Raw genomic sequence first — 230,686 nt, 5'->3', positions numbered from 1 at the left:
ATTGTGCTTTGGAACAGAAAAATCTTCTTTTATTTGATTCCATAGTCCTAGTTCTTTATTTGCTTCTTCTATTGCTTCTATTTGTTGTTCTACTGTTTTTTCTTCTTTATTTTCGCCCATTTTAACTCCAAGCAGTCTTTAGATAACTATTTTCATTTAAATATTTTTCTAAAATTTTATAAGTATTGTCATCTAAATTATTTTTCAATATATTTTTTATCTCTTTTGTATCATAATCAATATCTTCAAGGATATCTATAATTTTTTGAGACTCCAAAATTTTTTCTAGTATCACTTCGTTGTTTTCAAAAACTACATTTATTTCTGTTGGATGAGAAAATAAATTATGCCTCATACCTAATATATCTTGATATGCTCCAACATGAAAGAAACCAAGATAATACTCTTCTTTATCTAAATTTACATCATGTAAATATAAAGGTTTTTCAGGATTAAATTCTATTTCACCATCACTATCACATGTTATATCCCATAATGAAGCACTTCTTGTGGGTTTTTTATTTAGATGTGTTATTGGCATTATTGGAAACTCTTGTTTGATTCCCCAAAAATCCGGTAATGATTGAAAAATTGAAAAATTAAGTAAATATTTTTCTTGTATTTTATTGTCTATTCTTTTTAGCTCTTCATAGTCATCAACTTCAAGAAGCCAAATAGCTTTTTTTATAATTAAATTTGTAAGAATCTCTGCATTACTTCTATCTTCTAAATCTATATATCCCAAATCAAAAAGTTTAAGTAAAGATTCTAAGTGATCAATACTATCATGCATAAATTCTAATGCCATTTTAGAATTTATATCGTTAAATAGCTCTCTTAGTTCTTCTATTAAAGGAGGGTTTTTTTCTTTTAACCTTAAATTTTCAGCATCATACTCTGCTGAAAATAGCTCTAAAACAGGAGTAATTAATACAGTTGAACTTGCACTAATAAATCTTCCTGATTCTGTAAAAATATTTGGCTCTTCAACCCCTTTTTGACGTGCAATATTTTTTAATGTAAATATTACATCATTTGCAAACTCTTGTAGGTTATATTGTGTAGTTCTTTGAAACTGTGAATACTCTACAGCCATTCCTCCACCAATATTTATAGCACTTAAATTATCTGCACCTAAATTTTTAAGCTCAGCATATATATGTCCAGATTCTTTAAGAGCATTTTTTAAAGGCTTAATACTATTCATAGCTGAGCCAATATGAAAGTGAATCATTGTTAAAATATTTATTAGATTATTCTCTTCTAACATTTCAAAGGCTTCTAGAATCTCAGTTGAACTCAATCCAAATTTTGAATCAATTCCCCCAGACTTTGCCCAAGCGCCACTTCCTGAATTAAAAAGTCTTACTCTAAGACCTACATTTGGAGTTGGAAGACTTGTCTCTTTTTCTACTTCCAGAATCATTTCTAGTTCATTTAACCCTTCAATGATTACTGTAATGTCATGCCCCATCTTTCGTGCAATAAAAGCTAAATGAACCATCTCTTTATCTTTAAATCCATTTATAGTTATAGGAGCACCAATTTTGTTGTAAGTCATAGCAAGAAATAGTTCAGCTTTACTTCCTGCCTCTAATCCGTAATTATATTTTTCACCTGCTTTTAGAAGAGGTTTTAAAAAATTTGGAAGCTGATTTACTTTTAAAGGAAAAACTGCATTAAATTTCCCTTTGTATTCATACTCATTTATCGCATTATCGTATAAAGAGTATAGTTTGTCTATTTGTTTTTGTATAAGATGTGGAAATCTAAATAGTAAGGGTCCTTTAAAATCTTTTTCTCTAATCTCTTTAACCATATTAATAAGAGCAGGGTTAGATGCATAGTTTAGTTTAACTACACCATCTTCGATAATAAAATTATCATCTGCCCATATATCAATACCATAATTTTCCAATATTAAAAGTCCTCTAGTTTTATTGTACTTTCTACACTAGTTTTAAGATTCTTTGTATAAATTGTTCCATCTTTTAATTCATTTTCTCCCACAAGTGCCACAATAGTTGCTCCTTGTTTTTCTGCTAATTTAAAGTGTTTACCAAATCCTCTTGGAGTATATTCGATTAAAGTTTTAGTTGTCCCTCTTTTCGAACTAGCTACTTTTGTTAATGTATTTAAAGCTTCATCACTCATAGCTCCTAAATAAATTATATCTTCATTTGATTCATTTATTTTAACTAATTCAAGTAGTCTTTCAATACCAATTGCAAATCCAATTCCAGGTGTTGGTCTTCCACCTAAAAATTCAACTAATCTGTCATATCTACCCCCACCAGCAATTGCACTTTGAGCTCCAATCTCTGATGAAGTAAATTCAAAAGCAGTTTGTGAATAGTAATCTAATCCTCTTACTAAATTTGTATCTATTTCATATTCAATACCATTAAAGTCTAAAATTTTTTTCAGTTTTTCAAAATCAGTATCACATCTTTCACAAAGATTGTTTGTGATTTTTGGAGCATTGTATAACAGTTTTTGACAGTTTTCATTTTTACAATCTAAAACTCTTATAGGATTTGTTTCTATACGTCTATTACAGTCTTCACAAAGCTCATCTTTAAAACTTGTTAAATGCTTAACTAGATTATCTCTATACATTGGCATACAATCAGGACATCCTAAAGAATTTAGTTGAAGATTGAATCCAATTTTGAAAAAATCTAATATATCTTTTAACATCATAATGATATTTGCATCTTCATAAACTGAACTTACACCAAAAACTTCTGCACCAAATTGATGGAATTCTCTTAGTCTTCCTTTTTGAGGTCTTTCATATCTAAACATTGGTCCATAGTAAAACCATCTATATGTTCCGCCCGCTCTATCAAATTTATTTTGAACAAAACTTCTTACAACTCCTGCTGTACCTTCAGGTCTTAAACATACGTCATTTTCACCTTTATCAATAAATTGATACATCTCTTTATTTACAATATCAGAACTTTCTCCTACACTTCTTTTAAAAAGTGCTGTTTCTTCTAGTATGGGTGTTTCTAAATAGCTAAAACCATAGTTTTTAGCGATTCTAGAAGCATTATCAATAAAATATGTAAATAATTCGCTATTGTCTCCTAAAATATCATTCATACCCCTAAGGCTTTGAATATTTTGTTTACTCATTAATAAATTCCTCAATTTTTTGTGCAATTTCTTCTATACTTAAACTAGCATCAATATATATATAATTTAAATTTAACATTTCAATTGTTTTTTTCATTCTGTTTTGAATATCAATTAGGTAGTCTATCCCCCTAGATTCAATAGAATCATTAGATTTTCCTGCTAATCTTTTTGTTAATTCTTCTGGTGTTAATTCAAGCAAAATAATATGTGATGGAAGAATATTACTTGTAGCAATTAAATTTAAAGTAGTAACTATTTCTAATGGTAAATTAGATGCATAAGCAATACCGCTAATAACGCTTCTATCACTAATAACCATTCTGTTTTCATTAGGTTTAATTACTTCTTCTATATGCTCTGCACGATCTGCTAAAAATAAAAACATCTCTGCTACTTTACTTTTTGCTTCACCATTTAAAGCCATTTCTCTTAATTTTAATCCAATTTCTGTACCACCTGGCTCTTTTGTAAAAATAGCTTCTTGATATTTTTCTTTTAAAATATCTAATTGAGTCGATTTTCCAGCCGTATCAACCCCTTCTATTACTGCATACATTTTAAAACCTCTTCTGGAACTAGATGACAAAACTTACCATCAAATCTTATAATCTCTCTTACAATTGTTGATGAAACAAATGCATTTTCAAGTGTTGGCATTAGGTAAAGTGTTTCTATATCATCATTTATTGATGAGTTTGCATATCCCATTTGTAGCTCATATTCAAAATCAGATACGGCACGCAACCCTCTTATAATTGTATTTACTTTTAAGTCTGTAGCTAAATCAACTAGAAGAGTATCAAATCCGATCACTTTTACACCTTTTATATGCTTTGTTGCAGCTTTTGCATATTCTACTCTTTGTTTATGGGAGAACATTGGACTTTTTCTCTCACTTTTCGCTACTGCAATTATTACTTCATCAAAGATTTTTGCTGCCCTTGTGATAATATCCATATGACCGTTAGTAATAGGATCGAATGTTCCACTATAAATAGCTTTTTTATAAGATGCCATTACTTCTTTATCTTTTTTTTTCTTTGCCATTTTTATTTCCATCTTTTATATAAATTATGTTCTATTTTCAATAAATCAAACCACTTACCAATTAGAAAATCTTCCATCTGCTCTAAAGAGCTTTGTTCTGAATAATAGGCTAATGTTGGAGGTGCAATAGTAATACCTAAGTTTGAAAGCTTTAACATATTTTCTAAAGCAATGGTAGATAAAGGCATCTCTCTAGGAGCTAGTACTACTTCTCTTTTTTCTTTTAGCATAACTGTAAAAGCTCTAGTAATTAGATTATCAGAAATACCAACTGCGCATTTAGCAAGGGTATTCATTGAACAAGGAAGAATTATCATTTTATCAGTTTTAAAAGAACCCGATGAAATAGGTGCTTCTATTTGAGATTCTTTAAATACATAGGTATTTTCTCTTTTTTTTAATACCTTGTTAATATCAAGATTTTCTTCAAGTTTTAGTGATTTTTTAGCACTTTTTGAAACTATAATAAATGCTTCAATTTCTTTTGGTAAATTTTCAACAAATTTTAACCCAAGCCTCGCACCACTAGCCCCTGTAATAGCAACAACTAATTTCAATTTTTAAAACCTTTATGATGTTTAATAAGAGATAGATATTAGCTAAAAATCACTTTATTTTCAAATCAGAAAGAAAGAATCTTATAAATAATAATAAAAAGAGACTGTGAAAACTTAAAATTAAGTAAAAGTTAAGTCAATATGTATTATCATTTTGTATAACATTTATATATTTTTATTTAAACATATTGTTTATTATTAAATATATAATTAAACTTTTTGTCTAAGGAATAATCATGTCTAAAATTTTTAGTTTTGTTAGAGTAAATAATAATAACGAGGTCTATACAAAAGAACAAAAGAAAGGTTTAGAGACTTATATAAATAAGAATAATTTCTCTATTTATCAAGCAATTGAAGTACAAATAAATACTCCAGACGATGAAAGAAATATCTTAGATTTTCTAAAAAACTGTCAATCATCTTCTACTCTTTTAGTTTATGATTTAAATGTTTTTGGAAGAACAATTGAAACTATTTTAGAGATAGTTAAATTTTTACTTTCAAATAAAATTAGAATAGTTGTTGTAAAACAAAACTTGGATTTAGTTGATGATAAAGACATGTTAACTCAGATGATTCTTGGTGTAATTTCTATGACAATCGGATTAGAAAAAGAGTTAATGAGTTTAAGAACAAAAGAAGCTTTAACTGCTAAAAAGTTAAAAGGCGAAGTTTTAGGAAAACCAAAAGGTACTATTCAAAAATCTAAGTTTGATAAACAAAGAGATAAGATTGAAGAACTTTTAGCTGTTGGTTTATCAGTTAGAAAAATTGCAAAACTACTAGGATATAATAATCATATAGGTTTAAATAATTATGTAAAAAAGAGAAATATTAGACATAACCTGCCAAATACTTTAGATATTGCAAGTTAGGTAGTTAATTTACTTTATATTTAACTCTAGTTAAATTTTTGATTTTATAATTGTTCAGTTTCAATCAAAAAGGATTAGCATGAACAAACAATTAATTTCTTCTACAACACTTTTTTTAACTTTTTCAGTTGTTGGTTTCTCTTTTGAGAAGCCAACTTATTCTATAGTCAATACTGGTCAAAATACTTATTATTCAAATAGTTCTAAAATGTTTTTTAATCCAAATGAATTTTGAATATGAATATTCAGATTCTAATAATAATTTTAAAATCCTAAAATAAATTATTATATATTATTAATACTCACTTCAAACAACTTATAGTAAAATATCCAACTTTTAAAAGAATTGGAGAAATTATGAAAGTATTATTATTAAAAGATGTACAAGGTACAGGAAAAGCTGGTGAAGTTAAAGAAGTAAAAGACGGCTATGGAAAAAATTTCCTTATTGGAAAAGGTTTAGCTTTACATGCAACAAATGACGTATTAGCAAAATATAAAGCAGAACAAAAAAGAAAAGCTGAAAAAGAAGCTCAAGAAATTGCTGATGCAAAAGAACTTTCTGAAAAATTAAATGCTACAAAATTAACAATAAAACATAAAATTGGTGCAAATGGACATTTAATTGGTTCTGTTACAAACAAAGAAGTTAGTGAAGCATTAAAAGAACAATTTTCTATAGAAATTGATAAAAAAGCTATTGCATTAAAAACTAAAATCAAAGCAGAAGGTACTTTTGAAGCTGATTGTAAATTAGGTCATGGTATTCATGCAAATTTATCTATAGTAGTTATTGGAGAATAATCAATGTTTGATGCTACTACGATACTTGCCTATAAAGGACAAGGACAAGCAGTAATTGGTGGAGATGGACAAGTTACTTTTGGAAATACTGTTCTAAAAGGTAATGCTACAAAAATTAGAAGACTTTATAAAGACCAAATACTAGCTGGATTTGCTGGAAGTACTGCAGATGCTTTTAACCTTTTTGATATGTTTGAAGGTCATCTAGAAAATACTAAAGGTGATTTATTAAAAGCAGTAGTAAATTTCTCAAAAGAGTGGAGAAAAGATAAAGTTTTAAGACGTTTAGAAGCTATGATGATAGTTTTAAATAAAGAACATATTTTTATTTTAAGTGGAACTGGTGATGTTGTTGAACCAGAAGATGGAAGTATAGCTTCAATTGGTTCTGGTGGAAATTTTGCTATTTCAGCAGCACGTGCACTTGCTAAACATTCTGAACTTAAGCCTGTTGATTTGGTAAAAGAATCACTTATGATTGCAGGAGAACTTTGTATTTATACAAACCAAAATATTAAAATATTAGAGATAGAGGATTAATAAACTTATGGATATGACACCTAAGCAAATTGTTAAATATTTAGATGATTATATTATTGGGCAAAATGATGCTAAAAAAACTATTGCTCTTGCTTTGAGAAATAGATATAGAAGAATGAATGTAGAACCAGAATTACGTGAAGAGATTATGCCAAAAAATATTTTGATGATTGGTAGTACTGGAGTTGGTAAAACAGAGATTGCAAGAAGACTTGCAAAGATGATGGGATTACCTTTTATAAAAGTAGAAGCTTCAAAATATACAGAAGTGGGTTTTGTTGGTCGAGATGTTGAATCTATGATTAGAGATTTAGTTTATGAATCTATTAATCTTGTTACAAAAGAGTATGAAAATAAAATAAAAGATAAACTAGAAGAAGAGATTAATAAACAAATTATTGAAAAACTTGTACCTTCTTTACCTGAAGGTGCTACAGATAGTGCTAGAGAGTCTTTTATTAAAACATATAATAAGATGGAAGAGAAGTTATTAAGTGGCGAGATTGATGATAGAAAAATTGAGATAGAGATTCCTAAAAAAGCCCATGTGGAAATTTTAGACTCTTCAATGCCAATGGATATGACTTCAATGCAAGAGAGTCTTAATAAGATGCTTGGTGGACTTAATAAAGAAAAAATCAAAAAAGAAGTAACAATTAAAGATGCAAGAGTTCTTTTAAGAGATGTTGCAAGTGATAAACTTTTAGACCAAGAGGCTATAAAAGTAGAAGCAGTTAAGAGAGCTGAAAATGGTGGTATAATTTTCTTAGATGAAATAGATAAAATTGCAACTGGTTCAAAAAATCAAAATCAAGATCCATCAAAAGAGGGTGTTCAAAGGGATTTACTTCCAATAGTTGAAGGAAGTTCTGTTCATACTAAATTTGGACAAATAAAAACTGATCATATTTTATTTATAGCTGCGGGTGCATTTCATGTTTCTAAACCTAGTGATTTATTACCTGAATTACAAGGAAGGTTTCCTTTAAGAGTTGAGTTAGATAATTTAGATGAAGAAGCTTTATATAAAATTTTAACAAATACAAAGAATTCTCTTTTAAGACAGTATCAAGCTTTACTAGCTGTTGAAGAAGTTGAATTAGAGTTTGATGATGAAGCTATTCATGCTTTTGCAAAATATTCAGTTACTGCAAATGAGAAAACAGAAGATATTGGTGCTAGAAGACTTCATACTGTTATAGAGAAAGTAATAGAAGATATTTCTTATGAAGCAGATGAGAAGAGTGGTGAAAAAATTATTATCACAAACGAATTAGTAAAAGAAAAGTTAGATGATATTATAGATGATGAGGATACAGCAAGATATATCTTGTAGTATTTTAATTATTTTTTTGATAGAATTAATAAATTAGCAATTGGGAGTAATATATGAAGATAGTAACTTTTAATGAATTCGATGAATCTTTAATTGACAGTAAACATACTGTAGAACATTATAATAGTGGTTCTGATGGTGATGCAGTTGTTGCGATAATTGATATTAACACAATTTTTGATTTTGAAGAAAATAAATCAAATGCATGCGAAGATAAATTTGTTTCAATTGCAGTGATTGATGATGATAGTGATTATGAAGCTTTTAAGAACTTTGGAATTGATGCATGGATTAAAGCAGATGATTTAGGTGAAATTAATGGTTTATTAAACTTAATTGAAAAAAGGTCTTTCTCATAATCATTGATACACATTGTCACTTAGACAACAAACAATATTATGATGATATTGATATTGTTATACAACGTGCACTTGAAGATGGAGTTAAAGGTTTTTTAATTCCTGGTGCAGACTTTGAAGATTTACCACAAGCAATTAAATTGGCTGAAAAGTATGATGAAGTATTTTTTGCAGTAGGAATTCATCCTTACGATATAGAACAATATGATGAATCTATTATGGAAAAATATATTAATCATCCAAAATGTATTGCAGTTGGAGAGTGTGGTTTAGATTATTATCGGCTTCCAGAAGATGAAGAAGAAAAAAAAGAAAATATTGCAAAACAAAAAGAAGTTTTTATTTCTCAAGTAGAATTTGCAAAAAAAGTTAAAAAACCTTTAATTATACACATTAGAGATGCTTCAGATGATTCAAAACAGATTTTAATAGATTATAATGCAAAAGAAGTTGGAGGTGTTTTACATTGCTATAATGCAAGTGAGCATCTTCTTCCTTTATCAGAACATAATTTTTATTTTGGAATAGGTGGGGTTTTAACTTTTAAAAATGCAAAAAAACTCGTAGAAATACTTCCTAAAATTCCACAAGATAAATTATTATTAGAAACTGATGGTCCTTATTTAACTCCTCATCCTTTTAGAGGAAAAAGAAATGAACCTGCTTATACAAACTATGTGGCAGATAAAATTTCTGAGCTACTTGAAATCAGTAAAGAAGAGGTTGAAAAAATTACTGTAAATAACACTATCTCGTTATTTAAGCAGTTTTCTACAATAATTTAGATAAAATATTACCTATTTTAAAAAATAGGATTGTATTTGAAAAAATTTATTATATTAATTATGATTTTTTCTATCTATTCACACGCTTCATTAATAGGTTCAAATTTTTCTCAAAGAGATATTCAGATACTTGAAGATTTAGATATTAAATCTTCTTTTATTACTGATTATAAGTTACAAGAAGTGTACGAACAGTTTCAAAATAGAAGAAATTCTCATAAATATGTGGAAAACTTAAACGAGGCATCGCTTTTTGTGCCTAGAGTAAAAGATATATTAAGACAAGAAGGAATTCCTGATGTTTTTATATATATGGCAATGGCAGAATCAAATTTTTCTATTGATGCAAGATCTCATGTAAGAGCTACTGGTCTTTGGCAATTTATGTCTGGAACAGCGAAAAGATATGGATTAAGAAATGATATGTATGTTGATGAAAGAATGGATTTAGTTAAATCTACATTTTCAGCGGCAAAATATCTTAATGCACTTCATGATAGATTTGGAAAATGGTATTTAGCAGCAATTTCTTATAACTGTGGTGAAGGTAGAGTAATTGAAGCAATTACAAGAGCTACTTTAGATATGTATGTTGAAAAGCACCCTGAAGAAAAAAATAGTAAGAAAATACAAGATTATAGAAAAACAATTAAAGCTTATCAACAAAGAAAAGTTCCTTTTTTTAAATTAGGACGAATTTATAAAGAAGTTTCAAAATGGGATATTAAACCTGATGTTGAAGATTTATTAATTGTTCAAAAAGGTTTAGATAGACAATATTTACCAAAAGAGAGTAGAAGATATATTCGAAAGATCATCTCTTTAGCTATGATGAATTCTCAAAATTTTATTAAGCATGATGAAAATTCACATTTACTAAATATGGGAATCTCTCAAACTATTGCTACTGTGCCAGTAAAAGGTGGATTACATTTAAAAAATGTTGCAAACTCTATTGGTATGACTTATATTGATTTATTAAAACTTAATAAACACATAAAACAGTCTATTATTCCCCCTACAGATAAATACTATACTATTAATATTCCATATAGTAGGCTAACAAGATTTAACGAAAACAGAGATGATATTCAAGATACAAAATTTGCAATTCATATTGTAAAAAGAGGAGATACTCTTTCTGGAATTTCTAGAAAGTATAAAGTTCCAACTAAATTGATAAAAGATTATAATAATTTTAAATCAAGTAGATTATCACTAAAACAAAAAATAGTTTTACCAATTCCTAGTGATATGATTGGAAAAATAAAATTTGTTGAAGAGAAAAGATCTAAAAAAAGAGTTAAAAAATATACTGTAAAAAGTGGTGATTCTTTATATTCAATTGCTAGAAAACACAAAATAGGTGTTAAAAAGCTTATGAAAGATAATAAAATGAAGAATACATTATTAAAAATTGGAGATAGACTTGTTCTTAGATAAAAAAACAATTAAATTTTCTTTTCTTGCTATTGTAAGTGCAAGTTTCATTTTTACTGGATGTTCTTCTAAATCTAGTAGTGGCCCTTATATTGGGAAAAGAGTTTATAAAGATATTCCAAAAGAGAAAATAAGAAACTCTAAAGCAATGCATAGAGCAACGATGAGACCTTATACTATTGCTGGTAAAAGATATTATCCTACACTGGCAAAAATAGGTGATGTTCAAAGAGGTATTGCTTCTTGGTATGGACCAAATTTTCATTCTAAAAAAACATCTAATGGTGAAATTTATAATATGTATGCAGACACAGCAGCACATAAAACCTTACCAATGAATACAATGGTTAGAGTTGATAATAAAGATAATGGGAAATCTGTTATTGTAAGAATAAATGATAGAGGACCTTTTGTCTCTGGTAGAATAATTGATCTTTCAAATAAAGCTGCACATGATATTGGAATGGTAAGAAAAGGTACTGCAAGAGTTAGTGTTACTGTTCTTGGATTCCATGCAAAAATTGCAAAAACAAAAGCAGAAAAAGCTGAAGTTGCGACAGTAGGAAAATATTATGTTCAAGTTGGAGCATTTAGTAGATTAGAGGGTGCGAAAATTACAAAAAGAAAATTTGAAATGGCACTTGAAAATAGATATAAAGTTGTAATTAAAAGTACAGATTTAAATAGAGTTTGGATTAGTGGATTTAGGTCAGAGGCTGAAGCTAGAGATTTTAAAGCTAATCACGATTTAAATAGTGCAATGATTATTGCTGAATAGGAATATTTATGACAGAACTTAATAGAAAAACAAAAGAAACAGATATCAAGTGTAAAATTGATATCAATGGTAATGGTACATCAAATATTAGTACCGGTGTAGGTTTTTTTGACCATATGCTAGAAGCTTTTTCTAAGCATAGTGGTATTGATATTGATTTATCATGTAATGGTGATTTACATGTAGATGCTCACCATACTGTTGAAGATTGTGGAATAGTATTAGGAAAAGCTTTAAAAGATGAAATATTCCCAATTGAAAAAGTTGAAAGATATGGAAATGCAACTGTAGTAATGGATGAAGCTTCTTCTACATGTGCTTTAGATTTATCTAATAGACCTTTTTTAGTTTATGAAGTTAATGTTTCAGGAAAGGTTGGGGAATTTGATACTGAGTTAGTTGAAGAGTTTTTTCATGCAATTGCTGGAAATGCAGGATTAACAGTACATATTATCCAAGATAGAGGAAGAAATAAGCACCATATTATCGAAGCTAGCTTTAAAGCCTTTGCTGTTGCTTTAAGACGTGCAATGGCTAAAAATGAGAAGTTAGGAATACCAAGTACTAAAGGTGTTTTATGATTAAGCTTTTAGTACTTGATGTTGATGGTACATTAACAGATGGTGGAATTACATACTCTAATAATGGAGATGAATTAAAAACATTTGATGTATCAGATGGTTTAGCAATTGCAACATGGACAAAAAAACTTGGGAAAAAAGCTGCAATAATTACTGGACGTACTTCTTTAATAGTAGAAAAACGAGCTAAAGATTTAAAAATCGAACATCTTTATCAAGGTGTTCATAATAAAGATGAAATTATAGAAAATATTCTAAAAGAAGAAAATCTTTCTTGGCATGAAGTTGCAGCTATTGGTGATGATTTAAATGATTATAAAATGCTTAAAAAAGCAGGAATATCATTTACTCCTGCTAATGGTTCTAAATATATAAAAGAGATTGTAAATGTACAATGTAACTCTTATGGTGGAAGTGGAGCAGTGAGAGAAATGATTGAATATATCATTAAAGAAGATGGTATAGAAGAGGATTTTATAAACGCATGGTTATAAGAATTTTTATCTTTGCTCTTTTGGGTTTGTCAATATTAAGTTATTTCATTCCAGTAGAAGATAAAACAAAAAAAGGTGCAAATGAAGATATTGCACTTTTGACTTTTAAAGATTCCACAATGTATACACTTACTACAGATAGTATGCATAGAATTGTAGATTCTAAAGAAGCATTGAGATATAAAAATCGAGATGTTATGTATGATGGTGTTCTAACTTTAAAAGGTAAAGATAAAAATAATAAAGAAATTACAGATGTTTTATTTTCTGATGTTATTATAAAAAGAGGTGATGATTTCAAATTTTTAAATAATGTTAAATATAGAAGAGATAATTATATTACATTAAATACAAATGAGTTATTTTATAATGATAAAACAGGTATTGCTACAAATACATTACCATTTGAAGGCACTTACTTTAATAATTATATTAAAGGGCAGAATATATATTTAAATTTGAATAAATATCATATGAAGGCAAACAAAACTCATTTTGAAGTTGAAGTTGAAAAAAAATAAAGGAATTATATTATGAAATTTTTAATAGGTTTTTTAATTTGTGTAACGTCAATTTTTGCAGATACACAAAAATTAATAATAGATGCAAGCAATTTTGAAACAAACGATGCAAAAGGTCTTTCTATATTTACAGGTGATGTAAAATTAAAAATGGCTAAAGATAAATTAAATTCTGACAAACTAGAAATTTATGTAAAACCACAAACTAAAGGTAAAGCTAAAAAACCTTTAAAATATATTGCTACAGGAAATGTAGATTTTGAAATTGTTTCAAATGAAAAGCATTATAAAGGTAAAGGTAATAAAGTAATTTATAACCCTGATAAGCAAGAATATACAGTTATTGGAAATGGTTATTTAAAAGAAGTGACAGAAGATAGAGAATTGTTTGGAGAAAAGATTTTTATTAATCAATTGACTGGAAGTGCAAAAGTTAGTGGTAGTAAGAAAAAACCTGTTAGATTTATCTTAAATATTGAAAATGGGGATAAATAATGAAAATTGTTGATGCGCAATTTTTGACTTCTGCTCAAAGTATTGTAGATTCTCCTAGTCCTGATAGAGCTGAAGTGGCTTTTTTAGGGCGTAGTAATGTTGGAAAATCATCTTTGTTAAACACTCTTGTTAATAGAAAAGGTTTAGCTAAATCATCTTCAACTCCTGGTAAAACACAGTTGATTAACTATTTTGATATTAAATTTAAGACTGAAAATGAGGAACTTCCTTATCTTTTTGCTAGATTTGTTGATTTACCTGGATTTGGTTATGCAAGAGTTTCAAAAAGTTTAAAAAAAGATTGGAATAGAAACTTAACTGGTTACTTAGAAGAGAGACCATGTTTACAAATTTTTGTTCATTTAATTGATGCAAGACATACTGATTTGGCAATTGATAAAAATGTTGATGAGTTTTTAAAACAACACAAAAGAGGTGACCAGATTATTATTAATGCTTTTACAAAAATTGATAAATTAAAGCAAAATGATTTACAAAAGCTAAAAAGAGAAAATCCAAATGGAATATTTATTTCTAATCTTAAAAAGAGAGGAATGATTGATTTACAAAATGCTATAACAGGATATTTATTTGGAAATTAATTTTTTTAAGCCTAATGTAACACATATAAAAAAGATGCAAGAAGTAGTAAAAGAAGAAGTTGATAATGGTACTATTCTTTTACGAACTGAAGATGAAATGGCAAATACAATTAGATCTTATACTGTTGTTGAAGTAGATGGTGAAATTGCTGGTTTTACCGCTTTACATATTCATTCTGCAAGACTTTCAGAGGTTAGGAGCCTTGTTGTATCAAAGAAATTTAGAGGGCTTAGTTTAGGAAAAAAACTTGTTGAATCGTGTATAGAAGAAGGTAAAAACTTAGGATTAAATCAAATTTTATCTTTAACATATCAAAAAGAATTTTTCGAAAAGTTAGGCTTTGATGAAATTGAAAAAGAACAAATACCTGAACATAAGATTTGGGCAGATTGTATTAGATGTAAATATTTCCCCAAATGTGATGAAATAGCTATGGTCTATGATTTATGAGAAGTTTATTAAAATTTGTTTTTTTAACATTTTTTATTTTAAACGCTCATGCTGAATTAAATTTTACTTTAGAAGAAAAAAACTATATAAATACTAGGGAAGTTAAAGTTGCAATGCTTCCTGACTTTCCCCCTTTTAGTATATATGAAAATGAAAAACTTGAAGGTTATTCTCACGATATTTTAGAATTAATTACTCAAAAAAGTGGTTTGAATATAAAATATGAAATAGACAATTGGCCAGTTAACCTTAAAAAGTTTAAAGAAAAAGAAGTTGATATTATAGATGCGATTTCTTTTAGAGAGAGTAGGTTAGCTTTTACTAATTATACAAAACCATATTATGAAGTACCTCTTGTAATATTTTCAAGAAAAGATTTAAATTCTTATGTGGGATTAGATTCTTTAAAAGGTAAAAAGCTAGGTATTACAAAAAATATATTTTATAAACAACAGATAAAAGATTTAGGTATATTTGAACTTGTAGAATATGATAGTTTTCAAGATAAACTAAAAGCTCTTGCTTTTGGTAAAGTAGATGTTATATTTGGACATTTATTAAGTACTCAAATAGCTATAAAAAACAGTAAATATACTAATATGAAAGTATTAGATAAATTAAATTTACCGAATTTAAAAAAAACTGATTTACGATTTGGTATAGTAAAAGATGATAAGGTTTTATACTCTATTATAAACAAAGTATTCTCTTCTTTGACAAACAAAGAATGGGACTTATTACATTCAAAGTGGATTAGTATTTACACTCCTAATGATAGCTCATATAAATCATCAATAGTAAATTTGACTGGTTCTGAAAGATCTTTTCTTATAAAAAATAATCTAAGATGTGTTACAACAAACTCTTGGGCTCCATTTAATTTTAAAGAATCAGGAAAATTAAATGGAATTTCATATGATTTTTGGAATTTAATAAAAGAAAAAACATTAATAAGCTCTAATTGTAAATCAGTGGATACTTTTCATGAAGTATTGGAATTAATTAAAAATAAAGAAGTAGATTTAACACTTTCTACTGCAATTACAGATGATAAATTGTTATATGGAAGGTTTTCTATTCCTTATGTCTCATATCCTATTGCTATTGCTACTACATTGGATAAAAGATATATATCTGATACTAAATCTTTAAATAACAAAAAAGTAGCTGTAGGAAGATCTTATAGTGCATATCAAATTTTAAAAGATAAATATCCTGATATAGATTTTGTTGAAGTAGATGATAATTTTGAGGCATTACGTTTACTTTCAAAGGGTGATGTTTATGCTGTTGTAGATATCTTACCTGTTCTCTCCCATCTTATTGGTAATTATGGTTTTAAAAACTTAAAAATTTCAGGTACTACAGAATTTGACTTTGATGTTAGAATCATGGTTAGAAATGATTATGAAGAGCTTATTCCAATAATTAATAAAGGTATAAATGCCATTAGTAAAAATGAATCCCAAGATATTAAGAATAGATGGCTTTCTGTTAAGTTTGAGAATCTAGTTAATTATTCTAAGTTATGGGAAATTGGAGTAATTATTTTAATTATTTTACTTATACTTTTTTATAGACAGTATATTTTGAATAAGCATAATAAGAAATTACAAGAAGCAAACCATGAAATCGAAATTAAAACCATTGAACTTCAACGAAAATCTCGACAGTTAGCAAAACAAAAAGAACTTTTTGAAAAGATTTATTATGAATCTTCTGATGGTATTTTTCTTATGAGTATAAATGATAAAAAGATTATAGATTGTAATGATGTTGCTTTTAAACTATTATCTTATGATAAAAAAGAAGAGTTTATAAATCTAAAAGAAGATGACCTTTTCCCTTTATATCAATTAGATGGTTTAAATTCTATTGAAAATATACATAAAATGATAAATATTGCAATTGAAAAAGGTTCAAATACTTTTGAGTTTCTTCATAGAACAAAAGATGATAAGAAGATATGGCTTGAAGTAGTATTAACTCCAATTAATATAGATGAAGAGTCTTTATTACATGTAGTTTGGAGAAATATAGACAAAAGAAAGCATATGGAAAATGAATTAAGTATCTTAACTCATAATCTAGAAGATAAAGTAAAAAAAGAAGTAAAAAAGAATGAAGAGAAAACGAAACAACTTCTTCAACAAAGTAGACTTGCACAAATGGGTGAAATGATTTCAATGATTGCACATCAATGGCGACAACCTTTAACAGCAATTTCTGCAACTACAAATAACTTATTAATTAGAATGATTATTGATGATAAAATTGAAAAAAAAGATTTACAAAAAGAGATAAATCTTATATCTGACTATTCTCAACATTTATCTATGACAATAGATGATTTTAGAAACTTTTTTAAAACTGATAAAGATAAAACAGATGCAACATTAGAAAGTATCATTGAAAATTCTATTTCAATTGTTAGAAACTCTTTACAATCAAATAATATAATACTTACTACAGATTTTCAATGTAATGAAAATCTAAATATTTTTGCAACAGAAGTTAATCAAGTAATACTTAATTTAATAAAAAATGCTGAAGATGCTTTAGTTGATAATCTTATACTTGAACCAAAAATAGTTATAAAAACGTATTGTGAAGAGAAATATTCCATTGTAGAAATAAGTGACAATGCAAATGGAATACCAGAAGATATATTAGAAAAAATCTTTGATCCTTATTTTTCTACAAAGAAGAATAAAGATGGAACAGGATTAGGGCTCTATATGAGTAAAATCATTATAAATGATCATTGTAATGGTGTTTTAAGTGTAGAAAACAGTAGTGATGGAGCAACTTTTAAAGTAAAAATACCTTTTGAATAAAGTTTTCAAAAGGTATTTTATTTAACTCTTTAAAAAATTGGAACTAGTTTATGACCTTGTGTTTGCCATCCAATTAAAGAAATAAATCCATCAGCAACTATATCCATCTCTTTAGGAATAGTACTATTCTTAACATTAAATACTTTTGTTGCAACTGCACATACTTCCATCCTAACTCCAGCTTTTTTAAGGTTTTTGATTGAATTTTGAATAGATACTAAATACTCTTCATTTTCCATTTCAAAGGCCTCATCTGGTTCTGTACTTAAAAATTTTACAGTCTCACCAATAAATACTAATACCATATTTGGTTTAACACCTTGTGATACTAAACCTTTATGAGTTCCTTCTATAATATTCATATAAAATGCTGTTTTTTTAACATTTGTAAAATCGATTAGAAAAACACTTTTTGTTTCTTTTATTCCATTTAATGCAACAGAATCATTTATCTCTTTTGCATTAGAGATAGTTGTTAACCCTAAAGCTAAAATAGCTGTTAGTAGAATTCTCTTTAATATTTTCATTTTTTTTCCCTTTATTTTAAGATTGATTTTTTAATATCTTTTTTATTTGATTTTTTATAATTACTGGTACAAAAAACATTGATACTATATATGAAATCAATGTTCCACCTATAAGTGCAACACCAAGACCTCCAAAAACTGCATCAGTAGCTAAAAGTGATGAAGCGAATACCATGGTAAGGACTGTTAAAATAATTGGCTTAGAACGTGTTGCAGTAGCTCTTGCAATTGCTTCATTTATACTCAAGTTTTTTTCTTCCACTAATTGTTTTGTAAAATCAATTATCAATGTAGAGTTTCTTGAATTAATACCTATTAGTCCAATAAATCCTATTAAAGATGTTGCTGTTAAATAAAAAGTATCACTTGTAAATAAATCCATGATTACATGGGCAAATATAACCCCTATAATAGACACAAAACTTGCAAGTACAATGCCTCCTGAAAGAGCAAAACTTTTATAATAAATAACCATCAAAAAGAATATTAATACTAAAGTAATAATAAAGGCACCACCTAAGTCTATGAAGGTATCTATAGTTACTTTTAATTCACCATCCCAAATTAATTTGAATTTCTCACCTGTTTTTATATTTTTAAACTCAAGATTTAACATATCTGATTTTATAACTTCAAAATCTTTTGAAAAGTTTTCTAAAAACTCTTTTCTTGCATCAAGTAAAGGGTAGATTTGACTATCTTTATTTGTTTCAGCAATAACATTTATCATAGGTGTTAGATTTTTTGAAGTTAGAGTTGGCTCTTTTGTAAGCTTTTTAACTTCTATTAATTCATTTAGAGGTATTGTAAAACCGTTCTTGTTTATAAGTTTTAAAGAAGAGAGTTTATCTACAATATCATCTTTTTTATTTGATTTGAAGACTCTTTGATTATCAAGTCTTAAAAAAATAGGAACTTGACTTTGTGAACCTTTTTCATTTACAACTGATAGTTCAATTCCTTTATATGCGATAAAAAGAATATTTTTTATTTGTTCTAAAGAGATACCAGTTTTTATAATTTTGTTATTGTTTAATTCAATTTCAAACTTTTCTTGTTTTTTATCTGCCATTACATCAACATCTACGAGTGTTTTTTGATTTTTAAGTACAGAAGCAATTTTGTTTGCAAAATCACGTCTACTTTCAAAATCATTTCCTCCATAAATTTCTGCAACAATAGATGCAAGTACTGGTGGACCTGCAGGAAGTTCGATTAGTTTTATATTTGCTTCATATCTATTACATTGTTGAAGTTCTTCTCTTACATTGCTTACAAAGTTATAACTTGAGATATCTCTATTTGTAGCTTTTTTTATATTTACCATAATCTCTGCTTGGGATTCTTTATCTTTTAGAGCACTTTGTTTTACTAGTGCAGCAAAATCTAAAGGTTGACCTTCTGCTATAAATACAGAAATATTAGTAACTAAATCTTTTTTTATTAAAATTTTTGAAATACATGAGGTTACTTCTTTTGTCTGCGAAGTTGAAGATCCATCTTTTAAATCTACATATACAGAAAAAGTATTTGAGTCTTTACTTGGTAACATTTTTGCTTTTACAATTTCTGTTGGAAAAGTAGCCACTGATAAAATGAATAATCCTAATGTTATAGCATATACAAATAAAGATTTAGTAGGGCTTTGTAAAGTTGAGTATATAAATTTTTCTAATTTCATTTTTTGCCCTTATAAAAATTTTCTTACTAAATATGGTGTAAATACGTATGCAACAAAAAGTGAAACTATAAGTGCAATAGGTACAAAAACAGGAAGAGGATGCATGAATTGACCCATCATTCCTCCTACAAAGAACATAGGAATAAAAGTCATAATAATTGCAATTGTTGCAATATTTGTTGCATTTCCTATTTCATTTGTAGCATTTATAGAAAGGGTTTTTATATCTAATTTATTTTTGTCTTCTTTTTTATGTCTTACAATATTTTCAATTACAATAATTGCTGCATCTACTAACATCCCTAAACTTACTATTAAGGCAAATAGAGTAATCCTATTTATTGTTTCATCCATCATAAAACCAACAAATAAGGTAAGGGATAAAATCATAGGTACAAGAAGTGATACAATCATAGCTTCTTTAAACCCTAATGAAAATATAAGTAAAATAGCAATAATAACAATAGATATTAAAAGATTTTGAACTAAAGAGTTTACTGCATTGTTTGCAGTGTATCCATCATCTCTTGTAATTACAAATTTGATATTTTTATTTTCTAAATCTTGTTTTATAGAATCTATATATTTAAAGATATTTTCGTTTATAGTAACTGAGTTTGCACCTTTTAACTTTGAAATGGTAAGTGTTAACTGTTCAATTGGCTTATCTAAAGTCTCTTTTTTATAAAGAAAAGCTTCTTTTTTATTTTGAATATCATAGCTTCTAGATATTTTTGCAATATCTTTTAAATATACAGGAGTATTAAAATTATATGAAATAATGATATTTTCTAAATCTTTTTTTGATTCAATAGCATTTTTTATACTAAGTATTGTTAAATCACCTGCTTTATTGTCTGTATTTATATTTGGTGTTGTAAGAGATAATGCTTTTATTTGTTTTGCAATTTGTCCTAATGATAGATTATATGCGGATAATTTACTTGCATCTACTTGAATATTGTATTGTTCCTTTTTTTCACCTTTTAAATCTACCAAGGCTACTTTTTCTATTTTATTTATTTCATAAGCTATTTTGCTCACTTCATTATAAAGAGAAGTTTGTGAAGTAGTGTTATCTTTTGTGTAAAATGCAATTGTTGCAATTGGAATATCTGTGTCAATATCCATTGTTTTAATAATTGGTTGCATAGCACCTTTTGGAAGTAAATCCATATTTCTCATAACTTGGTCATAGAGTTTTAAGTTTGATTCTTCTTTATCTTCTCCAATATAGTATTGAACTTGAACAATTCCTACAGAATCTTTTGCATAAGAAAAGATATGTTCAACACCTTTGATTTCTCTAATTTTACGTTCTAAAGGTTCTATTATGACTTTTTTAATTTCACTAGGTCTTGCCCCTGGAAGTGCAACTACAACTGCTCCTCCACTAACTTTTATTTGTGGATTCTCTTCTCTTGGCATAAACTCTAGAGATATCAAACCAAGAGAAAGTATAAAGATACTTAGAATAAATGTTAAAGGATGATCAATAAATGTCTTAGCTAGTTTCCCCGCAATATTTTCTTGGTTATTCATTCGTTTGCATTCCTAAAACTATTTTACTATACATGCCTGGATAGATATTTTTATCTTGTGTATCAAATGATAATTTTAAAATAAATGAATGAGTCATTTTTTGAGTATTTGGAATAATTGAAGCAATTTTTCCTGTTGTTTTTAAATCTATTGATTCTATAAATATATCTGCTTTTTGACCAATTTTTATTTTATTTAGATTACTTTCTGATATATTTGTTTTAATTTTTAAACTATTTAAATCTGATAATATAATTGCTGGATTTGAAGGCATTGCCATTTCTCCACTTTTTATACTTTTTTTGATAACAAGTCCATTATTGGGAGCCACAATTTTTAGGTATCTATATTGATTATTTACTTCATTTAATTTTGCTTTTGCAATTGAAATCATATTTTTTATATTTTTTAGTTTTAATTCTAATTGTTCAACATCATACTTAGGAACTAAGTCTTTCTCATATAGTCTTTTATATCTGTCATAGTTAGTTTGGATGTTACTTAGATTATTTTGTTGTATTTGAAGACTTAATTTAGCTTCTTCTGTCTTACTGTCAATGCTAGATGAATCTATTTCATATAATAGTTGACCTTTTTTTACAAAGTCTCCTTCATTTACATGAACTTTTTTAATATAGCCTATATATCGGCTAGTTATTATCTTTTCATTATCCGATATTACAGTACCGCTTAGTTCTAGGGCTTGAAGATTCATAATAGAGGATAATGTTATTATTAAACTAAATATATATCTTTTCATTTAAATTACCTTTTTTCTTCTTTTAAACTTTTTCCAATTGATAGATTTAATTTTGCTAAGGCAAGAGACTTTTGGTATTTTGCCATGATTAATGAAGCTTCATTTTCCCTAAAGATTGCCTCTTGTTTTAATAATTCTGTCATTGAAATTAATTGATTTTTGTACATAAGTTTTGATTGTTCTAATACTTCAAAAGCTAATTCTTTAGCTTCTTTTTTTTCTTTGAAGATTTTGTGTTTTGCATCTAGATCTAAAGTTGCTTTTTCCACTTGTAATTTTATAGCATCTTTTAATTGGTTTAAATTTAATGAAGTTTTATTAAATGCAATTTTACTTTTTTGACTTTGATATTTTCTTGTATTATCAAATAGTGTATATTTAATTCCTAAACTTGCTAAATAATAGTCTTTTTCGGAATCAAAACTTATACTATTATCATTTACCCCATATTCTAAGTGTGAATAAACTGTAGGTAGATAAGAGCTATTACTTATCTCTATATTTTTTTTCATACCTTTTTTATTTTCTTCAAGCATTTTTAAATCATCTCTATTTTTTAAAGCGAATTTATATAGTTGGTTTAAATTTTTATTTTCTTGTTCAAAAAGTTTTAGTTCTTTTACATCTATTATATTTTTATCTGATGTTAAAAATTTAAGATATGCAATAGCTATATCAAATTTATTTTCTGCTTCAATTATTTTACTTTGAACATTTAGTTCATATACTCTAGCTTGCTTTTTATCAATTTTAGTAACTAAACCCTCTTTATAAAATTCATTAGCTGATTTTACAAAAAAAGAGATTGCTTCTTTTGCTTTTTTTGTAGCTTTTATAAATTCCTTAGCTACAACTGCTGCATTATAAGCAGATAACACTTCATATTCTAAAGATTTTTTATTTTGATTTAGTTTTATATTTTGAGCTTTTAATTGTAATTTTAATATGTCTTTTTGATTTGATAATTTAAAACCTGTAAAAAGAGGAATATCATAAGTTATTTTAGTATTGAAATTATTTCTACTTTTTGGATGGTTTAGATTATCTGGTTCAACATTTAAACTACTAGGCCCTATAAATTCTCCTGCTCCAAAATCATCAAAAGTAGCTTCTCTTGAAGACAATTTGGAGTTAAATACGTGTCCAGCATGATTTGTTCTTGTCATTTCATGTGATAAATCTATTTTTCCATAAGAGTAAGATTCGATTTTTTTAATATCAATTTTTGAAGACTCAATATTTAATTTTTGAGATTTAATTTTATTATTATTTTTTAGAGTTAAATTTAAGGCATCTTCAAAATTAATTGTTTGTGAGAATGAAGTACTTAAAAGTAATAATAAATATAATAAAAACTTATGCATAATCTATCCTATGGTAATAATATTGGGATTATACAAAAAAATATTAAATATTAGTATAAAAAGAATTATTACTTATATTTATCTTCTGTTTTTTTAGAAATGTATGCTAGAAATATAACAACAATAGTAATAACTGTAAAGCTGATTATTTCGTTTTGAAAAGTTTCCATATGTTCCTTTTTATTTTAATATTTTGTATTCTAGTAAAAAAAGCTATAATTATGCAATTTTTTTAAAGGATAAGTATGTATTGTAAGAATTCAAGAGATTTTGAAACAAATGAAATCCCAAAAACAGTAAATGCAAAAATTGCAGTATTAACACCTAATGAGGATAAAGATTTTATAGTTAGAAAAGTTAGCTTAGAAAGTGGTGGTTCTATGCCAAATCATACAAATGAGATACAACACCAACAATATGTTTTAAAAGGTGAGGCAAAAGTAGTTATTGGTGATGAAGAGTATCATGCAAAGCAGGGTGATTTTTTATATATACCAGCAGGAGTTGCACATTATTATGAAGCCTGTTATGATAGTGAATATGAATTTTTATGTATGATTAATACAAAAGAGGATGAAATTAAATTAGTTTAACTTTAATATATTATGAAAAGTGACGGTTACGTCACTTAAAGGATTGTGCTAAATTTCCTATAATTAGAGCCCATCCATCAATTACAATAAAAAATATAATTTTAATAGGCAAGGATATCATAACTGGAGGAAGCATCATCATACCTAAAGACATAAGTATGGAAGCTACAATAATATCAATAACTAAAAACGGTAAAAATATTAAGAAGCCTATTTCAAAAGCAGTTTTTAATTCACTTACAATAAATGCTGGCATCAATAATGTTAATGGAACATCATCTATATTTTTTGGATTTTCTTCTTTTTTGATTCTATAAAATAGAGCTAAATCTTTCTCTCTTGTATTTTTTATCATAAATTCTTTGAAAGGTTTTACTCCTCTTTCAAAAGCTACTTCATAACCAATTGTTTCATCCATATAGGGTTTGATACCTAATTCCCATGATTTTTTAGCATATGGTTCCATAATAAAAATTGTTAATATAAGTGAAAGTGAAACAATAATCTGATTTGGAGGTGTTTGTTGTAATCCTAAAGCTTGTCTAAGAAGTGAAAATACAATCATAAGTCTTGTAAAACTTGTAACCATTAAAAGTAAAGTAGGGGCAAGTACTAGTAGTGCTAAAATTAAAGCAATATTTATAGTTTTTACAAATTGTGCAGGTTCCTCTAGTGCTGCTACTGAAAGGTTAATTATTGGTGCAGAAGCTTCTTCTTGTGCAAATAAAGAGATAGAAAAAATCAATAAACTAATAAGTAGTTTCAAATATAATCCTCATGTAAATTAGCGGTTATAATATCTAAAATATTATTAAATCTAAAGAAATTGAATTTTCTCTTTATTTCTTATTTTTTATATATCCAAGTTCTTCAAGTTTATCATAAATTTTACTTACAACTTCACCTACTGCATGACCACCATGTCCACCATGTTCTTGTATTACTGTTACGACATATTTAGGTTTTTTATATGGACCATAAGTTGTTAACCAAGCATGTGATCTATGATAATATTCAAGTTCGCTTTCTTTCATCCTTACTTTTTCAGATTGAGGTATAGTAACAACTTGAGCTGTACCTGTTTTTGCTGCTATTGAAACTTTTGAATTTATATATTTTGTTGCTGTTCCTTTTTTATGATGGGCAACATCATACATTCCCTGTCTCATAATATTCATGTGTTTTTTATTATATTCAATTTCTAAAGGTTCTTCATAATTTTCTTTTGCAAAATGAGGTTTAGGAAGTTTCCCAGTTGCCAAAAATGCTGTATATCTTGCTATTTGCATAGGTGTAACTAACATCTGACCTTGTCCTATTGAAGTGATTACTGTTTCTCCTATATACCATGGTTGTTTATATTTTTTTTGTTTCCAAGCTTTATTTGGGTTTGTACCAAAATATTCGTTTGTTTGGTCTATTCCTGTTTTTGCTCCAATACCATATTTAGCAAGAGTTTTTGAAATTTTATTTATTCCAACTTTTAGACTTCCTTTATAGAAAAAGTCATCACAACTTTCCCTAATCGCTTTTCTAAAACCTACTTCTCCATGACCTGAATGCTTCCAACATCTAAATTTTCGTTTTCCAAGTTTTATAGAACCACTATCATATACTTTAAAGTTTGGTTTTACATCATTTTCCAAAAATGAGAGTGCAATACCCATTTTTATTACAGAGCCTGGAGGGTAAAGACCATTTACTAATTTATTTGTAAATGGATGATTGAAATCATTTTTCATTACATTCCAATCTTTTACTGAAATTCCATCAACAAAGATATTGTTATCAAACTCTGGATAAGAACCTGCAGCTAAAAGCTCACCGTTTTTTGCATCCATTACAATTACGGCACCACTTTTACCTTTAAATATCTCTTGAATGTATTTTTGTAGTTTAATATCAAGTGAAATATTAATATTATTATCTACTTTTGGTTCATGTTCTTTTAGTAACTCTATCTCTTTATTTAATGCATTTACTTTTATATCTTTGTATGAAAGTTCACCTTGAAGTTTATTGTTATAAAACTTTTCTAAACCATTTTTACCTATTATTCCACTATATTTTGAGAAATCGTTATTTTCTATGTCTATTTTAGATGATTTTCCTACATATCCAATAATGTGTGAAGCATTTTTACCATGAGGATAAACTCTTTTTACTTCTGATTCTATTTTTATCGTATCTAATGAATTAAATAAAGTATATTTATCAAAAAAATCATCGTATGGTATATAATCAACAATCTTTACAAAATCATGTTTATATGAAGAGTCTAGTTTTTTATATCTTTTATATAAATCTTCTTTCTTTATATGTGGAAAGTGTTCATTTATTAGCACTACTAATTCATCTAAAATGTGTTTATTTTTATATGATCTAAGATGTGGTTTAATATTAATAGAAAAGCCTAACTTATTCATAGCAAGTGCTTGTCCATGTCTATCTTTTATTATCCCTCTATTAGGTACTTTATAAACTCTTTTAATATAATTTCTTTTTGAAAGCTCTTCATAGTATGTATTTGACTTAATACTTAAAAAATATACTCTTGAAAGAAGAGTTAAAAGAATAATAAATATAAATATAAGTATAAAATTTAAACGTTTCAAATTAAAACTCCAAAAAGTATAAAATCAATTATAAGGTTGGTAAATAAAGTAACTGCTAATTCATTTGAATAGTCATTATTTATTAACCATAATACATAAACACCAATATAGAATATACTAATATAGATATATGGATTTAGGGTGTTAAAGGACAAAACTCTTTTAATATATGGTGCAATAAAAATATAAACAAATGAAGCTAATAAGGTTATAGAAAATGCCTTAAAGCCATTATTTAGTTCGATAAATAAAAAACCCATTATTATAAATAATAAAGAATAATAGTATCTATTTTTTAAACATACAAAAAAGCCCATAAATAATATTCCTAAAAGCATTATAGGGAAAAAATATATAGAAGAAATAGTATTTACAATAATAGTTGTTAAAAATAGTAAAAATATAAAAATTGGATTGTCAAGATTATTGATTTTCATAAGATGCTAGTTCTTTATTTTTTTTTGGATTATATTATAATAATACTTACACTACTATCAAAAATTTCTTGATTCGAGGTCACGTTTTTTACGTTCTATTGTAGTTAAATCATAAATAAAGGAGAATATCTCTGAAACTGCTTTATACATACTATCTGGAATCTCTTTATCAATATCAATTGCAGATAAAAGTTCTACTAAGTCTTCATCTTTTTTTATTGGAACTTCATTTTTTTCAGCAATCTTTATTATATTTTTTGCAAGTTCACCTTTTCCTTTTGCAGTTACTTTTGGAGCTTTATCTATATCTATATCATAATTTAGGGCAACAGCTTTTTTAATATCTCTTTCTCTCATTTTATGCCTTAATATCTATTCCAAAACCAAGGTCAATATTTTGGTTATATAAATTTGTTTGATTTACTTCTTTGCTCTCTTCTTCTTTCTTTAAATCAATTATCTTAATATTTACAGGAATTAAATCAACAGAATTTAAAGCCTGTTTTAGTTTAGAAGAGTTTTCTCTTATTGATTGTTTAAAGCTATCTTTAGATGCATAGATTGTCAAATCTAATTTGTTTTTATCATATAAAGACAATAATAATTGCGTTTGTCCAAATTCTTTTAGTGATAAATTTATTTCACAATAAAACTTGTCTTCATTTAATTTTTTCATCGAAATTGAACCATCATCTAACATATCCCAAATAAATGGGATATAAACGCTATTACTATTAGAACTAATAGATAAAAGTTGATAGTACTCAACTTGCATTAACATCTTATCTATTTGTTTTAGAGTATCTTGAGATTTTACATCTGTTTTTCCTATTAATTCTTCTTGTATTTGAAGTAACATTGCTTTCATATCATTTTGTATAGGATTTTGTGAAATAGCTTTTTCATTTAATATTGATGGGTTTTGAATAAAGTTATTAACTATACCTTCTAGTTTCTCTACAGTTTTTATAATTGTTTGTTGTAGATTATTAGCTGGATTTGTAGACAGATTTAAGATACTCTCTTTTAGGTTCAAAATTAGATTATTTATATTTGATGAGAAATTACTTTGAAAACTGTTTAAATTTGTTGTTTGATTCAAAATAGTTTGTCCTAGCATTTTCAAATCATTTGGAATATCTATTTTTGAAAATATATTTTGAAAACTTTGTAATTTATCTATTATTTGATTAATTTGTTTTACGTCTATATTTTTAATATTTATGAGCTCAGCTTTTAATGATGCCAAATTTTGTTTTATATCTTGTGTTATTTGTACTTTTTCACTTTGTATATTTTGGTTTGATAAAATTTTATTTTCTAAACCTGAAATATTTTCAGTTAAATTTTTTAAATTTGAAACAATAGTTGAAATATTACTACTTTGTGCAGAAATATTTTTTGTATCAATTAAATTTGTTAACATATTTAAAAGGTTTCTTGGTTCTATTGTTGAACTATTTTTTGCAAATAAATTATTTGTTTGTAACAAGTTATCTATTTGTTTTAAAATTGTTTGGTTATTGGGTATATTCTTATTTAAAATCAATTCATTTTTTAATTGTGATAATACTTCATGAGCTTTAGTTGAAATAGCTTCTTTTGATTGAGCAAGGTTTACTTGTGGGTTATTAGTCACTTTTGATTCCAAAAGATCAGCTTTTGATGATAAATCTTTCAGTGAATTAGTAAGCACTGATAGATTAGCTAATTGTTTATCTCCTGTATTTTTGGATAATGTTTGTAACAAACTTACTATGGATTTTAGATCCGCATTATTTTGAGCTGCCGAACCTAATGTTTTAGCATTGTTTGTTAATAGTTTATCTATTAGACTTTCTACTTTTTTTGCATCTAATCCTGGAATATTTTTAATAATATCTCTTATTTGATTTAAGATATTTTCTAAGTTTTTAGGTAAAGATGTATTTCCTTTAGCTTGTTCTAATACTTTTGATTCTAAAAAAACACCTGATTTAGAAATTAAATCTTTTAAAGACTTCTCATCCATAGTTGATATATCTTTTAAAAAACTTTGTAATAGTGATTTATACTTAGATAAATTTGAGTCACTGTCTATTTGATTTAATAGTGTTGTAATGGATTTTGAAAAGGTACCTAAATCTTTAAATAGATTTGAATTCTTTAACATATTTTCTATAGTAGCTTTATTTTTGTCACCAGTTTTCAAATCAGAAAATAGATTTTTTAATATATCTCCAACTGTAGTATTACCACCTTTTAGACTATTTAGAGTTTTTGCATCTGCCTCTTTTAATACGTCTTTTAGAACTTTATTTTCATTTGGCAATAAAATATTTAATAAGCTATTGTTTGAAACTAACATAATTAAAGTATATCATAAATATGGAATGGTGACTATTAAATAATATTTTTAAATATTAGTAAGTATTCTAATTGACATAATAAGTAATTTTGTGTAGAATTTCGTGATTAACATAAGGTTGAAAATGAAGTTTGAAGTAGTAATCCCAATTGATGGGTGCGAAAATGAAAAAGAGTTTGAATTGTCAAGGTTAGATGACTTTTTTTCGGTAATAAAAGGAGTTGAAACGGGTGTTGCATTAAGACTAATGAGTTTTGGTGCTTTAAAATCTCTTGCTTTTGAACTTCCTGAAGACTTTAAACAAAAACTAGAAATAGAAAGTATAGAAGATATTTCAATTTTTTATATATTTGTACTTCAATCACATGTGTCTGATTCATCAATGGATATTTTTGCTCCTGTAATAATGAATAATAAATCCCTGAAAATGGGACAAATCCACTTGAATCTTTCAGAATTAGGACTTGAAAGTCTTAATGATATACTTCCAAATTTCTAATAGTAAACTAAATTTTATAAGCTTTTTTAGATATAATCTTTTAAATTTTAATGAAGGATTTATATGCAAGATATAATAGTTTGGCACAATCCAAGATGTTCAAAATCTAGAAATGCATTAACTTATTTAGATGAAAAAGGAATAATCCCTACTATTTATAAATATATGGACGAAAACCCAAGTGTTGATGAATTAAAAGAGATATTAAAACTTTTAAATGTTGATGTTAAAAAATGGATGAGAACAAAAGAAGATATTTATAAACAATTAAATTTAAAAGATATTGAAGATGAGAATGAGTTATTAGAAGCTATGGCTAATAATCCAAAATTAATTGAAAGACCAGTTGTAATAAATAAAGACAAAGCAGTTATTGCAAGACCATTAGAAAATATTGATACAATTTTATAATAATGGCTGAGATACATGAAAAACAGTTAAGAATAAGATATATTCGAGTTCTAGAGAAGTTCTTTACTAGAACTGTTTCCTTACTTAAACTTGAAAACTTTGATACTGAGCTTTTTAAAGAAAGAACTTTAAAAAATTATGAAGATATAAAAAGAGTAAAGGCTGTCGATTTAAATTCTAAATATTTAGTAGATTTAATAGCTTTTATAAATAAAACTTTATCTTACTTAGAAAATCATACAGATAGTTTTGAAGATGAAAGAAATACTCTTTTAAAAGATGCGAATCTTTTACAAAAAGAGAGAAATCGAAATTCATATAGAAAAGATAAACATAAAAAGTCAAAATTTGATGATGGATATTAATGGCCAAAGATAAAAAATCTACAGAAGTAATTGATGAACACAAAACTTTTAATCTAAGTGGTGTTTTAAAAAAAGTACTTTATAAAAATGATGAGACAAAATATACTATAGCTGTACTTGAAAATAATCAAAAAATTTGTGGAACATATTTTGATACAGATATTGAAAAAATAGTTGGTGAAGAAGTTATTTTAAAAGGAAATTGGACAACTCATAAAAAGTATGGAGTCCAATTTGAATTTGAAACTTTAGAGCTTAAAGAAGCTGAGATGTTCTTTTTTCTAACAAAAATTGTAAAAGGCATTGGTAAAAAGTTTGCCCATGATTTACTTGAAAAATATGATGAGGAAGAATTAGTAGAAATACTAAATGAAAGACCAGGAGAACTTTTACAGTTTAAAGGAATAAAAGAGAAAAAACTAGAAAAAATAGTTAGTTCTTGGCAAAAATTTAAGCATTTAAGAGAGCTTGGAGCTTTTTTAGCACAATTTGGTGTAACTTCAAATCTTATAACAAAAATATACTCACATTTTAGTGAAGTTGATAACTTAATAGATAAAATCAAAAAAAATCCATATATTTTAATTCATATAAAAGGCATAGGATTTAAAAGAGCAGATGAGATTGCTAAATCTTTAGGAATTGATCCTATGTCTGAGTTTAGAATAAATGCTTGTATCAACTATACTTTAAGAGAGTTTTGTGATAACAATGGAAATTCATCAATAGATAAATCCCATCTTTATAAACTTCTTGATGAATCTTTACATTTTAAAAATGAAGAAGAATTATATGAGCAAGTAGTTACAAAAATGCTTGTAGAAGAAGATATCTTTCAAACAAATGAATATAGACTCTCTCCTGCTATGTTATATTTTGCAGAACGTCGTATTATGGAATTTTTTCAAAGACGAGAAGGCGAGCAGAATAAAAAGATTATAAAAGCTTTTGATGAATATTTAGAAAAAAAACAAAAGTCTTTAGGTTTTGAATTAAGTCCTGAACAGAAAAAAGCAGTTGAAATTATAAATGAAGGGCATAAAACTCTGTTTTTGATAGGTTATGCAGGAACAGGTAAATCAACTTCAAGTAGGGCAGTGTTAGAGCTTCTTGAAGAGATTGTCTCTTATGATGATATTATTACTATAGCTTTAAGTGGAATTGCTTCACAGCGTATTTCTGATACTACAGGATATAATAGTTCAACTATTCAATCACTTTTTGTAAAACATGAAGATAAAGACTTTTTCCCTCATAAAGTAATTTTACTTGATGAAGCATCAATGGTAAACTCTGTTATGTTTTATAATCTTATTAAAAAAGTTTCAGATGATACAATTTTTATAATAGTTGGAGATGATGGACAGTTACCGGCAATAGGTGCAGGGAATATATTGGGTGATGCAATTAAATTTGAGTTGGCACCTATTTGTAAACTTACAAAAATTTATAGACAAAGTGATGATCAAGCAATTGCTGTAATTGCAAATGATATTAGACAAGGAAATATTCCAGAGTATAATGAAGAATATCAAGATTTTAAATTTGTAAATGTCTCTATTGATAACTACTATGCTGTAAAAAATAGTCTAAATCAAAATGAATTCTCAAATGTAAGAGCACAAATTAGTGAAAGTATTTTAAATACAATTTTAAATATTTCTTCACACTATATACAAAGCTATTATGATTTTATAAAAGAAAAAGATATATCAAAAGCTTTGACTCTTTTTCAAGTAATTACTCCTATGAAAGCAGGACCTTTAGGAGTTGAAAATATAAATATGCAACTTCAAACTCTGTTTAATCATACTAAAGGTAAAGCCTATAAATCAAAGCTTTATGAGTATAAAATGACTGATAAAGTAATTCATATAAAAAATGAAAATATGAAAGCTCAAACTATGCAAATGTATAAAACTGGTTCAACAGAATTTTTAGAAAAAAGAGTTTTTAATGGTCAATTAGGACTTATAATAAAACTTGATTTTGAAGAAAATCGATGTATTGTTTTATATCCAAATGATGATATGGTTGTTTTTTATGAGTTTGATGAGTTATCTTCTCTTCTTTCTTTGGCATACTGTTTAACTATCCATAAAACACAAGGTATGGAGTATGAAAATGCTCTTATTCCTATGACTTTTTCACATTATATAATGCATAACACAAAGCTTTTATATACTGCAATTACAAGGGCTAAAAAAATGTGTTTTATAGTTGGAGAAGAAGATGCTTTTAAAAGTGCTTGTAAAAGAATAGAAACTACAAAAAGAGAATCTGTAATAAACGATTTATTATCAAAAAATACTTAGAAAAAATATTTACTACTTCTTTACCTACTTAAAAGCAACTTTTTTGTAATATATCTAAAATTTTTTAGAGGATAATATTTTATGATAACTTGGATGCAGAAACACAAGAAATGGCTTGTTATAACGATTTGGATAAGTACAATAGCATTTGTTGGGGCTGGATTCGTCGGCTGGGGTTCTTATGATTACGGTTCAAAAGGTGGAGCAGTAGCGGTTGTAGGCGATAGAGAAATTAGTGTAGACGAATATCAAAGAGAATACTCATCGTTATATGAACAATATGCAAGAATCTTTGGAGAACAGTTTAATCAAGAGATGGCTGATAAAATGAATTTAAGAAAAGCTGCATATGAGTTAACAGTTCAAAAGAATCTTATTCTTTCTTATGCAGATGAATTAGGTTTTGATGTTACAAATGAAGAAATTGCTAAACAACTAGTTCAAATTCCGGGATTTATAAAAGATGGAAAGTTTGACAAAGATACTTATATTAGAGTTTTAAATCAAAATAGAACAAATCCAACTGAGTTTGAAGCATCAATGAAGAGAGATATCTTATTACAAAAAGTAGAATCACTATTTAGAGTTCAAGCAAATAAAAATGAGATTGAAAACTTAAACAAGTTACTTTTTTCAGAAGATGATATTTCAATTAAAATATTAAATCAAGATGAAATAACTGTAGATGTAAAAGATGAAGATGTTAAAAAATACTGGGAAGCAAATAAAAATAACTATAAGTCTCAAACAGCATACGATTTAGAGTTTAATGAAGTACCTTTAGTATCTGAAACTTTTTCTGATGAAGATATTGCTAATAACTATAGTAAATTTAAAATTGACTATAAAAAAGAAGATGGAAAAATTAAGTCATTAGAAGAAGCCAGAGAAGATATTATCAAAGCTTTAAATTTAAAAGCGACAAAAAAAGTAGCTCTTAAAAAATACCTTAAAATAAAAAAAGGTGAAGAAAATTTTGATAATAAGAAAACAGTTTCTGAAGATAAACTATCTTATTCTACTGAAAATAATGGAAGAATTCAAAAATCTATTCCTGGTGATTTATTAAAGCCTTTCTTAGAAGGTGACAAGTATATTATTGTAAAAGTAGTGAATAAAATTTTCCCTAAAACTTTATCTTATGAAAAAGCAAAAGATTTAGCTTCTGCTGATTATGCAAAAGTAGCTAAAGCTGAAAAATTAGAAACAGAAGCTACTTTGGCATTAAAAAACTTTACTGGTACAAATATTGGTTATGTTGCTAGAGACTCTTTTGATAAACTTGAAGGCTTAAATAAAGAAGAGGCATTAGGATTTTTAAATAAACTTTTTGCATCTGCTGAAAAAATGGGTAAAATTAATGTTGGAAATAAAATTGTTCTTTATAAGATAAATGATACAAGATTAGCTTCATATGATAAATCAAAAGATGAAGCAGTAAAAACGACAATTAATAATTTATATAATCAAGAGATGATGAATAACTTAGTAAAAAGTTTAGAAAATAGATATGAAGTTCAATCTACGGAAATTAAGGAGTAATAGTTGAATAAAACTCTTTTAGCAATTGATATTGGGTCAGCAAATATAACTGCAGTTATTGCACGAAATAATTTAGACTATAAAATCAATATCTTAGGAACGGGTTCATATAAAAGTGATGGTATTAATAAAGGGGTTATTTCTAATATTGAAGTTGCTTCAAAATGCATAAAAGAAGCTGTTTTACTTGCGAAGAGAAATACAACTGAACAGATTGATTCAACTGTTGTATCTATTTCTGGAGCTTATACAAAAGGAATTAGAAGTTCTGGTAGTGTGAATATTCCAAATGGATTAATTACAGAAAATGAGATTAATCAAGTTCTTCAAATGGCTTTATACAATGCTACGATTATTCCTGAATATGAAGTAGTTCATGTAATTCCTATCTTTTTTAAGATTGATGATTCAGCAGATGTTGAAAATCCATTAAATATGAATGGTTCGAGATTAGAAGTTTCTGTATTTGTAGTAACTGCAAAGAAAACTGCACTTACAAATGTACAATCTGCACTTAAAATAGCAGGAATTTCAGTAAATAATTTTGTATTAGATTCATATGCAACTGCGATATCTGTTTTAGATGAGCAACAAAAGAAATTTGGTGCAACAGTTATAAATATTGGTGCAACAACAACTGAGTTTATTTGTTATAAAGGGACATCTGTTATTTATAATGGTTTTATTCCTGTTGGTTCAAATCATATTACAAATGATTTATCTGTTATGCTTCATACTCCTCCTATTGCTGCTGAAAAGATTAAAACAGAATATGGAGATTTACTAAAAACAAATGAAGAACTAGCTAATAAAAAAGTTAGAACACCAAGAATAGGTGATGAGAAAAATTCTTCAGAAGTCTCTTTAGAACATGTTCAAACTATTATTCATGCAAGGGTTGAAGAAGTTCTTTCTTTAGTTAGAAATAATTTAAAAAAGAGTGGTATTCACGAGAACCTAGGAACGGGGATAGTTATTACTGGTGGTATGAGTAAATTAGAAGGGATAAAAGAGTTAGCTACATTGGTATTTGATAATTTACCAGTTAAAATTTCTAATCCTATAAATATTAAAAATGGATATATGAGTTTTGAAGATCCTAAAATGGCAACAATTGTTGGATTATTACTTTATTCTTTAGAACCAAATAGAAATTTTGAATTAGATTCAAATAAGAATCTAATAAAAAAAGTAAAAATAGAAGAAGCTCCTCAACGAATTGAAGAACCTATTTCTACTCCAACACAAAAAGCTAAGCCAATTGAAAAAGAAGAAAAAATAAAAAGTGAAGAATATATAATTAAGGGTGATCCTAATACAACAATACTACCAACTATCTCAAAAGATAAAAAAGGTAAAGGAATGTCAAAATTCTGGAATGTTATTACGGAGTGGTTTTAATGAATGAGAATCTATTTAAGGTGGACGATATAAAAGTGGAAATGCCAAATCAAGCGCTATCTGATAATGTAGCTAAAATTGCTGTAATAGGTGTTGGTGGTGGTGGTTGTAATATGGTCAATCATATGATTAATGAAGGTTCTCATAAAATTGATTTAATCGCAGCAAATACTGATTTACAAGTACTTCATATCTCAAAAGCTCCTAAAAAGATTCAATTAGGACTTAAACTTACTAAAGGTTTAGGTGCAGGAATGAAACCAGAAATTGGTAGAGATTCTGCTGTTGAGAGTTATGATGATATTAAAAATTCACTAAAAGGTGCAGATATTGTATTTATAGCTGCTGGTCTTGGTGGTGGAACTGGTACTGGAGCCGCTGCAATTATTGCAAAAGCTGCAAAAGAGATTGGAGCACTTACTGTTTCAGTTGTAACTAAACCTTTTACTTGGGAAGGTAAAAAAAGAGCAGGATTGGCAAATCTTGGTCTTGAAGAGATAAAAAAAGTATCTGATTCAATTATCGTTGTTCCTAATGATAGATTATTAGAAATAATTGACGAAAATGTAGGTATGAAAGATGCCTTTAGAATTATTGATAATATTTTATACCAAGCAGTAAATGGAATGACTGAAGTTATTTTAACTCCAGGTAACTCTGATATTAATACTGACTTTGCTGATGTTAAAACAATCATGCAACACAGAGGTATGGCTTTAATGGGTATTGGTAAAGCAAAAGGTGAAAATGCAGCGCAAAGAGCCTTAGAAGACGCTATAGATTCTCCTTTACTTGATAAAGTATCTCTTGGTGGTGCAAAAGGTATTTTAATTCATTTCAATATTCATCCTCAAGTATCATTATTCGCTATCAATGATGTTATGTCAAGTATTCATGATACTATTGATTCAAATGCTGAAATCATATTTGGTACAACTTCTGATAGTACACTTGAAACAGATGAAGTTAAAATTACTATTGTAGCAACTGGTTTTGAGTCTAAAAATGATTCTGCTGAAGTTGAGACAAAAGAAAATATTGATGATGGAAGTCAGAAACTATCTTCTGATGATGAAAACTATTTAGATATTCCACCTCTAATGAGAGATTATAAAGTACAATATCAACTATAAAGAAGAGTAATTTTTTACAACTCTTCTTTACTCTTCAAAAATAACTACATCATAAGAGCTTTTTTTAATCACTAATGCTTTAGAATTTGGCACTATGCCAAATTTGTTTATATCTTTTAGTTTTACCTTATACGATTCTACTTCTTCTTCTAGAGAGCTTATTTTGTCATTTAACTGTAATATTAAATCAACACCAGCTAAATTTATACCAAGTTCTCTTGTAAGTGTAAGAACATATTTAATATGATCAATATCTTTTTGTGAATATAGTCTTATTTTTCCATTTGTTCTAGAGGGTTTTATTAAACCCTCTCTTTCGTATTGTCTTAAAGTTTGAGGATGTATACTTAAAATATCTGCAACAGCAGAGATTAAATAGACAGGTTCATTGTAGGCATTAGTATCCATGTATTAACCCTTTAGATTGTTTCTGGTAGTTTTTCTTGAAGCTCTGCTATTAAAGCTTCATCAAGTTCATCTATTTTTGGCAATACAATATTTGCTTTTAAATATAAATCACCTTTTGAACCAGCTTTTCTATTTAGTACTCCTAATTCTTTTACTCTAAACTTTTGATTTTGCTTAGTATTTTGTGGTACTTTTAGCGTAATATCTTTATGAATAGTTTTTATCTCTACTTTTCCACCAAATAATGCAGTTTTTAATGGAATATCAAATGATTTAGTTAATGTAAATTCATCTCTTTCATATTCTGGACTATCAGATATATTAACTTTGATGATTAAATCTCCTCTTTGTCCTTGATAAGATTTTCCTTTACCTTTTGCTCTAATTTTTTGACCATCTTTTATCCCTTCTGGAATTTTGATATCAAAAGAGTCATTGTTTAAAGAGATATGTTGTTTTCCTCCAAGAATTGATACATCAAATGCAATTGTAATTTGTGCTTGTGTATCTAAATCAGGTTCAGCAAATCCACCTTGTCCTCCAAATCCGCCAAAACCACCTTGACCACCAAAAGAAGATGAACCAAAACCAGCTCCTCCTCCACCAAACATTTGTCTTAAAATATCATCTAAATCAACACCTTGACCTTGACCACGTGCAAAATCATGGAAGTTTTGACCACCAAACATAGAATCACCATATTGGTCATACTGTTGTTTTTTTTGTGCATCACTTAAAACTTCGTAGGCTGCATTTATTTCTTTAAATTTTTCTTCTGCATCTTTTTCTTTATTTACATCAGGATGATATTTTCTTGCTAATTTTCTATATGCTTTTTTTATTTCATCTGTTGATGCATTTTCACTTACTTCTAATGTTTCATATAAACTTTTTGCCATTTATTTTCCTAAAATTTTCTTATATTTATATATATTTTATCAAAAACTTGAGTCAATGTCAATCAAGTTTAAAATGATATGTTAGCAATTAGAATCAATATCTGAAAAAAAAGAATTTAATAGTTGAGTCTTTATAACTAAATTACTAAAGTTCTCTTTAACTATATTTAATCAATTTTTTGCTAATTTCAATTATGTTTGAAAAAGATGAATGGACACAACAAGAGCTTTATAAATATACAAAGATTTTAGATAAAGAAGGTGTAAAAGTAGTATTAGTAGATACTATTTTAAAACCAATTGAAAATATAGAAACAATTACATACAATCCTTACGAAATGTTAGAACTACCAGAAAGTACGGTATTTGTTTTTTATTGTGATACTGGAAAAGTTACAAAAGAGAGATTAAATTATTATAGAAAAAAGTTTCCAAATTATAGATGCATAAGTTTAAGAGGTGGAAGAGGATATTGGAGACCAAACTATCAGCTTTTAGATGAGATTGATAAAAATGTCTAAAGAGTATGACTTTGTAATAATTGGAGCAGGAATTGCAGGCTGTAGCACTTCTTATTTCTTATCAAAAGAATCAAAATCTATTTTGTTAGTAGATAGAAACTGTGATATTGCACAAGGTGCAAGTGGAGCAGCAGGTGCATTTTTATCTCCACTTTTAGGAAAAGCAAACAAGTTTAAAAGTTTAGTAACTGAAGCTTTAAAATTTTCTACAGAGTTTTATTTAAAGAATATGCCAGAAGATATTATAAATTGTGGAGTTGTTAGAATTCCAAAAAATAATAAAGATAGAGAAAAATTTAACTCTTATATTCCATATATGGATTTTCCTTTTAAAGAGGAAGAAGATGGATATTTCTTTGGAATAGGTTCTCAAGTAAATCCTTATGAAATATGTAAAAATTTATCTAAGGATGTAGAAAAAAGATTTAATTATGAAGTAGGGGATATAAAAAAATTAGATAATTATTGGCTAATAAATGATGAAATAAAAGCTAAAAATCTAATACTTACTACAGGTGCAGATATATCTTTAGTGGAAGAGAAATATTTTAATATTAGAGCAGTTTGGGGACAAAAAATAGATATTTATTCTACAACTTGTATAAATAAAAACTACCATAAAGAGTGTTCTGTATCAGTTTCAAAGTTTAATAAAGATAAAAAGAAAAATTTAATTTCTATTGGTGCAACACATCATCGCTTTGAATGTGATTTAGATGTATGTAATCATTGTATAAAAACTGCAAATATAAATAAAATGTTTTCTCATAGTTATGGTGAAAATAGTGTTAATAGTGATACAGAAAAACTTTTAAAGTTGGCAAATGAGATAAAAACTCTTGATGATGTTGAAGTTTGTGATATAAAAATTGGAGCACGGGCTTCTAGTGTAGATTATTTTCCTATGGTTGGTAATTTAATTGACTCAAAAATAACCTTAGAAAAATTTCCACATTTAGTAAATGGCTCTCATGTAAAAGATGATATGTTAGAAACTATTGATAATTTATATTTAATAAATGGTGTAGGGGGAAGAGGTTTTGTTTTGTCTCCTTATTTAGCAAAAAAATTAACTGATCAGATTTTCAAAAATAATTTTTTAGATGAAGAGATTAAAACCCATAGATTGTTTAAAAGATGGGTGAAGAAGAATAAAAAATCTGAAAGAAAATAGCAAGTTTTATATCTGTGATTTTATATTTAGGGTTTATATTATAAAAATTTTATGATTAGATAAATATATTTTTAAATTTGAAACAAATTTATCTACTTTAGTAATTTTAAGTATGTACTAAGTATGTTCATTTTGTACTAAAAATGTACATTTGGTATTGTTTAATTTTATTTATAAAAAGATTATAAAATTTACAAAAGCCTTTATTTAGGCTTTTGTTGAGGCAAAAAAAAGAAAAATTTAAATATTTTAGTTAAACGACGATTAATATTTTATAGATACAATCTATGTACTAAATTTGAAACAAGGATATCAATGGCAAATTTATTAAAAGTAGTTTTTTTAGGATTAGCTGGTTTTGGACTTTTAGTTTTTTTAACTGCAGAAAAACCTAAACAAATAGTTGCTAATGAAAATGTAATAAATATAGTAAAATATAATTCTTTACCAAAAGATTTTGAACTTGTTGGTATTGATGAGAAAATTAAAAGAGAAGAACTTTTTAAGAAAAATCAAAAAGCTCTTATTATAGTAGGAAATCACGACTCACTTGCAGTTGTAAAAGAATTGCCAAAACTTTTTAAACTTGATATTCCATATATTATGGTTGCAAATATATCAGCTGCACCGTGGTTTGTAAAAAAAATGTTTATTCCTGGAAAGCTTGAAGAGTTGAATCAAGGAAGTAATATTCCTATGATTTATGATTTTGAAGGTGGAATGGTAAAATCATTAAATGTATTAGATAATTCAAAAATAAGATTTTTTGCGTATCTTTTAAATAAAGATGAAACAATATCAAAAATTTATGAAGGAAAAGTAAAAGAGGGTGCTTTAGATGGTTCAATGAATGAATCAGAAAAAAAAGCAGCTTTAGAGCCTTTATATAATCTTCTTAAGTAAAGAATCTTCTTTACTTAAAAAACTTCTTTTAGCAATTATTATTCAAATTAATTTAAAGTAAAAACAATATAATAATCTTGATAATAGTTATCAATAAGATATACTGTTAAAAAAGGATTTACGTATGAGTAATAATCATTTAATTCATACCAATGAATTATCAGATTTACTATTAACTAATATTAATGACAAAGATACATTTAACCAACTAATATTGAATGGTGCAGATGTAAATTATCAAAATAGTTATGGCTGGTCAGTTTTATTTGAAACAATAGTTGCAAAAAATACAAAAAGACTAAAAGAGATAATTAAATTAAATGTAAATATAAATGTTAGAGACAATGATGGACGAAATGCACTTTTTTGGGCAGTTTATTCTGAAAATATGGAAGCTTTCAAACTTTTACTTTCTACTAATATAGATTTAAATATTCATTTAAAAGAGAAGTTACATGTTTTACATTATTGTGTGTATAAAGGTAAAACTGAATTTATTGAGATTTTATTAAATAGAGGAATTGATATAAATTTATGCGACCATCTGGAAGCAAATGCTCTTTTTTATGCTATATTATATAAGCATTTAGATTTAGTTGATTATCTTTTAAGTAGAGGTGCCAATAAACATCAAATAGATGTATTTGGTAATAGTGCTTACTCTTTAGCAAAAGAGTATGATATAAAAAAAGTTATTACAGATTAACATAAAGGAAGAAAATGAAAAATTTATTTACTATTGATACAGTGAAAGCTCATTGTGATGTACCTTGTGGAATTTATGATCCAATTGCTGCACAAATTGCTGCGTTAAGTGTTATTAGAATGGTTGATTTAATGGAAGGTTTAGAAAAAAGTGATAGTTTAGATTATATTAATACAATTTCTAGACATGTAGCAGTTAAAGAAGAAGAAGCAGAAAAAGTAAAACATGAAGTAAGAATTATTTGGGGAGATTTTATCAAACCACCTATGGTTGAAAAATATCCAAATGTACATGCTTTAGTTCATAATATAATGGCTTTAGGAAGTGCAAATAGACAACATGTTTCTAGAGATAAAGCAGTAGCGTTACTTAATGCAGTAAATGAATTTGCGGAAATTTTCTGGGCACTTAAAGAAGTTCCTACAAAAAAAGTAAAAGCAAATTATCTTCCAGGTGAAGAGATTGTTGTTCCTGCATAAAGGTAATGTTTAAATTCTTAAAAATAAAAGGGGACTCTATGTACCCCTTTTATAAAAATGGCGAAAGAATATTTTGTTTAAAACCTTTTTTCTTTAATAAAATAGAACTTGATGATACAATTATCTTTAATCATGAGAAAGAGGGAATGATGATTAAACAAGTAACTAAAATCAATGAAAAAGGTTACTATGTTGAAGGCACTACTCCTTATAGTATAGATAGTTCAGTTTTTGGTTATCTAAAGAAAAAAGAAATTTTATATAAAGTTCTTTTTAGGTTTTAATAATACTAAACTATTTTATTCTCTTTTCCAATTTTTTAATAGTTTTTGAACTTGAAAGCTTTAGAAGTCACTCTTATAATTAATCTTTATAAAAATTAAAAAAATCTAAATAATTTATCATAGTTAAAATCAATAGGATAACTGAAAAATAGCTAGTTATAATGGGGTTAAAAAATTAGGTAATAAATTATGAATAATATATCAAAACAAAATTCTATAAAAGGTTCTTTTTTCTCTGCAATAGTTGCTGATGCTTTATGTTTAGGAAGTCATTATGAATATGATGCAAAAAAAATTTATAAAGCTTACGGAGAGAAGCCCATTGAAAAGTTTATGAGCCCTGGGGAAATGATGGGTGGCATGACTCATGGAATAGGTTGGGGTGAGCAAAACTACCATCCTGGGAAAAAAGCTGGTGGTACTACAGATTATGGAGATTATAATATATTAGTTCTTGAGCATTTAGCGACAATTTCAGAGCCTCCAAGAGCTTTTGATGTAAAAAGGATACTTCCTCATTGGATGAATAGATTAGAACACTCTTGGGGCTCTTGGATATGTACAATGACAAGAGAAACTTATGCTCAAGTAAAAAAAGGTGTTCCTGTTGAAAATCTTGGTGGTTATTCAAATGCAACGGCAATAAGACATGTAGCAGCTCATGCATATTATGAAGATGAAGAAGAATTAGTAGACGTTGCAAAAAAAGTGATGTTTACACATAGAGAGACTCATGCTCTAGGTGGAGCAGAATTTTTTGCACGAGTTACTTCTAGAGTTATAAATGGAACTAAACCAAGAGAAGCTATTGAAGAAGTAGCAATTTTAATGGGTGGTTTTTTTGAAGATAAAGTTAGACAAGCAATTGCAAAATATGAAGAAGAATCAAATCCCGAATCTGATTTATCAAAAGAACAGTTTAGTGATGACTTATCACTAACTTCAATGGCAAGACTTTGGGATGTAGGAAGAAGTGAACCTATTAAAGTAGGAAAGGCTAGTCCAACTGAAGGTACATTGCCAGGAAGTGTATATTTTATTTTGAAATATGCAGATAAAGAAGATGGTCTAAAAAAAGCTTTACAGGCTAATGCTATGGTTGGTGGTGATAACGCTTCTAGGGGGATTATGATTGGTATGGTTTTAGGTGCTTATTTTGGAGTGAATGCAATTCCAACTGAATGGAAGGATTCACTTGATCAGTGGGAGTATTGTGAGAAGTTACTTAATAAATTGCCTTTATTAAAAAACTAATTGTTTTATAAATTAGATTGATTTAGATATAAATTACATTCTTTTGAAATATTTAATTTCATATTTTTTTCAATCTCTTTTTTATCTTTTAAGTTCAAGTTAATTACAGTAAATAATGAATTAGATATTGAATAACCACAAGTATATGCAGCTGTTATTATAGAGGATAGAGTTTTTTCTTTATCTTTAATTGAACACATTATAGTCTCTTTTTCAATATTTGTATTATTATCATACTCTTTTGTTAAACAAGAATCAATTGTAACTAAAATTGGAATTAAATCTTTCTCAATATTATCTTCAATAAAAATTCTTTTATATGATTCAAAATATTCTCTAAATGTGAATAAGTGTTTAAGAAGCTCAATATTCCATTTTCTTACTGCGTTATCATATGCTTCTTTTCTTTTATTAAGTTTTTCTTTTTCTACAGCTCTTAAGTATGCTGACTTTAAGTATGTTGCTTCTGTGAGTCTTAATGCTAGAGTTTGAGAAAATTCTCTAACATGATTGTAGGCTTCTTTTTGAAGATGTATTTCTTTTTCTCTTTTTTGAATATAATCTGTTAATAATGTTCCAATAATTCCAGTTAATAAAAATCCAATAATAACTGATGTTAAAGGGTGCTTCAATATATTACTAAAATTCATATTATATCCTTTAATAAGAAATATAATAATTTTAGCAATAAATAATTATAAAAAATTTAAGATTATTAGTTAGTTTTCTTTACTTGTAGCAACATTAAATTTCCCAACAGCACAGCTAACAAAACTCTTAGCAGTTGCAGCAGCTTTATCAAATCCACTCAATTCATCTGTAGTCAAAGGATAACCAAGACCTCTAAGTTTTACTTTTAACTCTTCCATTTTTTCATCTTCTATATCAAGAGTAATCTTTCTAGGTTCAACCTCTAAATCTACAGTAACTTCACCAAATTCTTCTTTTAAAGCAGTTGTTAATGTATTTGCACAACCACCACATTTTACATTATAAACTTCTAATGTTTTAATCATTTCTGACCTTTTGTATTATTTGATTTAATTATATCTAATTTATGTGGAGGGTGTGTTGAAAGATAATAGTTAGGAGAGTTCCTAACTATTTTTGAAAGTATTTTGTATTTAGTGTATCTACTAGTTCTTGTACTGATGAAACTGAGTTTGCAAATAGTGCTTTTTGTTCTTCATTTAGATTTAGTTCTATGATTTTTTCAACTCCATTACTTCCTAACATCACAGGTACTCCACCAACAATGTTTTCATAATCATATTCTCCATCTAACATAACTGCACAAGGATAGATTTTTCTTTGATTATGTAAAATTGCTTCTACCATAAGTGATGTTGCATGAGCTGGCGCATAATAAGCTGAACCAGTTTCTAGCAGTTTTACAATTTGAAGTCCACCATTTTTTGTTTTTGTTACAATATCTTCAATATCACTTTTGCTTAACAATTCTGGTATTGCAACTCCTGCAACTGTAGAGTAGTTTGGAAGTGGTACCATATCATCACCATGACCACCCATAACAGAAGATTCTATTTGTCCTGCACCATAACCTACTTTTTCTAATATAAAGTGAGACATTCTTGCGCTATCTAAGATTCCTGCCATTCCAATAACTTGCTCTCTTGGAAAGTTAGTTACTTTTAAAGCTGTATAAACCATAGCATCTAAAGGATTTGATACTATTACAAGTTTAGCTTTTGGCGCGTAAACTTTTACATCCTCTAAAACACTTTCCATGATTTTTGCATTTGTTACTAGTAGATCATCTCTACTCATTCCTGGAGTTCTTGGAAGTCCTGCTGTTATAACAATAACATCACAACCTTTTAGTTCTATTCCTGAAGTTGCAGCAGTTACTACTGTATGAGATTTTGCAGCATTTGCAGATTGTGAGATATCTAACGCCATTGCTTGAACTATATTTTCTCTAATATCTTTTAGTACGATATTTGAACAAATTCCTTTATGTGCAAGCGTATAAGCTAATGTTGAACCAACATTTCCTACTCCAATAATTCCTACTTTTTTAGTGTTCACTATAAACCCCTTGTGTTTTAATAGTTTAATTATATCAAATTTATTTTAATATAATTAAATTATTTGTATATTTTTTAAATAAAAAAAGGTAAGACGAAAAAGTCTTACCTTTTATATTATGCAATTATATGATAATTAGTCAATAATTGAGTTTAAAGTTGCTGATGGTCTCATAGCTGCTGATGCTAACTCATCATTTGGTAAGTAGTATCCACCGATATCTACTGCATTACCATGTGCTGCAACTAATTCAGCATTAATTTTATCTTCATTTGAAGTCATTGCTTGGGCAATTGGAGCAAACTCTGCTGCTAATTCAGCATCGTCAGTTTGCTTAGCTAATTCTTGTGCCCAGTACATTGCTAGGTAGAAGTGAGAACCTCTATTATCAACTGAACCTAATTTTCTTGAAGGAGATTTATCTTCTAAAAGGAAAGTTCCTGTTGCTTTATCAAGTGTAGTTGCAAGAACTTGTGCTTTTGCATTGTCTTGTGTATTTGCCAAGTGCTCAAAAGATGCAGCTAAAGCCATGAATTCACCTAATGAATCCCATCTTAGGTATTGCTCTTCTGTAAATTGTTGAACGTGTTTAGGAGCAGAACCACCAGCACCAGTCTCAAATAATCCTCCACCTTTCATTAATGGAACGATTGATAACATTTTTGCAGATGTTCCAAGTTCTAAAATTGGGAATAAGTCAGTGTTATAGTCTCTTAAAACATTTCCAGTTACAGAAATAGTATCTAAACCTTTTCTCATTCTTTCAACTGAAGTTTTTGTAGCTTCAACTGGAGCTGCAATAGTAATGTCTAATCCAGATGTATCATGTTCTGGTAAGTATTTATTAACTTTTTTAATCATTTCTGCATCATGAGCTCTGTTTTCATCTAACCAGAAGATTGCAGGAGTATTTGATAATCTAGCTCTAGAAACTGCTAATTTAACCCAGTCTTGGATTGGAGCATCTTTTGCTTGACACATTCTGAAGATATCACCTTCTTCTACATCAAATACAAATACATTATTTCCATCTTTATCAATAACTTTGATAGTACCTTTTCCTGCTGCTTGGAAAGTTTTGTCATGTGAACCATACTCTTCAGCTTTTTTAGCCATAAGACCAACATTTGGAACTGTTCCCATAGTAACAGGGTCTAATGCACCATTTTCTTTACAATCATCAATAACTGCTTGGAAAGATCTTGCATAACATCTATCTGGAATCATTGCTAAAGTATCTTCTTCTTTATCTTCAGCATTCCACATTTTACCACCACCTCTAATCATAGCTGGCATAGATGCATCAATAATTACATCTGATGGTACGTGTAAATTTGTAATACCTTTAGCTGAGTTTACCATCGCAAGTCTTGGTTGTTTAGCATATACTGCTTCAATATCAGCTTCAATTTCTGCTTTTTTATCTGCATTAACTTGATCTAATTTAGAGTATAAGTCACCTAAACCATTATTGAAGTTAACACCTAGTGAATTAAATAATTCACCATGTTTAGCAATTAAATCTTTGAAATATACTTTTACTGCAAATCCAAACATGATTGGGTCAGAAACTTTCATCATAGTTGCTTTAAGATGTAAAGATAATAAGATTCCTCTTTTTTTAGCTTCATCAATTGCATTTTGGTAGAATTCTTGTAAAGCAGCAGCTCTCATTCTAGTTGCATCAATAACTTCACCAGCTTCTAGTGGCGTTGAAGCTTTAAGAACTGTTTCTTCTCCTGCTTCATTGAAGAAAGAGATTTTAACATCATTTGCTTCTGTCATAGTAGTAGCTAATTCTGCACCATAGAAATCATCAGCATCCATATGTGCTACATCTGTTTGAGAATCTTTAGCCCAAGCTCCCATTCTATGTGGGTTATTTTTAGCGTAGTTTTTAACAGCTCCAGGAGCTCTTCTATCTGAGTTACCTTCTCTAAGTACTGGGTTAACAGCAGATCCTAAGATTTTAGAGTATCTAGCGATTGTTTCGTCAGATTCATCATAATTAGGTACATTGTAACCTTTTGCTTGTAATTCAGCAATTGCAGCTTTTAACTGTGGAATAGACGCTGAAATATTTGGTAATTTTACAATATTAACAGATGGGTCTTGAGTTAACTCTCCAAGCTCTGCTAAATGATCACCAATTTTTTGATCATCAGTTAAGTTATCTGGAAAAGTTGCAAGAATTCTTCCTGATAATGAAATATCTTTTGTTACCATTTCAATACCAGAACTCTTTGTAAAAGCTTTGATAATTGGTAAAAATGAGTAAGTAGCTAACGCAGGTGCTTCGTCAACTCTAGTGTAAATGATTTTTGACATGTCTCTTTCCTAGTTTGTAATTTAAGTAGAGATATAATAGCAGTATTTAAATTTATGATAATTGAAAATAGTTCTTATTTTGGTTACATAAAAGTGACTGTTTCAATTATGCACAAATATTATTTTACATTATTCCATAAATCTTTAATAGAAGAGGGTTTTTGCTTAGAAACGTCTGTTTTCATGATTTTTTTAGCTTCTTTATCAATTTTCGTCTCTTTTTCTTTTACTTTAGTGTAACTTTTTTTAACACCTCTATTTGCATTTATATTATTTACATGAGCTTTATATGTACTTGTAAATTTATGAAGACCTGTTTTATTATCTTTTACAAAATATAAGTAATTACTTTTTACAGGAAAAATAGCTGCTTTAATTGCATTTAAACTAACTGCTGAAATAGGATTTGCTGGAAGTCCTTTATTTTTGTATGTATTGTATGATGAGTTGTCTTCTCTAATTCTTTTTGCAGTAACTTTTACATGGGAATATTTACCATAGTTTAAAGTGCCATCCATTTGTAGTGCCATACCTTTTCTTAACCTATTATAGATAACAGATGATACAAGTGGCATTTCATCAATAGAGGCTGCTTCTTTTTGGATAATTGAAGCCATTGTTATATAGTAGTACCATTTTTTCTTGTCATAATAACCAAAAATCTTTTTAGAGAATTCTTCATATTGTTTATTTGTATTTGAAAATAGATAAAATAAAAGATGGTCTTCTTTCATTCCATAAGGTAAAGAATATGTATCTGCAATAATATTTCCATCAGCTTTATATGCATATTTATTGTAGATGTCTTCTAATTTTTCATGAGATAGGTTAAATTTCTTTGATAATTGTTGTAAAAATATATATGAAGTTTCACCAGGAATTAAAGTTATTGTTTTTAATGCTGCTTTTGACTTTGTAATTTTATATAAAAAATCACCTTTTAGCATATATTGAGATTTTAAATCAATCCATCCAGCTTGAGGATAACCTAAATAATCGATTATATATTTATCTATAATATTTAATTCATATCCAGTTTTATTTAAATGTGTTATAATACTATTAGTACTACCTTTAGGGATGTGTAACACTTTTGTTGAACTTAACGGTATATTCACATAAAACAGTACAACAATACTTGCTATAAGGAACATCTCGATAATGTTAAAAATTATCAAACTTACTATAATACTATTATTAACTTTTTTATTAGTTGTTGTTTTTTCACTATTTTCTGGCATTAAAATTAATTCATTCTCTTTTGGAAATTTTTCGATTTCGCAATTGTATATAAAATTGGATAAAAAACTCATTGTAGAAGTTGAAGAGATTATATTTGAATCAAAAAAATCTGAAGTTGAAAGCTCAAGTGAAGATATTCAAAAAAATATTGAAAAATTGCCAGAAGTTTTAAAGGTGTTTCAAAAAATTGATATTGAAAGACTAAAAATAAAAGATAATGAATTTACAATAGTATTAAATGAGAAACATCTTTATTTAGATAACAAGTTTGTAAATATATCTGCTGATTTAGATTTTGCAGCTTCAGATGTTATATTAGATGTTTATTCTATATATTTAAAAGATATAGAACTTGCTTTAATTGGAAAATCAAAAGTAAACATTTCTAAAAAGATGTTAAACTTTTTTGGAAAATATGCTTATAACAATTTAGAAGGTGAATTAAATGTACAACTTACAGAAGATGTTTTAGATTTTTATATAAATAGTACAACAAATATAGAATCACTTAAATTTTTAAAGAAATTTTTTAGACTTGATAGTGTTGCAGAAGCTTGGATGTATGACAATGTTACTGGAAAGATGAAATTAAATTATCTTTATGGAAAAATTGATTTAAATAAAAAACTGCCTATTATGGATTCTTTAAAAGGGCAGGTTTTAATTGAAGATGCAAAAATAAGATTTCATAAAGATGCAAAACCTGTTGATACTAAAAAATTAACAATTGATTATAAAGGTGATAAGTTATCTTTTACTTTAGAAAAGCCAACATACAATAAAAGTAAAATTTATGGTAGTAAAGTTTATATTACAGATTTAACTAGTTTAGAAAAAGGAGTAGTAGTTGTTGATTTAAAAACTAAATCAATCTTAAACAATGATATCCTTGAAATTCTAAAAGCATATAAAATAAATCTTCCTTTAAGACAAAAAAGTGGTAAGCTAGATTCAAGGTTGATTTTAAGAATTCCTTATTTAGCTTCTAGAAAAATGGATGTTGATGGTACTTTTAATGCGACAAATGCAGTTTTAAGACTAAACAATTTCGAATTTTTAGCAAAAAAAGCAAAAGTTGTTTTAAAAGATAATGATGTTGTAATAAAAGACTCACATATGATTCATAATGATATGCTAGATGCATATTTGGATTTAACAATTAATACTAAAAATTCAACTGCTTACGGAAGTGCAAAAATTAACTCTTTTGATATAGGCTCAAAAGAAGATTCAGTTGTAAATATAAATGATTTGAAAACAGATTTAAAAATTGATTTTAAAAATAATACAGAGATTGATTTAAAAGCTTTACAAACAAAATTAGATATTTCTAAAGAGAAGATAAATGTTGATATAAAAGATTTAAGTATTGTATATCCTTATTCTAAACTTCTTGAAACAATTGATATTAAAAAGGGTGATTTAAATGTAGATATTATTGATGAGGATAATATTTCTTTCAAAGTAAATGCAAAAGATTTAAATTTTCCATTTGAAAAAAATGGAAAAGCTATTAAAGAATTATCTGCAAAAGGTAATATAAAAGGTAAAACTACAACAATCAAAACAAATGATTCTGATATTGAAATATTATTTAAAGATGAACTAAATCCACTTTTAAAACTTAATAATATTGATTTAGTACTTGAAAATAATACAAAAAAAAGTACGAAGTCTAAAAAGTTTCCTAATATTGACTTGGAACTAAAGAATTCAATTATAAAATTTGATGATGAACATAATTATAAAACTTCTTGGGCAAACATTCATATAAAGAATTCTAAGATTAGTTTTGAAGGTGAGGCTTTAGATTTAGATTTACCAATAGCTAGAAAAGGAAAACAAGCCAAAAATCTAACAATATATGGAACATATGCAAAAGATATTTTAGATATAAAAACTAAAGATGATAAATTAAAATTAAAATATGAATTAGAAAAAGAAAAGTTAACTATGAAATTAAATGGTTATGATGTTCTTTATGATACAACAATAGAAGAAGACAAAGATTCTAAGATCGCTTACTATATTAGTGGTATAAATTCAAATATTATTATGAATGAAAAATATATTGCAAAGGCAACTACATATGATTTTATATTTGAAAATCATAAAACAGATATAGATTTAAAATATAAAGATACAAAGTTTATGTATTTTAAAGATTCAGCTGGAAATATTCTTGTAAATGCTAAAAATATGAATGATGAGTTTTTAAATGCTTTAATGAGTAAAGAGTTAATTAAAGATGGAAATGTAAACCTTACTGCAAATGGTAAAGATGGAGTGATAATAGGTAGTGCGGATTTATCTAATACTAAAATAATTGATTTAGCTATTTTAAACAATTTACTTATATTTATAAATACATCTCCTGCATTAATAAATCCATTTTTAGCTATTCCATCAGTTGTGGGAATGGCGACAAATGGTGGGTTTAATTTAAATGGGTACAGAGTAAATGAAGGAAAAATTGATTTTTCTTATAACTTTGAAAAGAAATATTTAAATATGAATAAGATTTTTACAAAAGGAAATGGAATTGATTTTGATGGTCATGCAACAATTGATTTTGATAGTTCTAAAATAAATTCAAAACTAAAATTGATATTTTTAAAAGATTATTCAAAGATAGTGGGTGCAATACCAGTTATAAATTATGTATTATTAGGGGATGAAAAAAGAGTAGATACTCAAGTTGAAATTTTTGGAACATTAGAGGAACCAAAATATAAAACAGAGTTGGCAAAAGAGGGTGTAACAGCTCCTGTAAACTTGTTAAAAAGAATTATAACTTCACCAATAAAACTAATAGAAACATTGGGTGGAAGTATAGATAAAAAAGATGCTAAAGAAGAGGAAGAAGAAACTAAGAAAGATAATAAATAAAAATTTATTATTCGTTTCTTAGTACATCTATTACATCGATATTTGTTGCTTTCTTTGCTGGATAGTAAGAAGATAATAGTACAATAATAACTGCACCAATAATAACTGATATAAAATCTAGTGTTGATAACTCTAATGGAAGTTTTGATGTTCCATAAACATCTGCTGGAAGAGAAATAATATCAAAGGTATCTAGTATCCACATTCCAAGGAAACCTAATCCAACACCTACAATAATTCCAGAGAAACCAATAATAGTTCCTAGTTTTAAAAATATTTGTTTAATTTCTTTATATGAAGCACCCATAGATAAAAGTAGGGCAATCTCTTTTCTTCTGCTCATAACAGTCATTAGAAGTGATGATATTATATTTAGTGAAGCAACTAGTATTATTAGCATTAAAACAATAAATAGAGCTTTCTTTTCTAATTCCATTGCAGCAAAGAAGTTTCCATTTTGTTGCCACCAACCAATAACTCCAGCACCTTTATCTTTTAAAAATTCTTTTATTTCTACAATATCTTTTCTTGCATTGTCTGAATATACATGAATACCATCATAAATTGTTTTTTCTTTTTTTAAAAGTGTTTGTAAGGCTTCAATTGAAGTGTAAATATAAGCTTTATCATATGCATGCAAACCAGATTTAAAAGAGTTCTTATATGTAAATCTTTTAAGTTTTGGCATCATTGTTAAACCACTTGGATTTATTGATGTAAAATATAGAGTTGCTTTATTTCCAACTCTTAAAAATAAATTTTGTCTAATTCCATCACCAATGATAATATCGTATTTTGATAACTTTAAACCTTCTGCAGCTTCTTTATAAATAGAGTTTATCTCTGATTCTTTTTTAGGGTCAACTCCAAAAATCATACCACCACCCATATTATCACCACTTTGAATAATAACTTGAGAAGATAAATAAGGAGAGAATTTCATATTTGGGAATTTTTCTTCTAATTCTTCTAAAAGTTTTGTATTTATACTATTTTCATATTTAGCATAAATAGATAAAGGATAGTTCATTGTAAAAAGTTTTTTTTCAAACTCTTTTGCAGTACCATTCATGATAGCCATAGTAACAATAAGTACCATTACTCCAACAGCTACACCTACAAATGCTAAAATAGCACTTATAGATATAAATGGATTTTTTTTGTCAAATTTTAGATATTTTTTGACAATAAAGTTTACTAATTTTTTATTCAAACTAGTTTCCTGCAGCTAAACCTCTTTTGGGTCCACTTTTTCCACAACATTGTTTATATTTTTTACCACTTCCACAAGGACAAGGCTCATTTCTAGCAATTTTCTTTTCACTTGATGCTATTGCTTCTTGATCTAAGTTTGTAACTAAGTTTTCAGTAGCTTCTTCCATCTCTGCTTTCATTTTTGCTAAAGCTTCTTGCTCTTTTTGTGCATCATCATTACTTTGAAGTTGAACAGTAAATAATACTTTTATAATTTCATTTTTAATATTTCCAATTAAATCAATAAACATGTTATAAGATTCTTTTTTATACTCAACAAGTGGATCTTTTTGGTTATAACCTCTAAGCCCAATACCTGCTTTTAATGTGTCCATTGAATATAAATGTTCTCTCCAAGCATTATCTAAAATTTGTAAGTATAATACTCTTTCGATTTCACTTTTTTGCTCAGGTGCAGCAACTCCCATCTTTTCTTCATATACTTCTTTAATAATAGAAACAAGTTTTTGTTCTAATGCATCATAATCTTCTGAAGTTATATCTTCTTGTGTAATGATTAAGTTTAATTCTTCTTTGAATTTTGTAATAATAAATTCATAATTATAATCTTCTGAAGGCATTCCTTCAATTATTTCTGCATTTGCTAATAAATCTTGAATATATTCTAATCTATTTTCATCTAATTTTGACATGATGTCATATTCTGGATCTAATAAGTCATTTCTAAATGCATAGATTACTTTTCTTTGTTTATTTGCTACATCATCATATTCAAGTAAGTGCTTTCTACTCTCAAAGTGCATAGTTTCAACTTTTTTCTGTGCATTTTCAACAGCTCTTGTAACCATCTTTGATTCGATATGTTCACCTTCTTCAATACCAATTCTTTCCATAATACCTTTGATTTTATCTGAACCAAAAATTCTAAGTAAATTATCTTCTAATGATAAATAAAATTGAGATTCACCAATATCACCTTGTCTACCAGAACGACCTCTTAACTGATTATCAATTCTTCTTGATTCATGTCTTTCAGTTCCTATAATCGCTAATCCACCAAGTGAAAGTGTTTCTTCAGTAAGTTTAATATCAACACCCCGTCCAGCCATATTTGTAGCAATAGTTACTGCACCTTTTTGCCCAGCATCTTCTACAATCTTTCCTTCTTTTTCGTGTTGTTTAGCATTTAATACTGTATGTGGAATTTTTGCTTTTGTTAATAAGTTATGTAAATGTTCTGACTTTTCAATAGAAGCAGTACCAACTAATACTGGTTGACCTTTTTCGTTGTATTCTTTGATTTTTTTACTAACAGCTTCAAATTTTTCTCTTTCACTTTTGTAAATTAAATCATTTCTGTCAAGTCTAGTAACAGGAACATTTGTAGGAATAGAAACAACATCTAAGTTATAAATTTCTGCAAACTCTGTTGCTTCTGTTTGTGCAGTACCAGTCATACCTGCTAATTTACCATACATTCTAAAGTAGTTCTGAAATGTAATATCTGCTAATGTTTGTGATTCATCTTGAATAGTAACGCTTTCTTTTGCTTCAAGTGCTTGGTGTAGACCTTCACTAAATCTTCTACCTTCACTTAATCTTCCTGTAAATTCATCTACAATGATTACTTCATTGTCTTTTACAACATAGTCAACATCTTTTTCAAATATATAGTTCGCTTTTAAAGCTTGGTCAAGGTGATGAGAATACATTGCATTTTCTAAAGAATATAAGTTATCTACTTCATATAATTTTTCTGCTTTTTCAATACCTTGTTCTGTAATTAAAACTGCTTTGTTTTTTTCATCAACTGTGAAATCACCAGTAGAATATGGTTTTTCTTCTGCTGATTTAGGTTCAATAACTTCACCTTTTTCTAAGGCTAATGCAATCTGATTTGATTTAGCATAATCTGCGCTTTTATGGTTTGTAGGTCCTGAAATAATAAGTGGAGTTCTTGCTTCATCAATTAAAATTGAGTCAACTTCATCAACAATTACAAAGTTATGTTCTCTTTGAACTTTTTCTTCTAAATCATAATGCATGTTATCTCTTAGATAATCAAAACCAAATTCATTGTTTGTTCCATAAGTGATATCTGCTAAATATTGTTCTTTTCTTTCACCATCATCTTTTAAACTACCAATTAATGCACCAACTTGGAAGCCTAGAAAGTTATATAAAGGTTCTAATTCTTTTGCATCTCTGCTTGCTAAATAATCATTTACAGTAACAACATGTACACCTTTTCCAGTCATTGCATTTAATATAACAGGTAATGTAGCAACTAAAGTTTTACCTTCACCTGTTTTCATTTCAGCAATTCTACCGTCGTTTAAAACCATACCACCAATAAGTTGTACATCATAGTGTCTCATGTTTAATGTTCTTTTACTAGCTTCTCTTGTAATAGCAAAAGATTCCGTTAATACGTCACTAAGAGCTTTTTCTTCACTTTGCACTTGTTTTTTTAATTCTTCAAAAGAAAGTTTTAATTCTTCATCATTTAAAGCTTCATACTTGCTCTCTAGAGCAGTAATTTCATTTGCTCTTTTTCTATATCTTTTAACTTCTCTATCATTTGATGTTCCAAATATACTTGAAAAAATATTAATCATAAAATAAATTCCTTTTATACCAAACAGTTTCACAATACTTATACTTTAATTTGGTATTAGTTATAATCGCAAGATTATATAAAAATTAAGGTTAAAATATGGTTTATAGATTTTTAGTATTAGTTATGATGTTTTTTTCAAACGTATTTGCTTCTTCACAATTAGAAAATTTAAAGAGTTTTGAAGCAGAATTTATTCAATCAGTTACAAATGAAGCAAATAAAACAATTGAATATAAAGGAAAGGTATTTATTAAGAATAGCGGCAAAGTTTTATGGAAGTATGAAACTCCTATTATTAAAAATGTTTATGTTCTTGATAATATAGCAATTGTTGATGAACCAGAGTTAGAACAAGCTATTTATACAACATTAGAAAACAGTATTGATATAGTAAAACTTCTAAAAGATGCGAAAAAAGTTGAGAATAATAAATTTGAAGCAGAGTTATATAGTATAAAATATATTATTTTTTTAGAAAATGATAAAATAAAATCTCTTTCATATGTAGATCAGTTAGAAAATAAAGTTTCTATTAATTTTGATAATCCTAATCAAAATATTGAAATTTCTGATGATATATTTACTTTTCTACCCCCAGAACATTATGATATTATAAAAAAATAACTATTTAAGTAAGTCTTAAATAGTTAAGGTATAATATTATATTATAAACCTATAATATTATATATTATAATATTTCACGTTCTTGGAGGAATATTATGTCTTACAAATTATCAAAGTCTATTTCTTATACTATTTTATTTATCACAGTTCTTTCTATTTTTATTATTGGTGCAACTTGGATAGGTTATGACTATAGAAAATTTAATCAAAATTTAGAAAAACAAAAAATTGAATATATAAAAAATGAAAAACAAAAGATTAAAAATGAAGTAGATAGGGTTATTGCTTTAATTGATTATAGCCATTCTTTAAAATACGAGAGAATTAATGAACTTTTAAAAGAAAGGGTTGATGAAGCTGAAAGTATAGCTGTAAATATATATAACAAATACAAGAATACTAAAACTAAAGCAGAAACTATTGATATTATTAAAAATGCATTAAGAGAGATAAAGTTTTTTGATGGTTTTGGTTATTACTTTATGTTTGATTTAGATGCAAAACTAATTGTACATGGTTTAAAACCAGAGTTTGAAGGCACTTATAAATTTAAAAACTATACTGATGTTAGTGGAAAAAAAGTTATTCAAGAACTTATTAATATTGGAAAAACAAAAAATGAAGGTTTTTTAGATTGGACATATTATAGGCCAGATAAACCTGATATTCAGGCTGAAAAGCATGGTTATGTTAAATTAATCAAACCACTTAATTTTGTAGTAGGTACTGCTGATTATATTTTTAGAGTTGAAGATGACTTAAAAAAAGAAGTATTAAAAAGAATTAGAAATATATCTTATGAAAATGATGGATATATATTTGTAGTTGATAGAAATGGTAAAACACTTGTAAATAAAAAGTATAAAGAAAATGAAGGTAAAAGTCCAAGTGACTTAACAAATCAAAAAATAAAAACTGCTATTAATACGATTGTTGAAAAATCTAAAAAAGATTTAAGTGGTTTTATTGAATATAAGTTGAGTCATAGAAGTTCAGAAAAGGTTTTAGACAAGTTAACGTATATAACAACCTATGAAAAATGGGGACTTATTATTGGTACGGGTAGATATTTAAATGAACTAAATGATTTAATAGATGATAAACATGAAGAGTTAATTAAAATAATAGAAGAAGAGATATTTTACACTATTTTAGTATTGATTTTTATGATTTTTGCAATATTTTTATTGAGTAAATATTTTACACAAAAAATTGATAAAAGTATTTCTATTTTTGTGAAGTTCTTTAAAATGGTAAATGTAGAAAATAGAAAAATTCCATCTAAAAGTCTTCAGTTTGAGGAGTTTCAAGAATTAGCAAAATGTATAAATGAGATGCTTGATACCAAGTTAAGACAAGAGCAAAATATTTTAATAAAAAATAAAGAAGTATTAATAAGTAGTTCATTACTTGGAGAATATAAAAAAGCTGTAGATGCAGGAACAATTGTTTCCAAAACAGATAAAAATGGTGTAATAACTTATGTTAATGACGAATTTTGTAATATCTCTGGATATAGTAGAGATGAGTTATTAGGAACTAATCATAGAATAGTAAGACATCCAGATGTAAAGCCTCCAATTTATAAAAATATGTGGGAAAAAATATTAAGTAAAAATATTTGGAAAGGTGTTATAAAAAATAGAGCAAAAGATGGTACTAGCTATTATGTAAAAACTACAATAGTTCCTATTTTAGATATAAACTCAGAGATAAAAGAGTTTATTGCTATTAGATATGATGTAACTAACTTAATTAAACAAGCTAAGAAAATAAGATTCCAAACAACAGATTTACTTACAAAATTACCAAATAGACAAGAACTTTTAAGTGATTTAGAAAATGATGATAATCTAAAATTAGCTATTTTTAATATAGTAAGATTTAAAGAGATAAATGAGTATTTTGGATTTAATTTAGGTGATAAAGTATTAAAAGAAATGGCAGGATTATTTAGAGAATATGTAATAGGTAAAAAAATAAAACTCTATAAACTTCAAGGTGATGAATTTGCTTTCTTATCAAATAGTGAAGTTACAGAACATGATTTTAAAAATTATTGTATAGATCTTTTTTCTAAATTTAACAAAACTAATTTGCTTATTGATGGTAATAATTTAGATGTTGAACTAATTGGCGGTGCATCTTTTCAAAAGAATTATTATATAAATGCTGAAATATCAAAAAATCATGCAAAAGATACGACTCAAGATTTTATCTTTTTTGATGAAAACTTAGATATTAAAGATACTCTTGTTAATAATATTAATTCAACGAACCAGTTAAAAGAAGCGCTTCGTGAAGATAAAATTGTTGTTTTTGCTCAACCAATTATTTTAAATAATAGTAATACAATAAATAAATATGAATGTTTAGTTAGATTAATTGATAATGATGGAAATATCGTACCTCCTATTAAGTTTTTAAATATTGCAAAGAAATCAAAAATGTATACTCAAATAACACAAAGAGTTGTAACTAAAGCCTTTGCTTATTTTTCAAAAAGAAGTGATGACTTTTCAATTAATTTGACTTTAGAAGATATCTTAAATAAAGATACTGTTAAATTAATAAAAGAAAAACTAATTGAGTATCCAAATACTTTAAATAGGGTAATCTTCGAAATTGTTGAAGATGAGGGTATTGAAAATTATGAGGAAGTTAGTAATTTTATAGAAACAGTAAAAAATCTAGGTTGTAAAATAGCAATTGATGATTTTGGAACAGGTTATTCAAACTTTGATTATCTTATGAAATTAAATGTAGACTTTATAAAAATTGATGGTTCTATGATTAGATATTTAGATCATGACGAAAATGCAAAAGTCGTGACACAGTTAATAGTAGATTTTGCAAAAAAATTAAAAATGAAAACAATAGCAGAGTTTGTACACTCTAAAGAGATTCATGATATTGTAACTGAAATGGGAATAGACTATTCTCAAGGTTTTTATTTAGGTGAACCAAAACTTATCTCTGAGTAAGAAATTTCAAAAAGTATTTACTTTTTGATTTAGATTTTAGTATATATGAATTATAATTGCGTTTTAGGTACAACAGATAATAGCTTGTAATTTTACAAGAGGAAAGTCCGGGCTGCTGTGAAGTATGGTTCCATTTAAAGAATGGCTAGAGTAATCTAAGGGATAGTGCAACAGAAAGTAAACCGCCACTTAGGTGGTAAGGGTGAAACGGTAGAGTAAGAGCCTACCAGCATTTTGAGCAATCTTAATGGCTATGTAAACCCAACCTGCAGCAAGAAGGGGTGGTATAAACTTCACAATAGATGCCCTTCGCATGATTGTTAAAGTAATTTAGCAACTAGATAAATTATTATCAAAAACAAAACGCGGCTTATGGTGTACCTAAAATCTATATCTTATTGTCTTTAAAAAATAAAATTTTGTCTTGGAGATTAAAATGGTAGAGTTTGAGTTTTTTGAAAAACTATCAGTTGAAGATAAAGACTTTTTATTATCAAATGCAAAGTATATAGAGCTTCCAGAGAATTATACTCTTTTTTATCAAGGTGATATTTGTAAAGATATTTTACTTTTAGATGAAGGGAAAGTAAAACTTGTAATATATGGTGATTTAAATGATATTGTTTCTTTATATGATATAAAAAAAGGGGAACAGTGTATTATTAACACTTCTAGCACTTTATCAAATTCTGAAGCAATAGCTACTGCTCAAACTGTTACAGCTATCAAAGGATGGCTTATTCCTGAAAATATATTTAAACAATTGATGATTAGGTCTTCTACTTATCAAGAATATATATTTTCTCTTTTTTCATTAAAATTTAATGCGCTAACTACACTTATTGAAGATATTAAGTTTAAGCGACTTGATACAAGGGTTTTAGAATATCTAGAAAAAAGAGATGAAAAGATAGTTCAAATAACACATGAAGAATTAGGGTTAGAATTAAATACTTCAAGGGTAGTTATAAGTAGAGTTCTAAAAGATCTTGAAAATAAAAATTTTATAAAACTTCATAGAAAAAAAATAGAAATACTTTAGTTATGTAACATAGGTTGCAGAAATTATTTTTTAATTTTTATATCATTCTTTATACATTTAATAAAAAGGATAAAGAATGAATAAAAACTTAGGAAAAGTAGATAGAACTTTACGAATAATTATTGGTATTGTGATTATTGTTTTTGGTGTAATAAATAACAGCTGGTTAGGGCTAATAGGAGTGATACCTATTTTCACTGCACTTATATCTTGGTGTCCACTTTATTGCCCTCTAAAAATAAATACATGCTCTAAAAAAGAGTGTGACTTATAAAAATTATGTAGTATAGAAATATTTATCTATACTACATAATATTTTTTCTAATAACAATCAAATAAAAATAACATTTCTCTTATTTTTACCTCTAGATTAATTTTTACTGTGTTAAAATATTATCACATATAATGATGTTTCTAAAAGGTTAATATGAATTTTAAAAATGAAAAAAGAATTTTAAATATTATTAAATTCTCACCTCCGATTTTTATCTTAACAATGGGTTTTCTCGTTATTTTTTTCCTATATTTAGATAATCAAAATATAATAAATCAAGAGAAGAATAATATTGAACAAAATTTTATTGAAAATAATAAAAAGATTATAAAAGATCAAATAGAAAATCTTTATAATTATATACTTAACGAAAAAGAGAGTACAGAAACAAAATTAAAAAATAATTTAAAAGAAAATATTCAATTAGCTCATCAAATAGCTACATCAATTTATGATAATAATAGAGATAAAACAGAAGATGAAGTAAAAAAATTAATAAAAGATGCCATAAGAGATATTAGGTTTAACAATGGTAGAGGGTACTTTTTTATTCATGATAAATCTATATTTGCAAATACAATGCATCCAATTATGCCTAAGCTAGAAGGACGAAATTCTTATAATGTCCAAGATGCTAGAGGTGTTTATATAATAAGAGAAATGCATAAACTTCTAAAGCAAAAAGATGAAACTTTTTATAGTTGGTATTGGTATAAACCAAGTGACAAGAAAAATCAGTATAAAAAGATTGGATATATTAAAAATTTTGAACCATATAACTGGTTTATTGGAACAGGGGAGTATGTAGATACTTTTGAAAAGAAAATTAAAAAAGAACTTCTTCAATATATAAATTTATTACGATATTCAAATAATGGATATGTTTTTGTTTTAAGTTTTGGTGGAGTTACTTTAAGTCACAAAGAAAAAGAATTAATAAATACAAATAATTTAGTTAAATATAATAAAAAAATTTTTAATCGAATGTTAGAAACAATAAAAAATGGAGATAACTTTTTAACATATTCTTTAGATATTACACAGAACCATACGGAAAAGACTTCATATATAAAAAGAATCGATAAATGGGAATGGATAATTGGTACTGGTTTTTACTATGAAGATATGAGAGAATCTATTATAAAAAAACAAAAAGAGTTAGAAAAGAGATTAAATAACAATATTAAAAAAATTATAGTTATTTCTTTAGGTTTAATGTTTTTATTATTGATTTTATCATTTTCTATATCTAAACTTTTGCAATCATATTTTTTTAATTATAAAAAAAGTATTAATGAACATATTGATGAGAATACAAAACAAAAGAATTTATTGCTAAAAGCACAGAAAATTGCACATATTGGAAATTGGGAAGTTGATTTAACTAACAATAATATCTATTGGTCTGATGAAATGCTTAACATTTTTGGACTAGAAGAATACCCAAAAGATATTGGTCCTGTATTTTTAAAGAGTATTATGCATAAAGATGATATTGCTTGTTTTGAAGAATCTATATCAAATGCTATAGAAAAAAATTCTAAACATCAAAGTGTTTATAGAATATATCGGCCAAATAATGAAATCAGATGGATAGATTGTCGAGGGAAATTAGATAAACAGACAAATACTTTAGTGGGGACAATTCAAGATATAACACAAAACAAGCTTTTAGAAGAAGAGAAAAAAGAGAAAGAAGAGATGTTATATCAACAATCAAAAATGGCTTCAATGGGTGAAATGATAGGGAATATAGCTCATCAGTGGAGACAACCTCTATGCGTCATTTCAAGTGCTTCTACTGGATTGAGAATTAGAAAAGAGATTGATGCTTTATCTGATGAAGATTTTATTAGTTCGATGGATAAAATAAATGATACAGCTCAATATTTATCTCAAACAATTGAAGATTTTAGAAACTTCTTTAATCCAAACAATAATAAAGATGAATTTAGTATAAAAACTGTGATAAGAAAAACAATTAGTTTATTAACATCTCAGTTTAATAATAAAGAGATTGAGATTATTGAAAATGTTGAAGATATTGAAATATATGGACTTGAAAATGAATTAATTCAAGTTTTAATTAATATAATTAATAATTCTAGAGATGCTTTACTTTCTAATCAATCAGAAAAAAGATACATATTTATTGATGCTTCTATTACGAATAACAATCTTGAAATAAAAATAAAAGATAATGCAGGTGGAGTTCCAGATAGCATTATACATAGGGTTTTTGAACCATATTTTACAACTAAACACAAAAGTATGGGGACAGGAATAGGGCTATATATGTGTAAAGAGATTATTACTCGGCATATGAATGGAACTATAAAAATGAAAAATAGTGAATATATTTATAATGATAAAAAGTATGCAGGAGCATTGATTAAAATAGTATTACCTATAAAATAGAGAGATAAATTTAGACACAGAATGTGTCTAAATTTATATTATATTAAAATCCAGCAGAGTAACCTCTACTAGAATGACTCTTAATTAGTCCATAATAAGTTTTATCTCTAATTTGTTTAATCATATTTCTAAGAGTAAAAATAGATGTATTTTTATCTTTCCATGCATTCTTTTTAATAGTATCTACATCAACGATAGTACCTTGACTATTTAAAATAGTATGAAAAATATTCATTTGTGTTTTTGTTAAACATGTATCAACATTCTTTTTATCAAAAACTTTTTTTAGAACTTTATCGTAATAAAAACCTTTTCCTAAATCAATTCTACTGTTAATTTGTTGACTTAGAATTTCTTTTAAAGTATCTTCAATAGATAACTTATACTCTTTAGATTTGCTGTTTAAAAACTTTTGCATATCTTTAGTTAAATCAATTGTTACATTGCTGCTCATAATCTTTTCTCGCTTTTTATTTGTATTATAACACACATAATTATAAAAAAACTTTAAAATGAGTCAATTGTGAGACAATTCTTAATAGATTTTTAATAAATAATTTTTTTATGCCTTAAAAATTATTTATTTTTTACTATTCCATCTCTTTATAAACTCTTCTCTTGTGTAAATAGTGGCACCTAAATCTAACTTATATAATAGCTGAGGATGCCCAAGATTCCAGAAACTATAGTCATTTTCTTCTAAATATGAATTTAGTAAAACTAGTTGCAACTTACCCCAATTGTTATATTTTTTCTCTTTTGTGGTAAATCCAGTCAAAGATGTATAAATATTACCCACCTGGTAACCAATTTCACCAGAAATCAACAAATTTGACACTTTTTCACTAACTTCTACACTTATAAGTTTAAAATTATTGTAATTTATATTATCTTTTTTTATCTTTTTTAATATATTTATGTATTCATCTTTAAGCCATGATTCTTCATGATAGTTTTTAATTTTCTCTAATACTTCATCAAACTTTTCATTTATTGTAAATTTATAGTTATCTTCTTTTAACAATCTTGATACTTTTTTAGGTATTTTAATATTTTTAAAATCCATTACTGCATAATCAAATTGCATCTCAGGCAAAAGAAAAAACTCGTTGTCTTTATACATTGAAGTAGTAATAAAACCACATTGTGCAGCTTTTATATAAAATTCACTTGAAAAATCATCACTCCAATAGTAGTTCTCTTCCATATTTGGATAAATATATTCATTTAGAACAGTTTCATTATTTAAATCATTTAATGTAATATAATAAATAATTTGAAATCCTTTATATAAGTTGTGGTTTTATAAACTCTAAATAGTGACCTTCTTCTGCTTCAAGAGTTTCATGTGTTCCACTTTGTACTATTTCTCCTTCATTTAGTACATAAATTCTATTTGCATTTTTAACTGTACTTAATCTATGAGCAATTGTTATTACTGTTTTATCTTCTAATATTGGTAGAAGAGCATTGAAAAGCTTAGCTTCTGTATGTACATCTAAAGCAGAAGTAGATTCATCAAAAATTACTACAGCTGGGTTTGCTATTATCATTCGTGCTATTGATAATCGTTGTCTTTGTCCACCACTTAATCTAATACCATGTCGTCCAACTATAGTTTCCAGTTTTTCTGGCATATTTAAGATAGTCTCTTTTAGTTGGGCTATTTCTAATGCTTTAAATATCTCTTCATCACTTATATTTTCATTTCCCATTGTAATATTAAATCTGAGGTTATTATTAAATAGTATTGGCATTTGAAGTACTAAAAATAAATTTTCTCTTAGACTCTCTTTATTTATATTATCAATACTTGTATTGTTATATTTTATATCACCTGAGTCTTTTGTATAAAATCCAGCAATAATTTGAGCAAGGGTGGTTTTTCCACTTCCACTTGCTCCAATAAAGGCAATTTTTTCAGCAGGCTTTATTTGTAAAGTAATATTTTTTAAAATAGGTTTATCTTTTTTATATGAAAAATTCATATCTTTCAATTCTATATTTATTCCAGTGTCTATATTTTCAATTAATTTTTGACCATTTTCTTCAGTATTTAATTCAAGTATTTTATTTATTCTTTTTATTGCTGCATTTGCTGTTGTATATGAGTATTGCATTGATAGTATATCTTGAACTGGAGTCATTATAAACCAAATATATCCAAACATTGCGAACATCATACCAATACTTAAATCACTATATGCAACCATAATTAAACCGCTTGCCCTTAATATTTCAAAAGCAATTAAGAATATAGTAAAAGAGAATCTTTCATAAGCAACACTTTTATAAGTATATTCATTTGAAGTTTCTTGAATATTTCTTGCTTTGTTAATAGAATTATTAAAAAAGTAGTTTTCTTTATTACTTGCTTTGATTTGACCAAATAGTTCTAGAGATTCACCAATATTATCTTGAAACTCTTCAATTGATTGGTTTTCTTCTTTTTTTAAGGTACCAACTTGTTTTGATATTTTTTTTGATAAAAGCATTATAATAGGTTGGATTAATAGAATCATAATCCCTAAAATAGGGTGTATTAATATCATCACTATAGAAACTGCAAAAAGTGTTAATATTGATGCAACAAACTTACTTGCTCCTGTAATAATAAAATTATCAAGTGTATTAACATCTGTGATTAAATTTGCTGCAATTGCTCCACTACCTAAGCTTTCATATTCATTCATACATACAATTTTTAGATGATTAATTAGTTTTTCTCTTATTTTAAATGTAACGTATTTTGAAATACTAGTAAATATTTTTGTAATAATCACTGTAAATACAAAATAAATAACTCTTAATAGTATGACTGCAATTGTTACAATTGTAATATAATAAAAAGCATTTCCTAAACCAATAAAATTATTTATTGTATTTATAAAAAAATTAGGCTTATCTAATAATACTTCATCAACGAGAGCTGGTAACATCAAAGGAATAGGAACACTTAAAACAATAGCTATTATTGTTACAACTTGTCCTAAAATTAAATTCTTTTTCTTATCTAATAAAAGTTTCCATATATATTGGATATTTATTTTATTCATATTTTTCACTTATTTATATTATTTTATTTTATAAGGTATTCTTATTAATCAATATAAGATAGCCTATCTTAAATTTTATAAAATTATTTTTTTATGGTATAATTCTAGAAAATTATTATTTAAGAGGATGAGTTTGAAAAAAGATATGAATAACCTAATTTCAGAACAAATACAAACTATTGTAGAAAACTCATATAATCCTATTGTAATAACTACTGCAAAGTTAGATAAACCGCATCCTAAAATATTATATTGTAATAATGCTTTCGTAAGTTTATCAGGTTATAAATTTGAAGAACTTTATGGAAAGAGTCCTAGAATACTCCAAGGGAAAAGAACTCAAAGAAAAGTACTTGATTATTTAAAATCATGCCTTGAAAAAGGTGAGTTTTTTGAAGGTACTACTGTTAATTATAAAAAAGATGGTAGTGAATATTATGTAGAATGGAATATTTCGCCTATTAAAGAAGATGGTGAAGTTAAATATTTTATGGCAATTCAAAGGGATGTGTCTGAAAAAGTAAAAGAAAAAGTAAATGAAGAAATATTTAAATTATCAATTCAGCAAGCCGTTGAGCATGTTGCTGTTACAGATTTAGATGGAAATTATACTTTTGTTAATGAATCTTATATTAGACGTTCTGGTTATTCAAAAGAAGAATTAATAGGAAATAACCCGAGTATACTAAAATCAGGAAAACATGATAGTAAGTTTTATAATTCTTTATGGATAAATTTAGAAAAAAATGTTCCTTTTGATGCAGTATTCATCAATGAGCATAAAAATGGTACCTTATATTATGATAAACAAACGATAACTCCGATTATTGTTGATGAGAAGAAACATGGATATTTAATTGTAGGACGAGATATTTCTAATGAATTAAAAAATGAAGTACACTTAACAAATTTGGCGTTAAAAGATCAGTTAACAGGTTTATATAATAGAAATGGTTTTGAAAAAATTATTCAAAAAGTGTTACTAAATTATGTAAAAAACAATAATGACTACACTTTCGTATTAGCAGATATTGATTATTTTAAAAGTATTAATGATAATTATGGACATGCAATAGGTGATATTGTATTAAAAGAGTTTGCAAAATTAATACATTCAAGAATAAGAAGTACAGATTATGCTTTTAGATGGGGTGGTGAAGAGTTTTTGATTATCTTAAATACAGATATTAAAAATGCTTACAATATAATTGATTTCTTAAGAACTGAAATAGAAAACTATAATTTCCCTAGTTCAATTAAACTTACCTCAAGTTTTGGGTTAAGTGATTTAAGAAGTGCTAATCATAATGAAACGATTTTAAGAAGTGATAAAGCCTTATATGAGGCAAAAAATAGTGGAAGAAATAAGGTAGTTATTTCAAACGAGTAAGAATTACTTACTCATTTTTTCACAGATATCTAGTTTCATACCTTCATGGTAACTACAATTTAAACCACATTGATAATCACCTCTATCTTTTAGTCCTAATTTACTTAACTCTTCTAAAGAAGCTTTTTTACACTCTTCTAAAGTAGTATAAATACCATGTTTTTTATTTCTTTTACTATTTGTTTTATCTGGATAGATTAACGAAGTCCACTCTTGCTCTCCGCTACCTCCACCAAAACAACCTGATAATAGAAATATAGCTAAAATTGTAAATATAATAGTCTTATTCTCTGTAAATATGTTTCCCTTACTTTTCATCATTCTCTCTTTTTATTTTTGTGTTCTGGATTTTAATATAAATATTGTTTATTAAAAATTAAACCAAAATTTTTCTTAGTGTCATTCTCATCGTTTCAAAATCTTTTAATTCTTCTTTTAATCTAAGATTTTCTAAGTACATTTCAATAGCTCTATAAATTTGTTCACTAATTTTATTTGTTGAGGCAGCTTTATTTATAGTATCTGCTTTATATCCAATCTCTTGTGCTAAAACTTTATATGTTATATTTAAGTCTTTACAAACAGCTTTTACAATGTTTGGATATAGCTCTTGATAAACTTCTTCACAAGAAATAGAAAATTGATTGCTAATATTTTCTAAATACTCTTTTTTTTCTATTAATATTTTTCTATAATTATAATGTTTTGATTTAGGATCAAATAGTTTTAATTTTTCTTTTGTAAATGAGATAAAAAGTTTTTTCCCATCACATCCCATGATTTCGTCAAAAACTTCTATTAGTTGGTACTCTTCTTCTTGTTTCAAAGTATCAATAATTATAAGTGAATTAACTTTTTTATTAATTGTTTTATTATCTTTAGATTCTTCAAATGTAATATCTAATTCATCGTTGTGAAAATCTACATAAACACTCTCTTCAGGCATTTTTGTATTAACTTTAATATGAAAGTTTGATATGTTATCTCTATTATTTGAAAATACATCAATTAGATTATCAATTGTTAACATATAATAAGACATAAAGTCACTTATTACTTCTTCAACTTCATGTATACTTTTATATTTGCTATGTATATCTCTTACTAAATAAGGAACTTTGTTGAATAGTTTCCCAACGGGTTTCATTTTAATCCTAGTAAATAATTTCAAAGGCTTGAATTATACTTATTTTAAAATTTACTATAGGTTAATCGCCTAAATTTACGATTATTCTACAATTTTTATGGTATTATAATAAAAATTATTTGAAGAGATTATATATGAGAAAGATTTTAACTATTTTTTTAATTACTCTATTTTTTTCGCCACTTTTTGCAGTAGACTATACAGAAATGAGTACCCAAGAACTTATAGCAATTATGGGATATGTTGAAAAGAAAAATGAAAAAAAATTCAAGAATGAACTAAAACAAAGAGTTCCTACTATGAATCCTACAGAAAAAGCAAAGTATGAACAAAATTTAGAAAAATTAAAGAATAAATAAATTATGAAAACAAAATTATTACTTTTAGAAGATGACTTAACTCTTAGTGAAACAGTAGTGGACTATTTTGAAGAAGAAGGTTTTGATATAAAAGCAGTTTATGATGGAGATGAAGCCCAAGAAATCATGTATGAAGAAAAGTTTGATCTTTTTTTACTTGATGTAAATGTACCTTCTCAAAATGGATTTGAATTATTAAAAGCAGTAAGAAAAGAGGGTAATTCTACTCCTGCTATCTTTATTACTTCTTTAAATTCAATGAGTTCATTAGAAGAGGGTTTTGAAAGTGGTTGTGATGATTATATTAGAAAACCATTTGAACTAAAAGAACTTTTATTAAGAGTTCAAACTATTATAAAAAGAGAATTTTCAAAAAATAAAGATAGTATTGTGCAAATTGATGAAAATATCTCTTTTGACACAAGTACAAATGAACTTACAAAAGATAATGAAATTGTGCAACTTAATTTTAAAGAACAAAAATTATTAAAATTTTTCTTACAAAATAAAGATGAATTACTTATTCATGATAGAATTTATGACTATGTATGGGATTATGATGAACAGTATAGTGATAATTCACTAAGAACATATATTAAAAACTTGAGAAAAGTTTTAGGAAAAGATAGAATTGTTAGTCTTAAAAAGCTTGGATATCGATTTAACACAAAGTGAGAAACGAACTCTTTTAGGTTTCCTTTCTTTGTACTCTTTTTTTACAATTGTAATACTTATTTTTATCTCATTTTTATATTTTACTTTTCAAAAAGACTTGATGCTTCAAAAAAAACGTGTCACTATGCAAGAGTATTCAAATGATTTGATTTTTAGATTAAAAGACTTGCATGTAAACTTTGATAAATATAAATATTATCCAAGAGATGAGAAGTATAAATCAGCTATTTATGATAGTGATAAAACTCTTATTTTCTCTACTTTAGATTCAAAAGAAGTTAAACTTGATAATGTAACTTATACTACTAAAAATAAAATTCATTTTATAGAAGAGCCAGAATCTTACTATCTTGGTGCGAAGTATGTTGTACTAGAAATTCCTGATGATATGAAGTGGTTAGAAAAGCTTAAGAAAGAGATATCTATTTTTGTTGTAATTGCTTTTTTCTTTATGACTTTTTTTGGATATTTCCTTTTACAAATCTTTTTAAAACCTATGAAAGATGCATTACATCTTCTTGATAGATTTATAAAAGATACAACTCATGAGTTGAATACTCCCATTTCTGCAATTATCTCAAATGTAGAGATGATTGATACAAATACTTTAGATGACAAAATGGCTAGAAAAATAAAAAGAATTGATATTGGAGCTAAGACAATATCAAATATCTATGAAGATTTAACTTTTTTAACTTTAGATAATAAAATTATCTCTCAAAATGAAATATTAGATTTAACAAAAGTTGTAAGTCAGAGAGTAGAATATTTTCAAACACTTGCAGATGTAAAAAAAATAAAATTTGATTTAAATATTGATAATGATGTGACAATATTTTGTGATATAAAGAAAATCTCAAAATTAATAGACAATCTCTTATCAAATGCAATAAAATATAATAAAGTACAAGGAAGTATCATCGTTACACTAAAAGAAAACTATTTGTGTGTTAAAGATACTGGAAAAGGTATGACTTCTGAGCAAATAGAGCAATTATTTCAAAGATATATACGTTTTGATAAAAGTGTAGGCGGCTTTGGAATAGGGTTAAATATAGTATCTTTGATTGCAAAAGAGTATGATTTTAAAATTGATGTCTCTTCAGAGGTTAAAGTAGGTACTAAAATGGAAATAAAATGGCAAGATTAATAATACTAGTTTTTTTACTATTAAGTAGTTTAAGTGCAGATGTTTATAAAGATAATTGTCTAAAATGTCATAATAAATTACCTGTATCAATAGATAAATACTTTTACAGATATTTACTTAAATATAGTAGTGAACGAAGAGTAAAAGAAGCAATGACAGATTATCTAAAAAAACCAAATAAAGATGAAACAATAATGCCAGAAGCCTTTATAAAAAGGTTTGGTATAAAAAAGAAAACTAAATTAGATGATGAAAAATTAAAAGAAGCCTTAGATAGATATTGGGAAAAATATAAAATCTTTGGCAAACTACAATAAGTTTTTTAACTAAATATACATCCACAATCACTTCACAATTAGATTTTATACTTCTTTTATAAATTCTAAGAACAATTTGTTTGTTCTCTTTAGAATTTTTTAAAGAGAGTAAGGTTCCTATTATTTAAGAACCAATTAACAGGAGTATAAAATGAAAACTACAAAAATATTAGCAGGATTATTAATAATAGCAGGTACATCACTTTTTGCAGCTGATGGAGCAGGTATTTATAAAGCATGTGCTGGATGTCATGGTGCAAATGCTGAAAAGCAAGCTTTAGGTAAATCTCAAATTATTAAAGGTTGGGATGTTGCAAAAACTGAAATGGCTTTGAAAGGCTATAAAGATGGATCTTATGGTGGACCTATGAAAGGCGTTATGAAAGGTCAAGTTGCAAGACTTTCAGATGCAGATATGAAAGCTGTTGCTGAACATATTGCAAATTTAAAATAATACAAACTAGGTATTTATAAGTTAAAAGGAAAAGACTATGAAAAAGATTTTTCTAGTAGGATTATTATTGGTGTCCTCATCTTTTGCAGGTAGTGATAGATTTTATGATTATGCAAAAGTTAGATATAGTGAACCAATTTATGAATATAAATATAATAGGCAACCTAAAAGAGAGTGTAAAGAAGTAAGATACAAAATTAATGATAATTACGATGATAGATATTATTCTTCAAATAATTATAATGATGAATTAGGTGTCGATACTCTTATAGGTACAGCTGCTGGTGCAGTACTAGGTAGTCAGATTGGAAAAGGAAATGGTAGAGTAGCCGCTCAAATAGTAGGTGGACTACTAGGAGCAAAAGTTGCCCATGAGATTAGAAATAATTATAAGCCAAGATACAATAATAGATATAACGACAGATATGATGATGACTATAGATATGAAACAAGAACAGAATGTTATGACGTATCACATAAAAGAGTTAAAAGAAAAATCATAACTGGATATAAAAATTATTTTGTCTACAATGGTGAAGAACATTATAAAATCACTAACAGACCTAAAAGAAAAATAAAAATTACTCATACGATAAGTTTTTAAAAAGTAAAGCTATTTTAGCTTTACTTTTTTATTTATGATAATAATCTAGTTACAATACCTTGATTAATATTATTTGATTGAGCTGCTGCATATGCTCCAATTTGAGCTAAAACATTTTGTTTACTAAAATTTGATGTCTCTTTTGCATAATCAATATCTTGAATAATAGAACTTGCTGCAGTTAGTTGGGTACTTTGTGTAAGTAAGTTAGCTGCTGAACTTTGTAATTGGTTTTGAGTTGAACCTATTTCCCCTCTATAGTCATTTACAGTACTTATAGCATTGTCTACATTTTCTAAATATCCTCTTGCCTCTTCAGCACTAAAAGAATCTGGATCTTGATTTAATAAGGCTTCTAATCCTACACCTTGGGTATTTGATTGTATTCCTTCTGAATCAATTATATCTTCAGATTTTTCTCCAGCTTGAACCTCAAGTCCTTGAGAAATACTTTTATCTTCATTTGTATTTTGAAGTAAAGTTTGTTCATTGTAATTTGTGCTACTTGCAATATTGTCAAAGTTTTCAAGTAAGTCTTTAATCTCTGTTAGAAGCGATTCTCTTCCATCTTGAGATGTTGTATCTGTAGAAGCTTGTAACAACTTCTCTTTTACTGTATCTAGAATATTAGATTGTTCTGAGATAGCTTTATCTGCAATTTGTAAAGATGCTAAACCACTGTTAACATTGTCTATTGATTGAGAAATACCACTTGTTTGTACTCTTAAGTTTTCTGCTATTGCTAAGCCTGATGCATCATCTGCTGCACTATTAATATCAAGCCCTGTTGCAATTCTATTTAATGCCTGATTAGCATTTAAGTAAACAGATTGGTCTAGTTGTATATTATTATTTACTTGCATGAATACTCCTTTAAGGAAGTTCTAAGTCTATTTTATAACTTATAAGTTTAAAAAATTATTAATAGGAAGAATTAGTTTTCATAAGTAGTATAAAGGCTTTTTAATTTAAAAAATAAAAATTATTTCTTTCTAAAGAATAAATGTATAAAGGTCTAATAAAATTACTTATGGATAAATTTAATAAATTTTTTTGCTTTTGTTTAATGGCTAGACTTTCAATGTAAATAAATTTAACAACATATAAAATTATGTTAAGATTAATAACAAAAAAAGGATTTTATATGAAATATATTTTATCTATTTTATTGGTATTAACAATAAATGTATCTGCAGGTGACAAATATATTGAAACAATTTTAATAACTGCACCTCATTGGGAAACTGTAACTCCTTATCATGATGAATTTTTACAATTAAGTAATAAGATTGATAGATTTGAAAGATTAATAGAAAATGCTCAAACTTTTCAAGAAAGGAAAAGGTTGAGAAGTGAGATGAATGTTTTTCTTGAAACTAGAAGAAAGAATAAATTTTGGCAAGAAATAGATACAAAGAAAATGTTAAAACAAATGCAAAGAGAAAAAGAAGTTAGAGAGGTAATTAAAATATTCTCAGATCCAAATATAACTTTATATGTTTTTGATTTGCTCTTAGATAAATTAATAGTAACTCATTTCCCTGAATTAAAGGATTATGTAAAAGACATAATTAAAGAATTTATAAAATCAATGAAAATTGGTTCTCACCCTATTGAAACTGGAAACTATAAGGCAATTGAAGATTTTTATAATCAATTAGATGAGTTGGATAAAAAGGATAGTATAGACGAGCAAAAACTTATGGAATACCCTTTTTATGATGATACAATAAAATATCCTCTTTTAGAAAGTCAAGCAAAATCATTAAGAATATTAAAGAAAAGATTTTCAGCTCCTAGTGATGAAAAAAAATTAAATTTTATATTAGAAAGAGTATTATTTATTCATTTAAATTCAAGAAAAAATAAAGAAGTAAAAAGGTTTATAGATAGGACTTCAAAAATTGATAAAAATAAATTTAGAACTCATGGATATAAAAATGCAATTGAAAAGTTAAAAAGAAATCTATGGGAAAATAATAAATTAGTGGAAGATGTAAAAAAGAAAAAAAAAGGTATTAAAAAAATCAATGCAGATATTAAAGATGTTCTTAGTCTTCCAAATACTGTGTTTGAATTAGAAAAAGTTTTTTTAAATAGGGTTTATTTAAAAATGCCTACTTCGGATTATTATGGAGTAATCTATAATGGTCTTTACTCAGGTATTAATCATATGCGTAGATATAAACTACTCACAGAAAATAAGAAAGAGTTTAAAAGTGAGATCTATAAAATAAAACATTCAAAAGATTATACAATGATTAATACTTTTGGTAAATTTTGGTTTTTTGAATATAGAAATGATAAAAAAATATTGAAGAGATTTATATTTAATAGAGTCTATTCTTTTTCTGATGGTTACTGGAATTTAATAACTTTTCACATTACAGAAGAAAACTTAACTTAAATATTCTAAATACCGTAAAATTTATAATCTAAAGTGGTACTTTATCATCTTTTGATTAACACTGGATTTAGTTAATTAGTATTAGAATTTAATTAAGAAATAAATTAAATTAAGTAGTGGAAAATGAATATAATATTTAAAATAATAGTATGTTTTAGTCTTTTTTTTACTGGAGCATTTGGAGCAATTCTAACTGAGTGGAAAGAAAAAACAGGAGTAGTAAGGAAAAGTGATATTACTTATATGGAAAAAAATGGGATTACTTCTGATAGTTATTTGAAATAATATATATGGTACCCGTAGTCGGACTCGAACCGACAAGACCGTGAGGTCATCGGATTTTGAATCCGACGTGTTTACCAATTTCACCATACGGGCAGATAGTTTTTAGACATTAAAAAAGGACTCATCAAAGATGAGCCCTTTTCAATATTAATTGAAAAACAATTATTTAGCTGCAACAGCTTCTTTTAACGCTTTTCCAACTTTGAATTTTGCAACAGTTGTAGCTGGTACTTTAACAGTTTTGTCTGTACCTGGAACTTTTGCAGTTCTTTCTGCTCTAGCAGCAGTACTAAATGTACCAAATCCGATGAAACTAACAGTTTCTCTTTTAACTAATGTTTCTGTAATTGTTTCTAATACTGCATCTACTGCACCTTTAGAATCTTTTTTTGATAAACCAGCTTTTGCAGCTACTGCGTCGATAAATTCAGCTTTGTTCATTGATGAACTCCTTGTGTAAGATTAAATTTGATAAACTTTATAGTATTTAAGCTTTAAAATAGCTAAAATTTGGGACTTTGTAGGGTAAAAAATGTAAAAAATGTAAATTTTTATTATTTAAATGATGATTTTATACTTAAAAGCCTACAAGAGTTCTCTAAAATGGCTATTCTTTTTACTAGATTATTGATGTCTCTATCATATACATATGTACCAATTCCTTTTATAACCATAATATGTTCATTTGTTTCTTTTAAGTATTTTGTAATTTCTAAAGCATTTCTATCGTACCAAGTATTATAATCTCCAGGATCATATACTTTAATTGTAGGAAAAGTTGTTTTACCAAAAAAATCATCAAATATAATTTCATCATGTTCAAAAGTATAAGCTGTAGTATAGATTGGAACTCCAAAGGCAATATATTTTGCTTCATGTATATTATTGTATATAGTAGAGTGAATATGAGACTCTATACTTGCTACTTTCCATCTATAATCTTGTTTATTCATATTAAGTTTACAAAAAGAGTTATCAGACATTTCATCAAAAATTGCATCTGATTTATTTATTACAAAAGAATTGTGGTCTTGTTTTGCAGATATCGCACCATGATAAATACCAAAGAAGTTTTTTCTAAACATTGTTAAAGATAAATCACTTAGTAGTTTAACTGTCTTATTATCTATCATTTTAAAAAACCTTAAATTATTTTTTGGGTATTATATAATATACCTAATTAAAAGATAAACTAATAAAATATCACCAAGGATTAATTTAATGGAAATTCCTCATATTCCCGTACTTTATAATGAAACACTAGAAGCATTTAATAAAGTAAATGAAGGGTATATTATAGATTGTACTACAGGTTATGCAGGACATAGTTTTGGACTTATTAGTCAAAATGAAAATATACAATTAATATGTAATGACCAAGATGATGAAGCTTTATTATTTTCAAAAAAGAGATTAGAAGAATTTTCTACAAGAGTAATTTTCAATAAAGGTAATTTTGAACATGTACTTGAAACTTTTAGAGGTTTTAATATTAGAGGTATTTTAGCTGATATTGGTGTATCATCTCTACAACTAGATAAAAATGAACGTGGTTTTGGATTTGATGGTGATACTTTAGATATGAGAATGGATCAGATGCAAAGTTTAGATGCATCTGTTGTAGTAAATACATATTCTCAAAATGAACTTGAGAGAGTTTTTAAAGAATATGGTGAAGTTAGAGAATATAAAAAAGTAGCTTCTTTAATAGTAAATAATAGACCTTTTTCTTCAAGTAAAGAGTTAGCAGACTTTTTATCAAAGAAGATGTACAAAGGAAAGATACATCCAGCTACTTTACCTTTTCAGGGTATTAGAATTGAAGTAAATGATGAACTAGGTGTTTTAGAAAGACTTTTTGATTCTATTGAAGAAATGAAACCCTCAAATTGTATAGTTGCAATAATCTCTTTTCACTCTTTAGAAGATAGGATTGTTAAAAACTATTTTAAAAAATGGACTAAATCTTGTATTTGCCCTCCTGATGTATTTAGATGTACTTGTGGAAATAATCACTCTTTAGGAAAAATTATTACAAAAAAACCAATTATTCCTACAAAAGAAGAGATTAAACAAAATCCTAGAAGTAGAAGCTCTAAGTTAAGGATTTTTAAATTTGATTAAACTAAATTCAGTAAATTCAATATTTATTGCTATAGGGATGTTATTACTTGCATTGGTATTATATTTTCCTCAAATTTATATTCAAAATAATATATATTATGTTAGTAAAGACATAAATAAATTATATGCACACTATATATCTTTAAAAGAAGAAAATAAATTTTTAGTGCAACAATTAGAAGATATGAAATTTAAAAACCAAATAGTTGATTCTCTTATAATTTATTCAATAGAAGAAGCCAATGATTCAGACAATAACTAAGTTTGGTCTTAAAAAACCAATACTAAATCATTTTCTACTTTTTTTCCTTTTTGTTTTATCTGTTTTTGCATACTTAAGTATTCCAAAAGAGATTTTTCCTCCAGCTTCACTTGATGCAGTTTCTATTTCTGGAAGTTATACAGGTGCTAGTTCGGATTTACTAGATAAGATGGCTGTTGAGGATTTGGAAGATGAACTTACTTCTTTAGAGGAAGCAGGGGATATAACATCAGTAATCAAAAATGGTTACTTCTCAATTAATGTAAAACTAAAAAGAGGTTTTGAAGCAAGTGATGTTATAGATGATGTAAAAGATATAGTTACAAAAACAAAAGTAAATTTACCCTCTGATATGGATGAACCTGTTGTAAAAGAGATAATAGGTGAAATACCTCTTATTACTGTGGTTTTATATGGAGATGACTCAAAAGAGAGACTTTTAGATGTTGCAAAAGATGTGAAATCTACTCTTTCAGGATTAAAAGATTTAAGTTCACTCTCTATTTGGGGAGATAGTGATAGAGAACTTCTAATAAAATTTGATGAAAATAAAATAAAAGCATATGGCTTAAATTTACAAGATGTTATAAATACTGTTCAAAATTTGAGTTCTATATTCCCTGCTGGTATTGTAAAAGATAAAACAAGACACTATTATCTTAGTACTTATAATGGTGAAAAAGATATAAATAAAATTCAAAATACTATCTTAAAAATTGCAAATAATAGACTATATTTAAAAGATATTGCAAAGGTAAGTTTCCAACTAGCAGATGTAAATAATATTTCGCACTTCAATGGTAACAGAGATGTCTCTATTGGAATAAACAAAAGTGAAAGTGGAGATGCCATTGAGTTAGTAAAACAGATAAAAGAGATTTTGGTTGATTATAAAAAACAGTATCCCTCTTTGGAATTTGATACTCATACAGATACTTCTGTTTGGATTAAAAATAGACTTAATACAGTAGTTTCAAATATTCTTTTTGGTTTATGTTTATTGTTTATTGCACTTTTCTTTTTTATAAATGTACGTATAGCTATTGTAATTGCAATAGGTATTCCAACTTCTTTTATGATTGGTCTTATTGCTGCTGAAGCTATGGGATATAGTTTAAATATGTTGTCTCTTCTAGGTGCTTTGATTGCTTTAGGAATGTTAGTTGATGAAGCAATTGTTGTGGGTGAAAATATTTATAGACATATGGAAATGGGTAAAGATAGGATGACCGCAGCTCTTGATGGAGCTTTAGAGGTTTATCCTGCTGTTTTAACTGCAACTGCAACTACTATATTCGCTTTTTTACCAATTCTTCTTATGACAGGAGAAGTAGGGAAGTTTATGAAGGTATTGCCTATTATGATTACAATTCTTTTATTGTCTTCTTTAGTTGAAGCTTTTTTCTTTTTACCTTTACATGCAAGACAAATATTTAGTGTTCATACAAAGGCTAAGAAGTCAGATAAAATTTGGGAAGTAAATAAAAAGATATATAAAACAATTTTAAACTTTTTACTTAAAAGAAGATTTGTAGCTTTAACTATAATGGTTGTATCAATTATCGGTGCTACATATTTTTTAGCAGTAAATTCTAGATTTCAATTTTTACCAGATTTTGATTCTACCCAAGTTTATATAACTGGTTCAGTTGGTGTTGGAAAAAAGATTGAACAAACAGAAGAATTAGTTGCTAAAATAGAACAAAAGATAATAAAAGAATATGATTTCGCAAACAATCTAGATTCTGTATCTTCTGTAATAGGGATGAGACTTGATGGTAAAAATATACCACAAAATGAAGAGTTTTATTTTCATATATTTGTAAACCTTTATGAAAGAGCACCTCAAAATATTTTTGATAAATATATAAATCCTTATTTGTCTCCAAAATATGATGATACAAATATGAAAAGAGAAAAGTCTGCACAAGATATTGAAGCAGATTTAAAAGAGCTTTTAAAACCTCTAATTGATAGTAGAGAGTACGAAGAGTTTAAAGTTTTTGTTCCTGGTGCTGGAATTGTTAAAAATGACATAGAACTTGCTATTAGTGGAAACAATAAAAAAATTGCTAATGCAGTAACTATAATAAAAAATAAACTTTCATCTATCAAGGGTGTTTCAAATATTGCGGATGATATTTTAGAAGGAAATGTTGAACTTAAATTTAAAGTTAACTCTTATGGACAAAGACTTGGGTTTACTGAAAACTATATAGTTTCAAGTATAAGACCTTTATATTTTAAAGGCGCATACTCTAAGATGTTTGATGATAATGGAATAGTTGAAGTTGTCTTCCAAAGTAAAAACAAAGATACTCTTAGTTCTTTAGACTTTTTTGAGATTATAATACCTGGAACTAATCAAAAAGTACTTTTAAAAGATGTTGTGAATATTATCGAGCAAAAAGCTTTATCTCAAATATTTAAAGAAAACAATAAACGGATTGTATCAATTACTGCAAGTTCAAGTGGAGTAACATCTTCGGAGATTTTCGAGCAATTAGATCCTATTTTAGATGAACTTAGACGTGAAGTATCAATAGATGTAAAAGGTGAACAAGAGGAAAATCAAAAAGTTCAAAGAGAGATGGCAGAAGCTGCTTTATTAGCTATTATTCTTATTTTTATTGCTCTAATTTGGATGTTTGATTCAGTCGTAAAATCTTTAATTATTCTTTCAACTGTACCTTTATCTATTTTAGGTGTTTTAGTAGGACACTTAGTTATTGGAATCAATATAACTATGCCAAGTTTGATTGGTATTGTTGGACTTGCTGGGGTTATTGTAAATGATGGAATTATTATGATGGACTTTATAAAAAAAGGTAAAACTCTTTTAGAACTTGAAGAGTATGCTTTAATGAGATTGAGACCTATTTTATTGACCTCTGCAACAACTATATTAGGACTATCAACTCTGATGTTCTTTGCTTCTGGACAAGCTTTAATCCTACAACCTATGGCAGTCTCACTAGGATTTGGAATTCTTTGGGCTACTATTTTAAATCTATATTATGTACCTATGGTTTATAGACTTATATACTTAAGAAAAGCAGAAAACTAATGCAAGATAGATATGCAGCAGATATAGGAGACTTTGGAAAGTTCCAGCTATTGCGATATCTATTTAATGATACAGATTACATCTTAAAACAAATCTGGTATATGTATCCTGATGAAAATCATAATGGCGATGGAAAGTATATTAACTATTTTGAAAAAGTAGAAGGTATGGATTTACTTTTAGAGAATACTTTTAAAAATGTAATCAATACAAAAAGAGATGTAAAAGCTTTAGAAAATGCAAAACTTCTTCAAAACTGTGATTATTTTTCAGATTTTGTAAATAAAAATGGAAAAGATACTTTAGAATATAGAAAAAACTGGTTTAAAAAGGCCATATCTTTCTGTAAACAAGCAGATTTCATATTTGTTGACCCTGATAATGGAATAGCAACAAAAGTGCTTAAAAAGGAAAACTGTAAAGATATAGAGCTTTTATGTTTTAACTCTTTTAATAAAAAAACAAAAAGTGGAAAATATATTTTTTTTGATGAGATAGAAACCCTATATAAAATTGGAAAGTGTGTAGTTATATATCATCATTTAAATAGAAGTATGACTCATGATAATCAAATAGAAATTATAAAAAAAGAGTTGGAGAAGAGTTTTTCTTTTGTTCTTGCAATAAAACATAAACCATACTCACCACGCGTTTATTTTTTTATATTTAAAGAAGAGAGTATTAATTCTTTTCTTTCTAATAAACTAACGCAGTTTGAAAATAAGTTTTCTATTCATTGGCAGCTTTTTTTATAATAGACTCAATCATATTTGTAAATACAAAATAATGTAGAGGAATTAAGCTATACCAGTAAAGTCTTCCAAATACTCCTTTTGGATAGAAGTACGCAGATTGAATAAGTTTGTTATCTTCAATTTTAAACTCTAACCAGGCAGTTCCTGGAAGTCTCATTTGGGCATATAAAAGAAGTCTTTCGTTCTCTTTTAAATCAGCTACTTTCCAAAAGTCTAAACTTTCTCCAACTCTTAGGTTTTCTTGATCTCGTCTTCCACGTTTGAGTCCTACTCCACCTATCATCTTATCAAGAACACCTCTCATTACCCAGAGGAAATCATAGTCAAACCAACCATTTTTACCACCAATAGAAGTAAAGCTTTTATATACTTTTTCTTTATCTAACTTTGAAATATCAGATTCTTTTCTATCTACAAATATTGCGTCTGAAATCTCTTTTGAATGATTTTTATCCCAGATTTTTCCACCATTGTCACTCCATCTACTGATAACTTGGTTTGTTTCTATCTCTTTAACAGCTTTTCTTACTGCTTTTATATAAGAAATTGGTTTTATATTTTTAAAGTATTTTTTCGCATTGTCATTTTGCATGACAACTTCTGATTTAAGTCCTTCTATTAAAGCTTTTGCCACAGTAAAAGGAACAGGGGTAAAAAGATTTAACCAATATGAAGAGATATTTATAGACAGAAAAGGAAGTGGTATAAGTATTCTTTTTAATCCTAAAGCTTTTCCTGTTTGTATCATCATGTCTCTATAGGTTAATTGTTCACATCCTATATCAACTATCAAGTTCTCTTTTTCTTCTAAATATAAAGACTCTTCTAGATATTTTAATACATCACTTACAGCTATTGGTTCTGCTTTTGTATATACCCACTTAGGAGTAGTCATGATTGGAAGTTTTTCTGTTAAATTTCTAATAATTTCAAAACTTGTACTACCTGAACCTATAATAACTCCTGCACGTATCCAGATAGTTTGTACATTTTTATTTGAACTTAGAACTTCTCCAGTTTCAATTCTACTTAAAAGATGTTCACTAGTGTCTTTATTTTTAACACCTAACCCACCTAAATAGATAACTCTTTTAACTCCGCATTTGGAAGCTGTATCTATAAAATTTTGAGCAGATATTTTATCTAGGTCTTTGTAGTTTTTATTATTTAATGAGTGAACTAGATAAAAAGCAGTATCAACTCCTTCTAAAGCAGTTTCAAGTTTATTTTTGTCAAAAGTATCACCTTCAAAAACTTCTGCTTCTTCTTCAATATTTGCAGACAGAGCTTTTTTGTTTCTAACATAAAGTCTAAGCTCTATATTATTATTTGCTAAAAGTTTTTGTTTAAGTCGTCGTCCTATATATCCAGTAGAGCCTGTTAGTAAAACTTTCATAACAACTCCTTTAGTTTTTTTATTATCTTATCATTAAATATTATAAACTGGTATACTTTTTATATATGGTTAATAAAAGTTATTATTTACATACTCTCTATAGTATTTCTGGAGTTTCTTAGTTATTTTCCCAGATTTTCCATTTCCTATAGTAATATTATCTATTTTTATAATAGGAGTTATCTCTCCTGAAGTTCCTGTTAGAAATGCTTCATCAACATCTGATATTTTATTAGTAGTTAGAGGAAACTCTACTACTTTGATATCATTTTCTTTACATAAATCTAGAACAAAATTTCTAGTAACCCCACTTAGGATTCTATTTGTAGCTGCATGAGTATATAAAATATCATCTTTTATAAAACATACATTTGTTGATGTACCTTCCGTAATTACTCCATCGTGTACGAATAGGGCATCAAAAAAACCATCTTCTACAGCTGTTTGTTTTGCTAAACAGTTTGCAATAAGTGAGATACATTTTATATCACATCTTGCCCATCTATTATCAGCAGTAGTACATATTTTTACTCCATTGTTATATGCATCTAAATTGATTTTTTTCTTTGAAAGAAAGGCATATATTCCAGCTTTTGGTTTTTCTTTTTGAAAACCATGATCTCTTGGTGCTACACCTCTTGTTATTTGCATATAATAAAAAAGTTCATCTTCTTTTAAATAATTGTTTTTCTTAAATAAGTTTTTAAAAACTTCTTCTATCTCATCTTTCAAAGAGTATGATATTTTAAGTTCATCTAAACTTCTTTGAAATCTATTTTTATGCTCTTGAAGTTTAAAAATCTTGCCATTGTAGATTCTAAATCCTTCATATACTCCATCTGCAAATAAGTATCCTCTATCATTTACATTTACTTGTGCATCATTTTCTTCTAAATATTTTTCATTTACATAAACAATCATTTTTTTCTCTTTATTATCTATTCTTCTATTGTTTGTTGATTTAATAAAACTATACCTTGTATTTTTCTTAGTATAGTTTTTGATTTATCACTGTTATATAACTCTATTCCTGGTTCAAGTGTTGTTATAACTGTTTTACCTATTATGTTTCTACCACTTTCTCCAAATAAACTTTTTGTTCTAACTCCCCAGACATTATGCATTACCAGAGGTTCATTATTTTTATTACCTACATAAAGCATTATATGCCCTCTAAGATAAATAAGTGTTAAAAAAGGCTTTGCATTTTTTCGTATAAACTCTTTTTTTTCTTTATCTTCTAGTTTTGAAAGATCAATATATTTATGAAGCTCGGTTTGACTTTTTGAGTTTCTTTTTAAATAAATACCAAAAGGTGTGAAAAAATCTTGCGTAAAGCTTGAACAGTCTCTATGATTGTTTATCCCTCCCCAGCCATATGGTTCACCTATAAACTCTTTTGATATAAGTTCTATGTTTTTTGAATCAAATTTTATTGGTAACTTCTTAATTTTATAATCATCTATATCTACTTTTTTAAACCCATTATTTGTAGCAAGTAGATATTTGTCATCTTTTTTTGTAAAAAATGTTCCAACTTTCATATCTTCTAAAGAAGTTTTATCAAATATTTCAAAACCTTCTTTTACTATTACATAAAGTTCATTACTCATAAATCCATCTTTTAGGTTTTCATCTATTAAAAGAAGATTATCTAGTCTAACCCATCCTAAAACATAATGAGACTCTACAAAAGCCCATGCTTTATCCTTAGAGTAGTGTGATATTAAAACTGGAGTATTTATTTTTACTCTTGAGTTTTGGTTATAGTCAAAAGGGAAACCTTCTCCTGCTTTTGAAGGATTGTAAAACATACGACTACTTGTAGGAAAAACTCTAAAATCACTATTTTTAGTCAAAATTGCTTTTTGTAAAACTTGATTAAAGTTTTCAAAGTTTGAGTTTGAGATTTGTTTATTAAACCAATCTTTTGAAGCTAATAAATGATTCTCTAAATATATTTCTCTTTTAGAATAAATATTCCCCCATGAAGCTTCTTCTTTGGTATATGAGAGTTTGTCTGTATTCCAAACAGAAAAGTAGTTTGATATGAATTTTTCTGTTAAATTATCTTGGTCTAAATTGTAGTTTTTAAGGTCTTTTGTATAAGAAGAAGGGTTTTGTGAATACTTACTTAAGTCTAATACATCCTTGCTTTTGTATGAACAAGCAGTAAAAAAAAGAATGAAAGAATATAACAGTATATGCTTAATAGGAATATATATGTTTGACATTAAATACAACCTCTAAATTTTATTAGAGATTGTATCATTTTAAAAATAGTTATTTATTAAAAGTTGAATTTTCTTTTTAGTTTAAAGAAATAAAGAACAGTTTTATATTGAATAAAAATAAATGGAATCATAAGTATGAAATAAAAGATTGAGTATTTTGTTAATACTTCATTATAAGTTAATCCAAAATTGACAAAAAACATTCCAAATACCATAAATGCAACACCTGGACAAATAAGTGCAAATGATACTGATGATTTTGTATTTTCATCTTCTATATATTTTTCAAAATACCCATTTGTTTTCATAACTTTGTATCCTAAAATACCAAAGATAATCTGAATAGATAATATAACAGAGGTAAGCGTAAATAACGATGATTTACTCATAACTGAATCAAAGTTATGGTCTAATCCAAAAGATACTCTAACCATCATAATCCCAAGAAGTGTTAAGATAGGAATAATTATCCAAAGTGATGGTGAAGCTTCTAATGCAACTCCTTGTTCAAACATGTTTTTAAATCCCATAGTTATTTTGATTATTAATAAAAGCATAGCAAACGAACCAAAGAATAGGGCACCAAATATTCCAATTGCATTAATTGTTAAATTATGACTCATCGCTCCTGGTGCTGCAAATCCCACAGCAATCATAGATAAAGCAAAAATTGAAATCATTTGAGAAAGATTATTGTTTTTTGTAAAATCAAAATCTCCAGTTGTTAATAGTCTTGAAAAATATTCAAAAGTTATCTTAAGTGCAAAATACCCAGCAACTAGAAAACCTAGAAGTGCAAATGGAAACATATATTCAACTATACTCCAAAGATTTGGAACAAACACAGCTCCTAATACAAAACATACATTAATAGTCATTGCATATGTAAGAGGTATAGTCATAAGTGTAATCTCTGCATTTGAATTTACTAATGTTTTATAAGCCTCTGTTTTTTTGTACATATTAAACTGTTTTGTATTCCAAATAAGTAGTTTAAAATGAAAAAAAGCGAAAGCAATAATAAAAACTAATGAAAAAGCAATAACAAAAGAAAGCCATGTTCCTTTCATAAGCTCAGGAAATATGTGATTAAATGTTGCCATAGGTGTACCTTTATGAGGTACAAGAAACATTAGGTACATAAAAAATGAAACAGAAAGCCCACCAGCACCCAATGAAGACAAGAAACACATAGGATTAAATTTTTCTCGTAATATCATGAATATCCTTAAATAAGTTTGTTCTAAAGCGCAATGATATATAAGTTTTTATTAAAATTTGATAAAATAATAAAATAAGTTAAACTTATAATAAAAGATAATGAAAATATATATTTAACTCCTTTATAGTTTTTTATTGATACTATTTCATATGTATAAAATTTCTGTAGATAAAGACCTTTTCAAAGACATTCAATTTAAAAAAACTCATATTCTTGAAAAAGAGACTTCTAAGTATTGGCAAAAAGAGTTACTAGAGCCAAAAATAATTGATGATAAAATTAAATATAGTATTAAACAGGTTGATAAACTGATTATTACAAATGGTTTAGGAGAAGACAAACCTCAATTAACTATAGAGTGTGACAAGATTGATTATTCTGCAAAAAAAGATATATTCGAATTTTATTTAGGAAAAATATTAGAACAAAAAAATACAGATTTAGAAGATAACTATAAAGATACTTTGATTGAAGAACTTTTAAGAGAGAAAGCTCAATTAGAAGATACTATGAATCGTGATCATTTAACAGGTGTTTACAATAGAAGAAAAATGGAAAATGATTTAGATATGTTTATAAATCAAAATAATTCATCAATACTAAGTGCAATATTTGTTGATGCAGATAGGTTTAAAGGTATTAATGATAATTTTGGACATGATGCCGGAGATAGAACACTTGTTTATTTAGGTCAAAAGCTACAAAAACATGCAAAAATATTAAATGGTGAAGTATATAGGTATGGAGGAGAAGAGTTTATCATACTTTGCTTTATTCCTAAAAATGAAATTATTGATAAATTGGATGAATTAAGAAAAGATATTAAATCACAAAGAATTTATCATAGTACTAGAGATATCTCTATTACTGTAAGTATGGGAGTCTCTTTTTATTCTGAATGCTCTACTAAAGATGATATGATTAAAAAAGCAGATGATGGGGTTTATAAAGCTAAAAACAATGGACGAGATAGAATTGAGTTTGGTTAACTAGAAGTAAAAACTTTACTTCTAGTTATAGAAAGTTATTTAGCAATTTTATTTGCCATAGCTTCGATGTCAGCGTCACTTAGACCTTTAACTTGAACAGTCATTAAACCTTTCATAGCTCCACCATAAGAGCCATCTTGGTAACCTTTCATAGCTGCAATAAATTCAGCTTTAGTCATATCTTTAAGAACTTTAGACTTACTCATTGCAGCTTTTTCACCATTGGCACCGTGACAGTTTACACATTTTGCATACGGGTCTGCAAAAAGAGTACATGCAAATATTGCAGTCAAACATAGAATTTTTTTCATAGCATATCCTTTTTTGAAATAATAATATTAGTATTATATATAAAGAATACTTTAAGAATTTGTAAATGAATATTTATTTATGATTAAGAGTATAAAAATTATTAGTTGTTTTGTTTCTTTTGATTGTATTTTAGATTATTTAGAAAAAAAGAAGTACCAGAAGTGCTAGCACTTCTGGTTAGTATAATTATTTTGCGATTTGGTTAGCAATAGCTTCGATATCAGCGTCAGAAAGTCCTACAGATTGACCTTTCATAAGACCTTTCATTGGACCACCATATGAACCATCTTTATAACCTTTCATAGCAGCAATAAATTCAGCTTTAGTCATATCTTTGATAACTTTAGATTTACCTAGAGCAACTTTTTCACCATTTGCACCATGACAACCAACACATTTTTGGTATGGGTTTGCAAATGCAACACATGCTAAGATAGATGTAAGTAATAAAACTTTTTTCATTAAGAATCCTTTAAATTTTTGTATTAAAAATATATTTTAATACATTTCATCTTTTAATAGTATTATTGAATTGTATAATAAACGTGGAATGTTAATAAGTGTAGCGTTTAGTAAAGGTATTTGGGATAATAACTAGAAGTTTACCTTCTAGTTATTTATAATTATTTTGCGATTTGGTTAGCAATAGCTTCGATATCAGCGTCAGAAAGTCCTGCAGATTGACCTTTCATAAGACCTTTCATTGGACCACCATATGAACCATCTTTATAACCTTTCATAGCAGCAATAAATTCAGCTTTAGTCATATCTTTGATAACTTTAGATTTACCTAGAGCAACTTTTTCACCATTTGCACCATGACAACCAACACATTTTTGGTATGGGTTTGCAAATGCAACACATGCTAAGATTGACGTAAGAAGTAGTACTTTTTTCATTTTTGTTTCCTTTTATATTTTATATTAGAAATTATAATTAAAAAAAATGTGAAAAAAATAGATTTAGGTCAAGAAAATGGGTTTTTTTGATTTTTTTATACAGTACTTTTTTAAGTACTGTATAAAATTAGTCTAGAGAATCTAATAGTTCGTTTTTAAGTTCTTCTTTATTGATTTTGTTTTTATCACTAGGGATTAAAGGCAGAGATTTTTTATAAATAATTTTACTTGGAATCATATATGAAGCAAGATGTTTTTTAAGCTCAAATGTAATTTCTTTTGGTGCAAGTTCACTTCTTGAAGAGTAGACCATAACAATTTCTTCTTCAATTTCTTCATTCTCTATAGAGAAAACTGCACATTGTTCAATTAAAGGTAAGTTTTTTGCCACCACTGATTCTATTTCATAAGGACTTACTCTAAATCCTCTTGTTTTTATCATATTATCATGTCTTGATACAAAATAGAAATAACCTTCTTCATCTTTATATACATAGTCACCAGTTGCTACAACAACTTCGTCTCTTAACTGACCTTCAATATTTATTGCATTTTTTAAAATATCAATTGATTTAAATCTTTGAGCAGTTTCTACAGGTGCATTCCAAAAACCTTTATAAATATATCCACCTCTGTGAATAAGTTCTCCTATTTCTCTAGGAGCACACTCTTTTCCATCTTCATTGATAACATATAATTCAACATCTGGAATAGCTTTACCAATTGATTCTGGTCTAATCCAAATCTGTGATGGTTCAAGATATGTTGATCTAAATGCTTCAGTTAATCCATGCATAGAGTAGAATTTTGCGTCAGGGAAGAATTTATCTAGATCTTTTAACATTTTTCCTGTTACATTTCCTCCTGATGAAGTAATAACTCTAACATTTGAAAGCAATTCTACACTTGGTAATCTATGTTCATCTTCATCAAACATTGAAGCAATGTTTACTGGCATTAAAGCAACAACTGTTACTTCATCATTTATTAAGTGATTGAAAAAATCTCCAGCTAGGATAAATCTATGAAGGGCTATTGTTGCTCTTTTATATAAAGAACAAAAGATTTGATTTAATCCATAGTCAAGATTAAAAATTAGAGTTCCAGAAAGAACATCATCTTCTTTTAAATCTAAATATTGAGAAACAACTCTAGCACTATCAATTAGGTTTCTATGTGAGATTACAATACCTTTTGGTTGACCTGTAATTCCAAATGAGTAAGTAATAACTGCATTGTCATGTCCATTTACCGTATGAGAGAATGGTTTATTGTAGTATTTATAAATTTCTTCAAACGAAGGAATATCTTTATGTGCTGTTTCATATGAAAGAATATGCCCATCAAAGTTAATCTCTTCTATAGATTCAAGTTTTAATTTATCAGTAATAATACATCTAATATCACAATCATTTATTATATATTCTACTTGCTCAGATTTAAGTAGTTTTGTAAGTGGCACAAGTACATAATCAGTAGATAATATAGCTAATATGGCTATAACTTGGTCTATACCCTTATTTGAGTATATACCAATTCTACTTCCTTTTGGTAAATCTAACTCTTTTAGATAAAAGGCAACTTGATTAACTTTTACTAACAAGTCTTCATAAGTAATATTTTTTTCATTATATTTAATTGCAATCTTTTCAGAGTGTGAAACTGCTGCTTCTTCAATCAAATTTCTAATACAGTTAATTGACATCTTATTTCCTTTTATCTTTTTAATTTTTTTCTGGATTCATACCAAGAGTCCAGATATCGTAGTTATTGTCCATTACGATAGTTGGGTTATGGGCTGAATTTAGTATTTTTTTATAGAAGAAAGAAACAATATCCTCTATCTCTTCTTGTTTTAAAACTTTTGTTATACCACCTGTAAATACCAAAGAGTTTAATGCATTTAGTTTTAAGTTTACGTAAGCTTTTCTATAAGTAGATACTTTACAAAGTACTAAGAATATCGCAAGTTGCATAAGTATTCTAGTTGCTTTTTCTCCTGATTCATCAAAGATATTTTCTGTAACTTTTAGATGAGCTAATAATTCATAAACAAATTCATTGTTTTTTGCTGCAAAGATTAGTGATTCTTTTGATTTATAAACACCAAGTTTTTTAAATACTAGTCTATCATATTCGTTCTCTGTAACCATATTTTCATCAACTAAATCTTTAGAATAGTGAATATCAGTTGTAGCACCACCAATATCTATCAAAATATATGGATTAGCAACTTTAAATTTACTATCTATTAAAGGAAGAGTTTTATTTACAATATATGGTGTAGAGTATATTTGGTTTGAAGTGATATCATATAAGTGTTTGATATCTTCTTTCCCCATAATATCTGCTTGATATAGATTTGTTAAATACTCTTTTAAATTCTCTTCTTCAACATGAAGTTTATTTGTAATAATATTTGGTAAAGTTACAAGGTTTTCAATATTTTCTTTTAAGTATGGAGCTTCTTTTTCACTTCCTACATAAACAATATTTGAATAATTGATTTTTTCTAAATAATCAAAAAGCTTTTTATCAAAAATACTTGAAACAGAATCAATACCACCTACAACTATAACTACATCAATTAAGTCACTAGGAATAGAAGTCTGTTCTATCTCTTTGTATAAAACAGTATCAATAATATTAATCCCAGAGTTAAAAGCAATATTTGTTGCATATTTAAGTGAAAAAGAGTTTGTAATCCCAATAATTAGCGTACTTAATCCACCATTCGCAGAAGAACAAACATGAACATCATCTTTGTGGTAGTTATGAATAATATCACCACACTTGTATGTTAAGTCATCAAATATATCTTTGTTGAAGTCTCGAAAGTGCTGTTGTACTCCATGAACTGTACAAACTTTAAAGTAAGTACTTCCTACGTCTATTAATAGTTTGTTATTTATACTTTTACTCATTGCATAATTCCTATATCATGAATAATATCATTTACAATAGATGTTGTATCTTTTGTTAAATCACATTGTGCTTTTTCATATTCAAAACATCTATCAGGAATTGGAACTTTTCCTCTTTTTATGATTCTAATATTTTTCTTAGCATCTCTGATTGTAATCATTTCATTGTTGTTAATAATATGCGGTGAAAATGGTACATCAATCGTTCCATTTTTAATACTATTAAATACTTTTCTCCATAGAGTATCTGCACTATCATTGAATACAGCTTCCATGATAGCCATTACTTCAGCAGTAAGATTTTCTTCTTCCTCTTTATCTACAATATTTGGAAGACCCTTTAATATTCTTAGAGTATATTGTGTATTTGCAACTGTTTCTGCATTTGCTTCTTTAGTTGGAATTCCTGCTGCTTCTTGGTTAGTTTTTGTAATAATTTTATCAGCCCCAACCATAGTAGCTATAACTGTACTCATATTTATAAGTTGTGATGCAAAGTTTGGATCCATAGGAAATGCACCCATCCATTGATGGTATACAAGGTGAATATCTGCATCATCTACACCAATTTGATTTGAGTAGTATTTTGCCATTTTTCTAATAACTGCACCCATTACAATATCTTGGTTCATAGAACCTGTTTGAGAAAATGACACAGAGAATGATTTAACACCTTCTTCAAGTGAAAGTAACATTTCAAGAAGTTGGATTACAATAGTAATACATGGTGGCACTAATGTAGCTGTTAGTGGTCCAAATGATTCTCTATTGATTGGTTCATTTAGTTTTGAGTAGTTTGCACAAACTCTTTCTACATATTTCCAGTATAAAAATGCTTTATCTAGTGGAAAGTTTTTAGAATATGGAAGAAGGTATGTAATAGGACCTCCTTCAATTTCAAAGATTCCAGATGCAATAGCAGTTTCAATAAGAAGTCTTGCATCAGGTGTTCCATGTCTTAAAGATATTGGTCTATCAAAATGCGTCATCATTTTTCTAGCTGTTCTATATCCATGGTTAATAAGTGGAAAACCATTTAACATATCAACTTCATTTTCTTCTGATAATCTTAGCATCTTTTTTGCAGTTGCATAGTCATTTAATCTTGTATTTGAATCAATAGTACATGGTAAAACATCAACATCAGCATCTACGAAAAACTCGTAAAGTGCAAACATCTTGTTGTATGTAGGGAAACCACCTCTTGGTTGTACAAGCATTTTATTTTTTGTTTTAAAATTATGAGAAATAAATAGATTTTTTGAAGCATTTTTTACAAACTCTTCTACTTCTGCAAAATCAAAGTTATCTACATATTCATTGTTTAATATAATATTTCGTTCTTCTTGTAGTAAACTCATTAAGTATTTCTCTCTTTCATAAACTCTTCAAGTGCATCAAGACCTGTGTTTAAATCTACTTGATGGAATACTAAATCAAATCCATAGTTTTTAAATCTTGGAACAATATCATCAGCTGTTCCAGAACCTACTACCAAGTTTCCACCAATCATAAATACTACATCATCTAATAGATTTCCGTATTTTGATTTTAAAATTTTTACTTCTCGACACCAACCTTCTGCTTCACCGTTAAGTGATGAGATTAATAATATATCTGCATTAGTCTCTATTACTGCATCAACAAACTCTTCAAGATAAGTATTAACGCCTAAGTTAAAAACTTCGAATCCTCTTGCTTGCAGTGAAAGATCAATAAGTCGGTTTGCTACAACGTGTATATCGTTACCTACAACGCCAGTTACTACTTTCATTTAATTACCTATTGTATTTTATTGTTTTATTAAGGGCAAATAGTGTAGCTAAAATTTAGTTAGAGGTTTATTAGGAGGGTAAAAAGTGTGTTTTTTTAATAAAGCCTCTATCTTTAGTACTTGTAAAGAATAGACACTTTATTTATGATTTTCTATATAGAGTCGTTAATAATGTCAATAATTGTTTCTTGAACTTCTTGCGCCATATCTGTTAAGTCAGGGTTTAAATCGTCTATTAATTGAACTATAGAGTTCAAAGCAACAGTTGTTTGTCCTTTATCATCATATACTGATATTTTACAAGGCATGATACAAGACAGTGATATATCGTATGATAAAATCTCATTTGCAATCTTTGGACTACATATGTCTAAAATTTTACATTCAGTTGTAAAATTTATTCCTTTTTCTCTCATTTTCTCTGGAGGATTGTGAATGTGTTGTAAACCAAAACCATAATTTGGTAATACTTTTTGTACTTCTTCGATAAATTCATTAACACTTTTATTTGTTTCAAATGTCTGTTTCACTTTAATTCCTATAATATATAATTTTTGTGATTCTATTATTCTCGTTCTTAAAATGTGATTAATATACAGATAACTGTGATTTAGCCTTTATTTTATCTTCCAAATGTTTTTGTGTTCGTTTTATAGCTGTATCTATTAGTTTCAAATCATCAGGCTTATTACATAATTCCCTTGCTTCTATATAATAATCTTTTGCTTTTTTTAATTGATTGTTTGCTTCATATGTAAGAGCAAGATTATAAAAAACTTCGTAACTATTATACTCTAGTATTTCATTTAACCTATACAGTTTTCTTTGGGATATATCTATATTTCCATTGTCTAATAACTCTACTATATTTTCAAACTCTTTTTTATCTATTTGTTTATAAAAAGAGTTGTTTTCATCAAGTTTTTCTATAATAGTTATGTTCTGAAAAATATAATGTGGAGAGATGTCTTTTATAATATCTTGGGCAATTAGTTTAGACAGTTGTGAGTTTATTTGATATTCATTTCTATTTGTGTTAAATCTATTATAATAGTATGGATAGTAATAGTGTCTATTGTTAAAACATTTGTTTTTACTAGTTGTTTTTGTATAGATTTTTGAAAATATAACTTCTTCATCATAATTTAAAACTTGAACTTTTGTTCTTACTTTATAGTCTCTATTTTCACAAGGTATTTTTCTTGTTCTATATTTTCTACATATATTAGTTTTTTTACCATCTTTATATTTATACTTCCAACATCTTGAATAATCAGTATCTGTGTTGTAATAAATATCATAATATACAGATGACTCTAACACTTCCCCTGTAACAATAGCATCTATATCTTGGTAGTTAGTTTGAAGATTAAATACTCTTCTTCCATCTACTGTCATGTTAACTAGTTTTTCTTCTAAGTGGTTAACTTGATTTATTCTATCATTTTGGAAGTCTTCTAGAATGATATTATATATTTTTTTGTCATGCATAAGTGAAGGTTGTAGCGATTTTACGGTTAGATGTTTTGAAGTACAAGATGAAAAAAGAAGTGTAATATTTATATAAAATATAATCTTAAAAAAATAGTTCATTGTATATCCTTGTTTGATTATACTATTTTACTATTTATTTGTAGAAAAAAAGTGAGAGATAAGAGTATCTTAATTATATTTTGAGATAATATACAGAATAAAAATGAAGGATAAACTTATGGATTTTTTTACTGCTGATATTTGTGATGAACACCCAGATAAAACTCATGTGTTAGATAATGAATTTACAAACTATGGCGCAAAAGAGAAAGTATGTGGAACAGTAGTTACTGTGAAGCTTGATAGAAATAATAGTGAACTAATAAAAGTGCTAAGAGATGAAGATGGTACTGGAAAGATTGTTGTTGTAGATGTAGAAGATGAGTACTTTGCCGTTGTAGGTGAAAACCTTATGAAGTTTGCACATGGTAATAACTATGAGGGTATTATAGTAAATGGATATATTAGAGATACTTTTCAAATAAAAAAAATATCTGTAGCTTTATTTGCAAGGGGTACTTGTAGTAGAAAATATATTCCTGTTACAGAAGGTCAAAGAGGAATTGAGCTTTCATTTTGTGGTGTACAGTTCAATGATGGTGATTATGTATATGCAGATACGGATGGAATCATTTTAACAAAAGAGAAAATTGTGTAGTAATATTACAAACACTACACATAAAATTGATATATTAATGCTTCATAAAAACTCACAAGGTAAATAATGAACTATATAAAAGATACAATAAACTTAGCTACAGGTACAGTTGACGAAAAACGTCAAGAGATAAAAGAATACTTTTTACAGACATATGCACTAGATGAAAGATTATTTGATTTACTAAAAGATAAAAAATCTTTATATGAACAACCAAATAGTTTAAGGCATCCATTGATTTTTTATTATGGACATACTGCTACATTTTTTATGAATAAATTAAATGTATCAAATATAACAACACATAGAGTAAATAAAACTTATGAATCAATCTTTGCTATAGGTGTAGATGAAATGTCATGGGATGATTTAAACGATGAAAATTATACTTGGCCTACATATGAGCAAACTAAAGCTTATCGTGATGAGGTAAAAAAAGTAGTTTTAGACCTAATAGATAATATGGAGTTTACTTTGCCTATTAACTGGGAATCTCCTATGTGGATTATTCTTATGGGAATAGAGCATGAAAATATTCATATAGAAACATCATCTGTGTTATTAAGAGAACTTGATATTAATCTTTTATCTAATAACGAAATATTTGAATATAACAACGAAAGAAGTGATAACTATCCCCAAAATGAGCTAATATGTGTACAAGCAGGTGAAGTTCTAGTAGAAAAAGATAGAAAAAATCCAATCTTTTACGGATGGGATAATGAATTCTCTTTTCATAAATCTCAAATAAAAGAGTTTAAAGCAAGTAAGTACTTAGTATCGAACGGTGAGTATTTAGAGTTTGTAGAAGAGGGTGGGTATTCGAAACTTCATTATTTTACAAAAGATGGAATAAAATGGTTAGATTTTACACAAGCGAAGATGCCAACATTTTGGATAAAAGAAGATGGAAAATACTTTTTAAGAGAAATAAATAGAATAGTTCCTCTACCATTGAATTATCCAGTAGATATAAATGTTTATGAAGCAGAAGCTTTTTGTAAATATAAAAGTGAAAAATTAGGTATTAAAGTAAGACTTCCTAGTGAAGATGAATATTATAGATTAAACGATTATGTAAATGCTCAAGAAGTAGATGCAAATATAGGATTTAAATACTTTAATCAAACACCAGTAGATAAATATGTATTTAAAACAAATAGTGGTGATTTTTATGATGTAATTGGAAACGTATGGCAATGGAGTATAACTCCAACATATCCATTTGATGGTTTTGAAACACATCCTGCTTATGATGACTTTACAACTCCAACTTTTGATGATAGACATGCACTTATGAAAGGTGGTTCCTTTATATCTTTAGGGAATGAAATATTAAGAGAAGCAAGGTATGCTTTTAGAAAGCACTTCTTCCAACATGCAGGATTTAGATACGTGAACTCAGACAATGAATATAGAACAAAATTAAACGATAATGTATATGAAACAGATGAACAAATCTCACAATATTGTGGATTCCATTATGGAGAAGACAATTTTGGAGTTAAAAACTTTCCAAAGAATTCTGTAGATGTATTAAGACCTTATTTAGAGAATATCAAAAAAGATAGAGCAATGGATTTAGGATGTTCAGTAGGACGAAGTACTTTTGAACTAGGAACAATTTTTGATGAGGTATTAGGAATAGACTTCTCAGCAAACTTTATCAATGTAGGTATAAAACTTAAAAAATATGAAAACTTAACATATAAAGTAGCAACAGAAGGAGCTTTATTTGATGAGAAAACTGTATCTTTAAAAGATCTAGATTTAGAAGATACAAAAGAAAAAGTAACTTTCATGCAAGGAGATGCTTGTAATCTAAAAGATTTATATACTGGATATGATTTGATTTTTTGTTCAAATTTAATTGATAGATTATATTATCCTCAAAAATTTTTAGATGATGTACCAAATAGAGTAAATGATGGTGGAATGTTAGTAATTCTAAGTCCATATACATGGCTTGAAGATTATACTCCAAAAACAAACTGGCTTGGTGGATATATAGAAGATAATCAAGAAGTAAAAACACTGGATACTTTAAGAAAGAATCTTGAAACAGAAAGTGATTTTGAATTAGTAGATACTTTAGATGTGCCTTTTGTAATAAAAGAGACAAATAGAAAATATCAACACTCAGTTTCACAAATGAGTATTTGGAAGAAGAAAGTTTAAAACTTTCTTCTTTATCTTATAATATAATAATAAATATACTTATTTTATAGTAAGCTTTCTTACTATGAATCGTATAAAATTAATTTCTTCTAAAAAAGAACTCTTTTTTTCATTTTTATTTTTTCTTTCTATCTTTTTATTTAATATATTTTATGAGTATAATAAGTATCTAGATTTAGTAGAAGAAGAGCTTTATAGTGGCAAGTTTGAGATTGTAAATATTTATGATAAAAATGATTTTTATGTATTAAAAGTAAAAAGTGCTGATTTTAGTTTTTTTACTTCAATTGATAAAAAAAGTACTTTTTCAAAATTAGAAGAGATTAATCTAGCTATAGTTACTACAAAAATAGATTTTTATTCTTTTTTAAAAGGGTTTTATGCAAAAACTATTTACTATGATACTTTACCCAAAACAAAAAGTTTTAAAAAAGATATTCAATATTATATAAACGATTTGCATAATGATATAAGAATAAAAGAGTTATTTAATGCACTTTTTCTAGCAATACCTATTTCAAAAGAGTATAGAGAAATATATACAAACTTCGGAATAAGCCATTTAATCGCAATCTCTGGATTTCACCTAGCTATTATTGTAGGTGTTGTTTATTGGCTAATTTATTTTTTATATTCATACATTCATCAAAGATATTTTTTATATAGAAATAAACGATTTGATATTTTAATACTTACTCTTGTAGTTTTGTTTTTTTATTTATTACTAATAGACTTTGTTCCTTCTATGCTTCGAGCTTTTATCATGTTTTTTATTGGAGTATATTTTTTAAGAAGAAATATTGAGATATTTTCTTTTCAAACTCTATTAATAACTTTACTTTTAATAATCTCATTTCTTCCTAAGTATCTATTCTCTATATCTTTATGGTTTTCTATTATTGGCGTATTTTATATCTTTCTTTATTTACAATATTTTAAAAATGTGCCAAAAATACTTGCTTTCTTTTTATTTAATTTTTGGATTTTTTTAGTATTTAACCCTATAGTTCATTTCTTTTTTTATAATACAAGTTATGAACAGCTTTTATCACCTTTCATTACTCTGTTTTTTTCTATATTTTATCCCTTAGAGCTTTTCTTACATTTTGTTGGATTAGGAAGTTTATTTGATAAATATATAGTTATGTTTTTAGATTATAAGATGATTATATTCGAAGTAATAACACCTTATTGGTTTTTTGTTTTATATGTTATTACTTCATTGGGTTCAATTTTTTATAAAAGTGCTTTTGTTTTATTAAATATATTGCTTGTTTTATTTAATATTTATTTGTATGTATTATTTTAAATAATCGACTTTAATACAATTTTCACATTGGTCTATTTCCTCATAGTCAATTTTAGAGAGTTCAATCTCTTTAAACTGTTTTTTTATAAGTTCTACTGCTTTTTCATCACCTGAATAAACAACAGACTTGTTACCAATATTTCCTAAAACTACCTTATCAGTTTTTTTAAGTAGCTCTTGGACATTTTTGTCCCAATATGATAATAGCTTTTCATTTTCTGTCAACTCTTCTGATCTATGATCCCAATCAAGACATAAATCTGGAAGTAATCCACATGATTTCATATCATCAAAGTCTAGTGTTACGCCATATAGTTCCATGACATACTCCTTTTTATAAACTATTACAATTTTATCTAATAAAGAAGAAGATAATTTTTATTATTTTTAATTAGTTAATTAAGTTAAGTTTAAGTGGTTTTTTTTAAACTGTGACTCTAGTTGTGACATAGCTTTGTTATAATCTAATATAATAAAAGGAATTTTTTGAAAATAATACATTTTAGTGATACACACTTAGGATACAACGATTTAGATATTTTAGATGAAAACAATATAAACCAAAGAGAAGCAGACTTTTACAATGCTTTTTCTCAAATAGTAGAACAAATTAAAACAATACAACCTGATTATATTATCCATACAGGGGATTTATTTCATAGAAGCAGCCCTAGCAACAGAGCTATAACTTTTGCCCTAGAGCAGTTTAAGATAATAGATGAACTAAATATTCCTTTTGTAATAATAGCCGGTAATCACTCAACTCCAAGAACAAACCTAAGTTCTCCTATTATAAAAATCTTTGATAACTTTAAAAATATATATACTTCATACAATCAAGAATACAAAAAAATAGAGTTTGAAGATGTAGTGTTTCATACTCTTCCACATATGAATGATGATACAAAAGCAGAAGATGAAATAAACCTATGCGAGCAAAACATAGATACTACTAAAAAAAATATAATGATGATGCACTGTTCGGTTGGAGCTTGGTATTTGATGCAAGAGTTTGGAGAGTGGGTATATCCTACGCATAAAGAGTATATCTTTGAAAATATGGATTATGTTGCACTTGGACATTGGCATGGTTTTGGAGCAGTTTCAGTAAAAGGAACAAAGCAGAAGTATCCTAATGTTTTCTATAGTGGTAGTACTGAGAGAACAAGTCTAAATGATAAACGAAATGAAAAAGGTTTTATAGAGTTAGATATCAAAGATGAACTAACAGTAGAGTATAAACAAATCAATATAAGAGCTATAAGAGAAAAAGAGATTGATTGTAGTATCTATGAAGAATCAATAGAGCAAATAGATAATAGTGATACTAAAGATGCCATAGTATATGTAAAACTTACAAATCTAAAAGCAACACAATCAATAGATATTCAAAATAGCCAGATAAAAGAGCTGTTTCCTGATGCTATGAGTGTAAATATCAAACGAGAGTTTAGTAAAAGTAGTGATGAAAAGACAATAGATGATATAGAAGCCTTGAGTTTAGAGGATTACTTCTTAGAGCATATAAAAGAAGATAGTCTAGATGCAGATGATACTAAAGAGTATGATAGGTTAAAGCATAAGGTAAAAGAGTTATTCTCTTTATATGAGGAGAGTACAAATGATACTGTGTAAACTAAGACTAGAAAACTTTAAAAAATATACTTCATATGCTATAGAGTTTGATGAAGGTCTAGTAGGAATCATAGGAAAAAATGGTAGTGGAAAATCAACTATCTTTGAAGCAATACTCTTTGCCCTATATGGAGAACTTCAAACTAAAGGTTATAAAGAGGTAATAAGAAACTCAAATGCTACAACTAAAGATGCCGTAGTTGTAGAACTAGACTTTGAGTTTGATGGATTTGAGTATAGAGTAAGTAGGGAGTTTAGAGGAAAAGCATTAAGTGCAAATGCCAAACTATATAAAAACGAAGACCTAATAACCTCAGGAGCAAAAGAAGTAACAGCTTCAATCATAAATCTAACAAAGATGAGTAAGGATGCTTTCTTACATACTCTATTTGCAAGTCAAAAAGAACTTACAAGTTTAAGTTCTCTTAAAAATGAAGATAGAAAGAAGATGATAAGAAAACTTCTTGGACTTGAAAAAATAGATTTTATAGAAAAAGAGCTAGTAGAAAAAAGCAGACAATTAAAACGTGAGATATCAGCTTTCGCAGAAGTATTGCTTAGTGATGAAGAAGTAAAGAGTAAGAAAGATGAAGTATCAGAATATACACTGAAGCAAACAAGTCTAGAAAAAGAGTGTGAAGAAAAGGCTAAAGAGCTAAATAGTATAAAACTACAAGAAGTAGAGATAAAAAAAGAGTTAGAGGTATATACTAAAACAAAAGAGAAAAGAACAAGTCTATACTCAAAACTAGAACTTCTAAAAAATACAATCAACTCTCATACCAAATCAAAAGATAAACTATCACAAGAGATAAGTACACTAGAGAAGAAGCAAGATGAACTAAAAGGTTTACAAAGTATCAAACAAGAATATATAAGCCTACACGATAGTATAAAAGAGCAAGAGAAGCTAAAAGAGTACTATTTACGTAAAGAAGGTCTTATAAAAGAACAAGTAAGTCTAAGGGAACAATACACTAAGAGTAAAGATACCATATCAAGACTAGAGTTTGAAACAAAAGAGTATGAAAGCTTTTTAGAACAAGATAAAACACAAGTACAAAAACAACAAGACCTAAGTAAACAAATAGATGATAAAAGAATAGAAGAGAAAAGAGTACTACAAGATATAGCAGGTGAAGAAAAGCTAATACGAGATATAAATCAAAAAATAGAAAATATACATATCCTAGGACGAGAATCAAACTGTCCTACATGTACAAGACCACTACTAGATGAATATGACAATGTATTGTATTCTCTAGATAGCTTAGTTCAAAAAGCACAAAAAGAGAAAATAGACAAATCAAAACAAGACTTAGAAGCTATAGAAAAGAGTAAAAAAGAACTTGAAGAACAACTAACAAAACTAAACAAAGAACACCTAGAACTATCAAAAAGCATAAATCTATGTGAAAGTAAGAAAAGAGACTTACAAAAAGAGAAAGAACACTTTGAAAAAGTAACTAACCAAGGGGTAAAAAACAAAGAAGAGTTAGAAAAACTTCAAGACTATACATACGATGACAATTTACATAAAAATCTAATAGAAAAACAAAAAGAACTAAAATCAAAGTATGAATATGTACTTAGTTTAGAGACTATGCTAAAAAGACTAGATAGTATAAAAGAAGAATTAACAACTACAAATCAAAACATAGAGAAATATACAAAAGAGTATGAAGAAAAAGAGTTAGAGTATAAAACTATAAACTATGATGAGGTAAAACACCAAGAAAAGCAAAAAGAGTTTGATGAGGTAGGCAAGAAAAAAGAAGAAAAATCAAATATCCTAAATGACCAAAAAGTACAAATAGCAACTATCCAAGGTCAAATAAAAACCATAAATCAAAGCTTAGAAAACAATGACAAACAACTTGCAAAAGTCCAAACAAAAAAAGATGACCTAATAGACTACGAAAAAATCAAAATAAGTCTAGGAGAGTTTAAAACAAAATTAAACTCAAAAGTAGCCCCAAGAATCTCTGATATAGCCTCAGATATGTACAGTATCATCACAAAAGGTAAATACCAACACATAGAAGTATCAAACGACTTTGACTTTTATATCTACGATGAAGGAAAAAGATTCCCAATCGAGCGATTCTCAGGTGGAGAAATAGACCTAGCAAACTTAGTCCTAAGAATAGCTATCTCAAAAACACTAGGAGAACTAAGTGGAGCAAGTAGCGTAGGGTTCTTAGCTTTTGACGAAGTATTTGGAAGTCAAGATGAAGCCAGACGAATGCAAATTCTAGAAGCCTTTCATATGATAAAAGAACAGTATCGACAGATATTTTTGATATCGCATGAGATGGAGATTAAAGAGATGTTTGAGAGGATTGTGGAGCTTTAAATTTTAAAAAATTATAAATCCTTTAAAACTGTGACGGAAACTGTGACACAGTTTTGTTACTATTTATATTAAATATAATTAGTTATAGGAGAAGAAATGAAGTTAATAAAATTAGTAATAGAGAACTTTAGAGGAATTCAAGGAACGTGTGAAATTAAATTTGATAATTCAAATATTATTTTTTTAATTGGACAGAATAATATTGGTAAGTCTACTTTTTTACATGCTTATGAATATTTTGTTTCAGCTAAAACATTAGCAGAAAAAGAAGATTTTTTTGATTTTAGTTCAGAAAATACTATCACTATTACTGGAGTATTTGAAAAAGAAAATGATGATGATACTGATATAGACTTAGTTGGTACAGGTAGATCAAGTGAACCAGATTGGATTAATAAATGGGTTGATACAGCTAATGGTAATATTGTAAAAGTTAAAAAGGTTTGGAATCAAATTGGAAATACTTTTAATAAGTTTACTTGGAGTATAGAAGATAATGACTGGGTAACAAATGGTTTTGGTGGATTACATTCAAAACTTACAAAATACACTCCTACACCCATTTTCATTAACGCAATGGAAACAGAAGATTCTTTAGAAAAAAAAGTAAATAAACTAATACAAGATGAATTTTTAAAAAAAATAAGTGAAAATGAAGAATTTGAAGATGAATATAATGAAGCAATTGAAAAAGTAAAATCTCTTCAAGAAAGAATTATTGGAACAGATGCGATTACAGAGTATAACGGACAAATTAATGAAGCATTTAGTCGTATTTTTACAGATTTAGTATTAAAAATTGAACCTAAAGGTGATGATAAAATAAAACTTGAAGATGCTATAAAGAACTCTCATTCGATACTAGTTCAAAAAGATGGGGTAGATAGAGAAGAAGCAATTTCATCACATGGACATGGTGTAATTAGACAAGCTTTATTTAACTTTTTAACATTTTTAAAACGGAATAGTAATGGGACAAGAAAAGAGTATTTAATATTATTCGAGGAACCTGAGTTATTTTTACATCCTAAGATAGCATATAAATTAAGAGAAAGCTTATATGAACTTTCAGAAAATAGCCCGTATCAAATTTTATGTGCAACACATTCTCCTTTGATGATTGATATTTCTAAAGACCATTCTTCTTTAGTTCGAGTGGCTAAAGAAAATGGAATGGTTAGAACATATCAAGCAGATTCAATATTATTTAATGGGAATGATAATGAAAGAAGAGATAGAGTGATAATGATAAATAGGTTTAACCCTCATATTTGTGAATCTTTTTATGCTGATAAAGTAATATTAGTTGAAGGTGATACTGAGACAATTGTTTACAGGGATTTATTAAAACGATTTTATCCAAATGAAGAAATATTTGTTGTAAATACAGGTTCTAAAAATAACATTCCTTTTTTTCAGGATGTTTTAACTCACTTTAGAGTTGAACATTATGTAATTCATGATGTAGATACAAGAACATCAATTAGAGATGGTAGAGAAATTACTAATTCGGCATGGACTTTAAATGAGCGAATTTGGGAAAAAGTCGAGAATGCAAATAATATAAAAAATGGATTATCAAGAAGATATGTTCATCAACAAAATTTTGAAGATGCACATGTTCGACTAGATCCTAGTTTAGATTTTTCTGGAAAAGACAAACCATTTAAAGCATATACTTTTGCGCAAAGTATTGAACAAAATAGTAATGCTGATTGTATTTTATGGTTAAGAGATATGGTGGGGAATAAAGAAATACTGCATGACCAAATTTATATAGAACAATTTTAATTATAAGAGTAAATATGTTTAGTAATAGATTTAATGCATTATCAAAAGAATGTTCATTTGCATACGAGATTTTAGCTTCAGGAGTGACACAGATTAGAAAAGCAAATTATGCTAAAAAAGGAATATATTATCAGTCTTTTATTAGTTTAAGTGTGGGATTAGAGAGAATTAGTAAACTATGTATTTTATTAGATTATTATATTTCAAATAATGGTGAATTCCCAACTGATAAATTTTTGAGAAAGTTAGGACATAATATTAATAAATTGTACAAGAAATCAGTTGAGATAAAAGAAAAATATGATTTTAATTTTAACTATTTGAATAGCTTAGATAGTGAAATACATAAGAATATGATAAATATATTATCTGATTTTGCTACTAGAGATAGATACGAAAATTTAAATGTTTTAGTAAATGCATCACAAGAAAATAATCCTATTTCATTATGGTTTAATTTAGTCGATGTTAAGCTATTTGATAAGCATATTTCAGAAAAGAAAAAACAAAAAATAGTTCACAATGCTGATATAATTCATATGTTAACAGGTCAATTTACAAGTGTTTTGCATTCATCAGAAGATGGAGGTTTAATTAGTGATGTTAGAGAAGGTAGTTTTAGAACAGGAGTTTACAGTTCTGTTTCACCTTATCGTCAACTTTATTTAGCCCAAATTGTTAGATATTGGACAGAATTACTTTGGAAGTTACAGTATAAAGCAATGGCTATAGGAAAGGAGGAGATACCATACTTTAGTGATATGTTCGGTTGTTTTTATAATGATAATAGTTATTTTAGAGGGATAAGAAATTATGAAAAATAAAATGAATTTATCTAAATCCCTCTACACAAAAGGCATCCAATGCCCAAAAGCACTTTGGCTAAAAAAGTACAAGAAAGAAGTATTAACCCCACCAGATGAAACAGCACTAGCTAGATTTGAAACGGGAAATGTAGTAGGGGATTTAGCTTGCGAGCTTTTCCAAAATGGAGTAGAAATACCATATACTACAAACTTTGATGAAATGATTGACCAAACCACCAAACATATAAATGATGGTATCAAATATATCTATGAAGCTACTTTTAACTTCAATGGTATTTTGGTCTTAGTAGATGTATTAGAAATACATGAAAATAATGTAGTTTCTATCTATGAAGTAAAAAGTTCATCCTCAGTAAAAGATATATATGTTCATGATACTTCAATTCAATATTATGTACTAAAACAACTTGGGTTTTTAATTAAAACTGCAAATGTAGTACATATCAATAGCTCTTATGTAAGAGGTAATACTTTAGAGTTAGATAAGCTTTTTACTATTGCAGATGTTACAGATGAAGTTGTAGCTTTACAAGAGAATATTCCTACTATTTTAAAAGAGTTTGAAATAGTACTAGAAGATAAAATAAATGAACCAAATATTGATATAGGAAAACATTGTCATAATCCATATGTTTGTGATGCAAAAGATTATTGTTGGAAAATACAAAGAGCTATACCTGAATACTCTATTTTTAATATCTTCAATCTAGGAAGTAAAAAACAAGTAGAGTTATATACAGAAGGTATAACAAAAATAGAAGATATACCAGATGACTTTGCTATGACAGAAAATCAAAAACAAGCAGTAGAAAACTACAAGTCAAAAGAGACTTTTATAAATAAAGAAAAAATAAAAGAATTCGTAGATACTCTAACTTATCCTATCTATCACTTAGATTTTGAAACATTCCAACAAGCTATACCAGAGTTTAAAGGTATTAGTCCATATCAACAAATACCATTTCAATATTCACTTCATATAGAGTATGCAGATGGAACACTAGAACATAAAGAGTATTTAGCCAAAGATGGTATTGACCCAAGAATTGAAATAGCTAAAAGACTTTGTTCTGATATTCCAAATGATGTAACAGTATTAGCTTATAACATGAGCTTTGAAAAAGGTGTTATAAAAAGATTAGCAAGTTTATATCCAGAACTTAGTATTCATCTTCTAAGTATAAATGAAAATATGAAAGACCTGATGATACCTTTCCAAAAGAAATACTACGTAACACCATCTATGAATGGAAGTTATTCTATCAAATATGTATTACCAGCTTTAGTTCCAGAGTTTGCAAAAGCATATAAAGAATTAGATGGAGTACAAAATGGAAGTCAAGCTATGAATGCCTTTGCAAATATTAGTAAGATGGAAGAGGGAGAGAAACAGAAAATGAGAAATTCGCTTATTGAGTATTGTAAGTTGGATACTTTGGCGATGGTTAAGGTATTAGAAAAGTTGAAAGAAGTTATTAAATAATATTGCAAAATGATATATTTTTTAATAAAAATCTATTTTAGTGTTATTATATAAGAAAAAAAAGGATTTTATATATGGAGAGTGAGATTATTACTTCTTTGACAAACAATTTTGAATCAGTATCAAATCAGACAGAAGATAGAGTTTCTTTTTGGTTTGCAAGAGATTTACAACAACTTTTAGGATATACAAAATGGGATAATTTTAAAAATGTAATATTTAAAGCAAAAACAGCTTGCGAAGTTTCAGGACAAGAAGTTGAAGATCATTTTGCCGATGTCGGGAAAACGATACAAATGCCTAAGAATGCTGAAAAAACGATAGAAGATATTATGCTTACTAGATATGCTTGTTATCTAATAGCTCAAAATGGAGATAGTAAAAAAGAACAAATAGCTTTTGCTCAAACATATTTTGCAATACAGACAAGAAAAGCAGAATTAATAGAACAACGAATATTAGAACAAGAAAGAGTAGAAGCTAGAAAAAAACTATCTCAAACAGAAAAAGAATTATCGCAAGTAATATATGAACAAACAGGAAAAAATGAAAACTTTGCATTTATTAGAAGCAAAGGAGATAAAGCACTTTTTAATCATACTACTCAAGAAATGAAAGAAAAATGGGATATAAATAAATCAAAACCTTTAGCAGATTTTATGCCTACAATATTACTAAAAGCAAAAGATTTTGCAACTGAAATTACTATTTATAATGCAAAAGATAAGTTGATGAATACCGAAACAAAAATTTCAAATGAACACATTACAAATAATAAAGCAGTGAGAGATACCTTATTATCTAGAGGTATAGTTCCTGAAAAAATAGCTCCAGAAAAAGACATTAAAAAAGTTGAAAGAAAAATAAAGAGTGAAGAAAAAAAGACTTTAAATAGTAAAGATAGTTTGAGTGTTAAAAGTGATGAAGCTTAGAAATTGGAATAACTAAGAACTGTTACTTTTACAGTATTATTAAACTATCTTAACTCAAAGATAGTTTCACATCTTTCTCAATAAGAATCTTGATATATGAGTTCAAAGAAATACCCATTTTCAAAGCATTTCTAACAGCAGCCATATGTAGTTCGCTTCCTGTTCTTACATTGAAAACACCCTTAAAAGCTTTTTGTGGTTCACGTCCTAGTTGTTTGCAAGTTTCTATGTATTCATCAACTGAATTTCTAAAGTTTTCTTCTAAATCATCTGCATTATTAGCTTCAAAAGTTACTAGGTCATTTATCATATCTAATTTACCAAAAAAGCATTTGTCTTCTTGAGAGTATTCAATAGTACCAATATATCCGTTGTATTCAATAGTATTTGACATCTAGATAATCTCCTTTAATTTATTTTGTATCTGTTTTATAATATAAACTTTTAAAATATCATTTGGGTGTGGTTTATGAAGATTTATAAGTAAATCTTTTTCTTTATTGTAAAACTTCACAGCTGAACCAGCACCTTCAATCTTTTTAAAACCTAAAGAGTTAAATAAAGAACTCAATTCTTTAAATGTTAAATTTTTTCTTGGAGGATTCTCCAAGAATTTTATTAAAAGTTTATCTTTTTTACTCATAATTATAGTACCATATTTCAGTTACAAATGCAAGTAGTTGTTTATATTGATTAATAATAAAAAACATTCATATTCTTCTTTTTATAAAATAATAGCTTTGTTTCTCAAAAATAATCTAAAACATTACAAAATGAAATATTTTTAAACCAAATCCGCTTTTTTAGATAATATTTTTATATATTAAAAAGGAAGAGTATATGAGTTCAATATTGACAAAAGTTAACTTATATGTTAACATTTTATGAAAGAGATCTTATTTTACAAAACTAAATTAGGGAAAAGTCCAATTGACGATTTTTTAAACTCTTTAAATGTAAAAGAAGTTCAAAAAGTAACTTGGGTTTTACAACTGATTGAAGAATCAAATATCGTATCTACAAAATTTTATAAAAAACTAGTAAATACAGATGACATCTTTGAAATTCGTGTTCAGTATACAAATAATAGTTTTAGGTTTCTTGGTTTTGAGCATAAAGGTAACTTTGTTATTTTGACAAATGCTTTTAGGAAAAAAGATCAAAAGACACCTCTAAAAGAAATTGAATTAGCCAAAAGAAGGAAAAAGGAGTACTTAGAAGATGAGTGATTTACAAAAATATATAGAAAAAAGAAAGAAACTAGATAAAGAGTTCGCCGAAAACTTTGATAAGGGTTACGAAGAGTTTAAGATAGGAGAAATGTTAAAACAAGCTAGAGTTGAAACTGGTATGACTCAAGAAGATTTAGCTACAAAGCTTCATACAAAAAAATCAGCGATATCAAGAATAGAAAACCATGCTCAAGATATAAAACTATCTACATTACAAAACTTTGCAAACATCCTTGGAAAAGAATTAAAGATACAAATAGTTTAAAATAACAGTACTCTTTAAAAAATTTTAAATTATGATTCTAATACAAAAGTTAGAATTTACTCTGAAGAAAACTTAGTATACTTCCCTAAAATCATTATAAATAGAGAAGATATATGAACGAATTAAAACAAAACCAACCAACTATCAAAACACTTTCAGATATAGCTAAATTTTCTGATTATTCATTAATAAATACATTAAACAGTGACCCAGATGCTACCACAGATGGAGTTGACTATTTTCCAAGACAAGTCTTTTCAGGTCATTTTGTTCCTGTTAAGCCAACACCTATAGCCAACCCAGAGTATATTGCACATAGTAAAGAGTTTTTTAGGGAGTTAGGCTTTGATGATAGTTTAGCTCTATCTCCTGATTTCATTAGTATGTTTTCAGGTGATATATCAAATGTCCCAGAACCTATGAGTAAGCTTGGCTGGGCTTGTGGATATGCTCTTTCTATTTATGGTACTGAATATATTGCTCAGTGTCCATTTCAAACTGGAAATGGATATGGCGATGGTCGGGCAATTTCAGTACTTGAAGTAGTAACTGGTGGAAAGAGATGGGAAATGCAATTAAAAGGTGGAGGTAAAACACCATATTGTAGAGGAGCTGATGGAAGAGCGGTGTTACGTTCTAGTGTTCGCGAGTTTTTAGCTCAGGAACATATGCATTCTCTTGGAATTCCTACATCACGTTCTTTAAGTTTATATACTTCTAAGACAGAAAAAGTCCAAAGATCGTGGTATAGAGATGATTCTCGCTCGTGGGATGCTGATATTATGGTTTCTGAATCTGTTGCTATCTCGACACGTGTTGCACCTTCTTTTATAAGAGTAGGGCAATTAGAGCTTTTTGCAAGACGTACTCGTAAAAATGAACATCTAGAAGCTAGAGAAGAACTTGAAAAGTTAGTTTTACATCTAATTGAGCGTGAGTATAGTGAAGTTATAGATAGTAGTTTAAGTTTAGAAGAAAAAGTGATAGTTTTAGCAAAAGAGTTTAGAAGACGTTTAACCTCTCTTGTGGCAAACTGGGTTAGAGTAGGATTTTGTCAAGGAAATTTCAATAGTGATAATACTGCTGTTGGTGGATTTACACTTGATTATGGTCCATTTGGTTTTATTGATTTATTTGACCCAAGTTATCAGTCGTGGACAGGTGGTGGACAGCATTTTTCATTTTTAAATCAACCAGCTGCTGCTGAAAAAAACTTTCATATGTTTTATACTGCATTACAGCAGTTGTTAATAGGACAAGAAGAATATCTTGTAGAACTAAATAAAATTAGAAGAGACTTTCTTTATGTGATGCAAGAAGAGATGGAAAAAATGTGGGCTAAAAAACTTGGACTTAAGGCTTTTGACCAAGAGTTGTTTAGTGAGCTTAAAACACTTATGATACAAACTAATATTGACTATACTATCTTTTTCCGTGAACTTTCAGAAGTACCTGAAGATATTGAGCCAATTAAAAAAAGTTTCTATAATGAAAACTTAGATGAAGTTATTATTAATCGTTGGTCTCAGTGGTTTGAAAAATGGAAGTTACAAATCAATAGTATTGATTCTCATGAACTTTCATCTGAAATGAAACTAGTAAATCCAAAATATATTTTAAGAGAGTGGATTTTAGTTCCTGCATATAAAAAGGCTAAAGAGGGTGATTATTCTTTAGTTCGAGAACTTCAAGAAATAATGACACAGCCATACTCTGAACAATCTAAAGAAATAGAAGAGAAATACTATAGATTGAAACCTTCAGAGTTTTTTGAAGTAGGTGGAATATCTCATGTGAGTTGTTCGTCGTAAACAAAGAGTAGGGATTGTTTACTAAATTTTTGTAAGAGCTCTCCATGTCCCTGCATTATGAACATTTTCAAATTTATTAGCCATTAAAAGTCGTTTTGCTAATCCACTTCGACTTCCACTTGCACAACAAAGAATTACAGGCTTAGTATTATCTAGCTCTTTTATTCTTTTTTTTAGTGAATCTAGTGGGATGTTGATACTTCCATCTTTATGAGCTATTGCAAATTCATCAGTACTTCTAACATCAATAATTTTTCCACCTTCTTTAAGAAGAGATGGGACAAGTTTTAATACCTTGTATTGAGTGTATTTTCTATAGGCTATAAAAATTGCTAGTGCAACTAGTATATAAATCATATTTTCATTCATAAATTTCCTTATTTTTAATAACTATTCACCAAAATGTGCAAATGCACCTTCAACACTTGGTATAGTTTTGTATCGAGTCTTTGTAAGTCTTACTTTTTTTGTTTTTAGGTCACATATTGCAATTCTAAAACTAGCACCTATAGTTGGTTCTACAACACAAACAATTTTATCTTCAATTTGACGTGTTGTGTATATAGTACCTTGTAGAGTATTAAAAAAATATTTTGGATAGCTTAATGGTGTTATTTCAACAATATCTATAGATTCTTGATTTTCTAGAGTTTGCATGATGTCCATAGCATCTTCATAACTCTCAAATTGAATACACCAATCATCAAAAATTTTATTAAAGTGTTCTAAATCTTCATCTAGAAAACCACCAGCTAAAGATTGTAAAGTAAATATAGACACAAATCACACCTTGAAACATATATAGTTTTAAAAGTTGATTTTAACATATTTAACTACAAATTATATAACACAGGCAATAACCAAGAGAATGTTATCCACATTATAAAAGTCAAAGGAATACCAACTTTTAAGAAGTCCCCAAAAGTATATCCTCCTGCTGTCATAACTAAAAGATTTGTTTTATATGCCATTGGTGTAGCATAACTCATATTTGCTCCAAAAAGAACTGCTAGGACAAAAGGTTCTGCTGGTAAGTTTAGTTGTTGTGCTATTCCTATTGCAATAGGAGTTCCTATTACTGCTGCTGCGTTGTTTGATACTATATTTGTCATGATTGCCATTAGTAACATCAATCCACTTAGCATAAAGGTTGTGGACATGCCATCCATTGCAGATACAAATAAATATGCTAGATAGGATGCTGCTCCAGTTTTTAGAAGTGCTGTTCCTAAAGCTAGCGAAGCAACGACGATTAGTATAACTTGTGTATTTAAAGCTGATGAAGCATCTTTCCAATTTATACAAGAGGTTAAAAACATCAAAAGCACACCAAGTGTTGCACTTATTGCAATTGGAAGTATTCCTAAAGCTGCAATTGCAACGATACCAAACATGATTAAAAATGCTAAAGGTGCTTGTTTTGTATGGGTTAAATCAGAGGTTGCATCTAAAACTAATAGTTCTCTAGCTTGTTTTAGTTCTAGAATATGTTCACTCTTTCCTTGTATTAATAGAACATCACCTATTTTTAGTGTTACATCTGATATATTTTTTAAAATTGTTTCTGTTTTTTTACCTGAACGATGTAAGGCTAAAGCTACTAGGTTGTGTCTTCGTAAAAATCTACTTTGAGATAGAGTTGTATTGTTTAATCTTGAACCTTGAGAGATGATAACTTCTGCTATTTGTTGTTCTTCTGCCATCAAAGGATGCTCTTCATCAACTGCACCTAAACTACTATATAGAACTGCTTCAAGAATTGTTTCATAGCTTTTTAGATTTTCAGGAGTATCTTCTACTACTAACATATCTTCAGCTTTGATTATTGTATTTGAATTTGGCAAAATATACATATCCGTGTTGTTTCTATGGATTCTTAGAACTTTCATCATCCCATCAGTTTTTTCAATTAGTTCGTTTAGTGGTTGATCTTTTGAATTAGAATCTTCCGAAATCATCAATTTTGCAGTAAATACTCTAGGTGAAGTATCAGTAAGTGGTGCTTGTCTCTCTTTTATAAAATAAGGAACGATTAACCATAAGTAAAGCATGGCAAATGAACCTGCAATTAAAACTGGAAGAAAAAAGTCAAACATACCAAAGTCTTTCATTCCCATATCTACCGCAACTGAAACAACTAATAAATTTGTAGATGTTCCAATAGTAGTACTCATCCCACCTATTAATGTAGCAAATCCCATAGGCATCAAAACTTTTGAAGCAGAACTCTTTGTTTTTATAGAAACAGCGGTCAAGATTGGTAATAATAAAATTACAATAGGTACATTGTTTACAAAGGCACTTAATGTCGCACCTACTATTAAAGTAAGAAGTAGAGATAGCTTAGGATAGCTGCCCCATAGTCTTGATAATACTCTTCCTACGGGCTCTAATGCACCAGTTCTTACTAATCCTTGCCCTGCAATCATTAAAGCGCAAACAGCTATTAACGCTTCATGTCCAAAGCCAGAGAAAAAATCTAAAGCATGGATTTGTGTATTTTCATACTCATAAGGAAAAATTGTAAAACCTACAGTTAATGCAACGATAATAAAAAGACTAGAAGTTTCCAAGGGAATCTTTTCACGTGTAAATAAAAATAGTGCTAAAGCTGTCAATAACATCACTGCTATAGAGTGATTATTAGTAGACGTGATCAATTCCATAAAATACCTTTTTTATATATTATTTTTATTATATCAAATTATATATTATTAAATTTTTTGATAGAGTAGGTTATATCATTTTGAAATATTACATTTTGTAAATATCAAAATATTTACTTTCTATAGGTTCTACTATAAAACTTGTTTTCTTTCATTTTGATATATCATATTGAAAAAAAGTAAAGATTTATAAAATAAAACAAGCTATTTAGAGCTTGTGACAATTCTAAATAAAAAGTTTAAAAACTAAAATATTGTTATATCATTTTGAAATATTACAATTTGTATGCGTCTAAAAAACGGCTTTTTAAGCCTATTTGTTAAGTGGTCTATAGTTTCATTTTATTATATCATTTTGAAAGATACAAAATAAACTTCCTTTTTTTGTATAGAAGTTTATTTGTAAATTTGTATTTGTATTTTATTGTGCGAGAATAAAATCTTTGTATTGTTTTGCAGTGTTATAGCTAATTTCTGCTGTTTTAGCGACACTATAAACTGTGATTTTTTTATCTTCAAATCTTAACATATTTACTGCATTTGTTATTGCATTTCTACTTTTTTTTCTTTTTGCCATATTTGCTTTATTTGTGGCTTTTATTTTCTTTGGTGTACATGATAAAATCGATTTTTTAAACTCTTCGTTAAATCTATTATATAACGATGTATCATTTTGTACTAATATTTTTTGGATTGCGTCAAACTCGTGGCTTGTGATTGTTATTCTCATTTTTCTCCTATTTGATTTTTTGGGTGCGAATTATACAAAATCAAGCTTAAAATTATCTCAAATTGTTATAACATTTTGAAATAAATTTATTGTGAAAAACAAATTCATTTTTTAGGTACTTAAAGAGAAGTTTTAAAAAGTTTTTTGAAAAAGTTATGATAAGACTAATTAGGAGGTTTGATAAAAAATTGTTAGGATTGTTATTTGGATTTTTTTTATAAAAAAAGAATGGGTTTTAAAGTATTAAACTAAAAAGAACCCATTTATACAAGTATTTTATGAATCAGATTCTGTCTGATTTTCTGTATTTTCTTCTTCTGTTCCTTCAGCTTTTTGAGCTAATTTCTTTTTACGTTTTTCTTCTTTTTTCTTTTGTTTTTCTAGTTCTTTTGCACGTTTTTCATAAGAATAGTTTGTTTTAGCGATAGTATTTCCTTTTTAATCTTTTTATTTGTATATTATTTTGAAGCTTTTTTTGCTTTTTTTTCAGCTCTTTTTTCTTTCATTGATTTTGCAGGTGCTGTTTTAGCTGCCTTTTTTACGTCTTTTCCTTTTGACATTGTGTCTCCTTTTCTCGGATTATACAATCAGTATAGCCTAATAAATAAAATTTAAAGTAAAATAATAAATGTTCTATATTTAGCAAAACTGCAATATAATTCCAAATGATTATATTAGATTTTGAAACAAATACAACAAATGAACATGATGTTATAGAAGTTGCTGCTGTTAAAGTGGTGTTAGAAGATACTAAATACAAAGTAGTGGATAAATTTCATAGATATTATTTATCTAGGTATTCTGTAAATCCATACTCTTATGCAGTTCATAAGTTAACTCCTGAAAAAATACTAGCTCATAGGGCTGGTGCTACGTATAGTTCTTATTTTAGTGAAGATTTAGAATTTGTAGATTTTTGTAAAGATGCAAAAACACTTATTGCTCATAATATAAGTTTTGAGCTACGACATTTATATAAAATAGCAGAATTTGAAAATCATTTTTGTACTATGAAAGAGAATAAACATATAGTAAAAGCTTTAAATGTAAGAGGAAATGTTAAAAATCCAAAGCTAGATGAAACTTGCTTCTATTATGGTATTGAGTTTGATCCAAATTCTTACCACAGTGCAACTTATGATGTTAGTAAAACTTATGAGATATTGAACCGAATGAGTAAAAAAGTAGGGCAATGAAAGATTTGAAAAAACATCTTTATACAATATTTGAACACCCAGCTAGTCATGCATATGGAATATTAGTACACTCACTAATTTTTCTAAATATTATAGTTAGTATTATAATTATGTTTTTACAAACAGAAAAAGCATTATCTGATTACTTTGGGATATTTGATATTATAAATACTATAAATGTAATGCTTTTCACCCTTGAATATGTACTAAGACTTTATAGTATAAATTATCATCATAAAAGAAGCCGGTTCAAGTTTGCTTTTACACCTTTTATGATTATTGACTTGATTGTAATACTTCCATATTATTTGTCACTATTGAACTTAGATTTAGGATTCTTAAGGGCATTAAGAATTATAAGAATATTTAAGCTTTTTAGAGTAGTAAAATATGCAGAGTTTGATAATCTTTTATTTAGTATTTTAAAAGAGAAAAAAGAAGAATTTATATTTATTTTTGTAGGTTTATCTGTAGTAGTTTTAACTCTAACTCCTATTGTGTATCATTTTGAAAAAGAAGTTCAACCAGAAGTATTTTCAAGTATGTTAACAACTATGTGGTGGGCTGTTATAACTTTTACAACAGTTGGTTATGGTGATATGTATCCAATAACTGCAGTAGGTAGAGTATTAACTGCGATTGTAAGTTTTTTAGGAATTGCTTTATATGCAATACCAGGAAGTATTTTTACTTCTGCACTTTTAGAAAAGATGAATGATAGAAAGAAAAAACGAAAAGAGTAGATTTTATAAGTTTACAAACTCTTTTTTATAGTTTATTACTTTTTGTAAATATCTTCTTGTTTCTTTATAAGGAAGTTTATTTTTTAGTGTATTATAAACTTCTGAGGGTGTTTTTCTATTTATCAAATCTTTTGCTTTTTTATTGTCTGTAGAGAATGTTTTTAAAACATTTCCACTTCCAGTATTGTAAGCACTAATTACACAATACTCTTTAGAAACTTGATTATATATTCCGTTTAAATATTTTGAATTCAGAAGTTGAATATAGGCACTTCCTAGTTCTATATTGTTTTTTGCATCAAAGAGATATTCTTTTGATGGTGTCCAGCTTGAGCCTTTAGTATGTTTGTATGCGTCTCTTCCTGCACTTGTTGGAACTATTTGCATAAGTCCTAAAGCCCCAGCACTGCTTATTGCAAATTGATTAAAGTTACTTTCTGTTTTTATTATTGCATTGATTAAATTTTTACTGACATTAAATTTTCTTGCATATTTATTTACTAATGGTTGAAACTTTGCGACTCTTATTGAGGCATGGTCTTTAACCATAGGGATATTTACGTAATATACAGTAAGATTTTTTCCCTCTTTTTTAATTGTTTTTTCTTTTAATTGTTTATTTATTAGAATCTCGGCAAATCTATTTGCTCTCCATTCGTATCTTATATTTTCGTTTTTATCATCTTTTATCTCTCCTAGTAAATAAGGAGTGGCACCCAGTTTAACTTCACTTGTTCCAAACAAATCAACAGCTCTTGGGTCATCAGGTAGAAGAAGGGTTGTGATAATTGCATTTGTTAAACTACGTCTGGTATTTTTTGTATCGATTGTCTCAACAGTTACAATACCTTTATCAAAATCAATCAAAGCTCTACTTTTGTAGTTTTGCATATATTTTACATACTCTTTTTCTTTTGGCAGTTTTTCATTGCCTTCTCCCCATACAGAAGTTATATCATCAAGTAAAGAGCTAATAAACTCTAAGTCATTCGATAGACGTTTTGGATTTATAGTATATCCTAGGGCTTTTGATTGAGCAATAGATTTGAAAGCTGCTGATGGGTTTTTACTTATTACTGCTGTGGTGATATTTATGGCATCATTTATACCACATCCAGTTAGTGTAAAAATTAGTCCAAGAGTAAATATTTTTTTCTTCATTGAAGTTATTTTATCAAAAGTATATAACTAATGCAATATTATGTTATTTTTTAAAGATAAAAAATCAAAAAGGAAAAAAAATCAAAGTTTTATTTACAATATTTTTATTTTCTTCAATATTATTTGCAGAGTATAATTATAAAATAACAAATATAACAACAGAAATAAAAAAGCGGATGATTGAAGGAAACTCTTATAAAAAAGATTGTCCTATAGAACTAAATAATTTAAGATATTTAAACCTAAGTTATATAGATTTTGAAGGTAATACAAAAATAGGGGAGCTAATAGTTCATAAAGATGTCTCTATTGAGATAGTTGATATTTTTAAAAAACTATATGAAACGAAATACCCTATATATAAAATGGAATTAGTTTCAAACTACAAAGGAAATGATTTTGATTCAATAGAAGCAAATAATACTTCTGCATATAACTGTAGAAATATTGAAGGTACTACAAAATGGTCAAGACATGCTTATGGTAAAGCTATTGATATAAATCCTATTCAAAATCCATATATCTCAAAAACTGGAAATATATCCCATAAAGAGTCACTAAAATATGAAAAGAGAGCTCATATAAATTTAGATAATCCAAATGATAAATCAATGATTTTAAAAGATGATTATATTGTAAAAGTATTTAAAAAATATAGATGGGTTTGGGGAGGAGATTGGCGTACTATAAAAGATTATCAACATTTTGATAAAAGAGAATAGTACACCAAATAGTTTATTTTTCTATAAATTCTTTTTCTTCTGCTTTTTCAAGAATCAATTGTGCTAGTGCATTTGATTCTTTTGCTGTATCATTTGCTTGTGCTGCAATTGCTGCATTTTTCTGAGTTTGTGCATCTAAAGAATTAATAGAGTCATTGATTTGTTCTACTCCGACTTTTTGTTCTTTACTAGATGATTCAACTTGATTAATCAATTCAATAGTATTAGAGATGTTTTCATTAAGACCATTGTATCCTTTAATCATTTTTTCTGAAATATTTTTACCATCTGTTGCTTTTGAAGTTGCATTTTCTACTAAAGCTTTGATTTCATTTGCTGCTTCTGCACTTCTTGCTGCTAGGTTTCTTACTTCTTGGGCAACAACTGCAAAACCTTTTCCTGCTTCACCTGCTGTTGCTGCTTCAACTGCTGCATTTAATGATAAGATATTTGTTTGAAATGCAATTTGATCAATTACTGAAATAGCTTCACTAATTGCAGTAACTTGTTCATCAATTGTATTCATTGCTGAAGTAGTTTCTTCTGCTAGTCTTTCACCATCTTTAGCTGCTGTTGTTAACATATTTGCATAAGAAGCCATTTGAACTACATTTTCAGTATTACTTGCTATGTTACTTGCAACTTGTTCTGCTGCAGCTGCTGTTTCTTCAAGTCTTGCCGCTGCATCATTTGAGTTCATATTTAAAGTATTTACATTTTCAAGTAAATTATTACTAGAATTTGTAAGAGTAAGTCCATTTTTCTTGTTTTCAGTTAGCATTTGACAAATTGCATCGCCTAAGAAGTTTGTTCCTTCTGCAATTGATTTTAAATATCCTCCTAGACCATTATCATCTATTCTATTTACGTATTTATACTCTTTATACTCTTTTAGTATTTTTAAAATCTCATCATTGTTTTTTTGTAAAATTTTTGCTAAATCATTTAAAGCACCTACTACGTGATTTATTCTAGGGTTAGCAGCTTTTAATATAATTCTTGAAGTAAATTGTCCATCTGCCATTTTTTCACTAAAACTCATGATTTCACCAAATGCACCCAAATCAGATTCCATTTCATCTTGAATTTTTTCCATCTTACTTCTTAATAATTTATTCATTTCTCCTAATTCATCTTGCGTAGTATTTTTTGCTAGTTCAAGTTCATTTGTCTCTCTATCTAAAAATCTAAAAAAATGTAATAAGTTTTTATTGAAAATATTAATAGAACTTTTAATATTTCTTATAAGTATTAACGCTGATATTATTACAATAATAAAAGTTATAACACTAATTATCCAAAGTAAATTTTCTAATTGTTCTTCATGTTCTTCACTTTGATGAACAACATATGCTAAAGCTCTATTAGCATTTTTTATCATCTCTTCTGTATCATGTTCCATTTGTATTAATTCAGATTTAATTTCGTTTAACTCTTCATCATAGTGTGAGAGATCACCTTCTTTTAAATGCGTTTCAAACTTTTTTATTGAGACTTCAAATTCTTTTTGCTTTTTTTCTAACCTTGTTAAAATTTTTAATAATGTTTGGTAGTCTTTTTTTATTTCATCTGAAATAGTATTTTTTTCAGCATCTAAAAGTAAAACTCTAGTTTTCTTTATGACTTTTTCTGTTTCATGTTCAAGTTCTTCTATTTTTTTTTCTAAATCAATATATTTTTTTGATTTTACATCTTTCCCTGCAATAACAAGTTGATATGCTAAAATTTCTTCTTTTAATATATCTCTTTCTAATTCAGTGATTATTGTATTTATAGGCACTAAATAATTATCAATTTCATTGATTTCAAGTCTAATCTTATGTAAACCACCAAGTGTTGTTCCTATTATGATTATTAAAGCAAGTATTCCAATTGATGATGAAATAAATATTTTTGTTCCGATTCTAGTATTTTTAAACATTTTTTCTCCTAATCCATTGTTGGATATAATTCAAGCACAGCATCAATCTCTTTTTGTGAAGGCATAACCCTAACAGAGATATATTTGGTACTTCCATCAACATATTTTGAAGGGAAAACAATTGCTTTTACCCAGTAGTAACCACCATCTTTAGTTCTATTTATTACTATACCTACCCATTTTTTGCCAGATTGAATAGTACTCCAAAGGTCAGCAAAGGCGGCTTTTGGCATAAAATTATGCCTAATCATATTGTGAGGTTGTCCAATAAGTTCTTCTTTTGAAAATCCTGAGATTTTACAAAAGTCTTTACTAGCATATTGGATAATGCCTTTTTCATTTGTTTCAGTAACTATCATACTTGTCGGGTCCAGTTTAACTTCATTTATCCCTAAATCAATAGACATTTTAAGCCTTTCTTTAAATTAATAATATATTGATTATAGTAACTAATAACTTAAAAATAATTATTTTTCATTATATTAATGTATAAAAATAAGGAATTTGTAAAAATAATTACTTTTTTATACTTTTTATAAACTCATCAAGCCAATTAAAAAGCTCTAATGTTGAGTCATAGAATTTGAAGTTGTAGTTTATTATTTTCTTAGAATGGAAAGTTTTATTTGGCTTAAAAGTTTTGTTTACGAACATACCATTATATTTTGCAAGATAGGCATATTTATTTTCTTTATCAAATCCTGCTGGAATTCTTTTATAATGAGGTTCAGGAATAGTAATACCTTTTTGTTTTAAATCTTCAATAATATCGTGTAAGGCTTTTGCATTTTTTTCAACTTTTATATACTCTCTATAGTTTTTAAGAAGCTCTTCTTTAAATACTCTTATCCCTGTACCTAAAAATACTTCTTTTTCTTTGTATTGCATATAAAAACATGGACATTTCATTCTATGTAGAACTCCTTGCCAAAACATAATTCCTATTTTGATTTTTATTGGTGTTTTATCATGTGAAAATCTAGTATCTCTATATATTTTAAATAAAGAACCTCCTGCTTTTGGTTGAGCTTTTATAAATGGAGCTAAAGCTATAAGGTGTTCCCCCATTTCTTCTACATAGGCTTTATTTGGTTCAAGTATTATTTTTTCCCATCTGTGTCTATTTGCTTCAAACCATACTTTGTTGTTATTATGTTCTATTTCATTTAAAAATGTTAGGGCTTCTTCTTTAAATCCATCAAATTGCATATTTTTTCTCTTTTTCTTAAGCTTTTATTTCTACAAATTTTAACAAAAAAATTATATATTATGATAAAATTGCAGCTATGAAGTCATTAAAATATTTAGAACATTATCCTTCTCATATCAAAACGCAAGTACAACAACTAATAAGTGACAAAAAATTAGACAAATATTTACTGAAAAATTATCCAAAATCTCATGATATAAAAAGCGATAAAGCTTTGTATGATTATACGATTGATTTAAAAAATAATTTTTTAAAAAAATCACTTCCTCTTAGTAAAGTAATTTATGATGGAAAGATAAATGTTATCAATGATGCACTTGGTTTACACACCTTTATCTCACGAGTTCAAGGTGGAAAGTTAAAAAGTAAAAATGAGATTAGAGTAGCTTCTATGTTTAAAAATTGTCCAGAAGAGTTTTTACGAATGATTATTGTTCATGAGCTATCACATATAAAAGAAAAAAGTCATGATAAAGCTTTTTATAAACTTTGTACTTATATGGAACCATCATATCACCAATATGAATTAGATTTGAGAATCTATCTTACTTATGTTGATAAGTTTGGAAAGCTTTACTTTTAATCAAAAACACGCTATCATCGCGAAATTATAAACAGTTTTAAAGGTTTTTATTAATGGAAATGATATTAAACGAAAATGATATTGTTGTTGGTGTAGAGTTTGAAAATGGAACTATACAAGATTATATAGATGATGAAAAAACATATGGTCTTATTAGATTAGATGATACAACAGCAAATTGGTTTTTATACAACAAAGATGATTCACCCGAAGATATTCAAGATTTATATGAAAAAGTGTTAAAAACAGAACATCATATAAAAGATGAATTTGGAGAAGAGGTTGTTTTATTTAATAAAGAAGGTAAAATTTCATTTGAAAAACTGATTGAAAAAATAGATGCTTACTTAGATGATGAAATGGCAAGCATATTTTAAAGGAATCCTATCAAAAAATTTATAGAATTTAATTTTCATTCTTCAATAAACAAAGCAATTGAAGACCAAGGTTATGAAAATCCAACAGCAGTACAAAGAAAAGTAATACCTATTATAAATAAAAAGATAGATGTAATTGCAGCTTCTAAATCAGGTACTGGTAAGACAGCTTCATACGTATTGCCTATGTTAAATAAAGTTAACAATGACCTAAACTTTAACAATAGAGTGTTAAGAGGACTTATTTTAGTTCCAACACGTGAGCTTGTAGAACAAGTATCTAAATCACTTTCTGAGTATGGAAAACATTTAAAAGTAAAACATACTAAAATCATGGGTGGAACTAGCAGAACAAAGCAAGGTGAAACTTTAAGTGGTGGAATTGATATTGTTGTTGCTACTGCTGGAAGATTACTTGATTTAGAACGTGATGAACTTATTGATTTAAGTTCTGTTAATTTTATTGTTTTAGATGAAGCAGATACTATGCTTGAGATGGGCTTTATAAAAGAGATTGAAACTATCTTCTCTTTATGTTCTCCTTATAGACAAATAGTAATGTGTTCAGCAACAGTTTCTCAAAATATTAGGAAACTTGCAAAAGAGTTTTTAAGAGACCCTGTAACTGTTCAAATTCATGATAGACGAGATAGAGTTGATATTATTAAACATGAAGCTTTTAAAGTAGATGTAAAAAGAAAAAAAGAACTTGTTGCTCATATTTTGAAAACAACTAAACATGAACAAGTGTTACTTTTCGTAAATAAAAAAGATAGTGCAAATGCAGCTTTTGAATACTTTAGATCTCAAGGAATTAAAATAGCTGCTATTCATGGTGATGTAGAATATAAAAACAGAGTACAAGCTATCAAGGACTTTAGAAGTAAGAAAGTAAAAGTTTTAGTTGCTACTGATATTGCTGCACGTGGACTTGATATTAAAGAACTTCCTTTAGTTATAAATTATACTCTTCCTGAAGCGACTGATGAGTTTACTCATAGAGTAGGGAGAACTGGACGTGCTGGAAATAAAGGAACTGTAATAAGTATGCTTACAGTTGAGGACTATAACCATTTTAGCAAGATTGAAAGAGATTTAAGACTAAATGTAAAAAGAGAAATACATGAAGATTTTCCTTTAAAAGATAGACAACCTAGACAAAAACCTATGAAAAAGAAAATGACTTTGAGTGAAAAAAAAGGTCACTATAAAAAGAAACAAACTGCAAGAGAAGATGCTCCTAAAAAAAGTGGTGCAAAATCTAAAAAAACTACAAAAAGAGATGCTAAAAGAAGCTTTAGAAAATAGTTCTAAAAGCTTCTTTTATAATAAAAACTTATACAAAACTTCTTCCTAAAAATTAGATTAATTTATAATTTACGATTTTATTTTTAAGTATACAATCATATATTTTTTATAAGCTTTCTCTATAAAAAATGAAATGTTTTTGAAAAATTCAAATAAAAGTAATATAAATGTAAATCCCTTTATATTACATTTTTTTTGATTATAATTCCATTTTTATAGTTTTATTTATAAAAATTAAATTGGGAGAGTGAATGAAAAGAATTTTGACTTTTGGGACATTTGATGTATTTCATTACGGTCATTTGAAAATTTTAGAAAGAGCTGCTAATCATGCAGATGAACTTATTGTTGGTGTCTCTTCTGATGCGTTAAATTACAAGAAGAAAGGTAGAAATCCTGTTTTTTCAGAAAAAGAGAGAATGGATATAATATCTTCATTAAACTTTGTTGATGATGTCTTTTTAGAAGAGTCTTTAGAGTTGAAAAGAGAGTATATTCTAAAACATAAAGCTGATTGTTTAATTATGGGATGTGATTGGGCAGGTAAGTTTGATGAGTTTAACGATATTTGCGAAGTTATGTACTTACCAAGGACACCTGATATTTCAACTACTGAAATAATAGAAAAAATTAAAACATTATAAGAGTCAAATTTGAATTATAAAAATTGTGAGATAGTTGCCTATTTTTGTGGTGGTATAAATTCATACTATCAAATCAAACAATGGCAAAAGCCTTTTGAAGAACTAAATAAAAAACACAAACTGTTGTATGTAATTACTGATTATGAAGTATATTTACATTTTATCAAAGAGCAAGTTTTTGAAGTTGTATATATACAAGATTTTACAAATTTAATTGAACTGTATCAAGAAAATGAATTTTCTATTACTTTGTATATAAATAATTCACTTAAAAATTTTCAAGCACTTAGATATAGTAGAGGTTATCATATTCATTTAAATCATGGGGAGAGTGAAAAAGAGTCAATGAGATCTAATCAATCTCAAGCTTATGATTATATTTTTACTGTTGGACAAAGAGGTGTAGATAGATATGCTGAATATTTATTGAATTTTAACTCTGAAAAATTTATAAAAGTAGGTCGTCCTCAACTTGATTTTATTAATCAACTAGAAATAAAAAAGAATAAAAAACAAAGAGTTATTTTATATGCTCCAACTTGGGAGGCAACTCACCCTAGTATGAATTATACTTCTGTTCCTTTATATGGAGTAACTTTAGTAAAAGAAATTTTAAAAAATAAGAACAATATTCTGATTTACAAACCACACTCAGCTCTTGGAACAAGAGATGAAGATGCCTTAAGTGCAAATAACGAGATTTTACAGATAATAAGTCAATCTTCAAATGCTTATTATATGGGTGAAGATGATATCAATGATGTTTTCACTTTAGTTGATTTTGCTTTTTTTGATAATACTTCAGTGATGATTGATTATTTATATACAAACAAACCTGCAGCATATATGGAGGTTTTAGAAGATCAAAGTATAAACGAACTAAGAAAAGCTTTTAAAACAATTGATAGAAAAAACTTTGAAAATTTTATTGAGATTATGGAAGATGAAATTTTAAATGATACAAATAAAAAAGCAAGAAAAAAAGTTAAAGAATATTATTTAGGAAATTATAAAAAAGGTGAAAGTACAAAAATTTTTATAAATAAAATTTCTGAGTATATTAAGATTAGAAATAAAAAAGTAAAAAATTTAAAAAAATAGAAAAGGGAATTTATGGTAAAAGAGAAAAAAGATATTAACTATATATCAAAAGATGCAAAAGTTGGTAAAAATACAGTTCTAAATGCTCCTGTAAGATTAGTTGGTACTGCAAATGTAAAACATTCTTGTAATGTAGGTAACTATACATTTATTAATAGTGGTACTACTCTTTTCCCTGGAACAAAGATGGGTAAATATTGCTCTATAGGAAAGAATTGTGAATTAGGTGCTTTTGATCATCCAACTACTTGGCTTAGCTCTTCTGCTATTCAATACAATTTAAAACTTCATTTTCCAGATTATATAGAAGATTTTGAACAAAAAAAGATAGAGAGACCAAAAGAGACAGTTTTTGGAAATGATGTATGGGTTGGTTCATTAGCTGTTGTAAAAAGAGGATTAACAATTGGCAATGGAGCTATTGTTGCAGGTGGTTCAGTTGTTGTTAAAGATGTTCCTCCTTATGCAATTGTAGGTGGAGTCCCTGCAAAAGTTTTAAAATATAGATTTGATGAAGAAATTATAAAAAGATTAGAAAAAGTAAAGTGGTGGGATATGCCTGTAGAGGATTTAAAAGATATTTCATTTGATGATATTGAAAAAGCATTAGAAGAACTTGAATCAAAATAAATGTATAATCAATCCAAAAAAAGAGAATAAATGGATTGGTTAATACAATACCCTATAGCTCATAGAGGTTTACATATGGGATTTACTATCCCTGAAAACTCTAATCTTGCATTTAAAAAAGCATTAGAAAAAAACTATGCAATTGAGCTTGATATTAGAATTACTAAAGATAATCAAGTTGTAGTATTTCATGATAAAAATCTACTTAGAATTTGTGCTTCAAAGAAAAAAATTGCAAATCAAGCTTATTCAAACTTAAAGAAATTTAATCTTTATCATACTTCAGAAAAAATCCCTTTGCTAAGTGAAGTTTTAGAACTTATAAATGGACAAGTTCCTGTACTGATTGAAGTGAAAAACTATGGAACAGTAGGCTTATTTGAAGAGTTGTTATCAAAAGAATTAGAAAATTATAAAGGCCATTTTGCAGTTTGTTCATTTAATGTTGAAGTTATAAATTGGTTTAAACAAAATAAGCCAGATATAAAAAGAGGTTTGATTTTTGGTGATTTAAAAAAATTTCAAATAAAATTTTATAAAATAGTTTTTTTATATAGACTATTTACTTCAAAACCAGATTTTATCTCTTTAGATTATAAACTTTTAGATACATTTTTAGTTAATTTTTGTAGGTTTTTTAATAAACCATTAGTTTCGTGGACTATTGATAGTAAAAAGAAACTAAGAAAAGCAAGACATATTGTAGATAATATTATTTTTGAAAATATAAAGATAAAAAAAGATAGGAGTTAACCTATCTTTTTTATTTAGATTATTTCTAGTTTATTTAAAAATAGAAGTGCAATTGCAACTGGTACAATATATCTAACTAATACAAGCCAAATATTAAATACCATTACATTTGTTTGAGAAGTAAATTTAGCTTTTAACTCACTTTTATCAACAAAATATCCTAAGAAGATACAAGTTACAAATCCTGAAATAGGAAGCGCTACAGAAGATGTTAAATAATCCATGTGGTCAAATAAATTTTTTCCTAAGAATGTCAATGCTTCACCATAATCTGCACTCATAGATAAAAGAGCAAGTATTCCTAAAATGTATAAAAATCCAGAAGCTAAAAATATAGCTTTAACTCTACTCATGTCAAATTTTTCAACTAAATATCTAACTGATGGTTCTAATAATGATACAGCTGATGTAATACCTGCAAATAGAAGTGCACAAAAGAATGCAACTGCAATAATTTGTCCAAATACTCCCCAGCCTGCAAAAATTAGTGGTAATGAGATAAATACTAATCCTGGTCCTGCTGTACTTTTTGCCCCTGCAGCAAAAAGGAATGAGAATATAATTACACCTGCAATAAGTGCAACAGATGTATCAACTATTGCAACAAATACAGATGATTTGATAAAGTTTGCATCTTTTGCCATAGAAGCTGAATATGTAATAATAATACCCATACCAAGTGATAATGTGAAGAATGCTTGTCCTACTGCTGCAAGAACTGAATCTACAGTTACTTTTGACCAATCAGGCATAAACATAAAATCAATTGCTTTGCCAAAAGAATCCAATGTCATTGAATACATTAGTAGACCAAATAAAATAAGTGCAAGTAGAGGCATTAGAATTAAGTTTAATTTCTCAATACCATTTTTTACACCTTTTAATGCAATAAAAATCATAGTTGCTACAACAATTGTATGAAATAAAATTTGTGTTCCAATTTTATGAGTAATAAGATTAGTAAATGTATCTTCTGCCTCTTTAATTGTTGCCGGAAGCCCTGTAACAGATATAATTAGATAATCAATAATCCATCCAATAATAAATGCATAAAAAGAAAGAATTATAATACCTGCAAAGATTTGAAATCCTGCCCATCTCCAATTTTTATTATTTGATTTAGAAATAGCTTGATAACCTGCTGCCGCATTTGCTCTTGATTCTTTACCAATATATGATTCAGCAATAAAGATTGAAAGACCAATAAATGCAATAGCAATTAAATATAAAATTACAAATGCACCTCCACCATTTTCTCCAGTTACATATGGAAATTTCCAAATATTACCAAGACCTACAGCCGAACCAGCAGCTGCTAAAATAAATCCTATTCTTGAAAAACCTGCTGTCATTATATTGCTCCTAGTTTATTTAATAATAATACGATAATCGCTACTGGAACTAAATATCTTATTAGAAAATACCAAATGTTAAATATTGTTTGACTTGTATGTGTTGTAAATTTTTCTTCTAAAACTTTTTTATCAACAAAATATCCTAGGAATATACAAATCATAATTGCTGCAATTGGCATCATTAAAGATGATGACATGAAATCCATGATATCAAATGCATTTTTTCCAAAGAATGTAAGTTCTGCACCAAATGATTTTGACATAGACAATAAAGCAACAATACCTAGAACGTAAAATGTTCCTCCACAAATTATTGTTGCACTTCTTCTTGAAATATTAAATCTTTCAATAAAGAATCTTAAAGCTGGTTCTATCATAGAAACAGCAGATGTAATACCCGCAAAAACTAAAGCTACAAAGAAAGATATTGCAATAACGTGTCCTAATACTCCCCATCCAGAAAAAATTACAGGAAGTGAAATAAATACAAGACCGGGTCCTGCTGCACTTTCTGCCCCAGCTGTAAAAAGGAAAGTAAAAATAATAAGACCTGCAATAAGTGCAATTGATGTATCAACAATTGCAACCATAACAGATGACTTAACGAAGTTTGCTTCTTTTGGTAATGAAGCTGAATAAGTTAAAATTGTACCTACTCCAAGAGATAGAGTAAAGAATGCTTGTCCAAGCGCAGCTAAAAGTGCATGACTATCAATTTTAGAAAAATCAGGTGTAAACATAAAAGATACTGCTTGAGAAAATGAGTCTAAAGATAGGGCATAAATTAGTAAACCAAAAAGAATTAATCCTAATAAAGGCATTAGAATTAAGTTTATCTTTTCGATACCTTCTTTAATCCCTTTTAAAACAATAAATATTACAGTTCCTGCAATTAATGTATGATAAACAAGTAATGAACCTATATCATCTGAAATTAGTTTTTCAAAATTTGCACCTGCTACACTTGCTTCTGTAGGTAGCGATGAAAATGATGTAATAACATAATCTAAAATCCATCCTAAAACAACAGAATAGAATGATAAGATGATTAGTCCTGCAGCTACCATAAATCCAGCAAATTTCCAGTTTTCATTTTTTGATTTTGAAAGTGATATAAATGAAGTAGAAACATCAGATTGACCATTTTGTCCTATAACAGCTTCTGCTAAGAATACTGTTAAACCAATAAATAAAATAGCAAGTAGATACACAATAATAAATGCTCCACCACCATACTCTCCTGTAATATATGGAAATCTCCATATGTTACCTAATCCAACAGCCGAACCTGCTGCTGCTAAGATAAAACCAATTCGTGAAAATTTATTCACAAGAATCCTTTTTTAAATGTAATTTTTTGAAATTATACAATAATAAAATGAAACTAATATGAAATTTAAATAAAACTTTTATATCTAAATTAATTATATATATTTAAAATAATTTTCAAAAACTCACATAAATGTCATGTTTATGTGTTATAATTTTATTAAATAACTAAAAAGGGGTAGACAATGTTATCTAGATTATCAAAATTATGTGCGGTATTAGTACTTGGAGTATCGTTTTCTTATGCAGCAACAGTAGCAGAAGTACAAGCTTTTGTTGAAGACGGTGTTAAGCTTTGTAAAGAAAAAGGAAATGAAGCTTGTTTAAAAGAATTTAATAACAAAGATGGAGCTTTTATTAAAGGTGAGTTGTATATGTTTGCTTACGATTTTAATGGTGTTAATCAAGCACTAGGTTCTAATCCAAAACTTGTTGGAAAGAATTTATATAAATTAAAAGATGCATCTGGGTTAATGTTAATTCAAGAATTAATTAAAATCGCTAAAACTGATGGTGAAGGTTGGTTAGATTACAAATGGTCACACCCAATTAAGAAAAAAATCGCAGATAAAAGATCATATATCAAAAGAATAGATGGAGATATGTTCATAGGAACTGGGTTTTATAAATAATAAAGCTTTTAGAAGTATGTTTTAATTAACATACTTCTAAATAATTAAATCTATTAAGAATTTGAAGTAACTTTATCTAAAGTATATTTTAAATCTTCGTCTAAATCCATATTATTTTTCATCCAGTTTAAATATCCAGAATCTTCACGTGCTACTTCAGCTATCTCTTTACCTTTATGTTTACCAAATTTAAATGTTTTGATTAAAACAGGTGTTTTTGTTAAGTCAACTAATTTTTCCATTGGATTATAATCAGGATAAATTTCTCTACATTTACTTACAAGTTTTGATAAAAATAGTTTCATAACAAGTACATCACCAATCGCATCATGAGCTTTAATAGTTATATTGTGTTTTGCTGCTTCTGCTTCTTCTGTTTCATAAAGTTTAAGTGCATATCTTAAATACTGTAATCTATGATAAGGCATTTCAGGAAATAGATGTTTTGCGCATCTTAATGTATCAATTAGTTGATAAGAGTTTACAAAACCTTCTTTTTCTATCATTCCCATATCAAAAGATATATTGTGTGCTATTAGATAGTTTTCAGAATTATTTAATTCTTCAAGTTTATTATAAAAGGTAGTTTCTGTTGCAAGAGGCTTCCCTTCTATCATATGTGGCGTAATATTATGAACTTCCATTGCTTCAAGTTTTATTTCTACATCTGTTGAACAAAACTCATCATAAGCTTCTACTTTTCCTTTTTGGTCTACAATCATAGCTCCAAATTGTATTACTTTATCATCTTCTTTATTTCCTGTTGTTTCTGTATCAAAAAGTACATAATGTGGCATATTAGTTTTCCTTTTTATTAGTTCAAATTAAATAATCAACATTCCGTCACCATAAGAGTAAAATCTGTATTTTTCTTTTATAGCTTCTTCATATATCTCTAAAGTTTTTTCTAAACCTACAAATGATGCAATAAGCATTATAAGTGTAGATTTTGGTAGGTGAAAGTTTGTAAGTAGATGGTCTACTTTTATTGGTTTATTAGATGGATTTAAAAATAAATCACATTCACCTTGTATCATATTTGTTCTTGCGTAGTATTCAACTGTTCTTGTAACTGTTGTTCCTACTGCAAGAGTTTTTCTTGCTTGATCTAAAGCTTTTTTTGCTTCTATTCCTATTTCAAAATACTCACTGTGCATTGGGTGTTCTAAAATTTCTTCTGCATCAACTGGTTTAAATGTTCCTGCTCCAACATGAAGAGTTAAATAGTTTACTGGATATTTATTGTTTATTTTTTCTAGTAACTCTTCTGTAAAGTGTAAAGATGCTGTAGGAGCTGCAACTGCTCCATAGTTTTTTGCAAACAGTGTTTGATAATCTTGATTGTCTTTTTCTTCATCTTCTCTATTCATGTATGGAGGAAGAGGCAAGTGTCCTATTTCATTTAGTATTTCTATTAAAGATAAAAAGTCTAGTTTTTTCCCATTTTGGAAAAATTGTACGATTCTGCTTCCATCTTCGTTTAATTCAATTACTGTTGCTGTTAGATTTTTATCAAAAAATATTTCTGTACCTAGTTTAACTCTTCCTCTAGTCATAACTAAGTATCTATCCATAAATAAAGGTTTATTGAAAAATACTTCTACTTTTCCACCTGATTCTTTTTGTCCAAAAATTCTTGCTTTTATAACTTTTGTATCATTTAAAAAAATAGATAAGTTATCTGGTAAAAAATCCATAAGATTTTTAAATGTAGAATGAGTAATAGTATCCGTTTGTCTATTATAAACTAGAAGTTTAGCACTATCAGCAGGACTTACTGGGTGTGTAGCTATGAGCTCTTTTGGTAAAAAGTAGTCATAGCTAGAAGTTTTAAGTGGGTCTAATTTTATATTATTCTTCGTCGTCTTCATCTATAGGAGCTGCTGGATTAAATACTTTTGCAATATAAATTGAAACTATATAAAGTAAAATTAATGGACCAGCCATTAAAAATTGTGTTATTACATCTGGAGGAGTTAATAATGACGCCATGATAAAAATAAGTACGATTGCATATTTAAAGAAGTCTTTTAACATTTTATCATCAACTAGTCCAATTTTTGCTAAGAAAAATGTAATTACTGGTAATTCAAATGCAACTCCAAAACCAAATAATAGCTTTGTAAAAAATCCCACATATTTACCAATACTTGGGAAAACAGTAACAACTGTAGAACCAAAGTTAATTAAAAAATCAAATCCATATGGTACAACTACATAGTATGCAAAACTTGAACCAATTAAAAACATTAATGTTGCAAAAAATACAAAAGGAATTACAAGCTTTTTTTCATGCTCATATAAACCAGGTGCTAAAAATAACCATAATTGCCAAAATGTTACAGGTAATGAAACTATAAAACCAGAGAAAAAAGCAACTTTAAGTGCTGTAAAGAATGTCTCTTGAATTTCAATAGCAACCATTGATGAACCTGCTGGTAATATAGCTTTTGCCGGCAACATCATCCATTCTAAAATAGGTTCATAAAAGAAAAAACATGCAAAAAATGCAACAATTAAAGCTGCACCTGAAGTCATTAACCTTTTTCTAAGATCTGCTATATGGGGTTTTAAATCTTCAAGCATTATTTGTCATCCTCTAACTCATCGAAGTCTACTTTAAATTTATTCATTTTATCAGCACTAGATTCTTCTTTTGGTTTTTCTTCTACTGCTTCTTCGATTTTTTCTTCTTTTTTCTTTTTCTTTTTTGGTTTTTTTAGAGAAACTTTTTCTTCTTTTGGTTTTTCATCATTAGTATTATCAGTCTCTTTTTCGTCGTTTATAATATTGTCTAAGTTCAGATCCATGTTCTCTTTTATATTAAGTGTTGATTTAGCATCTTCAATCTGTGCTTTATATTTAGCCGCCTCAGCTTTCATTTCAGTTATATTTAGTTCATTATCAAGTGTAGACTTTGCATCTTCAACACCAGATTTAAATTTTTTAAGAAATTTAGCTATTTCTACCATGGCAGTTGGTAGTTTCTCAGGTCCCAATGCAATAATTGCTACGATGGCAATTAAAAATATTTCCATAAAACCCATTCCAAACATTTGCTACTCCATTATCTATTTAAAGGAAAAGATTTTACCTAATATTTAATAAAAGTTGAGTTATTACGATAAATGATAATAATTTTTCTATTTTTCTGTCAATATTAATATTATTTTATTTAATAATAAATTATAATATTTTATATTTATTATTAATAAGAAAGGTTATAGATGACAGAGCAAGAAACATTAGAAATGATAAAATTATTTGATACTACTATAAAAATTGGTTTAGGTAGTATTATAGGAGGTGCTTTTACTTATTATACAGTTAATTTAAATCATAAAAATAAATTAAAAGAAGAGAGAATCTCTAAAAAGACTACTAAGCAAATAGAGATGTTAGAAGAGATTGCATTAAGAAGTGAAGATCATTTTTCATTAATTGAGAATTTTATTAGAAAGATTTATTCTATTACTTCTGTTAATGAAGGTAAGTATTTTTCAGAGCTTTCTGAAAGTAAAAAAGAAGAGATTAGAGGTTTTTATAAAGAATATAAAGATGCAATTAAAAATGAGTTTGCAATTGTTTCTAAATTAAATATATTAAATATGGATAATGCTAATAAAATATTTAAAGAATTGATTAGAAAAGTAGTTGATTATAGAAACGATATATTATCTTCACCTAGAGAGAATATAAAGTTAACTAAAGAAACTATAAAGAATAGAAATAAAGAAATACGTAAATTAAGAGATTCCTTTCACTTAGAACTTCAAGGTTTTTTTGATAAAATCTAGCCATTAATTTATTAAGGATTATAATGAAATTGTTGTTTTTACTTATTGTTGGTGTTGTTTTATATTTTATTTCAAGAAATTATAAAACAGAAAAATTTGAAAACATAAAGTTAGATATAAAAGAAAATTTTAATGGTGATTTAATGAATCACGAGGCTGGGTTACTAATTGCACTTATGGCAAAAGTTGCAAAAGCTGATGGTTCTGTTTGTGAGTTAGAAGCTCAAATGTTAAAACATACTTTTAATGATATATCAAGGCATTTTGAAAATGCAGAAGAGATAAGAGAAAAATTAAAAGATATTTATAAAAAAGAGAAAGAAAGTTTTGATAATACTATAGAAATATGTGAAAAACTATACAAAATAACAAAAAATGACTACCAAAAACGTGTTAAAATTATAGAATATTTATTAAATTTAGCCTTTATTGATAAAGAATTTTCTCAAACTGAGTTAATGATTACAGAAGATATTGCAAATGCATTAAAAATTAATAAAGTTGATTTTCAGAACTTGATAAATACTTTTGAAAATTTTTATGCAGAACAAAAAAATTCACAAGCAATATCCTTAGATAAAGCCTATGAAGTTTTAGAGTCAAGTCCAAGTGATGACAATAATATATTAAAGAAAAAATATAGAACTTTAGTAAAAAAACATCATCCAGATATTGTTTCAGGACAGGGTGCAAGTCAAAATATTATAGATGAAGCAACAAGAAAACTGCAAGAAATAAATGAGGCGTATGAATTTATTAAAAAAGAGAGAAATATTTAATTGATAGAGAATTTTGAAAAAGATTATGAGGTTTGTAATTGTCATAAAGTTAAATTAAATGAGATTATTGATGCAATTAGTATAAAAAAAATTGAAACATTAAGAGAATTACAAGAAGTAACAGGTGCAGGTACTCATTGTAGACATTGTGTATTTGAAGAGGCTGATTTAGGAAAAGTAAAAAAGAAAATTTATTGTAAAGATATTTTTAATGAGGTGAAATATGGCTAAGAAATTTCATCATTCATATGAGGTATGTAAATGTAAACATGTAACTTTAGGTGAAATCATTTATGCAATAAAAGAACAAGGTGCAACAACAGTTGAAAGAGTTGGAGAACTGACTGATGCTGGTACTTCATGCAAGTGTTGTCAAAGTGCGCAAAAAGATATTGGTGAAGAGAAACTTGAACTTTATATAGACCAAATAATAAATAAATTTGTAGGTTAGAATGGAAAAAGAAGAATTAATAGAAGAGATTAAAGTTTTAATATCTACAAACAAAGAAGAAAGCATTGAGATAAATCCAGATTTTTTACAATACTTTGAGTTAGAGGAACTTATTTCAATCAGAGATAATTTGATTATTAAGAAAAACAAAATTAGGGAAAGTACTTTTGATTATTTAGATGAACTTTATGAGAAAACAAAGGAAGATTCTATATAATAAAAATTATTAAAGGATTATATTTGATAAACTGGGAAAATATAAAAAAACAATTACAAGAGTTTTTAAAAACTGAATTAGAAAAAACAGGTTTAAAGAGAGTTACTGTTGGAGTTTCAGGTGGATTAGATTCAGCTGTCGTTGCAATATTATGTAAAGAAACTTTTGGAGATAACATGAGTGCTGTACTTATGCCTTCTCAATTTTCATCAAAAGCTAGTGTTGATGATGCAAAAGAACTTTGTGAAAAATTTGATATTAAATATGAAATAAAATCTATTACTCCTATGGTTGAAGCATATATTGAGAATATGGATGAAGATAGACTTCGAATAGGAAACTACAGTGCAAGAATGAGAATGTCTGTACTATATGATACTTCTTCAAGAGATAATTCAATAGTTATTGGTACTTCAAATAAAAGTGAGTTACTTTTAGGATATGGAACAATTTTTGGTGATATTGCTTGTGCGATAAATCCAATTGGACAAATGTACAAAAGTGATGAATTTGAATTTGGAAAGTATTTGGGTGTAACAGAAGCAATTCTAACTAAAAAGCCAAGTGCTGACCTTTGGGAAGGTCAAAGTGATGAGGAAGAGTTAGGATATTCATATAAAGAAATGGATACTGTATTAAAGTTATTAATTGATGAATTTAAAAGCAAAGAAGAAATTATTAGTTTAGGTCATGATAAAAAATTAATTGAGACCTTAGAATATAGAATAAAAGCAAATGCATTTAAAGGTAAGTTACCTAAGATTGCAAATATAAAATGGAGTTAACAATATGAGAGATATACCTTTTTATCAGTCTTCTATCGGTGAAGAAGAACTTAGCCAATTAAAGACTGTATTAGAATTAAATAAAGATGAAAATAAAGTTTTAGAACTTGAAGAAAATATAGCAAACTTTGTAGGTGCAAAATATGCAGTTGCTACATGTAATGCGACATCTGCAATTCACTTAGCTTTAAGTGCTATAAAACTTAAAAGAGGTGATAAAATTTTAATGTCAGTTAACTCATTTGTTAATGTACCAGAAGTTGTAAGACATTTTGATGCAGAACCTATTTTTATTGATATTAATACAGATGATATGAATATCGATGTAAATAAGTTTGAAAAAGCTTTAGAAGAGAATAAAACAAAAAAACTTAGAGGTGCAATAATTACTTTTGTTGCAGGACAAACGCCTGACTTAGATAGAATTTATGATATTGCTGAAAAGTATGGGATTATTTTGATTGAGGATGCAACTTGTGCTTTAGGTGTAACTTATAAAGAAGAAACTGTAGGGTCTTTAAGAGCTGATATGACAATTTTTTCTACAAACCCTTCTAATGGTAAATATTCAGTTAGTAGATCAGGTATGATTGTTACAAATAATGAAGAAATAGCTACAAGAGCAAGACTTTTAAGAACTCACGCAATTACAACTACATATGATGATTTTGGTAACTTAGATTATATTTATGATGTAGTAGATATTGGACATAAATATGATATCTCTGAACTTGACGCAGCATTTTCTTTAGCTCAATTGAAAAAAACAAATAAATTTATAAAAAGAAGAAAAGAGATTGCAAAAATTTATAGAGATAGATTATCTGAGATTAAACATGTAACTATTCCAAATCATAAAGATGAACATATTTTTACACAGTTTATTATAAAGATTTCTAGAAACAGAGATGCCTTTGCAAGAGCATTAAGAGAAAAAGGAATTGCTACTGGACTTAACTATATTCCATTACATCTTTTATCTTATTATAAAACTAAATATTCTATCAAAATTACGGCATTTAGTTCGGCACTTACTTCTTATCAACAAATTTTATCAATCCCAATGTATCCAAGTTTAACGGATGATGAAGTTAATTATATTTGTGACCAGATTATAGAAATTGCCTCTGAATGGGTATAACAATTTGAAGCAAAAGCTTTTTTTATGGGTAGAAGATTATCTCTTCTTCCCAAACCTTTTCCAACAATTTATCTCTATTTTACTTTTACCATTTACTTTAATTTATATGCTTATAATCTTATTTAAAAGAGCAGGAGCAAAGCCAATTGAATTTGGAATACCTATTATTTCTATTGGAAATATTATAGTTGGAGGAAGTGGAAAAACTCCCCTTACAATACATCTAGCAAAAAACTATGAAGATGTATGTGTTATTTTAAGAGGCTATGGAAGAGCTTCTAAGGGGCTTTATGTTGTATCAAGATATGGAAAAGTATTAGAAAATATAAAAACTAGCGGTGATGAAGCTATGCTTCTAGCAAAATCTTTACCAACTGCTACAATAATAGTAAGTGAAGACAGAAAAGAAGCTATTTTAAAAGCTAAAGAGTTAGCTTGTAAAATAGTTTTTTTAGATGATGGTTTTTCAAAATATGATATAAAAAAATTTGATATATTAATTCGTCCAAAAGAAGAACCAACAAATTTATTTTGTTTACCAAGTGGAGGATATCGAGAGCCTAAAATGACTTATGCTTTTGCAAACCTTGAACTTCAAGAAGGACGAGATTTTAAAAGAGTTGTGTCTTACAGTAAAGATGGTGAATATGTAGATATTTTACCTTTAAAACTACTATTAGTTACAGCAATTTCAAAACCTAAAAGACTTTTAGAGTTTTTACCAGAAGGTACAACGATGGAAGCTTTTGAAGATCATCATACATTCACTTTAGACGAAGTAGAATATATTAAAAATGAATATAAAGATTATGCAATAATTACAACATCAAAAGATTATGTAAAATTAAAATCTTTCAATTTTAAAAACTTATTTTTAATGGATTTGAGTTTACAGATTGAAAATGATGTAAATCTAAAATTAATAGATGATTATATTAATCTTTACAAATAACATTTAATACTACGCTTTTCCCCTTAATTACCCTTTTTATTAAATATTTATATATACAACTACATTGACTTGTATAGACAAGTTGTAATCTTTTTGTAATACTCCTCATTTATACTTTCACCAATCAGACTTGTATAGACAAGTTTTAAGGAAAGATTTTGGTGAGAAAACTTGAAAAACCAATGTACATAAAACTTTATGAAAAGATTTTGAAGAATATTGAAAATAAAAAGTATAACTCTAATGATAAATTACCATCAGAAAATGATTTTGCTAATGAATTTAATGTAAATAGACATACTGTAAGACAAGCTTTATCTTTATTAAAAGATGAAGGCTATATTTATACTCAAAAGGGAAAAGGTAACTTTATTTCAAATATTAAAGTTCCTTATTCTATTTCAGATAAAAGCTCATATACATCAAAAATCTTAGATTTAGGGTATGAACCTAAAACAAAACTTTTAAGTGCAGATATCATAGAACCAAATGAAGAAGTTGCAAAAAATCTTGGGTTAAATAACAAACTAAAAGTAATTGAATTGAAACTTTTACGATATGTTAATGATTTACCTATTTCAGTTTCTTACTCATATTTTGATGCTTTTTTATATAGAGAAATAGTAAATAATCTTAATTATGAACCTTTTTCTTTATATAAAGTTTTAGAAAAATCTTATCCCACTTTAGATGTTACAAAAGTATCAACTGTATTTGAATCAATAGTAGCAAATAAAGAATTAAGCGAATTTTTAATGATGCCATCAAATTCCCCCGTACTAGTGGCAAGTACATTATCTAAAGACCAGAATGGAAACTTTGTTGAATATGGAACTTCATATTTTAGAGCAGATACATGCAAAATCAAAGTAGATTTAATTTAATTAGGAGAAATTAAAGTGATAAAAATGAAAAACCTTACTTTAGGTTATAAAAAAGAAAAAATTTTAAAAGATATTAGTTTAAAAGTTAAAAAGGGTGAATTTATTGGGATTATAGGGCCAAGTGGAGCTGGTAAGTCTACTTTACTTATATCTGTAACTGGTGGAATAAAAGTTTTTGATGGAAATTTTGAAGTATTAGACTTTAATTTACACAATATAAAGAAAAAAAATCTAATTAAATTAAGAGAGCAAGTTGGAGTGATTTTTCAAGGTTATAACTTAGTTGATAGATTAAGTGTACTTGATAATGTAGTAAGTGGGATGTTAAAAGATATTCCATTATCAAGGGCTATTTTAAAATTATATAAAGCAAAGGAGTTGAAAAAGGCAAAAGAGTTTATGGATATTGTTGATATTACAAAGCATTCATTAAAAAGATGTGATGAACTTTCGGGAGGTCAAAGACAACGTGTTGCAATCGCACGTGCTTTAGCCGCTGAACCAAAGATTATTCTTGCAGATGAACCTGTTTCTGCACTTGATCCTAAGAGTGCAAAAAAAGTTATGGAAGTTTTGAGGAAGGTTAATAAAACATATGGTGTTACAGTTATTACTAACCTTCATCATTTGGAGTATGCCAAAGAGTACTGTGACAGAATTATTGGTGTTAATAATGGTTCAGTGGTCTTTGATGACAACAGTGAAAAACTAACTGATAAGTTAGTTGAAAAAATTTACACTGTAAATCAAACAGTGTAATAAATAATCAATAACAAGGAATAAAAATGAAATTTATTAAAAAGCTTACAGTTGCTACATTAGCATTAGGTTTAACAACATCTATGATGGCTCAAGAAAAATGGCCAGATAAAATTACTTTTGGATTAATTCCCGTTGCTGGTTCAAGTTCAATGAAGGAAAATTTTGGACCTTTAACTACTCATTTAGAAAAATCTTTAGGTATTAAAGTTGAAATGAAATTAGCAGGTGATTACACGGGTATTATTACTGGTATGCAACATAAACATATTGATGTAGCTTATTTAGGCCCAAAATCTTACGTAGAAGCTGCAAAAAGAGCAAATGCGGAAGCATTAGTAGTTGAAGTAGACGGTGAATCAGGATTACCAGGTTATAGAGGTATTATCATTAGTAAAAAAGGTTCAGGTTTAAAGACTTTAGCAGATTTAAAAGGTAAGACTTGGGCATTTACATCTTCACAATCAACATCAGGAACTTTAGTTCCAACTGTTATGTTTTCAAAAGCTGGAATAGATCCTAAGAAATATTTTTCAAAAGTTGTATATTCAGGAGGACATGAAGCTTCAATTCTAACAGTAAAAGCAGGAAGAATTGATGCTGTTTCAACAAATAATCTTGATTTTAACAGAGGTATTGGAAAACATTGGGAAAAAGATGGTTTTAATGTAATTTGGACTTCTGATTTAATTCCAGGTGCTCCAATGGCAGCTAGAAAAGATTTACCTACTTCTTTAAAAATGGCTTTAAAGGGTGCTTTCCTTTCTTATAACGATCCAGAAGGTTTAAAGAAACTTAAAAATAAAGGTTTTATTAAAGGTGATGATGCAGTTTATAATCCTGTAAGAGAATTAATTAAATTAAAAAAACAATTAAAAAATAAAAAGTAATTTATTTTAAGTAAGCGTTTTACGCTTACTTAATAAAAGGAAAAATAATGAATGTTGAAGAATTAAAAGCAAAAAGTAACCCTTTTTCATTTTATAAGTCAGCAATAATAGTTCTATTTTTATTAGTTTTGATACAAAGTTGGAATGATACGGAGATGAGCTTTGGCGCCCTAGTTGATGGATGGCATTATATGGTTGAATATATATCTGGAAATCCTAATATTGAAGGAAGTGGTTTTTTCCCTCCAAATTTAAATAAAGATGATTTAATAACATATTCATTATCTATGTTAGAAACAATTCAAATGGCAGTAGTAGCTCTTGTTATATCTATAATTGTAGCAGTTCCATTATCATATATGAGTTCTAGAAATATATTAGACATTTTAATTCCAGGAAAGACACCTTTTCATATGCTTTCTAAAAGAGTGATATATGGAAGTGCTACTTTAGTAGCAAATGTTTTTAGGTCAATCAATGAAATTATTTGGGCTTTAATATTTGTAAGTGCAGTAGGATTAGGACCAATGGCTGGTATTTTGGCACTTGGTGTTCACACTGCTGGTGTTTTAGCCAAGCTTTTAAGTGAAGGAAATGAATCAATAGACCCAGGTCCTGTTGAAGCTTTAACTACTACAGGTGCTGGTTTTATAAAAGTACTTGTATATGCAGTTTTACCTCAAACAATGCCTCATTTTGTATCTATGGCTTTATATAGATTTGAAAGTGATGTACGAAGTGCTTCAATTTTAGGTTTTGTAGGAGCTGGAGGTATTGGGTTTTATTTATTTGACAAAATGAGAGCCTTTGAAAATGCAGATGTTTGTTCAATTATAATTGTAATTGTTTTAACAGTTTGGATTTTAGACAAGATAAGTGCAGTAATTAGAAAAAGGTTTATCTAAATGAAAAGAGAAGATGTAAATGACTTAGCACAATTTGTGAAGTTAGATAAATTACAAAATTTATATAAAAAAATAAAAAAGAATCATGATGTAAGGATATTAACGACTCCTACAGAACAGACTTTATTAGTCCCTGTAAAAGATCCTATTTCTGGAGGTAGTTTTTATTCAGGCGAAGTTTTAGTAACTTCAACAATTGTTGAAGTAGAAAAAACTAAAGGCTGGTCTATGGTAATGGATAGTAATGAAAAACTATCTTTATATGTTGCAGTTTTAGATGCTTGTTTTGAAAAAAATATTTTTAAAGATGAAATAAAAGAGTTATTAAAAGAAGCAAAAAAAGAAATTATGAAAGAGACTAAAAAACAAAATCAAAAGATTAACTCGACTAGAGTCTCTTTTGATTTAATGTAAGGTAATTTATGAAATCAGTAGATATTGAAAAGTTAAATAGAGATAATTTTAAATCAATTATAAACAGTCTATCTATGCCAGGTAGTGTTAATAAAATAAAATCACTTTATGATTCACATTTATTAGCAGTTGCAAATACATTATTGTATTCAGAAGTTAGTTTCTTTTATGATGGTAATGAAGATATTAATTTAATTAAAGCAATAACAAATGCAAAAGAAGAGAGTGTAGAGACAAGTGATTATATCTTTTGTGATGAAATTAATGAATATTCTTTAAGTAAGTCAAAAATAGGAACAGCTCAAGATCCTGAGTTTTCTTCTACTTTGATATTTAAGTGTAAGAATTTTGAAGGTTTAAATTTAAGATTAAGTGGTCCAGGGATTAATGAATATAAAGATGTCTCTTTACCTATAGATAACGCTTTTGTAGATTTTTTTAATGAGAAGAACTCATCTTATCCTTTAGGAAATGAAGTTTTCTTTTTAAATAAAAAAGGTGAAGTAATAGCCTTAAGTAGAACTACGAAAGTAGAGGTTATATAATGGCTTACTATGCAATTAAAGGTGGAGAAGAGGCTATAAAAAACTCCCTCAATTTTTATAATGATTATACTAAAAGAAGTGAAAAAATTGATGATGAAGATTTGATTGAATCTCTTACTTTTTCTATAGATAAAGTTATGAGTGAAGGTTCGCTTTATAGTAAGAAACTAGCTTCAAAATCTATAAAAAGAAGTGCAGGAGATTTATTAAATGCTTCTTTTTTTGTAAGAGCTCATAGGTCTTCTTGTCAAAGAATAGGTATTTGTAAAGAGCTAGATGTAAATGATATGAGATTAAGTAGACGAATATCTTCTGCTTTTAAAGATATTGAAGGTGGACAACTTTTAGGTGCATCAAATGATTATGAAATAAAGCTTTTAGTTGATTTAAAAAATGAAAAAGTAGATATAAAAGAGTATTCAAATAAAGATAATGTAATAGATTCTGCTTTAACTCCTTTACGAAATGATAATTTAATAAAAATATTACCAAAAGAGGAAGAACCTTGGGATATTACAAGAGTTTTTCCAACTTCACCATATCCAAGAAGTTCAGTTCTTCAAGTAATGAGTAGGGGTGAGAGTGGCACTCTTTTGGGATTTGCTTATACTTCTATGAGAGGATATGGAGATGTTCATCCTACGATTGGGGATTTAAGAATAGGTGAACTTGATATTAAGTTTACACATCCTTTTACAAAAAAAGAAGTAAAAATAGGTTCTATTGAAGCAACAGCAGTTGAGAGTGCAGGTACTTTTAATAAAGATGAGAATGGCGATACTAAACTTACTACTGGATTTGGTTTTTGTTTTGGGAAAAATGAAACAAAAGCAATCTCTATGTCGATAATTGATTTATCTTTATATAACAACTCATATACAGTAGGAACTGAGCAAATAGTTGCAAGTGATTTTGAGATGGTTATGCATCATGTTGATGGGATAGAATCATTTGGATTTGCTAATCACTATAAGTTACCTCATTATGTAACTTTTCAAACAGATTATCAAATATTTAAGTCTGCTAAAAAATATGTGGAAGAACAAAATCAAAAAGATTTAAATGGAGCTTTAAAATGAGATATGCATTTTTAGATGAAGAAGCAAAAAAAGAGATTAGACGTTCTATCTTAAAAGCTATTGCCATTCCAGGATATATTGTATCTTTTGCATCTAGAGAGATGCCTGTTGCTAGAGGTTGGGGAACGGGTGGATTACAAGTTACATTATCAATAATAAATGAAAAAGATACTTTAAAAGTAATTGATCAAGGTTGTGATGGAAGTGTAAATGCCGTAAACATAAGAAACTTTATATCTTCAGTAACAAATGTAGATACAACAACAGATACTAAAAAAGCAACTTTGATTCAAACAAGACATAGAATTCCTGAAATTGATTTAGAAGAGGGACAAATATTAGTTTATCAAGTACCTATGCCTGATATTTTAGAGACAGTTGAACCAAATACTGCAAAAGCAAAGATTATGCATGCAAATGCTGATTATTCAAAATTGTGGGTTTTATTATATGAAGATACTTCAATGTATGGAGATAGTAGGATTTCAAATAGATATCCCGTGATTGTACATGATAGATATGCAATGGATCCAAGTCCTATTCCTAAATATGATACTCCTAAGTTGAATAATAATAAAGCTTTACAGCTTTTTGGAGCTGGACGTGAGAAAAAGATTTATGCAGTTCCTCCTTATACAAAAGTTGAGCCGTTGAAGTTTGAAGATAGAAAATTTAAAATAGAAAACTTTGAAGATAAATCTTGTCAAAGATGTGGTAGCAGAGATTCCTTTCTAGATGAAGTCTATGATGATAATGGAATTACGCACTATTATTGTAATGATACAGATTATTGTGATTCATATTTAAAAAATGGAGCTAAAAAATGATTTTAGATATAAAAAATCTATCAAAAGTATTTGGTAAGTTTTGTCCAAATTGTTTGGATAATACAGGTGCTGATTTTAATAGTTCTATTTGTCCTACTTGTAAGAGTGTAGTTGGAGTAAATGATATTAATCTAACTTTGAGTAAAGGCGAAGTCTTAGGAATAGTTGGGGAAAGTGGTAGTGGAAAATCTACTCTTTTACAGCTTATTTATCAAGACCAAAAAGCAAGTTTAGGAGATATTTTTATAAAAGATTTTGTAAATAAAGAAGGTGTAAGAAAGTCAATTTTAGATGCCTCTTTAAATGAATTGTCATATTTACGAAACTCTTTAATGTCAATGATCTATCAAAATCCAAGATTAGGACTAAATTATAACTTTTCTGCTGGTGGTAATATTGCCCAGAAGATTATAGGAAGTGGAAATAAAAGGTACGATGAGATTAGGGAAAAAGCTTTATATTTTTTAGATAAAACTGAAATACCAACAAGCAGAATTGATGATTATCCAGAATATTTTTCTGGTGGACAGCAACAAAGAATTCAAATATCAAAAGCATTGTCTTCAAATCCAAAGATATTACTTTTAGATGAACCAACTACAGGATTAGATTTATCAGTTCAAGCTAAGATTCTTGATTTGATAAAAGAATTACAACATGAGATTGGTTTTGCGATGATTGTTGTATCTCATGATTTAGGTGTAATAAAACACTTAACAGATATTACAGTTGTGATGAAAAATGGACAAATTGTTGAAAAAGGTTTAACTGACCAAGTCTTAGAAGACCCACAACATCCATATACTCAACTACTTGTGTCATCTATTTTATAAGGAATAAACGTTGATTAGATTAGAAGTGAAAAATTTAAATAAATCTTTTAAAGTTCACACCAGAGGTGGGGTTGAAGTAAAAGGTTTTGAAGATATTAATCTTGAAGTAAAAAGAGGGGAGTTTCTTTCTTTATTTGGACCTAGTGGTGCTGGAAAATCATCAATTTTAAAGACACTATTTAGAACTTATACTACAACATCTGGAAATATACTATTTTACAAAGATGATGGTTCAGCTATTGATATTGCAAGTGCAACAGAGAGTCAGATTTTAAATTTACGAAAAAATGAAATAGGTTATGTTTCACAGTTTTTACAAATATTGCCAAGAATTAGTGCTGTTGATATTGTAAGTGAGCAATTAATTGTAAAAGGTGAAGCTGAAAAGGTTGCAAGAGATAAAGCAAAAGAGCTTTTAGCATACTTGTCTATAAGAGAAGAGTTATTTGATTTATCTCCTTTGACATTTAGTGGAGGTGAGCAACAAAGAGTAAATATTGCAAAAGGTATTATTGCCCCTAAAAGCTTGCTTTTATTAGATGAACCTACTGCTTCTTTAGATAAAACAAATACTATGAAAGTTGTTGAAAAATTGAAAGATTTGAAAAATCAAGGTGTTAGTATGGTTGGAATTTTTCATGATTTAGAGGCTATGAAAATAATTAGTGATTCAATATATGAATTAAAAAGGGTTAGTTAATGGAAACTATTTTACGAAGTAAAAATGTATTAATAGATGAAAAGTTTGTACCTGCAGATATTGTTATAAAAGGTGAATTTATAAAAAGTGTCGATGAATATGGATCAAATGATGTTGCAGTTGACTTAGGTGATAGAAAAATTGCACCAGGGATAGTTGATTTACATTCAGATGCGATTGAAAAAGAGATTGAACCAAGACCAGGTGCAACTTTCCCTGTAGAACTTGCCGTAGCAGAGCTTGACAAAAAATTATCAATGGCTGGTGTTACTACAATGTTTCATGCTATTGGTTTTGAAGAAAATCCTAAAAAGAAAAGAAGTATTGAATTAGCAAAACATCAAATTGAAGAAATTTATGAAGCTAATAAAAAACATTTAGGTGTTGATAACTTTGTTCATGCAAGATTTGAGTTAAGCGCGGGAGAAGCAGTTGAACCAATAAAAAATATTATATCTAAGGGTATGGTCAAAATGCTTTCTTTAATGGATCATAGCCCAGGACAAGGTCAGTTTAAATCTTTAGAGTCTTTTAAAAAATATTATGGAACATATTATGGTTTAAATGATGAAGAACTTAACAGTGTAGTTGAAAAGAAAATGAATAAAGATGAAAAGAAAATTAATGATTTAATCACTTTTGCAAAAAGTAATAATATAACACTTTTAAGTCATGATGATGATTGTATTGAAAAACTTGATGGACTTTTAAATTTAGGTGTTCAAATTTCTGAATTTCCTTTAGATTTAGATGTTGCAAAATATGCAGTTAGCAAAGGAATTGCAACTGGTATGGGTGCTCCAAATATTGTAAGAGGTGGAAGTCAAGGTGGGAATATTGCAGCAATTGAACTTGTACGCGAAAATGTATGTAAATATTTATGTTCTGATTACCACCCAACTTCTATGCTTCAAGCAGTTTATAGAATGAAAGAAGATGCAAATTTAGATTTGGCACAAGGATTTTCTATGATTACAAGTACTCCTGCAAGTTATGCAAATCTTGATGATAGAGGTGTAATCAAAAAAGATAAAAGAGCAGATATTATAGTAATTGATGATACTAATCTTCCAAAAGTTGTTTTAACTTTAAAAGATGGAGAGTCAATTTATAATGCAATCAGAGGATTTAAACTTTAATAAGGAGCTAAATATGGTAACTATATATAGAAGTATTTTACATTTAGAGGTAAGATATAATGACAAAAATAGAAAGTTATAATTCTGAAAAAAAAGTAAAATTAGGACTTAAGCCTTATATTTTTCCAAATGCAATTATTCAAAATAGTTCATTTGGAAAGTATACAGAAGTAAGAGATTTTGCAAATATTAGTGATACAATTATTGATGATTATTCTTATGTTAGTGAATATACTCAAATAGCAAATACTATAATAGGAAAATTCTCAAATATTGCAGCTCAAGTTAGAATAAACCCAGGTTTTCATCCTTATGAAATGCCTTGTCAACATCATTTGTTGTATAGACGGGAAATGTATGGTTTTGGTGAAGATGACAAAGCTTTTTTTAATTATAGAAAAACTCAACAAGTAAAAATTGGTCATGATACTTGGATAGGGCATGGGGCTGTAATTATGCCTGGTATAAAGGTTGGCAATGGTGCAATAATTGGCGCGAATGCAGTTGTAACCAAAGATGTACCTTCCTATGCTATAGTTGCAGGAGTAAGTTCAAAGATAATGAAGTATAGATTTACTAAAGATATAATTAATAGGCTTGAAGAGATAGCTTGGTGGGATTGGTCCCATGATGAAATTGCTAGTAGAATTGATGACTTGAAAGATATCAGAGAATTTATTTATAAATATTAAAAGAAGTAGAGAATATGAATACTAAAATTGTCTTAATTGTTGGTCCTAGTGGAGTAGGGAAAGACACTCTTTTAAAAGAAGTTCGAAAATCTTTAGATGGTAGTTTTAACTTTATAAATAGGTATATTACAAGAAAACCTTGTAAGAGTGAAGATAACTTTTATTTAGATGAATATGCTTTTGAGATATTAAAACATAATAGTTTTTTTATCTCTACATGGAATGCTCATGGAAACTATTATGGTATTGCAAAGAAATCTATTAAAAATGGTATAAATATAATCTCTATATCAAGGTCAAAAGTAAAGGATTTTGAAAACTCATATGATAATGTATATACTATTAATATATCTGTTTCAAAAGAAAATTTGAGAAGAAGACTAGAAAATAGAGGCAGAGAAAGTAAAGAAGAGATTGAAAAAAGATTAAATAGAAGTTATCAAAAAATCGAATCAAAAAATTTAATAGAGTTTGATAATAGTGAGAAGTTAGAAATTACATCAAAAAAATTTCTAGAGTTATTGAAAAGTATAGAAAATGAGTAACTTAAAAGTTGCAACTTATAATTTATGGAAAAATGATGGGGAATTTCCTAAAAGAATAGAAGAAATTCCAAATAATTTAAGAAAAAATCAGTTTGATATTATCTGTTTTCAAGAAGACTATTGTTCTTCTACTTTTTCAAGTAGTAAGTTTATAAATGTAGAACTTGATTATAACTATATAACTACGCCTACTAGAGTAAAACTAAGAAATAATAAGTTATCTAGCTCAAACTTAACTATTCTTTCAAAATATAAAATGAAACTTTTAGATGAAATATATTTTAAAAAAACCCAAGAGGAAGAGCGTGCTTGTCAACTTGTTGAGTTTGAATTTGAAGATAAGAAAGCTTTACTTATAAATACTCATTTGTGTCATTTAAGTAGTACAAGTAGAGTTTTTCAGATTAAAACTATACTTAAAGAGATAGATAAGTATAAATATGACATTGCATTTTTCTGTGGTGATTTAAATGCCTTGCCTTTATATAATGAAATAAATATAATAAAAGAAAATGGTTTTGAAGATATAAATAAAGACTTTACTCATCAAGAAAAAGTGATTTTAGATTATATTTTTTATAAAAGTGATTTAAAACTAAATATTGAGAGTAAAATTATGTTAAAAGATTTTAGTGACCATTATTGTTTACTTAATACTTTTAAATTTTAGTATATTTGGATTAGAAAATGAAATTGAGATTTTTGGGAAGTGCCGATAGTGCAGGTATACCTGTACATAATTGTTCTTGTTCTATTTGTAAAGAGTATAGAGGAAAAAGTATAAAAAATCTTTCTACAAATGCTTATTTAGAGTTTGAAGATGGTGTTATTTTACTTGATGCAGGAGTTGAAAATATATCTAATATTTTTGATGGCAAAAAAATTAAAGCAATCTTTTTAACTCATTTTCATGCTGACCATTGTTTAGGACTTTTACGGCTTAGACACTCAACTGATAAAATAGATTGTTATCATCCAAAAGATGATATGGGTTTTTCAGACTTATTTAAATACAATCATTCTATAACTTATAATCAAATTGAAGCTTTTAAAAAATTGGATTTTAGTGATTTTTCTATAAGGGCTATTCCTTTAAAACATTCTAAAAATACTCTGGGGTACTGTATTGAGTATAAAACTAAAACAATGGTTTATTTAACAGATTGTTTTGGTTTAGAAAAAGATAGTTTAGAGTTTTTAAAGAATCAAGATATTGATTTTGCTTTTATTGATGCCTGTTATGATGAAAGAAAAACTAAAGGCAATCATTTAAATTATTTACAAGCAAGTGAAATTTTAGATGATTTAAAAGTCAAAAATGGATATCTAATGCATATTTCTCATTCTACAAAAGAGTATATTAAAAAAAATAAAATTGAATTAAAGTACAGATATATTGAGCCAAGTGACTCTTTTGATTTTGATGTAAAATAGGCTTTTAAAACCTATTTTACGATGTGTCCTACAAATTTAGACATATTATCTAAAATCTTTCCACCTTTTCTAAATCCAAGACCACAAGCTTCATAAGCGTAAAATACACCAGCTTGATAATAGTTTCCTTCTTCATCTTTAGGAAATTCTATATATTCTTGATAGATTGCTTTATGACCTTCATATTCACCATCTGTTTTAACATCTAGAGAATTATCTGCATTTACAATAGCAATATTTGCCCCTTCTCTACCAAAACATCTTTTTTCTACTTGTTTAGTATTTTCTAATGGCTCAAATGATGTTTCTAAAAGTAGGGGATGATTTGGATATAAATCCCATAATATTTTCATAAAACCTTTTGATTGAAACATTAAAGTATATGCAGGATTAAAAATAATTGCTTTCTTGTTTGCAATAATTTCATTTAAATAAACTGCTAATTCATTTTCATCAATTGCAATATCTTCCCACGGAATAAGTTTAAACCAAAATTCAAAACCTTCATCTGCTTTAAAAATACCTTCATCACTAAAGTTTACTTGATCAATATATTCAAAGTCAGTATTAAAGCCTGCTTCATTTGCTATATGTTGTAAAAGTTTAGTTGTATTTTCATCTTCAGAACTACCTTGAATTGATGAAAATAGTATTTTCCATCCAAGTTTTTGATAGTATTCATCAAATTTTTCTATATCTGAATCTAAAGTTATAATTCTTTTAAAATTGTCTTTTAATGCATCATAAAGATTATTAAATTGACTAGCTTCATTTAAACCATTTTTCTTTAACATTGCCCACTGTACAATTGCTGTTTCAAAAAGTGAAGTTGGAGTATCTGCATTGAATTCGATTAATTTAATCGGCACTCCATCAATTCCTCCAGCTAAATCAAATCTTGAGTATAAATGCCAATGAACATCCTCTTCCCAAGAGTTTTTAATAGTCTCTACTAAATTAAAAGGGATATTTATTTCATGAAATAAGTTGTTCTCAATTATATGTTCACCAGCTTCGCAAAACATTTCATATAATTCATTTGCTGCTTCATAATAGGCATTAGCTTCTTCTTCACTAATTTGTACAACTTGATTTGAAATATATGATGTTTCATCACTATCTGTATGCCATGAGAATCCTATTGATTCTAAATATTCATTTGTTAATGGTTCTAGAGTTTTTAGTTCCACTATTAACCACCAAAAAATGATCTAGATTTAGAACTAGAAGATGATTTATTTCCAAAAAATCCACTTTTTTTAGATGCACTTGATTTATTTGCCGAACTTTTTGCTTTAGAAAATGAACTTTGAGATCTACTATATGTTTGTGGTGACTTGTATTGTGCTTTTCTTTGATTTTGGTAGTTTTGGTTGTTGAATAGTTTATTTCCTAACCATGAACCAATCAGTGCACCAGCAATTGAAGACATAAGTACTCCACCTAATCCTAATCCACCATTTGACATTTCTGGGTTTGTTAAAGCAGAAGTACCATTGTCAATTTTTACTTCTTCAGCTTTTACAAGAGCATCAATTTCAGCTTGTGAAAGGATTCTTTCTGAACCATCAGGTTTTCTCAAAACGATAGTTGTTTTAGAAGCTGGAAATTCATCTGCAATTACATATCTTCCATCAGCAGATTCTTCAATAATTACAAAGGCACCTTGTTTTTGGCTTGCATTAGAAAAAGCATCATTTTGACCTTGGCTTTGTTGGTTAGCTGATTTATCTTCACATCCAACTAGTCCAGTTACTAAAATAGCTCCTAGTCCACCTACCATTGCGTAGTTTGATATTTTTTTAATATGATTTCTTTTTTTCAATTAATTGTCCTTATATACTTATTTACACGTAAAATATTTTTGATATACTACTAAATTGTTACTATAAAATAGATGAAGTAAATAATATATTATTTTTAGCCTTTACGACCATAATTGGAAATTAGGTAATTTAGCAACAGCTTTTAATATATCAGTTTTTGAAACAATTCCTATTAAAATATCTTTTTGTGTTACAACAGGAATTGCACTTAATTTAAAATCCACTATTACTTTTGCTACTCTTCTTATATCTGTTATAGGGTCAGTTGTGATAAGCTCTGGTAAATATACCTCTTCTATTTTTTTGTCTAAAATAGTTCTTGCATTGTCTATATCTTCTATTATAAGATTTAATATAAATCTTTTATTTATGAGTGACATGATTCTTTGATTTTCATCGATTACGGGAATTTGACTTATTTGATAATCTTTTAATCTATCATAGGCTTCAATCAAAGTATTTGTTGTTTTTATACAAATACAATTTTTAGTCATGATATCTTTTACATGATATACTTGTTCAGAAGTGTCAATATGTGCGATTTTTTTATATGCATTTATAGCTTCTTTTTCTTTTGAAGAGTTTTTTTTATCATTTGAAGTTAAAAATTCTTGAAATAAAGTATCATCATTTGGTTTCATTTCCACTTTATCTGGAGCATCTGTTTTTTTTATTTCATATAAGTTATCAATTGTATTTCTAAATCCAACACTACCATTTCTGTATATCGCAAACATTTTATATCCTACAAGTATTTTATTGATTATACCATGTGAATGGATTTATTTTTATAAATAAGAAAATTTAATATTTTATTTGGATGATGACAAGATACTCTAAATAGAGTATCTTGATTTTTTAAGAGAACATATCAGCTGTTTGGTTTTTATACCATCCTACCGCATATTCTGCTTCTGTTGCTCTAAATCCTTCACTAGCATTCATAGGACTAAGTCCTCCTGCTCCAGGAACTTTGATAATTTTATCTTCGTGAGCCTCATAAACAGCAGCAACTGAAATCCCATAATTTGGAGCAACTAAACTATAACAAGTGTTTGCAAGTTTAGGAGGATTTACAATTGGTTTATTTCTTAATTTTCTTGTAATTTGAAGTGCAGCTATTTTTGCTTGTGAGTTTGCCGAAAATCCAGATTTTGGCATTTTTGAAGCAATAGATGCATCCCCAATTACATAAACATCTTTTACTATTCTTGATTCAAATGTTTTTGTATTAACAGGACACCAATCTCCTTTTGTAAGACCAGAATCAAATGCTAGTTTTCCAGCTTTTTGAGAAGGAATATAATTAAGCACATCTGCTTTTACAACTTCATCTTCAGTAGTAATTTCTTTTTTCATTGGATCAACTTTTTCTACTTTTCCACCAAATTCTACACTTCTCCATTCAATCATATCACCATAAAGTTTTTCCCAACCTTCTTGGAATAAACCTTGTTTAGAAAATTTAGCTTTTTGATCTAAAATGATGATTTTAGAGTTTGGCTTATTGTTTTTAAGATAATGAGCTACTAAAGAGATTCTCTCATATGGTCCAGGAGGACATCTAAAAGGATTTGGCGGTGAAACCATTACATATGTTCCTCCGTCTTTCATTCCTTCAAGTTGTTCTCTTAAAAGAGTTGTTTGTGGTCCTGCTTTGTATGCATGTGGTGAATACATTTCTGAACCTTCTACATAACCCTTCTCATATTTAAAATCAATTCCTGGAGAAACAATTGCTTTATGGAAAGGAATTACATCACCATTTTCTAAAATAACAGTATGTGCAACTCCATCTACTTTTGCTACTTTTTCATGAATTACTTGAACTTTATATTTACTTTCTAAAGTTTTGTAATCATGTTTGATATATTCAATATCATTCATCCCTGCAATTACAGTATTTCCAAATGGACATGTGTAATAATTTTCATTTTGTTCTATTAAAATTACTTCTGTCTCAGGACTAAACTTTTTAAGGTACTTAGCCGCAGTAGCTCCTCCAAAGCCACCACCAACGACAACAACTCTTTTTTTATCTTTTGGTAAAGAAACACTAGTTAGACTACTACATGCAGTAAAAGAAAGTGCAACTGAACTTACAAGTAATTTATTAAAATTTCTTCTATTCATCATAATACTATCCTCTTATCTTTCAATTTTTGAAAAGTAATATGAAATTTGTTCTAATTCTGCATCACTAAAGCCTTTAACGTGCTTTTGCATCATAGTTCCTTTTCTTTGACCATTTTTGTATCCTAACAAAATACTATACATAGTATTTTTCCCCATGCCTGCAATATAAGGTGTTACGGCAATAGACTTCCCATCCGTACCATGACATGATGCACATGATAGTGATAACATTTGTCCTTGTAATGGGTCATACTCTACGGCATAACTTAAACTGCATAGACAAAATAACATTGCTGCTATCTTTTTCATTCTTCCCCTCCTACTTTTCCCTAGATATTTGCTTCTTAAAAAAGCGTTACGTAAATATTAATCATTTTACCTTAAGTTTAAGTTAAGAATAGTTATTAAATTTTGTCTTTAGAATATAATTATTTCTTATATGAGTTTTTTATAATATTATTAAGTAGAAAGTGTATTTAAATAGTAGATAAATTTTAAGTATGATAGGCAAAAAGATAAATTAATTATCTTTTAATGCCTTTCTCATTACTTCAATTGTGCTTTCATCAGTATTTGCTTTAGTAAAATATTCAAAAGCTAGAACACCTTGATAAAGAAGCATATCTTCGCCGTCTTTTATTTTTAAACCATTTTCTTTGGCTTTTGCTAAAAATGGAGTTATCTTTCCATATACGCAATCAAAAGCACAGCATGCAGTTTTTAAAACTTGATTTAATATTTCTTCAGGACAAGGAAGATATTCATCTTTTAATCCTGCACTTGTAGAATTTACAATTAAATCATACTCTTCTGGAACAAAATTCTCCCAAGTTGAAGATTTTATATTATGCTCTTTAAAAAAAGATAATTTTCCTTCGCTTCTATTTAAAACAGTAACATCTATATCACTTTGTTGCAAAGCAAGTGAAATAGCTTTTGCAGTACCACCTGCACCTAATAATAGTACTTTTTTTATCTCGCCAAAACTTTCTATTGCATATAAAAAACCAGGGGCATCTGTATTATATGCTATAACTTTTCCATCTTCATTTATATATGTATTTACAGCTTTTATTTCATTTGCAAGACCTCTTACTTCATCTGCATTTTCATAGGCAAACTCTTTATGTGGTACAGTGATATTCGCACCTTCATAATTGTTTTCTAAAAATACCTCTTTTATTGTATTTCCATCTTCTAAATGATGTTTTTTATATACTCCATCATAATCAATATTTTCAAAACCTGCATTGTGCATTTGTGGTGATTTTGAGTGAGCTACTGGATTTCCAAATATTACAAAAGTTTCTTTTTTCTCTGACATTTTTATCCTTTAAAGAGGCGATTTTAGCCAAATTTCAATAAGAGAGAATTAAAGTATTATTCTTCTAAAGAAATCTTTTTTAAATAGTTACTTATTTGAGGTAGATTATCTTTCCTACATACTAAGCAAGTTGGGATATCAACAATACTTTTATCTATTTTAGTAGTTTTTACTTTGCTTAAATATCCATATTTCTTAACAATGGACTTAGGTAATAAAGTACTTCCCATTCCTAATTCCACACAAGCTAATATAACTTCAAAATTTGCTAGTTCTAAGATTTCATAATCATGGATTTCTAAGTATTCATAATATTTTTTTAAACCATTAAAAAAGGCACAAACATCTTCATGTCCTATTATTGTCTTATTAGAGTTTTTTCTTTTTGACTCAACATATAATAGTTCATTTTCAAATCTTTTTAATAAAGCAATTTCTTCATGTTTTGGTTCATTATTTATAAAAGCTACATCGACTTTATATTCTAAGAGTAATTGTTTAATTACAATTGTATTATTTGTAACTAATTCAAGTTTGGTATTTGGATAATCATTATTTAATTTTTTTAAAAAAGGGATAAGCCTCATTTTTGTATTTGAATATGTTGAAGCTATTATAAGAGAGTTTTGTTTTTTAATATTTCGTATTTGATTTTGTGCTTCTTTTATTTTTCCTACTATTTCAAGGGCTAAAGGTAAAAGTTTTTCTCCTTCTTTTGTAAGTAGAACACCTTTTGGTACTCTATGAAATAATTCAAAGCCTAAGTTTTTTTCTAATTGTTTTATTCTAAGGCTAACATTTGTTTGCGTAACTTTTAGTTTTTTTGCGCCTAAACTAATACTCTTTTTTTCTGCAACAGCTACAAAAACTTTTAGGAGATTTGAATCCATATAACTATCCTTTATATAATCAATAATTATGCATTATTTGACATGGCTTAACTTATAGTAATACAATAATTCTTAAATTTAGACTTTGAAAAAAGGAATTATTATGGAAAATGAAAAGATATTAAATATATTAAAAGAAGAAATTGTACCAGCACTTGGTTGTACAGAACCAATAGCTATAGCTTATGTAAGTGCAAAGGCAAAGGAGATTTTAGGAGTATTACCTCAAAAAATTGATATTTATGTCTCTGGTAATATGATAAAAAATGTTAAATCAGTAACTATTCCAAATAGTGGCGGAATGGTAGGAATAGAATCAGCTATTGCTTTAGGAGTTAGTGCTGGAGATTGTAATAAAGAATTAATGGTTATAAGTTCTTTAAAAGAGGGTGATATAAATAAAGCACGTGAGTATTTAGAGAATAGTCAAATTAATGTAATTCATGATAATACAGATGTAAAACTTTATATAAGAGTTGAGGCTTTCTATGAAAAAGAGAGTTCCTTAGTTGAAATAAAACACTTTCATACAAATATAACAAGAATTGAAAGAAATTCAGAAGTTTTGATTGATCAAATATGTAATGATTTTGATTTTAAAACTACTAATGAAGATAGATCTATTTTAAGCATAGAATCAATATATAGTCTAGCAAAAAAGATAGATATTAAAGAAGTAGAACAGATATTTAATCAAGTTATAAATATGAATTCAAATATTGCAAATGCTGGGTTAAATGAAGAATTTGGGGTAAATATTGGTAGTTTAATTCAAAAAAATATGAATGAAGGATTGTATGGGAAAGATATTAGAAACAAATGCGTGTCTTTTACTTCTGCTGGAAGTGATGCAAGAATGAGTGGATGTTCTTTACCTGTAATGACTACAAGTGGTAGTGGAAACCAAGGTATGACAGCTTCTTTACCAGTTATTAAATATTGCCAAGAAAAAAAACTTTCAAAAGAAGAATTAATCAGAGGATTAATATTTTCACATTTAACAACTATTCATTTAAAGACAAATGTTGGAAGACTTTCAGCTTTTTGTGGAGTAATGTGTGCTGCAAGTGCGGTAAGTGGTGCTATATCATTTTTAGAAAATGCAGATTATGAAACAGTTGCAAATTCAATAACCAATAGTCTAGGAAATGTTTCAGGAGTAATTTGTGATGGGGCAAAGGCTTCTTGTGCTACAAAAATTGCAACTGGTATTTATGCTGCATTTGATTCTTCTATGCTTGCTTTAAATAATAAATATTTACATGAGGGAGAAGGTATTATTTCTTCAGATGTTGAAAAAACAATAAAAAATATTGGTATATTATCTCAACAAGGTATGAAAAAGACAGATGAAGTGATTTTAAATATTATGCAATCAGAAAAAAAGATGGGTATGGAAAAATAGATAAAAATACTTACTATAAAGAGACAATACCTCTTTATAGTAATTAAAAAAGGCTATTTTAAATAGCTACTTCTTCATATTTTTCTTTTCCATTGTAAATATTTTCATTAAATTCATCTTCACTTTTTGCAATTAGTAATGAAGTCATAGCATCACCAGTTACATTTACTGTAGTTCTTGCCATATCTAAAATTCTATCAATACCAGCGATAAGTGCAACTCCTTCAATAGGTAATCCAACAGATGTTAAAACTAGAGTTAGCATGATTAATCCAGCTCCAGGTACTCCTGCTGTACCGATTGATGCAAGGGTAGAAGTTAAGATAATCATCATAAATTGGTCCATTCCTAAAGATATACCAAATGCTTGAGCAACGAACATTGCACAAACACCTTGATAAAGTGCTGTACCATCCATATTAATTGTAGCTCCAAGTGGTAATACAAAACTTGCAATAGGTTTTGAAACCCCTAAGTTTTTTGTTGTATTTTGTGTTGTAATAGGTAATGTTCCTGAACTACTTGTACTAGTAAAAGCAACAGTTTGTGCTGTAATAATTCCCTTAAAAAATTTAAGAGGATTTAGTTTCCCAATTAAGCTTATACCCCCTGCAAAAGTAATCAATATATGAATAATTGCAGCTAAATATACTCCAAATATAACTTGTCCTAAACTTAATAGTACATCAGAACCATATGATGCTGAAACCCATGCCATTAAACCAAATACCCCAAATGGTGCATAAGACATCACAATTTCAGTCATTTTGTACATTGCTTCAGAAATTGAGATAAAGAATTTCTTTGCAGGTTCACCTTTTTCTCCTGTTAAGTTTATTGAAACACCTAATATAATGGCAAAGAAAATTACTTGTAGTACATTTCCTTGAGAAAAACTTGCAAAAGGATTTTTAGTAACTATATTTAATAATGTATTTATCAAAGATGGAGATTCTTTTGCTGTAATTACATTATTTGTTTCAAGTGAAACTCCTACTCCTGGCTCTAAAACTGCACCAACAACTAGACCAATTGTTATGGCAATAGCAGTGGTTATTAAATAAATACCAAATGTCTTTAATCCAATTCTTTTCATTTTTGTTAAATCTTCCATTGAAATAATACCTGTTACAAGTGTTACAAATACTAATGGCATAATTAACATCTTGATTAGATTGATAAATAAACTACCTATTGGTTTTAGTACTTGTGCACTTTCTCCAAAAACAATTCCCGTAAGTAATCCTAGAACTAAAGCTCCAAGAATTTTTTGCCATAGAGGCATTTTTTTCCACATTGTCATCATTAACTCCTTAAGTCATGTATAAAAATACTAAGGTAGTAAAATGAACTAAAAGTGACTTTTTAGGACTAAATTAGTAAAAATTAGACTTATTAATTGATTATGTATAAATGATGTACAAGTTATGTAATTAATATGTAGACAATTGAATTTCTTCAATAAAATATGCAAGTTTAATCTTTAAATAGTAAAATAGTTTATCAAGCAATTGGATTAATTATGAAAAAAATGTTTTATACTTTTACAACAACAACAGATGGCAATCTTGCATATCATGTACCAGATACAAAAGAAAATGTAGATAAAAATAGAAAAGAATTAGCTACAAAATATAATTTTGATTTAGAAAACTTAATTTATATGAATCAAGTCCATGGTAATAATGTAGAAATAATAACAAAAGATTCGCCTAGATTAATAGATAGTTGTGATGGAATTATTACAAATGAAAAAAATCTAACTCTTATGGTTATGGTTGCAGATTGTATTCCAATTTTATATATGGATAAGATAAAAGGTGTTGTTGCAGCAGTTCATGCAGGTAGAAATTCAACTTTTCAAAGAATAGCAGAAATTACAGTACAAAAGATGATAGAAGAGTTTGATTGTAATGTAAAAGATATAGAAGTAATACTTGGCCCTTCTATTCAAAAGTGTTGTTATGAAGTTAATTTAGAATTAGCAAATATAGTAAAAGAGTCTTTTGGAGAAGAGTTTGTTGATGGAAGATTAATTGATTTACAAGGTATAAATAAAATGCTTTTAAATGAACAAGGAATTTCAAATATAAGTATTTATAATACATGTACAAAATGCTCAAATGAGCCTTATTTTTCATTTAGAAAGGACAAAAATTGTGGTCGTTTTGCTGGTCTAATATCGGTGTTATAGTAATTATGTAAAAGTTATGTAAATCTCATGTAAAAATTATGTATCTTAAACTTAATTTAAACATTATAAGCTCTAATTATCATTTTTTTTCTTTTTTTAAGTTTCGATTAGTTACAATTTCACAAATTTTGAGTGAAAGAAGGTTAGTAAATGAGTACAACGGTAACAAAAGAAGAAGCATTAAATTATCATGAATTTCCTACACCAGGAAAATTAGGAATTCAAACAACTACAGAATTAAATACACAAAGAGATTTATCTCTTGCATATACACCAGGTGTTGCACATCCTTGTTTAGAAATTGAAGAAAATCCAGAAAATGCATTTAAATATACTGCAAAAAGAAATCTTGTAGCAGTTATTACAAATGGTACAGCTGTACTTGGTTTAGGAAACATTGGAGCGTTAGCTGCCAAACCAGTTATGGAAGGTAAATCTGTACTATTTAAAAAGTTCTCTGCTATTGATTCTTTTGATATTGAAATTGATGAAGAAGATGCTGGAAGATTTATAGATGTTTGTAAAGCAATTGCACCTACTTTTGGAGGAATCAACTTAGAAGATATTGGTTCTCCTGCTTGTTTTGAAATAGAGAGAAGACTTATTGAAGAGTTAGATATTCCTGTTATGCATGATGACCAACATGGGACGGCTATTATTACAACTGCAGGACTTATCAATGCTTGTGATATTATTAAGAAAAATTTAGAAGATTTAAAAGTTGTAGTTGTTGGTGCTGGAGCTGCTGCTATTTCTTGTTCAAGAATGTATAAATCTGTTGGAGTTAAAAATATTATTATGTGTGACTCAAAAGGTGTTATTCATGACCAGAGAGATGACTTAAATAAATTTAAAAAAGAGTTTTCTATTCCTGAAGCTATGACTAAATTAGATGCCTTTAGAGATGCTGATGTTGTATTAGGACTTTCAAGACCTGGAACATTTACTCAAAAACATATTGCTGTTATGGCAAATGAACCAATTGTATTTGCATTATCAAACCCTACACCAGAGCTTTTCCCTGAGGAAATCCTAGCTATTAGAGATAAAGCTATTGTTGGTACAGGAAGAAGTGATTTCCCTAATCAAGTAAATAATGTAATTGGTTTCCCATTTATTTTTAGAGGTGCACTAGATGTACAAGCTAAAAAAATCAATATGCAAATGAAAAAAGCAGCAGCATATGCAATTGCTGAATTAGCTAAAAAGCCTGTTCCTCAAAATGTAAAAGATATTTTTGGAGATTTATCATATTCTAAAAAATATATTATTCCTACTGCTTTTGACAAGAGACTTATTGTAGAAGTTTCAAGTGCAGTTGCTCAAGCTGCAGTTGATTCTGGAGTAGCTAGAAAAAAAGATTTTGATATTGAAGCTTATAAAGAGCAGTTATCTAAAATGATTTAAATCTAATTAATGGTATTATTTCATCCTTAAATGAAATAATACCTAGGATTAAAAGCTAAAATGAAAGAATATATACTTCTAATTGATACAATCGATGCAAAAGGACTTGTTTATAATATCTCAAAAGTACTTTTTGCAAATAACTTAAATATTGAAAAAAATGCAGAATATGTTGAAAAAGAATCTAATAAGTTTTTTATGAGAACTGTTATTTCTGGAGAAGTAAATAGTAATATACTTTTAAAAGAACTTACAGAAGTTTTACCTGCTGATTCAACTATTAAATTAACACCAAAAGCAAAAAAAGATATTGTAATATTAGCAACTAAAGAGTCTCATGTTTTAGGTGATTTATTAATTAGATATATTGATGGTGAATTAAATGCAAATATCAAAGCTGTTATTGCAAATCATGATTATTTGAGAGATTTAGTAGAGAGTTTTAATATTCCATTTCATTGTATTAGTGCTGATGATATGGAACGTGAAGCTCATGAAAATCTTATTATTGAACAAATCAATGAGTATGAACCAGAATTAATTGTATTAGCAAAATATATGAGAATTTTAACTCCTAAATTTGTAGAAACCTATCCTCAAAAAGTATTAAATATTCATCATTCATTTTTACCATCATTTATTGGAGCAAATCCATATAAACAGGCACATCATAGGGGTGTAAAAATTATTGGAGCTACTGCTCACTATGTTACAAATGATTTAGATGAAGGTCCAATTATTGATCAAGGTGTTGTTAGAGTTGATCATAGTTTTACTTGGCAAGATATGAGAAGATCAGGGCGAAACGTAGAAAAAGTTGTACTTTCAAATGCTTTACAATTACTTTTAGATGATAAAGTATTTGTATATGATAATAAAACAGTAATTTTATAATATGTTTAATATAGTTTTATTAGAACCAAGAATCCCAGGAAATGTTGGAACAATAGGTAGATTAGCTTTTGCTATGAATTGTACTCTTCATCTTATAAAGCCTTATGGTTTTGGTGAAATTACAGAAAAAGAAGTTAAACGTGCAGGACTTGATTATTGGTATGACTTAGATGTTAGAGAATATGAAAATATTGAAGATTTCTGGTCAAAAAATCCTTTTTCAAACAGACATTTTTTTGCTACAACAAAAACAGAACAAGTATATTTTGATGCCCAATATGAAGTAGGGGATTTTTTATATTTTGGAAGGGAAGATGCTGGACTTCCAGAAGATTTATTAGCTAAAAATGAAAAGGGTTGTATAACAATTCCTATGACAAATGATGCTAGAAGTTTAAATATTGCAAACTCTGTATCAATAATAGCTTATGAGGCTTTACGTCAAAACTATAAAGAGTTTAAATAGTTTTTAACTAGTATAAATTCTTTTTAGCTTTTTTGATAAGTTTTCTTACTGCTTTTAATTTTTTTTCATACTCTTTTTTATCTTTTTCTTTTGCATATTTGAATTTTTTTTGAAAACTTTTTCTTTTTTCAAATAGTTTTTCCATTAATTCATCAATTTCATTACCATTTTTTTTTCTTTCTTTTTTTCCTAAAGAAAAAAAGTTCTCAAAACTTGTAATTAGTTTATTTAACTTCATCAACTTCTCCTAGTAGTCTAAGTTTTTCATCTCTAATAAATAAAATGTTACCTATTCTTAAAAGATTTTTACATATATTATATGCATTTGCTGAGTCATTAATCAACGATGTAGCCATTTTTGAAGTAATTTTTTCTTTTCTAATTAATTCATCAATTCTACCACTATTTATTATATCTAAGTTTTGTAATCTATCTTTATCAACTTGTATTAATGTTGAAATTTCAATCTCATCATGTTCTATGTCTTTTAATTGGTTAATTTCAAATATAAAGGTTGTAAGTTCTTCTTTTATTAAAAGATATTCATTTTTAATTGCTTCATTTTTACTCTCTAAATAAAAATCCATATTTTTTTGTATATCACGTGTATCTTTTAATATTTTAACAATAATATTTGAAGCTATTTTTAATTGTGATATATATTTAGTTTGTTCAATATTCATATTTTGTTGTGAGATTAGTGTAAATTCAATAATCTCACTATATAAATTTTTCAAATCATTCTGATAAATATCATTTAAATCTGTATCAATCTTTGTAACAGGTTTAGAAATTATTTTTTTAATATCTTTACTTGTCTTTAATTCACTTGTATGAATAGAAAGTGCATGAAGAATAGCTTTTTGTGCATTATCATAAAGATGTATAATTTCTTTTTGAATTGATACCATTGCATTGTATGGAATTTTTATATTTGCTTTGTCTAAATACTTAGGTTTTGATGCTTTTTTTATCTTAGTTGTAATGAATTTTTTAGACATTTTTACAATCAATCCTATAAATGGGAAAAGTATAACAATTCCTAAAAGGTTAAATATTGTATGGAATAATGCTAGTTTCATAGTATAATTATCATCTCTAATTCCAAAGTATGGAGCTAATACATCTACTAAATCTTGAAGAACATATATTAATAATACTGCAATTAACCCTGTAATAATATTGAATACAAAATGTCCAAAGGCGAGCCTTTTACCATTTTGATTTGAAGAAAGAGAACCTATGACTGCTGTAACTGTTGTTCCTACATTTGCTCCAATTGCTAAGGCTAAGGCATCAACATATAATATATTACCTCCCGCTAGTGCAGTGATTATAATAGCCATAGTTGCACTACTTGATTGGATTACTACTGTTGCAATTGCTCCAATTAATATATAAAGTAATATCCCTGGAACTCCACCAATTGAATATGAAGCAAGGTCTATTGCGCTTCTTAATGTGTCAAAGCCTTCTTTCATATATGAGATACCTAAAAAAATAAATCCAAGTCCAAGTAATATATTTCCTAATCCTACATAAGTATTATTTTTAGAAAACCTAAATATTACACCAAATATTATCATAGGCATTGCATATACAGAAATCTTAATTTTTAACCCTAAAGCAGATACAATCCACGCTGTAGTTGTACTTCCAAGGTTTGCTCCAAAAACTATTGCCATACCTTGAGTTAAGGATATTAGTTCAACTGATAAAAAAGATATGACAATTACTGAAATTAGAGAAGAACTTTGTACTATAGAGGTTGTTAAAAAACCTGTGAAAACTGATGTATATAAGTTTTTTGTAAATTTTTCAAGTACGGTTTCAAGAGTTCCTCCTGAAAATAGTTTAAATCCATCTTCCATAAAATGCATACCAATTAAAAAAATAGCAATTCCTGAAAGAATAATTTTTATATTTTCTTGGGAAATAACATAAAAAGCAGTAATAATTAATAATAATATAATTAATATTTTTTTAGCCATAATCTTTTACCTTATATAAATTTAATCTATTTTACTACATATTTTAGATTTTTTATTCTTAAATTAGCTTATATTTTGTTCTTTATTATTTCTTTTAAAGAATAATATATAAAAGAAATGTCCCGATTTATAGGGAAATTTAGATAATATTTATTACAATTAATTGATTATTTTTATGTTACTATTACGTTATTTACTTTAAAGTAGAATTAATATTTCTTTATGTAAGATAAATAAATTTATCCTATGGGATAAATTAAAATTATTTTAAGGAAATTTTTATGAAGAATTTATCGATAAAAGTAAAATTACAATTAATTGTTTTTTTAGCAATTACTATTATCTCATTTGTCTTATCTTTTCAATCAATTTATTCAATGAAAAAGACATCAAATGAAAAAATTGAAGCCTATAAGGTCGAAGCATATAAAAATAAAGAGTTAGAACTTAAAAATTATGTTTCTCTTGCATATAAAATGGTTGAAGCTTATCATGCAAGAACAGCAAAAGATAAAATAAAATTAGAAGTAGAAAGTTATATACAGGAACAATCTGATTTTCTTTTTTCAATTATTAATAAAGAGTATGAAAAAAATAAAGATTTATTATCAAAAGAAGAGTTAGAAAATAGAATTAAATTTTTAATATCTTCTACAAGATATGGAGACTCTGGATATTTTTGGATAAATGATTTTAATTATACAACTATTATGCATCCAATAAAAAAAGAGTTAGATGGTCAAAATTATAAAGATAATCCTTCTTTAGGATTTATAAAACAAGGTGTTGATAAATTAAATGAATCAGGTAAAGATAGAGCATTTATCGAATACTCTTTTTTAAAACCAAATACACAAAAAACAGTATTTAAATCTTCTATTGTTAGAGTTTTTAAGCCATTTAATTGGATTGTTGGAACAGGTGCATATATTGATGATGTTACCTCTTCAATGCAAAAAGATGCTTTAACTGCAATTTCAAAAATGCGGTATGGGAAAGATGGTTATTTTTGGATTCAAGATGGTAAATCTAATATGGTTATGCATCCACTCGATAAAACTTTAAATGGTAAAAATTTAGCAAGTTTAAAAGATATAAATGGTGTACATTTTTTTAAAGAGATGACTGATATTGGTAACAAAAAAGGAAATGGATTAGTAAGATATTCTTGGAAAAAACCAGGGAAAGATGCTCCTCAACCTAAGTTCTCTTATATTCAAAAGTTTAACGAATGGAATTGGATTATTGGTACAGGAGCATATGTTGATGAGATTGAAGACAACGTAAATATTATGATTGAAAGAACCAATGAAGATATTGATAGTTTCATAGTTAGCATTATTTTATGGGCGGTAGGAACTTTAGTAGTTTTATTATTAATATCTATATTTATAGCTAAAAAGACAATTTTAGAACCGTTGGATAATTTCCAAGAAGGTTTATTAAATTTCTTTAAATATCTAAATAGAGAAGCAAGTGATGTAACTTTATTAGATGATTCTTCAAAAGACGAATTAGGAAAAATGTCAAAAGTAGTAAATGAAAATATTGCTATTACTAAAACTGGAGTTGAAGAAGATAGACAGTTTATCGATGAAACGATTACCGTTTTATCAGAGTTTGAACAAGGTGATTTATGTCAAAGAATTCATGCAAATGTTGATAATCCAGCTTTAATGGAGTTAAAAAAAGTATTAGATTCAATGGGAACTCAAATGGAGAATAACATTGAAAATGTATTGGATATATTAGAACAGTATTCAAATTATAATTATATGAATAAAGTAGATAACTCAAAGGTGAAAAATCAGCTTCTTGATTTAGCAAATGGAGTAAATAGTCTTGGAGATTCTATAAGCTCAATGTTAGTTGAAAATAAAAAAGTTGGAGTGACTTTAGATTCTTCTTCTCATATACTTTTAGAAAATGTAAATGTTTTAAATGGTGCTTCTACAGAAGCAGCAGCTTCTTTGGAAGAAACAGCAGCCGCATTAGAAGAGATTACGGGTACTATAATAAGTAATACAGACAATGTAACAGAAATGGCTCAGTTTGCTAATAGTGTTGTATCTTCTGTTGAAGAAGGAAATAGACTAGCAAATCAAACTACAAAGTCTATGGATGAAATAAATGAACAAGTTACAGCTATTAATGATGCGATTGGTGTTATTGACCAAATTGCATTCCAAACAAATATTCTTTCTTTAAATGCAGCAGTAGAAGCAGCAACAGCAGGTGAAGCTGGAAAAGGTTTTGCAGTTGTAGCACAAGAAGTAAGAAACCTTGCAAGTAGAAGTGCGGAAGCAGCTAAGGAGATTAAAAGTTTAGTAGAAAATGCAAATCTAAAGACATCAGAAGGAAAACAAATATCTGATAAAATGATTCATGGTTATAAATCATTAAATGAAAATATCAATAAAACAATTGAATTAATCAATGACGTTGAAATGGCATCAAGAGAACAAAAATCAGGGATAGAACAGATAAACGATGCAGTAACAGCGCAAGATCAACAAACTCAACAAATTGCAAGTGCTGCAAATGATACATATGAAATAGCAATGGAAACGTCAAATATTTCAAAAGAGATAGTTAATAATGTTGATGAAAAAGAATTTATTGGCAAAGATGATATTAAGTATTCAAAAGGGAAAGGTGATAATTTAGTTTCTTCTAAAAAAGAACAAATAAAAAAGCCTGCTAATAGTATAGAAAAAAAACAGCTTAAAAAAGAAAATATAAAAATGACAAAAAAAGAAGTTTATGAAGATAGAACTGTTCCTGATGAGTGGGAAAGTTTTTAATTAGATAATTAGAGTTAATTTAACTGTAAATTAACTCTAAAGTTATACAATTAATAAAACAACTTTTTAACCATAAAATTAATATAATTATATTTTTAAAGTGTGTGAAGTAGGGGAATTATTGTATAAAATTTTAGTATTAGAAGACGATGAGCTTTTTTTAGAAACATTAGAAGACTTTTTAAGTGATGAAGGTTTTATTGTCCAAACGGCAAAGAATGGTGAAAGAGTAATCGAGCTATGTTATGAAAATAGTTATGATTTGTATCTTTTTGATATAAATGTTCCTTTGATTAATGGAATAGATTTATTAAAAGAGTTAAGAAAGAAAAACGATGATACTGCAACTATTTATTTAACTTCTTATAAAGACAAAGATATGTTAACAAAGGGTTTTTTAACTGGTTGTGATGATTATTTAAAAAAGCCTGTTGACTTAGATGAACTTCTTTTACGGATACAATCTTTATTGAAAAGAAGTGGAAAGTCATTTACAGAAATAAAAGTCAATGATGAACTTAGTTTTAATCCTGAAACTAGAAGAGTTCTAAAAAATGGCGAAGATTTGTATATTGCAAATAAAATTATAGATTTACTAGAGCTTTTTATAGAAAAAAAAGATACTATAATTACAAAAGAGATGATTATAGATAAGTTATGGAATTTTTCTGAAGAGTATAGTGAAGGTTCTATTCGAGTTTATATTAATAATCTAAAAAAGCTTATTGGGAAAGAGAAAATAAAAAATATCAAAGGTGTTGGGTACAAAATTGAATTATAAAAAAAAGAATTTTATAATAACAAATTCAATAATCATTGTTTTTGTTTTATTATTGTCTTTACTTTTAAATTATTATGTAACTAATCTTTTTGGGTTTAATAAAGATACTTTTGTTCCTATTACTATTGCAATACTTGTTTTTGGACTTGTTCTATATTTAGGGCTTAGTAAAACAATTTTTGAACCACTTTTTAAAAGTGATGAAAATTTACAAAAGACAGTAAAAGAAACACTACATGAATTGAATATTCCAATATCTACAATAAAACTTAATACTCAAATGTTAGAAAAAAAACTAACAGATGAAAAAGAATTAAAAAGATTAAATCGTATAAAACTAGCATCCAATGAACTTTTAAAACTTTATGAGAATATGGAATATCAAATTAAAAAAGAGATAGATCGTGTTGATGTTACAAGTTTTGATTTGAAAGAGCTGATTTTAAAAAGTATAGAGAAATTTGAAGATATAAAAAGAGATATTAAAATAGACGTTGAAATTGAAAATATACAACTGCTTACTGATATAAATGGCTTTGAGAAAATGGTTGATAACCTTATATCAAATGCTTTAAAGTATAATATAAAAGAGAATGGTTTTATAAAAATAAAATTTGAAGATAATGTATTAACAATTTTTAACACAGGAAAAGAGATAGATACAAAAAATCTATTTATAATTTTTGATGAATACTTTCAAGAAGATTCTTCAAAAAATGGTTTTGGATTAGGTTTAAAAATAGTAAAAGAGTTTTGCGATAAAAGTAAAATTGGAATAAAGATTGAACCAAGTTCAAATGGAAATAAGTTTATTTTAAATCTGAAAAATATTATTGCTAATAGATAATTTAGAAGCGATATTGTAATCAAGGTTTAGATATAATCTCATAAATTATAAAAAGGATATATTTATGGATACAACACTGATATTGCCTATTGCAATTGTTATTTTTGCGATAATTATTATTGCTAAAGGTGTAAGGATAGTTCCCCAATCAGATTTATTTGTAATTGAGAGACTAGGAAAATTTAATACTGTACTTCATGGTGGATTTCATGTAATTATTCCAATTGTAGATTCTGTTAGAAGTATATTAACTTCAAGAGAACAGCTTGTAGATATAGAGAAACAATCAGTTATTACTAAAGATAATGTAAATATTTCAATTGATGGGATTGTTTTTTGTAAAGTTGATGATGCAAGAGAAGCTACATATAATGTAGTTAACTTTAAAAATGCAATTGCAAATTTAGCAATGACAACTTTAAGATCTGAAATTGGAGGAATGGATTTAGATGATACTTTATCAAATAGAGAATCATTAAATGCAAAACTTCAAACTGAACTTGGTAGTGCAGCTTCTAACTGGGGTATAAAAGTTACAAGAGTAGAAATTTCTGATATTTCAGTTCCTGCTGAGATTGAAAGAGCTATGAATATGCAAATGGAAGCAGAAAGAGAAAAAAGAGCTATTGAAACAAAAGCAAGAGCTGATAAAGAAGCTGTAATTAGAAGTGCTGAAGCATATAAACAAGAAGAAGTATTAAAAGCTGAAGCAATTGAAAGAATGGCAGATGCAAAAAGATATGAACAAGAACAAATTGCAGCAGGTCAAAAAGAGGCTATGAATCTTATCAATGAATCTATGGCACAAACTCCAAAAGCTGCAGAATTCTTACTTGCAAAAGATAGAGTTGCCGCATTTAAAGCACTGGCGGAAAGCGAATCAAATGATAAAATGATTTTACCTTATGATGTAACTCAAATGATTGGAAGCACAAGTGTCTTAGGAGATGCATTTTTCAAAGGTGTAAGTAACGAAAGTACAAACAATGCTTCTTGATATAATTGATCCATATTTATTACTTGGAATAGGGGTTGTATTAATAGGTCTTGAAGCTATTATTACCTCTTTTATTTTAATATGGTTTGGCTTAGGTTTTTTAATTGTTGCACTAATAAGTATGGGATATGAGTTTTCTGATGGTATTTGGCAATTAGGAGCTGTTGCAATTATATCTTTGGTATTTATTGTGCTTTTAAGAAAAAAAGTTTTAGAAAAGTTCTTATCTTCTGATGAAAATATTACTGATAATTTTTTAGAAGAGGGGGGAATTGGTGAAATCAAAAACTCAAAAGTTTTTTTCAAAGGTACTTATTGGGAAATTGATTCTTCTTTGAACAATAATGAATTTGAAGAAAACGAAAAAGTAACAGTAATAAAAACTTACAAAAATTCTGCAAAAATAGAAAAAAAATAAAAATTAAAGTAGTCAAAAATGGCTACTTTAATTTTCTCTCAAGTTAACACAAAATTAACAATTAATTAATTATTAATTAACAAAAGTAGATTAAAATCCTTATAAAAATTTAAGGATAAGAAATGAAGTTAAGATTTTCTATTTTTGCATCACTTGTTTTGTGTTCTACATTAGCTGCAAATGATGTTATAGAAATTGATAAGATGTCAGTTACTGCAACAAAAGTACAAAGAGCTACAAAAGAGGTTACAGAAAGTATTGCTGTTGTTGATAAAAGAGAAATTGAAGATAAAAATATTATAAATATTTCTGAAGCTATAAATACAGTTCCTGGTGTAAATGTAGAAAGTTCTACAAATAGTTCAAGCCCTAGATTAATAATTAGGGGGGCAGGGTTAAAAGCACGTTATGGTGTACGTGAAATTATGATTATAAAAGATGGTGTTCCTATGACAGACCCTGATTCTTTTACAAGATTTGATTTTATTGATATGCAAGATGTTGAGTCAATCGAAGTACAAAAGGGTCCCGGTTCTATTCAAGCTGTAAATAGTACAGGTGGGGTAATTCAACTTATTACAAAATCAGTTTTTGATGATAGTGAAAATAGAATCAAATTTGGAGTTGGTACTTATGGTAGTAGACAATCAAATTTTAGATTTACACAAGCTCTTGATGATGCAAATTATCTTTCTTTAAATGCAAGTACAACAAGAAATGATAACAGCTGGCGTAAGAATAATGATATATCTTCTATTCAAACAAGTTTAAAATATGGTCATATTTTTGAAGATGAATCGACTTTTGGAAGTGAACTTTCATATACAAAGTCTGATATGCAACTTCCAGCTTCTATGACAGATACTGAGTTTAAAGAATTTAGAGAATCAGGAAAGCAAGGTGATACAAGTTCTTCTTGGCAAAATAATGCGAGAAATTCAAAAATTTTATTTTTAAATGCAAAGTATGAAAAGACAGTTGGTAATATAACATATAAACCAAGAGTTTATTTTAATACTTGGGAACATTTTCATCCTGTAACGGCAATGATTAATGATAGTCAAGATAATAAAGTATTTGGTACTGATTTAGAATTAAATTATGACCATAAACTTTTTTCAAATGATGCAATTTTAGTTGCAGGAATTACCGCAAAACAAGATAGAACTAATGATTCTAAAAAATATACTTATGCAGATTTTAATACCGTAGGTATGGGAAGAACATCTATTTCTGAAACACTATCTGATGAAAAAGGTGATTTAGCAAATATTGAAGATTCTAAAGCGACATTATATGGTATTTATGCACAAGAGAGTTTTCGTCCTTTAGAAAAAATGCTTGTTGATTTATCTCTAAGAGTTGATAAAGTTAAATTTGATGTTGATGGTAATGAACTTTTAGAGTATAACTGGAGTGGATTTGGTGGACCAACATATAAAACTGGTGATGGTGAATATGAGATTACTGAATCATACACTTTAGTTTCTCCAAAGATTGGTTTCTCTTATGAGTTAAATGATTCTATAAACTTTTATGCTTCAATTGCAAGTGCCAATCAAGCACCTACAGATAATGAATTAAAAACAAATAGGGTAGAAGATAAAGGTTCTTTAGAAAAAACAAAGAGTATTAATTATGAAATTGGATTAAAATCTAGAACAAAAGATTATTCATATGATATTGCTATTTATCAAAATGATGTAAAAGATGAAATTACGGCAACTAAACAAGGCTATACAACTTTTTATCAAAATGCAGGAGAAACAAGAAAAAGAGGATTTGAGTTTAACGGTCAATATAATTTAAATCAAAATCTGTCTCTTGGCGCTTCATATACATATAGTAATTTTAAATTTAAAGAGTTTATGGAAGATGGAACTTATGATAGAGGTGGGAATTATTTACCATATATTCCAAAACATCAGTATTCAATATATGCCAACTTTAAATATAAAGGTTTCAAATCAAGAGTTCAAGGAAGAACTTGGGGAAGCTATTATATGGATAATGCAAATAGTGAAAAATATAGTGGATATGATTTTGTAACAGACATCATGCTTGGTTATGAACATAAAAATCATAATTTTCAGTTAAATGTAAACAATGTATTTGATAAACATTATGCAATGTCTGCACAAAAAGATTTAGATGGTGATGTAACTTATAAAGCAGCAGCTCCAAGAACTGCTATGTTTACTTACACATATAAGTTTTAGAAGGCAAATAAGATGGTAGATTTTATCAAAAGAGATAAAAATGATATTTATGGAATGCCTATATTAGGATTTTTATTTAAAAATGAAAAGTTTCTTTTAGTATTAAAAATAGCAATTTTATTGCTATTTTTATATGCAACGATTTTTGGTTTTTTAAATCCAACAAATGAAAATGTTTTTACAACAGGACTTTTTTGGGGTCTGTTTTGGCCTTTCTTTATGGTTTTAAGTTTATCAACTTTAGGTAGAGTATTTTGTGGAATCTGTCCTCATGGATTTATTGGAAAGTATATTACAAAAATTGGATTAAAAAAGAAAATACCAAAATCTTTGGCTAATCCTTTTATTGGTTTATTGTTAGTATTTATTGGTTGGTGGTTTGTTTATTATATGTTCCCTGGAATTTATAAAACACCAATGGCTACGGCTATTGTTTTTACTGTATTAACTATTTTAGCAATAGTATTTTACCTTTTATATGATGAAATGGCATATTGTAAATCTGTTTGTCCTATTAGTGCTTTAACAAGGGCTTTTTCAAAGGTTGGATTTACTTGGCTTGGTACTTATAAAAGTGCATGTAATGAGTGTAAAATATTTGAATGTGCTACTGCTTGTCCTTATGCATTAAAGCCATTTACTTTTGATAAAAAAAATTCAATGGGTGATTGTACTTTATGTATGGATTGTAGTTCTGCTTGTGAGGCTGTAAGCTTTAAAGTAAAAAAACCTTCTTTCTCTTTATTTAATAAATTTAAAGCTCAAAAATCAGAAGTGTGGGCTTTTATATTAATTACAGCTGCTATTTCTATTACTATGGGATTTCACCACTCTTTAGGAAGAAGTGCAATAGTTGAAGAGTTTATTTGGACTAGAACAGCTAGATTTTTTGAAAGTTTTATGAGTTTTGGACCTATTGATTCAATTGGGTTATTTGCTTTTCTTTATTCTGTTGCAATTGTTCTGTTTTTGTCAGTTGTAGGAATGTTTGTTGCTTCAAAAATTATGAATGTTACTTATGAAAAAACTATGTATACATTAGGTTTTGCTTTTGCACCACTGTTTATTGTTGGTGGATTATCTCATATGGGTGAATTTTTCTTTTATCATTATGCTTCTAATACCGTAAATGCCTTTATTCAGGCATTTTATTTAGATGTAGCATATATGGAACCACTTGCTACAAGAAGAGATTCTTGGGTCCATGTTTTTAGAGTATTTAATCATATTGCATATATTTGGGCATTTATTATTATGATAAAAAGATTTAAACTTATTGATAGTAAGCCTATCTTAAAAGTTTTTGCATTTCCTTTTGCTTCAGCTCTAATCATATTTTACATGGGATTAAATTTTTATACAGGATATGTATTTAAAACTTATGGTGCAATGAAAAGAGGACATAACCATGCTAATCATAGTACTTTGAATATTGTGATAGATAGAAATAATTATAAAATAGGATAAAAAATGGACATTGAACTACTTAAAAATTTAGTTGATTATGGAGTGATTGCATTACTTGTATTTATGAGTTTTATTGCAGTGATGTTATTTATAGAAAGGCTATTTTTTTATAGAAAAATTGATGTAAATAAATATAAAAATAAAAAGCAACTAGATGTTGCTCTTACAAAAAACTTAACTTTTATAGGAACTATTGCTTCAAATTCTCCTTATATAGGATTACTTGGAACAGTACTAGCAATTATGCTTACATTTATGACTATGAGTGAGGGAGATATTGAAGCTACAAAAATCATGAGTTCTTTAGCTCTTGCTTTAAAAGCTACAGCAGTTGGTTTAGTTGTAGCAATTGTATCGATGGTTTTTTATAATATTTTAAGTAGAACAGCAGAAATTTTGGAAAGTAATTATGAAAATCAAGAAGTTTGATTCAATCAATGTAATACCTTTTATTGATGTGTTATTGGTACTACTAGCGATAGTATTAATGACATCAACATTTATAGCTAAAGGAGTAATACCTATTTCTCTTCCAAGTGCAAGTAGTTCAGAAGAGATTGAGATTATTAAAGATATTTCAATTTATATAAAAAGTGACAACTCTGTATATCTAGAAAAAGAAAAAACTTCAATAGAAGTACTTATTCAACAGATTTCAATTATAGATAAAAAGACAGCTATTTTAATAAATAGTGACAAAAATGCAAAAATTGATACTTTTGTAAGTATTTTAGATTTGTTAAAAGCAAATGATTTTGAGAATATAGCAATAGTTACAAAAAAATGACAAGATATCTTAGCTCTTTTATAATTACTGCTATTTTATACTCTATTGTTATAGGAGTATTTTTTTATGCTTATTCAAATCAAAAAATTAATACTAAGAAAAGAGTAGAAAAAAAACGTGTTTCTCTAAAACATATTGAATTGGTGAAAAAAATAGAACCAAAACTTCCTGTAGTTGAAAAGAAAATAATTAAGCCACTTCCTAAACTGACACCGTCTATAGAAAAGGTTAAGACTAAAAAGATAGTAAAGAAAAGAGTTCAAAAGAAAAAGATAGTAAAGAAAAGAGTTCAAAAGAAAAAGAAAATAAAAAAAATTGCAAAAAAGAAGCCCGTAAAAAAAATAATTCCAAAGAAAGTTGTAGAAAAAAAGCTTAAAAAAATAGAAGAGTTAAAAAAAGAAGAACCAAAAGTTATTCAAGAAATGGTAAAAGAGGAGCCAATAATTCCTCTTGAAAAAGTAGTAAAAGTTAGTTCTAGCACGTATAAAAAAGATTTTTTAAAAAAGAATCTTTTGTTGATAAAAAAACATATTCAAAATAATGTAAAGTATTCAAAAAGAGCAAGAAAAATGAATATACAAGGAGATGTTTTAGTTGAATTTAGTTTATCTAAGGATGGAAAAATTACTGATATTAAGGCTTTGAGTGGACATAGATTATTAAGAAAGTCTACAATAAAAGCAATTCATAAAGCAGCAATTTTTTTTCCAAAAGTTAGTAGAAATATCACAATAAAAGTGCCAATAGAATATAAATTAATTTAAGTTATTGTTCTTTTTTTAAAGTTACTATCCAACCTTTATATTCAGGTTTTGTATTTATATCATCTATTTGTTTTTGTGTTAAGTGTGGATAACTCATAGTTTTGCCATCCCAAACTATACAAGGAAAAGTTTCCTCTTTTCTAAATAGTTTTTTTATATTTTCAAACATTTAAGAGAATTTATCTTTTATCTTTTTTTCTAATTCTTCTATTGTTTCGATTGCTTCTTCACTATGGTCAGAAAACCCCCAATTTACTAGTACTGAATCAACACCTGCTTTATTAGCTGCAATAATATCTTTATGAGAATCACCTATTAGTTGAGCATTCTCTTTTTGTATATTATGAGTATCTAAAATCTTATACACCATTTCAGGATGTGGTTTGGCATTTGTTACGGAATCGTATCCTAAAATTGTTTTAAAATGTTCACCAATTCCTACGTGGTTTAACATTTTTCTCGCAAATGTAGAATTAGCATTTGTTGCAACTGCAAGTGTAAAGTCTGATTTTAAATCATCAATTAGTTTTTGTATACCTTCATATAATTCTAAATCCCTTAGACAGTTAGCATTATAATGCTCTTCAAAAAGAACTTTTTGTTGTTCTGTAAAGTTTTTAGTACCATAAAAAAATTCCGATGCATTTATCTCTGGGTCATTAACTTTCTCTAAAATATAATTTTTCTCCATTCTTTCAAAACCTAAGTTTTCTCTTACATGGTTAACTGTATTTGTTATTGAAGTTCCGCTATCAATGAGTGTACCATCCATATCGAACATAATTAAACGCATTTATTTCCTTACATCTATTTTGTTTGCGTATTATAAGATTTACTAAGCAAAATTAAGGTTAAGAAAAAAATAGATAAAAATATAAAAGTCAGTATTAATAAAGTTATTGATAGTATTTAATTTAATAAGGTGAAATAATATGAATAAAATACTTATAGTTGATGATTCTACAACAACTCTTTCTATATTGACAGAAAATTTACTTGATAAGCTAGATAATATTGAAATACTTTCAGCTAAAAATTATAAAGAAGGCTTAAAATATATTGTAGAGTATGGGAATAAGATTGCTATAGCTGTAGTAGATTTGCACTTGCCTGATTCAAAGTATGGTGCTATGTTAGAAGTAACGGACTCTAAATTTATTAAAACTATTGTATTAAGCGGTACTTTAAATGATAAAGTAAAAAAAATCATTTTTGAAAAAGAATATGTAATTGATTGTATCGCAAAAGATGGGAAAAAAAGTATTAAAAGTGTGGTTAATTCAGTTAACAGAGAGATAAAAAATAGAAATAAAAATATATTATTAGTTGATGATTCTTCGGTTCAAATTAGTATTGCCCAAAAGCTTTTGAAAAAAATGAATTTGAATGTAACAATGGCTGCTAATGGAAAAGAAGCATTACAAATAATCAAAAATAGTGAAAAAACATTTTCTTTAGTTTTAACAGATTATCATATGCCTATAATGGATGGGATGGAATTAACTTTTAGACTAAGAGAAATTTATGATAAAGATGAATTAGGAATAATTGCATTAAGTTCTAATACTACCCTTGAAATTGCAACAGAGTTTCTAAAAATAGGTGCAAATGATTTTATTAATAAACCTTATTTAGAAACTGAAGTTGTAACAAGAATAAATGCGAATTTAGATTTAATAGATTTATTTAATAAAACAAAAGATATGGCGAATAAAGATTTCTTAACAGGATTATATAATAGGAGATATTTTTTTGAAAGTGGTAATATAATTTTAAAAAAATCTATACGTGCAGAGAAAAATTTAGCTTTAGCAATGTTAGATATTGATAATTTTAAAAATATAAATGATACTTATGGTCATGAAGTAGGAGATACTGCAATTTGTGAAGTAGGAAGTCTTATACATAAATATCTAAGGTCAATAGATTTAATTGCAAGATTTGGAGGAGAAGAATTTTGTATATTAATAGAAGATATAAAACTTATAGATGTAGAAAATCTTTTTGAAAAAATCAGATTGGCTTTTGAAAAGAATATAATAAAAGCTAATGATTCCAAGCTAATATATACTGTTTCTATAGGTGTTTTTTATGGGATAGATAAAAGTTTAGAGAAGATGCTTAAAATTGCTGATGACGCTTTATATTATTGTAAAAATAATGGTAGGAACCAAGTGAAAATAAAAGATTTAACAAAAAATTAACACTGCTAGTATAAAATACTAATACATCAAGAAAATTGAACTATTTCCTTCTTTTATATGATTTGATTTTCACAAAATAATTAATATAGCTTCACTTTTTAAGTGAAGCTTTTTTTATTTTTATCAATATATCAACAATGTTGATATATTATTACTACTTATTTTTTTAGGATTATAAATGAAAAAACTTTTACCCATATTTACTGTGATTGTCTTAGTTGTTATTATTGTATTAATTTTTGTATCAATGTCAAATGAAAAAAGAATGGTTGTTATTCATAATGGAAATCATACTCATGAACCTGTAGATATTAAGTTAAGTCATTTTCAAGATACACAATGTGGTATGACAATTACTAAACTAGAACACTCAGCACAAGTTGTTGCTCCTGATGGTAGAACATGGTTCTTTGATGATACAGGATGTTTAGCTTTATGGTATAAAGATATTAAGTTTAAAGATAAAGCTATTATTTGGGTATATTCTGTTGATACAAAAGAGTATATAGATGGTAAAAAAGCTTGGTATAGTCAAACTGATCCAACAACTATGGGATATGGTTTTGGAGCATATAAAGAAAAAAAACAAAATATGATTTCATTTGATGAAATGCTTTTAAAAATGTATAGAGGTGAAAATCTTACTAATCCATTAATTAGAAAAAAACTTTTAGGTCAATAATGGAAAGTATAAGTGTATTAACAATTATATCCATTGCTTTTTTAGGCTCTTTTGGTCACTGTATTGGGATGTGTGGTGGAATTGTTGTTGCTTATTCAAGTACAAAAATAAATACAGGCTGGTCAAAGTCTAAACAATCAATGTCTCATGTGTTATACTCTTTTGGACGAATAACTACTTATATAATACTTGGATTTATATTTGGTCTTGTAGGTGGCGTTGTTACTTTTGATAATATGACAAGTGGTATCTTGCTTTTATTTACGGGAAGTATGATGATTTTAGTTGGATTATCTTTAAGTGGAAAACTAAAGTTTCTTACAAGTTTAGAACACTCTGTTTCTAAAACTCCAATTTATCAAAAAACTTTTAGAGCTTTAATCGGTTCTGATACTCTATCAAGTTTTTATTTGCTTGGTATGTTAAACGGACTTCTTCCTTGTGGGTTTGTTTATGTTTTTGCAATTACTGCTGCTAGTACAGGTAGTCCATTTTGGGGCGCTGTTGTTATGATGATTTTCGGATTAAGTACACTTCCAGCTATGTTCTCTTTGGGTTTCTTTGTAGGTGTATTTAAACAAATTGCTATAAGAAACTTATTTATAAATATTGCTTCTATTTTAGTTATAGCTTTTGGTATTTATATTATGTATAATGGATATGAATATATAACTGATCCTACAAAATCTATTTTAAGCTGTCATATTTAATTACTACTTCTATTATTAATTTAATAAATTTATGCCTTTTTTACTATAATACGGAAAATTTTGTAAAGGAGGATTGACAAATGATTAAAAATAAAAAGAATTACTTTTCATTTTTTGGAATTTTATTAGCTACAGTAAATAGAAAAATGCTATCAAGAATTAGTATTATTGCATCTATAATAAGTCTAGAATTACCAAAAATTACTAAATTGTTACTCGCAAAACAATTAAAACCAATCAAACAATATTCAACAAACAGTATATAAAAAATAGGAAATAAAAAACACATGGAAAATAAAAAACTAACAAAACACACAATAAGCGTAGTTGCAAGCTTATTAATAGCAACAAATCTTTATTCAACAGAACAGTTATCAACAGTTACAGTTACGTCTTCTTTAATAGAAACAACTGAAAAAGATGCAACGTATACAACTGAAATTTACACAAAACAAGATATTGAAAAATCTAAATCAAAAGATGTATATGATTTTCTAAACTCACAAACATCTGTTACAATAAATCCAAGTTATGGAAATACTTTTACTCAATTAATTGATTTAAGAGGATATGGAATTGGTTCAGGGTTTCAAAATGTAGTAGTTTCAGTAAATGGTAGAAAATTAAATAATATAGATTTAGCACCTCAATTATTATCTTCTATTTCTTTAGAGTCAATAGATAAAATAGAAATAATTAAAGGTAGTGGTTCTGTTCAATTTGGGGATGGAGCAAATGCTGGTGTTATTAACATAATTACAAATGGAAAAAATCAAAATTATATAAAAACATATTTAGGTAATAATGGAACAAAAAATGGAACTGTTAGTTTAGGCTACAGTAATGATAATCTTATCTTAAATGCCTTCTTAGATTATACTTCTACGAATGGTACTAGGGCTACATCTGATGGTTCTAAAGATGAAAAAAGAAATAAAAATAAAAATATTAATCTTATATATTTTCCAACTGATGACTTAGAATTAAGAATTGGTAGAACTTATTCTAATATGGATATAAAATATGCTGGTTCTTTATCTCTTGATGAATATAAGGCTAATCCTAATCAATCAAGTGGATTTACAGAACAAATCTTTAAATCTTATGTTACTGATGTCGGGGCTACTTATAACATTAGTAATAACTACTCTTTTGATCTAAATTTTAGTGATGAGAATAAATTAAGTGAATACTCTTCTGGATTTAGCTCAATCTATGATTATAAATCTTTTAATTCAAAATTTAATATAAAACAAGATAACTATAAAGTTGCAATTGGAGTTGATGGGTTTAATGGAGATAGAATAGGGTCTTCTGATACAACAACAAAAGAAAATAAAGCTTTATTTGTTTCTGGTGAGTACAATTTAACTAATGATATAACTTTATCAGCAGGAGCTAGAAAAGAAAAAGTTGAATACACTTATTCTCCAGATTCAGGAACAGAATTAGAAGATAAATTAAATTTAAATGCTTATGATATTGGTATTAACTATAAATTAAATGAAAATAGTTCTATCTTTGCAAACTATAATAGAGCTTACCAAGCACCTGATATTGATAGATTTTTTGCATCGACTTATGTTCTTAGCGGAGGTTCTTATATTAAAACAACAACATTTAATGGTTTTATTGAACCGGCAAAAGTTAATAATTTCAATTTAGGTTATACAAATATTCAAAAAAACAATAAATTAAAAATAAATTTATTTGCAAGTAAGTTAAGAAATGAAATTTATTATTATAAAGTAGGATTCACTAATAGAAATACTAATATTGATAAATCATATAAATATGGTTTAGAATTATTTGATAAATACTTAATAAATGATAATTTATATGCTTCTTTAAACTATTCTTATATTATTGCAAAAATTGATGAAGAAAATGAATCAGATGGTGCATATAATGGTAAGGATTTACCTGGAGTATCAAAACATAATGTGACATTAAATTTAGGTTATAATATTAATAATTTTAAAACAGTATTATCTCATACATATAGAAGTAGTGCATATGCTGCAAATGATTTTGAAAATGATTTTTCACAAAAACAAGAGGCATATCATTCAACAGACTTAAGTTTGTCATATGATTATAAAAACTTTGAGTTTTTTGCAAAAGTACAAAATCTTTTTGATGAAGACAATGCTTTATGGATAAGAGACGATGCAGTTTATCCTACAAACTTTGAGAGAACATATTACGCAGGATTGAAAGTTAAATTTTAATGAATATTTTAAAAAAAGTTTTTTTACTCTTTTTATTTACAATAAATTTAATAGCAGGAGAGAGAATAATAACTCTCTCTCCTTCAATAAATGAAATTGTATTTGCACTTGGAAATGGAAAAGATATTGTAGCAAATACAAAGTTTTGCAACTTTCCAGAAGAATCAAAAAAAATACCTAAAATAGGAGGATATGCAAGTATTTCTTTAGAAAAGATGCTAGTTGCAAAACCAACTTTAGTATTAGCTCAAGATTATGATAATGAGCTAATATTAAATATAAAAAAACTAAAATTAAATGTTAAAACATTTAAAACTAATAATCTTAAATCAATAAAAAATACTATTAGTTCTATTGGTATGCTTTTAAAGAAAAATGAAAAAGCAGATGAATTAAATAATGGTATTGATAATAGTTTAGAAAATATAAAAAATATAATTTCAAATAAGAAAATCTTAGTGGTTATAAGTCCCAGAGAAGACTTAAATAAGATAATTTATGTTGCAGGTAATAATCTTTACTTTAATGATATAATTGAAGCTTCAGGAAATAAAAATGCATATGTTTCATCTTCTTTATCTCAACCTATTGTAAATGTAGAAAAAATTATTAAGATGAATCCTGATGTTATAATAATGCTTGCTCCATATATAAATGAAAGAAAAATTTCACATGATGATATGAAAAAGCCTTGGCTTGGTTTACCTATAAATGCAGCAAAAGAAAAAATGGTTTATATTATAGATAAAGAGTATGCAGGAATACCAAGTAATAGAGTGGTTAACTTTATAAATGATTTTAGGAATATATTAGAAGATGTTAGAAGTAAATAATTTTACAAACCAAATTTTACATGATATATCTTTTAAGTTAGATATTGACGAGAACCTTATTGTTTTAGGTAAAAACGGTGCGGGCAAGTCTACACTTGCAAAAGTTTTATGTAATCTTATATCAAATGAAAATGTTAAACTTTTTGATCAAAGTATTCAAAGTTTGAGCGAAAATCAAAGAACAAAATTTATAAATTATATTCCACCAAAATTAGAAATTTTTGATGAGTATATTACAACAAAAGAGTATTTAGAAATGTCTTCAATTAGTGATATAAAAAAAGACAGAATAAATGAAATAATTGCACTTTTAAAACTTGAGAATGTTAAAGATCGATATTGTATAAATCTAAGTAGTGGAGAACAACAGTTACTACTTTTAGCTTCTGCCTTTATTCACAATGCTGAAATTACTATATTTGATGAACTTACTGCAAATTTAGATATATCAAGAGTCAAAGAGGTATTTGATATATTTAAGTCTGTAAGCTTAAAACAAAAAATTATAATAACTCACAATTTAGATTTAGCATACAATTTAAAATATAAAGTACTTTTTTTAGAAGACGGAAAAGTAGAATTTTTTGGTTCAAGTAATGAGTTTTTTGAGTTAGAAAATCTAAATAAGTTTTATAATAACAGTATCAAAATAGTTGATAATCATTTGGTGGTAAACCTATGAAAAAGCTTTCTATTTTATTTGGTTTTCTAATTATCTTTTTTTCACCTTTTTTAGGTGATACTTCAATTATATATAATGACATTTTTGATTCATCAACTACTACATATACTATTTTTTGGGATTTAAGAGTTCCTAGAATCATCTTAGCATTTTTTGTAGGTTCTATATTAAGTCTTAGTGGTCTGATTTTTCAAACAATATTTAAAAATGCACTTATCACACCTTATACTTTAGGAATAGCAAGTGGAACTACCTTGTTTACTGCAATTTCAATAGTTTTTTTCCCAAGTATTATGTTAGCTATTTCAGGTGTTGCAGGTTCTTTTTTTACAATTATAATTTTGTATTTAATATCTCAAAAAATAAATAAAAGTTCAATTGTAGTCTCAACAAACTCTATACTTCTTATTGGTATTGCTTTATCATTTTTTTATTCTTCTGGATTGATGTTAGTCTTTTTTATGAGTGATTTACAAGAGAATTATTCAATCGTACGATTTACCTTAGGAAGTTTAGATATTGTTGGCTTTAATAGTTCTTTGATAGTATTAACTGTAGCGATAATTCTTCTTTCTACTGTATTATTTTACAAAGACAAAATCAAACTTCTTTTGATATCAAATGATACGGCATTTTTAAAAGGTTTAAATGTAAATAGATTAAATCTTACTCTTTTAATTGTAATTTCATTATCTGTTGGGGTTAGTATTAGTTTTGTAGGACCAATTGGTTTTGTAGGACTTGTGATACCTCATATTATAAAAATAATATATAAACAAAGTGCCCATAAATTGATTTTACCTGTATTTTTTTATGGTGGGGTATTTTTAGTAGTTGCAGATTTTATTTCAAGAAATGCAAACACTGCTTCTAGTTTACCAATTGGTGTCGTAACTTCGTTTATTGGTGCACCATTCTTTGTTTATTTACTTATAAGAAGAAGTTCCAAAGGTAAATAAGAGCTATAAAAGTTATCAATAAATCAAATCTAGATTTAAAATTTAGTGCTTCGTTTATATCGCTTTTTTCTATAACTTCTTTTCCTTCACCAAAATATGGCTTATCTTTTATTTTTCCAAAATATGAAGTTGGACCTCCAAGTTTTATATTTAGAGCTAAAGCCATAGCTGATATAGGATGCCCTGCATTTGGACTATCATGAAGTTTCCCATATTTATAAAAGTTTTTAAGTGCATATTTTGATTTAAAAAGTAAGGCTATTAAAATTGCAGTTATTCTTGAAGGAATATAGTTTGCGATATCATCAAGCTTTGCAGAGAATTTACCAAAGTTTTCATATTTCTCATTTCTATATCCAACCATAGAATCTAGAGTATTTATAGCTTTATAAATAAAAGCTCCCCAAAGTCCAAATATTAGAAGATAAAACATTGGAGCAATAACACCATCACTTAAGTTTTCAGCGTAGGTTTCAATAGAAGCCTTGTTTATATCACTTTGTGTCATATCTTTTGTATCACGACTCACTAACATAGAAATGGCAACTTTAGGATTTTCTGCATCAAAAATATTTTTTACACTATCATACAACATCTTTGAAGAGATTGTAAATGAAGCCAATAAGGCTTGAAATAGAATATTATCAATTAAACTAAGTGAAAAACTAATTATAAATGTAATAAATATTAGACTAATTGTAAGTAAAAAGCCTATTAAAATAGTGTCTTTATAAAACTTTTTTTCAAACCATGAAATATAGTTTCCCATTAGAACAATAGGGTGTTTTAAATATTTTACTTGCTGAAACTCTGAAAAAATCGCATCAATGATATAAGCTAATAATAGAATCTCAATATACATTTTTCTATATTTCTTTGAAAGCTTTTTTTAATATATTTATTGATTTCTGATTTTTTACTGCAATTCTTACATATGAATTATCTAGAAAAGTAAAATTTGAACAATCTCGTATCATAATTTTATACTTAAGAAGTGTATTTTGTAGTTCTTCTGCATCAATATTTTTTAGTTTTACTAAAAAGAAATTAGCTTCACTTTCATATACTTTCTTGATAAAAGATTGTTTTTTTAAAAGTTTTAAAAGGGATTTTCTATTTTTATCATTTTTATTTAAAGATGCATTTTTAAACTCTTTATCTTTTAATGCTTCTTGAATATATCTTGAATCAAACTGTGATATTTTCCACATAGGTTCATTCTTTTTTATTAAATCTATATTTTTCCTATTTGATATTATTATTCCCAGCCTTATTCCTGCACTACTGTAGAACTTTGTTAAGGATTTTAAAATATATAGTTTTTTGTACTCTTTCAAATATTTTAGGGATGAACTCTGATTTGTAAAGTCTAAAAAACTTTCATCAATCAAAACTGTGGCATCTCTTTCTTTCCATATTTTAAATAGTTTTTTTAAATCATAATGTTTTCCATCAGGAGTGGAAGGATTTACAAAAATAACTAATGAATTTTTTGGAATATCTTTATAAATATTTTTAAATCTATTAATTTGAGTAGTTTTATAATTATAAATATCTGCTGCTTTTTTATATTCTAAATATGCAGGTGAATATATAACACAATTTTTTAATTTCAGATGTCTAAATAGGGTAAAAATCCCTGAACTCCCGCCGTTAAAGAGTTCTAAGTTTTTCTCTTTTATTTTGTAGTTTTTTGCAATTGTTTTATAAAGAGTGTCATATTTTGGGTATGAAGATATTTCTAAAGTATTAAAGTTAGTATCTATTTTAGGTTTTATGAAATTTATATTTGAAGATAAATCGATAATATCTTCTATTTTGCAGTTTAGTTTTTTTGCAAAACCATTTATATCTCCACCATGCTCATAAGTTTTCATTCTAATTAGCACATCCTCTTGGAGTTAGTATTTGTCCATTTTTTGTAAGACGTGTTTGAGTATTTCCTATGATTATAAGTGTTGACATTGTTACTAGTGGATTATCTAAACCTTTTTCTACAAGCTTTTTAGCAGTTGTTATAGTGATATTTTCTTTATCTTCTCTTCCCATGTGTGAGGCAATTACTGCAATTCTATTTTCATAAGGTCTTAAGGCTTCTAAAAAGTTTTCATATCCTATTATTCTTTTTTTAGATTTTGGGTTATATATTCCAAGTATGAAATCTGCCTCTAAAGCTGCTTTAACTCTTTTATCTATTAGTTCAAAACTATTTTGACGTTCTGATAAGGATATCGTTGCAAAGTCTTGTGATAATGGAGCTCCAACTTTTGCAGCTGCTGCAAGTAGGGCCGTAATTCCTGGAAGTGAAACAAGATTAACTTTATCCCATAAATCTTTTTCATCAATTATTTCAACTATTACGGATGCTATTCCATATACATTTGAGTCACCATTAGAAATAATACAAGTAGTTTTTCCTTGTGAAGCGAACTCAACTGCGCTAGTACATCTTTGTACTTCATGGGTCATCCCTGAAGTATGTATTTCTTTTCCATCTATAAGAGAAGATAGTTCTCTTGCATACTTACTATATGAAATCACTACTTCACACTCTTTTAGTGCTTCTCTTGCTTCTGGTGTTATATAATTTGTACCACCTGTACCACATGATACAATATACAGTTTATTCATCTTAATATTCTCCTAAAAAAGCACTTTCTTGAAGCTTTTTTACTACTCTTTTTTGCTATTATAAGATTCAATAATACAATAAAAATCATATAAAACTAGTAAGAGGAAACTTTTGGGAATAATTACAAAATTAAATCTTGACCAATTAAATGAGTTGGTTTTATCTTTAAACATAAAATTTGTCTCATTTATAGAAACAAAAAATGGAATAACAGATACAACATATATTGCAAGTGATGAAAATCATAAACGATATGTATTAAAAATATATGAATCTTCATCAAAAAAAGATGTGCAACATGAAATAGATATTTTAAATGCTTTAAAAGATTTAATTGTTCCAAAAGTAATATCTAAAAATATAGAATTCTATAATTCAAAACCATATGTTTTATACTCATGTATTGAAGGAAAGATACCTAAATATATTAATTTAAAACGAATAGAACAGATAACATATTTTTTAAGCTTTTTACACAAAGTTGATTATAAATCAGAAAATAAAAATATTTATACTAAAGATTTTTTAGACTCAATGTTAAAGAAAGTTTTAGATGATGAAAATATAAATAAAGATGTAAAAAATGATTTTTTATCGAAGTATAAAAAAATAGAAAATATTGATTTATCAAATAATGCATTTATTCATGGAGATTTATTTTATGATAATGCAAAGTTTATTGATGAGAAACTTTGTGGGGTATATGATTTTTCTCAATCATGTTATGGAAATAGATATTTTGATTTAGCAGTAATGGTTTTAAGTTGGTGTTTTGATGGATATAATTTCAATAAAGAGTTTTTTGCAAAGATTTTAGAAATTTATAATAAAGAATTAAATAGTAATATCTCTGAAGAGTTTTTAAAGAATTACTTATTGTGTGGATGTTTATATTATTCATTGCAAAGATGTACAAGAGAAAATAAACTCAAAGACTATAATGAGTTTTTAAAACGATTTGAAATAATAGAAAAGACAATTAAGGAAAATAAGTGATAAAAAATATAGTAGGAAATGTAGATTTTATTGAAAGTCTAAGAGGTAAAAAGGCTTCTTTTTTATTAGCTTTGAGTAATACTGGAACTTCTAATATAAGAGGAATAACACAAGCTGGAATCCCTGGAAAGATACATTTAACTCCAACTTTGGATAGTGAATTTGTATGTACAGGAGAAGTTAGAAGTTTAGAAAATATAGCCGAAACTCCAAAAGGTGTTCCTACTCCAGCACTACTTACCAGAGCTGTACATCTTTTAAATCCTTATTCAAATATAGAGCTTTTAGATTTAGGATTGGAAGTTAAACCACAACTTGAATATTTTAAAATACATGATTTTGGAATTAATCCTTCAAAAAGTATAGCTTTAGATGCAACAATAAACGCAATGGAACTTTTTCAAAAAGGTTTAGCTTTTGCACAAGCTTATGAATGTAAAGATGATTATATTATTTTAGGTGAGTCAGTTCCTAGTGGTACTACAACAGCAAGTGCAACTGCACAAGCTTTAGGCTATGACTGTAAAGATTTATTTAGTAGTTCTTTTAAAAATGTTCCAAATAATATAAGAGAAATTACTATTAAAAATGCTTTAGAAAATATAAAAAGTGATGATGATTTATTTCAGATTTTAGGACGAGTTTCTGATAATATGTTGATATTTAACGCAGGATTTATTTTAGGACTGAATAATAAAATAAAATTAGTCCTAGCAGGAGGAACACAAATGGCTTGTGTTTTACTTATTGTTAATACGATTTTAAAAACAATGGGTGGAGAACTTAATACTTCAAATCTATCTTTATGTACTACAAAATGGGTATATGAAGATGAAAATAGTGATATAAAATCACTTTTAGAGATGTTGGATTTTAAGATAAATACATATTATTCTGATTTTGATTTCTCAACATCAAATCATCCCGCTTTAAAACTATATGACCAAGGTGAAGCAAAAGAGGGTGTTGGTGCAGGAGCAGCTTTAGTTTATGCTTCTTTAAATGGAGTTTCAAAAGATAGTATAATAAATCAAGTAGAAAGCTTTTTAGGATAATTTATGAAAATCTTATATTTTGGTGGACAAAAGAGTGGCAAATCAACTCTTGCAGAAGCAAAGACAATTGAACTTTCAAATTCAAAACCATATTATATTGCAACATATGATGGAAGTTTTGATGATGATGAGATGAAAATAAGAGTTTTAAAACATCAAAATCAAAGAGAAGAGAATTTTATTACAATTGAAGAACCTAAAGATTTTATATCAAAAATAGAAGAGGGCGAAACATATATAGTGGATTGTATCTCTATGTGGATATTAAACAATATAAATAGTAGTGAAGAAGAACTAATAAAACAAATAGAAAAGATAGAAAATATTGATGCAAATGTAGTATTTGTGCTAAATGACGTAAATAGTGGAGTTATTCCTTTTGATAAAGAGAGTCGTAAATTTATTGACTTAACAGGAGTTGTTGGACAAAAGCTTGCATCTATTTGTGATGAAGTTTATGAAGTAAAATTAGGTTTAACGAGTAGGTTGAAATAAATATGAAAAATATATCAATATTTGGAACAAGTTCAGATGCTGGAAAATCTACTATTACTTTTGTAATAGCAAAGATACTGCAAGATATGGGTGTAAAAGTAGTTCCTTTTAAAGCTCAAAATGTATCAAACAATGCCTTTGTGTGTGATGATTATAGTGAGATTGCAGTTGCCCAGTATTTTCAAGCAAGTGTTTTAGGTGTTGAAACTTCATATCATTTAAATCCAGTTTTACTTAAATCAGGAAGAGGAAGTAGTGCTTCTTTGATAGTTGAAGGTAAAGTTGTGGCATCAAAAGATGTCCTTGAATATTACAAAGATTTAGATACCCTGAAACCAGCAGTTGATAGATGTTTTGATTATCTAGATGAAAAGTATGAGTGTGTTGTTTGTGAAGGGGCAGGAAGCCCTGTGGAACTTAATCTTATGGATAAAGATTTATCAAACATCTATGTTGCTTCAAAATATAATACAAAGATAGTTTTAGTTGCAGATATTGAAAAAGGCGGAGTCTTTGCTTCTATTTATGGAGTTTATCATTTATTACCAGAGCAATTACGAAAAAATGTAGTTGGTGTTATAGTAAATAAATTTCGTGGAGATATGAGCCTTTTTGATGAAGGTATTAGAATTATTGAAGAACAGTTTAAGATACCTGTTTTAGGCGTCTTACCTTATATCCCTTTTAATCTTGGTTTTGAAGATTCTCAAAGTTTAAAAAACTATACCCAAGATGTTAGTTGTGCAATAATAAAAGTAGGAGTTGTATTTTATCCGTATATGAGTAACTATAATGACTTTGAACCTTTAATAGCTGATGAAAATATTGATTTAGAGTTTATTGAAAGCAATATATCGTTAGAAAACTTTGATATGATTATATTACCTGGTTCAAAACTTGTAATAAAAGATCTAAAGTGGCTAAAAAAGAATGGTCTTTTTGATAAAATTAAAAACTACAAAAAGCCAATTTTTGGTATTTGTGGTGGATATGAAATGATGTTTGAAAATCTATATGATGGATATGCTTTAGAAAATGAAGAGTCATGTCAAGAAGAGGGTTTAGGCTTTATTGATGATGTTCTTGTATTTGAACAAAAAAAGATACTTCATAAAGGTGAGTATAATATTTTTGAATGTGATATAACTGGTTTTGAAATACATCATGGTAAAAGTGAAAAATATCCAATAAGTTATGAAAGTGTAAGAATAAATGGTACTTTTATACATGCAATCTTTGATAATGATAACTTACGAAATAAAATATTTAAAACTTTAAATACTGATTATAAAGAGTTTGATTTTAATAATTTTAAACAAACAACTATAAATAATTTTATCTCAAAACTAAGAGACAAAATAGATATGAATAAAATACTAGAAGCAATAAATGAATAAATTTAATCAATATATATTAGGTCTAAAGTTTGTATTTTCGTACTTTACAATTTTACCGATAAGTTTTAAAGAAAAAGATGATTTAAGTGCAAAAAATGTACTGAATTCAATGTTGTATTTTTTGCCTTTTATGGGTTTTGTATTAGGTGTAACTGTAATATTTTTGTATGGATTCTTAGAAAACTTAGAATGGTTTGGTGCTTTAATTTGTGCAGTTGTATATATGATACTATACGGTTTTATACACACAGAAGCGATTTTGGATGTTGTTGATGCTATTTATGCTAAACATGGTGGGAAAGATGCTTATGTAGTGATAAAAGAACCAAATGTTGGAGCAATGGGTGTTTTATATGCTTTAGCTTTTGTAATACTAAAACTTGGAGCTATTGTTTTTTTATTGTTAAATAATTTGTTTTTAGAGTTTATTTCAGTGTTAATTATTAGTCGATTTATGTTAATTTTTTTGATAAGGGTATTTGAATTTAAGTCAACATTTGTAAATTTATTAAAAGAGTCTTTATCTTTTAATGGTTTATTATTTTCATTTATTTTTACAGTTCTCATGATAATAGTTCTTAGTGGTTTTAAGTCTTTATTTTTATTAGTATTAGGATTTATTTTTTCATTTTTAATCTTTAAATTTATAAAGAAAAAGTTAGGCTTTTTAAATGGTGATGCTTTAGGTATGACTTTAGAATTAACAGAAATTTTACTTTTTATTGGTATAACTGTATTATGGTTTTAATAACACTACTAAGACATGCTCCTTTGGCTTTAAAGTACCAGAATAGATATATTGGTCATACAGATATCTCTATTGATAAGTCACTAACTGATATTTCTAAACTTGATATTATAAAAAATAGAAAATATGATTATATTTATTCCTCTGATTTATTAAGATGTACTGAAACTCTTGATTTAATAGGTTTTGATTATGTTAAAGATGCAAGATTAAGAGAAATAAGGTTTAAAGAAGAGTTTGAAGGTAAAAGTTTTGCAGAAGTAGCAGAATTAGACTCTTATAACATGAAATATTTATCTTCAATGAAAAGTTGGCATAAATATATAGCTGATGAAAGTTTAGATGATTTTGAAAACAGAATTAAAGACTTTTTGGAAAATTTACCTAAAGATGGTGATATCTTGATATGTTCTCATGGCGGAACTATAAAAATGCTTCATTCAATTTTTGAGAAAAAAAGTTATCATAATAGTCTATTAAAAGTAAACTATATAGAACCTATAGATTTTATATTATAATTTCAACTTATAATATAAGTATAACTTAATTTTATAATAATTTAAACTTAATATTTGTATAATTCATTATTATAATGGTTTGATTAATGATTTAATATTTTTAGGTAAATGTGCAAAAACAATATTACTGTTTTTTATAAACTTACCAGATTCATATATTGCTATATCTATAGTCATATTGGATTTTTTAAAAGATAGTAGTTTAATTGTTTTGTCCTTCTCTTGGTACATAATATTTTTAGATTTTAAATCTATAATTGGTTTTTTCTTAGCCATGCTTCTCCTTTAGTCAAATCATTATAAATTAGTTTCTCTTATAAGGATTTTATATATGCAAAAAGTAGAGAGTATTACTTCTATTCCTTCAAATAGATTACAATTTTTTCCAGTTATGATGTTTGCGATAGTTATGGGGTTTTCAGGCCTCTCTTTAGTATTGAAAAAAATGAATGAGATTTTATATTTTCCTTCTATTATTGCTTTATCTTTTTCATTTTTATCTAGTGTCCTTTTTTTAGTGATTTTATTTTTTTATGTAAAAAAGTTTATTCTTTATAAAGAAGAAGTAAAAAAAGAGCTCTCTCATCCAATAAGAATAAACTTTTTTGCAGCAATTTCTATCTCAATGTTACTTTTATCAGTATTATATAGACATAGTATTGTTGAGTTATCTCAAATTTTATTTATTTTTGGAGCTTCAATACATATATTTTTAACTTTTTATACTATTAGATTTTGGATAAATAATAATCTTGAGATTATCCACTCAAATCCTGCTTGGTTTATACCCATTGTAGGGAATATTATTGTTCCAATAGCTGGAAAAGGATTTATAAATGATTCTGTTTTATATTTCTTTTTTTCTATTGGACTCTTTTTTTGGATTATTCTTTTTGCAATTATTTTAAATAGAATAATGTTTCATAAACAATTTGCACCTAAATTCATGCCTACACTGTTTATATTGATAGCTCCACCTGCTATTGGTTTTCTTGCATATATTAAACTTACATCATCTTTAGATTTCTTTGCACATATTTTATATAGTCTTGGTTTGTTTTTTACAATCTTAGTATTTGTTATGTATAAAAATTATATTAATATCAAGTTTTTTATCTCATGGTGGGCATTTACTTTTCCAATGGCAGCTGTAACTTTGTCAACTATATTGATGTATGAATTGACTCATGAATGGTTTTATGGTTTGCTTTCATATATTTTTATGTCTATGACTCTTTTAATAGTATTTCTAGTTGCAAAAGAAACAATATCTCATATGTTAAAAAAAGAAATTTGTATTTTAGAGTAAATTTAAAAAATATTTTAAATTAAATTAAAAGCGATATAATATTTTTTTAATTAGGAGAAAATATGAAATATAACTATATTGGAAAAAGTGGACTTAGAGTTACTCCTATTTGTTTAGGAACTATGACATTTGGAACTACGACTTCTAAAGAAGAAGCCTTTAAAATATTAGATAAAGCCTATGATAAAGGAATAAATTTTTATGATACAGCTGAAATCTACCCTGTGCCTCCAAAAGCTTCATATGAAGGAACAACTGAGAAAATAGTAGGAGAGTGGTTAAAAACAAAACCTAGAGAATCTATTATATTAGCTACAAAAGTAGCAGGTGCTTCATCTGGTTGGTTTGTACCATGTACAAGACATGGACTTACTGCTATTGATTCTTTCCATATAAAAACAGCAATTGAAGGTAGTTTGAAAAGACTAGGAACTGATTATATAGATTTATATCAAATGCACTGGCCTGATATTATTGTTCCTATAGAAGAGAGTATGAAAGCTTTTGATGAACTAGTACAAGAAGGAAAAGTTAGATACCTTGGAACATCAAATGATAATGCTTATGGACTTACAAAAGCAAATGAAGTATCAAAGTATAAGGATTTAGCAAGATTTGAATCTATACAAAATAATTTCTCTCTTTTAAATCCAAGATTTCATGATGAACTAGCAAATGTTTGTAGAAGAGAAAACATTTCACTTCTTCCTTATTCTCCAATTGGTGGAGGAGTTTTATCTGGAAAATATAATTCAGGATTGTACCCAGAAGGTTCAAGATTTGGACTTTATATGGAAAACTCAAGTGCTAGAGTTAGAGCTATGGCAGATAGATTTGTAAATGATAAAACAATTGGTGCTACAACTAGATATATAAAGTTAGCAGAAGAGTATGGTATATCTCCTGTAACACTTGCAGTTGCATATTCAAAACACTTTGATTTTGTTGCGTCTACAATTATTGGTGCAAGACAACTATCTCAACTAGATGAATCATTAGCTGCCTTAAATTTTGAACTAGATGATGAACTTATAAAAAATATTGAAGAGATTCAAAAAGATATTTTATACCCGATGGGATAAAAAAGAGTGATTGATTTTTCAATCCTCTTTAAATAGAATAAATAAAAAATGTACTTTTAAAATTTTATATTTATTTATTAACTAATTGTTACAATTATGATACATTAAAAAATAATTTATTATCTAGGTCTAAGTATGAAAGCGCTTAAAACTAACAGTTCTGATGATTTAAAACAAAATGATGATCGTTTTTCTCTTGTTATGAAGGGGATTAATGATGGTCTTTGGGATTGGAACTTACTTACAAATGAAGTTTATTACTCTGCAAAATGGAAAAGTATGCTTGGGTATAAAGAACATGAACTAGAAAATTGTTTTGAGACTTGGGAAAATTTAGTAGATTCAGAAGATAAAATTCGTGCTCTAGAAAAGGTTCAAGATTGTTTAGATAACGATTTAGAAGAATTTGAATTAGAAATGAAAATGAATCATAAAAATGGTTCAAAAGTTATTGTTTTATCTAGAGGTTTTTTTATTAAAGATGAAACTAGTGGAGAATCAATACGTTTAATTGGCACTCATATTGATATAACAGAAAGAAAAAAATCAGAAGAGTTTATTCATCAAACTAATTCCATCTTAGAAATGATTGCAATTGGCAAACCTGCTTCAAATGTTTATGATGCAATAGCTCTAATGTATGAGAACCGTCATCCAGGAATGAGATGTTCACTCTTAGAACTTGAAGATGGGAAACTTTTACATGGTGGAGCACCAAGTATACCTGAAGAGTATTGTAATGCAGTTCATGGCCTAGAAATTGGTCCTGCTGTTGGTTCTTGTGGTACTTCAACTTACACAGGGAAACGAGTTCTTGTAGAAAATATTGAAACAGATCCAAAATGGGAAAATATAAAAAAAGCGGCACTTCCACATGGTATGAGATCTTGCTGGTCTGAGCCAATAATTGATTCAACGGGGAAAGTTTTAGGTGCTTTTGGTATGTACTATGATTATCCAGCTTTACCTACACAAGAAGAGTCAAATGATCTTTTATCTGCTGCAAGACTTACTAGCATTGTAATGGAACGTGACCAATCACAAAAACGTATCTATAAAGACCAAGAATTTATTGCTGAACAAAGTAAGTTAGCATCAATGGGTGAAATGATAGGAAATATAGCTCATCAGTGGCGACAACCTCTTAGTGTGATAACTACAATTGCAAGTGGCTTTAAATTAGAAGATGAACATGGTATTGTAAACCCTGATAATATTTCATCTAATATGAATGAAATTATAAAGCAAGCTAATTATTTATCCCATACAGTTGATGATTTTAGGTCATTTATTAAAAACTCTAAAAATAAAGAGCCTTTATCTTTAGTAAGTGTATTAGAGAGTAGTTTGACAATATTAGATGCATCTTTAAAAAACAACTACGTTAAAGTTGTATCAGAGTTTACTGTTGATATTAAAATACAAGGTCTAAAAAATGAGCTTACACAAGCTTTTATAAATATAATAACTAACGCAAAAGATGCCCTTGTGGAAAATATTTCAGATGAAGAAGACAGATATATTTTTGTTTCAACAAAAGAGATTGACAGTTGTCTAATGATTGAAATAAAAGATACTGGATTTGGAATTGATGAAAATATAATAAATAGAATCTTTGAACCATATTTTACTACAAAACATAAATCAATAGGTACTGGAATAGGTCTTTCTATGGCTCATCAGATTATTACAAAAAGACATGATGGACATATTAGTATAATAAATACAGAATTTAGTTATGACAATAAAAAATATAAAGGTGCTTGCTTTAGAATATATTTGAGTTAATCTATTCTTTCAAAATTATTTAATCAAAAGATATAAAAAATTATTATTTAATAGCATGCTCTAAGAAATAAGTATATATAATCTTAATATACATTTAAATTGTATATTACAATATACTAATATTAAAGTTATTTATGGAGAAATAAATATGAAAAATAAATCTGTAAAATTAAAAATTTCAATTATTGTTATTTTAAATATGTTTCTTTTAGGTAGTATTATCACTATAATTTCAGTAAATAGCTCTTTAAATTCATTGACAAACTCAGAGATGAATAAGCTTACTACATTGAAGATAACCAAAAAATATGAGATAACTAATTATTTTAATTATCTTAAAGGCTTACTTACATCTTTAGCTTCAAATCAAGGTACAAAAGAGGCATTCTTAGATTTTGAAGATGGTTTTTATAAGTTATCAAATGAAATAAAACTAGATTTATCACAAATAAAAAATGAACTTAAAATAGATTTTGAAAATAATTATCTAAATAGTGTAAATTATGAAGTGCCAAATTCTAAACAAAGAAGAAGTATAGATAGTTATATCCCTAAAGATACTAATGCACTAATTGCTCAATATATATTTATAACCAATAATAAAGAGAAACTTGGTGAAAAAAACAATATGAACTACAATAAAGAATATGATTCTACGTATATGAGAGCACATAAAAAATACCATAGTTCATTTGACTCTTTTTTAACAAGCTTTGAATTATATGATATTTTTATGGTTGATTTAAAAGGAAATCTGATTTATACAGATTTTAAAGAAAAAGATTTTGCTACGAATTTAAAGATTGGTGTTTATAGTGATACAGGTATTGCAAAAGTTTATAAAAAAGCTTTAGAATTAGAATATGGAGAATTAGCATTTAATGACTTTGCCCCTTATGAACCTAGTTATAATAGTGCAGCATCATTTATAGCTACTCCAATATTTATAAACGGTATAAAAAAAGGTGTATTAATATTTCAGATGCCTGTTGATGCTATAAATAATATTATGAGTTTTAATGGAGACTATGAAGCAGCAGGTTTAGGTCAAAGTGGTGAATGTTATCTTGTTGGACAAGATTATAAAATGAGAAATAATTCAAGATTTACTAAAGATATAAATGATCCAATTGTACAAAAGTTAAATTCTACAATTGGAGTATGGGAAATAAAAACAGATTCAACAAAAGAGGTTATGTCGAATAAATCAAATAAATTTGGAAACTGGATTATAGATGATTATAGAGGAGTCTCTGTTTTAAGTGCTTATAGTAAAATTGATATTTATGGTCAAACTTCATGGGCGATAGTTGCTGAAATAGATGAAGATGAGGCTTTACTTTCAGCACATAAGCTGGAAAAAACTATGATTATTGTTGCTATTGTTTGTATTCTATTATCTATTTTAATTTTAAGATATTTTATAAATCAAATTATTGCAAAACCTATAAGTAAATTTCAAGATGGATTACTTCATTTCTTTAAGTTTCTTAATAGAGAAAAGAATACGGTTGAACTATTGAAAATAGATACTAAAGATGAATTTGGTGTTATGGCAGATATTATTAATGAAAATATTGTAAAAACTCAAAAATCACTTGATGAAGATAAACAAGTTATTAATAGTACTATTAAAATCATGTCAGAATTTGAGCAAGGAGATTTATCCCAGAGAATAGATATCAACTCTACAAATCCTACATTAAATGAATTAACAATATTATTAAATAAAATGGGTACAAATTTAGAAAACAATATTGGACATGTATTGAGTACTCTTGATGAATATACTCAATATGATTATACTAAAAAAGTTTCTACTAATAATATTAAAAAAGATCTTTTAGTATTAGCAACAAGTGTAAATTTACTAGGTGATTCAATAACTGAGATGTTAGTTGAAAATAAAAAGAATGGATTAACTCTTGAAGATAGTTCAAATAAATTGATGGACAACGTAAATACTTTAAATAAAAATTCAAGTGAATCTGCAACTGCACTAGAAGAAATAGTATCTGCACTTGGGGAAATTACAAGTAATATTTCAAATAATACGGAAAATGTAGTTAAAATGTCTGGCTTTGCCAGAGAACTGTCAACCTCTGCTAGCAGTGGTGAAGAATTAGCAAATCAAACTACAATAGCAATGGATGAAATAGATGAGCAAGTTACATCTATAAATGATGCTATTACAGTTATTGACCAAATAGCATTTCAAACTAATATTTTATCATTAAATGCTGCTGTTGAAGCTGCAACAGCAGGCGAAGCGGGGAAAGGATTTGCAGTTGTTGCTCAAGAAGTAAGAAATTTAGCTAGTAAATCAGCTGAAGCTGCAAGTGAGATTAAAACTCTTGTTCAAAGTGCAACTGATAAGGCAAATACAGGAAAAGTTATATCTAAAAAAATGATTGGTGGTTATAATGATTTAAATCAGAATATATCAAAAACACTTGATTTAATTTCAGGTGTTGAAACTGCCAGTAAAGAACAAATGGAAGGTATCCAACAGATTAATGGAACAATAAATTCATTAGATCAACAAACTCAACAAAATGCTTCTATAGCATCTCAAACTCAATCTATTGCACAACAAACAGATGGAATAGCAAAATTGATTGTTACAAATACTAATGAAAAAGAATTTGATGGAAAAAATTGAAAGTCTATCTTTTTTATTTTTATAATAATTAATTTTTATCTTATTAATATATGATTAATAAAGTTTAATTACAATAAAAAAATTTAAGGAGATTAAAATGAAAATAAAATTCTTATCATTCTTATCAATATTATGCTTAACATACTCAGTTGCTTTTAGTGAAACACACATAATAAAAGGTAAAGCACAAGTAGAAATAGAAAATTTATTTAGCTGTGAAAATGGTCGTTCAAGACCATCCCCAATTGGTATTAAGACTTTTAATGAAAAAGAATTTATAGTACCAGGAAAGGTACACTATGATAAAAAGTACTTTGCGAGTGATCTATATAATGAATGTTCTAATGTAAAACCAAAATCTTTAGCAGAAGTTAATCTTTCATCTGTTCCTATCACCCAAATAGATGCAGATGGAGAAATTATTACAGCTTATATATTTGCAGATAACTATTTTGAATTATTTATTAATGGTAAACTAGTAGGTATTGATCCTATTCCTTTTACTCCTTTTAACTCTAATATTGTAAAATTCAAAGTTAAAAAACCATACGAAATTGCAATTAAAGTTGTTGATTGGGAAGAAAATTCTGGTTTAGGTAGTGAAAATAATAGAGGTAAAGCTTTTCATCCAGGTGATGGTGGATTGATAGCTAGTTTCTCTGATGGGACTGTTACAAATTCAAATTGGAAAGCGCAAACTTTTTATACCTCTCCTATTTATGATTTGACTTGTGTAAAAGAAGATGGAAATAAAAGAATAACAAAAGATTGCAATACAAAAGGTTCAAATCAATATAAAGAAACTTATTCATTACATTGGGATATTCCTTTAAATTGGAAATCAAATAATAAATATTTATCTTGGCCAGAAGCAGTTGAATATACAGAAGATGAGATTGGTGTTAATAATAAAAAATCTTATATGAATTTTCAAAAACAATTTTCAGGCTCTGGTGCTTCATTTATCTGGTCGAGTAATCTTATTTTAGATAATCTTATACTATTTAGATATCAAGTTAAGTAATTTGAATAATTTTGGTAATTACTTATATAGTCACTAATGTTATAACAAAACTACATAAATAATTATCTTTCATTTTTTACCGTTTTAATATTTTTTATATGGATATAAAATATAAATCTTGATATAATCCAATAGTCGATTTAAAGGGATTTATAAGTATGAAAATAAGAGTCTTTTATGAAGATACAGATATTGGTGGCGTTGTATATTATGCAAACTATTTAAAATTTTGTGAAAGAGCTAGAAGTAATATATTTTTTGAGAAAGGTTTATCTCCTCACAATGGTGATGAATTTTTTGTAGTTAAAAAAGTTGAGGCTGATTATATAAAATCTGCTACTTTTGCAGATGTTTTAGAAGTAACATCAAAAATAGTCTCTCAAAAGAGTGCATCTATAGAGATATTTCATGAGATTTTTAGAGGGGAAGAGCTATTATTTACTGCTAAAATTAAATTAGCTTATCTTAAAAACTTCAAACCTTTTAAAATTCCAAAAGAAATTTTAGAAATTTTTCAATAAAAAAAATAATAATACAATTAATATTGCAAGTAGTCAAGTTTAAGTAGTCTGAAGCTACTTAAACTTCTTTTAATAATTGCACAATAATATTAATGTAATACTATTAACATATCTATATCTTATACAAATGAGTCGTTTGTATACATTTAACACTAAATTTACTTATTCACTTAATTTTCATTGAAAGTTTCTTCTGATAGAATTCTTAGCTTAAACTTAGTGGAGAATTAATGGGGAAATATGTCATCGCGTGCATCGAAAGTGATGTTGAAATACTTGACGAACTATACAATAAAATTTCTAGAATCGTAGACTCTGATTATATTATAGAAAGCTATGTTAATGCTGAACAAGCATTAATAGGTTGTTATAATTATATAATTGCAGGAAATGAAATCTTAATTACTATTGTAGGTAATGATACATCAGGTATGAAATGTGAAGATTTTATTGTCGAACTAAGTAAAAACTCTCCAAACACTAAAAATATTTTATTTAACGATGTTGTTAGTGTTGAATCTTTAGAAAAAATCATCAATCTTGCTTCTATTTATCAAATGATACCAAGAAGATTTGATAGGGTTGATTTTGAACTTATTATTTTGGAAGCTATTAAATTAAATGCATTAGATAGAAGATTAAAAGATTATCAAAAAGTATTAGAAAGTGCTGTTGAGAAACGTACGAAAGAACTTAATGAAATCAATGTAAAACTTGAAATTTTGGCTACTACAGACTCTTTATCTGGGGTTAGAAACAGAAGAAGTTTTTATGAATCTTGTGCACCTATGATTACATATACTAGAAGAGAGAATAAAAAACTTGCAGTATTAATGATAGATATTGATAAATTTAAAATGATAAATGATATATATGGACACTCTGTTGGTGATGAAGTTATTAGATTAATGGCTAAAAAAACAGAAGGTACTTTAAGAAAATCAGATATTTTTGGAAGATTAGGTGGAGAAGAGTTTGCTGCTGTTTTACCAAATACTTCAGAAAGAGGGGCTTTAAAAGCTGCTGAAAATATTAGATTTGAAATAGAAAATACTGAATACCATACTGCAAAAAATGAAAAAATCAAATTCACGGTAAGTGTTGGTGTTGCACTTTTACACTCAGATGATCCTGATTTAGAAACTATCCTACATAGAGCAGACTTAGCTCTTTACGAAGCAAAGAGAAATGGCCGAAACAAGGTTATTTTATCTAAAGCTGATATTAATCAAGAAGATAATTTAATTATTCAATAAATCACAAGTTTAAAACGATAAAATATAAGTTAAATATTATATTTTAAAGGAATTTAGTGTGTTAGAAATTTTTGTTATAGGATATTGTTTATATTTCCTATTTTCAGTATATACATCTTTTATGCAAATTGGTTTTGTTAAAAATGCAAAAAACTTACAAGCTATTATATTAGATCAAGATAAATACATAGAAGCAGCAAATTATTCAATAGAAAAAGAGAAAATGGCAATACTTGCTTCTTTTTACAGTTTTATACTTTTTATTTTTTGGCTTTCTTTTGGATTGTCATTTTTAGATTCTGTTACTAGTTTTCAACAAGGATGGCTTAAAGCTATTGTTTTCATAGATTTATTTATTATTATTAATTGGATTTTAGGACTTCCTTTTGAATTACATTCAACTTTTAAACTAGATAAAAAATATGGTTTTTCAAATATGACACCTTCATTATATATAAAAGATACAATAAAAACAGGTGTATTATTTTTAATTTTTGGTTCACTAGTAATTGCTGCTATTTCGTGGATTATTAGTACTTTTGATGCATGGTGGATTTGGGGATTTGTTTTTATTTTTGCAGTAATTATTTTGATAAATATGTTATACCCTGTTATTAGAGATAAGATGTTTGATAAGTTTGAATCTTTGAAAGATAAAGAGTTAGAGACTAAAATTGAAAACCTTTTAGATGAAGTTGGATTTAAAAGTTCAGGTGTTTTTTCAGTTGATGCAAGTAAAAGAGACAATAGATTAAATGCATACTTTGGTGGTCTAGGGAGTACAAAAAGAGTTGTTTTATTTGATACTTTAGTTGAAAAATTAAGTCACAATGAACTTCTTGCAGTATTAGGACATGAGTTAGGACACTTTAAAAATGGGGATATCTTAAAAAATATTGGAATCATGGGTGTTGTTATGTTTATATTTTTTGCAATATTTGGGAATTTAAATGATGAAATGTTTTTAGGACTTAATTTAAATAATGAACCTTATGCAATTATTGTACTGTTTTTGATTTTTTCACCTATTCTTTCATTTTTCTTGATGCCTTTAATCTCTTTAATCTCAAGACATAATGAATATGCAGCAGATGAATTTGGCTCAAATATGCAAAGTAAAGAGGATTTAGTAAGTGCTTTATTAAAGCTTGCAAATGAAAATAAATCATTTCCATTATCTCACCCTATTTATATATTCTTTTATTATTCTCATCCTCCATTAGTAGAAAGATTTAAAGAATTAGATTATGATGTTCATGCAAATTTAGATGATGCCTTGAAAGACAGCGTATTTAAATAATGCCTTTAGATAATACAAATTTAGTCGCAATTGTAGCTCTTCTGATTGGTCTTATTGTTGGTGGATTAGTTTTATGGATAATCTATAGACAAAAGGTAACTCTTTTAGAAGAGAAAATTGAGCTTACAAAAGATTCATATAATGCATTAATAGAAAACCAGAAAGGGTCTATTTCTAAGCTTGAAGAAGATTTAAATACACAAGCTAGTAATTATGAAGATAAAATAGAATTAATAGAATCAAATTTCAATGAAAATTTACAATTTGAAAAAAACACATCTAACTTACAACAAGAATCTCTAAAAAACTCTTTTGCAGATAAAAAAGAGCAAATGAGAAGTGAGTTTGAAATAAAAGAACAAAATTTAAAAGAAAAAATAGAACTACTAGAAAATTCAAAACAAAGTCTAAAAGTAGAGTTTGAAAACCTTTCAAACAAGTTATTTGAAGAAAATACAAAAAAATCGACTAACAACTTAACTTCGATGTTAACTCCTTTTAAAGAGCAACTTACAAGTTTTGGAAAAAGAGTAGATGATATTTATAATGAAGAGACAAAACAGAGGGTTTCTTTACTTACTGAAATAAAAAATTTAAAAGATTTAAATAATCAAATTTCTCAAGATGCTATAAATCTAACAAAAGCTTTAAAAGGTGAAAATAAAACCCAAGGTGATTGGGGTGAGCTTATTTTATCTAAGATTTTAGAGCAAACGGGTCTTAGAGAAGGTGTAGAATATTCAACACAAGGTTCATATACTGATAGTGATGGGAAGAGATTAAGACCAGATGTTATTGTTCATCTTCCTTTAAAAAAAGATATTGTGATTGATTCTAAAGTGTCACTTATAGCTTATTTAAAGTATACAGAAGCTCAAGATGAGTTAGAAAAAGAGTTAGCTTCTAAAGAACTTATAAAATCAATATATGCTCATATAAAAGGTTTAAGTATTAAAAACTATGAAAATATAGATGCAGTTAATACTTTAGATTTTGTTTTAATGTTTATACCTATTGAAGGTGCTTTTATGTTAGCTGCTTCTGAAGATAACAACTTATTTAAAACAGCTTTTGAAAATAATATCATGTTAGTTTCTCCTTCAACTTTATTTGCAACACTTAGAACTGTTGAGAATATTTGGAGATATGAACACCAAAATGAAAATGCTTTAGTAATATCTAAAAAAGCTGCTGACCTTTATGATAAGTTTGCAGGTTTTGTTACAGATATTGAATCTATTGGTTTAAATATAAATAGAACACAAAAAGCTTATGATGATGCTATGAATAAATTAACTCTAGGAAAGGGAAATCTTCTTAGACGTAGTGAAGAGTTTATTGAACTTGGAGTTAAAGCTAAGAAAAAAATTGATTCTCAAAGATTATTAGGAGAGTAGGTGAGTTATATTACAAGTTTTTTTGATAATTATTTTTTATTAATTGATGCAATGTCTATTTATATCATGGTAGGACTATTGTTTGCAGGTATTTTAAAACAACTTGTACCTGATGATTTTGTATCAAAAAATCTTGGAACAGATTCTACGGGTTCAATTATAAAAGCTACAATCTTTGGTATTCCTCTTCCTGTTTGTTCTTGTTCTGTTATTCCAATTGCACAAGGTTTAAGAAAAGAGGGTGCCAGTAAAGGTGCGGTACAAAGTTTTTTAATCTCTACACCTATAACAGGTGTGGATTCTATTTTAGCTACGTTTTCTTTTTTTGGATTGATTTTTACTATTTTTAGAGTTCTAAGTTCAATTATAATTGCAATAGCTGTGGGACTTGTTCAAAATTTTCTAGAAAAAGAGAGTATAAAAAAAGAGAAGACATCTCTTAAACCTATGTTTTCTACTACAGGTACTTCTACAACTTCTTTAAATAGTTTTACTCCTAAACCTACGAATACTTCCTCTGATTCTTCTTGTGGGTGTAGCTCTAAAAATGAGAAGAAAAGCTTTTCTATTAAAAAAGTTTTTTCATATGCTTATGTTACATTATTTGAAGATATGGTCAAAGCACTATTTATTGGACTTTTACTTGGAGCAGCTTTTACTACTTTTATACCTAAAGAGTATTCTTCTTTATTATTTGAAAATCAAATTTTAACATATTTTGTAATACTTCTTTTTGCTATTCCTTTATATACTTGTGCAACTGCATCATTGCCTATTGCTGCTGCATTTATGATACAAGGGATGAGTGCTGGTGCTGCATTTATATTTTTAACAGCAGGGCCAGCAACAAGTGCTGTTACTATGAGTGTTGTGTATAAAATGCTAGGACGTACATCTTTAATAGTTTATGTCTCTACAATTGCTATATTATCTTTAGTATTTGGATTTTTATTTGATTCTATTTTTGATAAATTAGAGATCTTAAATTTATCTCATCATATGGATGAGTTATCTATTTTAAATAGAACAGCTTCTATTTTGATGCTTCTATTGATGTTTTATTATTTGTTAATACCTTATTTTAGTAAAAAAAGTTCTTGTTGTTCTTCTGAAACTAGCTGTTGTTCTAGTTCAAGTGAGGTATAAATGAAATTATTCTTTATACTTTTTTTAGTTAGTTCAGTTTTATTTTCAAAACCTTTGGTCGTTACAAATTATAAGTATTATAATATTTATCCTACAAATAAACACAAATTAGAAGATAGTATGGATAAAACTTCTCCTATCTCATCTTTTGGTAGCGTACGACATGGTACTGTAAACTGGAAGATAAGATATTACTATAAACGACAAAGAAGACTTGGTATTTGCTCTATTGCTGAAGTAAAAACAAAAGTTGATGTAGTATATCATATCCCTAAACTTGCTAAAAATTACAAATCGCCTAAAGGAACGAGACAGGTTTTTAATAGATACTATATAATTTTAAAAGATTATCTAAAAAGACATAGTGATTTTGCAGTTCAAGCTGCAAGTGAGATAGAAGAAGAGTTAATAAAAATAAAACCTTTAAATAATGATTGTGAGATAATAAAAACAGATGCAAAAAGAGTTGCAAGTGGAATAATTAAAAAATATAAGAAAAAAAATAAAGATTATGAAATACGAACATATGAAGGGTTTTTAGAAGGTGTTCGTTCTGAAAAGTTATTATAGGAGATTTTTTTAATGAAATGGGAAGACAATAGAGAAAGCACAAATATAGAAGATAGAAGAAATTCATCTAATTATGGAAGCAAAGGTCGTGGTGGAAACATGATGGCTCTATTACCAATTGTAAAAATACTTTTAGGTACAAAAATAGGTAGAATTGTGCTTGTTATTGGTGTTGTCGCTTACTTTTTTGGTTTTAATCCTTTATCTTTGCTTGACTCTTCTGTTACTCCTTCTTCTACTCAATCAAAAGTTGTAAATAAAGATGCTGATGATAAAAGTGCAAGATTTGTTTCTGCTGTATTAGCTCAAACAGAAGATATTTGGAGTGAAGTTTTTAAAAAATATGGAGCAACTTATCAAGTCCCAAAACTTGTACTTTTTAGAGGAAGTACAAGAAGTGGATGTGGTTTTGCATCGGCTCAAACAGGACCTTTTTATTGTCCAGCAGATAGAAAAATATATCTTGATCTATCTTTTTTTGATGAACTTGCACAAAGACATGATGCTCCTGGTGATTTTGCACAAGCATATGTAATCGCCCATGAAGTAGGACACCACGTGCAAAATATTATTGGTACATTAGACAAAGTACAAAAAGCAAAACAAAACTTTAGAAGTGAAAAAAAATCTAATGCCTTACAGGTAAAAGTTGAGTTACAAGCTGATTGTTATTCTGGACTTTGGGCTCACTATAGTATGAAAAATTTCAATTCTCTAGAAGAGGGTGATATTGAAGAGGCTTTAAATGCAGCTAGTGCTATTGGCGATGATACTTTGCAGAAAAAAGCACAAGGATATGTTGTTCCTGATGCATTTACTCATGGTTCATCTGCACAAAGAATGAAATGGTTTAGAAAAGGGTTTACTCAAGCTAATTTGGAATCATGTGATACTTTTTAAGTTATTTCATATATAATTGATATGAATAAAATAGAAAAGAGCATAGTTTCATGAATAAACTATTACATTATCTAAATGAAAGTCCTACTGTATTTTTCATCTTAAAAAAAGATGATGGATTATGGGAATTAGAGTATGTAACTGATAATGTAATTAATATTTATGGAAAAACATCAGAAGACTTTCTTAATAAAAAATATCACCATGAAGACTTTATACATAAAGTAGATTTGAAAAAATTTAATGATGAAGCTTCTAAAATATCTAGAATAGAAGGTGATACTTTTAACTATACTCCATACAGAGTTTTAAAAGGAAGCATGACTTCTTGGATTAGTCATACTACTAAAATAATTAGAGATGAAGATGGTAAACCAAAGTTTTATTATGGATATATTACAGATATTACTGACCAAAAAAATTTAAATGAAAAACTTAACAATGTAAATACTGTTTTAGACTCTATTTTTAATAACTCTTTTAATCTAATACTTCTTTTAGATAATCGTGGAAAACTTATAAAAGCAAATGAAACTTCTTTAGAAATTGCAGGATATAAAGAGCAGGATGTAATCAACAGATATTTCTGGGATTTGCCTTGGTGGAATTATTGTACCTCAGAAGAAAAAGATATTTTAAGAGAAGAAATAAATATCGTAAAAATGGGTTCTTCTTTAAAAAACAATAAACACTATTATGATACTACTGGTCAAAAAATTGAAGTAGATTTTTGTTTTTCTCCCGTATTTGATAGAGATTTAAATGTTACTCATATTTTATGTGAAGCTCATGATATAACTCAAAGTAAGAATATACAAAAAAGACTTGATCAATATATGAGAATTGTAAATGATAATGTATATATTACAATATCTGACTTAACAGGTAAAATAGTAAATGTAAGTGATGCCTATTGTAAGTTAACTGGTTATTTACGAGATGAATTGATAGATAAAAAACATAGTATTTTTAGACATCCTGATACAGAAGGTTATGTATTTAAGGAATTATGGTCAACTATTAATAAAGGAAGGCTTTGGAAAGGTGAACATAAAAATAGAAAAAAAGATGGCTCAACCTTTTGGGTTGAAAATTCAATTACTCCAAATTTAGATGAAAATGGAAATATCACAGGATATACTTCAATTTATAATGATATAACAGATAAAAAAGAGATATCAGAACTTTTAATTACCGATTATTTAACTAAAATATATAATAGAAGACATTTCAATGATATTTTTGAAATAGAATTAAAAAGAGCTAGAAGAGATCAAGAAAATTTTATATTGATGGTTCTTGATATAGATTATTTCAAACAATATAATGATACTTATGGACATGATGCAGGAGATAAAGCTTTACAGTTAGTTGCAAATTCATTGAAATATACTTTAAATAGAGCCCATGACTTTGTTTTTAGACTTGGTGGAGAAGAGTTTGGAATTATTACTTCTAAAATAGGAATATCTGGAGTAAAAACTCTAGCTAATAAATTAAAACAAAGCATTGAAAATTTAGAAATAGAACATAAAGGAAATAAGGTATCAAACTTTATTACTATATCTATTGGAACAAAAATCGTTTCACCTGAAAGTGTTTTAAATCAAAATGATATTTATAAACTTGCGGACAATGCTTTATATGAAGCAAAAGATTTTGGTAGAAATAGGGCAGTTATTTCAAAAAAAGATACTCTAAGGGATTAATTTTTTTATAAAATTGATTTTTAAATCATTTAAAATATATATTGCTACAACAGTACATATTGTACCAAGTAAGGTATTAAATGTAATTTTCTCATCTAAGAAAACGGCACTAAATACTAAGGCAGAACTAGGAACTAAAAAAATAAAAGAACTAACTTCTTTTGTTCCAAGCTTTTCAATCCCAATAAAATAAATAGATGTAGCAAAAGTAGTAGCTAATATACTTAAGACAAATATATTTAACCAAAAAATATAGTCAAAGTTAATGATTTTTTCAAATAATGAATAATCTATAAAAAATAAATATACAATAATTGAAGAGACTATATATACATAAAATGTAAATATAAGAGGATTAGTTTTAGTAGCTTTAGAACTAATAATAGTAAGCGCTGGCCATAAAAAAGATGCTAATAAAAAATAGATATTTTGTATTGAAAAAATATCACTTATATTAAATTCCCAGATATTTAACATAGTTAATACTCCAAAACCACCAAGAATCAGTGCAAAAGAGTGTTTGAGTGATATTATTTTATGCTGCATAAGAGCTATAATTATAAAGGTATTTATAGGAATAAGTGTGGTAACTAATGCTCCCCCAAGCCCTGCAGTACCATTTTTTACCCCAAGAAAAAAGAATATAGAATAAAGTACTAAAACTAAAGAAGCAAATAGTACTAATACAGCAGTTTTAATAGTTATTTTAAAACTCAATTTTAAATAAAATAAAATTGGAATCATAGAGATTAGAGAAATTCCTACTCTTAAAAAAACAACTTCATATTCATTTATATAATTTGAAAGTACCTTAACATTTATCCATGATGCTCCCCAAAATATCATAGCAAATATCATTAGTATATAAAAGAGATTTTTATTCACTAGTTTTCTTTTTCATAAATAAAGAAAGATAAATTCCTATTGCAATTAAAATTCCACCAATCATATGGAAATATTTTAAAGTTTCATCTAAAAAAACAAAAGCAAGTATGGAACCAAAAATAGGCATCAAGTGCGTAAATTGACCTGTTTTTTCTGCTCCAATTTCATCAATACCTGTATGCCAAAAATAGTAAGATAATAAAGATGGGAAAACTGATACATATACAAAAAAATGCCAGTTGTTTTTTAATACTTCTAACTCATGTTCTAATGTATATCCTTGATATAAATACCAAGGAATTAAAAATAAAATAGTTCCTACATAAACAACTATTACAAAAAGTTCTAAATGGCTAAGTTCTTTTGGTTTAAATTTTACAAAAACAGAATAGGTTGCCCAAGATATAGAACTAGATAATACCCACATATCTCCGGTGGTAAACTCTATATCAAAGATATTAAATATATCTCCTTTTAAAACAAGAAAAATTACACCAAAAGTAGATAATAATATTCCTATAGTTTGTACTTTTGTAATTCTACTTTTTAATATGAAAAATGAAAGCACTAATATAAGTATGGGAACTATTGAATTAATTAAAAGTGCATTTGTTGCCGTTGTAGTTTGTAATGCAATGTATAATAATGTATTAAAAAGTGTAATCCCTAAAAGAGACAAAAAAGAGAGAAGTATAAAATTTTTTTTAAAAATAGAAACAACTTTTTTAATATCAATTATAAAAAAAGCTGGTATTAGAAGAATTACTACAAATATCCACCTAAAAAAGGCTAATTCTAAAGGTTCTACAGTTGTACTTATAAATCGTCCAATAATAAAGTTACCAGACCAAAAAAGCACACAAAGTGCTAATAATAGATAAACTCTTTGTGTTCTCATCATATATTATTTCAATTCGTTTAAAAGTAGGATATCTACTAAGTCACCAGATTTAATATTTTCACTATGCTCTTTTTGAATTAAAAGAGCAGGGCTTTCTAACATATTAGTTAAAATTGCACTTGTACCTTGTTTTTTCCCTTCAAAATCAATTTTATATTCATTGTCTTCATATTTTACATTACATGCAGTAAAAATTGTTTTTTTCATTTTTAAAGGAAAATCTTGATTTATCCTTGCTTTTACAATTGGTAGTTGTTTATTTGCTCTTTCATATTTGTAAATCATTGGCAATAGGTATAAAATAGCACATACAGTTGAAGAGTACGCAAAACCTGGAAGTGCAATAATAAGCTTCCCATTTGTAATAGCCGCAAGTAAATGCATACCTGGTTTGATAGTTACCCCATGAAATAAAACTTCTGCTTTTAGTTTGTCTTTTATTACATCTTGAACAAAATCGTAATCACCAACAGATACACCGCCAGTTGTTACAACTATATCAGATTTTTCTAAAGCAGTTTCAAGTAATTGTGTTATTGAATCAATATCATCTTTAACAATACCCATTTGTAAAGTATTTGCACCAGCTTTTTTTGCTAACGCTTCAATAGTAAGATGATTAGAACTTCTAATTTGTGCATCATTTGTTTGAATTTCACCTAAGTCTAATATCTCACTTCCTGTACTCGCAATTGCAACTGTGGGCATACAATATACAGGAACTTGAGTTATATTTAATGATGCTAATACTCCAATTTCTGCGAAACCAACTATTGTTCCTTCTTTTATAAGAATTTCATCTTTTTTATAGTTTTCACCAACTGATCTAGTAGCAAAACCAAAAGGTACTTCTTTTGTTATGATTATAGTGTCATTTTTCACTTCAACATTTTCTATAGGTATCAAAGTGTCACTACCTTGTGGCATTAATGAACCTGTAAAAGTTTTAATACATACACCTTCTTCTACTTTAGATTCAACAACTGTTCCCGCAGGATTTTTATCTATAATTTTAATTGTTTTATTTTTTTGATTATCAAACTTAATTGCGTATCCATCCATTCCTGAAGTGGGAAATTCTGGGCTATTGTGATCTGCAATAATATCTTGTGCTAAAACTCTTCCAATAGCATTCATTAAAAAAAGCTTTTCCTTAGTCTTTGCTTTAAAATTTATACTATCTAGTATTCTTAAAGACTCATCATAATTTATAAAATTTCTCATCATTTACTCCGATAATTGATCTGTGAATATTACCACAGTCATCAAAAAAAGTAACTTTAAAGAAGCTAATGGAGCTTTTTTTAGTATTTAAATAGCAATGAAATAGCAATTGTGTATATAGTGACACAAAAATGACAAATCTTTAGATTTTTATAGAAATTTTATTGACTTAAGTCAAGAATATAGTAATAATATTCCCATCATTATATAACTAAAACTTATATAATATGGCGTTATGTTAAGTATAAGTTTTTGTAAATTAATTCTAAGTTTTGCTTATGATAACTATATGTTATACGATATATAAGCTAGAGTAAATTTACTAAGACTTTAACTAATGTAACTTATTTTTCAAGGAGGAATAATGACGAAAGTAAGCAAGAATTCTGAAAAAGATTTAGAAACTATTTCTGAAGAGAAATTAAGTAGAAGAGATTTTTTTAGAAAAACTGCAGTTTATTCAGCTGGTGCAATTGCAGCTGCAAATGTATTAACACCAGTTAAATTAAAAGCTGATGACCCAGCTATTATAAATGAGGCACCTTGGGGGCAAAAACTAGGAGATCTAGTTAATGAAAACCCTTATGGTTTACCTTCTCCATTCGAACATAATAACATTAGAAGAACTCACCCTATATTTTCATCTGGTGATTATTATGCATCTGTTTCTATGTGTCCAATTCATGAATCAGAAGGTATTGTTACACCTAATGGTCTGTTTTTTACAAGAAATCATGGAGGAACAGCTCACGTTGATCCACACGATTGGAGACTAATGATTTGTGGAGATCAAGTTGAAAAAGATATTGTTCTTACATTAGATGATTTAAAAAGATATCCAAGTGAAAGTAGAATTTACTTTATTGAGTGTCCTGCTAATGGAGCTCCTGAGTGGAGAGGTCCACAGTTTAATTCATTACAGTTTCAAAAGGGACTTATGAGTGCTGCTGAATGGACAGGTGTTATGCTTAAGACAGTATTAGAAGATGTTGGATTAAAGAAAGATGCTGTATGGATGCTTGCTGAAGGTTCAGATAATGCGTCAAATCCTAGATCTATTCCTGTTGAAAAAGCTATGGATGACGTAATGATTGTTTGGGGACAAAATGGTGAAGCTTTAAGACCTGAGCAAGGTTATCCTGTAAGATTAATTGTTCCAGGTTGGGAAGGTAACTTAAATACTAAATGGTTAAGAAGACTAGAAATTTCAGATAAACCTTGGCATTCTAAAGAAGAGACTTCTAAATACACTATGGTTCAACCTGGTGGAAAAGCTATAAGATTCTTCTGGGTAAATGAAGTTAACTCTGTTATTACTTCTCCATGTCCAGAAAAACCTTGGACTCATCTTAAAAAAGGTGATATGGTAGAAGTTGAAGGTATTGCCTGGTCAGGTCATGGAACTATTACAGGTGTTGATATTTCACTTGATGGTGGTGACAACTGGATTGAAGCAAGTCTTAAAGGATTAGTTCTTCCTAAATCTTGGACTAGATTCTCTTATGTTATGAAATGGGATGGGAAACCTCTATTATTAGCTTCTAGATCAAGAGATGACTTTGGAAATATTCAACCAACTATTGATGAGGAGACTTCAGCGGTAGGTGTTGAATCTGTTTATCATAGAAATGCTATCGTAACTTGGGAAATTAATAAAAAAGGAGAGTGTAATAATGTTCAAATTAGAAAACACAAAAAAGCTTAAGACTCTTCTTGGTTTAGGACTATCTGTATTTTTAGCTACATCTTTATTCTCTGCTAATGGTGTATCTATAGATGGAGCAGTTAAGTATGAAGTAAAAGATGGTAAGTATGGACCATATCATTTAAATATGCAAGATACTAAAAAATATGACAATGGTAGAAAAGCTACTAAGTTAGAAGTAAAAGTTTGGAACTTAGATGTTAGACCTGATGGTGAAGGTCTTCCTATGTATGACATGAAACATGGTAAACCAGTTATGGAAAATGGTAAGCCTAAAATTGCTCAAGGTTCAGTTGAGTGGGGTGAAGAACTTTACGATGCTCAATGTGCTATGTGTCATGGTGAGTTTGGAGCTGGAGGAAAAGGTTATCCAACATTAGCAGGTGGAAGTTTTAAAGATTTACATATCCAAAGACTTAATCCAGCTGATGAAAATCCAAATCCAGATGTTGCATTAAAAACTATTGGTTCTTATTGGCCATATGCAAGTACACTTTATTGGTATATTCAAGAGTCTATGCCTTTTACCGCACCTAAAACATTAACAAACAGTGAAACATATGCTATTACAGCTTTCTTACTTGCTTCTAATGGAATTGAAGTTGATGGTGAAGAGATGGATGAAGAGTTTGTTTTAAGCAAATCTAATTTTAATAAAATTGTAATGCCTAATGTTGAAGGTTTTTATCCTGAAGTTGATACTAAAGATCCTCATCAAGGTCCAAAAAACATGCAAAAACTTCTTTCTGATCCTACAATATATGGTAAGGGTACAAGATGTATGAAAGATTGTATTAAACAACCAGTTGAAGATCTTTTATTAAGAATTAAAGTTGATTTAATTCCAAATGTTAATGAACCTTTATCAACTGAAAGATCATGGAAAGAACCTGTAAAAGCTACTGCAAGTGATGTAGATCCAGTTATTGTAGATAACTATGCAACATATTGTTCAGCATGTCATGCAAATAAAGCTATTGGAGCTCCTGTTCTTGGTGATAAAGAAGCTTGGGCAGAAGTTATGGAAAAAGGTTTAGAAGAAGTTTACACAAATGGTATTGATGGTATAAATGCTATGCCTCCTAAGGGAACGGCAATGGGTCTATCTGATGATGAATTCAAACAAATAGTTGACTATATTATCAATGAGAGTAAATAAGGAGTAAAAGTATGAAATTAATCAAAAGTTTAGTTGTAGCTGCTGCTATAAGTGGTTTAGCTGTTACTGGTTCGTTAGCTGGTGACGATTTAGTTAAAAAGGGTGAAAAAATCTTTATGACTAAAAAATTAGGTAACTGTATTGCTTGTCATGATATTAATGGTAAAACATTAGATGGACCAGGAAGCATGGGACCAAAATTACAATATTTGTCAGCTTGGCCAGAAGAAGCATTATATGAAAAGGTTTATAATCCATATACTACTAACCCTATTTCACAAATGCCTGCATTTGGTAAGAGTGGTTGGTTAAGTGATGGCGAAATTAAAGCAGTTGTTGCATATTTAAAAACTATTAATTAAGATATAAAAGGAAATTACAATGATGAAAAGAAGAAATTTTTTAGGTTTAGGATTAGGTGTATTAGCAGCTTCAGTTGTACCATCAACTTTAAGTGCAGTTAATTACAGAACAGAAAAACCAAAAGCATGGGAAGCTGATAAAGTTGATACAGCAATTAATGAAATTTTTGGAACAAATGCTACTTCTGAAGGTAAAGTTAAATTAAAAGCTCCAGATATTGCTGAAAATGGTGCAGTTATCCCTGTAACTGTTTCTGCAAAAGCTGGGTCAAGAGTTGCTATTTTACAAGATGTAAACCCAGAAACTTTAGTTGCAGTGTTTGATGTTCCAAAAGGTGGAATCATTGATTACTCTATTAGAATTAAATTACAAAAAACTGGAAATGTTATTGCAATTGTTGAAGATGCAGGGAAGTTATATAAAGCTTCAAAACAAGTTAAAGTTACAATCGGTGGATGTGGTGGTTGATTTAATTCAACTTTTCACAAAAACACAAAAATTATAAAATATTAGAAAAAAGAAAAAAAGGAACTAATAATGGCTAAAAAAACTAGAATTAAAGCAAAGTTAAAAAAAGGCGTTGTAACTGTTAAAGCACTTGCTAACCACGCGATGTTATCTCATCAAGAAGCAAAAAGAGCAAAAAAAGAAGCTAACTGGATTACATATATTGTTGCAAAAGTTAATGGTAATATCGTATATGAAGTATCTAGTTCACAATTTTTATCAAAAAACCCATACTTTAAATTTAAGTTCAATGCAGAAGCAGCTGGAGCTAAAAAAGGTGATAAATTAGAGTTTACTTGGGTTGATATGAAGGGTGACACAAACACAAGTACAGGGAAAATTAAATAATTAATCACTCTTTTAGAGTGGTTAATAAGATACTTAATAAATAGGAGATATGTATGTTATTAAAAATTGCTAAGACAACTGTATTAGTTGCATTAACTGCTTGCGCATTAAATGCATCTGATTTCAATGCACAAGCTGAAAAAGATAGACTTGCTTTAATAAAATATTTTGAAGCAAAGTTTGAAAATCCAGAAAAAAATAGAAATACTTTTTTCCCATACTCAACTGATGATGAATTAAAAAATAATATCATGAGTGGATTAAAGCACCAAGATTTTGCTTTAGGAAACTATGCATTTTCTAAGAATGGTAGAGCTTCTTATGATGAAATCAAAGAATTTCCTCCAACAGAAGAATGGATAGAAGCTGGAGAAGAGTTATATAACAAAAAATTTGCTAATGGTAAATCTTTTGCTAACTGTTTCCCAAATCCAGCTGAAGCTGGGGCTGCTTACCCAATGTTTGATGAAAAAAGAAAAGAAGTTATCTCTTCTACACAAGCTATTAATGAGTGTTTAACTGCTAATGGTGAAAAGAAATGGGGAACTTCAAAAGGTAAATTAGCTCACTTACAATCATTTTTTGCTGCTTCTGCAACTGAAGAAGAAAAAGTTGTTAATGTAAAAATTGAAAGTGCTGATGCTGCAGCTGCATATGAAAATGGTAAAAAATATTATTATGCTCAAAGAGGGTATTTAAAACTTAACTGTGCAAGTTGTCACGTACAAGGTGCTGGACAAAGAGTTAGAAACGAATCATTATCTCAACTTCTTGGACAAACTACACATTTCCCAGTATATAGACTTAAATGGGGTGCAAAAAACCCTGCAAATGGTTTAGGTACACTTGAGAGAAGAATGTCTGGTTGTGTTAAAGATGAAGGTCAAGTACCACCAAAAGCTACAAGCAAAGAGATGAAAGATTTATTATACTTTATGGCATATATGTCAAATGGTATGAAATTTGATGGTCCAGACTTTAGAAAATAAGGAGAGATGAAATGAAAAAATTAATTAACTTAACAATCGCAGCTACGGCGGCATTAACATTTACTACATCTCTTCATGCAATGGATGAAAAGAAAGATTGTGATGTAAAAGCAAATGGTATTGAAAAAGTAATTGCTACTGCAAACAAATATAATGCAGAAGCAAAGAAAAAAGGTTTAGAATTTAGAAGATTAAATGTTAATAACTCTGATTTAATTAAATCTGTTGAAGAGGCTATTAAAACAGGTGCAAAAGAAGTTAATCCAATGCACTTTAAAGGTAAAAAGAAGTCTAAAACTAAATTAGAAACTAATTATGCTGCTGAAAGAGCTTGTAAATTTGCTATTACAGCATTGACACAAGATGAAGAAGCAAAAACTACTTGGAGATTGGCTGTACCAGGGGATGGGTATAAGTATTAATTCTTAGTTAGTAATAAAAAAAGTCAAGATTTTAATCTTGGCTTTTTTTCTGTAGATATGATGTATATGTATGAAATTAAAGGGAGAGAGAAGATGACAATTTTAAAGAAATTATTAATAGCTGCTAGTATTGCAGCTGTATGTTCAACAGGAAGTTTAGCTGCTGAAGTTACATCTAAATTTGTTGCAATATCAAAAGGTGTTAAGTCAATAGATATGGAATTGAATGATGAAAAATTCACTATCATGAGAAATCAGACTGCAGGAAATAAAATTTCACCTTTATATGAAACAACAAATAGAGGTATGCCTCAACCAATGAGTCTTGGAAAAGATGTTGAAACATTAGGAGAGTTAGAATTCATTGATTATATGAAAAAAGCTCAAACTGATGAAACTATTGCAATTATTGATTCAAGAAAGCCAGGTTGGTTTGATAAATTAAGAATTCCTGGAGCAGTTAATGTACCTTTTACCAATTTTGATGAAAAAGAGACTGCTATTGAAATGATGGAAGATGAAATGGGTGTTGTTCAAAAAGAAGATGGAACACTTGATTTTTCAAAAGCTAAAACTTTAGCATTATATTGTAATGGATATTGGTGTGGTCAAACTCCAGGTATGGTAGCAAGAGCTAAATATTCACTATTAAATATGGGATATCCAGCTTCTAAGATTAAATACTACAGAGGTGGTATGCAAGCTTGGACTTCACTTGGATTTACGGTAGTTGGAACAGGTAAATAATTTAGATTGTCTCTAAATTAAATGAAGGAATTAATAAATGAGTAAATTAAGTAGAAGAGAATTTGTTTATATGATGGCAGTTTTAGGTGCCGCTCCTGTATTTGCTAACTCTCATGGAAGAATGACAAATACAGATAAGTTAGAGGATTATTATAAATTAAAACCTCATGGTAATGTAAGACTTATGCATATGACAGATTCTCATGCACAACTTTTACCAGTATATTTTAGGGAACCTAGTGTTAATCTTGGTTTTCATGGTAACTATGGTAAACCTCCACATATTGTAGGTGACAAGTTATTAGATTATTATGGTATTAAAGGTGACAAAAGATTAGAGTATGCATATTCTTGTGTAAACTTTGAAAAACATGCAAAAGCTATGGGTAGAACTGGTGGTTTTGCACAAATTAAAACTGTTGTTGATTTCTTAAAAAACAATTTTGGTGCTGATAAAACTCTATTATTAGATGGTGGAGATACTTGGCAAGGTAGTGCAACAGCTCTTTACACTAGAGGTAAAGATATGGTTGGTGCTATGAATAATCTTGGTGTTGACGTGGCTGTTGGACACTGGGAATTTACATATAAAGCTGAAGAAATTTTAGAAAATGTAAAATTACTAGATGCTGAATTCTTAGCTCAAAATGTTATGGTTAAAGAAGATGCACTTATGGAAGGTACTGCTGAAGCGTATGATGAAGATACTGGACATGCATTTAAGCCATATACAATTAAAAAAATGGGTAATGCAAGAGTGGCTATTATTGGTCAAGCATTCCCTTATACAACTATTGCAAATCCTCAAAGATTTATTCCTGATTGGACTTTCTCTATCAATGATGACGGTATGCAAGAGTTAGTTGATGAAGTTAGAGAAGAAGAGAAACCAGATGCAGTAATTGTTCTTTCTCACAATGGTTATGATACAGATAAAAAAATGGCAGAAGTTGTAACTGGAATTGACTTTATTATGGGTGGTCATACTCATGATGGTGTTCCTGAAGCATATCCTGTTAAAAATGAAGCTGGCACTACTTATGTATGTAATGCAGGTTCAAACGGTAAATTTTTAAATGTTCTTGATTTAAATATCCAAAATGGAAAAATTAAAGACTTTAAATTTACTTTACTTCCAATCTTCTCAGACTTAATACCTGAAGAACCAGGAATGAAAAAATATATTCAAGATGTAAGAGCTCCTTTCTTAAAAGAGTTAACTAGAGAAATTGCTACAACTGAAAATACACTTTTTAGACGTGGTAACTTTAATGGTTCTTGGGATCAAATTATTTGTGATGCATTAATTGATGTAAAAGGTGCTGATATTTCATTATCTCCTGGATTTAGATGGGGAACTTCTGTAATGCCAGGTCAAACTATTACATTTGATGATTTAATGACTCAAACGGCTATGACTTATCCTGAAACTTATGCTAGAGATATCACTGGTGAGGGGATTAAGGCTATTTTAGAAGATGTAGCCGATAACTTGTTCAATGAAGATCCATTCTATCAACAAGGTGGAGATATGGTAAGAACAGGTGGTATTTCTTATAGAATTAACCCAACTGCAAAAATGGGTGAAAGAATTTCCAATATGACTCTTACTAAAAATGGTAAAAAGCTTGAAGCTTCTAAAAGCTATAAAGTTGCTGGTTGGTCAACTGTTGGTTCTAAATCACCAGGTGAACCAGTATGGGAGACTGTAGAAACTTATCTTAAAAATGTTAAGCATATTGCTAATTTAAAAGTTGATACTCCTGATATCGTTGGTATCAAAGGAAACCCTGGAATCGTTTAAGATTTTAGTTTAGATTGAAAAAAGTATAAAGGAAACTTTATACTTTTTCTCAATTTAATAGATGTTTTAATAAAAGCATCTATTAAGTTGAAAAAAAGGACAAAAATGATTAAAAAAGGGTTATTTTTAATTCTCTCTTTATTTATGACGATTTCATTATATGCAAACTTCCAAGAAGGAAAAAAACTATTTGAAAATAATTGTTCATCATGTCATAAAGAGTATATTTCATTTAAAAAATTAAAAGAGAATTTTTTTGAGAGAAATAATAAACTACTAAACTTAACAATTCCTACGGAAAACATGCTAGCTTGGGCAATTATGGATAGTGGGAAAAGAATTGGTGATCCAGAAGATTCCGATATGAGACAAATAGAAATTGAAGAATATTTAAAAGAATATTTAGCGAATCCAGATATCAATAATAGTATTTGTGATGAAAATGTTTTAAAATACTATGTAAAAAAAGAACCAATTAAAATTTCTGATGAAGAAGCAGAACTTTTAGCCCAATATTTTATGGGATATAAAGAAGATAGACAGAAAAAAGCACCAATAAAAAAGAAATCTTTAGCCGAAACTCCAGATGAACAGAAACTATTAGATAGAGCAAATACAGAAGGTAAACAACTTATAGTTTATGCAACTTCACAAAGCTGTTATTTTTGTAAAAAAATGGATAAAGATGTACTTGGTTTAGCTGATGTACAAAAAAAGATGAATGAAGATTATATTTTTGTAAAAATAGATGTTGATTTTGTAAAGCTACCATTTGGTTTAAAAAAACATTTTAAAGGTATGACTCCTACATTTTTTGTTTTAACTAGTGCAGGGGAGCTTTTAAATACTTATCCTGGAGCTTGGGTTAAACCGGACTTCTTAGAAATATTAAAGGAAAACCTATAATATGAATGATATTGGAAAAGTAATTGCTACATTTAGTGCAAAAAAGGGTCAAAGTGGATTACCTAGACCAAAAGTAAATAAATTAAATTTAATTTATGGTTTTGGTATTCAAGATGATAAATTTGCAGGTCAAGATGAAGAAAAAGCAGTAATGATTGTTGGTAAATATGCTTATGATTTGGCAGAAAAAAATGGAATAAAACTTGAACTAGGAAGTTTAGGTGAAAATATTTTGTTTGATTTTAATCCTCATGAGTATAATATAGGTAGCATATTACAAGTTGGAGATACAATATTAGAAATCACTCAATGTTGTACGATTTGTAATCATTTAGCAGTATTTGATGATGATTTACCCACTTTAGTTCAAGATTGTAGAGGTTTATATTGTAAGATACTTGAAGGTGGTGAAATATCAAAAGATATTTCTGTAAAAGTTTTAAAAGATTGGCAAGATAATAAAAAAGTTGCCTCTTAATAAAAGGATAAAAAGTGAAAAAAATCTTAGCAATATTATTAATTACAGTTTTTTCTTATGCAGAATCAACATTTAGTGATCCTCAACCAACATTTGATGAACCAAGAAAGATAGTTATTCAATTTTATGATTCTGAAATTAATAAAATAAATCATAATCTAAGTACAATTTATAATATTTTAAAAGAGTATCCTTCTGAGTCATTAAAAGTTGTAGTAGTAGCTTATGGGAATGGTATGAGAGCTCTAAGAAAAGATTATGATAAAGATACTATGACTCGTATAATTTCTTTAATGGAATATGATGTTGAATTTATAGGTTGTAGAAATACTATGGATACGATGAAGTGGGGTGATGATGAGTTTATTGAAGATATTAGTTTTGTACAAGCTGGGATTGTTGAACTAATTGAAAGACAAGTGGCTGGTTATACAGGAATTATTGCATACTAATTTGTAAGGATTATTAAATGTTAAAGAAAATATTAATTGCGAGTAGTTTATCTATTCTTTTAAGTTCTACTCTATATGCTTCAAAGATTTCAAGCGAAGAATGTGCTTCAAAAGGCGAAGATTTTATTTTTGCAGGTGGAGAATGTATTCAATATAATGAATCAGAAGGAGATGTAGAAGGTAAGTTAAATATAATTGTCCATGGTACTTGGGATGAAGGAACAAATACTTTAGGAAGATATGCTCCTTTTGCAGAAACTTTAACAATGTCAACAGATATTACATCAGTAGCAGTTGCACTTCCTGGCTACTCTGGATCGTCTACAAATAATTTTACTTCTTTAGCACATAAAGGTGAAAAAAATCAAGCTGCTAAAAAAGAGTATGTTTTATTTTTAGGAGATTTAGTAAAATCATTAAAAGAAAAGTACGATGCTAAAACTGTTACTCTAGTAGGACATAGTGCTGGAGCTATGATGAGTGCTACTTTATCTGGATTGAAACCAGAATTAGTTCAAAACTTTGCATTAGCTGGTGGTAGATATGATATTCATAAAGAAGAAAAAGGTAATTTGATATCAATGATTGATGTTCTAGATTCTATAAATAAAAATGCTAATTTCTTATTTATTTATGGAACTAATGATGATATCTCTAAACCAGAAGTGACAACAGAGTTTTTCAAAATAGCCAAAGACAAAGGTTTAAATGCTAAGTTGATAAAAGTTGAAGGTGCTGGGCATATTGATTTAGATATGACTGATGAATCACTTGAAGCAATAACATCTATGCTTGAAGAAGAGTAAAGTACTAATTATTAATTAGAAAATATACTAGAAAATTTAGTGTAAACTAATTTAGTTTACACTTTAAGAAATTATAGTATTAACTACTAAATAATTAGCAATTATTAATGTCGCTAAAAGTGTAGTGCTTTTTAAAAACAAAATGTCATTTTTCTTACCTAAGTCTAAATCTTCATTTCTTTTAAAACTACTCATAATCTATCCTTTTTAGTGATTTAAAATAATCATTTTTGATTATATAATAAAATATTAACAAAAAAGCGTCTTCTAAATGACTCATTTTATAATTTTTGTGAATATTTATAAAGTATTGTAACTAATAAATAAACTTAAGTCAAGTAAAAGATATAATGATTAAAAGTTTTATTTTTAGAAAATAATAATATAATAGAGATAAAAATAAGTATCAGGATAAGTAATGGACAAAAAGAAACAAATTGCATTTAATTTAAATAATTTTTTACTTTCTATTTCAATTGCATTAGATTTAGCAGAAAATGATTTAAAAAACACAACTCCAAATCATTCAAAAAGAGTTGCTTTTTTAAGTCTAAAAATTGCAGAAAAATATAATTTAACTCCTCAAGAAATGTCGGATTTATGTGCGTACTCTTTAGTTCATAATATTGCTTTAAAAAAAGAGAATAATTATACGAAAGAGTATTATGAACTTACACAAGAATGCGTAGACAAATTACCTTTTTTATGCGGATATAAGAATGTATTAAAGTATCATAATGAATACTATAATGGAAGTGGAATATTTGGTATAACGGGGAAAGAAATTCCTTTATTAGCGCAAATCATCTCTTTTTCTCACTTATTAGATGAAAAGTTTGATTTAAGTGGTAAAGATATTGAGAATAGAAAAGGAATAATCAAATTTTTAGAAAGAAATGAGAATAAACTTTTTTCTGAAGAAATAGTAAATCATTTTCTTGATGTTGCTTCTTCTATTGATTTTTGGTTAGATATTCAAAATGAAAATGATATTTTATTTTATATTTTTGGAACTTTACATGATTTTACTTCAAGTCCAACATTTGAAGAAGTATTATCTTATACTACAATTTTTTCTGACCTTGTTGAAGAGGATACAGATTTTATTGATAAATGTTCTAAGATGGCTGATTTTTATAGTTTTGAGCATAAAGATAAACAAACGTTTTTAATTGCTGCATCATTACATCATATTGGTAAGCTTGCTATTCCAAATGATATATTATGCAAAGAATCAAAATTAACTGATGATGAATATGAAATAATGAAATCATATCCATACTACACAAAGAAAATATTAAGTAACCTAATGGGCTTTAATGATATAACTAATTGGGCTTGTAGAATCCAAGAAACTATAGATGGAACAGGATATCCTTACAAATTAAAAGGAAAAGATTTAAGTTTAAAAGACAGACTTATGTCTGCTTTAAATATATATCAATCTCTAAGGAATAAAAAGCCATACAGAGATGCTTTTAATCATAAAAAAGCAATTGGTGTAATGTCTGAATTAGTAAATAGAGGTAAATTAGATAAATCAATTGTTGAAGATATTCATGTTCAATTAGTTTAAATATATTTTGCCTATTTGGCAAAATATATTTATTTGTTTATTCCGATGTAGTTGTTAAGTTTAACATTTTCCAAGAGTACATACCCCCTCTGTACCAAAGGAGTTTGTCTTGAGGAAAGCCAATTTTTATCAAGTTATTAATAGCGAATGTTGATTGAGGACACCATGGACCATTACAAAATAATAAAAGTTTTTTAGCTTTAGAGAAATCATATTTTCCTTCACTTATTTCTTCTACTCCAACCATTTCTAGTACATCATAGAAATCATCTGGATATTTATCTTTATTAAAATATGTAAACGGAATATTTTCAGCAGTTGGAATTGTCATCTGTAAAAACCAATCAGGAAGTCTTGCATCAATTAGAAGCATATCTTCATTTGATTGTGATTCTTCAATAAATTTTATAACTTCTACTTCTCCTACAGTTTTTACTTTATCATTTATATTCATTGGTGTTATCTTACCAACTGTTGTTACAAATTTTTTAACACATTTTTCAGGAAGTTTTGCATTTGCATAATTACCTGACCAAATATTTTTAGGATCAGCACCATTGATTTTACGACATTCTTCGTCATGCATTCTTTTTATTATAAACTTTGAATCATCTTTTTCAATTGAGACACCATCTCCTCTTAAGTTTAAATCATTTGCATAATTTGCAGTTGAAATAAGTCCTAATATTAAAAGAATTTTTAATAACTTAATCTTCATATTTACTCTCCTAAGTATAAAATTTAATATAAATAAATATTATAATAATAAAATATGATAAAACTTAAATAAAAATTATAGCTTTGTAGAATCAATAAAATAATATATCTTTTTTCTATAATTAATATATAGAGGTGATTGTTATGCTAAAAGATATAAATATAAAAATTAATGGGTTAACAGAAAAAGTATCTTTAGAAGTTGTGAGTGCTTTAAAAGATATAGTAGATAATTTTTCTTCTTTAGATTTTAGAAGATTAGAAAAAATTGTCATTACCTCTAATTTTGAAAGAGATGTTGAAAGTTTAACAAGTGCAAATCAAACATCTTTTAAAAATAGATATAGAGCAAATCAAGACACTTATGCAGTAGTTTTAACAATACCAAAAAAAGATGATTTTGAATTAGTATTAGTTATAAAAACCTCTTTTATTACAAATATTCTCACTAGTCATGAAAAACAAAGCTATAAAGATGCTTTTCATATAATTCACCATGAACTTGCGCATATTCATGATAACAATAAAAAAATTGATATATTTAAAGATTTAATGAAAACAACTAAGTATAAAGGAAAAAGTTCAATTTTATTTCCAATTGCAGAAGAGTGTTGGAGTGAATATATAGCAAACTACATATCATCAAATAGTGCATTAGAAACTCAATTCCCTAAAATTATGGCAAAGAACTTAATAAAAAAAATAAATAGTGCAAGTCAAAATATAAAAACTCAGCTTTTAGCTTTTAAAATAAATAAAAAAAGAGATGATTTGCTATTTTCTTCAATAGAAGATATAAAATCTCTTTTAAAAACAGCCGCTTATTTACAAGGCTATTTACATGGATTTAACATGACTTTAGAAGAATTAGATTATGACTCAGATTATAATTTAGAGTGTTCATATTTTAAAGATATATGGGAAGCAATGCAATATGAATTTTATTCTATGAAAGAGATTTATCCAGATGGTTTTATAAATTTATCAATCTATCAAGATTTAGCATTTTACATTGATGCTTTCTTTAATCAAATGGGAATAGTATTTGATATGAATGAAAAAGGGGATTTAGAAATTAAAGTAATGTATTAAAACTTATGATACAATTTCTTCAATTTTTATTGGAGAAGTATTATAAAATCAAACTCTATTGCCTTTAAATTTGCCTTTATATCAGTTTTACTTTGGTCTACAGTTGCAACTGCCTTTAAAATTTCATTAAAGTATTTGTCTCCAGAAGAACTTGTATTTTATGCTTCTTTGTCATCTTTTTTTGTATTGTTTTTTGTAATCATTATTCAAAAGAAACTTCATTTAGTAAGTATACATGTAAAAACTAATTCACTTATGACTTTAATATTAGGTTCTATAAATCCATTTTTGTATTATCTTGTTTTATTTAAAGCTTATGATTTACTCCCTGCCCAAGAAGCACAAGCAATAAACTATACTTGGGCTTTAATGTTAGCATTTTTATCTGTTCCTTTATTAAAACAAAAGCTTACCTTTGGTGATATAGTTGCTGGAATAATTTGCTATTTTGGTGTTTTAATTATTTCTACAAAAGGTGAACCTTTTAGTTTAAACTTTTCAAATCTTGATGGTGTTTTACTTGCATTGTTAAGTACAGTACTTTGGGCACTTTATTGGATTTTTAATACTAAGTCTAAGAGTGATCCTGTTGTAAGTCTATTTTCAAACTTCTTATTTGCATTGCCTATGATAGGAATATATTTGTATTTTACTCAAACAATTGTTTTCCCTGATATAGAAGGGATTTTAGCAGCTATATATGTAGGTTTTTTTGAAATGGGAATTACTTTTCTTTTTTGGTTAAAAGCTATGCAAACAGCAGAAAATACTGCAAAGATTGCAAATCTTATATTTATCTCTCCTTTTCTTTCATTAATACTTATTTATTTTGTATTAAATGAACCTATTTTTATCTCCACATTATTTGGATTATCTTTTATAATTCTTGGTTTAGTAATTCAACAGAAAAGTAAGTAAAATAGCATTAGAATAGCATTAACATGCTATTTAGTTAAGTTGTTATAAAATTGTATAAAAATTATATATAAATCACTAATATTTTAAGTTTCATTTTATTTTTTCTATGAAATAATGACTAATAATAATTTAGTACTACTTTTAGTACTACTAAAATTTAATTAGGGAAAAGAGTAAGATGGCTAAGCAAAAAAACTCTCGTGCAGTTATAAAAAATGTTATTAATAAACATACTAAAAAAGATAAAAAAGAGATATCTCAATTAACAATTAAAATTGATAAGAAGTTAGATAATGCTTTAGTAATTCTTTCGAATCAAATTAATATTTCAAAAAATCGTCTTATAGAAGATATATTGTATGAAAGCGGTATATTAGAAGAAGTTGATGAAAATTATATAGGTTAAAATATGCACAAGTTTCCAAATCAAGAAGAAATCATAGATGCTGTAACTAGAGGAATAAGAACTGCAAAAGCTAATTATTCCCATTGGACAGCAGATGAACTTTATCTTTCTTATGCTCCTGCTAAGTTTCTTACAATCCATGTTTCTCAAGAAATAGCAAAACTTTCTAACTCTCCAGAGATTTTTATTGATGCTACTGTTGCAGATATATTAAGATGTTCTTTACCTAATAGGGCAGGATTTAGAGACTTTATGAAAGAAAAGTATTTAACACAAGATGTTATGTGTTTGACTTTAGATGAAAGATTCGAACATAAAACTGATAATGATTCTATTTCAAGAGTTATAATGAGTATAAAAAATGGTGTTAGAAATGTTCAAGAAGAGTATAAGAGTGAAGTAGAAAAAATGTGTAAAATGTTAGAAAGGGAAAGACAAGAAGATTCTACTCTTGATTATGGAGTATTTGCTTTTTATCTTGATATTTCTAATAGTGCAAGAAAGAAAACACAAAAAAGACTTGATGAAATAATTGAGTCGTTTGATAAAATCGTATCAAGTCATAAGAACTTGAAATCTAATTTTAAAGGGGGAGAGATAAATATAATTGATAACATCGGCGAATGGTGCGTAGGTTGCTATATTATAGAACCTACTTTTTAATTAGATTGCAAGAGCAACTCGTTGCTCTCTTAAGGATTTGCTTCTTTAGAAATGGCTTTGCCATTTTGTGAAAAGAAGTAATTAAATGAGGTCCCTTGTAAAATAGGGACTATTTTATAAGGAGTATATATGAAATTAACAAAAATTGCTAGTGCATTAGCACTAAGTGCAGCAGTTGCTAGTTCACTAGTTGCAGCTGATACAGTAAAAATCGGTGTACAAGCACCAATTACAGGAAAATACGCAAATGAGGGGCAAAGTATAGATAACTTTGTAAAACTTATTGTAGATGAGAAGAATGCTCAAGGTGGTCTTTTAGGTAAGAAAATTGAGGTTGTTACTTGTGATGATGAAGCAAAAGCTCAAAAAGCAGCAGTTTGTGCTAAGAAATTAGTAAATGCAGGTGTTTTTGCAGTAATTGGTTCTTATACATCAGGAGCAACGGAAGCAGCTCAAACTACATATTATAGAAATAAAGTATTACAAACTTCAGATGGTACATCTGATTCTTTAATTGCTAAAAAATATTGGACTTTCTTTAGAAATTCATTTCCAAACTCTTCACAAAGTGATTTTACAGCTGAATATTTTGTAAATGTAAAAAAATATAAAAGAATTGTAGTATTATCTGATTATTCTTCATATTCTGCAGGACTTGGTGATTCAACTGAAGCTTCAACAAAAGCACTTGGTGGAAACGTAATTTTTAGAGGAAAAGTTAAATCTGGTACTCAAAACTTTACAGCAGTTTTAACAAAAATTAAATCTATGAACCCAGATGTAATTTATTATTCTGGTTATTATACTGATGGTGGGTTAATTAGATCTCAACAAGCTCAATTAGGAATTAAAGCTGATTTTGTTGGTGGTGATTCAAATGATAACCCAGATTTCTATAAACTAGCTGGGAAAGCTGCTGAAGGTACAGTTTTAATTAACTTCCCAACTCCAGAAATTTTACCATACCCAGAAGCTAAAAAGTATTTAGGTGATTATAAGAAAAGATTCCAAATGGATCCTCCTTCAATTTGGCCTGTTACAAATGCTGATGGTTTAAGAGCAGTTATTGAAGGTGTTGAAAAAACAAAATCTTTTGATACTAAAAAAATCTCTGACTATATTAGAAATACAATGAAAGACTTCCCAGGTATTACTGGACCATTCAACATTAGAGAAGATGGTGAAAGAGTTGGAGCTAAGTTTGTTGTTTATAATATGAAAGCAGATGGAACTAAAGAAGTAGTAAAATAATAAGGTAAATTAAAATGGATATTTTTCTTCAACAGTTAATAAATGGTTTAACTATAGGAAGTTTATATGCATTGGTTGCTTTAGGTTATACTATGGTTTACGGTGTGATGAAGTTAATTAACTTCGCACACGGTGACCTTGTAGCCTTTTCAGCTTATGTGGGACTGACTATTTTTACACAATTATTTGGGGCAAGTGCGGCTTCATTTATTAATATCATTATTATCTTTTTATTAACAGCAATTATTGTGGCTTTTATAGGTGTTCTTCTTGAGCGTCTGGCTTATAGGCCTTTAAGAACGGCACCAAGACTTAGTGCAGTTGTTTCTGCACTTGGTGCAGCATTAGTAATTCAAAATGGAATTATGCTTATTTGGGGACCAAATATGCAAATCTTTCCTGCTGATTTATTACCAAGCACCTCTTGGAATTTTGGTGGTGTAATTATTTCATTTACACAAGTTTGTATTTTAGCATTATCAGCAGTTTTAATGGCAGCACTTTTTATTTTTATTAATAAAACAAAAATGGGTACAGCTATTAGAGCAACTGCAATTGATCAAGATGCCGCAAAACTAATGGGTATCAATGTAAATAGAGTTATTATGACTATTTTTGTTATTGGTTCTATGCTTGGAGCTATTGGTGGATTGTTTATTGGACTTTATTATAGAGCGTTAACATTTGATATGGGGTGGCTTTATGGCTTAAATGCCTTTATTGCAGCAATTATTGGTGGTATTGGTAATATTCCAGGAGCTATGCTTGGGGGTTTAATGCTAGGGTTATTTAATGCACTTATTGCAGGATATATTTCAACAGAATGGGCTGAAACGTTTACATTTATTTTACTAATCGTAATTTTAATTGTAAGACCTACCGGTATTCTTGGTGAAAAAGTAGCGGAGAAAGTATAATGAATAAAACAACACTTATAGCTATTTTATTTATAGTAATAATGGCATTTTTTCCAATGTTAGTTGATTCTGCTTGGCTTTCAATTGGTATTACTTTTTTAGTATTTGCTACAGTAGCTTTTTCTCAAGATATTATCTTAGGACGTGCTGGTGTGTTTAATATGGGTCATGCAATTTTCTTTGGACTTGGTGCATATACAACAGCAATTTTAAATGTTCATTTTGGTTTTGAAATTATTGCTACTTTGCCATTTGCTATTATATTTCCAGCAATTGTTGCAGTTTTATTAGCCGGTCCAATTATTCACTTAAGAGGTGATTATCTATTAGTTGCAACTATTGGATTTAATATCATCTTTGAACAAGTTTTATCAAATGATATATTTGGATTAACTGGTGGACCAAATGGTATTTTTGGTATTGATGTAGTTAGAATCTTTGGATATGAATTATTCTCTGATACAGCAATTTATTATATTGCCTTTGGATTATTATTACTAACATTCTTAATCATTAGAAATTTAGATTCTTCAAGATATGGAAGAGCTTTATACTATATTCATAAAGATGAGATTGCAGCAAAATCTATGGGAATAAATGTTCCATATTTCAAACTATTTGCATTTGCATTAGGTGCAGCAATTGCAGGTGCTGCTGGTTCAGTTTTTGCTATCCAGTATTCAGCTGTTTCTCCTGAATCATTCTCTTTCATGCAATCAGTTATGTTCTTTGCAATTGTACTTGTAGGTGGTTCTGCATCACTTCCTGGTGTTATTATTGGAACATTTGTAATGTTTGTACTTCCAGAACTTTTTACAGAGTTTAAAGAGTCAAGATATTTAATCTTTGGTGCAGCAATGGTGCTTACAATGGTGCTTAGACCAAATGG

242 protein-coding genes, 1 tRNA gene, 1 other RNA gene and 1 pseudogene (2 of these 245 only partly in view) are annotated in these 230,686 nt (G+C 27.5%); 161 read left to right on the top strand and 84 right to left on the bottom strand.

Translation table 11 applies throughout. The features are described 5' to 3' along the window. The 6 genes in view from cysE to BT997_RS07385 are tightly spaced (at most 32 nt apart) and all read right to left on the bottom strand, a layout consistent with a single transcriptional unit that may run on beyond the window. A protein-coding gene (gene cysE, locus BT997_RS07410) for a serine O-acetyltransferase (protein WP_083568549.1) crosses the window boundary here: on the bottom strand, window positions 1–120 show its 5' portion. 663 nt of this gene lie to the left of the window's left edge; 120 of the gene's 783 nt are visible here — the first part of the coding sequence; it begins with the start codon at window positions 118–120; its stop codon lies off the left edge, out of view. Between the two features lies 1 nt (window position 121). Continuing rightward, window positions 122–1,921, bottom strand: a complete 1,800-nt coding sequence (gene speA, locus BT997_RS07405) for a biosynthetic arginine decarboxylase (RefSeq protein ID WP_143145169.1) — start codon at window positions 1,919–1,921, stop codon at window positions 122–124. Further along, a complete protein-coding gene (hisS, locus tag BT997_RS07400) occupies window positions 1,921–3,144 on the bottom strand; it encodes a histidine--tRNA ligase (protein ID WP_072680799.1) in 1,224 nt (407 codons plus the stop codon). The genes speA and hisS overlap by 1 nt, the downstream gene beginning before the upstream one ends. Beyond that, the gene (tmk, locus tag BT997_RS07395; protein ID WP_072680798.1) at window positions 3,137–3,703 is read right to left on the bottom strand and encodes a dTMP kinase; all 567 of its coding nucleotides are present in this window, start codon (window positions 3,701–3,703) and stop codon (window positions 3,137–3,139) included. The genes hisS and tmk overlap by 8 nt, the downstream gene beginning before the upstream one ends. Beyond that, window positions 3,691–4,164, bottom strand: a complete 474-nt coding sequence (gene coaD, locus BT997_RS07390) for a pantetheine-phosphate adenylyltransferase (protein ID WP_072681049.1) — start codon at window positions 4,162–4,164, stop codon at window positions 3,691–3,693. The genes tmk and coaD overlap by 13 nt, the downstream gene beginning before the upstream one ends. Window positions 4,165–4,196: 32 nt before the next feature. Then, complete coding sequence (locus BT997_RS07385) at window positions 4,197–4,751, bottom strand: UbiX family flavin prenyltransferase (protein WP_072680797.1); 555 nt, start codon at window positions 4,749–4,751, stop codon at window positions 4,197–4,199. A gap of 236 nt (window positions 4,752–4,987) precedes the next feature. Here BT997_RS07385 and BT997_RS07380 point away from each other — a divergent pair, with 236 nt between their 5' ends. From BT997_RS07380 to BT997_RS15345, 16 genes are all read left to right on the top strand, one after another. After that, window positions 4,988–5,629 (top strand): recombinase family protein, encoded by a 642-nt coding sequence (locus BT997_RS07380; protein ID WP_072680796.1) that lies wholly within the window; start codon window positions 4,988–4,990, stop codon window positions 5,627–5,629. Between the two features lie 79 nt (window positions 5,630–5,708). Further along, window positions 5,709–5,864: a hypothetical protein gene (locus BT997_RS15545; protein ID WP_174247211.1), complete on the top strand. Its 156-nt coding sequence runs from the start codon at window positions 5,709–5,711 to the stop codon at window positions 5,862–5,864. 122 nt (window positions 5,865–5,986) lie between these two features. Then, the gene (gene rplI, locus BT997_RS07375) at window positions 5,987–6,433 is read left to right on the top strand and encodes a 50S ribosomal protein L9 (protein ID WP_072680795.1); all 447 of its coding nucleotides are present in this window, start codon (window positions 5,987–5,989) and stop codon (window positions 6,431–6,433) included. A 3-nt stretch (window positions 6,434–6,436) separates the two neighbouring features. Beyond that, the gene (hslV, locus tag BT997_RS07370; RefSeq protein ID WP_072680794.1) at window positions 6,437–6,973 is read left to right on the top strand and encodes an ATP-dependent protease subunit HslV; all 537 of its coding nucleotides are present in this window, start codon (window positions 6,437–6,439) and stop codon (window positions 6,971–6,973) included. 7 nt (window positions 6,974–6,980) lie between these two features. Next, entirely contained in the window at window positions 6,981–8,309 is a 1,329-nt protein-coding gene (hslU, locus tag BT997_RS07365) for an ATP-dependent protease ATPase subunit HslU (RefSeq protein WP_072680793.1), read from the top strand. A 53-nt stretch (window positions 8,310–8,362) separates the two neighbouring features. Further along, on the top strand, window positions 8,363–8,668 hold the full coding sequence (locus BT997_RS07360) for a hypothetical protein (protein WP_072680792.1): 306 nt from the start codon (window positions 8,363–8,365) through the stop codon (window positions 8,666–8,668). Next, window positions 8,665–9,453, top strand: a complete 789-nt coding sequence (locus tag BT997_RS07355) for a TatD family hydrolase (RefSeq protein WP_072680791.1) — start codon at window positions 8,665–8,667, stop codon at window positions 9,451–9,453. The genes BT997_RS07360 and BT997_RS07355 overlap by 4 nt, the downstream gene beginning before the upstream one ends. A 36-nt stretch (window positions 9,454–9,489) precedes the next feature. Continuing rightward, on the top strand, window positions 9,490–10,896 hold the full coding sequence (locus BT997_RS07350; RefSeq protein ID WP_072680790.1) for a lytic transglycosylase domain-containing protein: 1,407 nt from the start codon (window positions 9,490–9,492) through the stop codon (window positions 10,894–10,896). After that, the gene (locus BT997_RS07345) at window positions 10,883–11,671 is read left to right on the top strand and encodes a septal ring lytic transglycosylase RlpA family protein (RefSeq protein WP_258239445.1); all 789 of its coding nucleotides are present in this window, start codon (window positions 10,883–10,885) and stop codon (window positions 11,669–11,671) included. The genes BT997_RS07350 and BT997_RS07345 overlap by 14 nt, the downstream gene beginning before the upstream one ends. A gap of 8 nt (window positions 11,672–11,679) precedes the next feature. Next, window positions 11,680–12,252, top strand: coding sequence for an imidazoleglycerol-phosphate dehydratase HisB (hisB, locus tag BT997_RS07340; protein WP_072680789.1), 573 nt, complete (start codon window positions 11,680–11,682; stop codon window positions 12,250–12,252). Next, on the top strand, window positions 12,249–12,746 hold the full coding sequence (locus BT997_RS07335) for an HAD family hydrolase (protein WP_072680788.1): 498 nt from the start codon (window positions 12,249–12,251) through the stop codon (window positions 12,744–12,746). Before hisB ends, BT997_RS07335 begins: the two co-directional genes overlap by 4 nt. Next, entirely contained in the window at window positions 12,737–13,267 is a 531-nt protein-coding gene (locus BT997_RS07330; protein ID WP_072680787.1) for a hypothetical protein, read from the top strand. Before BT997_RS07335 ends, BT997_RS07330 begins: the two co-directional genes overlap by 10 nt. Before the next feature lie 12 nt (window positions 13,268–13,279). Next, window positions 13,280–13,762 (top strand): LptA/OstA family protein, encoded by a 483-nt coding sequence (locus BT997_RS07325; RefSeq protein ID WP_258239444.1) that lies wholly within the window; start codon window positions 13,280–13,282, stop codon window positions 13,760–13,762. After that, on the top strand, window positions 13,762–14,364 hold the full coding sequence (gene yihA / locus BT997_RS07320) for a ribosome biogenesis GTP-binding protein YihA/YsxC (RefSeq protein ID WP_072680785.1): 603 nt from the start codon (window positions 13,762–13,764) through the stop codon (window positions 14,362–14,364). Before BT997_RS07325 ends, yihA begins: the two co-directional genes overlap by 1 nt. Next, window positions 14,354–14,815, top strand: a complete 462-nt coding sequence (locus tag BT997_RS07315; protein ID WP_072680784.1) for an N-acetyltransferase — start codon at window positions 14,354–14,356, stop codon at window positions 14,813–14,815. Before yihA ends, BT997_RS07315 begins: the two co-directional genes overlap by 11 nt. Further along, on the top strand, window positions 14,812–17,652 hold the full coding sequence (locus BT997_RS15345) for a transporter substrate-binding domain-containing protein (RefSeq protein WP_083568545.1): 2,841 nt from the start codon (window positions 14,812–14,814) through the stop codon (window positions 17,650–17,652). The genes BT997_RS07315 and BT997_RS15345 overlap by 4 nt, the downstream gene beginning before the upstream one ends. 29 nt (window positions 17,653–17,681) lie before the next feature. On the opposite strand, the gene BT997_RS07295 is transcribed toward BT997_RS15345, so the two are convergent. From BT997_RS07295 to BT997_RS07275, 4 genes and pseudogenes are all read right to left on the bottom strand, one after another. After that, complete coding sequence (locus tag BT997_RS07295) at window positions 17,682–18,179, bottom strand: DsrE family protein (protein WP_072680783.1); 498 nt, start codon at window positions 18,177–18,179, stop codon at window positions 17,682–17,684. Window positions 18,180–18,195: 16 nt separating this feature from the next. Next, window positions 18,196–21,402, bottom strand: a pseudogene (locus BT997_RS15690) (efflux RND transporter permease subunit). Continuing rightward, complete coding sequence (locus BT997_RS07280) at window positions 21,395–22,162, bottom strand: efflux RND transporter periplasmic adaptor subunit (protein WP_072680780.1); 768 nt, start codon at window positions 22,160–22,162, stop codon at window positions 21,395–21,397. Before BT997_RS07280 ends, BT997_RS15690 begins: the two are co-directional and overlap by 8 nt. 5 nt (window positions 22,163–22,167) lie before the next feature. Then, a complete protein-coding gene (locus BT997_RS07275) occupies window positions 22,168–23,526 on the bottom strand; it encodes a TolC family protein (protein WP_072680779.1) in 1,359 nt (452 codons plus the stop codon). A gap of 245 nt (window positions 23,527–23,771) precedes the next feature. Between BT997_RS07275 and BT997_RS07270 the strand changes: the two genes are divergently transcribed. Next, window positions 23,772–24,119 (top strand): cupin domain-containing protein, encoded by a 348-nt coding sequence (locus tag BT997_RS07270; RefSeq protein ID WP_072680778.1) that lies wholly within the window; start codon window positions 23,772–23,774, stop codon window positions 24,117–24,119. Window positions 24,120–24,150: 31 nt separating this feature from the next. On the opposite strand, the gene fliP is transcribed toward BT997_RS07270, so the two are convergent. The 5 genes from fliP to BT997_RS07245 all read right to left on the bottom strand — a co-directional run bounded on the left by fliP (window position 24,151) and on the right by BT997_RS07245 (window position 29,518). After that, on the bottom strand, window positions 24,151–24,885 hold the full coding sequence (gene fliP / locus BT997_RS07265; RefSeq protein WP_072680777.1) for a flagellar type III secretion system pore protein FliP: 735 nt from the start codon (window positions 24,883–24,885) through the stop codon (window positions 24,151–24,153). 73 nt (window positions 24,886–24,958) lie between these two features. Continuing rightward, on the bottom strand, window positions 24,959–26,734 hold the full coding sequence (mrdA, locus tag BT997_RS07260; protein WP_072680776.1) for a penicillin-binding protein 2: 1,776 nt from the start codon (window positions 26,732–26,734) through the stop codon (window positions 24,959–24,961). Continuing rightward, window positions 26,731–27,171 (bottom strand): hypothetical protein, encoded by a 441-nt coding sequence (locus BT997_RS07255; protein WP_072680775.1) that lies wholly within the window; start codon window positions 27,169–27,171, stop codon window positions 26,731–26,733. Before BT997_RS07255 ends, mrdA begins: the two co-directional genes overlap by 4 nt. Before the next feature lie 57 nt (window positions 27,172–27,228). Continuing rightward, window positions 27,229–27,528, bottom strand: coding sequence for an EscU/YscU/HrcU family type III secretion system export apparatus switch protein (locus tag BT997_RS07250; protein WP_072680774.1), 300 nt, complete (start codon window positions 27,526–27,528; stop codon window positions 27,229–27,231). Window position 27,529: 1 nt separating this feature from the next. Then, window positions 27,530–29,518, bottom strand: a complete 1,989-nt coding sequence (locus BT997_RS07245; protein WP_072680773.1) for a hypothetical protein — start codon at window positions 29,516–29,518, stop codon at window positions 27,530–27,532. 124 nt (window positions 29,519–29,642) lie between these two features. Between BT997_RS07245 and fliW the strand changes: the two genes are divergently transcribed. The 7 genes from fliW (at window position 29,643) to ftsZ (ending at window position 37,184) form a co-directional block, all read left to right on the top strand. After that, window positions 29,643–30,017: a flagellar assembly protein FliW gene (gene fliW, locus BT997_RS07240; RefSeq protein ID WP_072680772.1), complete on the top strand. Its 375-nt coding sequence runs from the start codon at window positions 29,643–29,645 to the stop codon at window positions 30,015–30,017. 63 nt (window positions 30,018–30,080) lie between these two features. Then, the gene (gene arsC / locus BT997_RS07235; protein ID WP_072680771.1) at window positions 30,081–30,428 is read left to right on the top strand and encodes an arsenate reductase (glutaredoxin); all 348 of its coding nucleotides are present in this window, start codon (window positions 30,081–30,083) and stop codon (window positions 30,426–30,428) included. A gap of 2 nt (window positions 30,429–30,430) precedes the next feature. Then, the gene (locus tag BT997_RS07230) at window positions 30,431–30,793 is read left to right on the top strand and encodes a hypothetical protein (protein WP_072680770.1); all 363 of its coding nucleotides are present in this window, start codon (window positions 30,431–30,433) and stop codon (window positions 30,791–30,793) included. Continuing rightward, window positions 30,793–33,108: an AAA family ATPase gene (locus tag BT997_RS07225; protein ID WP_072680769.1), complete on the top strand. Its 2,316-nt coding sequence runs from the start codon at window positions 30,793–30,795 to the stop codon at window positions 33,106–33,108. The genes BT997_RS07230 and BT997_RS07225 overlap by 1 nt, the downstream gene beginning before the upstream one ends. 81 nt (window positions 33,109–33,189) lie before the next feature. After that, window positions 33,190–34,650: a peptidylprolyl isomerase gene (locus BT997_RS07220; RefSeq protein ID WP_072680768.1), complete on the top strand. Its 1,461-nt coding sequence runs from the start codon at window positions 33,190–33,192 to the stop codon at window positions 34,648–34,650. A 3-nt stretch (window positions 34,651–34,653) separates the two neighbouring features. After that, entirely contained in the window at window positions 34,654–36,051 is a 1,398-nt protein-coding gene (ftsA, locus tag BT997_RS07215) for a cell division protein FtsA (RefSeq protein ID WP_072680767.1), read from the top strand. Next, the gene (ftsZ, locus tag BT997_RS07210) at window positions 36,051–37,184 is read left to right on the top strand and encodes a cell division protein FtsZ (protein WP_083568543.1); all 1,134 of its coding nucleotides are present in this window, start codon (window positions 36,051–36,053) and stop codon (window positions 37,182–37,184) included. The genes ftsA and ftsZ overlap by 1 nt, the downstream gene beginning before the upstream one ends. Before the next feature lie 27 nt (window positions 37,185–37,211). Here ftsZ and BT997_RS07205 read toward each other — a convergent pair whose 3' ends face one another. Together BT997_RS07205 and BT997_RS07200 are read right to left on the bottom strand one after the other, a co-directional pair. Continuing rightward, complete coding sequence (locus BT997_RS07205) at window positions 37,212–37,592, bottom strand: heat shock protein transcriptional repressor HspR (protein WP_072680766.1); 381 nt, start codon at window positions 37,590–37,592, stop codon at window positions 37,212–37,214. Between the two features lie 11 nt (window positions 37,593–37,603). Beyond that, window positions 37,604–38,491 carry a DnaJ C-terminal domain-containing protein gene (locus tag BT997_RS07200; RefSeq protein ID WP_072680765.1) on the bottom strand — a complete coding sequence of 296 codons (888 nt, stop codon included), beginning with the start codon at window positions 38,489–38,491 and terminating at the stop codon, window positions 37,604–37,606. 194 nt (window positions 38,492–38,685) lie between these two features. On the opposite strand from BT997_RS07200, the gene BT997_RS07195 reads away from it, so the two are divergent. The 7 genes from BT997_RS07195 (at window position 38,686) to BT997_RS07165 (ending at window position 43,812) form a co-directional block, all read left to right on the top strand. Then, window positions 38,686–39,012 (top strand): hypothetical protein, encoded by a 327-nt coding sequence (locus BT997_RS07195; RefSeq protein ID WP_072681041.1) that lies wholly within the window; start codon window positions 38,686–38,688, stop codon window positions 39,010–39,012. Beyond that, complete coding sequence (locus BT997_RS07190; RefSeq protein WP_258239443.1) at window positions 38,990–40,186, top strand: FAD-dependent oxidoreductase; 1,197 nt, start codon at window positions 38,990–38,992, stop codon at window positions 40,184–40,186. Before BT997_RS07195 ends, BT997_RS07190 begins: the two co-directional genes overlap by 23 nt. A gap of 315 nt (window positions 40,187–40,501) precedes the next feature. After that, window positions 40,502–41,089 (top strand): hypothetical protein, encoded by a 588-nt coding sequence (locus tag BT997_RS07185; RefSeq protein WP_072680764.1) that lies wholly within the window; start codon window positions 40,502–40,504, stop codon window positions 41,087–41,089. 124 nt (window positions 41,090–41,213) lie between these two features. Next, on the top strand, window positions 41,214–41,795 hold the full coding sequence (locus tag BT997_RS07180; protein WP_072680763.1) for an ankyrin repeat domain-containing protein: 582 nt from the start codon (window positions 41,214–41,216) through the stop codon (window positions 41,793–41,795). A 14-nt stretch (window positions 41,796–41,809) separates the two neighbouring features. Then, window positions 41,810–42,274, top strand: a complete 465-nt coding sequence (gene sodN, locus BT997_RS07175) for a superoxide dismutase, Ni (RefSeq protein WP_072680762.1) — start codon at window positions 41,810–41,812, stop codon at window positions 42,272–42,274. A gap of 5 nt (window positions 42,275–42,279) precedes the next feature. Continuing rightward, window positions 42,280–42,558 (top strand): S24/S26 family peptidase, encoded by a 279-nt coding sequence (locus tag BT997_RS07170; RefSeq protein WP_083568541.1) that lies wholly within the window; start codon window positions 42,280–42,282, stop codon window positions 42,556–42,558. Window positions 42,559–42,747: 189 nt separating this feature from the next. Then, window positions 42,748–43,812 carry an ADP-ribosylglycohydrolase family protein gene (locus BT997_RS07165; protein ID WP_072680760.1) on the top strand — a complete coding sequence of 355 codons (1,065 nt, stop codon included), beginning with the start codon at window positions 42,748–42,750 and terminating at the stop codon, window positions 43,810–43,812. 5 nt (window positions 43,813–43,817) lie between these two features. On the opposite strand, the gene BT997_RS07160 is transcribed toward BT997_RS07165, so the two are convergent. From BT997_RS07160 to mltG, 5 genes are all read right to left on the bottom strand, one after another. After that, the gene (locus tag BT997_RS07160; RefSeq protein ID WP_072680759.1) at window positions 43,818–44,462 is read right to left on the bottom strand and encodes a hypothetical protein; all 645 of its coding nucleotides are present in this window, start codon (window positions 44,460–44,462) and stop codon (window positions 43,818–43,820) included. Between the two features lie 69 nt (window positions 44,463–44,531). After that, on the bottom strand, window positions 44,532–44,828 hold the full coding sequence (locus BT997_RS07155) for a heavy-metal-associated domain-containing protein (RefSeq protein ID WP_072680758.1): 297 nt from the start codon (window positions 44,826–44,828) through the stop codon (window positions 44,532–44,534). A gap of 85 nt (window positions 44,829–44,913) precedes the next feature. Next, on the bottom strand, window positions 44,914–45,861 hold the full coding sequence (locus tag BT997_RS07150) for a malate dehydrogenase (protein ID WP_072680757.1): 948 nt from the start codon (window positions 45,859–45,861) through the stop codon (window positions 44,914–44,916). 135 nt (window positions 45,862–45,996) lie between these two features. After that, complete coding sequence (locus tag BT997_RS07145; protein WP_072680756.1) at window positions 45,997–48,189, bottom strand: NADP-dependent isocitrate dehydrogenase; 2,193 nt, start codon at window positions 48,187–48,189, stop codon at window positions 45,997–45,999. 119 nt (window positions 48,190–48,308) lie between these two features. After that, window positions 48,309–49,430 carry an endolytic transglycosylase MltG gene (gene mltG, locus BT997_RS07140; protein ID WP_072681037.1) on the bottom strand — a complete coding sequence of 374 codons (1,122 nt, stop codon included), beginning with the start codon at window positions 49,428–49,430 and terminating at the stop codon, window positions 48,309–48,311. Between the two features lie 55 nt (window positions 49,431–49,485). Here mltG and BT997_RS07135 point away from each other — a divergent pair, with 55 nt between their 5' ends. Continuing rightward, window positions 49,486–52,320, top strand: a complete 2,835-nt coding sequence (locus tag BT997_RS07135; protein ID WP_174247210.1) for an AsmA-like C-terminal domain-containing protein — start codon at window positions 49,486–49,488, stop codon at window positions 52,318–52,320. A gap of 7 nt (window positions 52,321–52,327) precedes the next feature. Here BT997_RS07135 and BT997_RS07130 read toward each other — a convergent pair whose 3' ends face one another. Together BT997_RS07130 and secA are read right to left on the bottom strand one after the other, a co-directional pair. Next, a complete protein-coding gene (locus BT997_RS07130; protein WP_072680754.1) occupies window positions 52,328–53,533 on the bottom strand; it encodes an ABC transporter permease in 1,206 nt (401 codons plus the stop codon). 1 nt (window position 53,534) lies between these two features. Then, entirely contained in the window at window positions 53,535–56,153 is a 2,619-nt protein-coding gene (gene secA, locus BT997_RS07125; RefSeq protein WP_072680753.1) for a preprotein translocase subunit SecA, read from the bottom strand. A gap of 98 nt (window positions 56,154–56,251) precedes the next feature. On the opposite strand from secA, the gene lolA reads away from it, so the two are divergent. The 6 genes from lolA to BT997_RS07090 all read left to right on the top strand — a co-directional run bounded on the left by lolA (window position 56,252) and on the right by BT997_RS07090 (window position 63,497). Then, on the top strand, window positions 56,252–56,779 hold the full coding sequence (gene lolA / locus BT997_RS07120) for a LolA-like outer membrane lipoprotein chaperone (protein ID WP_072680752.1): 528 nt from the start codon (window positions 56,252–56,254) through the stop codon (window positions 56,777–56,779). Window positions 56,780–56,874: 95 nt separating this feature from the next. Beyond that, complete coding sequence (locus BT997_RS15340) at window positions 56,875–59,763, top strand: cache domain-containing protein (RefSeq protein WP_083568539.1); 2,889 nt, start codon at window positions 56,875–56,877, stop codon at window positions 59,761–59,763. A gap of 64 nt (window positions 59,764–59,827) precedes the next feature. Then, an RNA gene (gene rnpB / locus BT997_RS07105) (RNase P RNA component class A) lies at window positions 59,828–60,151 on the top strand. 48 nt (window positions 60,152–60,199) lie between these two features. Beyond that, on the top strand, window positions 60,200–60,805 hold the full coding sequence (locus BT997_RS07100; protein ID WP_072680751.1) for a Crp/Fnr family transcriptional regulator: 606 nt from the start codon (window positions 60,200–60,202) through the stop codon (window positions 60,803–60,805). 76 nt (window positions 60,806–60,881) lie between these two features. After that, window positions 60,882–61,079: a DUF2892 domain-containing protein gene (locus BT997_RS07095; RefSeq protein WP_072680750.1), complete on the top strand. Its 198-nt coding sequence runs from the start codon at window positions 60,882–60,884 to the stop codon at window positions 61,077–61,079. 153 nt (window positions 61,080–61,232) lie between these two features. Further along, window positions 61,233–63,497, top strand: a complete 2,265-nt coding sequence (locus BT997_RS07090; protein WP_072680749.1) for a cache domain-containing protein — start codon at window positions 61,233–61,235, stop codon at window positions 63,495–63,497. Between the two features lie 43 nt (window positions 63,498–63,540). Here BT997_RS07090 and BT997_RS07085 read toward each other — a convergent pair whose 3' ends face one another. The 3 genes from BT997_RS07085 to BT997_RS07075 all read right to left on the bottom strand — a co-directional run bounded on the left by BT997_RS07085 (window position 63,541) and on the right by BT997_RS07075 (window position 66,553). Further along, entirely contained in the window at window positions 63,541–63,951 is a 411-nt protein-coding gene (locus BT997_RS07085) for a hypothetical protein (RefSeq protein WP_072680748.1), read from the bottom strand. Between the two features lie 126 nt (window positions 63,952–64,077). Next, a complete protein-coding gene (locus BT997_RS07080) occupies window positions 64,078–64,704 on the bottom strand; it encodes a hypothetical protein (protein ID WP_083568536.1) in 627 nt (208 codons plus the stop codon). 79 nt (window positions 64,705–64,783) lie between these two features. Then, window positions 64,784–66,553 carry an ABC transporter ATP-binding protein gene (locus tag BT997_RS07075; RefSeq protein WP_072680746.1) on the bottom strand — a complete coding sequence of 590 codons (1,770 nt, stop codon included), beginning with the start codon at window positions 66,551–66,553 and terminating at the stop codon, window positions 64,784–64,786. A 133-nt stretch (window positions 66,554–66,686) separates the two neighbouring features. Between BT997_RS07075 and BT997_RS07070 the strand changes: the two genes are divergently transcribed. Further along, window positions 66,687–67,943 carry a diguanylate cyclase gene (locus tag BT997_RS07070; RefSeq protein WP_174247209.1) on the top strand — a complete coding sequence of 419 codons (1,257 nt, stop codon included), beginning with the start codon at window positions 66,687–66,689 and terminating at the stop codon, window positions 67,941–67,943. A gap of 3 nt (window positions 67,944–67,946) precedes the next feature. Here the strand turns inward: BT997_RS07070 and BT997_RS07065 are convergent, their stop codons facing one another. Further along, window positions 67,947–68,261 carry a hypothetical protein gene (locus tag BT997_RS07065; RefSeq protein WP_072680745.1) on the bottom strand — a complete coding sequence of 105 codons (315 nt, stop codon included), beginning with the start codon at window positions 68,259–68,261 and terminating at the stop codon, window positions 67,947–67,949. Window positions 68,262–68,319: 58 nt separating this feature from the next. Further along, a complete protein-coding gene (locus BT997_RS15685; RefSeq protein WP_258239442.1) occupies window positions 68,320–69,090 on the bottom strand; it encodes a hypothetical protein in 771 nt (256 codons plus the stop codon). Between the two features lie 134 nt (window positions 69,091–69,224). Between BT997_RS15685 and BT997_RS07055 the strand changes: the two genes are divergently transcribed. From BT997_RS07055 to BT997_RS07030, 6 genes are all read left to right on the top strand, one after another. After that, on the top strand, window positions 69,225–69,449 hold the full coding sequence (locus tag BT997_RS07055) for a DUF1104 domain-containing protein (RefSeq protein ID WP_072680744.1): 225 nt from the start codon (window positions 69,225–69,227) through the stop codon (window positions 69,447–69,449). Window positions 69,450–69,452: 3 nt separating this feature from the next. Further along, the gene (locus BT997_RS07050; RefSeq protein ID WP_072680743.1) at window positions 69,453–70,124 is read left to right on the top strand and encodes a response regulator transcription factor; all 672 of its coding nucleotides are present in this window, start codon (window positions 69,453–69,455) and stop codon (window positions 70,122–70,124) included. Window positions 70,125–70,224: 100 nt separating this feature from the next. Continuing rightward, a complete protein-coding gene (locus BT997_RS07045) occupies window positions 70,225–71,274 on the top strand; it encodes a HAMP domain-containing sensor histidine kinase (RefSeq protein ID WP_258239441.1) in 1,050 nt (349 codons plus the stop codon). Then, a complete protein-coding gene (locus tag BT997_RS07040; RefSeq protein WP_072680741.1) occupies window positions 71,262–71,591 on the top strand; it encodes a hypothetical protein in 330 nt (109 codons plus the stop codon). Before BT997_RS07045 ends, BT997_RS07040 begins: the two co-directional genes overlap by 13 nt. A 151-nt stretch (window positions 71,592–71,742) precedes the next feature. Beyond that, window positions 71,743–72,045: a c-type cytochrome gene (locus BT997_RS07035; RefSeq protein WP_072680740.1), complete on the top strand. Its 303-nt coding sequence runs from the start codon at window positions 71,743–71,745 to the stop codon at window positions 72,043–72,045. 37 nt (window positions 72,046–72,082) lie between these two features. After that, window positions 72,083–72,649, top strand: coding sequence for a glycine zipper 2TM domain-containing protein (locus tag BT997_RS07030; protein ID WP_072680739.1), 567 nt, complete (start codon window positions 72,083–72,085; stop codon window positions 72,647–72,649). 32 nt (window positions 72,650–72,681) lie between these two features. Here BT997_RS07030 and BT997_RS07025 read toward each other — a convergent pair whose 3' ends face one another. Beyond that, entirely contained in the window at window positions 72,682–73,512 is an 831-nt protein-coding gene (locus tag BT997_RS07025; protein ID WP_072680738.1) for a flagellin, read from the bottom strand. A gap of 281 nt (window positions 73,513–73,793) precedes the next feature. Here BT997_RS07025 and BT997_RS07020 point away from each other — a divergent pair, with 281 nt between their 5' ends. Both BT997_RS07020 and BT997_RS15540 read left to right on the top strand, forming a co-directional pair. Then, window positions 73,794–75,056: a hypothetical protein gene (locus tag BT997_RS07020; protein WP_072680737.1), complete on the top strand. Its 1,263-nt coding sequence runs from the start codon at window positions 73,794–73,796 to the stop codon at window positions 75,054–75,056. 123 nt (window positions 75,057–75,179) lie between these two features. After that, on the top strand, window positions 75,180–75,341 hold the full coding sequence (locus tag BT997_RS15540) for a hypothetical protein (RefSeq protein ID WP_174247208.1): 162 nt from the start codon (window positions 75,180–75,182) through the stop codon (window positions 75,339–75,341). 6 nt (window positions 75,342–75,347) lie between these two features. Here the strand turns inward: BT997_RS15540 and BT997_RS07015 are convergent. The 3 genes from BT997_RS07015 to BT997_RS07005 all read right to left on the bottom strand — a co-directional run bounded on the left by BT997_RS07015 (window position 75,348) and on the right by BT997_RS07005 (window position 76,474). Beyond that, a tRNA-Leu gene (locus BT997_RS07015) sits at window positions 75,348–75,434 on the bottom strand. A 69-nt stretch (window positions 75,435–75,503) separates the two neighbouring features. Beyond that, window positions 75,504–75,782 (bottom strand): HU family DNA-binding protein, encoded by a 279-nt coding sequence (locus BT997_RS07010; RefSeq protein WP_072680736.1) that lies wholly within the window; start codon window positions 75,780–75,782, stop codon window positions 75,504–75,506. A gap of 113 nt (window positions 75,783–75,895) precedes the next feature. After that, window positions 75,896–76,474 carry a class II aldolase and adducin N-terminal domain-containing protein gene (locus tag BT997_RS07005; RefSeq protein WP_072680735.1) on the bottom strand — a complete coding sequence of 193 codons (579 nt, stop codon included), beginning with the start codon at window positions 76,472–76,474 and terminating at the stop codon, window positions 75,896–75,898. Window positions 76,475–76,562: 88 nt separating this feature from the next. Here BT997_RS07005 and rsmH point away from each other — a divergent pair, with 88 nt between their 5' ends. The 4 genes from rsmH to BT997_RS06985 are packed head-to-tail and all read left to right on the top strand — an operon-like array spanning window position 76,563 to window position 81,549. Beyond that, entirely contained in the window at window positions 76,563–77,465 is a 903-nt protein-coding gene (gene rsmH, locus BT997_RS07000) for a 16S rRNA (cytosine(1402)-N(4))-methyltransferase RsmH (protein WP_072680734.1), read from the top strand. Beyond that, the gene (locus BT997_RS06995; protein ID WP_072680733.1) at window positions 77,458–77,727 is read left to right on the top strand and encodes a hypothetical protein; all 270 of its coding nucleotides are present in this window, start codon (window positions 77,458–77,460) and stop codon (window positions 77,725–77,727) included. Before rsmH ends, BT997_RS06995 begins: the two co-directional genes overlap by 8 nt. Next, window positions 77,708–80,794 (top strand): efflux RND transporter permease subunit, encoded by a 3,087-nt coding sequence (locus BT997_RS06990; protein WP_072680732.1) that lies wholly within the window; start codon window positions 77,708–77,710, stop codon window positions 80,792–80,794. The genes BT997_RS06995 and BT997_RS06990 overlap by 20 nt, the downstream gene beginning before the upstream one ends. Next, window positions 80,794–81,549, top strand: coding sequence for a hypothetical protein (locus BT997_RS06985; RefSeq protein WP_072680731.1), 756 nt, complete (start codon window positions 80,794–80,796; stop codon window positions 81,547–81,549). The genes BT997_RS06990 and BT997_RS06985 overlap by 1 nt, the downstream gene beginning before the upstream one ends. On the opposite strand, the gene BT997_RS06980 is transcribed toward BT997_RS06985, so the two are convergent. From BT997_RS06980 to BT997_RS06965, 4 genes are all read right to left on the bottom strand, one after another. Next, window positions 81,524–82,945, bottom strand: coding sequence for an SDR family oxidoreductase (locus tag BT997_RS06980; protein ID WP_072680730.1), 1,422 nt, complete (start codon window positions 82,943–82,945; stop codon window positions 81,524–81,526). The genes BT997_RS06985 and BT997_RS06980 overlap by 26 nt on opposite strands. A gap of 69 nt (window positions 82,946–83,014) precedes the next feature. Beyond that, the gene (dat, locus tag BT997_RS06975) at window positions 83,015–83,866 is read right to left on the bottom strand and encodes a D-amino-acid transaminase (protein ID WP_083568532.1); all 852 of its coding nucleotides are present in this window, start codon (window positions 83,864–83,866) and stop codon (window positions 83,015–83,017) included. A gap of 17 nt (window positions 83,867–83,883) precedes the next feature. Further along, complete coding sequence (locus BT997_RS06970) at window positions 83,884–85,179, bottom strand: SH3 domain-containing protein (protein WP_072680729.1); 1,296 nt, start codon at window positions 85,177–85,179, stop codon at window positions 83,884–83,886. A gap of 56 nt (window positions 85,180–85,235) precedes the next feature. After that, window positions 85,236–86,399 carry a hypothetical protein gene (locus BT997_RS06965; RefSeq protein WP_072680728.1) on the bottom strand — a complete coding sequence of 388 codons (1,164 nt, stop codon included), beginning with the start codon at window positions 86,397–86,399 and terminating at the stop codon, window positions 85,236–85,238. A gap of 136 nt (window positions 86,400–86,535) precedes the next feature. On the opposite strand from BT997_RS06965, the gene BT997_RS06960 reads away from it, so the two are divergent. After that, entirely contained in the window at window positions 86,536–87,390 is an 855-nt protein-coding gene (locus BT997_RS06960) for a GGDEF domain-containing protein (RefSeq protein ID WP_174247207.1), read from the top strand. A 35-nt stretch (window positions 87,391–87,425) separates the two neighbouring features. Here the strand turns inward: BT997_RS06960 and BT997_RS06955 are convergent, their stop codons facing one another. The 9 genes from BT997_RS06955 to BT997_RS06915 form a co-directional block, all read right to left on the bottom strand. Then, the gene (locus BT997_RS06955) at window positions 87,426–87,701 is read right to left on the bottom strand and encodes a c-type cytochrome (protein ID WP_072680726.1); all 276 of its coding nucleotides are present in this window, start codon (window positions 87,699–87,701) and stop codon (window positions 87,426–87,428) included. Window positions 87,702–87,888: 187 nt separating this feature from the next. Beyond that, a complete protein-coding gene (locus tag BT997_RS06950) occupies window positions 87,889–88,164 on the bottom strand; it encodes a c-type cytochrome (RefSeq protein WP_072680725.1) in 276 nt (91 codons plus the stop codon). 161 nt (window positions 88,165–88,325) lie between these two features. Beyond that, complete coding sequence (locus BT997_RS06945; protein WP_072680724.1) at window positions 88,326–88,601, bottom strand: c-type cytochrome; 276 nt, start codon at window positions 88,599–88,601, stop codon at window positions 88,326–88,328. Window positions 88,602–88,728: 127 nt separating this feature from the next. Then, window positions 88,729–90,306, bottom strand: coding sequence for an AMP-binding protein (locus BT997_RS06940; RefSeq protein ID WP_072680723.1), 1,578 nt, complete (start codon window positions 90,304–90,306; stop codon window positions 88,729–88,731). Between the two features lie 19 nt (window positions 90,307–90,325). Beyond that, window positions 90,326–91,525, bottom strand: a complete 1,200-nt coding sequence (locus BT997_RS06935; RefSeq protein WP_072680722.1) for a glutamate mutase L — start codon at window positions 91,523–91,525, stop codon at window positions 90,326–90,328. Beyond that, complete coding sequence (locus BT997_RS06930; RefSeq protein ID WP_072680721.1) at window positions 91,522–92,886, bottom strand: methylaspartate mutase; 1,365 nt, start codon at window positions 92,884–92,886, stop codon at window positions 91,522–91,524. The genes BT997_RS06935 and BT997_RS06930 overlap by 4 nt, the downstream gene beginning before the upstream one ends. Beyond that, complete coding sequence (gene glmS / locus BT997_RS06925; protein WP_072680720.1) at window positions 92,886–93,299, bottom strand: methylaspartate mutase subunit S; 414 nt, start codon at window positions 93,297–93,299, stop codon at window positions 92,886–92,888. Before glmS ends, BT997_RS06930 begins: the two co-directional genes overlap by 1 nt. Window positions 93,300–93,451: 152 nt before the next feature. Next, complete coding sequence (locus tag BT997_RS06920; RefSeq protein WP_072680719.1) at window positions 93,452–93,829, bottom strand: DUF302 domain-containing protein; 378 nt, start codon at window positions 93,827–93,829, stop codon at window positions 93,452–93,454. Window positions 93,830–93,887: 58 nt separating this feature from the next. Next, entirely contained in the window at window positions 93,888–94,892 is a 1,005-nt protein-coding gene (locus BT997_RS06915) for a tetratricopeptide repeat protein (protein WP_072680718.1), read from the bottom strand. 118 nt (window positions 94,893–95,010) lie between these two features. On the opposite strand from BT997_RS06915, the gene BT997_RS06910 reads away from it, so the two are divergent. The 3 genes from BT997_RS06910 (at window position 95,011) to BT997_RS06900 (ending at window position 98,977) form a co-directional block, all read left to right on the top strand. After that, complete coding sequence (locus BT997_RS06910; RefSeq protein ID WP_072680717.1) at window positions 95,011–95,490, top strand: RraA family protein; 480 nt, start codon at window positions 95,011–95,013, stop codon at window positions 95,488–95,490. A 66-nt stretch (window positions 95,491–95,556) separates the two neighbouring features. After that, window positions 95,557–97,668: a 5-histidylcysteine sulfoxide synthase gene (ovoA, locus tag BT997_RS06905; protein ID WP_072680716.1), complete on the top strand. Its 2,112-nt coding sequence runs from the start codon at window positions 95,557–95,559 to the stop codon at window positions 97,666–97,668. Between the two features lie 64 nt (window positions 97,669–97,732). Next, complete coding sequence (locus BT997_RS06900; protein ID WP_072680715.1) at window positions 97,733–98,977, top strand: ComEC/Rec2 family competence protein; 1,245 nt, start codon at window positions 97,733–97,735, stop codon at window positions 98,975–98,977. Here BT997_RS06900 and BT997_RS06895 read toward each other — a convergent pair. After that, window positions 98,969–99,298 carry a hypothetical protein gene (locus BT997_RS06895; protein ID WP_072680714.1) on the bottom strand — a complete coding sequence of 110 codons (330 nt, stop codon included), beginning with the start codon at window positions 99,296–99,298 and terminating at the stop codon, window positions 98,969–98,971. The genes BT997_RS06900 and BT997_RS06895 overlap by 9 nt on opposite strands. Window positions 99,299–99,463: 165 nt before the next feature. On the opposite strand from BT997_RS06895, the gene BT997_RS06890 reads away from it, so the two are divergent. From BT997_RS06890 to dinD, 6 genes are all read left to right on the top strand, one after another. Further along, the gene (locus BT997_RS06890) at window positions 99,464–100,612 is read left to right on the top strand and encodes a metallophosphoesterase (RefSeq protein WP_072680713.1); all 1,149 of its coding nucleotides are present in this window, start codon (window positions 99,464–99,466) and stop codon (window positions 100,610–100,612) included. After that, entirely contained in the window at window positions 100,599–102,968 is a 2,370-nt protein-coding gene (locus BT997_RS06885; protein ID WP_072680712.1) for an AAA family ATPase, read from the top strand. The genes BT997_RS06890 and BT997_RS06885 overlap by 14 nt, the downstream gene beginning before the upstream one ends. Window positions 102,969–103,064: 96 nt before the next feature. Further along, entirely contained in the window at window positions 103,065–104,759 is a 1,695-nt protein-coding gene (locus BT997_RS06880) for an ATP-dependent endonuclease (protein WP_072680711.1), read from the top strand. Between the two features lie 14 nt (window positions 104,760–104,773). Then, complete coding sequence (locus tag BT997_RS06875; RefSeq protein ID WP_072680710.1) at window positions 104,774–105,583, top strand: hypothetical protein; 810 nt, start codon at window positions 104,774–104,776, stop codon at window positions 105,581–105,583. 1 nt (window position 105,584) lies between these two features. Then, window positions 105,585–107,069, top strand: a complete 1,485-nt coding sequence (locus BT997_RS06870) for a DUF2779 domain-containing protein (RefSeq protein ID WP_083568595.1) — start codon at window positions 105,585–105,587, stop codon at window positions 107,067–107,069. A 74-nt stretch (window positions 107,070–107,143) separates the two neighbouring features. Continuing rightward, complete coding sequence (gene dinD, locus BT997_RS06865; RefSeq protein ID WP_072680709.1) at window positions 107,144–108,001, top strand: DNA damage-inducible protein D; 858 nt, start codon at window positions 107,144–107,146, stop codon at window positions 107,999–108,001. A 49-nt stretch (window positions 108,002–108,050) separates the two neighbouring features. Here dinD and BT997_RS06860 read toward each other — a convergent pair whose 3' ends face one another. After that, window positions 108,051–108,395 (bottom strand): type II toxin-antitoxin system HicB family antitoxin, encoded by a 345-nt coding sequence (locus tag BT997_RS06860; protein WP_072680708.1) that lies wholly within the window; start codon window positions 108,393–108,395, stop codon window positions 108,051–108,053. Continuing rightward, on the bottom strand, window positions 108,396–108,644 hold the full coding sequence (locus BT997_RS06855) for a type II toxin-antitoxin system HicA family toxin (protein ID WP_072680707.1): 249 nt from the start codon (window positions 108,642–108,644) through the stop codon (window positions 108,396–108,398). A 241-nt stretch (window positions 108,645–108,885) separates the two neighbouring features. On the opposite strand from BT997_RS06855, the gene BT997_RS06850 reads away from it, so the two are divergent. From BT997_RS06850 to BT997_RS06840, 3 genes are all read left to right on the top strand, one after another. Continuing rightward, window positions 108,886–109,230, top strand: a complete 345-nt coding sequence (locus BT997_RS06850; RefSeq protein ID WP_072680706.1) for a type II toxin-antitoxin system RelE/ParE family toxin — start codon at window positions 108,886–108,888, stop codon at window positions 109,228–109,230. Then, entirely contained in the window at window positions 109,223–109,498 is a 276-nt protein-coding gene (locus tag BT997_RS06845; protein WP_072680705.1) for a helix-turn-helix domain-containing protein, read from the top strand. The genes BT997_RS06850 and BT997_RS06845 overlap by 8 nt, the downstream gene beginning before the upstream one ends. A 113-nt stretch (window positions 109,499–109,611) precedes the next feature. Beyond that, window positions 109,612–111,309 carry a YdiU family protein gene (locus BT997_RS06840; protein ID WP_072680704.1) on the top strand — a complete coding sequence of 566 codons (1,698 nt, stop codon included), beginning with the start codon at window positions 109,612–109,614 and terminating at the stop codon, window positions 111,307–111,309. A gap of 21 nt (window positions 111,310–111,330) precedes the next feature. On the opposite strand, the gene BT997_RS06835 is transcribed toward BT997_RS06840, so the two are convergent. The 4 genes from BT997_RS06835 to BT997_RS06820 form a co-directional block, all read right to left on the bottom strand. Beyond that, the gene (locus tag BT997_RS06835) at window positions 111,331–111,678 is read right to left on the bottom strand and encodes a rhodanese-like domain-containing protein (protein ID WP_258239440.1); all 348 of its coding nucleotides are present in this window, start codon (window positions 111,676–111,678) and stop codon (window positions 111,331–111,333) included. Window positions 111,679–111,699: 21 nt separating this feature from the next. Beyond that, window positions 111,700–112,089 carry a hypothetical protein gene (locus tag BT997_RS06830; RefSeq protein ID WP_072680703.1) on the bottom strand — a complete coding sequence of 130 codons (390 nt, stop codon included), beginning with the start codon at window positions 112,087–112,089 and terminating at the stop codon, window positions 111,700–111,702. 53 nt (window positions 112,090–112,142) lie between these two features. Further along, window positions 112,143–113,975, bottom strand: a complete 1,833-nt coding sequence (locus tag BT997_RS06825) for an SLC13 family permease (RefSeq protein ID WP_072680702.1) — start codon at window positions 113,973–113,975, stop codon at window positions 112,143–112,145. A gap of 421 nt (window positions 113,976–114,396) precedes the next feature. After that, the gene (locus BT997_RS06820; RefSeq protein ID WP_072680701.1) at window positions 114,397–114,705 is read right to left on the bottom strand and encodes a hypothetical protein; all 309 of its coding nucleotides are present in this window, start codon (window positions 114,703–114,705) and stop codon (window positions 114,397–114,399) included. Between the two features lie 665 nt (window positions 114,706–115,370). Here BT997_RS06820 and BT997_RS06815 point away from each other — a divergent pair. Together BT997_RS06815 and BT997_RS06810 are read left to right on the top strand one after the other, a co-directional pair. Next, window positions 115,371–115,901, top strand: coding sequence for a 3'-5' exonuclease (locus tag BT997_RS06815; protein ID WP_072680700.1), 531 nt, complete (start codon window positions 115,371–115,373; stop codon window positions 115,899–115,901). Then, window positions 115,898–116,644: an ion transporter gene (locus BT997_RS06810; protein WP_072680699.1), complete on the top strand. Its 747-nt coding sequence runs from the start codon at window positions 115,898–115,900 to the stop codon at window positions 116,642–116,644. Before BT997_RS06815 ends, BT997_RS06810 begins: the two co-directional genes overlap by 4 nt. 3 nt (window positions 116,645–116,647) lie before the next feature. On the opposite strand, the gene BT997_RS06805 is transcribed toward BT997_RS06810, so the two are convergent. Further along, a complete protein-coding gene (locus tag BT997_RS06805) occupies window positions 116,648–117,805 on the bottom strand; it encodes a murein transglycosylase domain-containing protein (protein ID WP_072680698.1) in 1,158 nt (385 codons plus the stop codon). Between the two features lie 176 nt (window positions 117,806–117,981). Between BT997_RS06805 and BT997_RS06800 the strand changes: the two genes are divergently transcribed. Further along, window positions 117,982–118,527: a M15 family metallopeptidase gene (locus BT997_RS06800; RefSeq protein WP_083568587.1), complete on the top strand. Its 546-nt coding sequence runs from the start codon at window positions 117,982–117,984 to the stop codon at window positions 118,525–118,527. Between the two features lie 13 nt (window positions 118,528–118,540). On the opposite strand, the gene cas5a is transcribed toward BT997_RS06800, so the two are convergent. The 3 genes from cas5a to BT997_RS06785 all read right to left on the bottom strand — a co-directional run bounded on the left by cas5a (window position 118,541) and on the right by BT997_RS06785 (window position 121,657). Then, window positions 118,541–120,448, bottom strand: a complete 1,908-nt coding sequence (cas5a, locus tag BT997_RS06795) for a type I-A CRISPR-associated protein Cas5a (RefSeq protein WP_072680697.1) — start codon at window positions 120,446–120,448, stop codon at window positions 118,541–118,543. Window positions 120,449–120,456: 8 nt separating this feature from the next. After that, on the bottom strand, window positions 120,457–120,855 hold the full coding sequence (locus BT997_RS06790) for a PAS domain-containing protein (RefSeq protein WP_072680696.1): 399 nt from the start codon (window positions 120,853–120,855) through the stop codon (window positions 120,457–120,459). Window positions 120,856–120,964: 109 nt separating this feature from the next. Further along, a complete protein-coding gene (locus BT997_RS06785) occupies window positions 120,965–121,657 on the bottom strand; it encodes a DUF2461 domain-containing protein (RefSeq protein WP_072680695.1) in 693 nt (230 codons plus the stop codon). A 77-nt stretch (window positions 121,658–121,734) separates the two neighbouring features. Here BT997_RS06785 and BT997_RS06780 point away from each other — a divergent pair, with 77 nt between their 5' ends. From BT997_RS06780 to BT997_RS06750, 7 genes are all read left to right on the top strand, one after another. Next, window positions 121,735–122,241 carry a YgjP-like metallopeptidase domain-containing protein gene (locus tag BT997_RS06780; protein ID WP_072680694.1) on the top strand — a complete coding sequence of 169 codons (507 nt, stop codon included), beginning with the start codon at window positions 121,735–121,737 and terminating at the stop codon, window positions 122,239–122,241. A gap of 53 nt (window positions 122,242–122,294) precedes the next feature. After that, window positions 122,295–122,618: a hypothetical protein gene (locus BT997_RS06775; RefSeq protein ID WP_072680693.1), complete on the top strand. Its 324-nt coding sequence runs from the start codon at window positions 122,295–122,297 to the stop codon at window positions 122,616–122,618. Window positions 122,619–122,627: 9 nt separating this feature from the next. Next, window positions 122,628–123,926: a DEAD/DEAH box helicase gene (locus BT997_RS06770; RefSeq protein ID WP_307190051.1), complete on the top strand. Its 1,299-nt coding sequence runs from the start codon at window positions 122,628–122,630 to the stop codon at window positions 123,924–123,926. Between the two features lie 251 nt (window positions 123,927–124,177). Next, entirely contained in the window at window positions 124,178–124,570 is a 393-nt protein-coding gene (locus tag BT997_RS06765; protein ID WP_072680692.1) for an adenylyltransferase/cytidyltransferase family protein, read from the top strand. A gap of 9 nt (window positions 124,571–124,579) precedes the next feature. Continuing rightward, a complete protein-coding gene (locus tag BT997_RS06760; protein WP_072680691.1) occupies window positions 124,580–125,671 on the top strand; it encodes a CDP-glycerol glycerophosphotransferase family protein in 1,092 nt (363 codons plus the stop codon). A gap of 12 nt (window positions 125,672–125,683) precedes the next feature. Next, window positions 125,684–126,301: a CatB-related O-acetyltransferase gene (locus BT997_RS06755; protein WP_083568527.1), complete on the top strand. Its 618-nt coding sequence runs from the start codon at window positions 125,684–125,686 to the stop codon at window positions 126,299–126,301. A gap of 30 nt (window positions 126,302–126,331) precedes the next feature. Then, on the top strand, window positions 126,332–127,054 hold the full coding sequence (locus BT997_RS06750) for a glycerophosphodiester phosphodiesterase family protein (protein WP_083568525.1): 723 nt from the start codon (window positions 126,332–126,334) through the stop codon (window positions 127,052–127,054). Between the two features lie 14 nt (window positions 127,055–127,068). On the opposite strand, the gene BT997_RS06745 is transcribed toward BT997_RS06750, so the two are convergent. Both BT997_RS06745 and BT997_RS06740 read right to left on the bottom strand, forming a co-directional pair. Further along, entirely contained in the window at window positions 127,069–128,406 is a 1,338-nt protein-coding gene (locus BT997_RS06745) for a sodium-dependent transporter (protein WP_072680690.1), read from the bottom strand. Next, complete coding sequence (locus tag BT997_RS06740; protein WP_072680689.1) at window positions 128,406–129,740, bottom strand: sodium-dependent transporter; 1,335 nt, start codon at window positions 129,738–129,740, stop codon at window positions 128,406–128,408. The genes BT997_RS06745 and BT997_RS06740 overlap by 1 nt, the downstream gene beginning before the upstream one ends. Before the next feature lie 183 nt (window positions 129,741–129,923). On the opposite strand from BT997_RS06740, the gene BT997_RS06735 reads away from it, so the two are divergent. Beyond that, the gene (locus tag BT997_RS06735; RefSeq protein ID WP_072680688.1) at window positions 129,924–130,370 is read left to right on the top strand and encodes a cache domain-containing protein; all 447 of its coding nucleotides are present in this window, start codon (window positions 129,924–129,926) and stop codon (window positions 130,368–130,370) included. A gap of 53 nt (window positions 130,371–130,423) precedes the next feature. Here the strand turns inward: BT997_RS06735 and BT997_RS06730 are convergent, their stop codons facing one another. The 4 genes from BT997_RS06730 to tatB are packed head-to-tail and all read right to left on the bottom strand — an operon-like array spanning window position 130,424 to window position 133,426. Beyond that, window positions 130,424–131,167: an exonuclease domain-containing protein gene (locus tag BT997_RS06730; RefSeq protein WP_072680687.1), complete on the bottom strand. Its 744-nt coding sequence runs from the start codon at window positions 131,165–131,167 to the stop codon at window positions 130,424–130,426. A gap of 27 nt (window positions 131,168–131,194) precedes the next feature. After that, on the bottom strand, window positions 131,195–132,241 hold the full coding sequence (queA, locus tag BT997_RS06725) for a tRNA preQ1(34) S-adenosylmethionine ribosyltransferase-isomerase QueA (protein ID WP_072680686.1): 1,047 nt from the start codon (window positions 132,239–132,241) through the stop codon (window positions 131,195–131,197). After that, a complete protein-coding gene (tatC, locus tag BT997_RS06720) occupies window positions 132,222–132,956 on the bottom strand; it encodes a twin-arginine translocase subunit TatC (RefSeq protein WP_072680685.1) in 735 nt (244 codons plus the stop codon). The genes queA and tatC overlap by 20 nt, the downstream gene beginning before the upstream one ends. Then, window positions 132,956–133,426: a Sec-independent protein translocase protein TatB gene (tatB, locus tag BT997_RS06715; protein WP_072680684.1), complete on the bottom strand. Its 471-nt coding sequence runs from the start codon at window positions 133,424–133,426 to the stop codon at window positions 132,956–132,958. Before tatB ends, tatC begins: the two co-directional genes overlap by 1 nt. 171 nt (window positions 133,427–133,597) lie before the next feature. Between tatB and BT997_RS06710 the strand changes: the two genes are divergently transcribed. From BT997_RS06710 to BT997_RS06600, 23 genes are all read left to right on the top strand, one after another. Next, window positions 133,598–134,167, top strand: coding sequence for a hypothetical protein (locus tag BT997_RS06710; RefSeq protein WP_072680683.1), 570 nt, complete (start codon window positions 133,598–133,600; stop codon window positions 134,165–134,167). Between the two features lie 23 nt (window positions 134,168–134,190). Beyond that, a complete protein-coding gene (locus BT997_RS06705) occupies window positions 134,191–134,946 on the top strand; it encodes a TerB family tellurite resistance protein (protein ID WP_072680682.1) in 756 nt (251 codons plus the stop codon). Then, complete coding sequence (locus BT997_RS06700; protein WP_072680681.1) at window positions 134,947–135,177, top strand: bacterioferritin-associated ferredoxin; 231 nt, start codon at window positions 134,947–134,949, stop codon at window positions 135,175–135,177. It begins immediately after the preceding gene. Further along, window positions 135,170–135,397 (top strand): (2Fe-2S)-binding protein, encoded by a 228-nt coding sequence (locus BT997_RS06695; protein WP_072680680.1) that lies wholly within the window; start codon window positions 135,170–135,172, stop codon window positions 135,395–135,397. Before BT997_RS06700 ends, BT997_RS06695 begins: the two co-directional genes overlap by 8 nt. Before the next feature lies 1 nt (window position 135,398). Then, entirely contained in the window at window positions 135,399–135,614 is a 216-nt protein-coding gene (locus tag BT997_RS06690) for a hypothetical protein (RefSeq protein WP_072680679.1), read from the top strand. A 23-nt stretch (window positions 135,615–135,637) separates the two neighbouring features. Then, on the top strand, window positions 135,638–136,399 hold the full coding sequence (locus BT997_RS06685; protein WP_072680678.1) for an NAD+ synthase: 762 nt from the start codon (window positions 135,638–135,640) through the stop codon (window positions 136,397–136,399). A 4-nt stretch (window positions 136,400–136,403) separates the two neighbouring features. Continuing rightward, on the top strand, window positions 136,404–137,540 hold the full coding sequence (locus tag BT997_RS06680; protein ID WP_072680677.1) for a DegT/DnrJ/EryC1/StrS aminotransferase family protein: 1,137 nt from the start codon (window positions 136,404–136,406) through the stop codon (window positions 137,538–137,540). A gap of 4 nt (window positions 137,541–137,544) precedes the next feature. Continuing rightward, a complete protein-coding gene (locus tag BT997_RS06675; protein WP_072680676.1) occupies window positions 137,545–138,492 on the top strand; it encodes a tetraacyldisaccharide 4'-kinase in 948 nt (315 codons plus the stop codon). Between the two features lie 161 nt (window positions 138,493–138,653). Continuing rightward, window positions 138,654–139,376, top strand: coding sequence for a GntR family transcriptional regulator (locus tag BT997_RS06670; protein ID WP_143145166.1), 723 nt, complete (start codon window positions 138,654–138,656; stop codon window positions 139,374–139,376). A 24-nt stretch (window positions 139,377–139,400) separates the two neighbouring features. Then, the gene (gene phnC / locus BT997_RS06665; protein WP_072681017.1) at window positions 139,401–140,135 is read left to right on the top strand and encodes a phosphonate ABC transporter ATP-binding protein; all 735 of its coding nucleotides are present in this window, start codon (window positions 139,401–139,403) and stop codon (window positions 140,133–140,135) included. 26 nt (window positions 140,136–140,161) lie between these two features. After that, the gene (phnD, locus tag BT997_RS06660; protein ID WP_072680674.1) at window positions 140,162–141,025 is read left to right on the top strand and encodes a phosphonate ABC transporter substrate-binding protein; all 864 of its coding nucleotides are present in this window, start codon (window positions 140,162–140,164) and stop codon (window positions 141,023–141,025) included. Between the two features lie 47 nt (window positions 141,026–141,072). Continuing rightward, a complete protein-coding gene (phnE, locus tag BT997_RS06655) occupies window positions 141,073–141,930 on the top strand; it encodes a phosphonate ABC transporter, permease protein PhnE (protein ID WP_072680673.1) in 858 nt (285 codons plus the stop codon). Then, window positions 141,931–142,344 (top strand): phosphonate C-P lyase system protein PhnG, encoded by a 414-nt coding sequence (locus BT997_RS06650; RefSeq protein WP_072680672.1) that lies wholly within the window; start codon window positions 141,931–141,933, stop codon window positions 142,342–142,344. It begins immediately after the preceding gene. A gap of 8 nt (window positions 142,345–142,352) precedes the next feature. Continuing rightward, complete coding sequence (phnH, locus tag BT997_RS06645) at window positions 142,353–142,889, top strand: phosphonate C-P lyase system protein PhnH (RefSeq protein ID WP_072680671.1); 537 nt, start codon at window positions 142,353–142,355, stop codon at window positions 142,887–142,889. Further along, window positions 142,889–143,968, top strand: coding sequence for a carbon-phosphorus lyase complex subunit PhnI (locus BT997_RS06640; RefSeq protein ID WP_072680670.1), 1,080 nt, complete (start codon window positions 142,889–142,891; stop codon window positions 143,966–143,968). Before phnH ends, BT997_RS06640 begins: the two co-directional genes overlap by 1 nt. Next, a complete protein-coding gene (locus BT997_RS06635; protein ID WP_072680669.1) occupies window positions 143,965–144,795 on the top strand; it encodes an alpha-D-ribose 1-methylphosphonate 5-phosphate C-P-lyase PhnJ in 831 nt (276 codons plus the stop codon). The genes BT997_RS06640 and BT997_RS06635 overlap by 4 nt, the downstream gene beginning before the upstream one ends. Further along, complete coding sequence (locus tag BT997_RS06630) at window positions 144,792–145,628, top strand: ATP-binding cassette domain-containing protein (protein WP_072680668.1); 837 nt, start codon at window positions 144,792–144,794, stop codon at window positions 145,626–145,628. The genes BT997_RS06635 and BT997_RS06630 overlap by 4 nt, the downstream gene beginning before the upstream one ends. 10 nt (window positions 145,629–145,638) lie before the next feature. Beyond that, on the top strand, window positions 145,639–146,328 hold the full coding sequence (phnL, locus tag BT997_RS06625) for a phosphonate C-P lyase system protein PhnL (protein ID WP_072680667.1): 690 nt from the start codon (window positions 145,639–145,641) through the stop codon (window positions 146,326–146,328). Further along, entirely contained in the window at window positions 146,328–147,467 is a 1,140-nt protein-coding gene (locus BT997_RS06620; RefSeq protein ID WP_072680666.1) for an alpha-D-ribose 1-methylphosphonate 5-triphosphate diphosphatase, read from the top strand. The genes phnL and BT997_RS06620 overlap by 1 nt, the downstream gene beginning before the upstream one ends. A 59-nt stretch (window positions 147,468–147,526) precedes the next feature. Then, window positions 147,527–148,159 (top strand): DapH/DapD/GlmU-related protein, encoded by a 633-nt coding sequence (locus tag BT997_RS06615; protein WP_072680665.1) that lies wholly within the window; start codon window positions 147,527–147,529, stop codon window positions 148,157–148,159. 14 nt (window positions 148,160–148,173) lie between these two features. After that, entirely contained in the window at window positions 148,174–148,704 is a 531-nt protein-coding gene (locus BT997_RS06610; RefSeq protein WP_072680664.1) for an AAA family ATPase, read from the top strand. Next, window positions 148,697–149,374, top strand: coding sequence for an endonuclease/exonuclease/phosphatase family protein (locus tag BT997_RS06605; RefSeq protein ID WP_072680663.1), 678 nt, complete (start codon window positions 148,697–148,699; stop codon window positions 149,372–149,374). Before BT997_RS06610 ends, BT997_RS06605 begins: the two co-directional genes overlap by 8 nt. A 17-nt stretch (window positions 149,375–149,391) precedes the next feature. Then, a complete protein-coding gene (locus BT997_RS06600; RefSeq protein WP_072680662.1) occupies window positions 149,392–150,138 on the top strand; it encodes an MBL fold metallo-hydrolase in 747 nt (248 codons plus the stop codon). Between the two features lie 11 nt (window positions 150,139–150,149). Here BT997_RS06600 and BT997_RS06595 read toward each other — a convergent pair whose 3' ends face one another. From BT997_RS06595 to BT997_RS06565, 7 genes are all read right to left on the bottom strand, one after another. Next, a complete protein-coding gene (locus tag BT997_RS06595) occupies window positions 150,150–151,331 on the bottom strand; it encodes a glutathionylspermidine synthase family protein (protein ID WP_174247216.1) in 1,182 nt (393 codons plus the stop codon). Next, complete coding sequence (locus BT997_RS06590) at window positions 151,331–151,963, bottom strand: UPF0323 family lipoprotein (protein WP_072680660.1); 633 nt, start codon at window positions 151,961–151,963, stop codon at window positions 151,331–151,333. The genes BT997_RS06595 and BT997_RS06590 overlap by 1 nt, the downstream gene beginning before the upstream one ends. Before the next feature lie 102 nt (window positions 151,964–152,065). Beyond that, the gene (locus BT997_RS06585) at window positions 152,066–152,701 is read right to left on the bottom strand and encodes an HPP family protein (RefSeq protein WP_072680659.1); all 636 of its coding nucleotides are present in this window, start codon (window positions 152,699–152,701) and stop codon (window positions 152,066–152,068) included. 121 nt (window positions 152,702–152,822) lie between these two features. Continuing rightward, window positions 152,823–154,097, bottom strand: coding sequence for an NAD(P)/FAD-dependent oxidoreductase (locus BT997_RS06580; RefSeq protein ID WP_258239439.1), 1,275 nt, complete (start codon window positions 154,095–154,097; stop codon window positions 152,823–152,825). Window positions 154,098–154,112: 15 nt separating this feature from the next. Then, window positions 154,113–154,409 (bottom strand): c-type cytochrome, encoded by a 297-nt coding sequence (locus tag BT997_RS06575; RefSeq protein WP_083568522.1) that lies wholly within the window; start codon window positions 154,407–154,409, stop codon window positions 154,113–154,115. Window positions 154,410–154,620: 211 nt separating this feature from the next. Further along, complete coding sequence (locus BT997_RS06570) at window positions 154,621–155,424, bottom strand: shikimate dehydrogenase (RefSeq protein WP_072680657.1); 804 nt, start codon at window positions 155,422–155,424, stop codon at window positions 154,621–154,623. 56 nt (window positions 155,425–155,480) lie between these two features. Then, a complete protein-coding gene (locus tag BT997_RS06565) occupies window positions 155,481–156,314 on the bottom strand; it encodes a LysR family transcriptional regulator (protein ID WP_072680656.1) in 834 nt (277 codons plus the stop codon). Between the two features lie 103 nt (window positions 156,315–156,417). On the opposite strand from BT997_RS06565, the gene BT997_RS06560 reads away from it, so the two are divergent. Beyond that, window positions 156,418–157,719 (top strand): serine dehydratase subunit alpha family protein, encoded by a 1,302-nt coding sequence (locus BT997_RS06560; protein WP_072680655.1) that lies wholly within the window; start codon window positions 156,418–156,420, stop codon window positions 157,717–157,719. A 58-nt stretch (window positions 157,720–157,777) separates the two neighbouring features. On the opposite strand, the gene BT997_RS06555 is transcribed toward BT997_RS06560, so the two are convergent. Continuing rightward, a complete protein-coding gene (locus tag BT997_RS06555; protein WP_258239438.1) occupies window positions 157,778–159,022 on the bottom strand; it encodes a dicarboxylate/amino acid:cation symporter in 1,245 nt (414 codons plus the stop codon). Between the two features lie 219 nt (window positions 159,023–159,241). On the opposite strand from BT997_RS06555, the gene pgeF reads away from it, so the two are divergent. From pgeF to BT997_RS06535, 4 genes are all read left to right on the top strand, one after another. Continuing rightward, a complete protein-coding gene (gene pgeF, locus BT997_RS06550) occupies window positions 159,242–159,913 on the top strand; it encodes a peptidoglycan editing factor PgeF (protein WP_072680653.1) in 672 nt (223 codons plus the stop codon). Between the two features lie 150 nt (window positions 159,914–160,063). After that, window positions 160,064–161,320: a malic enzyme-like NAD(P)-binding protein gene (locus BT997_RS06545; RefSeq protein ID WP_072680652.1), complete on the top strand. Its 1,257-nt coding sequence runs from the start codon at window positions 160,064–160,066 to the stop codon at window positions 161,318–161,320. 60 nt (window positions 161,321–161,380) lie between these two features. Further along, window positions 161,381–162,214: a formyltetrahydrofolate deformylase gene (gene purU, locus BT997_RS06540; protein WP_072680651.1), complete on the top strand. Its 834-nt coding sequence runs from the start codon at window positions 161,381–161,383 to the stop codon at window positions 162,212–162,214. A 1-nt stretch (window position 162,215) separates the two neighbouring features. Beyond that, window positions 162,216–162,680: a tRNA (cytidine(34)-2'-O)-methyltransferase gene (locus tag BT997_RS06535; RefSeq protein ID WP_072680650.1), complete on the top strand. Its 465-nt coding sequence runs from the start codon at window positions 162,216–162,218 to the stop codon at window positions 162,678–162,680. A gap of 7 nt (window positions 162,681–162,687) precedes the next feature. On the opposite strand, the gene BT997_RS06530 is transcribed toward BT997_RS06535, so the two are convergent. Further along, window positions 162,688–162,918, bottom strand: a complete 231-nt coding sequence (locus BT997_RS06530; RefSeq protein ID WP_072680649.1) for a hypothetical protein — start codon at window positions 162,916–162,918, stop codon at window positions 162,688–162,690. Then, the gene (locus BT997_RS06525) at window positions 162,905–164,671 is read right to left on the bottom strand and encodes a Na/Pi cotransporter family protein (RefSeq protein WP_072680648.1); all 1,767 of its coding nucleotides are present in this window, start codon (window positions 164,669–164,671) and stop codon (window positions 162,905–162,907) included. Before BT997_RS06525 ends, BT997_RS06530 begins: the two co-directional genes overlap by 14 nt. Window positions 164,672–164,952: 281 nt before the next feature. On the opposite strand from BT997_RS06525, the gene BT997_RS15535 reads away from it, so the two are divergent. The 10 genes from BT997_RS15535 to BT997_RS06475 all read left to right on the top strand — a co-directional run bounded on the left by BT997_RS15535 (window position 164,953) and on the right by BT997_RS06475 (window position 175,755). Next, window positions 164,953–167,475 carry a methyl-accepting chemotaxis protein gene (locus BT997_RS15535; protein ID WP_072680647.1) on the top strand — a complete coding sequence of 841 codons (2,523 nt, stop codon included), beginning with the start codon at window positions 164,953–164,955 and terminating at the stop codon, window positions 167,473–167,475. A 121-nt stretch (window positions 167,476–167,596) separates the two neighbouring features. Then, window positions 167,597–168,256, top strand: a complete 660-nt coding sequence (locus BT997_RS06515) for a response regulator transcription factor (RefSeq protein WP_072680646.1) — start codon at window positions 167,597–167,599, stop codon at window positions 168,254–168,256. Next, window positions 168,246–169,103, top strand: a complete 858-nt coding sequence (locus BT997_RS06510; protein WP_072680645.1) for a HAMP domain-containing sensor histidine kinase — start codon at window positions 168,246–168,248, stop codon at window positions 169,101–169,103. Before BT997_RS06515 ends, BT997_RS06510 begins: the two co-directional genes overlap by 11 nt. A gap of 64 nt (window positions 169,104–169,167) precedes the next feature. Further along, complete coding sequence (locus BT997_RS06505; protein WP_072680644.1) at window positions 169,168–170,100, top strand: SPFH domain-containing protein; 933 nt, start codon at window positions 169,168–169,170, stop codon at window positions 170,098–170,100. Continuing rightward, complete coding sequence (locus BT997_RS06500) at window positions 170,090–170,518, top strand: NfeD family protein (protein WP_072680643.1); 429 nt, start codon at window positions 170,090–170,092, stop codon at window positions 170,516–170,518. The genes BT997_RS06505 and BT997_RS06500 overlap by 11 nt, the downstream gene beginning before the upstream one ends. Before the next feature lie 122 nt (window positions 170,519–170,640). Next, window positions 170,641–172,737, top strand: coding sequence for a TonB-dependent receptor (locus tag BT997_RS06495; RefSeq protein WP_072680642.1), 2,097 nt, complete (start codon window positions 170,641–170,643; stop codon window positions 172,735–172,737). A 12-nt stretch (window positions 172,738–172,749) separates the two neighbouring features. After that, entirely contained in the window at window positions 172,750–174,204 is a 1,455-nt protein-coding gene (locus BT997_RS06490; protein WP_072680641.1) for a 4Fe-4S binding protein, read from the top strand. 3 nt (window positions 174,205–174,207) lie between these two features. Further along, window positions 174,208–174,633 carry a TonB-system energizer ExbB gene (gene exbB, locus BT997_RS06485; RefSeq protein ID WP_072680640.1) on the top strand — a complete coding sequence of 142 codons (426 nt, stop codon included), beginning with the start codon at window positions 174,208–174,210 and terminating at the stop codon, window positions 174,631–174,633. Then, window positions 174,614–174,991 (top strand): biopolymer transporter ExbD, encoded by a 378-nt coding sequence (locus BT997_RS06480; protein WP_072680639.1) that lies wholly within the window; start codon window positions 174,614–174,616, stop codon window positions 174,989–174,991. Before exbB ends, BT997_RS06480 begins: the two co-directional genes overlap by 20 nt. Further along, window positions 174,988–175,755 carry an energy transducer TonB gene (locus BT997_RS06475; protein ID WP_072680638.1) on the top strand — a complete coding sequence of 256 codons (768 nt, stop codon included), beginning with the start codon at window positions 174,988–174,990 and terminating at the stop codon, window positions 175,753–175,755. Before BT997_RS06480 ends, BT997_RS06475 begins: the two co-directional genes overlap by 4 nt. A gap of 1 nt (window position 175,756) precedes the next feature. Here BT997_RS06475 and BT997_RS15530 read toward each other — a convergent pair whose 3' ends face one another. Both BT997_RS15530 and BT997_RS06470 read right to left on the bottom strand, forming a co-directional pair. Continuing rightward, complete coding sequence (locus BT997_RS15530; RefSeq protein ID WP_174247206.1) at window positions 175,757–175,924, bottom strand: hypothetical protein; 168 nt, start codon at window positions 175,922–175,924, stop codon at window positions 175,757–175,759. Next, the gene (locus BT997_RS06470) at window positions 175,925–176,548 is read right to left on the bottom strand and encodes an HAD family hydrolase (RefSeq protein WP_072680637.1); all 624 of its coding nucleotides are present in this window, start codon (window positions 176,546–176,548) and stop codon (window positions 175,925–175,927) included. A 139-nt stretch (window positions 176,549–176,687) separates the two neighbouring features. Between BT997_RS06470 and BT997_RS06465 the strand changes: the two genes are divergently transcribed. The 8 genes from BT997_RS06465 to BT997_RS06430 all read left to right on the top strand — a co-directional run bounded on the left by BT997_RS06465 (window position 176,688) and on the right by BT997_RS06430 (window position 184,056). Continuing rightward, complete coding sequence (locus BT997_RS06465; RefSeq protein ID WP_072680636.1) at window positions 176,688–177,959, top strand: diguanylate cyclase; 1,272 nt, start codon at window positions 176,688–176,690, stop codon at window positions 177,957–177,959. Between the two features lie 178 nt (window positions 177,960–178,137). Next, window positions 178,138–178,641 (top strand): hypothetical protein, encoded by a 504-nt coding sequence (locus BT997_RS06460; protein WP_072680635.1) that lies wholly within the window; start codon window positions 178,138–178,140, stop codon window positions 178,639–178,641. Then, window positions 178,641–179,351, top strand: a complete 711-nt coding sequence (locus tag BT997_RS06455; protein ID WP_072680634.1) for a sulfite exporter TauE/SafE family protein — start codon at window positions 178,641–178,643, stop codon at window positions 179,349–179,351. The genes BT997_RS06460 and BT997_RS06455 overlap by 1 nt, the downstream gene beginning before the upstream one ends. 80 nt (window positions 179,352–179,431) lie before the next feature. Next, window positions 179,432–179,617: a hypothetical protein gene (locus BT997_RS06450; RefSeq protein WP_072680633.1), complete on the top strand. Its 186-nt coding sequence runs from the start codon at window positions 179,432–179,434 to the stop codon at window positions 179,615–179,617. Between the two features lie 21 nt (window positions 179,618–179,638). Further along, window positions 179,639–181,582, top strand: coding sequence for a TonB-dependent receptor (locus BT997_RS06445; RefSeq protein ID WP_072680632.1), 1,944 nt, complete (start codon window positions 179,639–179,641; stop codon window positions 181,580–181,582). Next, window positions 181,582–182,415: an ABC transporter substrate-binding protein gene (locus BT997_RS06440; protein WP_072680631.1), complete on the top strand. Its 834-nt coding sequence runs from the start codon at window positions 181,582–181,584 to the stop codon at window positions 182,413–182,415. The genes BT997_RS06445 and BT997_RS06440 overlap by 1 nt, the downstream gene beginning before the upstream one ends. Further along, window positions 182,399–183,097 carry an ABC transporter ATP-binding protein gene (locus BT997_RS06435; RefSeq protein ID WP_072680630.1) on the top strand — a complete coding sequence of 233 codons (699 nt, stop codon included), beginning with the start codon at window positions 182,399–182,401 and terminating at the stop codon, window positions 183,095–183,097. Before BT997_RS06440 ends, BT997_RS06435 begins: the two co-directional genes overlap by 17 nt. Continuing rightward, entirely contained in the window at window positions 183,094–184,056 is a 963-nt protein-coding gene (locus BT997_RS06430) for an iron ABC transporter permease (RefSeq protein ID WP_072680629.1), read from the top strand. The genes BT997_RS06435 and BT997_RS06430 overlap by 4 nt, the downstream gene beginning before the upstream one ends. Here the strand turns inward: BT997_RS06430 and cbiB are convergent. From cbiB to BT997_RS06415, 3 genes are read right to left on the bottom strand one after another with little or no spacing between them, the layout of a single operon-like run. Continuing rightward, window positions 184,028–184,918, bottom strand: coding sequence for an adenosylcobinamide-phosphate synthase CbiB (cbiB, locus tag BT997_RS06425; RefSeq protein ID WP_072680628.1), 891 nt, complete (start codon window positions 184,916–184,918; stop codon window positions 184,028–184,030). The two genes, BT997_RS06430 and cbiB, sit on opposite strands and share 29 nt — an antisense overlap. 4 nt (window positions 184,919–184,922) lie before the next feature. Next, window positions 184,923–185,933 (bottom strand): aminotransferase class I/II-fold pyridoxal phosphate-dependent enzyme, encoded by a 1,011-nt coding sequence (locus BT997_RS06420; RefSeq protein WP_072680627.1) that lies wholly within the window; start codon window positions 185,931–185,933, stop codon window positions 184,923–184,925. A 1-nt stretch (window position 185,934) separates the two neighbouring features. Continuing rightward, on the bottom strand, window positions 185,935–186,687 hold the full coding sequence (locus BT997_RS06415; protein ID WP_072680626.1) for a precorrin-3B C(17)-methyltransferase: 753 nt from the start codon (window positions 186,685–186,687) through the stop codon (window positions 185,935–185,937). Window positions 186,688–186,799: 112 nt separating this feature from the next. On the opposite strand from BT997_RS06415, the gene BT997_RS06410 reads away from it, so the two are divergent. From BT997_RS06410 to BT997_RS06385, 6 genes are read left to right on the top strand one after another with little or no spacing between them, the layout of a single operon-like run. After that, window positions 186,800–187,684, top strand: coding sequence for a phosphotransferase (locus BT997_RS06410; RefSeq protein WP_072680625.1), 885 nt, complete (start codon window positions 186,800–186,802; stop codon window positions 187,682–187,684). After that, window positions 187,681–188,739: a nicotinate-nucleotide--dimethylbenzimidazole phosphoribosyltransferase gene (locus BT997_RS06405; RefSeq protein WP_083568520.1), complete on the top strand. Its 1,059-nt coding sequence runs from the start codon at window positions 187,681–187,683 to the stop codon at window positions 188,737–188,739. Before BT997_RS06410 ends, BT997_RS06405 begins: the two co-directional genes overlap by 4 nt. Before the next feature lie 3 nt (window positions 188,740–188,742). After that, window positions 188,743–189,234, top strand: a complete 492-nt coding sequence (locus BT997_RS06400; protein WP_072680624.1) for a bifunctional adenosylcobinamide kinase/adenosylcobinamide-phosphate guanylyltransferase — start codon at window positions 188,743–188,745, stop codon at window positions 189,232–189,234. Between the two features lie 2 nt (window positions 189,235–189,236). After that, entirely contained in the window at window positions 189,237–190,631 is a 1,395-nt protein-coding gene (locus tag BT997_RS06395) for a cobyric acid synthase (protein ID WP_072680623.1), read from the top strand. Beyond that, on the top strand, window positions 190,624–191,379 hold the full coding sequence (locus BT997_RS06390) for an adenosylcobinamide-GDP ribazoletransferase (protein WP_072680622.1): 756 nt from the start codon (window positions 190,624–190,626) through the stop codon (window positions 191,377–191,379). The genes BT997_RS06395 and BT997_RS06390 overlap by 8 nt, the downstream gene beginning before the upstream one ends. Beyond that, the gene (locus tag BT997_RS06385; RefSeq protein WP_072680621.1) at window positions 191,370–191,897 is read left to right on the top strand and encodes a histidine phosphatase family protein; all 528 of its coding nucleotides are present in this window, start codon (window positions 191,370–191,372) and stop codon (window positions 191,895–191,897) included. The genes BT997_RS06390 and BT997_RS06385 overlap by 10 nt, the downstream gene beginning before the upstream one ends. Window positions 191,898–191,966: 69 nt before the next feature. Here the strand turns inward: BT997_RS06385 and BT997_RS06380 are convergent, their stop codons facing one another. Continuing rightward, window positions 191,967–192,173 (bottom strand): malate dehydrogenase, encoded by a 207-nt coding sequence (locus BT997_RS06380; protein WP_072680620.1) that lies wholly within the window; start codon window positions 192,171–192,173, stop codon window positions 191,967–191,969. A gap of 55 nt (window positions 192,174–192,228) precedes the next feature. Here BT997_RS06380 and BT997_RS06375 point away from each other — a divergent pair, with 55 nt between their 5' ends. From BT997_RS06375 to BT997_RS06315, 13 genes are all read left to right on the top strand, one after another. Beyond that, window positions 192,229–193,206, top strand: a complete 978-nt coding sequence (locus BT997_RS06375) for an SLAC1 anion channel family protein (RefSeq protein WP_072680619.1) — start codon at window positions 192,229–192,231, stop codon at window positions 193,204–193,206. Window positions 193,207–193,268: 62 nt separating this feature from the next. Then, the gene (locus tag BT997_RS06370) at window positions 193,269–194,288 is read left to right on the top strand and encodes an aldo/keto reductase (RefSeq protein ID WP_072680618.1); all 1,020 of its coding nucleotides are present in this window, start codon (window positions 193,269–193,271) and stop codon (window positions 194,286–194,288) included. Between the two features lie 135 nt (window positions 194,289–194,423). Continuing rightward, window positions 194,424–196,076, top strand: coding sequence for an ATP-binding protein (locus BT997_RS06365; RefSeq protein WP_072680617.1), 1,653 nt, complete (start codon window positions 194,424–194,426; stop codon window positions 196,074–196,076). A 148-nt stretch (window positions 196,077–196,224) separates the two neighbouring features. Beyond that, a complete protein-coding gene (locus BT997_RS06360; RefSeq protein ID WP_072680616.1) occupies window positions 196,225–198,738 on the top strand; it encodes a methyl-accepting chemotaxis protein in 2,514 nt (837 codons plus the stop codon). A 97-nt stretch (window positions 198,739–198,835) separates the two neighbouring features. Beyond that, a complete protein-coding gene (locus tag BT997_RS06355; protein ID WP_072680615.1) occupies window positions 198,836–199,762 on the top strand; it encodes a hypothetical protein in 927 nt (308 codons plus the stop codon). Window positions 199,763–199,920: 158 nt separating this feature from the next. Continuing rightward, window positions 199,921–200,283, top strand: a complete 363-nt coding sequence (locus BT997_RS06350; RefSeq protein WP_072680614.1) for a YbgC/FadM family acyl-CoA thioesterase — start codon at window positions 199,921–199,923, stop codon at window positions 200,281–200,283. Window positions 200,284–200,513: 230 nt separating this feature from the next. After that, the gene (locus BT997_RS06345; protein ID WP_072680613.1) at window positions 200,514–201,539 is read left to right on the top strand and encodes a GGDEF domain-containing protein; all 1,026 of its coding nucleotides are present in this window, start codon (window positions 200,514–200,516) and stop codon (window positions 201,537–201,539) included. 58 nt (window positions 201,540–201,597) lie between these two features. Then, window positions 201,598–202,839, top strand: a complete 1,242-nt coding sequence (locus tag BT997_RS06340; RefSeq protein WP_072680612.1) for a M48 family metallopeptidase — start codon at window positions 201,598–201,600, stop codon at window positions 202,837–202,839. After that, window positions 202,839–204,236, top strand: a complete 1,398-nt coding sequence (gene rmuC / locus BT997_RS06335) for a DNA recombination protein RmuC (RefSeq protein ID WP_083568518.1) — start codon at window positions 202,839–202,841, stop codon at window positions 204,234–204,236. Before BT997_RS06340 ends, rmuC begins: the two co-directional genes overlap by 1 nt. Continuing rightward, entirely contained in the window at window positions 204,237–205,382 is a 1,146-nt protein-coding gene (locus tag BT997_RS06330; protein WP_258239437.1) for an SO_0444 family Cu/Zn efflux transporter, read from the top strand. Further along, window positions 205,383–205,952 (top strand): DUF922 domain-containing protein, encoded by a 570-nt coding sequence (locus BT997_RS06325; protein WP_072680611.1) that lies wholly within the window; start codon window positions 205,383–205,385, stop codon window positions 205,950–205,952. Window positions 205,953–205,964: 12 nt separating this feature from the next. After that, window positions 205,965–206,852: a neutral zinc metallopeptidase gene (locus BT997_RS06320; RefSeq protein WP_072680610.1), complete on the top strand. Its 888-nt coding sequence runs from the start codon at window positions 205,965–205,967 to the stop codon at window positions 206,850–206,852. A 50-nt stretch (window positions 206,853–206,902) separates the two neighbouring features. Beyond that, on the top strand, window positions 206,903–208,561 hold the full coding sequence (locus tag BT997_RS06315) for a diguanylate cyclase (protein ID WP_072680609.1): 1,659 nt from the start codon (window positions 206,903–206,905) through the stop codon (window positions 208,559–208,561). On the opposite strand, the gene BT997_RS06310 is transcribed toward BT997_RS06315, so the two are convergent. From BT997_RS06310 to BT997_RS06300, 3 genes are read right to left on the bottom strand one after another with little or no spacing between them, the layout of a single operon-like run. Continuing rightward, window positions 208,550–209,446 (bottom strand): DMT family transporter, encoded by an 897-nt coding sequence (locus BT997_RS06310; protein WP_083568516.1) that lies wholly within the window; start codon window positions 209,444–209,446, stop codon window positions 208,550–208,552. The two genes, BT997_RS06315 and BT997_RS06310, sit on opposite strands and share 12 nt — an antisense overlap. Further along, window positions 209,439–210,344, bottom strand: coding sequence for a DMT family transporter (locus BT997_RS06305; protein WP_072681007.1), 906 nt, complete (start codon window positions 210,342–210,344; stop codon window positions 209,439–209,441). The genes BT997_RS06310 and BT997_RS06305 overlap by 8 nt, the downstream gene beginning before the upstream one ends. 6 nt (window positions 210,345–210,350) lie before the next feature. After that, the gene (locus BT997_RS06300; protein WP_072680608.1) at window positions 210,351–211,571 is read right to left on the bottom strand and encodes a molybdopterin molybdotransferase MoeA; all 1,221 of its coding nucleotides are present in this window, start codon (window positions 211,569–211,571) and stop codon (window positions 210,351–210,353) included. A gap of 364 nt (window positions 211,572–211,935) precedes the next feature. Between BT997_RS06300 and soxC the strand changes: the two genes are divergently transcribed. The 13 genes from soxC (at window position 211,936) to BT997_RS06235 (ending at window position 222,257) form a co-directional block, all read left to right on the top strand. Then, window positions 211,936–213,276: a sulfite dehydrogenase gene (soxC, locus tag BT997_RS06295; RefSeq protein ID WP_072680607.1), complete on the top strand. Its 1,341-nt coding sequence runs from the start codon at window positions 211,936–211,938 to the stop codon at window positions 213,274–213,276. Continuing rightward, a complete protein-coding gene (locus BT997_RS06290) occupies window positions 213,245–214,435 on the top strand; it encodes a c-type cytochrome (protein WP_072680606.1) in 1,191 nt (396 codons plus the stop codon). The genes soxC and BT997_RS06290 overlap by 32 nt, the downstream gene beginning before the upstream one ends. Before the next feature lie 11 nt (window positions 214,436–214,446). Further along, window positions 214,447–214,797: a sulfur oxidation c-type cytochrome SoxX gene (soxX, locus tag BT997_RS06285; protein WP_072680605.1), complete on the top strand. Its 351-nt coding sequence runs from the start codon at window positions 214,447–214,449 to the stop codon at window positions 214,795–214,797. 19 nt (window positions 214,798–214,816) lie between these two features. After that, window positions 214,817–215,266 carry a thiosulfate oxidation carrier protein SoxY gene (gene soxY / locus BT997_RS06280; protein ID WP_072680604.1) on the top strand — a complete coding sequence of 150 codons (450 nt, stop codon included), beginning with the start codon at window positions 214,817–214,819 and terminating at the stop codon, window positions 215,264–215,266. 69 nt (window positions 215,267–215,335) lie between these two features. Then, the gene (soxZ, locus tag BT997_RS06275; RefSeq protein ID WP_072680603.1) at window positions 215,336–215,653 is read left to right on the top strand and encodes a thiosulfate oxidation carrier complex protein SoxZ; all 318 of its coding nucleotides are present in this window, start codon (window positions 215,336–215,338) and stop codon (window positions 215,651–215,653) included. A 53-nt stretch (window positions 215,654–215,706) separates the two neighbouring features. After that, window positions 215,707–216,642 (top strand): sulfur oxidation c-type cytochrome SoxA, encoded by a 936-nt coding sequence (gene soxA, locus BT997_RS06270; RefSeq protein ID WP_072680602.1) that lies wholly within the window; start codon window positions 215,707–215,709, stop codon window positions 216,640–216,642. A gap of 11 nt (window positions 216,643–216,653) precedes the next feature. Further along, window positions 216,654–217,064, top strand: a complete 411-nt coding sequence (locus BT997_RS06265) for a hypothetical protein (protein WP_072680601.1) — start codon at window positions 216,654–216,656, stop codon at window positions 217,062–217,064. A 93-nt stretch (window positions 217,065–217,157) separates the two neighbouring features. Then, window positions 217,158–217,811, top strand: coding sequence for a rhodanese-like domain-containing protein (locus BT997_RS06260; RefSeq protein WP_072680600.1), 654 nt, complete (start codon window positions 217,158–217,160; stop codon window positions 217,809–217,811). A gap of 37 nt (window positions 217,812–217,848) precedes the next feature. After that, window positions 217,849–219,615 (top strand): thiosulfohydrolase SoxB, encoded by a 1,767-nt coding sequence (gene soxB / locus BT997_RS06255; protein WP_072680599.1) that lies wholly within the window; start codon window positions 217,849–217,851, stop codon window positions 219,613–219,615. A 105-nt stretch (window positions 219,616–219,720) separates the two neighbouring features. Further along, window positions 219,721–220,521: a thioredoxin fold domain-containing protein gene (locus tag BT997_RS06250; protein ID WP_072680598.1), complete on the top strand. Its 801-nt coding sequence runs from the start codon at window positions 219,721–219,723 to the stop codon at window positions 220,519–220,521. Between the two features lies 1 nt (window position 220,522). Beyond that, window positions 220,523–220,999 carry an MOSC domain-containing protein gene (locus BT997_RS06245; RefSeq protein WP_072680597.1) on the top strand — a complete coding sequence of 159 codons (477 nt, stop codon included), beginning with the start codon at window positions 220,523–220,525 and terminating at the stop codon, window positions 220,997–220,999. Window positions 221,000–221,013: 14 nt separating this feature from the next. Continuing rightward, a complete protein-coding gene (locus tag BT997_RS06240; protein WP_072680596.1) occupies window positions 221,014–221,451 on the top strand; it encodes a DsrE family protein in 438 nt (145 codons plus the stop codon). A 17-nt stretch (window positions 221,452–221,468) separates the two neighbouring features. Further along, window positions 221,469–222,257 (top strand): alpha/beta hydrolase, encoded by a 789-nt coding sequence (locus BT997_RS06235; protein WP_072680595.1) that lies wholly within the window; start codon window positions 221,469–221,471, stop codon window positions 222,255–222,257. 63 nt (window positions 222,258–222,320) lie between these two features. Here BT997_RS06235 and BT997_RS15680 read toward each other — a convergent pair whose 3' ends face one another. After that, a complete protein-coding gene (locus tag BT997_RS15680; RefSeq protein WP_258239436.1) occupies window positions 222,321–222,452 on the bottom strand; it encodes a hypothetical protein in 132 nt (43 codons plus the stop codon). A gap of 223 nt (window positions 222,453–222,675) precedes the next feature. Here BT997_RS15680 and BT997_RS06230 point away from each other — a divergent pair, with 223 nt between their 5' ends. After that, window positions 222,676–223,833: an HD-GYP domain-containing protein gene (locus tag BT997_RS06230; RefSeq protein ID WP_072680594.1), complete on the top strand. Its 1,158-nt coding sequence runs from the start codon at window positions 222,676–222,678 to the stop codon at window positions 223,831–223,833. Between the two features lie 37 nt (window positions 223,834–223,870). On the opposite strand, the gene BT997_RS06225 is transcribed toward BT997_RS06230, so the two are convergent. Then, complete coding sequence (locus tag BT997_RS06225) at window positions 223,871–224,551, bottom strand: rhodanese-like domain-containing protein (RefSeq protein ID WP_072680593.1); 681 nt, start codon at window positions 224,549–224,551, stop codon at window positions 223,871–223,873. A 143-nt stretch (window positions 224,552–224,694) separates the two neighbouring features. Here BT997_RS06225 and BT997_RS06220 point away from each other — a divergent pair, with 143 nt between their 5' ends. The 7 genes from BT997_RS06220 to BT997_RS06190 all read left to right on the top strand — a co-directional run. Next, window positions 224,695–225,642 (top strand): hypothetical protein, encoded by a 948-nt coding sequence (locus BT997_RS06220; protein ID WP_072680592.1) that lies wholly within the window; start codon window positions 224,695–224,697, stop codon window positions 225,640–225,642. Between the two features lie 39 nt (window positions 225,643–225,681). Continuing rightward, window positions 225,682–226,560 carry a DMT family transporter gene (locus tag BT997_RS06215; RefSeq protein ID WP_072680591.1) on the top strand — a complete coding sequence of 293 codons (879 nt, stop codon included), beginning with the start codon at window positions 225,682–225,684 and terminating at the stop codon, window positions 226,558–226,560. A gap of 178 nt (window positions 226,561–226,738) precedes the next feature. Next, window positions 226,739–226,966 carry a hypothetical protein gene (locus BT997_RS06210; protein WP_072680590.1) on the top strand — a complete coding sequence of 76 codons (228 nt, stop codon included), beginning with the start codon at window positions 226,739–226,741 and terminating at the stop codon, window positions 226,964–226,966. A gap of 3 nt (window positions 226,967–226,969) precedes the next feature. Then, on the top strand, window positions 226,970–227,629 hold the full coding sequence (locus tag BT997_RS06205; protein WP_072680589.1) for a hypothetical protein: 660 nt from the start codon (window positions 226,970–226,972) through the stop codon (window positions 227,627–227,629). Window positions 227,630–227,758: 129 nt separating this feature from the next. Beyond that, window positions 227,759–228,880 (top strand): branched-chain amino acid ABC transporter substrate-binding protein, encoded by a 1,122-nt coding sequence (locus BT997_RS06200; protein ID WP_072680588.1) that lies wholly within the window; start codon window positions 227,759–227,761, stop codon window positions 228,878–228,880. Between the two features lie 14 nt (window positions 228,881–228,894). Continuing rightward, entirely contained in the window at window positions 228,895–229,797 is a 903-nt protein-coding gene (locus tag BT997_RS06195) for a branched-chain amino acid ABC transporter permease (protein ID WP_072680587.1), read from the top strand. Next, window positions 229,797–230,686 carry the 5' portion of a branched-chain amino acid ABC transporter permease gene (locus BT997_RS06190; protein ID WP_072680586.1) on the top strand. It continues 70 nt past the right edge of the window, so the window shows 890 of its 960 coding nt (coding positions 1–890); the start codon lies at window positions 229,797–229,799; its stop codon lies beyond the right edge, outside the window. The genes BT997_RS06195 and BT997_RS06190 overlap by 1 nt, the downstream gene beginning before the upstream one ends.

The organism is Arcobacter sp. LA11 (genome assembly GCF_001895145.1).
Classification (GTDB): Bacteria; Campylobacterota; Campylobacteria; order Campylobacterales; family Arcobacteraceae; genus Halarcobacter.
Note: the sequence above shows the minus strand (reverse complement) of the source record. Positions and strands in the feature narration are given on the sequence as shown.

Excerpts from the sequence above, each read along its gene's own strand:
- BT997_RS06445 (WP_072680632.1), top strand. The coding sequence starts at position 179,639 with ATGGAAAATAAAAAACTAACAAAACACACAATAAGCGTAGTTGCAAGC.
- purU (WP_072680651.1), top strand. The coding sequence starts at position 161,381 with ATGAAAGAATATATACTTCTAATTGATACAATCGATGCAAAAGGACTT.
- BT997_RS06565 (WP_072680656.1), bottom strand. The coding sequence starts at position 156,314 with ATGGATTCAAATCTCCTAAAAGTTTTTGTAGCTGTTGCAGAAAAAAAG.
- BT997_RS06210 (WP_072680590.1), top strand. The coding sequence starts at position 226,739 with ATGGCTAAGCAAAAAAACTCTCGTGCAGTTATAAAAAATGTTATTAAT.
- BT997_RS06385 (WP_072680621.1), top strand. The coding sequence starts at position 191,370 with ATGGTTTTAATAACACTACTAAGACATGCTCCTTTGGCTTTAAAGTAC.
- BT997_RS06955 (WP_072680726.1), bottom strand. The coding sequence starts at position 87,701 with ATGAAAAAAATTCTATGTTTGACTGCAATATTTGCATGTACTCTTTTT.
- BT997_RS07075 (WP_072680746.1), bottom strand. The coding sequence starts at position 66,553 with ATGAATAAAATAAATATCCAATATATATGGAAACTTTTATTAGATAAG.
- BT997_RS07090 (WP_072680749.1), top strand. The coding sequence starts at position 61,233 with ATGAATTTTAAAAATGAAAAAAGAATTTTAAATATTATTAAATTCTCA.
- BT997_RS06695 (WP_072680680.1), top strand. The coding sequence starts at position 135,170 with ATGGCTAAGAAATTTCATCATTCATATGAGGTATGTAAATGTAAACAT.
- BT997_RS06350 (WP_072680614.1), top strand. The coding sequence starts at position 199,921 with ATGAAAATAAGAGTCTTTTATGAAGATACAGATATTGGTGGCGTTGTA.
- soxZ (WP_072680603.1), top strand. The coding sequence starts at position 215,336 with ATGGCTAAAAAAACTAGAATTAAAGCAAAGTTAAAAAAAGGCGTTGTA.
- BT997_RS06875 (WP_072680710.1), top strand. The coding sequence starts at position 104,774 with ATGTTTAGTAATAGATTTAATGCATTATCAAAAGAATGTTCATTTGCA.
- phnE (WP_072680673.1), top strand. The coding sequence starts at position 141,073 with ATGAATGTTGAAGAATTAAAAGCAAAAAGTAACCCTTTTTCATTTTAT.
- BT997_RS07185 (WP_072680764.1), top strand. The coding sequence starts at position 40,502 with ATGGCAAATTTATTAAAAGTAGTTTTTTTAGGATTAGCTGGTTTTGGA.
- BT997_RS06640 (WP_072680670.1), top strand. The coding sequence starts at position 142,889 with ATGGCTTACTATGCAATTAAAGGTGGAGAAGAGGCTATAAAAAACTCC.
- BT997_RS06505 (WP_072680644.1), top strand. The coding sequence starts at position 169,168 with ATGGATACAACACTGATATTGCCTATTGCAATTGTTATTTTTGCGATA.
- BT997_RS07205 (WP_072680766.1), bottom strand. The coding sequence starts at position 37,592 with ATGGATACTAATGCCTACAATGAACCTGTCTATTTAATCTCTGCTGTT.
- hisB (WP_072680789.1), top strand. The coding sequence starts at position 11,680 with ATGACAGAACTTAATAGAAAAACAAAAGAAACAGATATCAAGTGTAAA.
- BT997_RS06435 (WP_072680630.1), top strand. The coding sequence starts at position 182,399 with ATGTTAGAAGTAAATAATTTTACAAACCAAATTTTACATGATATATCT.
- BT997_RS07055 (WP_072680744.1), top strand. The coding sequence starts at position 69,225 with ATGAGAAAGATTTTAACTATTTTTTTAATTACTCTATTTTTTTCGCCA.
- BT997_RS06990 (WP_072680732.1), top strand. The coding sequence starts at position 77,708 with ATGATTCAGACAATAACTAAGTTTGGTCTTAAAAAACCAATACTAAAT.
- soxB (WP_072680599.1), top strand. The coding sequence starts at position 217,849 with ATGAGTAAATTAAGTAGAAGAGAATTTGTTTATATGATGGCAGTTTTA.
- BT997_RS07360 (WP_072680792.1), top strand. The coding sequence starts at position 8,363 with ATGAAGATAGTAACTTTTAATGAATTCGATGAATCTTTAATTGACAGT.
- BT997_RS07280 (WP_072680780.1), bottom strand. The coding sequence starts at position 22,162 with ATGAAAAGATATATATTTAGTTTAATAATAACATTATCCTCTATTATG.
- BT997_RS06230 (WP_072680594.1), top strand. The coding sequence starts at position 222,676 with ATGGACAAAAAGAAACAAATTGCATTTAATTTAAATAATTTTTTACTT.
- BT997_RS06860 (WP_072680708.1), bottom strand. The coding sequence starts at position 108,395 with ATGTCAAATACTATTGAATACAACGGATATATTGGTACTATTGAATAC.
- BT997_RS07085 (WP_072680748.1), bottom strand. The coding sequence starts at position 63,951 with ATGAGCAGCAATGTAACAATTGATTTAACTAAAGATATGCAAAAGTTT.
- BT997_RS06885 (WP_072680712.1), top strand. The coding sequence starts at position 100,599 with ATGATACTGTGTAAACTAAGACTAGAAAACTTTAAAAAATATACTTCA.
- ftsZ (WP_083568543.1), top strand. The coding sequence starts at position 36,051 with ATGAATGAGAATCTATTTAAGGTGGACGATATAAAAGTGGAAATGCCA.
- soxA (WP_072680602.1), top strand. The coding sequence starts at position 215,707 with ATGTTATTAAAAATTGCTAAGACAACTGTATTAGTTGCATTAACTGCT.
- BT997_RS06820 (WP_072680701.1), bottom strand. The coding sequence starts at position 114,705 with ATGAGAATAACAATCACAAGCCACGAGTTTGACGCAATCCAAAAAATA.
- BT997_RS06475 (WP_072680638.1), top strand. The coding sequence starts at position 174,988 with ATGACAAGATATCTTAGCTCTTTTATAATTACTGCTATTTTATACTCT.
- BT997_RS06940 (WP_072680723.1), bottom strand. The coding sequence starts at position 90,306 with ATGTCAATTAACTGTATTAGAAATTTGATTGAAGAAGCAGCAGTTTCA.
- BT997_RS07220 (WP_072680768.1), top strand. The coding sequence starts at position 33,190 with ATGATAACTTGGATGCAGAAACACAAGAAATGGCTTGTTATAACGATT.
- BT997_RS06325 (WP_072680611.1), top strand. The coding sequence starts at position 205,383 with ATGAAATTATTCTTTATACTTTTTTTAGTTAGTTCAGTTTTATTTTCA.
- hisS (WP_072680799.1), bottom strand. The coding sequence starts at position 3,144 with ATGAGTAAACAAAATATTCAAAGCCTTAGGGGTATGAATGATATTTTA.
- BT997_RS06810 (WP_072680699.1), top strand. The coding sequence starts at position 115,898 with ATGAAAGATTTGAAAAAACATCTTTATACAATATTTGAACACCCAGCT.
- BT997_RS07230 (WP_072680770.1), top strand. The coding sequence starts at position 30,431 with ATGGCTGAGATACATGAAAAACAGTTAAGAATAAGATATATTCGAGTT.
- BT997_RS06605 (WP_072680663.1), top strand. The coding sequence starts at position 148,697 with ATGAGTAACTTAAAAGTTGCAACTTATAATTTATGGAAAAATGATGGG.
- tmk (WP_072680798.1), bottom strand. The coding sequence starts at position 3,703 with ATGTATGCAGTAATAGAAGGGGTTGATACGGCTGGAAAATCGACTCAA.
- BT997_RS07035 (WP_072680740.1), top strand. The coding sequence starts at position 71,743 with ATGAAAACTACAAAAATATTAGCAGGATTATTAATAATAGCAGGTACA.
- BT997_RS07155 (WP_072680758.1), bottom strand. The coding sequence starts at position 44,828 with ATGATTAAAACATTAGAAGTTTATAATGTAAAATGTGGTGGTTGTGCA.
- BT997_RS06370 (WP_072680618.1), top strand. The coding sequence starts at position 193,269 with ATGAAATATAACTATATTGGAAAAAGTGGACTTAGAGTTACTCCTATT.
- BT997_RS15535 (WP_072680647.1), top strand. The coding sequence starts at position 164,953 with ATGAAGAATTTATCGATAAAAGTAAAATTACAATTAATTGTTTTTTTA.
- BT997_RS06630 (WP_072680668.1), top strand. The coding sequence starts at position 144,792 with ATGATTTTAGATATAAAAAATCTATCAAAAGTATTTGGTAAGTTTTGT.
- BT997_RS06985 (WP_072680731.1), top strand. The coding sequence starts at position 80,794 with ATGCAAGATAGATATGCAGCAGATATAGGAGACTTTGGAAAGTTCCAG.
- BT997_RS07250 (WP_072680774.1), bottom strand. The coding sequence starts at position 27,528 with ATGAGAGAAAGAGATATTAAAAAAGCTGTTGCCCTAAATTATGATATA.
- BT997_RS07195 (WP_072681041.1), top strand. The coding sequence starts at position 38,686 with ATGTTTGAAAAAGATGAATGGACACAACAAGAGCTTTATAAATATACA.
- BT997_RS06680 (WP_072680677.1), top strand. The coding sequence starts at position 136,404 with ATGAGAGATATACCTTTTTATCAGTCTTCTATCGGTGAAGAAGAACTT.
- BT997_RS07050 (WP_072680743.1), top strand. The coding sequence starts at position 69,453 with ATGAAAACAAAATTATTACTTTTAGAAGATGACTTAACTCTTAGTGAA.
- BT997_RS06545 (WP_072680652.1), top strand. The coding sequence starts at position 160,064 with ATGAGTACAACGGTAACAAAAGAAGAAGCATTAAATTATCATGAATTT.
- phnC (WP_072681017.1), top strand. The coding sequence starts at position 139,401 with ATGAAAAACCTTACTTTAGGTTATAAAAAAGAAAAAATTTTAAAAGAT.
- BT997_RS06980 (WP_072680730.1), bottom strand. The coding sequence starts at position 82,945 with ATGAAAGTTTTACTAACAGGCTCTACTGGATATATAGGACGACGACTT.
- soxC (WP_072680607.1), top strand. The coding sequence starts at position 211,936 with ATGACGAAAGTAAGCAAGAATTCTGAAAAAGATTTAGAAACTATTTCT.
- BT997_RS06815 (WP_072680700.1), top strand. The coding sequence starts at position 115,371 with ATGATTATATTAGATTTTGAAACAAATACAACAAATGAACATGATGTT.
- BT997_RS06205 (WP_072680589.1), top strand. The coding sequence starts at position 226,970 with ATGCACAAGTTTCCAAATCAAGAAGAAATCATAGATGCTGTAACTAGA.
- BT997_RS06900 (WP_072680715.1), top strand. The coding sequence starts at position 97,733 with ATGAATCGTATAAAATTAATTTCTTCTAAAAAAGAACTCTTTTTTTCA.
- BT997_RS07100 (WP_072680751.1), top strand. The coding sequence starts at position 60,200 with ATGGTAGAGTTTGAGTTTTTTGAAAAACTATCAGTTGAAGATAAAGAC.
- BT997_RS06315 (WP_072680609.1), top strand. The coding sequence starts at position 206,903 with ATGAATAAACTATTACATTATCTAAATGAAAGTCCTACTGTATTTTTC.
- tatC (WP_072680685.1), bottom strand. The coding sequence starts at position 132,956 with ATGCTTGAAGATTTAAAACCCCATATAGCAGATCTTAGAAAAAGGTTA.
- BT997_RS06195 (WP_072680587.1), top strand. The coding sequence starts at position 228,895 with ATGGATATTTTTCTTCAACAGTTAATAAATGGTTTAACTATAGGAAGT.
- BT997_RS15685 (WP_258239442.1), bottom strand. The coding sequence starts at position 69,090 with ATGAAACCCGTTGGGAAACTATTCAACAAAGTTCCTTATTTAGTAAGA.
- BT997_RS15680 (WP_258239436.1), bottom strand. The coding sequence starts at position 222,452 with ATGAGTAGTTTTAAAAGAAATGAAGATTTAGACTTAGGTAAGAAAAAT.
- BT997_RS06835 (WP_258239440.1), bottom strand. The coding sequence starts at position 111,678 with ATGAATGAAAATATGATTTATATACTAGTTGCACTAGCAATTTTTATA.
- BT997_RS06965 (WP_072680728.1), bottom strand. The coding sequence starts at position 86,399 with ATGATATTACGAGAAAAATTTAATCCTATGTGTTTCTTGTCTTCATTG.
- BT997_RS06200 (WP_072680588.1), top strand. The coding sequence starts at position 227,759 with ATGAAATTAACAAAAATTGCTAGTGCATTAGCACTAAGTGCAGCAGTT.
- BT997_RS07335 (WP_072680788.1), top strand. The coding sequence starts at position 12,249 with ATGATTAAGCTTTTAGTACTTGATGTTGATGGTACATTAACAGATGGT.
- BT997_RS15540 (WP_174247208.1), top strand. The coding sequence starts at position 75,180 with ATGAATATAATATTTAAAATAATAGTATGTTTTAGTCTTTTTTTTACT.
- BT997_RS07255 (WP_072680775.1), bottom strand. The coding sequence starts at position 27,171 with ATGAAAATCAATAATCTTGACAATCCAATTTTTATATTTTTACTATTT.
- soxX (WP_072680605.1), top strand. The coding sequence starts at position 214,447 with ATGAAATTAATCAAAAGTTTAGTTGTAGCTGCTGCTATAAGTGGTTTA.
- BT997_RS06910 (WP_072680717.1), top strand. The coding sequence starts at position 95,011 with ATGGATTTTTTTACTGCTGATATTTGTGATGAACACCCAGATAAAACT.
- BT997_RS06945 (WP_072680724.1), bottom strand. The coding sequence starts at position 88,601 with ATGAAAAAAGTACTACTTCTTACGTCAATCTTAGCATGTGTTGCATTT.
- BT997_RS06600 (WP_072680662.1), top strand. The coding sequence starts at position 149,392 with ATGAAATTGAGATTTTTGGGAAGTGCCGATAGTGCAGGTATACCTGTA.
- BT997_RS07010 (WP_072680736.1), bottom strand. The coding sequence starts at position 75,782 with ATGAACAAAGCTGAATTTATCGACGCAGTAGCTGCAAAAGCTGGTTTA.
- BT997_RS06380 (WP_072680620.1), bottom strand. The coding sequence starts at position 192,173 with ATGGCTAAGAAAAAACCAATTATAGATTTAAAATCTAAAAATATTATG.
- BT997_RS07225 (WP_072680769.1), top strand. The coding sequence starts at position 30,793 with ATGGCCAAAGATAAAAAATCTACAGAAGTAATTGATGAACACAAAACT.
- BT997_RS06930 (WP_072680721.1), bottom strand. The coding sequence starts at position 92,886 with ATGAGTTTACTACAAGAAGAACGAAATATTATATTAAACAATGAATAT.
- BT997_RS06250 (WP_072680598.1), top strand. The coding sequence starts at position 219,721 with ATGATTAAAAAAGGGTTATTTTTAATTCTCTCTTTATTTATGACGATT.
- BT997_RS06690 (WP_072680679.1), top strand. The coding sequence starts at position 135,399 with ATGGAAAAAGAAGAATTAATAGAAGAGATTAAAGTTTTAATATCTACA.
- BT997_RS06635 (WP_072680669.1), top strand. The coding sequence starts at position 143,965 with ATGAGATATGCATTTTTAGATGAAGAAGCAAAAAAAGAGATTAGACGT.
- BT997_RS06785 (WP_072680695.1), bottom strand. The coding sequence starts at position 121,657 with ATGCAATTTGATGGATTTAAAGAAGAAGCCCTAACATTTTTAAATGAA.
- BT997_RS06490 (WP_072680641.1), top strand. The coding sequence starts at position 172,750 with ATGGTAGATTTTATCAAAAGAGATAAAAATGATATTTATGGAATGCCT.
- BT997_RS06650 (WP_072680672.1), top strand. The coding sequence starts at position 141,931 with ATGAAAAGAGAAGATGTAAATGACTTAGCACAATTTGTGAAGTTAGAT.
- BT997_RS06915 (WP_072680718.1), bottom strand. The coding sequence starts at position 94,892 with ATGAACTATTTTTTTAAGATTATATTTTATATAAATATTACACTTCTT.
- BT997_RS06430 (WP_072680629.1), top strand. The coding sequence starts at position 183,094 with ATGAAAAAGCTTTCTATTTTATTTGGTTTTCTAATTATCTTTTTTTCA.
- BT997_RS06850 (WP_072680706.1), top strand. The coding sequence starts at position 108,886 with ATGAAAGAGATCTTATTTTACAAAACTAAATTAGGGAAAAGTCCAATT.
- BT997_RS06245 (WP_072680597.1), top strand. The coding sequence starts at position 220,523 with ATGAATGATATTGGAAAAGTAATTGCTACATTTAGTGCAAAAAAGGGT.
- BT997_RS07065 (WP_072680745.1), bottom strand. The coding sequence starts at position 68,261 with ATGAAAAGTAAGGGAAACATATTTACAGAGAATAAGACTATTATATTT.
- BT997_RS06495 (WP_072680642.1), top strand. The coding sequence starts at position 170,641 with ATGAAGTTAAGATTTTCTATTTTTGCATCACTTGTTTTGTGTTCTACA.
- mltG (WP_072681037.1), bottom strand. The coding sequence starts at position 49,430 with ATGCCAGAAAATAGTGAAAAAACAACAACTAATAAAAAAGTTAATAAT.
- BT997_RS06585 (WP_072680659.1), bottom strand. The coding sequence starts at position 152,701 with ATGTTTGCGATATACAGAAATGGTAGTGTTGGATTTAGAAATACAATT.
- BT997_RS06780 (WP_072680694.1), top strand. The coding sequence starts at position 121,735 with ATGAAGTCATTAAAATATTTAGAACATTATCCTTCTCATATCAAAACG.
- BT997_RS06360 (WP_072680616.1), top strand. The coding sequence starts at position 196,225 with ATGAAAAATAAATCTGTAAAATTAAAAATTTCAATTATTGTTATTTTA.
- BT997_RS06825 (WP_072680702.1), bottom strand. The coding sequence starts at position 113,975 with ATGGAATTGATCACGTCTACTAATAATCACTCTATAGCAGTGATGTTA.
- BT997_RS07040 (WP_072680741.1), top strand. The coding sequence starts at position 71,262 with ATGGCAAGATTAATAATACTAGTTTTTTTACTATTAAGTAGTTTAAGT.
- phnH (WP_072680671.1), top strand. The coding sequence starts at position 142,353 with ATGAAATCAGTAGATATTGAAAAGTTAAATAGAGATAATTTTAAATCA.
- rmuC (WP_083568518.1), top strand. The coding sequence starts at position 202,839 with ATGCCTTTAGATAATACAAATTTAGTCGCAATTGTAGCTCTTCTGATT.
- BT997_RS15545 (WP_174247211.1), top strand. The coding sequence starts at position 5,709 with ATGAACAAACAATTAATTTCTTCTACAACACTTTTTTTAACTTTTTCA.
- BT997_RS07005 (WP_072680735.1), bottom strand. The coding sequence starts at position 76,474 with ATGATAGATAATAAGACAGTTAAACTACTAAGTGATTTATCTTTAACA.
- secA (WP_072680753.1), bottom strand. The coding sequence starts at position 56,153 with ATGATTAATATTTTTTCAAGTATATTTGGAACATCAAATGATAGAGAA.
- BT997_RS06570 (WP_072680657.1), bottom strand. The coding sequence starts at position 155,424 with ATGTCAGAGAAAAAAGAAACTTTTGTAATATTTGGAAATCCAGTAGCT.
- BT997_RS06745 (WP_072680690.1), bottom strand. The coding sequence starts at position 128,406 with ATGACAGCAGGTTTTTCAAGAATAGGATTTATTTTAGCAGCTGCTGGT.
- BT997_RS06800 (WP_083568587.1), top strand. The coding sequence starts at position 117,982 with ATGATTGAAGGAAACTCTTATAAAAAAGATTGTCCTATAGAACTAAAT.
- BT997_RS06705 (WP_072680682.1), top strand. The coding sequence starts at position 134,191 with ATGAAATTGTTGTTTTTACTTATTGTTGGTGTTGTTTTATATTTTATT.
- cas5a (WP_072680697.1), bottom strand. The coding sequence starts at position 120,448 with ATGTTTAAAAATACTAGAATCGGAACAAAAATATTTATTTCATCATCA.
- BT997_RS07030 (WP_072680739.1), top strand. The coding sequence starts at position 72,083 with ATGAAAAAGATTTTTCTAGTAGGATTATTATTGGTGTCCTCATCTTTT.
- BT997_RS07145 (WP_072680756.1), bottom strand. The coding sequence starts at position 48,189 with ATGTCAAAAATCATTTACACTAGAGTTGACGAAGCACCTGCGTTAGCT.
- BT997_RS06755 (WP_083568527.1), top strand. The coding sequence starts at position 125,684 with ATGGTAAAAGAGAAAAAAGATATTAACTATATATCAAAAGATGCAAAA.
- BT997_RS06220 (WP_072680592.1), top strand. The coding sequence starts at position 224,695 with ATGCTAAAAGATATAAATATAAAAATTAATGGGTTAACAGAAAAAGTA.
- BT997_RS06460 (WP_072680635.1), top strand. The coding sequence starts at position 178,138 with ATGAAAAAACTTTTACCCATATTTACTGTGATTGTCTTAGTTGTTATT.
- coaD (WP_072681049.1), bottom strand. The coding sequence starts at position 4,164 with ATGGCATCTTATAAAAAAGCTATTTATAGTGGAACATTCGATCCTATT.
- yihA (WP_072680785.1), top strand. The coding sequence starts at position 13,762 with ATGAAAATTGTTGATGCGCAATTTTTGACTTCTGCTCAAAGTATTGTA.
- BT997_RS15345 (WP_083568545.1), top strand. The coding sequence starts at position 14,812 with ATGAGAAGTTTATTAAAATTTGTTTTTTTAACATTTTTTATTTTAAAC.
- BT997_RS06730 (WP_072680687.1), bottom strand. The coding sequence starts at position 131,167 with ATGCCACATTATGTACTTTTTGATACAGAAACAACAGGAAATAAAGAA.
- BT997_RS06970 (WP_072680729.1), bottom strand. The coding sequence starts at position 85,179 with ATGTCAAACATATATATTCCTATTAAGCATATACTGTTATATTCTTTC.
- BT997_RS07020 (WP_072680737.1), top strand. The coding sequence starts at position 73,794 with ATGAAATATATTTTATCTATTTTATTGGTATTAACAATAAATGTATCT.
- BT997_RS06575 (WP_083568522.1), bottom strand. The coding sequence starts at position 154,409 with ATGAAAAAGATAGCAGCAATGTTATTTTGTCTATGCAGTTTAAGTTAT.
- BT997_RS06555 (WP_258239438.1), bottom strand. The coding sequence starts at position 159,022 with ATGACAATGTGGAAAAAAATGCCTCTATGGCAAAAAATTCTTGGAGCT.
- BT997_RS06880 (WP_072680711.1), top strand. The coding sequence starts at position 103,065 with ATGAAGTTAATAAAATTAGTAATAGAGAACTTTAGAGGAATTCAAGGA.
- soxY (WP_072680604.1), top strand. The coding sequence starts at position 214,817 with ATGATGAAAAGAAGAAATTTTTTAGGTTTAGGATTAGGTGTATTAGCA.
- BT997_RS06235 (WP_072680595.1), top strand. The coding sequence starts at position 221,469 with ATGTTAAAGAAAATATTAATTGCGAGTAGTTTATCTATTCTTTTAAGT.
- BT997_RS15530 (WP_174247206.1), bottom strand. The coding sequence starts at position 175,924 with ATGTTTGAAAATATAAAAAAACTATTTAGAAAAGAGGAAACTTTTCCT.
- fliW (WP_072680772.1), top strand. The coding sequence starts at position 29,643 with ATGAAGTTTGAAGTAGTAATCCCAATTGATGGGTGCGAAAATGAAAAA.
- BT997_RS15340 (WP_083568539.1), top strand. The coding sequence starts at position 56,875 with ATGTCTTACAAATTATCAAAGTCTATTTCTTATACTATTTTATTTATC.
- BT997_RS07160 (WP_072680759.1), bottom strand. The coding sequence starts at position 44,462 with ATGAATTTTAGTAATATATTGAAGCACCCTTTAACATCAGTTATTATT.
- BT997_RS06620 (WP_072680666.1), top strand. The coding sequence starts at position 146,328 with ATGGAAACTATTTTACGAAGTAAAAATGTATTAATAGATGAAAAGTTT.
- BT997_RS06870 (WP_083568595.1), top strand. The coding sequence starts at position 105,585 with ATGAATTTATCTAAATCCCTCTACACAAAAGGCATCCAATGCCCAAAA.
- BT997_RS06790 (WP_072680696.1), bottom strand. The coding sequence starts at position 120,855 with ATGTCTATTGATTTAGGGATAAATGAAGTTAAACTGGACCCGACAAGT.
- BT997_RS07275 (WP_072680779.1), bottom strand. The coding sequence starts at position 23,526 with ATGCATAAGTTTTTATTATATTTATTATTACTTTTAAGTACTTCATTC.
- BT997_RS06500 (WP_072680643.1), top strand. The coding sequence starts at position 170,090 with ATGCTTCTTGATATAATTGATCCATATTTATTACTTGGAATAGGGGTT.
- BT997_RS06290 (WP_072680606.1), top strand. The coding sequence starts at position 213,245 with ATGTTCAAATTAGAAAACACAAAAAAGCTTAAGACTCTTCTTGGTTTA.
- BT997_RS07095 (WP_072680750.1), top strand. The coding sequence starts at position 60,882 with ATGAATAAAAACTTAGGAAAAGTAGATAGAACTTTACGAATAATTATT.
- BT997_RS06710 (WP_072680683.1), top strand. The coding sequence starts at position 133,598 with ATGACAGAGCAAGAAACATTAGAAATGATAAAATTATTTGATACTACT.
- BT997_RS06530 (WP_072680649.1), bottom strand. The coding sequence starts at position 162,918 with ATGAAGTTAAATAAACTAATTACAAGTTTTGAGAACTTTTTTTCTTTA.
- BT997_RS06610 (WP_072680664.1), top strand. The coding sequence starts at position 148,174 with ATGAATACTAAAATTGTCTTAATTGTTGGTCCTAGTGGAGTAGGGAAA.
- BT997_RS06845 (WP_072680705.1), top strand. The coding sequence starts at position 109,223 with ATGAGTGATTTACAAAAATATATAGAAAAAAGAAAGAAACTAGATAAA.
- BT997_RS06735 (WP_072680688.1), top strand. The coding sequence starts at position 129,924 with ATGTTATCTAGATTATCAAAATTATGTGCGGTATTAGTACTTGGAGTA.
- BT997_RS06895 (WP_072680714.1), bottom strand. The coding sequence starts at position 99,298 with ATGGAACTATATGGCGTAACACTAGACTTTGATGATATGAAATCATGT.
- BT997_RS06440 (WP_072680631.1), top strand. The coding sequence starts at position 181,582 with ATGAATATTTTAAAAAAAGTTTTTTTACTCTTTTTATTTACAATAAAT.
- BT997_RS06415 (WP_072680626.1), bottom strand. The coding sequence starts at position 186,687 with ATGAATAAACTGTATATTGTATCATGTGGTACAGGTGGTACAAATTAT.
- BT997_RS06390 (WP_072680622.1), top strand. The coding sequence starts at position 190,624 with ATGAATAAATTTAATCAATATATATTAGGTCTAAAGTTTGTATTTTCG.
- rsmH (WP_072680734.1), top strand. The coding sequence starts at position 76,563 with ATGGAAATTCCTCATATTCCCGTACTTTATAATGAAACACTAGAAGCA.
- phnD (WP_072680674.1), top strand. The coding sequence starts at position 140,162 with ATGAAATTTATTAAAAAGCTTACAGTTGCTACATTAGCATTAGGTTTA.
- BT997_RS06480 (WP_072680639.1), top strand. The coding sequence starts at position 174,614 with ATGAAAATCAAGAAGTTTGATTCAATCAATGTAATACCTTTTATTGAT.
- BT997_RS06465 (WP_072680636.1), top strand. The coding sequence starts at position 176,688 with ATGAATAAAATACTTATAGTTGATGATTCTACAACAACTCTTTCTATA.
- BT997_RS06400 (WP_072680624.1), top strand. The coding sequence starts at position 188,743 with ATGAAAATCTTATATTTTGGTGGACAAAAGAGTGGCAAATCAACTCTT.
- BT997_RS06535 (WP_072680650.1), top strand. The coding sequence starts at position 162,216 with ATGTTTAATATAGTTTTATTAGAACCAAGAATCCCAGGAAATGTTGGA.
- BT997_RS06525 (WP_072680648.1), bottom strand. The coding sequence starts at position 164,671 with ATGGCTAAAAAAATATTAATTATATTATTATTAATTATTACTGCTTTT.
- BT997_RS07080 (WP_083568536.1), bottom strand. The coding sequence starts at position 64,704 with ATGGAAGAGAACTACTATTGGAGTGATGATTTTTCAAGTGAATTTTAT.
- BT997_RS06355 (WP_072680615.1), top strand. The coding sequence starts at position 198,836 with ATGAAAATAAAATTCTTATCATTCTTATCAATATTATGCTTAACATAC.
- queA (WP_072680686.1), bottom strand. The coding sequence starts at position 132,241 with ATGAAGACGACGAAGAATAATATAAAATTAGACCCACTTAAAACTTCT.
- BT997_RS06560 (WP_072680655.1), top strand. The coding sequence starts at position 156,418 with ATGGAAAATGAAAAGATATTAAATATATTAAAAGAAGAAATTGTACCA.
- BT997_RS07295 (WP_072680783.1), bottom strand. The coding sequence starts at position 18,179 with ATGAAAATATTAAAGAGAATTCTACTAACAGCTATTTTAGCTTTAGGG.
- BT997_RS06420 (WP_072680627.1), bottom strand. The coding sequence starts at position 185,933 with ATGAAAACTTATGAGCATGGTGGAGATATAAATGGTTTTGCAAAAAAA.
- BT997_RS06765 (WP_072680692.1), top strand. The coding sequence starts at position 124,178 with ATGAAAAGAATTTTGACTTTTGGGACATTTGATGTATTTCATTACGGT.
- BT997_RS07045 (WP_258239441.1), top strand. The coding sequence starts at position 70,225 with ATGCTTCAAAAAAAACGTGTCACTATGCAAGAGTATTCAAATGATTTG.
- sodN (WP_072680762.1), top strand. The coding sequence starts at position 41,810 with ATGAAAAATTTATTTACTATTGATACAGTGAAAGCTCATTGTGATGTA.
- BT997_RS07330 (WP_072680787.1), top strand. The coding sequence starts at position 12,737 with ATGGTTATAAGAATTTTTATCTTTGCTCTTTTGGGTTTGTCAATATTA.
- BT997_RS06365 (WP_072680617.1), top strand. The coding sequence starts at position 194,424 with ATGAAAGCGCTTAAAACTAACAGTTCTGATGATTTAAAACAAAATGAT.
- exbB (WP_072680640.1), top strand. The coding sequence starts at position 174,208 with ATGGACATTGAACTACTTAAAAATTTAGTTGATTATGGAGTGATTGCA.
- BT997_RS06375 (WP_072680619.1), top strand. The coding sequence starts at position 192,229 with ATGCAAAAAGTAGAGAGTATTACTTCTATTCCTTCAAATAGATTACAA.
- BT997_RS06470 (WP_072680637.1), bottom strand. The coding sequence starts at position 176,548 with ATGCGTTTAATTATGTTCGATATGGATGGTACACTCATTGATAGCGGA.
- BT997_RS07380 (WP_072680796.1), top strand. The coding sequence starts at position 4,988 with ATGTCTAAAATTTTTAGTTTTGTTAGAGTAAATAATAATAACGAGGTC.
- ovoA (WP_072680716.1), top strand. The coding sequence starts at position 95,557 with ATGAACTATATAAAAGATACAATAAACTTAGCTACAGGTACAGTTGAC.
- BT997_RS07325 (WP_258239444.1), top strand. The coding sequence starts at position 13,280 with ATGAAATTTTTAATAGGTTTTTTAATTTGTGTAACGTCAATTTTTGCA.
- BT997_RS06260 (WP_072680600.1), top strand. The coding sequence starts at position 217,158 with ATGACAATTTTAAAGAAATTATTAATAGCTGCTAGTATTGCAGCTGTA.
- BT997_RS07170 (WP_083568541.1), top strand. The coding sequence starts at position 42,280 with ATGTTTAAATTCTTAAAAATAAAAGGGGACTCTATGTACCCCTTTTAT.
- BT997_RS06395 (WP_072680623.1), top strand. The coding sequence starts at position 189,237 with ATGAAAAATATATCAATATTTGGAACAAGTTCAGATGCTGGAAAATCT.
- tatB (WP_072680684.1), bottom strand. The coding sequence starts at position 133,426 with ATGTTTGGAATGGGTTTTATGGAAATATTTTTAATTGCCATCGTAGCA.
- dat (WP_083568532.1), bottom strand. The coding sequence starts at position 83,866 with ATGATTGTTTATGTAAATGAAAAATATTTAGAAGAAAATGATGCACAA.
- hslV (WP_072680794.1), top strand. The coding sequence starts at position 6,437 with ATGTTTGATGCTACTACGATACTTGCCTATAAAGGACAAGGACAAGCA.
- BT997_RS06225 (WP_072680593.1), bottom strand. The coding sequence starts at position 224,551 with ATGAAGATTAAGTTATTAAAAATTCTTTTAATATTAGGACTTATTTCA.
- BT997_RS07165 (WP_072680760.1), top strand. The coding sequence starts at position 42,748 with ATGAATAATATATCAAAACAAAATTCTATAAAAGGTTCTTTTTTCTCT.
- BT997_RS06265 (WP_072680601.1), top strand. The coding sequence starts at position 216,654 with ATGAAAAAATTAATTAACTTAACAATCGCAGCTACGGCGGCATTAACA.
- pgeF (WP_072680653.1), top strand. The coding sequence starts at position 159,242 with ATGAAAAAAATGTTTTATACTTTTACAACAACAACAGATGGCAATCTT.
- BT997_RS06300 (WP_072680608.1), bottom strand. The coding sequence starts at position 211,571 with ATGAGAAATTTTATAAATTATGATGAGTCTTTAAGAATACTAGATAGT.
- arsC (WP_072680771.1), top strand. The coding sequence starts at position 30,081 with ATGCAAGATATAATAGTTTGGCACAATCCAAGATGTTCAAAATCTAGA.
- BT997_RS07190 (WP_258239443.1), top strand. The coding sequence starts at position 38,990 with ATGAGATTGATAAAAATGTCTAAAGAGTATGACTTTGTAATAATTGGA.
- BT997_RS06305 (WP_072681007.1), bottom strand. The coding sequence starts at position 210,344 with ATGAGAACACAAAGAGTTTATCTATTATTAGCACTTTGTGTGCTTTTT.
- BT997_RS07025 (WP_072680738.1), bottom strand. The coding sequence starts at position 73,512 with ATGCAAGTAAATAATAATATACAACTAGACCAATCTGTTTACTTAAAT.
- BT997_RS06615 (WP_072680665.1), top strand. The coding sequence starts at position 147,527 with ATGACAAAAATAGAAAGTTATAATTCTGAAAAAAAAGTAAAATTAGGA.
- BT997_RS06750 (WP_083568525.1), top strand. The coding sequence starts at position 126,332 with ATGGATTGGTTAATACAATACCCTATAGCTCATAGAGGTTTACATATG.
- lolA (WP_072680752.1), top strand. The coding sequence starts at position 56,252 with ATGGTTTATAGATTTTTAGTATTAGTTATGATGTTTTTTTCAAACGTA.
- BT997_RS06855 (WP_072680707.1), bottom strand. The coding sequence starts at position 108,644 with ATGAGTAAAAAAGATAAACTTTTAATAAAATTCTTGGAGAATCCTCCA.
- BT997_RS07200 (WP_072680765.1), bottom strand. The coding sequence starts at position 38,491 with ATGGCAAAAAGTTTATATGAAACATTAGAAGTAAGTGAAAATGCATCA.
- dinD (WP_072680709.1), top strand. The coding sequence starts at position 107,144 with ATGGAGAGTGAGATTATTACTTCTTTGACAAACAATTTTGAATCAGTA.
- rplI (WP_072680795.1), top strand. The coding sequence starts at position 5,987 with ATGAAAGTATTATTATTAAAAGATGTACAAGGTACAGGAAAAGCTGGT.
- BT997_RS07270 (WP_072680778.1), top strand. The coding sequence starts at position 23,772 with ATGTATTGTAAGAATTCAAGAGATTTTGAAACAAATGAAATCCCAAAA.
- BT997_RS06935 (WP_072680722.1), bottom strand. The coding sequence starts at position 91,525 with ATGAGTAAAAGTATAAATAACAAACTATTAATAGACGTAGGAAGTACT.
- BT997_RS07180 (WP_072680763.1), top strand. The coding sequence starts at position 41,214 with ATGAGTAATAATCATTTAATTCATACCAATGAATTATCAGATTTACTA.
- BT997_RS06345 (WP_072680613.1), top strand. The coding sequence starts at position 200,514 with ATGGGGAAATATGTCATCGCGTGCATCGAAAGTGATGTTGAAATACTT.
- glmS (WP_072680720.1), bottom strand. The coding sequence starts at position 93,299 with ATGAAAGTAGTAACTGGCGTTGTAGGTAACGATATACACGTTGTAGCA.
- BT997_RS06320 (WP_072680610.1), top strand. The coding sequence starts at position 205,965 with ATGAAATGGGAAGACAATAGAGAAAGCACAAATATAGAAGATAGAAGA.
- BT997_RS06805 (WP_072680698.1), bottom strand. The coding sequence starts at position 117,805 with ATGAAGAAAAAAATATTTACTCTTGGACTAATTTTTACACTAACTGGA.
- hslU (WP_072680793.1), top strand. The coding sequence starts at position 6,981 with ATGGATATGACACCTAAGCAAATTGTTAAATATTTAGATGATTATATT.
- BT997_RS06450 (WP_072680633.1), top strand. The coding sequence starts at position 179,432 with ATGATTAAAAATAAAAAGAATTACTTTTCATTTTTTGGAATTTTATTA.
- BT997_RS07245 (WP_072680773.1), bottom strand. The coding sequence starts at position 29,518 with ATGTTAGTTTCAAACAATAGCTTATTAAATATTTTATTGCCAAATGAA.
- BT997_RS06455 (WP_072680634.1), top strand. The coding sequence starts at position 178,641 with ATGGAAAGTATAAGTGTATTAACAATTATATCCATTGCTTTTTTAGGC.
- BT997_RS06950 (WP_072680725.1), bottom strand. The coding sequence starts at position 88,164 with ATGAAAAAAGTTTTATTACTTACATCTATCTTAGCATGTGTTGCATTT.
- BT997_RS06775 (WP_072680693.1), top strand. The coding sequence starts at position 122,295 with ATGGAAATGATATTAAACGAAAATGATATTGTTGTTGGTGTAGAGTTT.
- BT997_RS06580 (WP_258239439.1), bottom strand. The coding sequence starts at position 154,097 with ATGAATAGAAGAAATTTTAATAAATTACTTGTAAGTTCAGTTGCACTT.
- cbiB (WP_072680628.1), bottom strand. The coding sequence starts at position 184,918 with ATGTATATTGAGATTCTATTATTAGCTTATATCATTGATGCGATTTTT.
- BT997_RS06840 (WP_072680704.1), top strand. The coding sequence starts at position 109,612 with ATGAACGAATTAAAACAAAACCAACCAACTATCAAAACACTTTCAGAT.